General features: G+C 54.1%; 196 protein-coding genes, 3 tRNA genes, 1 pseudogene, 1 riboswitch and 1 other annotated feature (2 of these 202 only partly in view). Of the genes and pseudogenes, 120 read left to right on the top strand and 80 right to left on the bottom strand.

What is annotated here, in order from left to right; translation table 11 throughout:
- Positions 1-1040, bottom strand: partial view of a DEAD/DEAH box helicase gene (locus C7434_RS08995; protein WP_033740588.1) — the 5' portion only. It extends 715 nt beyond the left edge of the window; 1040 of the gene's 1755 nt are visible here — the first part of the coding sequence; it begins with the start codon at positions 1038-1040; its stop codon lies off the left edge, out of view.
- Positions 1041-1195: 155 nt separating this feature from the next.
- On the opposite strand from C7434_RS08995, the gene rsuA reads away from it, so the two are divergent.
- The 3 genes from rsuA (at position 1196) to C7434_RS08980 (ending at position 3697) form a co-directional block, all read left to right on the top strand.
- A complete protein-coding gene (rsuA, locus tag C7434_RS08990; protein WP_033740587.1) occupies positions 1196-1915 on the top strand; it encodes a 16S rRNA pseudouridine(516) synthase RsuA in 720 nt (239 codons plus the stop codon).
- An 11-nt stretch (positions 1916-1926) separates the two neighbouring features.
- The gene (locus C7434_RS08985; protein WP_006119971.1) at positions 1927-3123 is read left to right on the top strand and encodes a Bcr/CflA family multidrug efflux MFS transporter; all 1197 of its coding nucleotides are present in this window, start codon (positions 1927-1929) and stop codon (positions 3121-3123) included.
- Positions 3124-3376: 253 nt separating this feature from the next.
- Positions 3377-3697, top strand: a complete 321-nt coding sequence (locus tag C7434_RS08980) for a hypothetical protein (protein WP_033740957.1) — start codon at positions 3377-3379, stop codon at positions 3695-3697.
- Here C7434_RS08980 and yejF read toward each other — a convergent pair.
- The 9 genes from yejF to yeiP all read right to left on the bottom strand — a co-directional run bounded on the left by yejF (position 3684) and on the right by yeiP (position 14505).
- Positions 3684-5288: a microcin C ABC transporter ATP-binding protein YejF gene (yejF, locus tag C7434_RS08975; RefSeq protein WP_033740585.1), complete on the bottom strand. Its 1605-nt coding sequence runs from the start codon at positions 5286-5288 to the stop codon at positions 3684-3686. The genes C7434_RS08980 and yejF overlap by 14 nt on opposite strands.
- The gene (locus C7434_RS08970; protein WP_033740584.1) at positions 5289-6311 is read right to left on the bottom strand and encodes a microcin C ABC transporter permease; all 1023 of its coding nucleotides are present in this window, start codon (positions 6309-6311) and stop codon (positions 5289-5291) included.
- Positions 6311-7405 carry a microcin C ABC transporter permease YejB gene (locus C7434_RS08965; RefSeq protein ID WP_033740582.1) on the bottom strand — a complete coding sequence of 365 codons (1095 nt, stop codon included), beginning with the start codon at positions 7403-7405 and terminating at the stop codon, positions 6311-6313. The genes C7434_RS08970 and C7434_RS08965 overlap by 1 nt, the downstream gene beginning before the upstream one ends.
- Positions 7406-7414: 9 nt before the next feature.
- Complete coding sequence (locus tag C7434_RS08960) at positions 7415-9223, bottom strand: extracellular solute-binding protein (protein WP_133745374.1); 1809 nt, start codon at positions 9221-9223, stop codon at positions 7415-7417.
- A 41-nt stretch (positions 9224-9264) separates the two neighbouring features.
- On the bottom strand, positions 9265-10842 hold the full coding sequence (locus C7434_RS08955) for a cyclic di-GMP phosphodiesterase (protein ID WP_033740578.1): 1578 nt from the start codon (positions 10840-10842) through the stop codon (positions 9265-9267).
- 208 nt (positions 10843-11050) lie between these two features.
- Positions 11051-11617, bottom strand: coding sequence for a bifunctional murein DD-endopeptidase/murein LD-carboxypeptidase (gene mepS / locus C7434_RS08950; RefSeq protein WP_006119961.1), 567 nt, complete (start codon positions 11615-11617; stop codon positions 11051-11053).
- 509 nt (positions 11618-12126) lie between these two features.
- Positions 12127-12834, bottom strand: a complete 708-nt coding sequence (locus tag C7434_RS08945; protein WP_006119960.1) for a phosphatase PAP2 family protein — start codon at positions 12832-12834, stop codon at positions 12127-12129.
- Between the two features lie 42 nt (positions 12835-12876).
- Positions 12877-13854, bottom strand: coding sequence for a GTP-binding protein (locus tag C7434_RS08940; protein ID WP_033740576.1), 978 nt, complete (start codon positions 13852-13854; stop codon positions 12877-12879).
- Between the two features lie 78 nt (positions 13855-13932).
- Complete coding sequence (gene yeiP, locus C7434_RS08935; protein ID WP_006119958.1) at positions 13933-14505, bottom strand: elongation factor P-like protein YeiP; 573 nt, start codon at positions 14503-14505, stop codon at positions 13933-13935.
- Positions 14506-14776: 271 nt separating this feature from the next.
- On the opposite strand from yeiP, the gene C7434_RS08930 reads away from it, so the two are divergent.
- The 4 genes from C7434_RS08930 (at position 14777) to fruA (ending at position 19301) form a co-directional block, all read left to right on the top strand.
- Entirely contained in the window at positions 14777-15031 is a 255-nt protein-coding gene (locus C7434_RS08930; protein ID WP_006119957.1) for a YkgJ family cysteine cluster protein, read from the top strand.
- A gap of 490 nt (positions 15032-15521) precedes the next feature.
- Complete coding sequence (gene fruB, locus C7434_RS08925) at positions 15522-16652, top strand: fused PTS fructose transporter subunit IIA/HPr protein (protein WP_006119956.1); 1131 nt, start codon at positions 15522-15524, stop codon at positions 16650-16652.
- Positions 16649-17587 (top strand): 1-phosphofructokinase, encoded by a 939-nt coding sequence (gene fruK, locus C7434_RS08920; protein WP_006119955.1) that lies wholly within the window; start codon positions 16649-16651, stop codon positions 17585-17587. The genes fruB and fruK overlap by 4 nt, the downstream gene beginning before the upstream one ends.
- Positions 17588-17603: 16 nt before the next feature.
- Positions 17604-19301 carry a PTS fructose transporter subunit IIBC gene (fruA, locus tag C7434_RS08915; protein ID WP_006119954.1) on the top strand — a complete coding sequence of 566 codons (1698 nt, stop codon included), beginning with the start codon at positions 17604-17606 and terminating at the stop codon, positions 19299-19301.
- A gap of 36 nt (positions 19302-19337) precedes the next feature.
- Here the strand turns inward: fruA and nfo are convergent, their stop codons facing one another.
- The 3 genes from nfo to C7434_RS08900 all read right to left on the bottom strand — a co-directional run bounded on the left by nfo (position 19338) and on the right by C7434_RS08900 (position 22582).
- A complete protein-coding gene (nfo, locus tag C7434_RS08910; protein WP_033740573.1) occupies positions 19338-20180 on the bottom strand; it encodes a deoxyribonuclease IV in 843 nt (280 codons plus the stop codon).
- A gap of 240 nt (positions 20181-20420) precedes the next feature.
- Positions 20421-21350, bottom strand: a complete 930-nt coding sequence (locus C7434_RS08905; protein ID WP_033740571.1) for an Rpn family recombination-promoting nuclease/putative transposase — start codon at positions 21348-21350, stop codon at positions 20421-20423.
- 179 nt (positions 21351-21529) lie between these two features.
- A complete protein-coding gene (locus C7434_RS08900; protein WP_033740569.1) occupies positions 21530-22582 on the bottom strand; it encodes a YeiH family protein in 1053 nt (350 codons plus the stop codon).
- Between the two features lie 102 nt (positions 22583-22684).
- On the opposite strand from C7434_RS08900, the gene C7434_RS08895 reads away from it, so the two are divergent.
- The 5 genes from C7434_RS08895 to C7434_RS08875 all read left to right on the top strand — a co-directional run bounded on the left by C7434_RS08895 (position 22685) and on the right by C7434_RS08875 (position 27580).
- Complete coding sequence (locus C7434_RS08895) at positions 22685-23050, top strand: YkvA family protein (protein ID WP_033740567.1); 366 nt, start codon at positions 22685-22687, stop codon at positions 23048-23050.
- Positions 23051-23067: 17 nt separating this feature from the next.
- A complete protein-coding gene (yieE, locus tag C7434_RS08890; RefSeq protein ID WP_033740566.1) occupies positions 23068-23937 on the top strand; it encodes a DNA-binding transcriptional regulator YeiE in 870 nt (289 codons plus the stop codon).
- 181 nt (positions 23938-24118) lie between these two features.
- Positions 24119-25579, top strand: a complete 1461-nt coding sequence (locus C7434_RS08885) for an amino acid permease (RefSeq protein WP_033740564.1) — start codon at positions 24119-24121, stop codon at positions 25577-25579.
- A gap of 136 nt (positions 25580-25715) precedes the next feature.
- Positions 25716-26792 (top strand): iron ABC transporter permease, encoded by a 1077-nt coding sequence (locus tag C7434_RS08880; protein WP_133745373.1) that lies wholly within the window; start codon positions 25716-25718, stop codon positions 26790-26792.
- On the top strand, positions 26792-27580 hold the full coding sequence (locus tag C7434_RS08875) for an ABC transporter ATP-binding protein (RefSeq protein WP_033740562.1): 789 nt from the start codon (positions 26792-26794) through the stop codon (positions 27578-27580). The genes C7434_RS08880 and C7434_RS08875 overlap by 1 nt, the downstream gene beginning before the upstream one ends.
- 35 nt (positions 27581-27615) lie before the next feature.
- On the opposite strand, the gene fghA is transcribed toward C7434_RS08875, so the two are convergent.
- From fghA to C7434_RS08860, 3 genes are all read right to left on the bottom strand, one after another.
- Positions 27616-28461, bottom strand: coding sequence for an S-formylglutathione hydrolase (gene fghA, locus C7434_RS08870; protein WP_006119939.1), 846 nt, complete (start codon positions 28459-28461; stop codon positions 27616-27618).
- Positions 28462-28472: 11 nt separating this feature from the next.
- Complete coding sequence (locus tag C7434_RS08865; RefSeq protein WP_033740561.1) at positions 28473-29597, bottom strand: S-(hydroxymethyl)glutathione dehydrogenase/class III alcohol dehydrogenase; 1125 nt, start codon at positions 29595-29597, stop codon at positions 28473-28475.
- Between the two features lie 78 nt (positions 29598-29675).
- Entirely contained in the window at positions 29676-30587 is a 912-nt protein-coding gene (locus tag C7434_RS08860; protein WP_033740559.1) for a LysR family transcriptional regulator, read from the bottom strand.
- Positions 30588-30693: 106 nt separating this feature from the next.
- On the opposite strand from C7434_RS08860, the gene C7434_RS08855 reads away from it, so the two are divergent.
- The 8 genes from C7434_RS08855 to C7434_RS21955 all read left to right on the top strand — a co-directional run bounded on the left by C7434_RS08855 (position 30694) and on the right by C7434_RS21955 (position 39234).
- Positions 30694-31821, top strand: a complete 1128-nt coding sequence (locus tag C7434_RS08855; RefSeq protein WP_133745372.1) for a YbfB/YjiJ family MFS transporter — start codon at positions 30694-30696, stop codon at positions 31819-31821.
- 125 nt (positions 31822-31946) lie between these two features.
- Positions 31947-32612 (top strand): GTP cyclohydrolase I FolE, encoded by a 666-nt coding sequence (folE, locus tag C7434_RS08850; RefSeq protein ID WP_006119934.1) that lies wholly within the window; start codon positions 31947-31949, stop codon positions 32610-32612.
- 49 nt (positions 32613-32661) lie between these two features.
- Positions 32662-33822, top strand: coding sequence for a DUF418 domain-containing protein YeiB (gene yeiB, locus C7434_RS08845; RefSeq protein WP_058702636.1), 1161 nt, complete (start codon positions 32662-32664; stop codon positions 33820-33822).
- Positions 33823-33962: 140 nt separating this feature from the next.
- Positions 33963-35003 carry an HTH-type transcriptional regulator GalS gene (gene galS, locus C7434_RS08840; RefSeq protein ID WP_033740554.1) on the top strand — a complete coding sequence of 347 codons (1041 nt, stop codon included), beginning with the start codon at positions 33963-33965 and terminating at the stop codon, positions 35001-35003.
- A gap of 312 nt (positions 35004-35315) precedes the next feature.
- Positions 35316-36311, top strand: a complete 996-nt coding sequence (gene mglB / locus C7434_RS08835; protein WP_033740552.1) for a galactose/glucose ABC transporter substrate-binding protein MglB — start codon at positions 35316-35318, stop codon at positions 36309-36311.
- Between the two features lie 70 nt (positions 36312-36381).
- Positions 36382-37902 carry a galactose/methyl galactoside ABC transporter ATP-binding protein MglA gene (gene mglA / locus C7434_RS08830; RefSeq protein ID WP_006119927.1) on the top strand — a complete coding sequence of 507 codons (1521 nt, stop codon included), beginning with the start codon at positions 36382-36384 and terminating at the stop codon, positions 37900-37902.
- A 19-nt stretch (positions 37903-37921) separates the two neighbouring features.
- Positions 37922-38932 (top strand): galactose/methyl galactoside ABC transporter permease MglC, encoded by a 1011-nt coding sequence (gene mglC, locus C7434_RS08825; RefSeq protein WP_006119926.1) that lies wholly within the window; start codon positions 37922-37924, stop codon positions 38930-38932.
- Positions 38933-39057: 125 nt separating this feature from the next.
- The gene (locus tag C7434_RS21955) at positions 39058-39234 is read left to right on the top strand and encodes a hypothetical protein (RefSeq protein WP_166649050.1); all 177 of its coding nucleotides are present in this window, start codon (positions 39058-39060) and stop codon (positions 39232-39234) included.
- Positions 39235-39413: 179 nt separating this feature from the next.
- On the opposite strand, the gene sanA is transcribed toward C7434_RS21955, so the two are convergent.
- From sanA to metG, 6 genes are all read right to left on the bottom strand, one after another.
- A complete protein-coding gene (sanA, locus tag C7434_RS08820) occupies positions 39414-40133 on the bottom strand; it encodes an outer membrane permeability protein SanA (RefSeq protein WP_033740551.1) in 720 nt (239 codons plus the stop codon).
- Between the two features lie 135 nt (positions 40134-40268).
- A complete protein-coding gene (locus tag C7434_RS08815) occupies positions 40269-41966 on the bottom strand; it encodes an NAD-dependent malic enzyme (protein ID WP_006119924.1) in 1698 nt (565 codons plus the stop codon).
- Between the two features lie 170 nt (positions 41967-42136).
- Positions 42137-43021 carry a cytidine deaminase gene (gene cdd, locus C7434_RS08810; protein WP_006119922.1) on the bottom strand — a complete coding sequence of 295 codons (885 nt, stop codon included), beginning with the start codon at positions 43019-43021 and terminating at the stop codon, positions 42137-42139.
- 118 nt (positions 43022-43139) lie between these two features.
- The gene (locus C7434_RS08805; protein ID WP_133745371.1) at positions 43140-43832 is read right to left on the bottom strand and encodes a CidB/LrgB family autolysis modulator; all 693 of its coding nucleotides are present in this window, start codon (positions 43830-43832) and stop codon (positions 43140-43142) included.
- Entirely contained in the window at positions 43825-44217 is a 393-nt protein-coding gene (locus C7434_RS08800) for a CidA/LrgA family protein (RefSeq protein ID WP_033740547.1), read from the bottom strand. Before C7434_RS08800 ends, C7434_RS08805 begins: the two co-directional genes overlap by 8 nt.
- Positions 44218-44332: 115 nt before the next feature.
- Positions 44333-46366, bottom strand: coding sequence for a methionine--tRNA ligase (gene metG / locus C7434_RS08795; protein ID WP_033740545.1), 2034 nt, complete (start codon positions 46364-46366; stop codon positions 44333-44335).
- 173 nt (positions 46367-46539) lie between these two features.
- Between metG and apbC the strand changes: the two genes are divergently transcribed.
- Positions 46540-47652, top strand: a complete 1113-nt coding sequence (gene apbC, locus C7434_RS08790) for an iron-sulfur cluster carrier protein ApbC (protein WP_033740543.1) — start codon at positions 46540-46542, stop codon at positions 47650-47652.
- Here the strand turns inward: apbC and C7434_RS08785 are convergent.
- On the bottom strand, positions 47649-48104 hold the full coding sequence (locus C7434_RS08785) for a GNAT family N-acetyltransferase (RefSeq protein ID WP_033740541.1): 456 nt from the start codon (positions 48102-48104) through the stop codon (positions 47649-47651). The two genes, apbC and C7434_RS08785, sit on opposite strands and share 4 nt — an antisense overlap.
- Positions 48105-48439: 335 nt before the next feature.
- Here C7434_RS08785 and ahpC point away from each other — a divergent pair, with 335 nt between their 5' ends.
- Both ahpC and ahpF read left to right on the top strand, forming a co-directional pair.
- Entirely contained in the window at positions 48440-49003 is a 564-nt protein-coding gene (gene ahpC / locus C7434_RS08780; protein ID WP_033740540.1) for an alkyl hydroperoxide reductase subunit C, read from the top strand.
- Positions 49004-49075: 72 nt separating this feature from the next.
- On the top strand, positions 49076-50644 hold the full coding sequence (gene ahpF / locus C7434_RS08775; RefSeq protein ID WP_133745370.1) for an alkyl hydroperoxide reductase subunit F: 1569 nt from the start codon (positions 49076-49078) through the stop codon (positions 50642-50644).
- Between the two features lie 47 nt (positions 50645-50691).
- Here ahpF and C7434_RS08770 read toward each other — a convergent pair whose 3' ends face one another.
- Together C7434_RS08770 and C7434_RS08765 are read right to left on the bottom strand one after the other, a co-directional pair.
- The gene (locus tag C7434_RS08770) at positions 50692-51651 is read right to left on the bottom strand and encodes an AEC family transporter (RefSeq protein ID WP_033740536.1); all 960 of its coding nucleotides are present in this window, start codon (positions 51649-51651) and stop codon (positions 50692-50694) included.
- 91 nt (positions 51652-51742) lie between these two features.
- Entirely contained in the window at positions 51743-51940 is a 198-nt protein-coding gene (locus C7434_RS08765) for a hypothetical protein (RefSeq protein ID WP_006119907.1), read from the bottom strand.
- A gap of 300 nt (positions 51941-52240) precedes the next feature.
- Positions 52241-52337, top strand: a riboswitch (TPP riboswitch).
- 34 nt (positions 52338-52371) lie between these two features.
- Here C7434_RS08765 and thiM point away from each other — a divergent pair.
- Positions 52372-53160 (top strand): hydroxyethylthiazole kinase, encoded by a 789-nt coding sequence (gene thiM, locus C7434_RS08760; protein WP_133745369.1) that lies wholly within the window; start codon positions 52372-52374, stop codon positions 53158-53160.
- Positions 53157-53957 (top strand): bifunctional hydroxymethylpyrimidine kinase/phosphomethylpyrimidine kinase, encoded by an 801-nt coding sequence (thiD, locus tag C7434_RS08755; RefSeq protein ID WP_133745368.1) that lies wholly within the window; start codon positions 53157-53159, stop codon positions 53955-53957. Before thiM ends, thiD begins: the two co-directional genes overlap by 4 nt.
- A gap of 28 nt (positions 53958-53985) precedes the next feature.
- Here thiD and C7434_RS08750 read toward each other — a convergent pair whose 3' ends face one another.
- From C7434_RS08750 to C7434_RS08690, 13 genes are all read right to left on the bottom strand, one after another.
- A complete protein-coding gene (locus C7434_RS08750; protein WP_039338144.1) occupies positions 53986-54672 on the bottom strand; it encodes a GntR family transcriptional regulator in 687 nt (228 codons plus the stop codon).
- Between the two features lie 50 nt (positions 54673-54722).
- Positions 54723-56183, bottom strand: a complete 1461-nt coding sequence (locus C7434_RS08745) for a mannitol dehydrogenase family protein (protein ID WP_133745367.1) — start codon at positions 56181-56183, stop codon at positions 54723-54725.
- A 155-nt stretch (positions 56184-56338) separates the two neighbouring features.
- Positions 56339-57238, bottom strand: a complete 900-nt coding sequence (gene yegS, locus C7434_RS08740) for a lipid kinase YegS (protein WP_033740523.1) — start codon at positions 57236-57238, stop codon at positions 56339-56341.
- A gap of 230 nt (positions 57239-57468) precedes the next feature.
- Entirely contained in the window at positions 57469-58845 is a 1377-nt protein-coding gene (gene yegQ, locus C7434_RS08735; protein ID WP_033740520.1) for a tRNA 5-hydroxyuridine modification protein YegQ, read from the bottom strand.
- A 115-nt stretch (positions 58846-58960) separates the two neighbouring features.
- Positions 58961-59668, bottom strand: a complete 708-nt coding sequence (gene baeR / locus C7434_RS08730) for a two-component system response regulator BaeR (RefSeq protein ID WP_033740518.1) — start codon at positions 59666-59668, stop codon at positions 58961-58963.
- A 6-nt stretch (positions 59669-59674) separates the two neighbouring features.
- On the bottom strand, positions 59675-61063 hold the full coding sequence (gene baeS / locus C7434_RS08725; protein WP_006119887.1) for a two-component system sensor histidine kinase BaeS: 1389 nt from the start codon (positions 61061-61063) through the stop codon (positions 59675-59677).
- Positions 61060-62460, bottom strand: coding sequence for a multidrug transporter subunit MdtD (mdtD, locus tag C7434_RS08720; protein ID WP_033740515.1), 1401 nt, complete (start codon positions 62458-62460; stop codon positions 61060-61062). Before mdtD ends, baeS begins: the two co-directional genes overlap by 4 nt.
- A gap of 12 nt (positions 62461-62472) precedes the next feature.
- Positions 62473-65550, bottom strand: coding sequence for a multidrug efflux RND transporter permease subunit MdtC (gene mdtC / locus C7434_RS08715; RefSeq protein ID WP_033740513.1), 3078 nt, complete (start codon positions 65548-65550; stop codon positions 62473-62475).
- Positions 65547-68669, bottom strand: coding sequence for an MdtB/MuxB family multidrug efflux RND transporter permease subunit (locus tag C7434_RS08710; protein ID WP_033740511.1), 3123 nt, complete (start codon positions 68667-68669; stop codon positions 65547-65549). Before C7434_RS08710 ends, mdtC begins: the two co-directional genes overlap by 4 nt.
- Complete coding sequence (locus C7434_RS08705; RefSeq protein ID WP_039338138.1) at positions 68669-69898, bottom strand: MdtA/MuxA family multidrug efflux RND transporter periplasmic adaptor subunit; 1230 nt, start codon at positions 69896-69898, stop codon at positions 68669-68671. The genes C7434_RS08710 and C7434_RS08705 overlap by 1 nt, the downstream gene beginning before the upstream one ends.
- Positions 69899-70796: 898 nt before the next feature.
- Positions 70797-72149, bottom strand: a complete 1353-nt coding sequence (gene yegD / locus C7434_RS08700) for a molecular chaperone (protein ID WP_054687528.1) — start codon at positions 72147-72149, stop codon at positions 70797-70799.
- Between the two features lie 75 nt (positions 72150-72224).
- Positions 72225-75560: a diguanylate cyclase gene (locus C7434_RS08695; protein WP_050504923.1), complete on the bottom strand. Its 3336-nt coding sequence runs from the start codon at positions 75558-75560 to the stop codon at positions 72225-72227.
- 167 nt (positions 75561-75727) lie between these two features.
- Positions 75728-76339, bottom strand: a complete 612-nt coding sequence (locus C7434_RS08690; RefSeq protein WP_033740507.1) for a phosphatase PAP2 family protein — start codon at positions 76337-76339, stop codon at positions 75728-75730.
- Positions 76340-76617: 278 nt separating this feature from the next.
- Between C7434_RS08690 and udk the strand changes: the two genes are divergently transcribed.
- The 3 genes from udk (at position 76618) to asmA (ending at position 79748) form a co-directional block, all read left to right on the top strand.
- Entirely contained in the window at positions 76618-77259 is a 642-nt protein-coding gene (gene udk, locus C7434_RS08685; protein ID WP_006119880.1) for a uridine kinase, read from the top strand.
- An 84-nt stretch (positions 77260-77343) separates the two neighbouring features.
- Positions 77344-77925, top strand: a complete 582-nt coding sequence (gene dcd, locus C7434_RS08680) for a dCTP deaminase (RefSeq protein ID WP_006119878.1) — start codon at positions 77344-77346, stop codon at positions 77923-77925.
- A gap of 14 nt (positions 77926-77939) precedes the next feature.
- The gene (gene asmA, locus C7434_RS08675) at positions 77940-79748 is read left to right on the top strand and encodes an outer membrane assembly protein AsmA (protein WP_033740505.1); all 1809 of its coding nucleotides are present in this window, start codon (positions 77940-77942) and stop codon (positions 79746-79748) included.
- A gap of 24 nt (positions 79749-79772) precedes the next feature.
- Here asmA and C7434_RS08670 read toward each other — a convergent pair whose 3' ends face one another.
- The gene (locus tag C7434_RS08670; protein WP_133745366.1) at positions 79773-81344 is read right to left on the bottom strand and encodes a TerC family protein; all 1572 of its coding nucleotides are present in this window, start codon (positions 81342-81344) and stop codon (positions 79773-79775) included.
- 777 nt (positions 81345-82121) lie between these two features.
- Here C7434_RS08670 and wbaP point away from each other — a divergent pair.
- From wbaP to wzzB, 28 genes are all read left to right on the top strand, one after another.
- Complete coding sequence (wbaP, locus tag C7434_RS08665) at positions 82122-83555, top strand: undecaprenyl-phosphate galactose phosphotransferase WbaP (RefSeq protein WP_133745365.1); 1434 nt, start codon at positions 82122-82124, stop codon at positions 83553-83555.
- Between the two features lie 274 nt (positions 83556-83829).
- Entirely contained in the window at positions 83830-84969 is a 1140-nt protein-coding gene (locus tag C7434_RS08660; protein WP_033740498.1) for a polysaccharide export protein, read from the top strand.
- 9 nt (positions 84970-84978) lie between these two features.
- Positions 84979-85413, top strand: coding sequence for a protein-tyrosine-phosphatase (locus C7434_RS08655; protein WP_006119871.1), 435 nt, complete (start codon positions 84979-84981; stop codon positions 85411-85413).
- Positions 85414-85425: 12 nt separating this feature from the next.
- The gene (gene wzc, locus C7434_RS08650) at positions 85426-87603 is read left to right on the top strand and encodes a tyrosine-protein kinase Wzc (RefSeq protein WP_033740496.1); all 2178 of its coding nucleotides are present in this window, start codon (positions 85426-85428) and stop codon (positions 87601-87603) included.
- A 246-nt stretch (positions 87604-87849) separates the two neighbouring features.
- Entirely contained in the window at positions 87850-88986 is a 1137-nt protein-coding gene (locus tag C7434_RS08645) for an EpsG family protein (RefSeq protein WP_006119869.1), read from the top strand.
- Between the two features lie 128 nt (positions 88987-89114).
- Positions 89115-90032, top strand: a complete 918-nt coding sequence (locus tag C7434_RS08640) for a glycosyltransferase (RefSeq protein WP_033740494.1) — start codon at positions 89115-89117, stop codon at positions 90030-90032.
- Positions 90033-90113: 81 nt separating this feature from the next.
- On the top strand, positions 90114-90866 hold the full coding sequence (locus C7434_RS08635; RefSeq protein ID WP_006119867.1) for a glycosyltransferase family 2 protein: 753 nt from the start codon (positions 90114-90116) through the stop codon (positions 90864-90866).
- Between the two features lie 46 nt (positions 90867-90912).
- The gene (locus tag C7434_RS08630) at positions 90913-91947 is read left to right on the top strand and encodes a glycosyltransferase (RefSeq protein ID WP_033740491.1); all 1035 of its coding nucleotides are present in this window, start codon (positions 90913-90915) and stop codon (positions 91945-91947) included.
- 88 nt (positions 91948-92035) lie between these two features.
- Positions 92036-94246: a phage tailspike protein gene (locus tag C7434_RS08625; protein WP_033740488.1), complete on the top strand. Its 2211-nt coding sequence runs from the start codon at positions 92036-92038 to the stop codon at positions 94244-94246.
- Between the two features lie 150 nt (positions 94247-94396).
- Positions 94397-95659, top strand: a complete 1263-nt coding sequence (gene wcaK / locus C7434_RS08620) for a colanic acid biosynthesis pyruvyl transferase WcaK (protein WP_039338130.1) — start codon at positions 94397-94399, stop codon at positions 95657-95659.
- Positions 95660-95663: 4 nt separating this feature from the next.
- Entirely contained in the window at positions 95664-96887 is a 1224-nt protein-coding gene (locus tag C7434_RS08615; protein ID WP_110268233.1) for a glycosyltransferase, read from the top strand.
- Positions 96884-98224: a lipopolysaccharide biosynthesis protein gene (locus C7434_RS08610; protein ID WP_033740483.1), complete on the top strand. Its 1341-nt coding sequence runs from the start codon at positions 96884-96886 to the stop codon at positions 98222-98224. Before C7434_RS08615 ends, C7434_RS08610 begins: the two co-directional genes overlap by 4 nt.
- Positions 98225-98492: 268 nt before the next feature.
- A complete protein-coding gene (gene galF / locus C7434_RS08605) occupies positions 98493-99389 on the top strand; it encodes a UTP--glucose-1-phosphate uridylyltransferase GalF (protein WP_006119858.1) in 897 nt (298 codons plus the stop codon).
- 49 nt (positions 99390-99438) lie between these two features.
- A complete protein-coding gene (gene galE, locus C7434_RS08600) occupies positions 99439-100452 on the top strand; it encodes a UDP-glucose 4-epimerase GalE (RefSeq protein ID WP_033740479.1) in 1014 nt (337 codons plus the stop codon).
- Between the two features lie 484 nt (positions 100453-100936).
- Entirely contained in the window at positions 100937-102013 is a 1077-nt protein-coding gene (gene wecA, locus C7434_RS08595; protein WP_033740476.1) for a UDP-N-acetylglucosamine--undecaprenyl-phosphate N-acetylglucosaminephosphotransferase, read from the top strand.
- 142 nt (positions 102014-102155) lie between these two features.
- Complete coding sequence (gene rfbB / locus C7434_RS08590) at positions 102156-103241, top strand: dTDP-glucose 4,6-dehydratase (protein ID WP_033740474.1); 1086 nt, start codon at positions 102156-102158, stop codon at positions 103239-103241.
- The gene (gene rfbD, locus C7434_RS08585; protein WP_033740471.1) at positions 103241-104137 is read left to right on the top strand and encodes a dTDP-4-dehydrorhamnose reductase; all 897 of its coding nucleotides are present in this window, start codon (positions 103241-103243) and stop codon (positions 104135-104137) included. Before rfbB ends, rfbD begins: the two co-directional genes overlap by 1 nt.
- Positions 104138-104186: 49 nt before the next feature.
- Positions 104187-105065, top strand: coding sequence for a glucose-1-phosphate thymidylyltransferase RfbA (gene rfbA / locus C7434_RS08580; RefSeq protein ID WP_033740470.1), 879 nt, complete (start codon positions 104187-104189; stop codon positions 105063-105065).
- 3 nt (positions 105066-105068) lie between these two features.
- Entirely contained in the window at positions 105069-105617 is a 549-nt protein-coding gene (gene rfbC / locus C7434_RS08575; protein ID WP_033740468.1) for a dTDP-4-dehydrorhamnose 3,5-epimerase, read from the top strand.
- A gap of 68 nt (positions 105618-105685) precedes the next feature.
- Positions 105686-107212: a hypothetical protein gene (locus C7434_RS08570; protein ID WP_133745364.1), complete on the top strand. Its 1527-nt coding sequence runs from the start codon at positions 105686-105688 to the stop codon at positions 107210-107212.
- Positions 107202-108068 (top strand): glycosyltransferase family A protein, encoded by an 867-nt coding sequence (locus C7434_RS08565; RefSeq protein WP_033740463.1) that lies wholly within the window; start codon positions 107202-107204, stop codon positions 108066-108068. Before C7434_RS08570 ends, C7434_RS08565 begins: the two co-directional genes overlap by 11 nt.
- 10 nt (positions 108069-108078) lie before the next feature.
- Positions 108079-109119, top strand: a complete 1041-nt coding sequence (locus tag C7434_RS08560) for an EpsG family protein (protein WP_033740460.1) — start codon at positions 108079-108081, stop codon at positions 109117-109119.
- The gene (locus C7434_RS08555; RefSeq protein WP_050504922.1) at positions 109120-109968 is read left to right on the top strand and encodes a glycosyltransferase; all 849 of its coding nucleotides are present in this window, start codon (positions 109120-109122) and stop codon (positions 109966-109968) included. It begins immediately after the preceding gene.
- Positions 109965-110705, top strand: a complete 741-nt coding sequence (locus C7434_RS08550) for a glycosyltransferase (RefSeq protein WP_133745363.1) — start codon at positions 109965-109967, stop codon at positions 110703-110705. Before C7434_RS08555 ends, C7434_RS08550 begins: the two co-directional genes overlap by 4 nt.
- Before the next feature lie 12 nt (positions 110706-110717).
- The gene (locus C7434_RS08545; RefSeq protein ID WP_133745362.1) at positions 110718-111815 is read left to right on the top strand and encodes a glycosyltransferase family 4 protein; all 1098 of its coding nucleotides are present in this window, start codon (positions 110718-110720) and stop codon (positions 111813-111815) included.
- Between the two features lie 20 nt (positions 111816-111835).
- Positions 111836-113443 carry an LTA synthase family protein gene (locus tag C7434_RS08540; protein ID WP_133745361.1) on the top strand — a complete coding sequence of 536 codons (1608 nt, stop codon included), beginning with the start codon at positions 111836-111838 and terminating at the stop codon, positions 113441-113443.
- 135 nt (positions 113444-113578) lie between these two features.
- Positions 113579-114988: an NADP-dependent phosphogluconate dehydrogenase gene (gene gndA / locus C7434_RS08535; protein ID WP_133745360.1), complete on the top strand. Its 1410-nt coding sequence runs from the start codon at positions 113579-113581 to the stop codon at positions 114986-114988.
- 154 nt (positions 114989-115142) lie between these two features.
- Positions 115143-116105, top strand: coding sequence for an LPS O-antigen chain length determinant protein WzzB (wzzB, locus tag C7434_RS08530; RefSeq protein ID WP_243835877.1), 963 nt, complete (start codon positions 115143-115145; stop codon positions 116103-116105).
- Positions 116106-116242: 137 nt separating this feature from the next.
- Here the strand turns inward: wzzB and C7434_RS08525 are convergent, their stop codons facing one another.
- From C7434_RS08525 to hisL, 12 genes are all read right to left on the bottom strand, one after another.
- The gene (locus C7434_RS08525; protein ID WP_133745359.1) at positions 116243-117538 is read right to left on the bottom strand and encodes a succinylglutamate desuccinylase/aspartoacylase family protein; all 1296 of its coding nucleotides are present in this window, start codon (positions 117536-117538) and stop codon (positions 116243-116245) included.
- Positions 117539-117644: 106 nt separating this feature from the next.
- Positions 117645-118442 carry an ABC transporter substrate-binding protein gene (locus C7434_RS08520; RefSeq protein WP_033740450.1) on the bottom strand — a complete coding sequence of 266 codons (798 nt, stop codon included), beginning with the start codon at positions 118440-118442 and terminating at the stop codon, positions 117645-117647.
- A gap of 67 nt (positions 118443-118509) precedes the next feature.
- Entirely contained in the window at positions 118510-118986 is a 477-nt protein-coding gene (locus C7434_RS08515) for a YbaK/prolyl-tRNA synthetase associated domain-containing protein (RefSeq protein ID WP_133745358.1), read from the bottom strand.
- 73 nt (positions 118987-119059) lie between these two features.
- The gene (gene hisIE / locus C7434_RS08510; RefSeq protein WP_133745357.1) at positions 119060-119671 is read right to left on the bottom strand and encodes a bifunctional phosphoribosyl-AMP cyclohydrolase/phosphoribosyl-ATP diphosphatase HisIE; all 612 of its coding nucleotides are present in this window, start codon (positions 119669-119671) and stop codon (positions 119060-119062) included.
- Entirely contained in the window at positions 119665-120441 is a 777-nt protein-coding gene (hisF, locus tag C7434_RS08505) for an imidazole glycerol phosphate synthase subunit HisF (protein ID WP_006119833.1), read from the bottom strand. The genes hisIE and hisF overlap by 7 nt, the downstream gene beginning before the upstream one ends.
- Complete coding sequence (gene hisA, locus C7434_RS08500; protein WP_033740446.1) at positions 120423-121160, bottom strand: 1-(5-phosphoribosyl)-5-[(5-phosphoribosylamino)methylideneamino]imidazole-4-carboxamide isomerase; 738 nt, start codon at positions 121158-121160, stop codon at positions 120423-120425. Before hisA ends, hisF begins: the two co-directional genes overlap by 19 nt.
- Positions 121160-121750, bottom strand: a complete 591-nt coding sequence (hisH, locus tag C7434_RS08495) for an imidazole glycerol phosphate synthase subunit HisH (protein ID WP_006119831.1) — start codon at positions 121748-121750, stop codon at positions 121160-121162. The genes hisA and hisH overlap by 1 nt, the downstream gene beginning before the upstream one ends.
- Positions 121750-122817, bottom strand: a complete 1068-nt coding sequence (gene hisB / locus C7434_RS08490) for a bifunctional histidinol-phosphatase/imidazoleglycerol-phosphate dehydratase HisB (protein WP_033740444.1) — start codon at positions 122815-122817, stop codon at positions 121750-121752. Before hisB ends, hisH begins: the two co-directional genes overlap by 1 nt.
- A 2-nt stretch (positions 122818-122819) precedes the next feature.
- Positions 122820-123890 carry a histidinol-phosphate transaminase gene (hisC, locus tag C7434_RS08485; protein ID WP_039338110.1) on the bottom strand — a complete coding sequence of 357 codons (1071 nt, stop codon included), beginning with the start codon at positions 123888-123890 and terminating at the stop codon, positions 122820-122822.
- The gene (gene hisD / locus C7434_RS08480; protein ID WP_133745356.1) at positions 123887-125194 is read right to left on the bottom strand and encodes a histidinol dehydrogenase; all 1308 of its coding nucleotides are present in this window, start codon (positions 125192-125194) and stop codon (positions 123887-123889) included. Before hisD ends, hisC begins: the two co-directional genes overlap by 4 nt.
- 3 nt (positions 125195-125197) lie before the next feature.
- Positions 125198-126097, bottom strand: coding sequence for an ATP phosphoribosyltransferase (gene hisG / locus C7434_RS08475; protein WP_133745355.1), 900 nt, complete (start codon positions 126095-126097; stop codon positions 125198-125200).
- A 52-nt stretch (positions 126098-126149) separates the two neighbouring features.
- Positions 126150-126270 (bottom strand) — a sequence feature (His leader region).
- Positions 126246-126293 carry a his operon leader peptide gene (gene hisL / locus C7434_RS08470; RefSeq protein WP_100396937.1) on the bottom strand — a complete coding sequence of 16 codons (48 nt, stop codon included), beginning with the start codon at positions 126291-126293 and terminating at the stop codon, positions 126246-126248. Its footprint overlaps the feature before it by 25 nt.
- A gap of 178 nt (positions 126294-126471) precedes the next feature.
- Between hisL and C7434_RS08465 the strand changes: the two genes are divergently transcribed.
- Positions 126472-127299: an SDR family oxidoreductase gene (locus C7434_RS08465; RefSeq protein ID WP_006119826.1), complete on the top strand. Its 828-nt coding sequence runs from the start codon at positions 126472-126474 to the stop codon at positions 127297-127299.
- A gap of 45 nt (positions 127300-127344) precedes the next feature.
- On the opposite strand, the gene C7434_RS08460 is transcribed toward C7434_RS08465, so the two are convergent.
- Genes C7434_RS08460 through puuD form a run of 3 tightly spaced genes read right to left on the bottom strand, consistent with a single transcriptional unit; the run spans position 127345 to position 129965 of the window.
- Entirely contained in the window at positions 127345-128622 is a 1278-nt protein-coding gene (locus tag C7434_RS08460) for an FAD-binding oxidoreductase (RefSeq protein ID WP_039338107.1), read from the bottom strand.
- 27 nt (positions 128623-128649) lie between these two features.
- On the bottom strand, positions 128650-129207 hold the full coding sequence (gene puuR, locus C7434_RS08455) for an HTH-type transcriptional regulator PuuR (protein ID WP_133745354.1): 558 nt from the start codon (positions 129205-129207) through the stop codon (positions 128650-128652).
- The gene (gene puuD / locus C7434_RS08450) at positions 129204-129965 is read right to left on the bottom strand and encodes a gamma-glutamyl-gamma-aminobutyrate hydrolase (RefSeq protein WP_133745353.1); all 762 of its coding nucleotides are present in this window, start codon (positions 129963-129965) and stop codon (positions 129204-129206) included. The genes puuR and puuD overlap by 4 nt, the downstream gene beginning before the upstream one ends.
- 210 nt (positions 129966-130175) lie before the next feature.
- Between puuD and C7434_RS08445 the strand changes: the two genes are divergently transcribed.
- From C7434_RS08445 to C7434_RS08440, 3 genes are all read left to right on the top strand, one after another.
- A complete protein-coding gene (locus C7434_RS08445; protein WP_172677646.1) occupies positions 130176-131594 on the top strand; it encodes a glutamine synthetase family protein in 1419 nt (472 codons plus the stop codon).
- A 224-nt stretch (positions 131595-131818) separates the two neighbouring features.
- On the top strand, positions 131819-131983 hold the full coding sequence (locus C7434_RS21950) for a hypothetical protein (RefSeq protein WP_006119821.1): 165 nt from the start codon (positions 131819-131821) through the stop codon (positions 131981-131983).
- The gene (locus tag C7434_RS08440; RefSeq protein ID WP_039338101.1) at positions 131973-133331 is read left to right on the top strand and encodes an APC family permease; all 1359 of its coding nucleotides are present in this window, start codon (positions 131973-131975) and stop codon (positions 133329-133331) included. The genes C7434_RS21950 and C7434_RS08440 overlap by 11 nt, the downstream gene beginning before the upstream one ends.
- A gap of 41 nt (positions 133332-133372) precedes the next feature.
- Here C7434_RS08440 and ygbI read toward each other — a convergent pair whose 3' ends face one another.
- Positions 133373-134140: a DNA-binding transcriptional repressor YgbI gene (gene ygbI, locus C7434_RS08435; RefSeq protein WP_133745352.1), complete on the bottom strand. Its 768-nt coding sequence runs from the start codon at positions 134138-134140 to the stop codon at positions 133373-133375.
- 264 nt (positions 134141-134404) lie between these two features.
- Here ygbI and ltnD point away from each other — a divergent pair, with 264 nt between their 5' ends.
- From ltnD to C7434_RS08410, 5 genes are all read left to right on the top strand, one after another.
- Entirely contained in the window at positions 134405-135310 is a 906-nt protein-coding gene (gene ltnD / locus C7434_RS08430) for an L-threonate dehydrogenase (protein WP_039338099.1), read from the top strand.
- The gene (otnK, locus tag C7434_RS08425) at positions 135310-136572 is read left to right on the top strand and encodes a 3-oxo-tetronate kinase (RefSeq protein WP_133745469.1); all 1263 of its coding nucleotides are present in this window, start codon (positions 135310-135312) and stop codon (positions 136570-136572) included. Before ltnD ends, otnK begins: the two co-directional genes overlap by 1 nt.
- Positions 136565-137191, top strand: a complete 627-nt coding sequence (locus C7434_RS08420; protein ID WP_006119816.1) for an aldolase — start codon at positions 136565-136567, stop codon at positions 137189-137191. Before otnK ends, C7434_RS08420 begins: the two co-directional genes overlap by 8 nt.
- A complete protein-coding gene (locus C7434_RS08415; protein WP_039338095.1) occupies positions 137191-137976 on the top strand; it encodes an HPr family phosphocarrier protein in 786 nt (261 codons plus the stop codon). Before C7434_RS08420 ends, C7434_RS08415 begins: the two co-directional genes overlap by 1 nt.
- Before the next feature lie 128 nt (positions 137977-138104).
- Complete coding sequence (locus C7434_RS08410; RefSeq protein WP_033740429.1) at positions 138105-139460, top strand: GntP family transporter; 1356 nt, start codon at positions 138105-138107, stop codon at positions 139458-139460.
- 45 nt (positions 139461-139505) lie between these two features.
- Here the strand turns inward: C7434_RS08410 and sbcB are convergent, their stop codons facing one another.
- Entirely contained in the window at positions 139506-140927 is a 1422-nt protein-coding gene (sbcB, locus tag C7434_RS08405) for an exodeoxyribonuclease I (protein ID WP_033740427.1), read from the bottom strand.
- Positions 140928-141124: 197 nt separating this feature from the next.
- On the opposite strand from sbcB, the gene dacD reads away from it, so the two are divergent.
- From dacD to tmaR, 3 genes are all read left to right on the top strand, one after another.
- Entirely contained in the window at positions 141125-142282 is a 1158-nt protein-coding gene (dacD, locus tag C7434_RS08400; protein WP_172913000.1) for a serine-type D-Ala-D-Ala carboxypeptidase DacD, read from the top strand.
- A gap of 209 nt (positions 142283-142491) precedes the next feature.
- Positions 142492-143547 carry an FUSC family protein gene (locus tag C7434_RS08395; protein ID WP_033740425.1) on the top strand — a complete coding sequence of 352 codons (1056 nt, stop codon included), beginning with the start codon at positions 142492-142494 and terminating at the stop codon, positions 143545-143547.
- 160 nt (positions 143548-143707) lie between these two features.
- Positions 143708-144034, top strand: a complete 327-nt coding sequence (tmaR, locus tag C7434_RS08390; RefSeq protein WP_033740422.1) for a PTS system regulator TmaR — start codon at positions 143708-143710, stop codon at positions 144032-144034.
- 72 nt (positions 144035-144106) lie between these two features.
- Here the strand turns inward: tmaR and C7434_RS08385 are convergent, their stop codons facing one another.
- Together C7434_RS08385 and C7434_RS08380 are read right to left on the bottom strand one after the other, a co-directional pair.
- On the bottom strand, positions 144107-145165 hold the full coding sequence (locus C7434_RS08385) for a LacI family DNA-binding transcriptional regulator (RefSeq protein WP_033740416.1): 1059 nt from the start codon (positions 145163-145165) through the stop codon (positions 144107-144109).
- Positions 145166-145257: 92 nt separating this feature from the next.
- Entirely contained in the window at positions 145258-146172 is a 915-nt protein-coding gene (locus C7434_RS08380; RefSeq protein WP_133745351.1) for a ketopantoate reductase family protein, read from the bottom strand.
- A 269-nt stretch (positions 146173-146441) separates the two neighbouring features.
- On the opposite strand from C7434_RS08380, the gene C7434_RS08375 reads away from it, so the two are divergent.
- The 6 genes from C7434_RS08375 to C7434_RS08350 all read left to right on the top strand — a co-directional run bounded on the left by C7434_RS08375 (position 146442) and on the right by C7434_RS08350 (position 151047).
- Positions 146442-147464 (top strand): LLM class flavin-dependent oxidoreductase, encoded by a 1023-nt coding sequence (locus tag C7434_RS08375; RefSeq protein WP_133745350.1) that lies wholly within the window; start codon positions 146442-146444, stop codon positions 147462-147464.
- Between the two features lie 460 nt (positions 147465-147924).
- Positions 147925-148407: a type VI secretion system tube protein Hcp gene (locus C7434_RS08370; RefSeq protein ID WP_033740413.1), complete on the top strand. Its 483-nt coding sequence runs from the start codon at positions 147925-147927 to the stop codon at positions 148405-148407.
- A gap of 31 nt (positions 148408-148438) precedes the next feature.
- Positions 148439-148921 carry a type VI secretion system tube protein Hcp gene (locus C7434_RS08365; protein ID WP_033740412.1) on the top strand — a complete coding sequence of 161 codons (483 nt, stop codon included), beginning with the start codon at positions 148439-148441 and terminating at the stop codon, positions 148919-148921.
- 36 nt (positions 148922-148957) lie between these two features.
- Positions 148958-149794 carry a hypothetical protein gene (locus C7434_RS08360; protein ID WP_033740411.1) on the top strand — a complete coding sequence of 279 codons (837 nt, stop codon included), beginning with the start codon at positions 148958-148960 and terminating at the stop codon, positions 149792-149794.
- Positions 149795-150460: 666 nt separating this feature from the next.
- Complete coding sequence (locus tag C7434_RS08355) at positions 150461-150712, top strand: SymE family type I addiction module toxin (protein WP_033740409.1); 252 nt, start codon at positions 150461-150463, stop codon at positions 150710-150712.
- Positions 150713-150777: 65 nt separating this feature from the next.
- Positions 150778-151047 (top strand): hypothetical protein, encoded by a 270-nt coding sequence (locus tag C7434_RS08350; protein ID WP_033740406.1) that lies wholly within the window; start codon positions 150778-150780, stop codon positions 151045-151047.
- 125 nt (positions 151048-151172) lie between these two features.
- On the opposite strand, the gene C7434_RS08345 is transcribed toward C7434_RS08350, so the two are convergent.
- A tRNA-Asn gene (locus C7434_RS08345) sits at positions 151173-151248 on the bottom strand.
- Between the two features lie 306 nt (positions 151249-151554).
- Here C7434_RS08345 and C7434_RS08340 point away from each other — a divergent pair.
- Positions 151555-152676 (top strand): Gfo/Idh/MocA family oxidoreductase, encoded by a 1122-nt coding sequence (locus C7434_RS08340; RefSeq protein WP_133745349.1) that lies wholly within the window; start codon positions 151555-151557, stop codon positions 152674-152676.
- Positions 152677-152748: 72 nt separating this feature from the next.
- Here C7434_RS08340 and C7434_RS08335 read toward each other — a convergent pair whose 3' ends face one another.
- The 4 genes from C7434_RS08335 to C7434_RS08320 all read right to left on the bottom strand — a co-directional run bounded on the left by C7434_RS08335 (position 152749) and on the right by C7434_RS08320 (position 156465).
- A complete protein-coding gene (locus C7434_RS08335) occupies positions 152749-153579 on the bottom strand; it encodes a glycosyltransferase family 8 protein (protein ID WP_033740405.1) in 831 nt (276 codons plus the stop codon).
- A 17-nt stretch (positions 153580-153596) separates the two neighbouring features.
- Positions 153597-154979, bottom strand: coding sequence for a D-arabinono-1,4-lactone oxidase (locus C7434_RS08330; protein WP_033740403.1), 1383 nt, complete (start codon positions 154977-154979; stop codon positions 153597-153599).
- A 64-nt stretch (positions 154980-155043) separates the two neighbouring features.
- A complete protein-coding gene (locus C7434_RS08325; RefSeq protein WP_006119781.1) occupies positions 155044-155691 on the bottom strand; it encodes a TetR family transcriptional regulator in 648 nt (215 codons plus the stop codon).
- Between the two features lie 147 nt (positions 155692-155838).
- On the bottom strand, positions 155839-156465 hold the full coding sequence (locus tag C7434_RS08320; RefSeq protein WP_033740402.1) for a LysE family translocator: 627 nt from the start codon (positions 156463-156465) through the stop codon (positions 155839-155841).
- Positions 156466-156726: 261 nt separating this feature from the next.
- On the opposite strand from C7434_RS08320, the gene C7434_RS08315 reads away from it, so the two are divergent.
- Positions 156727-157197: an Lrp/AsnC family transcriptional regulator gene (locus C7434_RS08315; protein WP_006120213.1), complete on the top strand. Its 471-nt coding sequence runs from the start codon at positions 156727-156729 to the stop codon at positions 157195-157197.
- A gap of 384 nt (positions 157198-157581) precedes the next feature.
- Here C7434_RS08315 and C7434_RS08310 read toward each other — a convergent pair whose 3' ends face one another.
- Positions 157582-157869, bottom strand: coding sequence for a hypothetical protein (locus tag C7434_RS08310; protein ID WP_226374536.1), 288 nt, complete (start codon positions 157867-157869; stop codon positions 157582-157584).
- A 76-nt stretch (positions 157870-157945) separates the two neighbouring features.
- Here C7434_RS08310 and C7434_RS22180 point away from each other — a divergent pair.
- Positions 157946-158280: pseudogene (locus C7434_RS22180) on the top strand (replication protein); the annotation flags it as partial.
- 89 nt (positions 158281-158369) lie between these two features.
- On the opposite strand, the gene C7434_RS08300 reads toward C7434_RS22180, so the two are convergent.
- From C7434_RS08300 to C7434_RS08285, 4 genes are all read right to left on the bottom strand, one after another.
- Positions 158370-158759, bottom strand: a complete 390-nt coding sequence (locus C7434_RS08300) for a hypothetical protein (protein WP_033740401.1) — start codon at positions 158757-158759, stop codon at positions 158370-158372.
- Positions 158760-158770: 11 nt separating this feature from the next.
- Entirely contained in the window at positions 158771-162982 is a 4212-nt protein-coding gene (locus C7434_RS08295) for an RHS repeat-associated core domain-containing protein (RefSeq protein WP_033740400.1), read from the bottom strand.
- An 11-nt stretch (positions 162983-162993) separates the two neighbouring features.
- Positions 162994-163437 carry a DUF1795 domain-containing protein gene (locus tag C7434_RS08290; RefSeq protein WP_033740949.1) on the bottom strand — a complete coding sequence of 148 codons (444 nt, stop codon included), beginning with the start codon at positions 163435-163437 and terminating at the stop codon, positions 162994-162996.
- 406 nt (positions 163438-163843) lie between these two features.
- Positions 163844-163919 (bottom strand) — tRNA-Asn (locus tag C7434_RS08285).
- A 489-nt stretch (positions 163920-164408) separates the two neighbouring features.
- On the opposite strand from C7434_RS08285, the gene yajD reads away from it, so the two are divergent.
- Positions 164409-164756: an HNH nuclease YajD gene (gene yajD, locus C7434_RS08280; RefSeq protein WP_033740398.1), complete on the top strand. Its 348-nt coding sequence runs from the start codon at positions 164409-164411 to the stop codon at positions 164754-164756.
- Between the two features lie 272 nt (positions 164757-165028).
- The gene (locus C7434_RS08275; protein ID WP_133745348.1) at positions 165029-166828 is read left to right on the top strand and encodes a DNA/RNA non-specific endonuclease; all 1800 of its coding nucleotides are present in this window, start codon (positions 165029-165031) and stop codon (positions 166826-166828) included.
- A 287-nt stretch (positions 166829-167115) separates the two neighbouring features.
- Here C7434_RS08275 and fdhA read toward each other — a convergent pair whose 3' ends face one another.
- Positions 167116-168303 (bottom strand): formaldehyde dehydrogenase, glutathione-independent, encoded by a 1188-nt coding sequence (fdhA, locus tag C7434_RS08270; RefSeq protein ID WP_133745347.1) that lies wholly within the window; start codon positions 168301-168303, stop codon positions 167116-167118.
- Positions 168304-168886: 583 nt separating this feature from the next.
- On the opposite strand from fdhA, the gene C7434_RS08265 reads away from it, so the two are divergent.
- Positions 168887-170251, top strand: a complete 1365-nt coding sequence (locus tag C7434_RS08265) for an MFS transporter (RefSeq protein ID WP_133745346.1) — start codon at positions 168887-168889, stop codon at positions 170249-170251.
- 204 nt (positions 170252-170455) lie between these two features.
- Here C7434_RS08265 and C7434_RS08260 read toward each other — a convergent pair whose 3' ends face one another.
- The 9 genes from C7434_RS08260 to glyA all read right to left on the bottom strand — a co-directional run bounded on the left by C7434_RS08260 (position 170456) and on the right by glyA (position 182502).
- Entirely contained in the window at positions 170456-171214 is a 759-nt protein-coding gene (locus tag C7434_RS08260) for a 3'-5' exonuclease (protein ID WP_133745345.1), read from the bottom strand.
- A complete protein-coding gene (locus C7434_RS08255; RefSeq protein WP_033740948.1) occupies positions 171214-173097 on the bottom strand; it encodes a DUF294 nucleotidyltransferase-like domain-containing protein in 1884 nt (627 codons plus the stop codon). Before C7434_RS08255 ends, C7434_RS08260 begins: the two co-directional genes overlap by 1 nt.
- A 60-nt stretch (positions 173098-173157) precedes the next feature.
- A complete protein-coding gene (locus tag C7434_RS08250) occupies positions 173158-174816 on the bottom strand; it encodes a BCCT family transporter (protein WP_133745344.1) in 1659 nt (552 codons plus the stop codon).
- A gap of 155 nt (positions 174817-174971) precedes the next feature.
- Positions 174972-175832, bottom strand: coding sequence for a formyltetrahydrofolate deformylase (gene purU, locus C7434_RS08245; RefSeq protein WP_033740385.1), 861 nt, complete (start codon positions 175830-175832; stop codon positions 174972-174974).
- Positions 175833-175898: 66 nt separating this feature from the next.
- The gene (locus C7434_RS08240; protein WP_133745343.1) at positions 175899-176573 is read right to left on the bottom strand and encodes a sarcosine oxidase subunit gamma family protein; all 675 of its coding nucleotides are present in this window, start codon (positions 176571-176573) and stop codon (positions 175899-175901) included.
- Positions 176566-179586 carry a sarcosine oxidase subunit alpha family protein gene (locus C7434_RS08235; protein ID WP_039338064.1) on the bottom strand — a complete coding sequence of 1007 codons (3021 nt, stop codon included), beginning with the start codon at positions 179584-179586 and terminating at the stop codon, positions 176566-176568. The genes C7434_RS08240 and C7434_RS08235 overlap by 8 nt, the downstream gene beginning before the upstream one ends.
- A 12-nt stretch (positions 179587-179598) precedes the next feature.
- A complete protein-coding gene (locus tag C7434_RS08230; protein ID WP_033740381.1) occupies positions 179599-179886 on the bottom strand; it encodes a sarcosine oxidase subunit delta in 288 nt (95 codons plus the stop codon).
- An 11-nt stretch (positions 179887-179897) separates the two neighbouring features.
- A complete protein-coding gene (locus tag C7434_RS08225; RefSeq protein ID WP_133745468.1) occupies positions 179898-181151 on the bottom strand; it encodes a sarcosine oxidase subunit beta family protein in 1254 nt (417 codons plus the stop codon).
- 85 nt (positions 181152-181236) lie between these two features.
- Positions 181237-182502 (bottom strand): serine hydroxymethyltransferase, encoded by a 1266-nt coding sequence (glyA, locus tag C7434_RS08220; protein WP_039338062.1) that lies wholly within the window; start codon positions 182500-182502, stop codon positions 181237-181239.
- A 313-nt stretch (positions 182503-182815) separates the two neighbouring features.
- Between glyA and C7434_RS08215 the strand changes: the two genes are divergently transcribed.
- The 8 genes from C7434_RS08215 (at position 182816) to C7434_RS08180 (ending at position 193631) form a co-directional block, all read left to right on the top strand.
- Complete coding sequence (locus C7434_RS08215) at positions 182816-184192, top strand: L-serine ammonia-lyase (protein ID WP_054633517.1); 1377 nt, start codon at positions 182816-182818, stop codon at positions 184190-184192.
- Between the two features lie 335 nt (positions 184193-184527).
- Positions 184528-185676, top strand: coding sequence for a GlxA family transcriptional regulator (locus tag C7434_RS08210; protein ID WP_033740379.1), 1149 nt, complete (start codon positions 184528-184530; stop codon positions 185674-185676).
- A gap of 211 nt (positions 185677-185887) precedes the next feature.
- Entirely contained in the window at positions 185888-186865 is a 978-nt protein-coding gene (locus tag C7434_RS08205) for a dipeptidase (protein ID WP_033740378.1), read from the top strand.
- Between the two features lie 38 nt (positions 186866-186903).
- Entirely contained in the window at positions 186904-187431 is a 528-nt protein-coding gene (locus C7434_RS08200; RefSeq protein WP_033740376.1) for a DUF5943 domain-containing protein, read from the top strand.
- Between the two features lie 93 nt (positions 187432-187524).
- The gene (dgcA, locus tag C7434_RS08195) at positions 187525-189588 is read left to right on the top strand and encodes a dimethylglycine demethylation protein DgcA (protein ID WP_054687575.1); all 2064 of its coding nucleotides are present in this window, start codon (positions 187525-187527) and stop codon (positions 189586-189588) included.
- Positions 189589-189653: 65 nt separating this feature from the next.
- On the top strand, positions 189654-191612 hold the full coding sequence (locus tag C7434_RS08190) for a (Fe-S)-binding protein (RefSeq protein WP_133745342.1): 1959 nt from the start codon (positions 189654-189656) through the stop codon (positions 191610-191612).
- The gene (locus C7434_RS08185; protein ID WP_110268282.1) at positions 191612-192850 is read left to right on the top strand and encodes an electron transfer flavoprotein subunit alpha/FixB family protein; all 1239 of its coding nucleotides are present in this window, start codon (positions 191612-191614) and stop codon (positions 192848-192850) included. The genes C7434_RS08190 and C7434_RS08185 overlap by 1 nt, the downstream gene beginning before the upstream one ends.
- Complete coding sequence (locus C7434_RS08180; RefSeq protein ID WP_033740372.1) at positions 192840-193631, top strand: electron transfer flavoprotein subunit beta; 792 nt, start codon at positions 192840-192842, stop codon at positions 193629-193631. Before C7434_RS08185 ends, C7434_RS08180 begins: the two co-directional genes overlap by 11 nt.
- A 48-nt stretch (positions 193632-193679) precedes the next feature.
- Here the strand turns inward: C7434_RS08180 and C7434_RS08175 are convergent, their stop codons facing one another.
- Positions 193680-194945 carry an aromatic ring-hydroxylating dioxygenase subunit alpha gene (locus C7434_RS08175; RefSeq protein ID WP_110268283.1) on the bottom strand — a complete coding sequence of 422 codons (1266 nt, stop codon included), beginning with the start codon at positions 194943-194945 and terminating at the stop codon, positions 193680-193682.
- A 361-nt stretch (positions 194946-195306) separates the two neighbouring features.
- Between C7434_RS08175 and C7434_RS08170 the strand changes: the two genes are divergently transcribed.
- The gene (locus tag C7434_RS08170) at positions 195307-196434 is read left to right on the top strand and encodes a hybrid-cluster NAD(P)-dependent oxidoreductase (RefSeq protein ID WP_110268332.1); all 1128 of its coding nucleotides are present in this window, start codon (positions 195307-195309) and stop codon (positions 196432-196434) included.
- A gap of 290 nt (positions 196435-196724) precedes the next feature.
- On the opposite strand, the gene C7434_RS08165 is transcribed toward C7434_RS08170, so the two are convergent.
- Positions 196725-196800: transfer RNA gene (locus C7434_RS08165), tRNA-Asn, on the bottom strand.
- Between the two features lie 503 nt (positions 196801-197303).
- Between C7434_RS08165 and C7434_RS08160 the strand changes: the two genes are divergently transcribed.
- From C7434_RS08160 to phnP, 31 genes are all read left to right on the top strand, one after another.
- Positions 197304-198227: a sugar ABC transporter substrate-binding protein gene (locus C7434_RS08160; protein ID WP_033740368.1), complete on the top strand. Its 924-nt coding sequence runs from the start codon at positions 197304-197306 to the stop codon at positions 198225-198227.
- A gap of 31 nt (positions 198228-198258) precedes the next feature.
- The gene (locus C7434_RS08155) at positions 198259-199743 is read left to right on the top strand and encodes a sugar ABC transporter ATP-binding protein (RefSeq protein ID WP_133745341.1); all 1485 of its coding nucleotides are present in this window, start codon (positions 198259-198261) and stop codon (positions 199741-199743) included.
- A 14-nt stretch (positions 199744-199757) separates the two neighbouring features.
- On the top strand, positions 199758-200792 hold the full coding sequence (locus tag C7434_RS08150) for an ABC transporter permease (protein ID WP_006119662.1): 1035 nt from the start codon (positions 199758-199760) through the stop codon (positions 200790-200792).
- 563 nt (positions 200793-201355) lie between these two features.
- Positions 201356-202273 (top strand): nitrogen assimilation transcriptional regulator NAC, encoded by a 918-nt coding sequence (gene nac, locus C7434_RS08145; RefSeq protein WP_006119661.1) that lies wholly within the window; start codon positions 201356-201358, stop codon positions 202271-202273.
- A 203-nt stretch (positions 202274-202476) separates the two neighbouring features.
- Positions 202477-203436: an HTH-type transcriptional regulator Cbl gene (gene cbl, locus C7434_RS08140; protein WP_006119660.1), complete on the top strand. Its 960-nt coding sequence runs from the start codon at positions 202477-202479 to the stop codon at positions 203434-203436.
- 137 nt (positions 203437-203573) lie between these two features.
- Entirely contained in the window at positions 203574-205031 is a 1458-nt protein-coding gene (locus C7434_RS08135; RefSeq protein ID WP_133745340.1) for an NAD-dependent succinate-semialdehyde dehydrogenase, read from the top strand.
- Between the two features lie 353 nt (positions 205032-205384).
- Entirely contained in the window at positions 205385-206854 is a 1470-nt protein-coding gene (locus tag C7434_RS08130) for an aldehyde dehydrogenase family protein (protein WP_133745339.1), read from the top strand.
- 32 nt (positions 206855-206886) lie between these two features.
- The gene (locus C7434_RS08125; protein WP_039338052.1) at positions 206887-207555 is read left to right on the top strand and encodes a haloacid dehalogenase type II; all 669 of its coding nucleotides are present in this window, start codon (positions 206887-206889) and stop codon (positions 207553-207555) included.
- A 10-nt stretch (positions 207556-207565) separates the two neighbouring features.
- On the top strand, positions 207566-208843 hold the full coding sequence (locus C7434_RS08120) for an FAD-binding oxidoreductase (protein WP_006119656.1): 1278 nt from the start codon (positions 207566-207568) through the stop codon (positions 208841-208843).
- Between the two features lie 151 nt (positions 208844-208994).
- Positions 208995-210602 (top strand): ABC transporter substrate-binding protein, encoded by a 1608-nt coding sequence (locus tag C7434_RS08115; RefSeq protein ID WP_133745338.1) that lies wholly within the window; start codon positions 208995-208997, stop codon positions 210600-210602.
- Positions 210603-210629: 27 nt separating this feature from the next.
- Positions 210630-211583: an ABC transporter permease gene (locus tag C7434_RS08110; RefSeq protein ID WP_133745337.1), complete on the top strand. Its 954-nt coding sequence runs from the start codon at positions 210630-210632 to the stop codon at positions 211581-211583.
- Positions 211583-212431 carry an ABC transporter permease gene (locus C7434_RS08105; RefSeq protein WP_006119653.1) on the top strand — a complete coding sequence of 283 codons (849 nt, stop codon included), beginning with the start codon at positions 211583-211585 and terminating at the stop codon, positions 212429-212431. The genes C7434_RS08110 and C7434_RS08105 overlap by 1 nt, the downstream gene beginning before the upstream one ends.
- Positions 212428-214092 (top strand): ABC transporter ATP-binding protein, encoded by a 1665-nt coding sequence (locus C7434_RS08100; RefSeq protein WP_133745336.1) that lies wholly within the window; start codon positions 212428-212430, stop codon positions 214090-214092. The genes C7434_RS08105 and C7434_RS08100 overlap by 4 nt, the downstream gene beginning before the upstream one ends.
- 83 nt (positions 214093-214175) lie before the next feature.
- The gene (locus C7434_RS08095; protein WP_133745335.1) at positions 214176-215507 is read left to right on the top strand and encodes an FAD-binding oxidoreductase; all 1332 of its coding nucleotides are present in this window, start codon (positions 214176-214178) and stop codon (positions 215505-215507) included.
- 10 nt (positions 215508-215517) lie between these two features.
- Positions 215518-216360, top strand: a complete 843-nt coding sequence (locus C7434_RS08090) for a GNAT family N-acetyltransferase (RefSeq protein ID WP_133745334.1) — start codon at positions 215518-215520, stop codon at positions 216358-216360.
- The gene (locus tag C7434_RS08085; RefSeq protein WP_133745333.1) at positions 216360-217286 is read left to right on the top strand and encodes a glyoxylate/hydroxypyruvate reductase A; all 927 of its coding nucleotides are present in this window, start codon (positions 216360-216362) and stop codon (positions 217284-217286) included. The genes C7434_RS08090 and C7434_RS08085 overlap by 1 nt, the downstream gene beginning before the upstream one ends.
- A gap of 1 nt (position 217287) precedes the next feature.
- On the top strand, positions 217288-218421 hold the full coding sequence (locus C7434_RS08080; RefSeq protein WP_133745332.1) for a M20 aminoacylase family protein: 1134 nt from the start codon (positions 217288-217290) through the stop codon (positions 218419-218421).
- 113 nt (positions 218422-218534) lie between these two features.
- A complete protein-coding gene (gene gabT / locus C7434_RS08075; RefSeq protein WP_033740353.1) occupies positions 218535-219848 on the top strand; it encodes a 4-aminobutyrate--2-oxoglutarate transaminase in 1314 nt (437 codons plus the stop codon).
- A 249-nt stretch (positions 219849-220097) separates the two neighbouring features.
- Positions 220098-220613 carry an Lrp/AsnC family transcriptional regulator gene (locus C7434_RS08070; protein WP_033740352.1) on the top strand — a complete coding sequence of 172 codons (516 nt, stop codon included), beginning with the start codon at positions 220098-220100 and terminating at the stop codon, positions 220611-220613.
- Between the two features lie 138 nt (positions 220614-220751).
- A complete protein-coding gene (locus C7434_RS08065) occupies positions 220752-222533 on the top strand; it encodes a thiamine pyrophosphate-requiring protein (protein ID WP_058701626.1) in 1782 nt (593 codons plus the stop codon).
- A gap of 98 nt (positions 222534-222631) precedes the next feature.
- Positions 222632-223474: an oxidoreductase gene (locus C7434_RS08060; protein WP_133745331.1), complete on the top strand. Its 843-nt coding sequence runs from the start codon at positions 222632-222634 to the stop codon at positions 223472-223474.
- A gap of 215 nt (positions 223475-223689) precedes the next feature.
- Entirely contained in the window at positions 223690-224406 is a 717-nt protein-coding gene (gene phnF / locus C7434_RS08055) for a phosphonate metabolism transcriptional regulator PhnF (RefSeq protein ID WP_133745330.1), read from the top strand.
- A complete protein-coding gene (gene phnG / locus C7434_RS08050; protein ID WP_006119640.1) occupies positions 224403-224852 on the top strand; it encodes a phosphonate C-P lyase system protein PhnG in 450 nt (149 codons plus the stop codon). Before phnF ends, phnG begins: the two co-directional genes overlap by 4 nt.
- A complete protein-coding gene (gene phnH, locus C7434_RS08045; protein ID WP_033739495.1) occupies positions 224849-225433 on the top strand; it encodes a phosphonate C-P lyase system protein PhnH in 585 nt (194 codons plus the stop codon). The genes phnG and phnH overlap by 4 nt, the downstream gene beginning before the upstream one ends.
- Complete coding sequence (locus C7434_RS08040) at positions 225424-226500, top strand: carbon-phosphorus lyase complex subunit PhnI (RefSeq protein ID WP_133745329.1); 1077 nt, start codon at positions 225424-225426, stop codon at positions 226498-226500. Before phnH ends, C7434_RS08040 begins: the two co-directional genes overlap by 10 nt.
- Positions 226493-227341: an alpha-D-ribose 1-methylphosphonate 5-phosphate C-P-lyase PhnJ gene (locus C7434_RS08035; RefSeq protein ID WP_133745328.1), complete on the top strand. Its 849-nt coding sequence runs from the start codon at positions 226493-226495 to the stop codon at positions 227339-227341. Before C7434_RS08040 ends, C7434_RS08035 begins: the two co-directional genes overlap by 8 nt.
- Positions 227331-228092, top strand: coding sequence for a phosphonate C-P lyase system protein PhnK (gene phnK / locus C7434_RS08030; protein WP_006119636.1), 762 nt, complete (start codon positions 227331-227333; stop codon positions 228090-228092). The genes C7434_RS08035 and phnK overlap by 11 nt, the downstream gene beginning before the upstream one ends.
- Entirely contained in the window at positions 228092-228811 is a 720-nt protein-coding gene (gene phnL, locus C7434_RS08025; protein ID WP_033739491.1) for a phosphonate C-P lyase system protein PhnL, read from the top strand. The genes phnK and phnL overlap by 1 nt, the downstream gene beginning before the upstream one ends.
- Entirely contained in the window at positions 228808-229944 is a 1137-nt protein-coding gene (phnM, locus tag C7434_RS08020; protein WP_039338201.1) for an alpha-D-ribose 1-methylphosphonate 5-triphosphate diphosphatase, read from the top strand. The genes phnL and phnM overlap by 4 nt, the downstream gene beginning before the upstream one ends.
- Positions 229944-230480: a ribose 1,5-bisphosphokinase gene (gene phnN / locus C7434_RS08015; protein WP_006119633.1), complete on the top strand. Its 537-nt coding sequence runs from the start codon at positions 229944-229946 to the stop codon at positions 230478-230480. Before phnM ends, phnN begins: the two co-directional genes overlap by 1 nt.
- Positions 230477-230686: the 5' portion of a phosphonate metabolism protein PhnP gene (phnP, locus tag C7434_RS08010; RefSeq protein WP_033739489.1), read on the top strand. The gene runs 561 nt beyond the window's last position; the window shows 210 of its 771 coding nt (coding positions 1-210); its start codon is at positions 230477-230479; its stop codon lies beyond the right edge, outside the window. Before phnN ends, phnP begins: the two co-directional genes overlap by 4 nt.

Here is a 230686-nt window from a genome sequence, read left to right as displayed (position 1 = left end):
TTGCCGGGAGACAAACGCAGACCACGCCCAACAATCTGTTGATACAGGCTGACCGATTCCGTGGGACGCAGGATGGCAATCAGGTCCACATGCGGCGCATCGAAGCCGGTCGTTAACACGGCGACGTTCACCAGAAATTTAAGCTGCTGGGCTTTAAAGGCGGCGATCAGGGCATCGCGGTCTTTGGCATGGGTTTCCGCCGAGACCAGCGCGCTGTTTTCCGGCAGCAGGCTCAGAATTTCCCGTGCGTGTTCGACCGTGGAAGCAAAAATCATCACGCCCTGGCGATCGTCGGCAAATTCCACAACCTGACGAATGATCTGTGGGGTAATACGCTGCTGCTGTTTAAGTTCCCGGTTCAGATCGGCTTCGCTAAACAGGCCATTCGCCTGCGCGGTCAGGCGGCTGAAATCATACTGCACCACCGGCATATCCAGCCGTTCAGGGGGCACCAGAAACTGGTGCTTAATCATATAGTGCAGGGGCAGTTCATAGATGCAGTCGCGGAACAGGGCTTTTTCGTCGCCACGCACCATTCCGTGATAATGAAAACGGTAGATCCAGCCCTTGCCCAGACGGAACGGTGTGGCCGTTAAGCCCAGTAAACGCAGGTTGGGATTGTGCTGACGCAGATGCGTAAAAATCTGTTGATACTGGCTCTCTTTGTCGTCACCAATGCGGTGACACTCATCCACGATCACCAGCGAAAAGGCGCTGTCAAACAGGCTGAGGTTTCGCGCAACGGACTGCACGCTGCCAAACACGACTTTTCGCTGACTCTCTTTACGCTGTAAGCCTGCCGCAAAGATATCAGCCTCCAGGCCGTAAGCCTGATACTTGCTGTGATTTTGCGCCACCAGCTCTTTGACATGCGCCAGCACCAGCACCCGGCCGCGGGCCAGGCGTGCCAGTTCCGCGATCACCAGGCTTTTTCCGGCCCCGGTGGGCAGCACTATCACGGCAGGTTCATGATGACGCCGGAAGTGGGCGACGGTGGCATCTACCGCTTCCTGTTGATAGGGACGTAAAGTAAAAGACATGCTGCTCACTTTTGGAAAACCTGCTGCAATTATGCCACGAATCGTCTATAAACGCGCTGTCAGAGAGACGCCGTTCAGGCTATACTTCCCAGACTTTTTCAACGGTTAATAACGCCGTTTTAGTTTCCCTCCGCAGTAACAGGCAAAACACATTCATGCGACTCGACAAATTCATTTCTCAGCAACTGGAAATCAGCCGTGCTATAGCCGGACGTGAAATCCGTGGTCAACGTGTCACCGTTAATGGTGAGGTGGTGCGCGATACCGCGTTCAAACTCCAGCCCGATCACGAGGTCGAGTATGACGGCAACGTGCTTCAGATGCAGACCGGGCCGCGCTATTTCATGCTGAATAAACCGCAGGGCTATGTCTGCTCCACGGACGATCCCGATCATCCTACCATCGTCTATTTCATCGAAGAACCGATGGCATTCAAACTGCACGCCGCAGGCCGGTTGGATATTGATACGACCGGATTAGTGCTGCTGACGGACGACGGACAGTGGTCGCACCGTATCACTTCACCGCGTCACCATTGTGAGAAAACCTACCGTGTGACGCTTGAAGCGCCGGTAAGCGACGATACCGCTGCGCAGTTCAGCGCAGGTGTACAACTGCATAACGAAAAGAGCCTGACCAAACCCGCACAGCTTGAGATCATCACACCGACGGAAGTCCTGCTGACGATCAGCGAAGGGCGCTATCACCAGGTCAAACGCATGTTCGCCGCCGTGGGGAATCGGGTGGTGGAGTTACACCGTGAGCGCATTGGCGCCATCGTCCTGGACGAGGACCTGGAACCGGGAGAATACCGCCCGTTAACAGAAGAAGAGATAGCCAGCATTGGCTTGCCTGACGAACTGAAACAGAAATAGCGAGAAAGCCGGTGCGCAAGGAAAAAAATTCGCCAATGGGGTTGGTGATCATTCTCGGCCTGTTAGCGATGTTGATGCCATTGTCGATAGATATGTATCTGCCTGCCATGCCACAAATTGCGCGTCAGTTTGCGGTATCCGCAGGCAGCGTACAGATGACGCTCAATCTTTATATTCTGGGGTTCGCCATTGGGCAGTTGATCTACGGTCCGCTGGCCGACAGCTATGGTCGCAAACCGGTGATAACGCTGGGCACCCTGATATTTGCCTGTGCGGCGGCAGCCTGCGCGCTTTCTCAGTCAATAGAACAGCTTATCGCGATGCGTTTTTTGCACGGCCTGTCCGCTGCGGCTGCCAGTGTCGTGATAAATGCCCTGATGCGCGACAGCTACTCGAAAGAGGAGTTTTCGCGCATGATGTCCTTCGTGATGTTAATCACCACCATTGCGCCGCTGCTGGCCCCCATTATCGGTGGCTGGCTGCTGTTGCTCTGGAGCTGGCACGCCATTTTCTGGACACTCTCGATAGCCGCGCTGATTACCACCGTTCTGGTCGCGACCCAGATTCGGGAAACGCTGAAGCCTGCGCAGCGCCAGCGTTTTCATCTGCGCACGACGCTAGGGAATTTTGTGGCTTTATTTCGCCATAAACGGGCGTTCAGCTATATGCTGTCGAGCGGGTTCTCCTTTGCGGGACTGTTTACCTTTCTCAATGCGGGCCCGTTTGTTTACATCGAGCTCAATCATATTTCGCCGCAAAGCTTTGGCTATTATTTTGGCCTGAATATCGTGTTTTTGTTCATCATGACCCTGATTAACAGCCGCGCGGTGCGCCGTTTTGGCCCTGTCACCCTGTTCCGTTTTGGGTTACTGGTGCAGTTTGCGATGGGCATCTGGTTGCTGGTGGTCAGCGCGTTTGATCTGGGGTTTTTGCCGCTGGTCTTCGGTATCGCCATGTTTATCGGCTGTGTGTCCATGGTGTCATCAAATGCCATGGCGGTAATTCTGGATGAATTTCCGCACATGGCCGGTACGGCGTCTTCACTGGCGGGCACGCTACGTTTCGGCGTAGGCGCACTGGCCGGTGCGCTGCTCTCCCTGTTCAGCTTTAACAGTGCCTGGCCTATGGTGGGCACCATTGCGCTCTGTGCAACGCTCTCCGTTGCGCTCTTTCTCTACGCGTCACGTCCGCATTCTGCCGCCCGCTAAGCAGGCGGCAGCCTTCGCTGTCGCCTGTCCTGACCTGCAAAGACAATAATGTTTCTTATTTGTGAAAAAAAATAGCAAATAAAGTAATCACATTGGGTCTAAAATGATTGTTAGTTATCATTAAACGCGGTACATATAGCCCAAAATGAGATTCAACTCGCAATTTGGCAGATAACGCGCATGACAGGTTCGGCGCGCGATGCTGATACCGTTGGTGGTGAATTGGCTGCATTCTCTGGAGATACTGATCACTATGTTGCAACTTTCGGTGGTGCATCGTTTACCCCAGCGGTTTCGCTGGTTGAGCGATCGTCATAGCGTGATTGAGACTGACGATACGGATTCAGAAGAGCACGATGTTATCGCGCTTCGTCTGATAAGCCATGATGGCGTGCCCGCCTGGGAGATTTTGCATGAACTGAAAGACATGCTGACCGCCATTCAGGTCGATGGCAAAATTGCCGAGTGCGAAGGGCAACCCTGTCTTTTTATCCGCCGTTGTGATGAAAGCGCCACTAACTGCTGTCTGAAAAACCAGGGCGTTGCGATTGCGGAGACCTTTATTGGTCGCTGAGCGCCACTGACCTGAGCAGCTCGCGAGTATAGGCTTGCTGTGGGGCGGCGAATAACGTTTCACAGTCACCTTGTTCCACCACCTCTCCCTGTCGCAGGACGATCAGCTGATGGCAGAGCGAGCGAACCACCTCCAGATCGTGGCTGATAAACACATAGCTGAGCTGACGTTGCTGTTGCAGCCCACGCAGCAGATCCAGAATCTGTTTTTGGACCGAGCGATCCAGCGATGATGTGGGTTCATCCAGCAACAGCAGTTCAGGCTCCAGAATCAGTGCGCGTGCAATAGCGATTCGCTGCCGCTGTCCGCCCGAAAACTCTGCCGGATAACGATGGCGGCTCTCCGTGTCCAGCCCGACTTCTGCCATCACCGCGATAACCCGCTCTTCCTGCTGTGCCGCACTCAACTGCGGAAAATGCACCGCCAGCCCTTCGGCGATAATTTGCAGGACGGTCATGCGTGGATTAAGCGCAGAGTCAGGATCCTGAAACACTACCTGAATACGGCGGCGAAGCGGCAACAGCTGTTTACGTGACAGTTGATGCAGCGGCTGATGATCAAACCAGACTTCGCCCTGAGCGGCTATCAGTCGCAGCAGGGCCAGCCCGGTGGTGCTTTTCCCCGAACCGGATTCGCCCACCAGCCCCAGGCTTTCCCCGCGTTTCAGGCGAAAACTGATCGAGTTGACGGCAATCTTTTCGCCCGTTTTACGCTTAAACAGCCCCTGATGCAGGGGGAAAGTGACGCGCAAATGCGCCACGTTCAGCATCACAGGAGATTCGGCCGCGAGCGGCACGGCGCGGCCTTCCGGATTGGCCGCAAGGAGTTGCTGAGTGTAAGCGTGCTGCGGCTGACGAAGCAAAACCGCGCTGCGGTTGTGCTCCACCACCTGACCGGCGCGCATGACGCTCACGTTATCCGCCAGTTGACGAACGATGTTCAGGTTATGCGTAATAAACAGCATCCCCATATTCAGTTCCTGTTGCAGTTCACGCAGCAGGGTAAGGATTTGCGCCTGTACCGTGACATCCAGTGCGGTCGTCGGTTCATCGGCAATCAACAGCTTCGGTTGGGTGAGCAGCGCCATGGCGATCATGACGCGCTGGCGTTCACCGCCGGAGAGCTGGTGCGGAAAATCATTGAGTCGCGAGGCGGGCTGGCGAATACCGACGCGATCCAGACAGCGAATAATCTCTGCCCGTGCCGCTTCCCGCCGCAGCCCGCGATGCAAAGACAGAACTTCGTACAGCTGTTTTTCGATGCTGTGCAGCGGATTGAGAGAAACCATGGGTTCCTGAAAAATCATCGCCATTTGGTTGCCACGCAGTCCGCGAAGGCGCTGCTCTGAAGCCGTTAACAGGTTCTCACCGGCGAACAGAATCTCTCCCTGCGGATAGACGACGGCGGCCTCATGCAGGAGCCGCATGACTGACAGGGCCGTGACGCTTTTACCCGAGCCGGATTCGCCTACCAGCGCCAGCGTTTCTCCCGCCTCAACGCACAGTGAAACATCCTTCACGACCTGATGCAGCTGTTTGCCCTGACGAAAGGCGATGGAAAGGTGATTAACGGCAAGCAGTGGCGCGTCCATTCAGACTCCTTTACTGGGATCGAAGGCGTCGCGTACGGCTTCACCAATGAAAATCAGCAGCGACAGCAGTATCGCCAGCGTAAAAAAGCCAGATAAACCCAGCCACGGTGCCTGCAAATTATTTTTTCCCTGCAGCAGCAGTTCACCCAGCGAAGGCGAACCGATGGGCAAGCCAAAACCCAGAAAATCGAGGGACGTCAGCGTGGTAATCGACCCGCACAGAATAAAAGGCAGAAAGGTCAGCGTAGCGACCATCGCATTCGGCAGCATATGCCGCAGCATGATGCGTGTGTCGTTGACGCCCAGCGCCTGCGCCGCGCGAATATAGTCAAAGTTGCGGGTACGCAAAAATTCGGCTCGGACCACGCTGACCAGGCTCATCCAGCCAAACAGCACGGTCACCAGCAGCAGCCACCAGAAGCTGGGCTGAACCACGCTGGACAGCAGAATCAGTAAAAACAGCGAAGGCATACCGGACCAGACTTCTGTAAGTCGTTGTCCTATCAGATCTGTTCTGCCGCCAAAGTAGCCCTGTATTGCGCCAATGACGATACCGATGACGCTGGAAAACAGCGTAAGCAGCAGACCGAACAGAAGCGAAATACGCAGACCGTACAGCAACCGCGCCAGCACGTCGCCACCGTTGGCGTCAGTACCCAGCCAGTTTTGTCGCGAGGGAGGTGAAGGGAAAGGCACCTGTGACGCAAAATTGAGGGTATTGGCTCCAAAGCGAATGGGTGCCCAGAGCGCCCAACCCGCTTTTTCCAGCCGCTGTTGCAGCCAGGGATCCTGATAATCGGCTGCCGTCGCAAAGTCGCCGCCGAAGTCAGTTTCGCTGTAGTTAAAAAACAGGGGCGCGTACCAGCGGTGCTGATAGTGCACCAGCAGCGGCTTGTCGTTGGCAACCAGCTCGGCACACAGGGAAAGAACAAAGATAAACAGAAAAATCCACAGCGACCAGTAGCCGCGTCGATGATGCCGGAAGCGCTGCCAGCGTTGCTGGTTTAAACGCGAAATCTGCATTATCGCCTCTCAAAATCGATACGAGGATCAACCAGCGTGTAGGTCAAATCACTCAGGATATTCATCAGCAACCCAATCAGGGTGAAAATATACAGGGTACCAAACATCACCGGATAATCCCGCTGGACGGTGGCATCAAATCCCAGCAGACCTAAACCATTCAGCGAGAACATCACCTCAATCAGGACCGAGCTGGTAAAAAACATACTGATAAAGGTGGCGGGGAAGCTGGCTATTACCAGCAGCATCGCATTGCGGAACACGTGGTGGTACAGGATACGGCGCTCGGAAACCCCCTTAGCCCGGGCGGTGACGACGTAATGTTTGCGAATCTCATCAAGAAACGCATTTTTGGTCAGCATGGTTAAAGTAGCAAAACCGCCAATGACCGTAGCCAGCACCGGAAGCGCAATATGCCAGAGATAATCCCCCACCTTGCCGTACCAGGGCAGGGTAGCAAACTGCGGCGAGGTCAGCCCGCGCAGGGGAAACCAGTCGAAATAGCTGCCGCCGGCAAACAGGACTATCAGCATAATACCGAACAGAAAAGCGGGCACCGAGTAGCCAATGATGATGAACGTGCTGCTCCAGATATCAAACGGGCTACCATTCCGCACGGCCTTTTTTATCCCTAACGGAATCGACACCAGATAGATAATCAGTGTGCTCCACAGGCCGAGGCTGATGGATACCGGTAAACTCTCTTTAATCAGTTGCAACACAGACGCACTGCGAAACAGGCTGTCACCAAAGTCAAAGCGCAGGTAGTTCCACAGCATCGAAAGATAGCGCTGCCCGATGGGTTTGTCGAAACCGTAACGCTTTTCAATTTCGGCGATCACTTCCGGGTCCAGACCACGTGCGCCGCGATACTGATTATCGCCAGGCGTTGAGCGGTTCAGGCTGGCCCGCGTTCCGCTGCTGTCAGCGCCGCCTGCGCCGGGCATGCCGCTGGTCTGGCCAAACTGAATGTTCGCCAGCGCCTGATCAACCGGACCGCCGGGCGCGATCTGCACAATGAAAAAGTTGAGTGTGATAATGGCCCACAAGGTCGGAATGATCAGTAACAGTCGGCGAAAAAAGTACATTGCCACAGGATGTCCTCAGCGTCGGTTAGCAGGCAGGCGGCCGGCTTTACTGACGTCATACCACCAGTTATCCAGTCCCGTACTGTAATCAGGTTTCCTCGCAGGATGGGAAAATTTATTCCAAAAGGCAAGGCGCTGGTCGGCGCTGTACCACATCGGGATCATGTACGCATTCCACAGCAAAATGCGGTCCAGCGCCTGCCCCAGTGGCAGCAAGGCGTCGGCATCACCCTGATGGTCGACAATCGCTTTAACGAAGTGATCAACGACGGGATCCTGAACCCTGGCGCTGTTCCACGAGGACTGAATATAGTCCGACTGCCAGCTAGCCTGCAGGTTACGTGAGGGCGTTGGCATCGCGAGATACACCGTGCTGACCATATCATAGTCGCCGCTGCGCAGGCGACGCAGATACTGAGAGCTGTCAATCTGACGCAGCGTTAAAGTGATCCCCAGGCGGGAAAGGTTATGCTGATAGGGAAGGGCCCATTCGCTGTTGGTGCCACCGGGCAACAGCAGCTCTGCCGTAAAGGGTTTTCCGTTCTTATCGTTCACCAGGCGTTGGTTTTTAACATGCCAGCCAGCCTGGTTCAGCAGGGACATGGCTTTAAGCAGGTTCGTGCGATCGTAACCGCTGCCATGGGTTGTCGGGGGTGCCCAGGCGTCGGTAAAGATGTCCGGCGGTAACTGCGCACGGAAAGGGGTGAGTAGCCGTTGCTGTGCGGCATCAGGTTGGCCCTGTGCAGCATAGTTTGTATTCTGGAAATAGCTGCTGGTACGTTTATAAGCATGATAGAACAGCGTTTTATTCATCCATTCAAAATCAAAGGCCAGCGCCATCGCCTGGCGTACCCGTCGATCCTGAAACAGGGGTTTTTGATTATTGAGCGCCAGCCAGCGCGTATCAATTGACGCGGTATTGGGCATAGATTCTTTCACAATCTGCTGATCGTCAAAGTGACGGCCACGGTACTGCGTTGCCCATTTTTTCGCGGACGTCTCTTCTCGCAGGTCGAAAGCGCCGGCCTTAAACGCCTCAAACGCCACGTTATCATCCAGGTAATAGTCGTAACGCATGACGTCAAAATTAAAGCGACCGCGGTTGACTGGCAAATCAGCTGCCCAGTAGTCCTTCACGCGACTGTACTCAATAAACTGGCCCAGCTTCCAGCGGCTGATGCGGTAAGGTCCGCTCGACAGAGGAGGCTGACTGAGCGGTTCGTTAAACTTTTTATTCTGCCAGAAGGTATGCGATATCACCGGCAGCGATAGTAAGCTCAGCATCAAATCTTTGTCGGGTGCCGGTAACGTAATACGCACCGTCAGACGGTTAACCGCCTCCATCGTCACGCCGCGATAATAGAGACGAAACTGGGGCACGCCTTCGGTCATGAATGTGTGAAACGTAAACGCGACATCCTCAGCGGTAATGGCAGAGCCATCGTGAAATCGCGCACGCGGGTTGAGGGTGATCTCTATCCAGCGAAAATCAGCGGGATGACGGGCGGATTCGGCAATCAGCGGATAGTAACTGCCGGGTTCATCATCCGACGTGGTAAATAAGCTGTCATACAGTGTGCCGGTGCCCGCCGCCGGATTGCCGCGCGATGCGTAGCGGTTGAAATTGTCGTAGGTGCCGGGCACAGCCTGAACCATTTTGCCGCCCTTCGGCGCGTCAGGGTTCACATAGTCGTAATGATGAAAGTCCACGGCATACTTCGGCGTGCCCAACTGAGCAAATGTGTAACTGACCTGAACCGAGCTGGCGTAAAGCGGGCTGGTCAACCAGCAGCACAGCAGCAAAACAACATAGCGGAACGGCATAAAGAGGGCGGTCTCCTGTACGTTTTGACACCGCAGCGGTGTTACAGGCTGATGGACTGGCTGGTCTGGCGCAGAAAGAACGCCTTGACCTGTTCGGGCGGTAGCGGGCGGCTAAACAGATAGCCCTGCAAATGTGTCACGCCACGGTTGATCAGCCAGCTTGCCTGCTCATCCGTCTCAACGCCTTCCGCCACGCTCATCAAATTCAGTTTCTTTGACAGCTGTAAGACTGTATCCAGTACGGGCGAGGTAATCGTTTCGGTGCCAATACTTTGAACAAACCCACGGTCAATCTTCAGATAATCAAACGCATACTTTTCAAGATAGATTAATGCACTGTGCCCGGTACCGAAATCATCCACCGCAATTTTAATTCCGCGCTGATGAAGCCAGTTAAACAGTGCGGCCGCGTTACTGTTTTCCACCACAGCACGTTCAGTAATCTCAAAAACGTACTGAAAGTGATCGTGCGGCATGCTGTCCTGCCAGTACAGCACATCATCGCGAAAGCTGCAGGCACCCAGATGCAGCGGCGAAATATTCAGACTGATGCAGGTTCCTTTCGGCAGCGTGTGGCGCAGTAGATGTGCATCACGTGCAACCAGCTCAAAAAGGTGCCGGGTCAGGGGAATGATTTGGTTTTGCGCTTCGGCATAACTGATAAAAATGTCGGGTGAGATTGCTTCGCCTGAAGGGTGCGTCCAGCGAAGCAGCGCCTCAATGCCGTACGATTGCCTGTCTGCTGCTGTGATGATGGGCTGATATTCAACATGAAACTCGCCACGTCGAATGCCCATCGTGATTTCTTTACCGGGACGGCGCACCCGGGACAGTAACACCCAGCTCATCCCGCTGACAATTAACGCAAACAACAGGCTAATCAGCATGATCGTTTGGTAGTCGCTCGCCGATAAGGTTGAACCATAAAGTGCAAACTGAAACGGCAATCCGTCCATTGGCGTCTGCATAAGGGGTGAGGGGATCAGGTGATTTCGCACCAGCGTGGGCTGCCAGCTTGTCAGGGCAGTATTATGCGCAAGTAACGCGATACCGGTAATTTCGGGGTGAGATGACGCTTTGAGTTGATAAGGTGACAGGCTGACATTCAGCGTGACAAACAGGCCTGACTGCTGGGTGCCAGGTTGTTTGATCCAGATGGCCAGCGCCGGTTTTGTTGGCTGCATTGGCGTTCCGGGCAGTAAACGAATATCCCGTTCACGTGTAGGATCGGTGCGCGGTGAGAGCGCGCTGAGCGGCTGAAAGAAACTGCCCGTCGCCGAGGAGCAAAAGGCATTACCGTCTTTAACCAGGATAATGGCGCGTATGTCACCCGCAAAGGCTGCACGCGCGGTTAATTCGTGATTAACGATGTAGCATTCAGACTTAACTAAGGGAAGCAGCGGAATGAGGGTATCTGAAATAAGGGCGTTCACGCTGTGCTGAAAATCGGTGCTGCTGTCGATGAGCAACTGCTTGTGTTGTTGCTTGCGATGGTGCTGGGTCTGAATAAGCAAAACAGACGTTAACAACAAGAAAAACAAACTACCAACAATCGCGCTCTTCCACGCGATGCGACGAGGATAAGTTGCCTGGCGTATCAGCGCCCGCGACAATGGCATGAAGTGCTTCCCCTGATCAAAATACAAAACTAAATGATGCACAATCGCACACATTTTCGCGTTTGAGAATATAACGAGTCAGTTAGTAATGTCTCGTTATTATTTTGATAAACAAGTATTTTTTTACGTTGATTCGCTGGATTCAGAAAAAAAAACGCTGCATAGGCAGCGTTCTTTTTTCTCTGGCTGAGAGGACGTTCGTTCTACACTAGCTCGGATTTCGACTTAATACCCGACGTGCTTCGCGATAACGTTTTTTCCAGTAATCTTCATTAAGGCTGGAGATCATCACGCCGTTGCTGGTCGAGGCATGAACAAAGTTGTCGTTGCCAAGATAGATACCAACATGACGGCCGGTGGAACCTGCACGGAAGAGGACTAAGTCACCCGGGCGCAGTCTGCTGCGTGCGATTTCTTTCCCTGTTCCCTGCTGTTCGGAGGTCGAACGAGGAAGATCTAATCCAAATTGTTCACGAAAAGTACGCTGTACGAAAGCGGAACAATCAATGCCGCGTTTAGTATCACCGCCAAGACGGTAACGTACACCTTTCCAGCTCGCGTATTGATCCATGATGCGTGTCTTAACATCGACATTACGCACCATCTCTTCGAACTCATCCTGAGACGCTTGAAGTAAAAAACCATTCTGGTTGTTAACTTCATGATTCTCGATTTTTGCGTTATGGGTACTGCTACAAGCTGAGAGGAGTGTTGCCAGCGCCAGAGCGGGCGCTATCCGCCAGATATATCTCAGTATTGGTTGAGACTTGACCATTATTCGGGTTTTCCTTCGAAGTCCTTACGACAAGATTGTCGCCAGCCAGATGACAAAACGGAATGAGATTAATAAGCCAGCCAGAACAAGACAACGCTTTAATTATAAAAATGTGTAAATCACCACAATTTATCTGTTAAAGAATGCTTAATACCGCGACTTCTTTCTCACTGCGACCGAGATTAACCGATTCCCGAGGCCGTGGCGAGTGCTTTTAATCAAATTCTGATAGGTTTTTTTGATACTTATCAAACTTAAATGACTTGTTCACTTTATCAACAGGAATGCAAGTGTAATAACAGGATGAAAGGGGAAAACAGACGCTAATTCCAGGCATAGTGCGGGTTGCGGGGAGGGCGGCGGCGCGGCTGGCTTTCATCAGACAGGATAAATCCTGTAATATCATCGGCTTCAGCGTGATTTTTTGTTAGCGTGCTAATTGTTACTTTGAGTTTTTTATAAGTAAGGGCGGTTTAAAATTTAATCATTAACCCGCCCTCGCTAATTAATTACCCTTGGGGTTTATTTTTGCCCGGTAATTTGTGATAAAACCAATTAACCAGATAATCACTTGCCGGTGTTAATAACCACCAGCTCAATCCCACCAGAACAACAGAAAGCGAACCTACCGTAATATCCGTAAACCAGTGCGCGCCAGCCATCACGCGCGGCAAAGCGAATAAAACGACAATAACCACGCCGACTAAAAACGGGCGAAAGCCAAAATAACGCCACATAAATGCCGCAAAGATCATCAGCATCATGCCATGATCGCCGGGAAAACTGTCCTTTGACGCATCTTTAGCGGGAATGCCGGTCAGCTCACTGACACGATGCACGCCGTCAAAAAACAGCGTCGGGCTGGCGTGTTTGACCGGCAACAGATGGCCGGCCTGATTCAGAACGACCGCGGTCACAAGCATGGTAATGCCAATGGCCAGCATACGACGTCGACCGGTGGGCGTTTCGCGGTACCACAGCCACAGATAGAGCAAGCCCATTGCCAGCAAGGACACGGCATCAAAGCCGCGAAAATTAGTGATGGCAACCAGCAGGGCAAACGCCGGGTGAGCAACCATCTCATTATTGAAGGCGAAAAAAATCCCTTTATCAATTTCAAACCAAAACCCGTGATGAGGCGGTAAGTACCAAGAAAAAAACAGCATCATCCCCAGTGCATTAAGCAGGAGGATGGTGACAAGACGTGTTGCGTGCATAAATCTGCCCCAGTAAAAAAATAACCGCCGACCATAACCATGTCAGCTTAAACGAATCTTCAACAAGGCGGATTGTAAACTATTCCAGTCGGCAGGTGCGGAATGAATCATCTCAACACGGCTGTCTGGCGGCGTTGTGTCCAGCAATTCATAATGAAAATCCTCCCCCTGACGATTGATACTGACTGAGCCTTCCTTTATTCGCAGGAAGCCTTTGACCCGATCTACAGGGGCAAGCCTCGCCCATTCAAGCAGAGGCTGAGCGTCAAACACCGTTTCATTGTCAAAAAGCCAGCCGCAGGCGACATAACCCTGGCCCTGATTGAGCGCCCGACGCCACGCGCTCTGACCGTCAAGACGCATTGCCGCAATACCACTGCCCGGGGGCGTTGAATGAGAGTGATGTGCAGGATGCGGAATGTCGCGCGGCGCGCCTCGCGGTTTGTCCAGCAAGGCTGGAGGGATACGGCCAAATTCCGTAGCCACAAACGGCCGATCGGCCTGATGCGCTTCCCGCCATTGTGCCAGGCGCTGCTTATCATGGTCACTCCAGCGATCGCGTTTATTGCCAATGATGATGTCGGCGGCGAGGAGTTGATCGCGAAAGTTTTCATTATTGAGGATACGTGGGTCGGCAAGCTGGCGCGCATCCAGCAGCGTCAGCGTCGCCTGAAGCGTGAGCCAGGGCTCATAGGCAGGCGAGGTCAGCATGGTCAGGAGCTGGCGGGGATGGCCGAGTCCAGTGGGTTCGATTAATAAACGGTCGGGTTTATTCTGCTTTAACAGCCTGTTCAACCCAATTTGCATGGGCAGTCCGTTAACGCAACACATACAGCCGCCGGGAATCTCTTTTAGCGTGGCGCCGCGGTTGGCAAGTAATGCGCCATCAATACCTATCTCACCGAATTCATTGACCAGTACAGCCCAGTTTTCCCCGGCGGGCTTATGCGCTAACAGGTGAAGCAGCGTAGTGGTCTTTCCGCTGCCTAAAAATCCGGTAAGGAGGTTAACACGTGTCATGCCTGAAGCTCCTGCAAAGCATTATGCGAATATTGTTATAGTATAACAATATTCGCATGCCGCACGCGCCAGTCTGGATCAGTCGGCGCGTCCCATATAGCGGCGCTCTGCCACATGGATGCGAATGCGCTCACCGTTACTGAGATATTCGGGCACCTGCACGACCAGGCCTGTACTCATCCCGGCAGGCTTTGTGCGTGCGCTGGCCGACGCGCCTTTAATTCCGGGCGAGGTGTCCACAATTTCCATGTCAACCGTCTGAGGTAGTTCAAGCGCCAGCACCTGTCCGTCCATGGTGAGCACCTGGATACCGGGAATGCCCCCTTCAGGGATAAACAGCAGTTCTTCTTCTATTTGCTCTTTTTTGAAGGCGTAAGGCGTGTAATCTTCATCGTCCATGAAGACGTATTCATCACCATCAATATAAGAGAAGGTGACGCTGCGGCGGCTCAGCGAAATGGCATCAATAATTTCATCGCCTTTGAAGCGTTCTTCTACTTTCATGCCGGTGCGCACATCGGTAAAGCGCATTTTATACAGCGTTGCCGCGCCCCGGGCGCTTGGGCTCTGGACATCAATGTCTTTCACCAGCAGCAGTTTGCCGTTATGGGTGACAGCCATTCCTTTTTTGATTTCGTTCGCTTTTGGCATTGCGGTTCTCGCTGACAGAGTGATAGTGCGCGCAACGTTACTCGCGCGGACGTGAACAGGCAAGACAGCGCGAAAAATTTTGTGCCTGATGGCGACTAACAGGATAAAGCCACCTCAGTATACATCATGGATCATGACGTCATTGGCGTTGCAAACGCGACATCACAGCATGACCGGCGATCGGCGCCTGGCCTGTTTCTCTGTAAAGGTGATGTCAGGGTAAGGCACGTTCTGTTATCGTGCGCGCTTTAGCGGTTCGAGGAGGTAAAAGATGGAATGTCGTACAGACTGTGGCGCATGTTGTATTGCCCCGAGCATTTCCTCGCCCATTCCGGGAATGCCACAGGGCAAACCCGCTAATACCCGGTGCGTTCAGCTTGCGGATAATAACCTCTGTAAAATTTTTGGATCGCCTCTGCGTCCGAAAGTGTGCGCCGGACTACAGCCATCGGTTGAGATGTGCGGTAGTAACCGTCATTATGCGATGGATTATCTGATTCACCTTGAGCAAAGTACCGCCCCCTGATTTCCCCGGTGCAGGTTCCCGTCTTCGCTGCGTTCGTTGTCTTTTGAGACATCATCACTGTTTAAAAACGCCGCATTTCTGGCTGTATTGTCGACGGCATAATTTATCCTCTGGTGCATGTTAATCGCTCCCTGCCTGCATGGCGTCCTGAATTTGTTCGTATCTTTGTAAAAGTGTTTGCTGACGCTGAAGCAGAGCAGAGGCATGCGATTAATGGCAAGGAGCTGACGTTGCTGAAATTCCCCTCCTGTTAATCGACCTCATGTCACCCAGACTTCAGCACGCTTTTTAAGATTATCCTCTGATCTCACTGAATTGTGCGTAACGTCAAAGATCTGCTACGTCGTTGACGCATTTTCTTGCCAGTGACACGCATGTTCAGCACAATTCTTGAAACGTTTCAGCGTTGCTGTAGCGGCCTTTACTGGCACGAACAGCAAGATTCGACACCAGTAAGCTGAAACGATTCAATCAGCAAGCGAGGAGAATTATGTTCCAGCTCGAATTGCAGGCCATCCATACCGGAGCCAGCGCCCAAAATAAAGAAGATGCGATTCGTCAGGTTGCGGCGGCACTTACTGCTGCAGGTAACGTGGCGGAAGGTTATGTCAACGGTATGCTGGCACGTGAGCAGCAGACCTCTACCTTTTTGGGTAATGGTATTGCCATTCCTCACGGCACCACCGACACACGCGATCTGGTGCTGAAAACCGGCGTGCAGGTCTTTCAGTTTCCGCAGGGCATTGCCTGGGGCGACGATCAGACCGCCTATGTCGCGATTGGTATTGCGGCCAAATCCGATGAACACCTGGCCTTGTTACGTCAGCTTACGCATGTGCTGAGTGATGACTCTGTTGCCGAACAGCTTAAAACGGCCTCAGCGGAAGATCTGCGTGCGCTGCTGATGGGTGAGAAGCAGCCCGCGGCGTTCAGCTTTGACACCTCCCTGATTACCCTCGACGTCAATGCACGTGATTTGATGACGTTGCAGGCCTTAAATGCCGGGCGTTTACAGGCGGCGGGCGTGGTTGATGCCAGCTATGTCGCGGATGTGGTGTCCCGCCATCCTCTGAGTCTGGGACAGGGCATCTGGCTCAGTGACAGCGGTAAAGGCAATCTGCAAAGCGGCGTAGCCGTCAGCCGCGCAGCGAGCGCGTTTGAGCACCAGGGCGAACCGGTCAACATGCTGATAAGCGTGGCAGCCGTTGATGAGCGTCCTCTGGACGTGCTGGGCTACCTCAGCGCGTTGCTGCAGAGTAATAAGGCCGATCGTTTATTAAAAGCGGATGCGGCAGGTGTCTATGCCCTGCTGACCAGCGAAGTCGACGAGCAGGCGGACCAACTGACTGCAGAATTCACGATCCGCAACGAGCATGGCTTACATGCGCGTCCGGGTACGGCACTGGTGAGCGTTATCAAGCAGTTTAACAGTGAGATCACGATTACGAACCTCGACGGCAGCGGCAAACCGGCGAACGGACGCAGCCTGATGAAAGTGGTCGCGCTGGGCGTGAAAAAAGGCCATCGCCTGCGTTTCACTGCCAGTGGTGATGATGCACAGCAGGCATTAGACGCCATCGAAGAAGCAATCAACAGCGGATTAGGTGAGGGGGCAGCATGACCAGACGTGTGGCAACTATCACGTTGAATCCTGCGTACGACCTGGTCGGCTATACGCCTGAAATTGAGCGCGGTGAAGTGAACCTGGTGAAAACCACCGGATTGCATGCTGCCGGTAAAGGCATCAATGTTGCCAAGGTGCTGAAAGATCTGGGGATTGATGTCACCGTAGGGGGCTTTCTGGGGAAAGATAACCAGGATGGTTTCCAACAGCTGTTCAGTGAATTGGGGATTGCTAACCGCTTTCAGGTGGTCAATGGCCGTACCCGCATCAACGTCAAGCTCACCGAGCAAAACGGGGACGTCACCGATCTCAACTTTTCCGGCTTCAGGGTGACCGCGCAGGACTGGGATCGTTTTACCAGCGATTCATTAACCTGGCTGGGTCAGTTCGACATGGTTTGCGTCAGCGGCAGCCTGCCGGAAGGTGTCGATCCTGACGCCTTTACCCGCTGGATGACCGAACTGCGCACCCATTGCCCATGCATTATCTTCGACAGCAGCCGTGAAGCGCTGGTCGCAGGCCTGAAGGCCGCACCATGGCTGGTCAAACCCAACCGTCGCGAGCTGGAAATCTGGGCGGGACGTAAACTCCCTACGTTGCAGGATGTGATTAACGCAGCGCACGAATTGCGTGAGCAGGGCATTGCACATGTGGTGATTTCTCTGGGTGCAGAAGGCGCACTTTGGGTCAATGCCTCAGGTGAATGGATTGCTAAACCGCCGGTGTGCGAGGTTGTCAGCACCGTTGGGGCAGGTGACTCCATGGTAGGTGGCCTGATTTATGGCCTGTTAATGCGTGAATCCAGTGAACATACGTTACGTCTGGCTACTGCGGTAGCCGCGATGGCCGTGAGCCAGAGCAACGTTGGCGTTACCGATCGTACCCAGTTGGCCGCAATGATGGCGCGCGTCGACTTACAACCCGTTAACTAACAGCAGGAGAGCGATAGTGAAAACGCTGCTGATAAAAGATCCTTCAACAGGACTGGCCTCTGCCTACATGGCAAAACAACGTCTGGCTGCTGCGGCTGCGCAGGCGGGGTTGACGCTAACAGAAAACCCGGCGGAAGCCGAACTGGTGATTGTCACCGGTCAACATGTGCCTGACGATGCTGCGCTGAACGGAAAATCCGTCTGGCTGGGCGATGTTCAACAGGCGGTCAGTGAGCCAGAACAGTTCCTGAACCGTGCGAAAGCCGAAGCGAAACCCTGGCAGGCCCGCGCAGCCGCTCCGGCTGCAACCCCTGCAACAGCGTCAGCTAACGGACCAAAACGCGTGGTTGCCGTAACGGCCTGTCCAACGGGCGTAGCACATACGTTTATGGCGGCTGAAGCTATTCAGGCTGAAGCGACCAAACGCGGCTGGTGGGTAAAAGTTGAAACCCGTGGCTCTGTTGGTGCAGGTAACGCGATTACGCCAGAAGAAGTGGCGGCGGCCGATCTGGTGATCGTGGCGGCGGATATCGAAGTGGACCTGGCGAAGTTTGCGGGTAAACCGATGTACCGTACCTCAACCGGCCTGGCGCTGAAGAAGACCGCTCAGGAACTGGATAAAGCCGTTGCTGAAGCGAAGCCGTTTAAACCGTCCGGCGCGCAAAACAGCAATCAGGAAGAGAAAAAAGAGGGCGGAGCAGGCGCTTACCGTCATCTGTTAACAGGCGTGTCTTACATGCTGCCGATGGTGGTGGCTGGTGGTCTGAGTATCGCGCTGTCGTTTGCGTTTGGTATTACGGCGTTTAAAGAGCCGGGTACGCTGGCGGCTGCGCTGATGCAAATCGGTGGCGGCAGCGCGTTTGCCCTGATGGTGCCGGTACTGGCGGGTTTTATCGCGTTCTCTATCGCGGACCGTCCGGGCCTGACGCCAGGCCTGATTGGCGGGATGATCGCCACCAGCATCAACGCGGGCTTCCTTGGCGGCATCATCGCGGGCTTTATTGCGGGGTATGCAGCCAAACTCATTAGCGGCAAAGTGAAGCTGCCACAAAGTATGGAAGCGTTAAAACCTATCCTGATCATTCCGCTGTTTGCCAGCCTGATCACCGGCTTGCTGATGATCTATGTGGTCGGTAAACCCGTCGCGGGCATCATGAGCGGTCTGACCAGCTGGCTGGCTCACATGGGAACGGCTAACGCTATCCTGCTGGGTGCTATTCTCGGCGGTATGATGTGTACCGACATGGGTGGTCCTGTTAACAAAGTTGCCTACGCTTTCGGTGTCGGTCTGCTGAGTTCACAAACCTATGCACCGATGGCCGCCATTATGGCTGCGGGTATGGTGCCACCGCTGGCAATGGGGCTGGCGACGCTGGTTGCCCGTCGTAAATTCAATAAAGGTCAGCAGGAAGGAGGTAAAGCCGCGCTGGTTCTGGGCCTGTGCTTTATCTCAGAAGGTGCGATTCCGTTTGCCGCTCGTGACCCCATGCGCGTCCTGCCATGCTGTATCGTCGGCGGTGCGGTGACCGGTGCCACTTCTATGGCGATTGGTGCCAAACTGATGGCACCGCACGGCGGCCTGTTCGTGCTGTTGATTCCAGGTGCAATTACCCCGGTACTGGGTTACCTGCTGTCGATTGTTATCGGCACAGCTATTGCCGGATTAGGGTATGCGGTGCTGAAACGCCCGGAAGAAGAACTGGCGAAAGCCTGATCTTAAAAGGAAAAAGGAGCCGCCAGGCTCCTTTTTTTAACGTTGCTCTGATTTGAGCCAGGCTATTTCATCTTTCCAGATATCCGGATTGATGGTCTCCAGAATCAGCGGAATACCATCGAAGCGCGAATCCTTCATTATCCAGCTAAATACGGTTTTACCGATATTGCCTTCTCCCAGGCTGTGGTGACGGTCAACCCGGCTGCCCAGCGTACTTTTGGCATCATTCAGGTGCATGCCACGCAGATAATTAAATCCGACTATGCGATCAAACTCGGCAAAGGTTTCAGTACAGGCTGCTTCGCTGCACAGGTCATATCCGCCGGCGAAAGCATGGCAGGTATCAATACAAACACCTACGCGAGATTTATCTTCAACGTGTTCGATAATGGTCGCGAGATGCTCAAAGCGAAAGCCCAGATTACTGCCCTGTCCGGCGGTGTTTTCAATCACGGCGGTGACGTTGCGGGTCTGATCCAGTGCGATATTGATGGACTCAGCGATACGTTTTAAACAGGTCAGCTCGTCAATCTGCTGTAAATGGCTACCCGGATGAAAATTCAACAGTGTCAGGCCCAGTTGCTCTGCACGCTGCATTTCATCCACGAAGGCATCGCGGGATTTCTGCAGGGCTTCCATAACCGGATGCCCCAGATTAATCAGATAGCTGTCATGAGGCAGAATCTGATCTGATGAAAAGTGGTATTTCTCGCAGGCAGCGCGAAAGGCAGCAATGGTCTCGTCCGAGAGTGGGGCGGCTTTCCACTGGCGCTGATTTTTGGTGAACAGCGCAAACGCCGTGGCTTCCAGTTCATGCGCGCGGATCACTGCCTGATCCACACCACCCGATGCGCTGACGTGCGCGCCAATATACTTCATGCCGTTCTCCTGAAGGGTTCAACTCAGTCTGAACGGCATGATACACGATGACACTGGGGCAAAACGCAGCGCGGCGGAAATTTTTACACCCGGATTAGGCAGGCAAACAGCAGCGCGACAGGATAATATCTGCTGCCCCGCAGAACAGAGCGGCGTCAGAAAGGACAGGCTGCCAGCATGGCGAGCTGGCAAGCGTCTGCAACAGAATGATGCGGGGACTAAAAAGGTTGGGCAAACCTGTCAGTGGCGGAGTTGCGCGATATCTTTTTCGCTCAGGCCGGTCATTTTGATGACGGTAGGGCGGTCAAAGCCGTTAGTTAACATGACCCGGGCAATCTTCAGCGCTTCTTCCTTTCTGCCTTTCTCAAGACCACGCTGTTCGCCCAAACGGATACCTTTCTCAATCCCTTTTTGTTCCAGCTGTTCTGCAATGGTCATCAGTGCGTCTCCGTGTTGCGGCACCCGCTGTGCCAGCTTATGGATTAAGGCGTGCGCATCCGACACCTCGCCCGCCTGCACCATGTAGTTTACCAGCGAGATAACCTGTGATGAAGAGAGATATTCATTTGTGAGAATAGCCACCAGCCTGTCAAGCATCACGGTCAGATTACGCTGATGGATGTGCTTCTGAAGTAACGTTAAGGCGGCCATACGGCGGTGGTGCAGGATCTCGTCGTCAGGGATACGCGTTACGTCAACCAAAGGGAAAGCCGCCGTGTAAAGTTTGCCCGCCTGATCCGGTAACGCAAAGCCATCCAGCCAGCAGAGAGAATAGGGATAGGGGCTACGTTTACCGGTATAGAACAAGACGGGAATGACTAACGGCAGCGTTTGATGTCCGGCTTGCAGATGGCGATGCATGGCGGCCACCGCATAGCGCATTAACCTGAAGGCCATGTGTTTATCCGGACCAGACTGGTGTTCAATAAGGACGTGGATATAGCCTTCGCCGGACGCGGTTTTCACGCTGTACAGCACATCGCTATAGTACTGCCGCAGGTCGTCCTCGACAAAAGAACCCGATTCCAGCTTAAGCGTGGTCAGATCGCACAGGGCGCGCAACGCTTGTGGCAGGTGGATAGCCATAAAATCCCGTGCCACGTCCGGCTCGGTCAGAAACTGTCGGAACAGCGCGTCGTGAGGTGTCGGTGTTGGGGACGTTCTCTTCATCAGTTCCGGCTCGTAAAAATCACCGGTCTACAATAGAGCTACGGGAGGATCTTACCTAATAACAATGGTTTAATTTACGACGCTTCTCGCAACGCTGGATGAGATGAACACCTTCAGCACGCGAGCAAACGGGCTAACCGGCCTGCATGCGGCCGGTTTAATAAAGACATGAACGTGCCTTACGCGATAAAACGCTGAACCAGCAGGTTAATCGTGCCGCCGCCCAGCACCAGCCAGCCAAAGACCAGTGCCCCCAACAGCACAGGTTTATAGCCCGCTGCACGCAGGGCAGTGAAACGGGTGGTCAGACCCAGTGCCGCCATTGCCATGGTCAGCAATATTCCTCCCAGCGTGTTGAACATATTCACCCATCCGGCCGGCAGCCAGTGCAGCGAGTTGAACAAGGCGACAACGACAAACATCAGGGCAAACCATGGAAACGTCACCGGCTTTGCGCTCTGCTGTTCTGCCTGCTCACGTCGCAGGGCGCCGCTCAGCAACAGTAAAAACGGCGCCAGCAGCATGACGCGCAGCATTTTCGCGATAACGGCGCTGTTTTCGGTTTCGGGCGCAATGCTGTGGCCGGCAGCAACGACCTGCGCCACCTCATGAATGGTTGAACCGGTAAAAATGCCAAACTGCGTCAGCGTGACACGGGGAAAAAAGTCATGCACCAGTGGCCACAAAACGGGATAAATAAAAATCGCCAGGGTACCAAAAAGCACCACCGTAGCGACGGCAACGGCCACTTTTGACGGCGCCGCTTTGACCACTGGTTCCGTGGCCAGCACCGCCGCGGCGCCACAGATGCTGCTGCCTGCACCAATTAACCATACAGTTTCGCGGTCAAGCTTCAGCAGACGTCGGCCCAGCAGGCAGGTCACAAAGAACGTACTGCTCAGGGTCAGCACATCAATCAGCAGGCCGCTTAATCCCACGTCGGTGATTTGCTGCAAGGTGATGCGAAAGCCAAACAGAATCACACCGAGCCTGAGCAGTTTTTGTTTTGCCAGCTGTACGCCCGCGTCACACTGGCCGGCAAGAGGCGAGTAAACGCTGTTACCGACGATGATGCCCAGCATAATCGCCAGAGTTAATGATCCCAGACCCAGACGAGCGATGCCTGGCACCCGGGCCACAGCGGCAGTCACGCTGGCGATCAGGCCGCATAACAACAGGCCGGGTAGCCACTGCTGAACGAAAGGATTTTTTGAGAGGGTGATGTCTGCCATGATTACGCTCCTGGTTGAGCGCTCATCATCATGCGGGGCTTGTTAAAAGTGAAATTGATTATATATTTATAATCTACCGCTATAAGTGATAAGGCAGGAACTATGCTGTTTGCACGACTGAAACGCTTAATCACGCTCATCAAACGCGATGTGCTGACGCTCGCCTTTGCCTGTCGCGATCCTCAAACACCGCTGTGGTGTAAAGGCCTGGCCGCCGGGTTGCTGGCGTACGGCATAAGTCCGATCGATTTGATTCCGGATGTTATCCCGGTTGTGGGACTAGTAGACGATGCCGTCATTATCCCTGCCGGTGTCATGTTACTGCTGAAAATGCTGCCGCGCGAGGTTCGGGCCCGCAGCGTCGCGCGTGCGCAGCAACAGCGTGCACGCGGTAAAAAAGTATTGGGTGTACTGGGTGTGATTTTTCTGCTGTGGATCGCCCTGATCGTTTGCCTTGTCGCGCGCTAAGTGATTCCGGAGTTTTCATGCATATTACCCTGCGACAAATTGAAGTGTTTACCGAGGTGCTTAAAAGCGGCTCTACCACCCAGGCTTCTCAGGTGCTGGCACTCTCCCAGTCTGCTGTCAGTGCCGCCCTGGCTGATCTGGAAAACCAGTTAGGTGTGCAGCTTTTCGATCGGGTAGGAAAGCGGCTAGTGCTCAACGAACATGGCCGGTTACTTTATCCCCGTGCCGTTGGCCTGCTCGAACAGGCCACAGAAATCGAACAGTTATTTAAAGAAGATAACGGGGCTATTCGTATTTATGCCAGCAGCACCATCGGGAATTATCTGCTGCCAGGGATGATTGCCGGTTACCGCCGTGATTTCCCCACGTTGCCTTTAGAGCTGAGCGTGGGAAACAGTCAGGACGTGATCACAGCCGTTTCCGATTTTCGCGTCGATGTGGGATTAATTGAGGGGCCGTGCCATATGACAGAACTGGTCAGCGAGCCCTGGCTGGAAGATGAACTGGTGGTCTTTGCCGCACCGGACGCCGCCATTTTGCAGCAGCCCGTCACGCTGACCTCGCTGGCTGAGGCCACCTGGATTCTCCGCGAGCGCGGCTCAGGTACGCGCGAGATTGTCGATTATCTGCTGTTGTCCCATTTGCCGACATTTCAGTTGGGCATGGAGCTGGGCAACTCCGAAGCGATAAAGCATGCCGTGCGGCACGGGATGGGCATCAGTTGCTTATCACGTCGGGTGATTGCCGAGCAGTTGAGCGCCGGGACGCTGATTGAGCTGAAAACGCCTTTGCCGAATCTGACGCGCACGCTTTATCGCATCCACCATCGACAAAAACACATCTCAAAAGCCCTGTCGCGGTTTTTATCGTACTGCCGGGAAACGTAAACGCCCGATGAATGGTGGTTTAATCAGCGGTTCAACCCCTTGAATTTCAGGGAAACAGGCGGCGCCGCTAATAATTTCGCGCCAATCATGAAGGTAACTAATAACAGCGTAGCATTCGCTATACAGCGTGGCCTTTGCTGCTACAATCGCGCCTTATTTTTACCCAGCGTAATGTTTACACATGCATAATGATACAAATACAACACAACAACCTGCGTTACGACGCGATCTAAAAGCACGCCATCTCACCATGATCGCCATTGGCGGATCAATCGGTACAGGTCTGTTTGTGGCATCCGGTGCCACCATCTCTCAAGCTGGCCCCGGCGGGGCATTACTCTCATATGCCTTAATTGGCTTAATGGTCTATTTCCTGATGACCAGCCTCGGCGAACTGGCCGCCTTTATGCCGGTTTCGGGCTCCTTCGCCACCTACGGTGCCAAATACGTGGAAGAGGGCTTTGGTTTCGCCCTGGGCTGGAATTACTGGTACAACTGGGCGGTCACCATTGCTGTCGACCTGGTGGCATCGCAACTGGTTATGAATTACTGGTTCCCCGACACGCCGGGCTGGATCTGGAGCGCACTGTTCCTGAGCCTGATGTTCCTGATCAATTACATTTCAGTCAAAGGCTTTGGCGAGACCGAATACTGGTTCTCCTTGATCAAAGTCGCCACCGTCGTGATCTTTATCGTGGTGGGCGTGTTGATGATTGTGGGCATTATGCGTGGCGCGGAAAATGCAGGCTGGCATAACTGGCAGGTAGGCGATGCGCCGTTTGCCGGAGGCTTTGCGGCGATGATCGGTGTTGCGATGATTGTCGGCTTTTCTTTCCAGGGGACTGAACTCATCGGCATAGCGGCGGGTGAATCTGAAGATCCGGCGAAAAACATTCCGCGCGCCGTGCGTCAGGTGTTCTGGCGCATCCTGCTGTTTTATGTGCTGGCCATTCTGATTATCAGTCTGATTCTGCCCTATACCGATCCGCAACTGCTGCACAATGATATTAAAGATATCAGCGTGAGTCCGTTTACCCTGGTGTTCCAGAATGCCGGCCTGCTGTCTGCGGCGGCGGTCATGAACGCGGTGATTTTAACGGCGGTACTGTCGGCCGGTAACTCCGGGATGTATGCCTCAACGCGCATGTTGTATAACCTGGCGTGTGAAGGTAAAGCGCCGCGCATTTTTGCCCGGCTGTCAAAAGGCGGCGTACCGCGTAATGCGTTATGGGCCACCACCGTCGTCGCGGGTTTGTGCTTTTTAACCTCAAAATTTGGTAATCAGGAAGTCTATCTCTGGCTGCTGAATACCTCCGGTATGACAGGCTTTATCGCCTGGTTAGGGATTGCCATCAGTCACTATCGTTTCCGTCGCGGTTATGTGGCTCAGGGGCGCGATCTGAGCGACTTGCCTTACCGCTCAGGCTTCTTCCCACTGGGGCCCATTTTTGCCTTTGTACTCTGTCTGATTATTACGCTCGGTCAGAATTACCAGGCCTTCCTGCAGGACACCATTGACTGGTACAGCGTTGCAGCGACCTATATTGGCCTGCCCTTGTTCCTGCTGATCTGGCTGGGTTACAGGCTGGTGCGGGGCGGACGCATTGTGAAATACAGTGAGATGGAATTTCCCCGCTCATAACGGTTAAAAGCGCACGGTAAACGCCGTGCGCTTTTACGTTACGTCATCACTATTAACATTCCATGAATTGATAATTATTATCACCTGCACTATTGTGGCTGCGTTTTTAATTTTGGAGCCATTACTGGATTGAACCATGACAACGGAATCCTCGTTGATTGGTGCTGAAGCAGGCCATCAGCCCATACTGAAAAATTATCATCAGGTTTTGCGCCGTCGCCTGTTATGGATAGGGGCGTTGCTGGTGGCGATCCTTGCGTCACTGGTTCTGGACTTTACGCTCGGCCCGGCCGGACTTTCGCTATCGACGTTGTGGCACACGCTGCTCTCACCCGAGAGCGTTGATGCAGGCACGCGCGTCATTGTCTGGGATATCCGCCTGCCTTATGCGCTCATGGCCATCGTGGTCGGCCTTGCACTGGGCCTTGCCGGCGCAGAAATGCAAACCATCCTTAATAACCCGCTTGCCAGTCCGTTTACGCTGGGCGTTTCCTCGGCGGCAGCGTTCGGCGCCGCACTGGCCATTATTTTAGGCGTAGGGATTCCGGGGATCTCCGGTCAGTGGTTTATCTCAGCCAATGCGTTTATCTTTGCTCTGCTGGCCGCCTTAATGCTGGACGGCATTACGCGCTGGACGCAGGTCTCGTCATCTGGCGTGGTGTTATTTGGTATTGCCCTGGTGTTTACCTTTAATGCGCTGGTGTCGATGATGCAGTTTATCGCCAGTGAAGATACGTTACAGGGGCTGGTGTTCTGGACCATGGGCAGCCTGGCGCGTGCGTCCTGGGAAAAACTAGGCGTACTGAGCGCGGCTTTTGTGCTGTTGGTGCCGTTTTCCCTGCTCAGTAGCTGGAAACTGACCGCACTGCGCCTGGGGGAAGACCGGGCCGTGAGTTTTGGTATCGACGTGCGCCGTCTGCGCCTGGCGACTTTGCTGCGTATTAGTGTGCTATCCGCCTTAGCGGTCGCCTTTGTCGGCCCGATTGGTTTTATTGGCCTGGTCGCACCGCACATCGCCCGTATAATGTTCGGCGAAGATCATCGCTTCTATCTACCGGCCAGTGCGCTGACCGGTGCCCTTGTGCTGTCGCTGGCTTCAGTGGCTTCCAAAAACCTGATTCCCGGAGCCATTATCCCGGTCGGGATTGTGACCTCGCTCATTGGGGTGCCGTTTTTCCTGAGTATCATTTTGCGTCACCGAGGGCATGTGTAATGGAACAGGGATTACGCCTGCGCGGCTTCACCACCGGTTATCCTAAACGTCAGGTCATTGATAACCTTCACGTCGAGCCGTTACCGCGTGGCGAAATCACGGTCCTGCTGGGACCGAACGGCTGCGGTAAATCCACCTTACTGCGTGCGCTGGCCGGGCTGAATAAAGGGCAGGGCGAACTGTGGTTAAACGGCGAAGATCTGATGACTCAGCCGTTTGCCCGCCGGGCCAGACAGGTTGTGTACCTGCCGCAATCGTTGCCTGCGGGGGTGCATCTGCATGTGCTGGAGTCCATTATTGTCGCGCAGCGTGCGTCATCGGGCCTGCACAGTCCCGCCAGTGAAGCCGATGTCATGAAACTGCTGGATCAACTGGGCATTGCCCATCTGGCAATGCGGTATCTGGATCAGCTCTCGGGTGGACAAAAGCAGCTTGTTGGCCTGGCCCAGTCGTTGATTCGCCGGCCTGCGCTGTTACTGCTGGATGAACCGCTGAGTGCGCTGGATTTAAACTACCAGTTTCACGTTATGGATTTAGTGCGGCGTGAGACGGCGCTGCGCAATATGGTGACGGTGGTCGTGGTCCACGATATCAATATCGCTTTACGTCACGCGCAGCATGCGCTGATGCTCAAAGCGGGACAGTTAATCGCAGAAGGCGCACCGGATAGCGTGATCACGCCCACTACGCTGGCGCAGGTTTATGGCGTGCAGGGCCGCATTGAGCACTGTTCCCGCGGAATGCCGCAGGTCATGATTGACGGATTAGTCCGGGAAGGGCTGATGTAAAAAAACGGGGATGGCGCACGCCATCCCCGGTTGTGTTATCCCACCAACAAGTGCTGCGCATGAAAGCGCAGATGATCTTCCACGAAGCTGGCGATAAAGAAGTAACTGTGATCGTAGCCTGGCTGAATACGCAGAGTTAACGGGAAATCCATCTCCTGCGCCACTGCCTCTAATCGCTCCGGCTGAAGCTGATCCGCCAAAAACTGATCGCTGTCGCCCTGATCGATCAATAACGGCAGGCGATGCTGAACCTCGCGCATCAGCTGACAGCTGTCGTATGCCCGCCAGGCCTGGCGATCCTCTCCCAGATAAGCGGTGAACGCCTTTTGTCCCCAGGGCACATCGGCGGGATTCACAATCGGCGCAAAGGCGGAGGCGGAGGCAAAGCGGTTTGCCAGGCGTAACGCCAGCATCAGCGCGCCGTGTCCGCCCATAGAGTGCCCCATGATCGACTGACGTTCACTGACCTTAAAGTTATCGGCAATCAGCGCAGGCAGCTCCTCACTAAGGTAGTCGAACATCCGATAGTGGCTCGCCCAAGGCTGCTGCGTCGCATTGAGATAAAAGCCCGCGCCCTGGCCCAGATCATAGCCCTCGTCATTGGCCACCGCCTCACCGCGCGGGCTGGTATCGGGCATGATCAGCACCAGCCCCAGTTCAGCGGCGACGCGCTGCGCACCCGCTTTGGTGGTAAAGTTTTCGTCATTGCAGGTCAGGCCTGCCAGAAACCACACCACCGGCGGGGGCGAATCCCCGCGCGGACGGGGCAAATAGATGCTGAACGTCATCGGGCAGTTCAGCACCTGAGAGGGATGACGCCAGCGCTGCTGCCAGCCGCCAAAAATACGGTGTTCTTCCAGTAACTCAAGAGAAGATGTCATAGCGCCCCCGATTACTTATTGAAGTGAACGACGGAGCGGATCGACTTCCCTTCGTGCATCAAATCAAAGGCGTCGTTTATCTCTTCCAGCGGCATGGTATGCGTAATGAAGTCGTTCAACGCAAATTTACCATCGAGGTAATCCTGCACAATCCCAGGCAGCTGCGAGCGACCTTTTACGCCACCAAACGCAGAGCCACGCCAGACGCGCCCTGTGACTAACTGGAACGGACGCGTAGAGATTTCCTGGCCTGCACCGGCGACGCCGATGATCACCGACTCGCCCCAGCCTTTATGGCAGCACTCCAGGGCAGAACGCATCACGTTGACGTTACCGATACATTCAAAGGAGAAATCCACGCCGCCGTCGGTGAGTTCAACAATCACGTCCTGGATAGGTTTATCGTAATCCTTAGGGTTGATCAGATCGGTCGCACCAAGTTTACGGGCCAGGTCGAATTTGCTGGTATTGATATCAATACCAATGATGCGGCCGGCCTTCGCCATTTTCGCGCCGATAATCGCTGACAAACCAATGCCGCCCAGACCAAAGATGGCAACGGTATCGCCTTCTTTAACTTTAGCGGTGTTCATCACTGCGCCCATACCGGTGGTTACGCCGCAGCCCAGCAGGCACACTTCTTCCAGTGGCGCTTCTTTACTGATTTTAGCCAGAGAGATTTCCGGGACGACGGTATATTCGGAGAAGGTTGACGTGCCCATATAGTGAAAAATGGGTTTACCGTCTTTAAAGAAACGCGTCGTGCCGTCAGGCATCAGGCCTTTACCTTGCGTGGTGCGGATGGCCTGGCACAGATTGGTTTTGCCTGACAGACAGAACTTACATTTACCACATTCCGGCGTGTAAAGCGGGATAACATGATCGCCCACTTCCACGCTGGTGACGCCTTCGCCGACCGCTTCAACGATACCGCCGCCTTCGTGACCCAGAATCGCCGGGAACACGCCTTCCGGATCGCTACCTGACAGCGTATAAGCATCCGTATGACAAACGCCAGTGGCAACGATACGGACCAGCACTTCCCCTTTTTGCGGCGGCATTAAATCCACTTCTTCAATTTTCAGTGGTTCGCCAGCGGCCCAGGCGACAGCGGCACGGGTTTTGATCATGTTCATGCAATCCCTCTTCCAGTCAGATTGTGACGCGTTATGGCGTCTGGATGGTCGTGATTCATTAAAAATAGCGCGGAAATCTTATTCCGCCGCCTGTAAAGGATGCATCAGCTCATCGTTGAGCGGACGATCGTGAAACTGTTCGATAATAAGGTACTTGAGTGCCTCAACATTGGGCGTAAAGGCGTCCCGTCGCCACATCAGCCAGGTCGCAGTATCACGATACTTCGCCGGCAGGCTGTGTACCTGAACCCGTGCGCGCTCTGGCATCTGTTTCAGGACCGACGCCGGAATCATCGCCACGCCTGCACCGCCTGCGACACAGGCCAGCATGGCATGATAAGACTGAATCTCCATGACGCTGTTTGGCGCGGCCTGGCTGTCGCGATACCAGGCTTCCAGTTTCACCCGGTAAGAGCAGCTGTTGCGGAACGCAAACAACGTATCTTCCTGAGTATCGCGTGCGCTCGTCACCGGGATGTGGTCAAGGTCAGTGATGAGCACCATTTCTTCACGGAACGCAATACAGCCATTCAGATCGTCATGCTGAACCGGCCCGTCGACCAACGCCGCGGCCAGTGTTCCTTCGCGAACCCGATCGATAATTTCACCGGAGGTGCCGGTGATCAGCGATAAGGCGACCGCCGGAAAACGCTGATGATAGGCAGCCAGCAGACCAGGCAGGCGCGTTGCCGCCGTACTTTCCATCGAGCCCAGCGCAAAATTCCCGCCAGGCTTACCGGTGCGCGCCATACTTAAGGCTTCATCGCTCAGGGCCAGAATGCGCTGCGCATAGTTAAGAAAGTTATGGCCCATCGGGGATAAGCGAATACGCTGTTTTTCCCGAATGAACAGATCGGCACCCAGTTCCTCTTCCAACTGGCGCAGGCGCGTGGTGAGGTTAGAAGGCACCCGATGCAGTTGTTCCGCAGCACGGGCAAGAGAACCGCTCTCTGCCACGGAACAGAACATACGTAGCTGGACTAAATCCATGTGTTCTCTTCCTGTAAACAAGTTGGTTAATATTATTCACTTTTCGTGATTCTAAGCATCGTTCATGCTGTACGCAAGTTTCAATTTAAAAAAACTGAGGTGCCCAATGGCATTTCGCGTCGCGATAAGTGCGTTTTTGACCTTGTTTGTCGTCATGGGCATCGGCCGTTTTGCGTTTACGCCCCAGGTGCCTTTACTGATTCAGGCTGATCAGTTAACCCTGACCAGTGCCAGTGTGGTCGCAGCATTAAACTATCTGGGTTACCTGTGCGGTTCCTTTGACGCGATGCGCGCGCAGCAGCGTGTGGAGTGGCGCCTGCATCTGGGGGTTTGGGGCGCGGTGGTGTTAACCGCGTTGTCAGCCTGTGCCGGGGGCCCCTGGCTGCACGGGATCATTCGCTTTGTGATTGGCTGGGCCAGCGGCTGGGCCATGGTGCTGGTGGCCGCGTGGAGCAATGAGCAACTGCATCACTACGGTCGTCCTGGTCTGTCGGCGGCGGTCTTTGCCGGTCCCGGCGCTGGCATTTTCATCAGCGGCCTGCTGGCGGTCATCTTACACAGTTTACAGGTCTCTGTGACGCTGGCGTGGGGCATTTACGCTGTGCTGGCCGCCGTGCTGGTGGCGGCCATCTGCCGCAACCTGCCGCGTACGGGGGCGCTGCACCGGGCAGGGCAGGTACCAGCGCCGCTGACGCTGACGCCCAACCTGCGGCGGCTGGTCCTGAGCTACAGCCTGGCGGGGTTTGGCTATATTTTGCCTGCCACCTTTTTGTCGCAAATGGCGGCAGCCCGTTTTCCGGGCAGTGCGCTGGCGCAGCTGGTCTGGCCGGTATTTGGCGGGGCGGCGATGCTGGGCATCGTCATCGGTATTGTGACGCGTCGAATGGGGCAGGCGCATGCCCGCCTGGCCATCACGCTCTGGGCCCAGGCGCTGGGCGTGCTGGCGGCCGCCTTGTTGCCGGGGTTCGGTGGTTTGTTACTCGGTGCGCTGCTGGTGGGCGGGGGCTTTTTGAGTGTCGTGCAGTTGTCGCTGCTTTGCGCGCGTGAACTGGCTCCGCAGCATACGCGCTATATGGCGGGCTTACTGACCACCGGCTATGCGATTGGGCAACTGGCTGGCCCCTTACTTTCCTCGCTTTCAACCCTGTTTCTGCACCACCTTGAGCCTGCGTTATGGGTAGCAGGCGCCAGCCTGGTCTGGGCGGGCCTGTTAGTGTGGCGGCGGGCCGCGTGAAAAGCTTTCATCTCCAATCAGATTGATTGCTGGATTCCCTGCACAGAAAGTTTCACAATACGCGCTCAGTAATATGACCCGCAGGTAACAGACTGCGGGCGCAACACCTGCCGGAGAAGAGTAAGATGAGTACCTTAAGTCAGGAAGCTGCACTGGTTCACGAAGCGCTGCTGGCGCGTGGGCTGGAAACGCCGCTGCGTGCACCTACGCGTGAAATGGACGATGAAACGCGCAAAAGCCTGATTGCAGGCCATATGACGGAAATCATGCAGTTGCTGAATCTGGATCTTGAAGATGACAGCCTGATGGAAACCCCGCACCGCATCGCTAAAATGTATGTCGATGAGGTCTTTTCCGGTCTCGATTACGCCAATTTCCCCAAAATCACCCTTATCGAAAACAAGATGAAGGTGGACGAGATGGTCACGGTACGCGACATTACGCTGACCAGCACCTGTGAACATCACTTTGTGATTATCGATGGTAAAGCCACCGTCGCCTATATTCCCAAAGACAAAGTGATTGGTTTATCCAAAATTAACCGCATCGTGCAGTTTTTTGCCCAGCGACCTCAGGTGCAGGAGCGTCTGACCCAGCAGGTGCTGCTGGCGCTGCAAACATTGTTAGGCACCAATAACGTTGCTGTTTCCATTGATGCCGTCCACTACTGTGTAAAAGCACGCGGTGTGAAGGATGCCACCAGTGCCACCACGACCACTTCCTTGGGCGGTCTGTTTAAATCCAGCCAGAATACCCGTCAGGAATTTCTGCGCGCGGTGCGTCACAGTTAATATCGACAGGTGGGCGCAGATGCGCCTGCCGGGTCCGTCAGGAGCCGCTATGCAACGCTACCTTGCGCTGGATTTTATTCGCGGCTGTGCCATTCTCGGCATCCTGTTGCTGAATATTATTGGTTTTGGCTTACCTTCTGCGGCCTATCTCAATCCTGCCTGGCAGGGCAGCGTCACCTTGTCTGATGCGTGGACATGGGCGCTGTCCGATATCTTCGCGCAGCTTAAATTTCTGACGCTCTTTGCGCTGCTGTTTGGCGCGGGGTTGCAACTGCAGCTGCCGCGCGGAAGTCGCTGGCTGTCCGCCCGTCTGTCATTACTGGTGCTGCTGGGGTTTCTTCACAGCATTTTTATCTGGGAAGGCGATATCCTGCTGGATTACGGCATTATCGGCCTGATCGTCTGGCGGATGCTGCGCGATGCGCCGTCCACGCGTGGGCTAATCAATACCGGGATTTTACTTTATCTGGTGGGCTGTGCGCTGTTGCTGATCTTTGCCCTGATTAGCAGCGCCGAGCCGTCACGCTCGTGGTTGCCCGGCGCCGCAGACATTCAGTATGAACAGTTCTGGAAGGTCAACGGCGGGCTGGCGGCGGTACGCATCCGCCTGGATAACCTCTCCTCCAGTTTAATGGCACTAGTGGCGCAGTATGGCTGGCAACTGGCCGGACTGATGCTGCTGGGCGCGGCCTTGTTACGTAGCGGCTGGCTGAAAGGAACGTTTCCCGTGTCCCATTACCGGCGCGTTGCGCGGATGTTACTGCCGATTGGGCTGGGGATAGCGACGGCAGGTGTGGCCGCGCAATGGTTTGTGGACTGGGATGCACGCTGGAGTGCGTTCTATTTACAACTGCCGCGTGATCTTGCCAGCCCGTTAATCAGTATCGGCTATGCCGCACTGTGCTTTGGATTTTGGCCAGCCATTCAGCGCTGGCGGATGAGTTATGCTATCCAGTGCGTGGGCCGTATGGCGCTCAGTAACTATCTGCTGCAGTCCCTGATCGGCACTACGCTGTTCTACCGCTTCGGGCTTTTTATGCACTTTACGCGCTGGCAACTGGTCATGATGGTGCCAGGCATATGGTGTATTAACCTGCTGTTTTCCGTGCTGTGGCTACGCTATTTCCCGCAGGGGCCGGTGGAATGGATCTGGCGTCGTCTGACACGCTTTCTTGCCACGCCGCACCCCACGTCATCCTCAGAAAGATAATGACGGTCATCACAAAGGTTGCAGAATTGTATGTAACCGTTTTCATTGATGTGACGCAATTCACGCTGTCCCATGCACTTCCCTGACAGAATAGCGCCGGTGCCATAACCGGCGTAATGCCTTTTCTCTGGAAGTGCTGCATGATAACCATTCGAGATGTTGCGCGTCAGGCGGGCGTGTCCGTAGCGACTGTCTCGCGCGTACTAAATAACAGCAGCGCGGTCACCGCTGAAACACGTGACGTCGTGTTACAGGCGGTTGACGCTCTGGGCTATCGCCCAAATGCCAATGCTCAGGCGCTGGCAACCCAGGTGAGCGATACGATCGGCGTCGTCGTCATGGATGTCTCCGATCCCTTTTTTGGCGCGCTGGTTAAAGCGGTGGATACCGTGGCACAGCGCGTCCAGAAACATGTACTGATCAGCAACTCCTGGCATCAGGAAGAAAAAGAGCGTCACGCTATCGAAGTGTTGATACGGCAACGGTGCAATGCGCTGGTGGTCCATGCGAAAACGCTTTCAGACGCAGAGCTGGCGGGCTTTATGAGTCAGGTGCCAGGTATGGTGGTTATCAACCGCAGTATACCGGGTTATGAGGCCCGTTGCGTCAGTCTGGATAATGTGACCGGGGCCTTAATGGCCTCACGCATGCTGCTGCAACAGGGGCATTCCCGCATCGGCTATCTCTGTTCCAGTCATCCCATTGAAGATGTGGATCAACGGCGTGAAGGCTGGTTACAGGCGATGGCAGAGCAGGGAATCCGCCCACAGGAAAGCTGGATAGCCAGCGCAGAGCCGGATATGCAAGGGGGCGAAGCCGCAATGGTGGAACTGCTGGGACGCAATCTGAATCTCAGCGCCATTTTCGCCTATAACGATGGTATGGCGGCCGGTGCCCTTACCGCTCTGAAAGACAATGGCATTCAGGTGCCGCACCATTTTTCTGTCGTCGGCTTCGATGATATTCCGGTTTCGCGGTACACCGATCCTCAACTTACCACAGTCCGTTATCCTATTGTTTCTATGGCAAAACTTGCCACTGAACTGGCCCTGCAGGGCGCGGCAGGCTGTCTTGACACTACGGCGAAACATATCTTTATGCCCACCCTCGTTCGCCGCCATTCCGTCGCGCAAAAGCAAAGTGTGGAGTCCGTCACTAATTCAGGCGATTCCACGATGTAACCGTTTTCAATCTGTGATTGTATTCACAGTTAATTAACATTGCTATCACTATGATGGCAACGTCTTACAGTACTGAAACATTATGTAACGCCACTCTCCCGTTGAGGGCACCGACAGCATCGTTGGTTCAGGCTTATAACACACGCTTTACGGACGCATTGACCTACATGGAAGTCGAGTTTGGCACGGCACAGCAGTGGCTCAGTCTGATTTAGAGCGCATCTTGCCTCGCCGGATAATTCTTACCCGATGTTCTTCCGCGGCTTGACGCAGCAGAACATAAAAAGACCCTACAGAAAAACCGGAGATACCATGAATAAGAAGGTTTTCACGCTCACAGCACTGGTTGCCAGCATGATGTTTGGTGCAGTAGCCCACGCCGCTGATACCCGTATCGGCGTGACTATTTATAAGTACGACGACAACTTTATGTCGATGGTACGTAAAGACATCGAGAAAGAAGCCAAAACGCTGGGCGGCATCCAACTGCTGATGAATGACTCGCAGAACGATCAGTCAAAACAAAACGATCAAATTGACGTGCTGATGGCAAAAGGCGTGAAAGCGTTAGCCATCAACCTGGTCGACCCGGCTGCAGCGGCTGTCGTGGTACAGAAAGCCCGTGCGAACGATATCCCGGTTGTGTTCTTCAACAAAGAACCTAACGCCAAAGTGCTGGCCAGCTACGATAAAGCCTACTACGTCGGTACCGATTCGAAAGAGTCTGGCGTGATTCAGGGCAAACTGATTGAGAAACACTGGAAAGCGACCCCGGCCTGGGATCTGAACAAAGACGGTGTGATCCAGTATGTGCTGCTGAAAGGCGAACCAGGCCATCCTGATGCTGAAGCGCGTACCAAATATGTTATCGATACTCTGAACAAAGATGGTGTGAAAACCCAGCAGTTAGCGATGGATACGGCGATGTGGGATACCGCACAGGCTAAAGACAAAATGGACGCCTGGCTGTCAGGCCCTAACGCCAAGAAAATCGAAGTGGTAATCGCGAACAACGATGCGATGGCGATGGGGGCTGTTGAAGCGCTGAAGGCACACAACATGTCTTCTATCCCGGTATTTGGTGTGGATGCCTTACCTGAGGCGCTGGCGCTGGTTAAATCTGGCGCGATGGCCGGTACGGTGCTGAACGATGCGGAAAACCAGGCGAAAGCCACCATCGATATGGCGAAGAACCTTGCCGATGGTAAACCGGCCACCGAAGGCACCAACTTCAAGATGGTCGATAAGATCGTACGCGTACCCTACGTACCGGTTGATCAGGAAAACCTGTCTCAGTTCCAGAAATAATTATGTGCAAACGGGCGCGGCGGCTGCTGCGCCTTTTTTATGTCATCACCGTTTTTTAGCCAGGTAAATTATGGCCAGTGATAATACGACCGCGCAGCGCGAATATCTGCTGGAAATGACCAACGTCAGTAAATCATTTCCCGGCGTTAAAGCTCTCGACAACGTAAATTTAAAAGTGCGGCCTCACTCCGTTCATGCACTGATGGGTGAGAACGGCGCTGGTAAATCAACGTTGTTAAAATGTTTATTTGGTATCTACAAAAAAGATACCGGAAGTATTCTTTTTCAAGGGCAGGAAATAGATTTTAAAAGCTCCAAAGAGGCGCTGGAAAATGGCGTGTCAATGGTTCACCAGGAATTAAACCTGGTATTACAGCGTACCGTGATGGACAACATGTGGCTTGGGCGTTATCCACGCAAAGGCTTCTTTGTCGATCAGGAAAAAATGTACCGTGATACCAAAGCGATTTTTGACGAGCTGGATATTAACATCGATCCCCGTGACAAAGTCGCGCATCTCTCCGTCTCGCAAATGCAGATGATTGAGATTGCCAAAGCGTTTTCTTATGACGCCAAAATCGTGATCATGGATGAACCGACATCCTCGTTGACGGAAAAAGAAGTGAATCATCTGTTCACGATTATCCGTAAGCTGAAAGATCGCGGCTGCGGCATTGTTTATATTTCACATAAAATGGAAGAGATCTTCCAGTTGTGTGATGAAATTACGGTTCTGCGTGACGGTCAGTGGATTGCAACCCAGCCGCTCGAAGGGCTGGACATGGATAAGATCATCGCCATGATGGTGGGGCGTTCATTAAGCCAGCGCTTCCCGGATCGCGTAAATGTGCCGGGCGAGACCATTCTTGAGGTGCGCAATTTAACCTCTCTGCGTCAGCCCTCTATTCGTGATATTTCGTTTGATTTGCGTAAAGGGGAGATACTCGGTATTGCCGGGTTGGTCGGTGCAAAACGTACGGATATCGTCGAAACGCTGTTTGGCATTCGCGAAAAATCGGGCGGCACAATTAAACTGCACGGTAAAACGATTAATAATCACACGGCGAACGAAGCCATCAATCATGGCTTTGCTCTTGTGACGGAAGAACGTCGCTCTACCGGTATTTATGCGTTTCTGGATATTGGTTTTAATTCTCTCATCTCCAATATCAAAAAATATAAGAACAACATTGGTCTGCTGGATAATAAGCGTATGAAGAGTGATACCCAATGGGTTATCGACTCCATGCGGGTAAAAACGCCAGGCCACCACACCCAAATTGGTTCGCTTTCAGGTGGTAACCAACAGAAGGTGATTATTGGACGCTGGTTGCTGACGCAGCCCGAAATATTGATGCTCGATGAACCCACTCGCGGTATTGATGTGGGGGCCAAATTCGAGATTTACCAGCTGATGGCTGAGCTGGCAAAAAAAGAAAAGGGCATCATTATTATCTCTTCCGAAATGCCAGAGCTGTTAGGCATCACCGATCGTATTCTGGTCATGAGTAACGGTCTGGTCGCTGGCATTGTTGATACAAAAACGACTACGCAGAACGAAATATTGCGTTTAGCGTCATTACACCTTTAATGAAGTAAGGGCTGTTAACATGAAAGCGACTACAAAAAAGAATGCGCTAACCTGGCTGAAAGAGGGTGGCATTTATGTCGTGCTACTGGTACTGCTGGCGATTATTATTTTCCAGGATCCGACGTTCTTAAGTTTAATGAATCTGAGTAACATTCTGACCCAATCCTCGGTGCGTATTATCATTGCGCTGGGCGTTGCGGGACTGATTGTGACTCAGGGTACAGACCTGTCAGCCGGTCGTCAGGTTGGCCTCGCCGCTATCGTGGCCGCTTCGCTGCTGCAGGCTATGGATAACCCAAACAAAGTGTTCCCACATCTGGAAACCGTACCGATTCCTGTGGTGATCCTGATTGTTTGTGCGATTGGTGCCGTTATTGGCCTGGTGAACGGCGTGATTATTGCTTACCTGAAAGTGACGCCGTTTATCACTACGTTGGGTACCATGATTATCGTTTACGGTATCAACTCGCTGTATTACGACTTCGTAGGCGCATCACCGATTGCAGGCTTCTATGACGGCTTCTCAACCTTTACGCAAGGCTTCCTGCGTTTCGGGGATTTTAAGCTGTCCTACATCACCTTCTATGCGGTGATTGCGATCGTGTTCGTCTGGATTCTGTGGAACAAAACGCGTTTCGGTAAAAACATTTTTGCCATTGGCGGTAACCCGGAAGCGGCAAAAGTCTCCGGCGTAAACGTCAACCTGAACCTGATTCTGATTTATGCCCTTTCAGGCGTGTTCTATGCTTTCGGCGGTATGCTGGAAGCGGGCCGTATCGGCTCGGCAACGAACAACCTTGGCTTTATGTACGAGCTGGATGCTATCGCGGCCTGCGTCGTCGGTGGTGTGTCTTTTGCCGGTGGTGTGGGGACGGTGGCCGGTGTCGTGACCGGTGTGTTGATCTTCACCGTCATCAACTACGGCTTGACCTATATCGGCATTAACCCGTACTGGCAGTACATCATCAAGGGCGGCATCATTATTTTTGCTGTGGCGCTCGACTCGCTGAAGTACGCACGTAAAAAATAACGGCAGAAGTCATCATGTAAGCTAAGCGGCCTGCGGGCCGCTTTTTTTATGGCACGGAAGCCGCCAGCGTGCGCCCGGAAGCAGGAAAGAACGCGGATTCACGGCGAGCCAGCAGGATGCCCGCTATGAGAATACGTGTTCGAATTGACTTTAATCAGGAACGGAAAGCTGTCCTGTGGACGCAAAATCCTGAGTCAGCAGATCAGCAGATCAGCAGATCAGCAGATCAGCAGGTCAGTAAGGTAAAAAAGCAGCAAATCCGCCGCGCTGGACTGACCGTCATCCTTGGTAACGATGCGTGATAAGCCCTGACGCCATCGCAAAGTCCCGCGCTAAGCCTTGTTTCGCCATAGCAAGGATGCTACGCGTCGGCGATGCACTCCTGTCAGAAAGGCGGAGCCTGCCGCGCCGGCGTTATCATCCGTTCTCACAGTCTCTCTTCACGCCAGGGTGAGCGGGATGTCAGCCAGACAAAGGCGGCTTACTGATGGCGTTTTTGTTCCAGTTCCAGCAGTTGCTCAGGGGTGACAGCAGGATAGCTTTGCGCATCCTCCGGCACATCATGTACGGCGGGAATGGGCACCAGAGGCCCGAGAAAGCGCGGTTCACGCTTGAGGAGGTACAAATCTACCAGCGCGCCAAGACGTGCACCGACTTCACGCATGCGCACTGTCAGCATATTTTTCGGCGAGGGCACAGCGTAGCACTGAGCCTGAATGCCAAGGTGCAGGGCGATAAACAGTGCCCGCTCACAGTGGAAGCGCTGGGTGATGATAATAAAATCGTTGGTATCGAATACCTTGCGCGTGCGGACAATGGAGTCCAGCGTCCGAAAGCCTGCGTAATCCAGTACGATATCTGCCGGGTCGACGCCACCTTTGATTAAATCGCGCCGCATGGTCATGGGTTCGTTATAGCTCTGCTGCGCATTGTCTCCGCTCAGCAGTAAATAGTTAATCTTGCCGCTGTTATAGGCGTTAAGCGCGCCCTGCATCCGGTAGAGGTAGTACTGATTAATCACCCCGGTGCGGTAATATTTTGCCGTACCCAGCACAACACCGACCTGACGATGGGGCAGTGAGGCCAGATTGTCGTAAATATAGGGGGCGGTTTTCCAGCTTATCCAGCGATCCAGGCCAAGCGCCGTCCCCACCATCGTTAAGATGATGAAAAGCAGAGCAATGAAAACGCGTTTCAACATGCGCCTGAGCACTCGAGATGAGAGGTTTTGGTGGGACAAGGCTACTTGAGCAACCCTCGCGAAGCAAGTTTACCCCGTCTGGCTGGTGCTATTTTAAGCAGCGCTGGATCAGAGGATGATCCAGCGCAGACCTTTTTAGATCGAGGTACGGCGGTAATGACGGTATTGCGGCAGCCAGAAGTTATTCGAAATAGACTGTGACAGCACGTCTTCCGAGGTCACCACGGCAACGCCCGCCAGTTGCGCGGCTTTGCCTACTTCCATTGCGATCACTTTCGACACGCCCTGAATATCTTTGATTTCAGGCAGTACCGGCCCTTCACCATCGTTGACCAGCGGCGAGCAGTCTGCCAGTGCGCGGCTGGCGGTCATCAGCATGGTATCGGTTACGCGTGATGCACCCGAGGCAATCACTCCTAAACCGATGCCCGGGAAGATATAGGAGTTGTTACACTGCGCGATCGGATAGGTTTTACCGTTCCATGAAACCGGTGAGAACGGGCTCCCGGTCGCGACCAGTGCAGCACCATCGGTCCAGGCGATAATATCCGCTGGCGTGGCTTCAACGCGCGAGGTGGGGTTAGAGAGCGGCATCACAATAGGACGTTTGCAGTGCTTGTGCATCTCGCGGATGATCTCTTCGGTGAACAGTCCGGGCTGCCCTGAAACCCCAATCAGAATATCGGGTTTGGCATTGCGCACTACGTCCAGCAGCGAAATCGCATCACTGGCCGTATCCCAGTCTTTGAGGTTGTCGCTTTTCTGCACCAGCTTGCTCTGGAAATCGAGCAGGTTAGGCAACTTATCAGTGAGCAGGCCAAAGCGGTCGACCATCATTACGCGGCTACGCGCCTCTTCATCGCTCAGACCTTCCGACTTCATCTGCGCAATGATTTGCTCTGCGATACCGCAGCCGGCTGAACCTGCCCCCAGGAACACCACTTTTTGTTCGCACAAACGGCTTCCGGCAGCACGACTGGCGGCAATCAGAGTGCCCACGGTGACAGCAGCGGTGCCCTGAATATCATCGTTGAAGCAGCACACTTCATCGCGATAGCGCTCCAGCAGCGGCATTGCGTTTTTCTGCGCAAAGTCTTCAAACTGCAGCAGCACTTTCGGCCAGCGGCGTTTCACGGCCTGGATAAATTCATTAACGAATTCATCGTACTCTTCGCCGGTGATACGTGGGTGACGCCAGCCCATATAAAGCGGATCGTTCAGCAGTTGCTGGTTATTGGTACCGACATCCAGCACCACCGGTAAGGTGTAAGCCGGACTGATGCCGCCGCACGCGGTATACAGCGACAGTTTACCAATCGGAATACCCATGCCGCCGATGCCCTGGTCACCCAGGCCCAGAATACGCTCACCGTCGGTCACCACGATGACTTTAACGTTCTGTTTGGTGGCGTTTTGCAGCATGTCTTCGATGTGTTCACGGTTGGGATATGAGATGAACACACCGCGGGCGCGGCGATAAATTTCAGAGAAGTGTTCGCAGGCTGCGCCGACGGTTGGCGTATAAATAATTGGCATCATCTCTTCAAGATGATTGTCCAGCAGACGGTAGAACAGGGTTTCGTTGGTGTCCTGAATATTGCGCAGGTAGACGTGCTTGTCGTTATTATTTTTGAAGTCCTGAAACTGACGCCATGCGCGTTTCGCCTGCTCTTCAATGGTTTCGACCGCTTCGGGCAGTAAGCCGTTGAGATTGAATTCGTTACGCTCTTCGATGCTGAAGGCGCTGCCCTTATTCAGCAGGGGAAATTCCAGCAGAATAGGGCCAGCGTAGGGAATATAGAGCGGGCGTTTACTTTCGTATTCGAGTTCCATGCAGTAATGCTCCGGTTGCGAGTGTTCCTGGCGCAATAAGAGGGTAGAGGACGCCAGTTTATTTTGATAAAGAAGGCCTGGCGTCAGATCCTATGAAATTTCTCGCGGATGTACAGCTTTTGTAAATAAAAGATTTAGAAACTGTTTAAAACCGTGCCCCGCATTACGCTTTACGCCAGCTCGATAACGCTGAGGTTGTCGCAACCCAGCGCGCGCAGTGTTGCCTGCGTCGCTGAATACTGATCTAACGCAGGCTGTCGGGGCTGGGCCAGCGCCGCTGCCTGAATCGCCTCGCAGGATTCGCCGGCCATGTTCAGCAAAATCAGTGCGGCCTGAAGCGGAGGCAGGCTGGGATTGAAGGCCGCATTTTCCGCATAGCGACCGCTAAAAATACGGCCTGAGGCGGTTTGCACTGCAACGCCACTGAACGCGCGGCTGTAAGGGGCATGACTCTGGTTGGCCGCGTCAATGGCCGCCTGCGACAGCGCATCGCCCGTGACAACAAAGCCATGATCCACCTTATCCATCAGCCGTTCGGTGATGTGCAGGTCGCCAGGACCGAAAGCGTCAGGCAGATAGTGCGCTAACGTCTGCACCGGGCGCTGGGGCAGGCTGATACGAATCGCCGTGCCGCTGTTAAGCTCATTCATGAACTGGCGGCAATGCCCGCACGGCGTGTAGTTGACGGTGATGGTCTCCAGGCGCGCTTCGCCGCGCAGCCAGGCGTGCGTAACGGCGCTTTGTTCTGCATGCACGGTTTGCTGCATGGTGGCACCGGCAAACTCCATATTGGCACCGAAATACCAGTTACCGCTTATCCCGCGTGCAATGGCACCGACGTTGAAACGGGACAGCGAGGCGACCGCGCAGGCCGCCGCGACCGGAAGCAGCGCCAGGGCGAGGGCGTCCGCATCCAGTTGGGTTTGCTGTTGCAGGAGGGTGACCTGATCGGCCCGCAGCATCGCGTCAAATCCCGGCTCACTCAGCACCGGACGAAGCGCGGTTTGCAGGGGAGCCGGCAGTAATTCAAAGGCAGAGTGGAAACGTGGATGCATGGAAGCCTCATTCAATCTTCAGGCAATGTGCCAGACATCGGTTTATATGTGATCTCTGTCGCTCTGACAATGCAACGTGTCTTAGAGTTTTCAACTTTGCGAGATCTCTCCCAAAGTTTTAGCCAAACCAGTGCAGTAGCAGCGGAAAAACAAAGGGTGCCAGTAACGACGTTACGATGCCGCAGATCACCAGTGCCAGCGAACTAAATGCCCCTTCCCGGAAGTCCAGTTCCGCCGCCCGGGCGGTTCCCAGCGCATGGGACGCATTACCAATCGCCAGACCGCGTGCCGCTTTACTTTTCACGCCCAACAGATTCAGCACCATATGGCCAAATACCGCACCGAGCACACCGGCTATCAGCACACAAATCGCACTGATAGCGGGAATGCCGTGCAGAGAGCCGGATACTGCCATCGCGATCGGTGTGGTGACGGATTTAGGTAAAATCGTGGCGGCGATTTCCGGCGTTGCCCCCATCCACAGGGCGATCGCTGTGCCGGAGGTCATTGCCGTCAGGCTGCCGATCAGGCATACGCCGATAATGGATTTCCAGCGGGCGCGAATTTGATGCATCTGCTCATACAGCGGCAGCGCCAGTGCGACCACGGCGGGCTGTAGCAGGTCATTAAGCACCTGGCTTCCGGCAAAGTAACGTGTATAGGGCAGTTGCAGTAACAGCAGGATGGGAATGATGATCGCCATCGAAACCAGCAAGGGGTTCAGCAGGGCAATCTTCAGCGCGGCAGCCAGTCTGCGCGCCAGGAAAAATGCGCCCAGCGTCAGTGGCAATGACCACCAGATATCACTCATCCTTCACCTCTTTCGTCGGCGCGCGCGAATGCAGCTTGTGGGCGCTTAACCCCACGATGCTCAGGACAGCGAAGGTACTGACAAGACACGAGACCACGATAGGGCCAAACTGCGCGGTCAGCAGATCGGTGTAATTCATGACGCCCACGCTGATGGGAACGAACAGCAGCGCCATATAGCGAATAATAAGATGACAACCGGGCTTAACCCAGTGGACCGGCACGATCTGAGACGCGAGCAGGGTAAACAAAATCAGCATGCCAATAATGCTGCCGGGCAGCGTAATGGGCAGCAACCTTGCTACGCCGTTTCCGGCATATAAACAGAGATAGAGAAGGGTAAAAGCGCGCAGATAACGCCAACTTATCGCTAGCACGGTGTGCATGACAGGCTCCTGTTTCCAACGAGCGTAATCCTACGCACTGACGGTCTGGCGTGCCAGCTGTCAGCGTAAGGCAGAACGGCCCTTCCTGCCATCAGATGCAGGAAGGGCGAACGCCTTATTTAACGGGCATACCCGGCACTGCGCCACTGTCGACAGACAACACGAACAGGTCTTTGCCGCCCGGCCCCGCAGACAGCACCATGCCTTCCGAGACGCCAAAGCGCATTTTACGTGGTGCCAGGTTCGCCACGATAATGGTCATTTTGCCAATGAGTACGGCCGGGTCAGGATAGGCTGCACGGATACCAGAGAAAATCTGGCGCTTCTCGCCGCCCAGATCCAACTCCAGACGCAGCAGTTTGTCTGAGCCGTCCACCAGTTCCGCTTTCTCAATCAGTGCCACGCGCATATCAACTTTGGCAAAGTCATCAATCGTGATGGTATCGCCAATCGGCGCATCCGCCAGTGGGCCGCTGACCGTCGGTTTACTGGCTTCAGCCGCGTCGGCTTTCGACGCTTCAATCAGGCCCTCGACTTTCGCCATCTCAATGCGACCATACAGGGCTTTAAACGGCGCAACCTGATGGTCGAGCAGCGGCTGCTGAATAGCGTCCCAGCTGAGTTCACTGTTCAGGAAAGCTTCGGCTCGCTCGCTCAGCGACGGCAGCACAGGCTTCAGCCAGGTCATCAGCACACGGAACAGGTTAATGCCCATGGAGCAAATAGCCTGCAGATCGGCATCACGGCCTTCCTGCTTCGCCACCACCCACGGTGCCTGCTCGTCAACATAACGGTTGGCCAGATCGGCCAGCGCCATAATTTCACGAATCGCCCGGCCAAATTCACGGCTTGCCCAGGCCTCGCCAATTTTTTCGGATGCGTCCAGGAAGGTTTGATAAAGCGCCGGGTCGGCCAGTTCTGCGGACAGCTTGCCGTCAAAGCGTTTGGTGATAAAACCGGCATTACGTGATGCCAGGTTGACCACTTTGTTCACAATGTCGGCGTTGACGCGCTGAACAAAATCTTCCAGATTCAGGTCGATGTCATCAATACGCGAAGAAAGCTTGGCCGCATAGTAATAGCGCAGGCTGTCGGCATCCAGATGCTGTAACCAGGTACTGGCTTTGATAAAGGTTCCGCGCGATTTCGACATTTTTGCGCCATTTACGGTCACATAGCCATGCACAAACAGGTTGTTGGGTTTGCGGAAGCCGCTGCCTTCCAGCATGGCAGGCCAGAACAGGCTGTGGAAGTAGACGATGTCTTTACCAATGAAGTGGTACAGCTCTGTGGTGGAATCCTGCTGCCAGAATTCGTCAAAACTGATGTCGCCGCGTTTGTCACACAGGTTTTTAAACGCGCCCATATAGCCGATCGGCGCATCCAGCCAGACGTAGAAGTATTTGCCCGGCGCGCCAGGAATTTCGAAGCCAAAGTACGGCGCATCACGGGAGATATCCCACTGTTGCAGACCGGATTCGAACCACTCCTGCATTTTATTGGCGACCTGCTCCTGCAGGGCGCCAGAACGCGTCCAGGCGCGCAGCATTTCGCTGAACGACGGCAGGTCAAAGAAGAAGTGCTCGGAATCACGCAGCACAGGGGTTGCACCGGACACCACAGATTTCGGATCGATCAGTTCGGTCGGGCTGTAGGTCGCGCTGCACACCTCGCAATTGTCGCCGTACTGGTCAGGCGCTTTACATTTCGGGCAGGTGCCTTTCACGAAACGGTCAGGCAGGAACATGCCTTTTTCCGGATCGTACAGCTGAGAAATCGTGCGGTTCTTAATGAAACCGTTCTCTTTCAGGCGACCATAGATGAGCCCGGCCAGCTCACGGTTCTCGTCGCCGTGCGTTGAGTGATAGTTATCATAGCTGATGTTAAAACCGGCAAAATCTGTTTCGTGCTCGTGTTTCATTTCAGCAATCATCTGTTCCGGCGCAATGCCCAACTGCTGAGCCTTCAGCATGATCGGCGTGCCGTGGGCGTCATCGGCGCAGATGAAGTAAACCTGATTGCCACGCATTCGCTGATAACGCACCCAAATGTCCGCCTGGATATGCTCGAGCATGTGGCCGAGATGAATTGAGCCGTTAGCGTAAGGCAGGGCGCAGGTTACCAGAATTTTTTTTGCGACTTGAGTCATAGTTTGCGTAGCTTTCAGTTAAGTAAAAAAACGGGCTTAGATGGTAACCGATGGGCACAGCCGCGTAAACATAAGGGATTTCCCGCCGCGCGGCCCGTGAAACGATCGGCATCTGATAGTATTGTTACTACATCGTTGAAAAACAGCATAAGCACAGCAGAAAAGGAGTGGGGATGACAGCGCAATCCCGGGAACCACATACACCAGAAGCCTTACGCGCCGTTGTGGCCGGCGTTCTGAACAGCTTTGAGCATCCGACGCTGCAACGTAATCTTATTACCCTGAAGGCGCTGCATCATGTGGCGCTGCTGGATGGGACGTTGCATATTGAACTGCGGATGCCTTTTGCCTGGCACAGCGCGTTTGAGACCTTAAAAGCAGACACCAGCGCTGAGCTACTGCGTCTGAGCGGCGCGCAGGCCATCGACTGGCGGTTAAGTCACGAGATTGCTACGTTGAAACGCGTGAAAAATCACCCTGGTGTTAACGGCGTGAAGAACATTATCGCGGTCAGCTCCGGTAAAGGCGGCGTGGGCAAATCGAGTACCGCAGTTAATATGGCGCTGGCGTTACTGGCTGAAGGCGCACGTGTGGGCATTCTGGATGCCGATATTTATGGCCCGTCCGTGCCCAACATGCTGGGCTGTGAAAAAGAGCGCCCGACCTCGCCTGACGGCACCCATATGGCGCCGATCATGTCCCATGGTCTGGCAACCAATTCCATCGGCTATCTGGTGACCGACGATAACGCGATGGTGTGGCGCGGCCCTATGGCCAGCAAAGCGCTGATGCAGTTACTTACCGAAACCCAGTGGCCCGACCTGGATTATCTGGTGCTGGATATGCCGCCAGGAACCGGAGATATCCAGTTAACGCTCGCGCAGAGTGTGCCCGTCACCGGTGCGCTGGTGGTCACTACGCCACAGGACATCGCGCTCATCGATGCACGCAAAGGCATGGTCATGTTCGAAAAGGTTAACGTCCCGGTGCTGGGCGTGGTGGAGAACATGAGTATCCACGTCTGCAGCCAGTGCGGTCACCATGAGCCAATTTTTGGTACTGGCGGGGCGCAACGGCTGGTGGACGACTATGGCACGCGGCTGCTGGCACAGCTTCCCCTGCATATTCATTTGCGTGAAGATCTGGATGATGGCGAGCCAACGGTGATTCGTCGGCCGGACAGTGAATTTGCGATGCTGTACCGTCAGCTCGCCGGACGTGTGGCCGCCCAGCTTTACTGGCAGGGCGAGGTGATTCCCGGCGATATCGCCTTCCGCGCGCTTTAACCCTTCTGCGCGTCGCTCTCATAGTGCGACGCCGGGGGATAATGCATTAACAGATAGCCGCCTTGCTCGCTTTCACCCTGGGAAATCACTTTCCAGCCATGTTGCAGGTAAAACGTCTGGGCGGCCTTGTTCATTTGCAGACACTTCAGCGCGCCGGTTGATGTAAAGCGTGACTGGACGGCCTCAAGCAGTGCACTGCCCACGCCGCGCCCCTGATAATCAGGATCCACATACAGGCTGTGTAAGAAATTATCGTTTTCCATCAGACCCGCGAATCCTGCCCGATGCCCGTCCAGCTCAGCCACTAAAACGGTTTCGCCGAGTATCACCTGATCGAAGTCTTCCAGTTGCCAGTCATCGTTGGCGATCCAGTCCCAGTTATGCCGACGGGCCGCCAGAAACAACGTCCGCAGGAAAGGACGGTCGGCCTCTGTAAATAATCGAATATGCACATCAAGCTCCGTTAAACATCTTTTAACAACCCTGGCAGGGATTCTCAAAAAAGTAAAAGCAGAACAAATGTCATCACTTTCCTTGTACACTGCCCGACGGTGCCTTATGGGAAAACAGCAAACGGCCTTCAGTTAACGCACAGGGGTTATTGCCTGGAAGCACGCAATATATCTTTTTGCGGGTAAATGAAGGTAAGAAAAGCGGTTTTTTCCCTTAACGATCAACGCGATCGGCGTTTGATAGCTTTCGTTTATTTTATTGATAACGAGGGCTTATTAGATGTTGGCCCGGAAAATTTGTAAGCTGCATCACATATTTTAAAGGAGGCCATCACATGTCCATTATCAACACCAAAATTAAGCCGTTCAAAAACAGTGCATTTAAAGACGGCCAGTTTATCGAAGTAACCGAGAAAGACGTTGAAGGTAAATGGAGTGTTTTCTTCTTTTATCCGGCTGACTTCACCTTTGTTTGCCCAACCGAACTGGGCGACGTCGCGGATCACTATGAAGAGTTCCAGAAACTGGGCGTGGACATCTACTCAGTGTCTACTGATACCCACTTTACCCACAAAGCCTGGCACGGCTCTTCTGACACCATCGCAAAAATCAAATATGCGATGATCGGTGACCCAACTGGCGCGCTGACCCGCAACTTCGACATCATGCGCGAAGATGAAGGTCTGGCTGACCGTGGTACATTCATCGTTGACCCACAGGGTGTTATCCAGGCTGTAGAAATCACCGCTGAAGGTATTGGCCGTGATGCGTCTGACCTGCTGCGCAAAGTGAAAGCGGCGCAGTACGTGGCTTCTCACCCTGGTGAAGTGTGCCCGGCCAAATGGAAAGAAGGTGATGCGACTCTGGCGCCTTCGCTGGACCTGGTTGGCAAAATCTAATTTCCGCATCGCAACGTCGATCATTTTCTCATCGGGTGCTTCGGCACCCGATTTTTTGACCAGGAACTCACTATGCTTGATACCAATTTAAAAACGCAGCTCAAAGCTTATCTTGAGAAACTCACCAAGCCTGTGGAGTTGATTGCAACGCTGGATGATGGCGCAAAATCAACCGAGATTCGCAATCTGTTGGTCGATATCGCGAGCCTGTCTGACAAGGTCAGCTTTCGTGAAGAGAACGATCGTCAGGTGCGTAAACCCTCATTTTTAATCACTAACCTTGGTGCGGATCACGGCCCACGTTTTGCGGGTTCGCCGCTGGGTCATGAATTTACCTCACTGGTGCTGGCGCTGTTACAGACCGGTGGGCACCCGTCCAAAGAAGCACAAAATCTGCTTGATCAGATTGCGGCGCTGGATGGGGATTTCCATTTCGAAACCTATTATTCGCTGTCCTGCCACAACTGTCCGGATGTGGTACAGGCTCTGAACCTGATGGCGGTCCTGAACCCACGCATCAGCCACACCGCGATTGACGGTGGCCTGTTCCAGAACGAAATTCAGGAACGGAATGTCATGGGCGTGCCGGCGGTTTTCCTGAACGGCAAAGAGTTTGGTCAGGGCCGCATGAGCCTGGCGGAGATCGTCAGTAAAGTCGACACCAATGCTGACAAGCGCGCAGCAGAAGCGCTGAATAAACGCGAAGCCTATGATGTGCTGATTATTGGCAGCGGTCCCGCTGGCGCAGCGGCCGCCATCTATTCTGCCCGTAAAGGCATCCGCACCGCCCTGATGGGTGAGCGTTTCGGCGGACAGGTACTGGATACCGTTGATATCGAAAACTATATTTCCGTGCAGAAAACGGAAGGGGCCAAACTGGCTGGCGCACTGCGTGCCCACGTTGACGATTACAGTGTTGATGTGATTGACAGTCAGAGCGCGATTAAACTGATTCCGTCTGCGGCGAAAGGCGGCCTGCACGCCATTGAAACGGCGTCAGGTGCCGTACTGAAATCCCGTAGCATCATCCTGGCGACCGGCGCGCGCTGGCGCAACATGGGCGTGCCGGGGGAAGAGCAGTACCGTACTAAAGGTGTGACCTATTGCCCGCACTGTGACGGTCCGCTGTTCAAAGGTAAACGCACTGCCGTCATCGGTGGCGGTAACTCCGGCGTGGAAGCGGCTATCGATCTGGCTGGTATTGTTGGACACGTCACATTGCTGGAATTCGCCAGCGAAATGCGTGCAGACAAAGTGCTGCAGGACAAACTGCGCAGTCTGAAAAACGTGGATGTGATCCTGAATGCACAAACCACCGAAGTGAAAGGCGACGGCAGCAAAGTTACCGGCCTGCAATATCTGGATCGCACCAACCAGACAACCCATGAACTGGCGCTGTCAGGCATTTTTGTTCAGATTGGCCTGCTCCCTAACACCACCTGGCTGGAAGGGGCGGTTGAGCGCAACAAGATGGGTGAAATCATCATCGATGCAAAATGCGAAACCAGCCTGAAAGGCGTTTTCGCAGCAGGCGACTGCACCACGGTGCCTTACAAGCAAATCATCATTGCCAGCGGTGAAGGGGCAAAAGCCTCGCTGAGCGCTTTTGATTACCTGATTCGCACCCAACCTGCACACTAAGTTTTTCGGTGCAAAAGCCAGCCCTGTAACCTGTGTTACAGGGCTTTTTAATATCCGGCCAGCGTCATTAACATCATCCACAGCGGCGTGGTTATCGCGGCAAAAAGGGTGGAAAGCAGCATACTGGCGGCCGTGGGGCCGGTAATCACGTTAAATTTCTGCGACATCAGGTAAACATTCACACCGACCGCCATCGACCCCAGCAGCACTACCACTTTACTTTCCAGCGCAGGCAGACCCGTCAGCCAGGCGATCGCCCAGACACACAGCGGCTGCAGAATCAGTTTCAACGCACAAATCGTGTAACTCTCTTTCAAGCCTTCCCGCACCCGGTAGTGCGCCAGGCTCATGCCGAGAGTGACCAACGATAAGGGTGCGGCGATGGACGCCAGCATGCGCAGCGGTTCAGCGGCGATGGCGGGAAGCGGCCGCTGCAACAGGCTCCAGGCGGTGCCTGATAAGATGCCAATAATTAACGGATTCCTGAGCACGCTAATCAAGGTGCGCTTAAAGCCCTGAAGGGAAAAACTGCCCTGTTTCGACCATTCCACCGAGACGGTGAGTAATGTCCAGAGGATCAGACTGTTAAATACCAGCACCAGCGCAACCGATGGCAAGGCACCGGGGCCCAGCAGGACGGTAGCGACCGGAATACCCAGCATAACGTTATTTGAAAAGACCCCGCCCAGGGCAAAGACCGAACCGGCCACGCCATCCAGATGAAACAGACGCGAGGCAAGGATTCGGCCCACGATAAACACCAGCAGACAACTGCCAAAGAATGCCAGAAGCAGGCGCACATCGACTGCGGGACTGTTGTAAAAGTCACTCATGATGCGAAACAGCATGCAGGGCAGGGCAACGTTAAAGACAAACCGGTTCATGCCTTCGCTGATGCTCAGCGGCCATTTGCCCCATTTCGTCAGGCAATAACCCAGGAAAATAAGAATAAACAGCGGGGCTGACAGGTAAATCTGGTGTCCTAATGTATCCAGCAGGAAGGGCATAAGCGTAAGCAGTCCAGTGACTCAGTAAGGGCAAGACTACCAAATTGCGTCGGCCGCGTAACCTGGCAAAACGTGTACCCGACCCGCGAATTTACCCCAGCCAGCGGCGCGCCTGGTCATCACTGATATCGCGATAATACACCCGATGGATAACCGCATCGCAACGCTGACAACGGGCAGAAAGATAAGTGGAATAATAGTGTCGGCCAGAAGGAGAAAGGGCACCCTGACGGGTAATGGTGATGTCAGTCCATCGGTGACGATGAGGGATAAGCGCTAAAAATCGCATCATGCTTCCTGTCAAGTATGAAGTGTTCTGGTAATTTTTAACTACGTGATATGAAGATTTATTGTTGCGATGTTGTAGGCAGATGTTTGTTATTGCTGGGCATTCTGATAATGGTGAAGGATATAATTTACTTGCGTAAATACCTTCACTGCTCTGACGTGCAAATTTTAAGCCCGCAGCATTAAGCCTTTTTTCGTGCGGTGGGGAGTTGATCGGGATCATGTAAAAGTCTCGCCCGCCAGGTTGAAAAAAGAATAAGCACCTTGCTTAAATTTAGGGGCTTACTTATTCTTTTCTGCGTAACACGACTCGGGGTGCCCTTCTTTGTGAAGGCTGAGAAAAACCCGTATTACCTGATCTGGATAATGCCAGCGTAGGGAAGTCTGATGCCTGACCGCATTCGCCTTCTTGTCCGCCGGTTGGGAGTTCTGATGACACATCAACCGCACCATCTTTCTGATGCGCAATGCGCGCCCATCCTGCAACAGTTTCGCCATCAGTCACCGCTCGTGCACTGCATGACCAATGATGTGGTGCAAATGCTCACGGCTAATGTTCTGCTTGCTCTGAACGCGTCACCTGCCATGGTCATCGATCGCGAGGAAGCGCCGCAGTTCAGCGGTATCGCGGATGCACTGTTAATCAATGTCGGCACATTAACGCACGAACGCCAGCAGGCCATGGCCGCGGCAATCGAGGCGGCTAATCTGGCAGGCACGCCCTGGACGCTGGACCCGGTGGCGGTGGGCGCACTGACGTTGCGTTCCCGGTTTTGTCAGCAGGTGCTGATGCAGTCGCCTGCCGTGATTCGCGGCAATGCTTCCGAGATTCTGGCGCTGGCCCATCAGGCTGACGGCGGACGTGGCGTGGACAGCCAGCACGCCGCCGAAAGCGCCCTGCTGGCCGCCCAACAACTGGCGCGGGAGTATCAGACCTGTGTGGTGGTCACTGGCGAGGTGGATTATGCCACCGACGGGATGCGTACCCTGTCGATCGTCGGCGGATCGCCCTTAATGACGCGAGTGGTCGGTACCGGCTGTGCACTGTCTGCGGTCGTCGCCGCCTTTGCCAGCCTGCCGGGTGACAGACTGGTCAATATCGCCAGCGCCTGTCGGGTGATGGCACTGGCCGGAGAGAAAGCCGCACAGGCATCAACCGGGCCGGGCAGCTTTGCACCGGCGTTTCTGGACGCGCTCTGGACACTGGAGGCCGCCCTGTGAAACGCATCAATGCTTTAACGATTGCCGGTACCGATCCCAGCGGCGGTGCCGGGATTCAGGCCGACCTGAAAACCTTCTCCGCACTGGGCGCTTACGGCACCAGCGTGATTACGGCCCTGGTGGCGCAAAATACCTGTGGCGTACAGTCGGTGTACCGTATTGATCCTGATTTTGTCAGCGCACAGCTGGATTCCGTTCTTGATGACGTGCGCATCGACAGTGCAAAAATTGGCATGCTGTCCGACGCGGCGATCGTGGAGCGGGTGGCGGTTGGCTTGCAGCGCCGGGCAATCCCGTTTGTGGTGCTGGACACGGTGATGGTGGCCAAGAGCGGCGATGCCTTACTGAGTCCTGATGCCATTGCCTGTGTCCGCGAGCGCCTGTTGCCACAGGTGTCACTGATCACACCTAATCTGCCCGAAGCCGCCGCGCTGCTCGAATGCCGTATGGCCAGCAATGAGAACGAGATGCTGACGCAGGGCGATGCCCTTCTGGCGCTGGGTTGTCAGGCCGTGCTGATGAAGGGCGGACATCTGGATCATGGCGAAAGTCCTGACTGGCTGATCACGCCAGCGGGGCGGCAACGGTTCAGCACGCCTCGGGTGAAAACGCGCCATACGCACGGTACCGGTTGTACGCTGTCTGCTGCGCTGGCGGCCCTGCGTCCACGGCACAGTGACTGGGCGGAGACGGTTAATGAAGCCAAAACCTGGCTACAACAGGCCCTGCTGGCAGCCGATTCGCTGGAGGTGGGCCACGGGACTGGACCTGTGCATCATTTTCATCAGTGGTGGTAACGGCTTCGCTCAGCGATTGTACGGCGCGCTACTCAGCCTCGAACCAGTCACGGTTTTGCCTGATCACGGGCGCGAGCGAAAACATCATTGCCTGCAGATGGTGACGCAGGGCGGTTTCTGCCTGGTCCGCATCGCGCGCTTTCAGGGCGGCAAAAACGGCTTCATGTTGTTCGATCAGCGTTTCAGCGGGCGCGACCTGATTCAGGGTGAGATAGCGCACCCGGTCCATCGTCGCCTTGATGTTTTCAATGGTTTCCCATGCCAGCATACAGTCGATGCTCTCCGCAATCAGACGATGGAATTCATCGTCCAGGCTGAGAAACATCTGGCTGTCGCCCCGGGCGGCAGTGATGCGCTGGAGCTGCAGATTATGCTCCAGCGCCATCAGTCCGCGCTGGCTTGTTTCCCGCGCTGCGCGGCGTATCACGGCCAGTTCTACCGCTTCCCGGATAAAGCGTCCATCTTCAACCTGCTTCGCTGAAATCTTACGCACAAAGGTGCCGCGCTGTGGAAGGATTTGTACCAGACCGGCTTCTGCCAGCTTAATGAACGCCTCACGTACCGGCTGGCGAGAGAGATGAAAACGGGCGGAAACCTCTTTTTCCGACAGCAAAGCGCCCGGCTGAATGACGCAGGTGACGATATCTTTGCGTAGATAACGGTAAATCTGCTGATTGACCGGTTCACTTGTCGTGATGGTGTAGGAAAGCGTCATGTTCTGTCCCTGTTAACATTAACCCGATTTCGCCAGCGCGTTAAAACGCCTTAGCCCTGTGCGATGGCCTGTTGCACGGCTGCCCGTGCCCCCACTTTCGTCAACTGTATATAGCAGGCGGAGAGCGCGTTAACGAAGGCTGTATTATCCGCCAGATCCTCGCCGAAAACGGTTTTCAGGCCCAGTAAGGCCCGCACCCGCTCCTGACCTTCCGCGCTTTCTGCCACACAGGTGGCCAGCTGCGCTTTAAGTGGGTCGCGGATCGCTATAGGTTCGCCTTTTTCATCGACCGCAGCGACATAGCGCATCCAGGCGGCAATGCCCAGCAACAGCAGCGGGCAGGGTGTGCCGTTAGCGAGATGCCAGCGCACGCTGTCGAGAAAGCGTTGTGGCAGTTTCTGGGTGCCATCGGTCGCAATCTGGTAGGTGCGGTGTCTGATAGCGCGGTTGGCAAAGCGAGCGATTAAGGCGTCGGCATAAGCCGGTAAATCCACGCCCTGCGTGGTTAATGTCGGCGCCTGTTCGTTAACCATCAGCGCACGTGCGGCCGCCCGGAACGCGTCGTCAGCCATGCAATCGCTGATGTGTTCATAACCCGCAAGGTAACCAAGGTACGCCAGAAAGGAGTGGCTGCCATTGAGCATGCGCAACTTCATTTGCTCAAACGGCAGCACATCCTCCACCAGTTCGGCACCGGCCTTGTCCCAGTCAGGTCGGCCGCTGACAAAGTGGTCTTCAATCACCCACTGAAAGAAGGGTTCAGCCTCAACGGCCACTGGATCGGACGAACCAATACGGGCACGTAACGCGTCAAAGGCGGCCTCATTCATCGCCGGAACAATGCGATCTACCATGGTGGAGGGAAAGGTGATGTTGTGCTGAATATAGTCCGCCAGCGACGCATCATGCTGCCGGGCGAGCTGCGTCACCACATTCCGTGTGACGTGGCCATTTTCAGGCATGTTATCGCAGGACATCACGCTGAAAGGCGCTAAACCCAGATCGCGTCGACGGCGGATGGCGGCGACAATCAATCCGGGCAGCGAGCGGGGCTGTGCGGGGTGCGCCAGGTCATGCACGATATCCGCATGTTGCAGATCGAGATTGCCGCTGGCGGGCAGGTGACAATAGCCTTTTTCCGTCACGGTCATCGACACAATCGCCACGTCCGGCTGGCACAGGGCCGTAATCACGGCATCAATGCCGTCCGTTTTGCCGTGCAGTGCCGCGGTAACCACCCCAATGACCCGGGTTTTCACGGCGTCGTCACTTTTTTCGGTCAACGTATAGAGAAAGTCCTGCTGGCGGAGTGCCTGAATCAGCTCGCCGCTGTTAAGGTTAACCTCGCAGATTCCCCAGTCGCTACCCTGTTCGGCCAGTTTATCCGTGCACAAGGCCTGATGGGCGCGATGAAAGGCACCAAAGCCGATATGCACTATACGGGTTTTAAGCTGGCGACGGTCATAGGCGGGCAGATGAACATCCGCAGGAAGGTGATCGATGTGTAGCATAAAGCATCCTTGTGGCAGACGGACGGCAGGCCATGCTGGCATTAAGGATGAAAAATTACGCGTCTCGCTACTACCATACAAGTTGAAGTAGCGGAATTGTGAATGTAATCACGAACTGTTTACATTAAGGCCGGGAGCCAGGGCTCCCGTGAGAATTAACTCAGCAGGGCACACTGCGGCGGCAGGCGGCAGCTTAACGCGCCCGGCATGATATCGATGGTAAATGACTGGCCTGTCAGCGGTTCGCCATCCAGGTTAAAGGTCATTTCATGCGGTGAGCGAATCGTCAGGGACGATAAGCGCGTGGAAATAATGCCGGGATTCTCTTCATCGCCGGTCAGGGAATGCAGCAGGGTAGGCAGCAACTCCTGCGCGGTAACAATGCTGACGTCCAGCAGGCCATCGTTAATCAACGCCGACGGGCATAAACGCTGACCGCCTCCGGCCTGACGACCGTTGCCGATGCCGATGACCAGCGCATCGCCCTGCCAGTTAAAACCGGGCCCGGTAATTTCACAACTGTCCGGTTTAAGCGTGTCCATGCGCATCAACCCATGAATAAAATAGGACACGCCGCCCAGCGCGGATTTGAGTTTTTCCGGCGTCTCGGTCGTAATGCGCGTGCCAAATCCTCCGGTCGCCATATTAATAAAATAGTGATGCTGGTTAACGCGGGCGAGGTCGATATCACAGGCTTTACCCTGGATAGCCAGGCGCAAGGCGTGCTCAATCTCTTCAGGAATGCCGACGCTGGTGGCAAAATCGTTCGCTGTGCCCAGCGGCAGAACCCCCAGAACCGGGCGCTCATCCGCGTTGACCGACGCCAGTGCGGTAGCGATTTCGTTGACGGTGCCGTCACCGCCGCCCGCCACCACGGTTTCCGCCTGCAGTTCAAGGGCTTCTTCCACGTAACGCTCACCGTCTCCTTTTTCATACGTCACGCGCACGGCTATGTTAAAGCCCTCGGCGCGCAGCTTCGTGATCGCTTCACGGAGATCGTCATTACCTGCGCCTTTACCATTCAGGATTAGCAGCGTAAGCGATTGTTTGTCCATTATCTGTTCCTTGGAGATCGAAAGCGTAGTTAGTGGTTATAGCATAGCCGGAAGAGAAAAATGATTGGCGAAAGGGAGAAAAAAGAAAACCCGCACGGGGGAGCCGGGCGGGTGAATGAGGTGGATCCAGTTACTGCTGCTGATAATTGTTACTCATTGGTAGCAGGCAGCACTATAGTTCAGTAAAACCGAGCCGTCTGTGATCCTGTTCTTGCTTTTGTCAAATTTTGTCAGGCCGTGGCGTGAGCGGCATGCGGATCCTGGGTGTTCTGGCCTGGCGCAAAGTTACGCAGCAGCAAGGCAAACCGCAAATCTACCTCCGGCGGCACTTTCATCCAGACGCGATGCCCGTCTCCCGGGGCCACCTCTGTCGGTTCTCCACGGCTGTTTTGCAGGGCATCAAGGGTACAGATCAGGTTACCAGACGGCGTCATGATCTCCAGGCTGTCATGCAGAACAAATTTATTCTTTACCCGTACTTCCGCCCAGCCCTCGCGCTGTTCACCGCTGAACTCCCCGACGAACTGCTGGCGCTCTGAGACAGAGTAGCCGGTCTGGTAATTCTGGTAGCTGTCGTGGGTGTGACGACGCAAAAAACCTTCGGTATAGCCGCGATGCGCCAGGCCTTCCAGGGTTTCCAGCAGGGCAGAATCAAACGGTTTACCTGCCGCCGCATCGTCAATGGCTTTGCGATAAACCTGTGCGGTGCGGGCGCAGTAATAATAGGATTTGGTGCGACCTTCGATTTTCAGCGAGTGAACGCCCATCTGGCTCAGGCGCTCGACGTGCGCCACGGCACGCAGATCTTTCGAGTTCATGATGTAGGTGCCGTGTTCATCTTCAAAGGCGCTCATCATTTCGCCGGGTTTCATTTTCTCCTCCAGCAAAAACACCTTGTCGCTGGGTTGCCCAATGCCCAATGTGGGCGTCACGTCCTGCACGCTGACTGGCTGATGAATTTCAACAATGTTGCCGACGTCATCTTGTCTGGCTTCCTGCAACTGATATTCCCAGCGGCAGGCGTTGGTGCAGGTTCCCTGGTTAGGATCGCGTTTATTCATGTAGCCCGACAGCAGACAGCGCCCGGAGTACGCCATACACAGTGCGCCGTGCACAAACACTTCCAGCTCCATGTCCGGCACCTGCTCGCGAATATCGGCGATCTCCTCCAGCGACAGCTCGCGGGATAAAATCACCCGGCTTAAGCCCATTTGCTGCCAGAATTTCACCGTTGCCCAGTTCACGGCGTTAGCCTGCACAGATAAGTGGATGGGCATGGCCGGAAACGCCTCGCGCACCAGCATGATCAGGCCAGGATCGGACATGATTAACGCGTCGGGCTGCATCTCAATTACCGGCGTTAAATCGCGAATAAAGGTTTTCAGCTTGGCGTTATGCGGGGCGATGTTCACCACCACATAAAATTTTTTACCCAGCGCGTGGGCTTCGTTAATGCCTTTCGCCAGGTTTTCATGGCTGAATTCGTTATTGCGTACCCGCAGGCTGTAGCGCGGCTGGCCGGCATAGACGGCATCGGCCCCATAGGCAAACGCGTAACGCATGTTTTTCAGCGTTCCGGCGGGGGAAAGTAATTCGGGTTTCATGATGTGCTCACTGATGTCAGGTCAGCATGTCGCCTGGGCGACATGTGCAGGGGAAACCCTGCAAAAGGTGCGGAATTGTAGGCAGGGTGAAAACGGAAGTAAATTGATCTGGGTCAATCTAAATCAACTGGCAGACATCGGCTTCCCAGCGATAGCCCATGCCATATACCGCGCGGATAAAGGGTTGTTCGCTGTCCAGGCTTTCCAGTTTTCTGCGCAGGTTCTTGATATGGCTGTCAATGGTTCGGTCGGTGACAACCCGGTAATCGTCGTAGAGATGGTTTAACAACTGTTCACGGGAGAAGACTTTTCCCGGTTCAAGGGACAGCGTTTTCAGCAGACGAAATTCAGCGGGCGTTAAATCCAGCGGCTCATCACGCCAGCTGGCCTGAAAGCGGCTTTCATGAACTTTCAGCAAAGACGCGACGGGCGCTTCTTCGGGAGATCGCTTCACCCGGCGCAAAATGGTTTTGACCCGCGCCACCACTTCGCGTGGGCTGAATGGCTTGCAGATATAGTCATCCGCACCAATCTCCAGGCCCAGCAGGCGATCGATTTCTTCCGTGCGCGCGGTCACCATAATAATCGGCAAGTCGGAATCACGGCGAATCTCACGGCACAGCGTCAGCCCATCTTTACCCGGCAGCATCAAATCCAGCAGGATAAGATCGGGCGGCGTCTGTTTAACGTAGTCCAGTACCGCGTTGCCGTGCGCCAGATGATGCGTGCGATAGTTAGAGGCCTCAAGGTAATCAATCATCAGCTGTGCCAGCTTGGGTTCATCTTCAACCACAAGGATTAGCGGGTAAGTGTTTTCCTGGTTCATAATCTTCTAAACGGGAGGAACATAACGCAATTGTAGCGCGATTTTCAGCCCACCTAAATCCGCATGCGAGGCGCTGATGCTGCCACCGTGGGCATCAACAATGTTTTTACAGATGGCCAGCCCCAGGCCAGAGCCGCCGCTGGCGCGATTGCGCGAACCTTCTGTGCGGAAAAAACGCTCAAATATTTGTGCCTGTTGATCGCCTTCCACGCCGGGCGCGCTGTCCTCTACGGTGACGTGCCAGTAGGGCGCGTCATACCAGAGCCGCACCCGGACTTCGCCGCCGGCATCGGTGTAACGCAGGCTGTTTTCCAGCAGGTTAATAAACAACTGCATCAGCCGGTCAGGATCGCCAAAAAACGGCGCGTCATCCGGCATGTCGAGCTTCAGGGTTAAATCATGGCTGCGGTAGCGCTCGGTAAAATTGCCTGCGCTGATCTCAATAAGCTGCACCAAATCGGTGGCCTGCTTGCGATAGGCCAGTGCGCCGACGTCAGAGAGCGAAAGCTGGTGCAGATCATCCACCAGCTTGGTCAGCAGCGCTACTTCGCTTTGCAGAGAGGTAATCGCGTCTGGCGTGAGTTTACGTACACCATCCTGCATGGCTTCCAGCTCACCGCGCAAAATCGCCAGTGGCGTGCGCAGTTCATGCGAGATGTCGGCCATAAAGGCCCGACGCATACTTTCATTTTTCTCCAGCGAACTGGCCAGCAGGTTAAAGTCATGGGCCAGCTGGCCCAGTTCGTCCTGGCTGTCAACCTTAACCCGTGTGGCTAAATTCCCCGCCGCCAGATGATGCGTACCGTCTACCAGTCTTTTCACCGGTGCCAGCAAGCCCCGCGCCATCAGCCAGGTGACCAGGGCGGCAAGCAGAGTAGAGAGGCCCACGATATACCAGCTGGTTCGTCGCTGCTGCTGATCAAAATTGATATCGGTGCTGCGCGTCAGGCGCTCTGGCGGCGAGCTGATGATCCAGCCCACGACTTTACCGTTACTGAGCGTAATATCGTGACGTATCCCTTCCGGGGGAACCTGTGAGCGCGGGCCGACCATCACTTTGTAGTGCTGATCGAGTACCCAGAACTGGGTGCGCCAGCCGTGAGGCGGTAACTGGTTACTGCTGTCCGGGTTTTGCTCCAGCGAGCGCAGCATCGAGAAGATCAGCCGGTCGTTATTACGCAGAAAATCCCAGTCGCCATGCTGTTCATACTGATCGGCCAGCGCCGCACCCAGCAAATTCAGCCGCTGTTCATTCCCGCGTTTAATATAGTCGACAAAGCCATGTTCAAAGCTGAGCCGGACGCCCCAGTGCATGGTAATCAGGACCAGCATGCAGGTGGAGAATATGGCCATGAATAATTTGGCACCGATGCCAAAATGCAGGAACGATCTCATTCACTTCTCCGACGTCGCAGATCGACGCTTTTACTCATCTCTTTCGGAACCCGCCAGAACACCAGCGCAGGCAGAATAATGATCAGCGCCATACAGAGATAAACACAGATAAACGCCTGATGGCTTAAACCCTGTTCCCCGGACGTTGCATGACCAAACGCGCCCAGCAGCAGGCCCGCCACGGTTACGCCAATACTCATTGAGAGCTGCATGATCATCGATAACAGGCTGTTGCCGCTGGAGGCCAGGTCATCGGGTAGATCCTTGAGCGTCAGCGTGTTCATCGAAGAGAAGCGAATCGCATTCACCATGCCTTGCAGAAACAGCACCAGCGGCAGCATGACTGTCCAGCCGAGCATCGCCACCAGTGGAAACAGCAAGACCACCAGCGCCAGGCCTATGGTTGAACCCACCAGCACGTTGCGATAGCCAAACAGGTTAACAATGCTGACAACCACACGCTTCATGCCCATATTGCCCAGCACCATGGCAATCATCATCAAGCCTGCATGAAACGGGCTGAAGCCCATGCCGATTTGCAAGAACAGCGGCGTCATAAAGGGCAACATGCCGCTGCCGATGCGGCCAGTCAGACTACCGAGTAAGCCAATAGAGAAAATGCGGTTGTCGAACAGCTTCAGGCTGAACAGCGCACTGTCGTTTTGGCGCGCATGCAGCAGATAAAACAGAAGAGAGCCAGTGCCGATGAGGATCATCCCGGCCAGTAACAAGGCAGAGCCGCCGCTACTGCGTTGACCGTCAAGCGCCAGCGTTAACGTAGCCATTCCGGCGGCCAGCAGGACAAACCCGACAAAATCAAAGCGTCGCGGCGGCATCGCGTAGTTCGGCAGTAACTTCAACGTGGCGACGGCACCGATGATGCCGACCGGGATGTTAATCAGGAAAATCCAGTGCCAGCTGGCATATTCCACCAGCACACCGCCCAGTGCGGGCCCCAGCAGCGGCCCAATCTGGCCGGGCAGGGTGACAAAGGTCATCGCAGACATATACTGATCACGCGGTACAATGCGCATTACCGTCAGCCGTCCTACCGGCACCATCATGGCCCCGCCAATCCCCTGAATCACACGCGCCATGATAAGCTGATTCAGCGTGCCTGACAGGCCGCACAACAGCGATCCCACGCTGAACAGCACAATCGCGCTAAAAAAGATATTTCTCACGCCAAACCGGTCCGCCAGCCAGCCGCTCAGCGGCAGCGTCACTGCCACCGTGAGCACATAGGCCACAATCACCGAATGCATATGCAGTGGGTTCACGCCCAGATCGTGCGCCATTGACGGGATCGCCGTGTTGACGATGGTGGTGTCCAGCGTCTGCATAAAAAAACCAAAGGCAACAATCCACAACTGCCAGCGGACCGTGACGCTCTGCATGATATTTACCCCTTAATGCTGAGTGGCATTCATCCTCTGGGTGCGCGTTTTACGTCGCAGTTTGTCCATCATTAAGTACACCACCGGCGTGGTATACAGCGTGAGGAGCTGGCTCATGATCAAGCCGCCGGCAATGGTGATGCCCAACGGCTGACGCAGCTCGGCGCCGTCTCCGCTGGTCAGCACCAGCGGTAACGCGCCAAACAGGGCCGCCAGCGTGGTCATCAGGATAGGGCGGAAGCGTAACAGGCAGGCCTGGAAAATCGCCTCGCGGGCGCTCAGATTGCCGTTGCGTTCTGCGTCAAGCGCAAAGTCGACCATCATGATGGCGTTCTTTTTTACTATCCCGATCAACAACAGAATCCCGATCAAGGCAATCAGGCTGAACGGCGTATCAAACAGCTCCAGCGCCAGCAGGGCACCGACGCCCGCAGACGGCAGCGTCGAAAGAATGGTCAACGGGTGCACATAGCTTTCGTAGAGAATCCCCAGCACGATATAAACTGCCGCAACCGCAGCCAGCATCAACCAGAGTTGACTGCTTTGCGATTGCTGGAACGCCTGTGCGGTGCCGGCAAAGCTGCCGCGCACGCTGGACGGTACGCCAAGCGCCGTCATAGTGCGATCGATCGCCTCGGATGCCTGGGACAGCGACACACCTTCTGGCAGGTTAAAGGAGAGGGTTGACGCGGCAGACAAGCCCTGATGATTAACCGACAGCGGCGCGTTGGCCGGTTGCCATTTGGCGAACCAGGAGAGCGGGATGGGTTTGCCGTCGCTGTTAATCACAAACATCTGATCCAGTGAACTGATGTCCTGGGTATAGCGCGGATCCACTTCCATGACGACCTTGTACTGGTTCAGCGGCTGATAGATGGTGGAAATCTGACGCTGACCAAACGCATCGTTGAGCAACGCATTCGCTTCGGAAACATTAATGCCCAGCCGCGCCATGCTGGCCCGGTCATACGTCAGGGCCATTTCGCTGCCCTGATCCTGCTGATCGGAGTTAACGTCGGCCAGTTCCGGCAGGGCGCTAAAGGCCTGACGAATTTTCGGTTCCCAGGTGCGCAGCGCAGCCAGATCGTCTGTTAACAGAGAATACTGATAGCTGGCGTTGGCTTCGCGACCGCCCACCCGGATATCCTGCACCGCATTAAGATACAGGTTGGCACCGGGCTCCTTTGCCAGCTTGGTACGCAGGCGGGCAATCACCGCCTGTGCATTATCTTTGCGTTCGGACAAGGGTTTCAGGGAGATAAACATCAGGCCCATATTGGTGCGCATGCCGCCGGTAAAGCCCACCACGCTTGAGACATCCGGATCGGCCCCCACGATTTTCATGAAGTCCTGCAACTTACCGCGCATCGCCTGAAACGAAATGCTTTGGTCGGCAGAAATAAAGCCGGACAGGCGGCCGGTATCCTGCTCGGGCAAAAAGGTTTTGGGAATACTGATGAACAGCCATACCGTCAGGGCGACAGTGCCCACGAGCAACAGGATGACCCAGCGCGCATGGTTCAGCACGACGTTCAGAGAGCGGGCATAACCCTGTTGTACCGCCAGCAGCAGGCGGCCAATGCCCCGTCGCCGCGGCTGACTGCGCGGCGCATGGGGTTTCAGCAGGTAAGCACACATCATGGGCGTCAGCGTGATGGACACAAACAGCGAGATCAGAATAGCAACCGACAGGGTGATGGAAAACTCCGCGAAGAAACGGCCAATCAATCCGCCTGTCATCAGCAGCGGCAGGAAGACCGCGATCAGCGACAGGCTCATCGACAGCACCGTAAAGCCCACTTCACGCACGCCTTTGAGCGCGGCGGCCAGCGGTTTCATGCCCGATTCAACATGACGGGCAATGTTTTCCAGCACCACAATGGCATCGTCCACGACAAAGCCGGTGGCGATGGTCAGCGCCATCAACGACAGATTGTTCAGGCTAAAGCCGCACAAATACATGGCGGCAAAGGTGCCAATCAGCGAGACCGGCACGGCCGCCGCCGGAATCAGCGTGGCGCGACCTGAGCGCAGGAAAACAAACACCACCAGAATGACCAGGCCAACGGCGATAATTAGCGACTGCTCAACTTCTTCGAGCGACGCGCGGATGGTGGGTGAGCGATCCTGGGCAATCTGCAGATCGATCGCCGTCGGGATGATTTCGTGCAGTTCGGGCAGTTCAGCGCGAATACGATCAACCGTCTCAATCACGTTCGCATCCGCCGTTTTGCGAATCACCAGCAAAACGGCCGGTTTGCCCCGCGACATACCGGCGTTGCGCACATCCTGCACGGAGTCCTCAACGGTGGCGACATCGGACAACCGTACTGCCGCGCCGTTGTTGTATTGCACGATCAGCGGCTGGTATTCCCGGGCAGTTTGTAATGCATCGTTGGTCCGTAACTGCCAGCGCTGTTGCCCGTCTTCCAGCGCGCCCTGCGGACGGCGCTGGTTAGCGTTAGCGATGGTCTGACGCACCGCATCCAGCGACACGCCCTGATTAAATAACGCCTGCGGATTGAGCGCCACGCGCACTGCGGGCAGCGAGCTGCCGCCCACGGTGACATCGCCCACGCCATTAATCTGCGACAGCTTCTGTGCCAGCTGTGTCGACGCATAATCATAAAGCTGGGCTGGCGTGTACAGATCTGACGTCAGCGTCATAATCATGATCGGCGCGTCAGACGGGTTGGCTTTGCGGTAGGTCGGACGCGACGGCATGCCGGTAGGGAGCAGGCTCTGCGCCGCGTTAATGGCCGCCTGTACATCACGTGCCGCGCCGTTAATATCACGATTAAAATCGAACACCATAATAATGCGGGTCGATCCCAGCGAACTGGTCGAGGTCATTTCACTGACGCCTGCAATTCGGCCCAGCGAGCGCTCCAGCGGCGTGGCGACCGAAGACGCCATCGTTTCGGGCGAGGCTCCTGGCAGGGACGCTGACACCATAATGACCGGAAAATCCACCTGCGGCAGCGGCGCCACCGGCAGCAGGCGGAAGCCCAGAATGCCCGCCAGCGCAATGGCCAGCGTCAGTAGCGTCGTGGCGACCGGACGATGGATAAACAAAGCAAAAAACTTCACGGCTGCGCCTCCGTCTGACCCAGGCGACGACGCAGGTTATGCGCCAGGCGGTCAAACAGCAGGTAGATTACCGGCGTGGTAAACAGCGTCAGAATCTGGCTCAGAATCAGGCCGCCGACCATGGCGATCCCCAGCGGCTGCCTCAGCTCTGCACCCACGCCAGTGCTGAGCATCAGCGGTAATGCACCCAGCAGGGCGGCCAGCGTCGTCATCAGAATCGGTCGGAAACGCAGCAGGCAGGCCTGATAAATCGCATCATAGGGCTTCATGCCCTGTTCACGTTCCGCCGCTAACGCGAAGTCGATCATCATAATGGCGTTCTTTTTCACAATACCAATGAGCAGAATGATGCCGATGATGGCAACAATATCCAGCTCATTCCCACTTATCATCAGCGCCAGCAGCGCACCGACGCCCGCCGTGGGCAACGTGGAGAGAATGGTGATGGGATGGATAAAGCTCTCATACAGCACGCCGAGCACGATATACATCGCCACGACTGCCGCCACAATCAGCCAGACGGTACTGGTCAGGGCAGCCTCGAAAGCCAGCGTGCTGCCCTGGAACTGCGTCATCACCTCTGACGGCATCCCCAGTTCCGTCTCTGCCTGATTGATCGCTTTGGTCGCATCTTCCAGCGAATAGCCCTTCGCCACATTGAAAGAGAAGGTGGCGGAGGGGAACTGACTCAGGTGGTTAATCGTTAAAGGCGCATGGCGCTGGGCAATGCTGGCGATCGCGCTCAACGGCACGCTGCCACCATCAGTGCTGTTCAGACGAATACCGTCCAGGCTTTGCAGGCCCGGCATGGTGCTGTTGTCCTGTTCCAGCACCACGCGGTACTGATTCGCCTGAGTATAAATCGTGGAGATCAGCCGCTGACCAAAGGCGTCATACAGCGCGTTATCTACGTCCGCCATGCTGATGCCCAGCCGGCTGGCACTGTCGCGGTCCACTTTGATATAGGCTTCCAGGCCCTGGTCCTGCCAGTCACTGCTGACGTCACGTAGCGCAGGGTGTTTCTGCAGGGCGTTAAGCAGGGCAGGGACCCAGGTGCTGAGCGAATCCAGCGAACCGGACTGCAGAGTAAACTGATACGGCGTACGGCTGGCCTGGGTGTCAATTGTCAGGTCCTGCACCGCCTGCAACCACAAGGTGACGCCAGGAATTTTGCTGATCTGCGCTTGCAGCCGCTGCTGAATCTCCGGAATACGCTCGCTGCGCATATCCAGCGGTTTGAGGTTAATCTGCAACCGGGCGCTGTTGAGTGACGGATTGGTGCCATCCACGCCCACGAACGAGGTCAGACTCTGTACAGCCGGATCTTTCATAATCACAGAGGCAACATCGCGTGTCCGCTCCGCCATACTGGCGTAGGATACCGACTGCGGTGCCTCCAGCGTTCCCTGGATAATGCCGTTGTCCTGCTGCGGAAAGAAACCTTTAGGAATGGCCATCCACAGCAAAACCGTCAGCAGCAACGTGCCGAGCGCCACGGACAGCGTCAGCCAGGGGTGATTCAGCACCCGGCGCAGCCCACGACCATAAACGGCAATGATGCGATCGAACATCGCTTCGCTGGCACGGGAAAAGCGGTTCTGCTTACGCAGTGACTCGGCGCTGAGCATGCGGGCACACATCATCGGCGTCAGGGTGAGCGAGACCACCGCCGAGATCAGAATTGCCACCGCCAGCGTCACCGCAAATTCGCGGAACAGGCGACCAATCACGTCGCCCATGAACAGCAGCGGAATCAATACCGCAATCAGTGAAAACGTTAACGAAATAATGGTAAAGCCAATTTCGCCTGCCCCTTTCAGGGCCGCTGTCATCGGCTTTTCCCCTTTTTCGATATAGCGCGAGATATTCTCAATCACCACGATGGCATCGTCCACCACAAAGCCTGTGGCGATGGTCAGCGCCATCAGCGTCAGATTATTGATGGAAAAGCCCAGGAAATACATTGCCGCAAAGGTGCCAATAAGCGACAGCGGAACAGCCACGGCCGGAATGATGGTCGCGGGCACATTACGCAAGAACAGGTAGATGATCATCACCACGAGCGCCATTGCCAGCATCAGCTCATGCTGCGTATCGGTGACGGACGCGCGGATATTGGTGGTGCGATCGGTGACCAGTTTGACATCGACGGATTTGGGCAGGCTGGCAATCAGCCCGGGCAGCATGGCGCGAATATTGTCGGCGGTTGCAATAATATTGGCACCCGGCTGGCGCTGCACATTCAGTACGATGGCGGGTTCACGGTTAGACCAGGCACCCAGCCAGCTGTTTTCGGCACCCTGTTCAATCGTAGCCACATCGGCCAGCCGCACTGGCGCGCCATTTTTATAACTGACGATCAGCTGGCGGTAATCCTCGACCGATTTCATCTGATCGTTGGCTGACAGCGTAACCGAGCGGGTCGGACCATCAAGACTGCCTTTCGCGGAATTTACGTTGGCGTTGGTGATCGCCGTACGCACCATTTCGCTGGTCAGGCCCATAGAGGCTAATGCCTGGGTGTTCATCTTAACGCGCACAGCGGGACGCTGGCCGCCGGTCAACGTGACCAGGCCGACGCCGGTCACCTGGGAAATTTTCTGCGCGACGCGTGTTTCCACCATGTCCTGTACCTGGGTTAAGGGCATGCTGGTGGTGGTGACGGCGAGCGTCATGATGGGCGGATCCGCCGGGTTAACTTTGCTGTAAACCGGCGGATTCGGCAAATCGCTGGGCAGCAGGTTAGAGGCAGAGTTAATCGCCGCCTGCACTTCCTGTTCTGCGACATCGAGCGGCAGCGAGAGCTGGAACTGCAGCGTCACCACCGAGGCGCCGCCAGAACTTTGCGAGGCCATCTGCTTAAGACCGGACATCTGACCGAACTGACGTTCAAGAGGCGCTGTAATCGACGACGTCACCACATCCGGACTGGCACCGGGATACAGGGTAACAACCTGAATGGTCGGATAGTCCACTTCGGGTAACGCTGACACCGGCAAAAAGCGGTAACCCAGAATCCCCGCCAGCAGAATAGCAATCATCAGTAACGTCGTCGCGACCGGGCGCAGAATAAACTGGCGTGACGGTCCTCCGCTGCGGTCAGGAGGCATAACCTGCATTACTCTGACTCTCCTTTGGATGGCAAGCTGGCGCGGCTCTGTTTAGTTGCACTGCTCTGTGCTGCAACCACTTCCACTTTTGCCCCCTCTGTCAGGCGGTCAAGGCCATCCGTTACCACGCGGTCGCCCGCGCTCAGTCCGGCATTGATGACCACTTTCTGACTGTCCTGGAAACCGGCGGTCACGGTTTTCTTACTCACCTTATTTTCGCTGTTAATCACCCAGACAAAGTGGCCTTCGTTGCCCATCTGTAACGCGGCTACCGGAATCACGACGGCATCCTGCAACGTATTCACCTTCAGCCGGGCGTTGACGAACTGATTAGGGAAAAGCAGGTCATCCTGATTATCAAAACGCGCTTTGATTTTAATGGTGCCTGTCGTGACGTCGATCTGGTTATCCAGACTGAGCAGTTTTCCGCGCGCAATCAGGTGTTGATTGCTGCGGTCCCAGGCTTCCACCAGCAACGGTTCGCCACTTTTCTGCGCCTGCATGATCTGGCTGATATTGTTTTCGGCGACGCTAAAGACGACATCCACCGGATGCGTCTGAGTAATCACCACCAGACCATTGGTATCACCGCTGGTGATGTAGTTACCAATATCAACCTGCTTCAGGCCGACGCGACCCGCAATCGGGGACGTAATTCGGCTGTAAGTCAGGTTCAGCTGTGCGCTGGCAACGCTGCCTTCGTCGGCCTTAATCGTGCCCAGGGTTTCACTGACCAGCGCGTTTTGCGTATCCAGATCCTGCTGGGATACCAGCGAGGTTTTCGCCAGCTTCTGGTAACGGGCTAAATCACGGCGGGCGTTCGCAAGCGTAGCCTGATCGCGCGCCAGCTGGCCTTGAGCCTGCATCAGGGCGACCTGATAGGGACGCGGATCGATCTCTGCCAGCAGATCGCCGGCTTTGACCTGCTGGCCTTCCGTGAAATGGATGGCCACCAGGTTACCATCTACCCGGCTGCGTACCGTTACGGTATTGGCTGCGGTCACCGTACCCAAACCGCTAAGGTATTGCGGCACACTTTCTGTTACAGCGCTGGCAGCCTGCACGGGCGCAAGCGGTTTATGTCCACCGTTGCCTCTTTTGCCGTGTTCTGACTGGCTGGATGTTTCGTTGCCTGCGGGTTGGGCTGGATGCTTCCACCAGTAGTAACCGCCTGCAGCAGCGGCAATAACCACCGCTAAAATCAGGCCTTTTTTCATTCCAGGATGTCGGTTGTTCATTGTTATTGTTGCTCTCCAGCGATATCGTTCCAGGACGCGGGCGTAAACGTTAGCCTGCAAACCACGAATTGTAGTCGTCCCTGCGGGTAAAAATTTGAAGGAATTAAGGATATCTGTCAGCGCACCGTAAGTATGTCGGTTTTTTGAAAAAACGGCGTTGGCAAAGAGTCAGATTTGATGTGAAACAAGGCGGACTACGCTGACCACAGCGCGCCGGATCATATCCTGCCTGACCAGGAAATACAGGATTAAAAACAACTTATCCTTCAGGAAGATGACACATTCATCACCCAGCGCTTTACGCAGCCGTGCGCAGCATGAAGAAGGTCAGCGTTTAACCTTACGTTATGCCTGCTGAGACATTGAGCGCTGAGCAAGGGGGCGCGGCGCAAAGAGGAATAAGCATCATCTTCGATACCGCCGGGTCCGTCAGTAACGTGTATTGCCGGACTGGGCGCTATCCTTAACGCGGCAGAACCGGCTGACGCATGGTGCCGCTTTAACCCCGCTCAAGATTAAAGGGCAGAAGGGCTTTTTTCTGAGGACAGGCACTGCATTCGTTTTGCCTTCACCGCAAAAGAAAGCACGGGCTCACATACTGTGTCGCTTTACCCGCGAACAAACTGACAAAGCCAGAAGGGGCATTTTCCGCGAGGTATTCCGCAGCGCTGAGCGCCCTGAAGGCACCGCGTGAGCGGCGCGAGGACCGCCGAAGCCAAAGTGCCTCTTCTGGCGATCTCACCCGCCGACATCACAACAATGGGTTAGCATCCCAAAGCAGCTCAGCCTGACGTCTTCGCGGTAAAGGCAAACGAAGGAAAGGGAGCCGAAGCCAAAATGCCCCTTCAGGCGATTTCACCCGCCGAGAGTGCTGCACTTTATTCGACTCCCCCCGCTGTCAGGCAAACATCACCTCAGCCCAGCGCGCCAGACCAGCGGTCACTGAGGCAAAGTCATCTCCGCCAGCAATCGGTGTACCCGGCAGGGCCTGCTGCAGCGCAGCGCGCAGCAGAGGCGAACGTGCACTACCGCCCGTCAGATAGATCACTTCGGGCTTAATGTGACTGGTCGCCAGCGCCAGATGTACCTGTTCCAGGATCTTCTCCAGCGGCTGGCTGATCGCGTCCTGCAGGGTTGCCACGCTGATATCGGCCTGTAAATCCGCGCTGATAAAATCCAGTGCGGCGGCGAAGTCAGGGCGGTCGGAGAGGGCGATTTTGCTCTCTTCCGCAGTACGCACCAGACGATAGCTCAGCTTTTGTTGCCAGACTTTTAACAGGTGCGCCACGGCGGCAGGATTTTCGGCATCCCGTACCAGATCGCGCAACAGTTTGCCGCAGGCGGTACTGTAAAAATCGCTTTGTGCAGGCACATCGTTGATGGCGACGGCATTCCACCAGGGCAGGGCAGGTAAGGCCGTGCCTTTTTGTGTCTTCCCGCCCGCGCCCAGCAACGGCATCAACGCTTTAAACGCCAGCATAATATCCAGGTCATTACCGCCCACGCGGCAGCCACTATGGCCCAGCAGGCTTTCCCGCCGGTCTGACAGATGACGCCACTGCGGCCCCATCAACAGCATCGAACAGTCGGTGGTTCCCCCACCGATGTCCACGACCAGCACGCGGGTTTCTTTTTCGAGTGTGGCTTCAAAGTCCAGCCCCGCCGCGACCGGCTCAAACTGAAACTCCACCTCCCGAAAGCCCGCGCGTTTAGCGGCACGCAATAAGATGCCCTGGGCCTGCGCGTTGGCCTCTTCGCTGCCCAGTCCCTGAAAGTTCACCGGGCGGCCAATTACCGCCTGTTCAATTGACTGGTCAAGCTGTGCTTCGCCCTGCTGACGAATATGCAGCATCATGGCGCACACTAAATCTTCAAAGAAGGCGATCTGCTGGGGTTTTAACCCACTCGCGCCCAGGAAGGACTTCGGCGACTTCACGAACCAGACATCTTCCGGATCGACCATATAGTGCTGAAGCGCGGTCAGACCGAACTGCACGCTATCGGAGAGAACATCAATATCTTCTTCACGGTTATAGCGCAGCGCCCGTTGCAACAGCGCCGTGCTTTCCTGGTCCGGCGTGGCAACCTGATGATGGCGATGAAGCCATTCCGTGACGGCTTCACGGGTCGGGGAGCAGATCATCGATGGCAGCAGGCGTTGACCGTTCTCCAGCGTTAACAGTCGTGGTGTGCCTTTTTCGCTGACCGCGATCGAGCAGTTAGCCGTACCGTAATCGAATCCAATGAACATTTTTCGCCCCCAGGCAGGAAAAAGGGGGCGACTTTAGCGCAGCTGTAAAGGTGAGGCAAGCGGCGAGCGGCAGAATTAGCGAATCGCAAAAAGGTGATCTTCACTCAGTTTGCTGAGCGGCTGGCGCTCGGCAACAGCACTGCCCCAGACTCCGTCAACATCCAGGCTGGTAAGCGTGGTCAGAACGGCCGGCACGGAGACTGGGCCCGCAAGCAATATAATATTACGTTCATTGGTCTGGCTTTGAATAATGGAAATCAGCATTTCATCCATCAGATTGTTATGCAGGTTCGCCACCAGCTCGGGTGCCAGAATCAGGCAGTCCACCACTTTACCGGTTAACTGATTAAACGCATCCAGGTTACGGCCAAACTGTTGCAGCACGATGCGACAGCCTGCCTGGCGCAGTTTCATCAGTGTGCCCAAAAGCTGCTCGCCGCCCGATAACACGCTGGCGGCATGCAGCGCGATACCGCTGTTACTGTTCGCCAGACCGGATTCTGCAAAACGGACACAAAGTTTCTCAACGAAAACCGGATTATAAAGCGCGTTAACATCCACGGGCAAAATTAAGGCAATGCCTTTTTGGCTCATAGCCGCAATGCGATGACGGAAAAAAGCCTCAACGATATTGTCTTCCAGCCGCTGTTTCAGCGCCGCGTCAGTCAGGTTGTTACGCAGCAGATGTTCATCCACCAGCAGTCCTTCCCGGGTAAACAACTGCACTTCAATCAACCAGACGCTGGCTGAGTGCGGCTTACCTGGCGGTGCGACAGCCCAGACCTGGAGTTCCACCTGCAACGCATCCAGGGTTGCCTGATCCAGCGAATGGTGGCTGCCGGTCAGGGCCAGCGGATGCTGTTCGTACACCATGTAGCGCCCGCGGCCGCTGCGTTTAGCGTTGTAACAGGCAATATCGGCCTGGGACAACACATCACTGCTTTGACAATTATTTGGTGAAATTTGTGTCATGCCTGCGCTGGCCCCAACCTGATAGGCTCGGCCCAGCCATTCAAAACAGTAGTCGTTGACTGCACGCACGATACGCTGCACCACATCACGGGCCTGGTCCACCAGACATTCAGGCATGAGCACGGCAAATTCATCCCCGCCAAGACGGGCGAGAAAGTCGGTGCTGCGCAGGTGGTGACGCATTAAATCGGAAAGTTCGCTCAGCAGTGCATCCCCGGCGGCGTGCCCGGCGCTGTCGTTAACCGCTTTGAATTTATCCAGGTCAATAAACACCAGTACATGCTGATGTTGATGTTCAGCGGCATCGGACAGCAGTCGCTTCAGTTGCAACTCAAAACTGGCGCGATTGGGCAGGCGGGTTAACGTATCGTGCAGCGCGCTGTAGCTCAATCGTTTCATGACTTTACGTGATTCACTCACATCCTGAATGACCATCACCGCGCCGCGTTCGGTTCCCGATTCCGATTTCAGCGGCGTTATCGTGTAATGGATATCAATGTGCTCACCATTCAGGGTGTGAAGCACCCACTCTTCCGACAGATAGGGCGCAGTCTTTTCAGAATGCGTGGGGTTGATCATCAGATTTTCCACCGGCGCGCCGTGACGGCCATGGGTGATGTGAAGCAGTTCACTTACCGGTCTGCCGACCGCGGCTTCCTGTGACCAGCCAGTCATTTTTTCAGCCACCGGATTCATGAAGGTGACGCGCATGGCCTGATCCGTACTGATGACGGCCTCGCCGATGGAATCGAGCGTAATCATCATGCGCTCTTTTTCCTGAAACAGGGCTTCGTTCAGGTTACGCAGCGGCGTAATGTCCTGTGCAACGCCCAGTATGCGCTCGATCCGGCCTTCCTGACTGAGTAAACGATTCGCCTGAGAACGTATCCAGTAATGTCCTTCTTCGCGTATCACGCGATACTCCATTTGAAACGCGCTGCTTTCTTCAATGGCCTGCTGTATGGTCTGCACACAAAATGCGCGATCGTCGGGATGCACCAGTTTGATCCACAAGTCGAAGCTGGGCACTTCATCCGACTGCAAACCGAACAATGTGTACATGCGTTTATCCCACAGCATTTCTCCACTGTTCATGTTCCATTCCCACACGCCAATGCCGCCCGCTTCGTTGGCCAGCGTGATACGTTCCATTAACCGCTGGTTGACCAACTCGCTCTGTTTTAATTCAGAAATATTCACAATCTGCGCAATAAAATAGAGCGGTTGTTGTTCGCTGTCCCGTACCAGCGAAACCGTCAGCCGCACCCAGACGATTTCATGGTCCTTACGGAAGTAACGCTTCTCCAGCGTGAACGACAAAATCTCGCCAGCCAGAAGCTTATCCATTTTGCCATCGTCAATACCCAGGTCGTCAGGATGCGTAATCTGCTGGAAAGTCAGGTTCTTTAATTCGTACTCGGGATAACCTAGCGTGTCGCATAATGATTTATTCACCTGAAGCCAGCGGCCTTCGGGTGAAACCAGCGCCATGCCAATAGCGGAATACTCCATGGCGTTACGAAAACGCGTTTCGCTTTCACTGATATGGCGCGTTTCATGGCGGAACGCATCCATGACCAGCGACATAATATGGCAGGGGATTAAGACCATCAGAAACGGCAGCCAACTGACAATCATGGCGTAATTCGTCGTCGTAGGCGTGACGATTATCCAGTCTAAAGAAAGCAGCAGCGCCATAAAGCTGGCGTTGAGAAAGAACAGGACAAACGCCTCCACCTTGGGCAGTCGAACAGCGCACCAGAACAGCACGACCAAAATGAAGGTAAACGGCCAGGGCAAAAAACGCAGCGACAAATAGCTGGCAATCAGCGTCAGAACGAGGCTGAAAAGTGTTTCAAACAGCGAGGCGCGCCTGAGGTAACCCTTAGGCAAGGGCCAGGAGAGCAGCAGCAGAACCGGCCCAAGGGCGAGCATGCCGATGATTTCCGAAATCACCCATGTATAAAAGAAGGCGAAAGAGGCCTGTTGTCCAACCTGTAAAACCCACAGCGCCAGTACGCCACCAATCAGTGGCGAAATCACGCCGGTGGCAAAAACAAAGCGCAGCCAGTCGCGCAGCGACACCAGCGGTGCCTCGCGGTTAAGCAACGCGCGCAGCAGCATGCCACCGATGCCCGCCTGCAAAAGGTTCAACAGGGCAAATTTTAAATTTGAAAGCGCAGGACCGATGACAAACGCATTGGCTGCGGCGGTGCCAATCAGGCAGGCCGCAAGGAACAACGGCAACTGACGTGATGTGCAGCGAAACACCACCACGGTCATTAAGGCGGTGGAAAACCATAAAGGCGAAATCTTGCCGCTCACTACGATCAGTTCAAGGCAGAACAAGGTCAGGACGAACGAAACCAGGCCAAGCCCGCAGGCATGAAGCCACGAATTAGGTGATTTATCTGACGAAGCCAGCGCATCAACGATCATTTATCGATCCAGCAGGGTACAAGGTATTGACATGGCAGGTGACGAGATAGCCATCCTGATTGAAGAATGCTAGCACATTTGTTGGAGAAAAAAGGGGGGAAATCATTAAATTGCGTTATTTGACCGATTGACGGGCTCGTCTGTGAGGCGAGCCCGTCTCGCCTTATTCAACGAAAAAGGTCGGCACGGGTATAGGGTTTTTCCAGGCCCGCGAGGCAGGCTGAAAAGTGCTCAAGAAACTGCTGCGTGGTGGCGATGCGTCCATGTCCCAGCAGCAGCACCGGCACCAGCAACGCGGCGGCAATCTGCGGCCAGCTAAACCCTTTTAATGCGGTTTCGCGTTGTGAAAGCAAAAAAGCGGTGCTCAGTGTAAAGCCTAACAGCAGTCCGGTCAGGACTTCGCTGAGGGAATGGGCATGGATGACGAGGCGGGAAAACCCCACCATTAAGGGGATCATATAGCCCACGCCAATGGCGAAACCGCGCCACAGGCTCGGCCAGCGTCCGGATATCAGCCAGAGCATCACGGGCCACAGGGTGGCAGACATGGCGCTGTGGCCGCTAAATCCGGTGAAGTTAAAACGGGCACTGCCAATGCCAAAGCCCAGAAAGAGAATTTTTGACAGGCTGACGACCAGCCCCGCCAGGCCAAAGGCAAAAAGCCAGTACCATACGGTGCGCCGGTTATCGCTTTTCCACGGTAAAATCAGTGCAATAATCACCGCCGTGGGAATTAACAACATACTGTCACCAAAATAGGTGAGGGTCTTCCAGAGCATAGTTTTCCTTTATTTTTTTCGGGCCCCAGGCCCTTTTTGTTCAGGTTTGTAAGACCTGATACGTGCTGTGCATCGTCATGCTGTCTGAGAGGGCTAGTTTATCGATGAAATCATTCGAGTTAAAAGGGGAAAGTCTGAAAACCGGCCATGCCATTTCTCTGGCATCAAAAGACCGAAATCCCTATACTTAGCGCCAAATCACCCTCTCCGTTCAGCCCCATTAACTGGGTGCGCAGTTTGCGTACAGTTTCTGGCTCCAGTATCAGGTTTTTAAAAGTATGACTGACAAGTCCCATCAGTGCGTGATCGTTGGCATTGCAGGTGCATCCGCATCCGGTAAAAGTTTAATCGCCAGTACCCTGTATCGTGAAATTCGCGATCAGGTGGGTGATGAACACATCGGTGTTATTCCCGAAGATGCCTATTACAAAGATCAAAGTCACCTCACCATGGAAGAGAGGGTTAAGACCAATTATGACCATCCCAGCGCGATGGATCATGATTTGCTGTTACAGCACCTGCGCGCTGTCAAAGCAGGACAGGACATTGAACTGCCGGTTTACAGCTACGTTGAGCACACCCGCACGCAAGAGACGCTGCATCTCAAGCCCAAAAAAGTCATTATTCTTGAAGGCATTCTGTTGTTAACGGATGCGCGGTTACGCCAGGAACTGAATTTTTCCATTTTCGTCGATACGCCGCTGGATATTTGCCTGATGCGCCGAATGAAGCGCGACGTCAATGAACGCGGTCGCTCAATGGATTCCGTCATGAGTCAGTATCAGAAAACGGTACGCCCGATGTTTCTGCAGTTCATTGAACCGTCAAAACAGTACGCGGATATCATCGTGCCGCGCGGTGGTAAAAACCGCATCGCGATTGATATTCTGAAGGCCAAGATTAATCAGTTTTTCGAGTAGTTTACGTCTCAAAAGGCGTGACGCGAACAGGTTAAAAGCACAGATGCGCCCTGTTCGCTACACTTACTTCATGGAGTTACCGTAATGAGATTATGCGACCGCGATATTGAAGCCTGGCTCGACACCGGAAAACTGGCGATTACCCCACGACCAACCGTGGAACATATCAATGGTGCAACAGTGGACGTGCGTTTGGGCAATCAGTTCCGGACGTTCAGCGGACATACCGCGCCGTTTATTGATTTAAGCGGCCCGAAGCACGAGGTCAGTGCTGCGCTGGATCGCGTCATGAGCGATGAGATCGTGTTGCCGGAAGGTGAGGCGTTCTTTCTGCATCCGGGCGAACTGGCGCTGGCGGTAACGCTGGAATCTGTCACGATTCCCGACGATCTGGTGGGCTGGCTCGACGGGCGTTCTTCACTTGCCCGCCTCGGGCTAATGGTTCACGTCACTGCGCACCGTATCGATCCGGGCTGGCAGGGCCGTATCGTGCTGGAGTTTTATAATTCAGGCAAACTGCCTCTGGCGTTGCGCCCTGGCATGTTGATTGGTGCGCTAAGCTTTGAACCGCTTTCCGGTCCGGCAGCGCGTCCCTATAATCGCCGTGAGAATGCAAAATATCGTGGCCAGCAGGGTGCTGATGCCAGTCGTATCGACAAAGATTAATTCATGAGGATGTGATGAGAAGAGTGATAACCACGCTGGCCATTCTACTGGTGGTGGTCGTAGCGGGATTAACGGCGTTGATCATGCTGGTGAACCCTAACGACTTCCGTAGTTACATGGTTCAAGAGGTCGAACAGCGTAGCGGTTATCAACTCACTATCGATGGCGACCTGCGCTGGCATGTGTGGCCGAAACTCAGCATTCTCGCCGGACGGATGAGCCTGACGGCACCCGGAGCGGCGCAACCGGTTGTTTCTGCCGATAACATGCGTCTGGATGTTAATCTTCTGCCGTTACTTTCCCATCAGCTCAGCGTAAGCCAGGTGATGTTAAAAAATGCCATCGTGCGGGTCACGCCAGACAGCGCCGCGCGGGCACCTGAGAACGCGCCGCGCGCGCCCCACAACAGCGAACCCACCTCGTCTGCCGGCTGGTCGTTTGACATCGACAATCTGCAACTGTCCGACAGCCTGCTTATCTGGCAGCAGCCGGGCGGGGACGCCTTTACCTTCCGTAATCTTAATCTGGATATGGAGCAGGATCAGTCCAGAATCGCCACGATCGGCCTGACGACCAGTCTGACCCGTAACCAACGCACCGCTGTCCTGACGCTGAAAGGGCAACTGGACAAATCACGCTATCCGCATCAGTTGAGCGGCCAGGTGGCGCAGGTCGACTATAACCTGACCGGAGCGAGCCTGCCGCCAGAGGGCATTAAAGGCACGCTGAGCTTTCAGGGCAACTGGGACCTGGATAAAAATCGTTTTGACGTGAGCAATCTTAAGCTGACCGCTAACGACAGCGTGCTCAGCGGGCGCGCTGAAGGCGAACTTACGCCGCCGCAAAAGCTGGCGCTGGATCTTCATGCCAGCGCACTCAATATGGACAATCTGTTGTTTATCTCGACCCTGACCCAGCAGATGAGTGGACAAAACAGTCAGATTGCCCCGGCACCGGTCATCGCGGACCAGCCTGAACCGACCAATGCAGACTCCCCGCTTAACGACATTGATCTTGATTTGTCGCTGCAGGCCGATAGCGCGGTCTGGCGTGGCCTGAACCTGACCAAACTCTCCCTCAAAGCGGTTAATCAACAGGGGCTGGTAACCTTCAGTACATTATCAGGCAATGTGGGGCAGGGGAGCTTCTCTGTACCGGGCAGTATCGACATTCGTCAGCCTGTTACGCAGGTCGCTTTTACGCCGGTGCTGAACCAGATAGCTATCCAGCCTTTATTAAAAGCGCTGGCCTTGCCGCCGTCGCTGCAGGGAACCCTGAGCCTTAAAGGTGAATTGTCGGGTGAAAATCTGACGCTTGCGGATGCAAAACGCAGCTGGCAGGGCAAGGCCGATATCCAGGCGCATGATCTGAAACTGGCCCAGCTCGACTTACAGCAAATGGTGCGCAGTGCCGTGGCACGTGTCAGCGACCGTGTCAGCAGTGATTCTCAGGCGTCCGGACAGGGCATTGAGCAGGTGAGCGGACAACTGGCCATGAAAAATGGGCTGCTGACGTTAAGTCATCTCGACGGTGGAGGGAAGGCGCTGACGCTGCGCGGCGAGGGGCGTATCAATCTGGTGCAGCAACAGCTGGATGTGACGCTGGGCCTGACACTGAGCGACTGGCGCGGCGACGAAAACCTGGTGGCCGCGCTGTCCGACCAGGTGATTCCGTTCCGTATTTATGGCAGTTGGGCTAATCCGCAATATACGCTGCCGGTAGATGATGTCATGCGTGACAGGCTACAGAATGAGGCAAAATCCCGCCTCAATCAGTGGCTCGATCGTCAACAGGCAAAAGACAAGAACAGTACGCACCCGTAATCACCGTCGGCAGCCGGCGCTGAATTACGCTTTCAGCGCCGCACCGTCGACGTGAGGTACAATCCCTACCTTCTGAATCCGATGCTGGTCGACCTGTAAAGTCCGTAGCCGGTATTCGCCAAGCTGAATCTCTTCGCCTTCCTGCGGCACATGTTGCAGGCGATCCATCATTAAACCTGCGATCGTGTGGTAATGCTGTGTGTTTTCTCGCGGCAGCGTGACGTAAAGGGCCAAATCGTCCAGTGGCATATGGCCATTGGCAATCCAGCCGCCTGCGCCGTCAGGCTGAATGTCGTGGCGCGCCTCTGAATCGGCTTCGTTCGGCAGATTGCCCGCAATCGCCTCCATTAAATCGCTCAGCGTCACCACGCCTTCTACCGACCCGAACTCATCGACCACAAACGCAAAATGCGTCTGTGCCTGGCGGAACTGCTCCAGCGCCTGTAACACCGTTATGCGCTCATGGAAGACCAGCGGCTGACGGATCAGGCTACGCAGATCCAGGGCATGCCGATGCAGCGACTGATGCAGCAGATCGTTAACATGGACAACACCAAGCGGTTCATTACCGTTTTCGGTGATAACGATGCGCGTATGCTGATTGCGGTCAAGATCGGCCATAATGACGTCGGGGTCGTCGCTTAAATCAATGTGCTGAACATCATGGCGCGTGGTCATAATTGTGTCGATACGACGTTGCCCCAGTCCCATCACGCTGGCAATCATCACACGTTCCTGCCGGTTAAACAGGGCAACAGACTCACCGTCAGCCAGCATAGAAGCGGTTTGCGTATCCAGCTCGGCCTGTTCCGCTTCACCACGCAGCAGCCGCAGCACGGCTTCAGCTGTGCGCTGGCGAAGGGGCCGTCCGGCTGACAACACTTTACGGCGGTTAAACTGTGCCAGCTGATTCAGGGCTTCAATGACGACGGAGAAACCGATCGCGGCATACAGATAGCCCTTGGGAATCGCAAAACCAAACCCTTCCGCCACCAGACTGAAACCAATCATCAGCAAAAAGCTCAGACACAGAATCACGATGGTCGGATGGTTGTTAACAAAGCGCGTCAGCGGTTTACTGGCTAACAACATCAGTAAAATGGCGATAGTGACCGCCGCCATCATGATCCGCAGATCGTTGACCATCCCGACGGCGGTAACCACCGCATCCAGAGAAAAAATGGCATCCAGCACGACAATTTGTGCCACGACGGGCCAGAATTTAGCGCCGCCCTTTTGTTGAGTGTCCTCCGCATCGCTGCCTTCAAGTCGTGTGTTAAGTTCGGTGGTCGCTTTGAACAGCAAAAACAGCCCCCCGCACAACAGCAACAGATCACGCGCACTAAAGGCATGATGCGCGAAGGTGAATAAAGGTTGAGTCAGCGTTACCAGCCAGGAAAGCGAGGCTAACAGCAGCAGGCGACAAACCAGCGCCATGAGCAGACCAATAATGCGCGCGCGGTCGCGCAACGCCGCAGGCAGTTTCTCCACCAGGATAGCGATAAACACAAGGTTATCAATACCCAGCACCAGCTCCAGAACGATTAGCGTTACTAAACCTGCCCACAATGAGGGATCGGTCATTACCTCCAGCATGCGTTATTCACCTGAATGTCTAAAAATAAGCTTTGTCTGATGATAGTGGACAGACGGCGTCGGGACAAATAGCGGAATGACAGGCGCTTTACGCTTTATTTAGACACAGACCACTTTAATTACAGGCGAATTAATGGACGAAATGATTAATGCGGGAAGGACTGTAAGGGATAAAGGTTGCAGATTAATGTCACTACACTCGCCATTCAGAGGAATTTCTTATGCGATTAATCCTGGTGCCAACATGGAATAAATCTGATTTTTTTCTTCCCTGACACCCAAAATGAGCGGCTTCAATACTTATTACTGGTAGTCTTTTTCCTAAAATAGTCCGGTGATGGCGGGGTCCACTTGTAAACAGGCCAGTAATAACTAGTATAGCAACGAGTTAGTTAACGCCTGCGTCTGAACCTGTAATTTGCGCAATCATCCGTCAGGGTAAGCAGCGGAATGTAAACGCATTCGGCAAGGGATGCGTTGTGCGCCTTCATTTGTGGCGCAGGGAGAACCCGAGGCTATCAAGGCGGTATTGGCACCGACAGCCAAGGGCGGTAGCGTGCCTGACTTGCCGCTGTGGTTTGATATTTAATCAGTCCTGTGTGGGTAAAGTCAGAGTAATCTGTTGGTATTGAGTACGGGATTATTGTTTTCATAGTCAATGACAATGGCGTAAATGCCGCAGGAGCTCCCCTCAGAAACGCTTCAGGCTCAACATCAGTACTGTTCACTTCAGGGTCTGGTCGTGGTGGGTTAAGGAAATAAAATAAAGAGTTAAATATGCGCGATAACCATTTTACGTTTAAAAGTCTTATCACCAAATTATTATTGGCTTGTTCTGATTTAATATGTTTCAACGCGGCATTATTTATCGCGATGATGCTAATTAATTTGACATCTCCGTCTCTTTTATCGGATATGTCTGACTGGGAATTAAATTTAAAAATTGCTACCCACATTTGCCTGTCACTAATTTGCGTGGGCTGGTTCTGGGTCAGACTGCGTCATTACACCTATCGCAAACCTTTCTGGTTCGAATTAAAAGAAATTTTTCGTACCATTCTTATTTTTTCCGTTATTGAACTGTCAATCACGGCACTGTCTCAGTGGCAGATGTCCCGTTTTGTCTGGCTGCTGACCTGGCTTATCACGCTGGTGATTATTCCTGTCTGTCGCTCCGTTTTTAAACGCGTCTTAAATAACTATGGCCTGTGGAAAAAACAGACCATCATTATCGGCAGCAGTAAAAATGCCCAGGAAGCGTGGGAAGCGCTGCAAAGTGAAGAAGTCATGGGATTCGATGTCATTGCCTTCTACGACGTTGATGGGACCTGCCCTCAGGACGTCATGTCGGGCGTTCCTGTTCTGCGCGACGAACAGGACGTATGGACGCTGACCAATGCGGACACCCAGTTCATCGTGGCGGTGGAATTCGAGCAAAGCCAGTACCGTGATATGTGGCTGAAATCACTGGCTATGCACAACTGTCGCTCCGTTTCTGTCATTCCGACGCTGCGCGGCGTACCGCTGTACGGTACCGATATGGCCTACATCTTCAGCCATGAAGTCATGATCCTGCGCGTGCAGAATAACCTGGCTAAGCGTACGTCACGCTTCCTGAAGCGCGTATTCGATATTGTTGGCGCACTGTCTATCATCGTCATGCTGCTCCCCGCGCTGCTGGTGCTGGGTTTTCTGGTCGGCCGGGATGGCGGTCCACCGATTTATGGTCATGAGCGCGTGGGCATGAATGGCCGTAAATTCAAATGTCTGAAATTCCGTTCGATGGTGATCAACTCCAAAGAAGTGCTTGAGGAAGTGCTGCGTACCGATCCGGTCGCCCGTGCTGAGTGGGATAAAGATTTCAAACTTAAAAACGATCCACGCATTACCAAAGTCGGCCACTTCATTCGTAAAACCAGCCTGGATGAGCTGCCGCAACTGTGGAACGTCGTTCGGGGTGATATGAGTCTGGTAGGACCGCGTCCTGTCATCGAAGACGAGCTGGCACGCTACGCCGGTGACGTGGATTACTACCTGATGGCCAAACCCGGCATGACCGGACTGTGGCAGGTCAGTGGTCGTAACGACGTAGATTATGAAACGCGCGTCTATTTCGATTCCTGGTACGTGAAAAACTGGTCGTTGTGGAACGATATCGCCATTTTGTTCAAAACCGTCGGTGTCGTGCTTAAGCGTGATGGTGCTTATTAACCGCAGGAAAAAGGTGCCAGCCTCTCTCTGACAGCACATGACAGGGGAGCGGGTTGGTACATTTTTCTAAAAAAAAGCGGTACGGCATTGATAAACAGCCATGTTCTGCTTTGCTTTATTTCTTTCTGGGTAAAGCGCGTGATCGGTAAAAGACAGGAGCTAAGAATAATGAACGACATGTTCAGTGCCTGAGTCAGGATAGTTTACTTTTTTTGAGCGCTTACACAGCGGCGTACTTGCCTCTATCAAACATTAACTGATAGCGAAGATCTAAATGATTACAATGAAAATGAAGATGATACCTGTTTTGGTATCTGCCACGTTTATGGCCGGCTGTACCGTCGTGCCGGGGCAAAATTTATCCACTTCGGGAAAAGATGTCATTGAGCAGCAGGACAATAACTTTGACATCGACAAGTACGTTAACGTGTATCCGTTAACGCCGAGCCTGGTGGAAAGAATGCGTCCTAAGCCACTGGTAGCACAAGCCAACCCGTCACTGCAAAATGAGATTCAGAACTATGAATACCGTATCGGCATTGGTGATGTGCTCACCGTGACCGTATGGGATCACCCTGAACTCACCACGCCCGCTGGTCAGTACCGCAGTGCAAGCGACACCGGTAACTGGGTCCATTCAGATGGCACCATTTTCTACCCTTATATTGGTCGGGTCCGTGTCGCAGGCCGGACCGTAGGGGAAGTGCGTAATGAGATCGCGCGTCGCCTGGCACAGTACATCGAAAGTCCTCAGGTTGACGTCAGCATTGCTTCCTTTAAGTCACAGAAAACTTACGTAACCGGTGCGGTGACCACCTCAGGTCAACAGCCTATTACCAACGTTCCGCTTACTATCCTGGACGCAATTAACGCCGCGGGCGGACTGGCTGCGGACGCCGACTGGCGCAACGTGGTTCTGACGCATAATGGCCGCGAACAGCGCGTGTCATTGCAGGCGTTGATGCAGAATGGCGATCTGAGCCAAAACCATCTGCTTTATCCGGGTGACATTCTGTATGTGCCGCGCAACGACGATTTGAAAGTCTTCGTTATGGGTGAAGTGAAACAGCAGGCCACCCTGAAGATGGATCGCAGTGGCATGACGCTGGCAGAAGCGCTGGGCAATGCGGCGGGCATGGATCAGACCACGTCGGATGCGACCGGTGTCTTTGTTATCCGTCCGACACGCGGCACAGACCGCAACAAGATCGCCAATATTTACCAGTTGAACACCAAAGATGCTGCATCAATGGTGATGGGTACCGAATTCCAACTCGAACCTTACGATATCGTCTACGTGACCTCGACGCCGCTGACGCGTTGGAATCGCGTGATATCGCAGTTGATACCAACCATAGCCGGTGTTAACGATGCGACGCAGGCCGCACAACGCATCCGCAACTGGTCGAACTAAGGTTTCGCCATGATTAAGTCTGTGTTAGTCGTCTGCGTAGGCAACATCTGCCGCTCTCCTACCGGAGAGCGCCTGTTCAAACGTGCGCTGCCGCAACTCTCTGTCGCCTCAGCCGGTCTGGGTGCCCTCGTCGGGCACGCGGCGGATAAAACCGCCTCTGACGTCGCGGCCGATAACGGGTTGTCACTGGAAGGGCACGAGGCCCAACAGTTAACAGCCAACCTGTGTCGGGAATATGACCTGATTCTGGTGATGGAAAAGCGCCACATTGAACAGGTTAACCGCATTGACCCGGCAGCGCGTGGCAAAACGATGCTGCTTGGGCACTGGCTCGATCAGAAGGAAATTGCGGATCCGTACAGAAAAAGCCGTGAGGCCTTTGAAGAGGTTTACGGGTTACTGGAACACGCCACTCAGAAATGGGTCAGCGTTTTAAGCCGATAGTTGGGATTATCCATGAATAGTAAAAATAAAGTCATGACCGCGCCACGCGAGGAATCGAATGGATGGGATCTGGCACACCTTGTGGGACAGCTGATTGATCACCGGTGGGTGATCGTCGCTGTGACCGCTTTTTTCATGCTGGTGGCAACCCTTTACACCTTGTTTGCAACACCCATTTACAGCGCCGATGCGATGGTTCAGGTCGAGCAAAAGAACACCAGCACCGTTCTGAATGAACTGCAAACGCTGATGCCGACCACGCCTGCTTCTGACACTGAGATTCAGATTCTGGAATCACGTATGGTACTGGGCAAAACCGTTCAGGACCTTGGTCTGGATGCGGTGGTCTCACAGAACTATTTCCCGGTTATCGGTAAAGGTCTGTCGCGCCTGATGGGCAATAAACCGGGCGAGGTCGCGGTTTCCCGTCTGGAGATCCCACGCACTATCGACAAACGCAGCGTTAAGCTGGAAGTGACCGGAAAAGACAGCTACACCGTTTCGGCTGACGGGGATGAGCTGTTTAAAGGAAAAGTCGGGCAGTTTGAAAAACACGGTGATGTCAGCATGCTGGTCAGCGATATCAATGCTGAACCCGGCACCACATTTACCGTCACCAAACTGAACGAGTTGCAGGCGATTAACAGCATCCTGTCTAACCTGACCGTCGCGGATAAAGGAAAAGATACTGGCGTGCTGGGCCTGCAGTATGTGGGTGAAGACCCGGATCAGATCAGTAAGGTGCTGAATCAGATCGTCAACAACTACCTGTTGCAGAACGTTCAGCGTAAATCTGAGCAGGCGGAGAAAAGCCTGGAGTTCCTGAAAACGCAACTGCCTGAAGTCCGGGCCAAACTGGATCAGGCTGAAGATAAGCTGAACGCCTTCCGCCGCGCGAATGAATCCGTTGACCTCTCACTGGAAGCGAAATCGGCACTGGATTCTTCCGTCAGCGTACAGAGCCAGCTTAACGAGCTGACTTTCCGTGAAGCCGAAGTGTCGCAGCTGTTTACCAAAGATCACCCGACCTATCGTGCGCTGCTTGAGAAGCGCAAAACGCTGGAAGATGAGCAGGCTGAGTTAAACAAGAAAATTGCGCAGATGCCGAAAACCCAGCAAGAGATTCTGCGTCTGACCCGCGATGTGCAGTCAGGCCAGGAAATCTACATGCAGCTGCTTAACCGTCAGCAAGAGCTGAGCATCAGCAAGGCCAGTACCGTGGGTGATGTTCGCATCATCGACCAGGCGGCCACCGCTAACGCACCGGTAGCCCCGAAGAAGCTGTTGATTATCGCCGCCAGCTTTATCCTGGGCCTGATGGTTTCCGTGGGCGTGGTTCTGCTTAAAGCCCTGTTGCATCACGGCATCGAAAATCCAGAACAGCTGGAAGAGCTGGGCATGAACGTCTATGCCAGCGTACCGCTCTCCGACTGGCAGCGTAAGAAAGACACCGAGGCGCTGGCACGTCGTGGTCACAAGGTGAAAACCGATCCGCATGACACGCTGCTGGCGCTGGGTAATCCGACCGATCTGTCCATTGAAGCGATTCGTAGCCTGCGTACCAGCCTGCACTTCGCCATGATGGAGGCGAAAAACAACATCCTGATGATTACCGGGGCCAGCCCGGGCATTGGTAAAACCTTTATCTGTGTCAACCTGGCGACGCTGGTGGCCAAAGCCGGTCAGAAAGTGCTGTTTATCGACGGTGACATGCGCCGGGGTTATACCCACGAACTGCTGGGTGCTGATAACAAATCCGGGCTGTCAAACGTCCTGTCCGGCAAAACGGAGTTTAGCCCGGCCATGATTCAGCAGGGCGCGTACGGATTTGATTTCCTGCCACGTGGTCAGGTGCCGCCGAACCCGTCGGAGCTGTTAATGCATCGCCGTATGAGTGAACTGCTGGACTGGGCAAGCAAAAACTACGATCTGGTCCTGATTGATACACCGCCGATTCTGGCCGTTACCGACGCCTCCATTATCGGCAAACTGGCCGGTACGTCGCTGATGGTGGCGCGTTTCGAAACTAACACCACGAAAGAAGTGGATGTCAGCTTCAAACGCTTTGCCCAGAACGGTATCGAAATTAAAGGGGTGATTCTGAACGCCGTGGTACGCAAAGCCGCTAACTCTTATGGTTACGGCTACGACTACTACGACTACGAATACGGTAAACCCACGAAAAGCTAAGCGCTAAGTGAGAAGGGGCGGGTTTCACCGCCCCTTTTGATCGCTGGCTTGCAATGACGACACGCAACGATTTGCACAGATGATTCTGGATAGAACGCACAATAAGCGACGATCTCACGTCAATCATCAGAATTCATCATCAACATGCCCTGGTCTTTCACGCAGACCCGCTGAGACAGCCCCCTGCAAGGGCATCAGCGCTGGACACTGTTGGCATGTGAACTTGTGGATTTAAGGAATCACACCATGGCTCCATATTGGTCAATATCAGGGTTTTTGCTGCTGCTTTCGCTGTTCGAAATCCTGGTTAAAAAAGACGAACGCACAAATTATGCTTTAACCTGGCTGCTCTGTATTGCTGCCATGATTTTGATTGTTTTCGGCGGTATTCGCGGTCTGGGCACCGGCATGGATGATTTTCAGTACCGGAGTTTCTTCGAGGACTTCGTACGACGCATTCAGATTAACGGCTTTTTTAATACCGTCGCTTTTTTCCGTTACGAACCGCTGATTTTCGCCATGGCCTGGCTGACCAGCCTGTTTTCGCACAATGCCAGCGTCTTTCTGTTTGTGTTTTGTGCCATTGCAGTTTCCATAAATACCTACTTCTTTAAGAAGATGTCACCCTATCCGGTGCTGGCGCTGGCGCTGTATTCCGCGCACATCTTTATTAACAAAGACATAAACCAGATTCGCTTTGGCCTGAGCTCCGCGCTGTTCCTGGGTGTGCTGTGGTCCATTTACCTCAAGCGTTACTGGTGGGCATTTACCTTTTTTATTCTGTCATTTATGAGCCACAATACCGCCGTTATGGTGGTGACGCTGGTGCCGTTCCTGTTTATTCGTGACTGGCGCTGGTGGCCGGTGGTTATCATTCTCTTCAGTCTGCCGCTCTCCGTTGTCGGCGGTTCCAGCTTTATCGCGCTGATTGCCGGTCATCTGGGGTCGCTGGGTGAAAGGGCATCGGGCTATAACAATGACCCGTCCTACGCAATGGATGGCAGTATCCTGTCAGTCTCGAACCTGAAAAACATCATGCTGGTGTTTATCTTCTTCTATTTCATGCTGACGGAAGAGCTGAAGCGCGAAAATTACGCCCAGTACCGTCTTAACTATCTGCTGATTTTAAGTTTTGCTATCGGCGGGGCGATCAGGATCTTCCTGTACAACTTCCCGTCGGGTTCACGTCTGTCCAACTATTTGCAACAGGTCGAGCCGATTATCCTGACCTCGCTCATCTTTCAGGCCAGGCGCGTCTGGAAGCCCGCACTGTTTGGCATGCTGGTTTTCTTCCTGCTCTATTACCTCTACTACAACACCATCTCCACCAAACAGGCGGTTGTCGGCTACGAAGTGGCGCAGGAGTTTTGGTTGACTCGCTAATCAACCCGGCGATCGTCCTCCCGTGAAAGGCGTCACGCAGGGGCGGTTGCCAGTCAGAACACAGGTTTTTCTTCGACCTTTGTCGATTGAATTGTTTATTTTTGAACTATTTTAATGAGGTGCTGGCAATGAAGGACATTCGTTTCTCCATCGTAATTCCGGCTTATAACGCGTCAGAATCGATTGTCACGACGCTGGATTGCGTTAAAGCACAGACGTATCGTCATTTCGAGGTCATCATCGTTGATGACAAATCGGCGGATGCCGCCGCGCTCGCCGAGGTGGTTCGCAGCGAGCGTTACCAGGACCTGGACATCAACCTGGTGTTGTCAGAGGTCAAGCTGAATGGCGCAGGTGCGCGTAACAAAGGCATTGAACTGGCCACGGGCGACTATGTCAGTTTCCTGGATGCCGACGATGAATGGCACGCCGATAAGCTGCTGCAGGTCACAAAAAAAATTGCCGAACTTGAGGCGCAGGGCAAAGACAAGACCATTATCTTCAGTCAGGTGAATATCTATCAGGACGGCGCGTTCCTGAAAGTCATGCCAATGCAGCCGCCTGCTGAAAATGAAACGGTGGCGGAATATCTGTTCGGTTGTTATGGCTTCATTCAAACCAGCACGATTGTGCTGAAGCGTGAAGATGCCGCCAAAATTCAGTTCGATGCGCGCTTTATTCGCCATCAGGATTATGACTTCTGTATCCGTGCCGATCGGATGGGTTACCGGTTCGAGATGATTGACGCGCCGCTGGCTAATTATCATCTGGTGACCTCGTTCGGTTCAAAGCACAAAGGGGAATCGGTCAAATACTCCCTGTTCTGGCTGGATACCATGAAGCCGCACCTTACCGCGCGTGATATTCACACCTATAAAGCCTTTAAGCTGCCGCTGCGCTACAAAATGGACGGCAACGCCCTGATGGCGAGCGTGAGTTTTGCCCGCTATTTCTTGCTCACTAATAAAGACAATCGCACCTACTTCCTCAACCGCGTGAAAGACAAGCTGAAAGCGCGTTTTGGCGGTGAAAAGGCACTTTCCTGATTCTCTTAAATGTTGTGACGTTTCTGTGCTGCCGGAAGCCTCTCCCGGTCGCTCCGTCTTTTTATTTATTCAGGTATGAAAATGACTAATCACTCTGGTACCGTTGGCATCGTGATGCCTATGTATAATGCCCGCCAGACGGTATTACGCGCCGTGCAGTCCGTGTTAAATCAAACCTATCAGGACTGGCACCTCTATCTGATCAACGATAAATCCACCGATGACTCCCTCGCCTGGGTAACAGAACAGTGCCAGGATCCGCGTATTACGATTCTGGACAATGCCGTGAACATGGGCGCAGCCGAAACCCGCAATGTCGGCTTGCGCGCGGCCAAAGAAGAGATCATTGCTTTTCTGGACAGCGATGATGAATGGCACAGTGATAAACTGCGTCAGCAGATGCAGGCGATAGCCGATGGGGATAATCTGGTTATTACCGAATATCATTATAAAACCCGCAAAGCTGACCACGATATCCGCTACTCGAAGCCGTATTTACAGCAGGACAACTTCGTAAAAAAACAGTACCGTGTCTGCTTCTCTTCCGTGTGCTTTCGCCGTCCACCAGGCGGTATTTTTTTCCAGCGCAAAGGTCATGAAGACTTCCTTTTCCTCTACGAACTGTTTAGCCGTTATAAACAGGCCAGGATAATTCAGACAATTCTGGTGAATTATTATGAGCTGGGCGATTCTCTGTCGCGTAATAAAAATAAAGCCGCGAAATGGCACCTCGAACTATTAAGAATTATCTATAAAAACAATCCGTTAAAAATCTATTACTATTACGCCTGGTATATGGTGAACGGTGTGCTTTTTAGCCTGAAACACCGTTAAGCCGATCGGCAGGATTGTCTGTAAACTTTGAGGTGGATAACGTTTCATGAAAAAAATCGTCCTGGTGATCAAAGACGCTTACTCGTATGCCGGCACCGAGAATATCTGTAACTTTATGTCGGAATGCCTCGGTGATGAGCACGACGTCACCATTTACTCGCTGGAAGGGCACGGTCAGCCGTTTTACCCGTTTGAAAAGGTTAAGCGCATCGTCAGCTTTGAAGGGGAAAGTAACCCGATTAAAAGTGCGGTGGCACGTATCCAGCAGGAAGGCTTTGATACCGTGTTTTTGATCAGCATGGGCCGCCTGAGCGTGATGTTTGCGTTCTGGAATCTGATGACGTTTAAAAAGAAACGTTTCAAAGCCTATGCCTGTGAGCACGTGGCCATCAACTCCTTTAGCAAGCCCATTAAATTCCTCAAATTTCTGCTTCTGCGCTACTACGACCGCGTGATTGTGTTGACGGATAAAGATCATCAGGTCTTTCAGCGCTGGCACATTCCCAGCCAGACCATCCCCAACCCGGTCGTATACAAAGCCTGGCAACGCACCTCGCGTCATCGCCAGGCGCTGGCAGTCGGCCGTCTGGACAATCAAAAGGGTTTTGACCTGCTACTGGATATCTGGCGCGACTTTGCCAAAGCCCATCCAGACTGGACCCTGGTCATTGCCGGTGACGGCGAGCTGCGCCAGCAGCTGCACGATCAGGCTGCCGTGCTGGGCATCACCTCCAGCGTGAAGTTCGTCGGCAAAGTCAGCAACATAAACGACTACTATCGCGACAGCGATATGGCGCTGATGACCTCGCGTTATGAAGGTTTACCGCTGGTTTTGCTGGAAGCCAAATCGTGGTCGTTGCCGGTGGTGGCGTATGACTGCCCGACGGGTCCTCAGGAGATCATCAATCACGGTGAAGACGGCTTCCTGGTGCCAATGAACAAGAAAAGCGAATTTCTGGCGCGGATGGAGCAACTGGCGAGCGATGATGCCTTGTTCTTCGCCATGAGCGAAAAAACCCAACACACTGCGCTGAAATTTGACGGCAAACAGATTAAACAAAGCTGGCTGGCGCTGGTGTAAACGGGCTGGAGATGCTCATTTTTGCTGTGCCTCATGGGACACCTTTTATGGCTGAGTTTACAGCCTTCATGACGACGGGATTTACTGCATGAAAAGAAGAGAAGTCTTGCAAACCGCAGCCTCCGCCCTTGTCGGTGCGCTTTCCGTGAGCACGTTTTCCAGCTACGCCGCCAAAAATACGGGTCTGGCGCTGAAATCGGTTGATGCAACGGCGATCCCGAAAGGGGATGTTCCCATTCTTACCCCTGAAAATGTGTACGCCATGCCACCGCAGTTTTGGCAAAATTTTCAGGGGAAGCTGTGGATTGGCAAAGCAGGCAGCGATGCCCGCCAGCCCGGTAACCAGATTCCGGTCTTTTTGCGCGATGCCAACGGCAATCTGGCGCAAATCACCCAGCCGATTACGCTGAACAAAGGCAATTTTGATCAGTTCGTCAAAGACAACGCGGCGCTTATCGCTAATCCGTCGCACGCCATGGCGCTGGAGGACAGCAACGGACAGACCGTATTCAACATTCCGGATGTCAGTCAGCCGGGTCAGGCCGCTTTTAGTCAGCGTCTGGCGCAGCCTGCCGGTTATCAGCTCATCGGGGAAATTCCTTCTGTCGATGATCTGCGTAAAACGCGGCCGCTGTTTGAAGGGGCAAAGATTAAGCTGAAGAGCTGGCATCCCGGCCTGGAAGTAGGCGGGGGCGAGTTTGTTGGCAGTTTTCAACCCGCTCAGGACGATCAGGGCGTGATTTTCAGCGGCGACGGCTTTCACTGGCGCCGCGTGGTGGATGACTATAACCGGCTGTCGCTGTTTGACTTCGGCGCGATAGCCGACGGCAAAACCGACAGCGCGCCCGCCATTAAAGCCATGTATCAGTGGTCGCAACAGAGCGATCAGCCTATCTGTGTCCAGTTCCCGGCAGGCACCTTCTTCGTGACAGGCTGTGACTTTGGCGAAGAACAGCGTCGCTTTTTCCGTATCTCCGGGGCCATGGTCAACTTCGGCTACTTCCCGGCGACCACCATCGTTTCTGATGGTCAATCCCCGTTTGTGTTTGAGGTCAGCGCCCGCTGGGTGGAAATCTCCAACCTGATTTTCAATGGCAATACCGATACGAAGCCGAACAGGCAGGGCCTGTTCCGCAATACCTGTCCGGGAGGACAATTCTTCCGGGGGGCCTGTCTGCGTTTCAACAACGTTGGTGGCACCGCGCTGAGCCTGCTGGATACGCTGGACTGTAAAATTGACCAGTGGTACGCCTCGGCCTGTACTGGTGATGTCATTCAGGCCGGCTGGTCAGGACAGAAGAAGGGCAACTGGGATCACAGCACGGCGATTGAGCTTTCCAACTTCAATGCGCAGCACTGTAAAGGTGGCAAGGTTCTGAATCTGCCGCGCTGCAGTCAGTCGCTGATTCATAACGGCTGGATTGAACACTGCGACAATCCCGGCGATATCTCCAATGGTCAGTGGATTATTGATGCGCTCAGTCTGGAAGATTGCAAAAACCCGCTTATCGCCTGGCACTCGCGCCTGAATACGCGCCAGACCAACCTGCAGTCGGGGAGCTGGATTGATAACTCAGAGCAGGGCGATCGCTGGTTAAGCGCCTGGGAGATGGGATCGACCCGTGTTGAATCCTACGGCGTCGCGATTGATGGCAGCCTGAAATACAACTATCTCACTTCGCGCTGGTTGCTGGAAAACAACACCAGTCAGCCCGTGTGGTACGAACTGGCTAACCTTTATTCTCCTACTGTCGGTGACTCGTGGGAAATCGAGGTCTTCGGCCAGTCGCAGTTTAACAACGGCACGGACAGCGAACCGCTGATGAATCTGATCGACGGCAGAAACACCGGTGGTCGCGCGGTGATTCATGTTCAGCGTAAGAAAGATCACGCTGAAGCCAGCTGGTCAGCGGAAGGCAGCAGCCCGGTGCTGGACGTGCGTTACGTGGCGAAAACCGACACCGATACACAGGTCTTTATCAGGCTGGCAGGCTGGACGCCTTCTGCTGCCATCATGATCAAAAGCACCGCGAAGGACCGTTTTGTGACCGGCCGCTGCGCACGGGTCGATGCCAAAATGGCTAAAGCTACGCCCGACAGTGGCAGCCATGCTGCACCGCAGCGCTTTAGTCTGCACAACGGCAAAGCGGGCGTCGGCGCAAATGAGCAAGGCGATCTCCTGCTGGCTTCCCGCGCGCTGTCGGCTGACAACGTGGATACCCGTAAACCAGAAGGTTTCGTGTCGGTGGTCATTAACGGTAAAACCGTTGCCTTGCCCTATTTTGCCATTAAAGCGTAATTGAGAGAGGGCTGCCCTTAGCGGCAGCCAGGGCCAACAGGATCTGGGCTGTTGGCGTGCACGTTATTGCTGTTTTTTATCAGTGTTCATTTTGCCCGTTTCGGAACTGGGCGGTTGTCAGAATTAGAAAAAATTTAATTCGGAGTTTTTATGAAAATTTTATTGGTGGGTAACCATACCTGTGGGAATCGTGGGGATGGCGCGATTCTGCGTGGACTGATTGATTCAATTCAGGCCGCGCGCAACGATGTCGATATTGATGTGATTAGCCGTTATCCAACCAGCTCCGGTTATCTGCTTCAGCAACATATTCAGCAGGACAAGCTGTTCCTGCATAACAACTCCTCGGGGAAGGGCCTGATTGGCTCGGTCAAACGTAAGGTAGCGAACCGCCTGATGCCCAACATCATGATGGCACACCTGGGTAAGGGCGGTCCTTACAAGTCATTTTCCGTGCCGCCGCACCTTAAAGCCTTTACGGAAAGCCTGAAGGATTATGATGCCATCATTCAGGTAGGTGGCTCATTCTTTGTCGACCTCTATGGCGTAACGCAGTTTGACCATGCGCTTTGTGCTCTGTTAGCTAAAAAACCTATTTACCTGATTGGTCACTCGGTCGGTCCGTTCCAGAATGCGCGCACCAACCAACTGGCAAATTTTGTGTTTGATCGGGTGGACAAGCTTATTCTGCGTGAATCGGTCAGTCTGGATCTGATGAAGCGGGATGGCGTTACCAGCTCGAAAGTGGTGGCCGGTGTGGATACCGCGTTTCTGGTTCGTGCCCGTGAAGTGGAAAACCCCAGCCACAGCCTGCAACACTGGCAGAGCGTGATCCGCGCGCGTAAAACCATTGCCATCACGGTACGCGAACTGGCCCCCTTTGATAAGCGTTTGGGCGTCACGCAGCAAGACTATGAAGCCGCATTTGGCCGGGTGATTAACGCCATGATCGCGAGCGGTTATCAGGTCGTCGCCCTGTCTACCTGCACCGGTATCGACAGCTACGCCAAAGATGACCGCATGGTCGCGCTGACCCTGCGTGACCACGTGCAACAGTCTGAGCATTATCACGTCGTGATGGACGAGTTTAATGACCTGGAACTGGGTGTGCTGCTCAGCGAGTGTCATCTCACCATTGGTACCCGTCTGCACTCTGCCATTATCTCGATGAACTTCGGCACGCCTGCCGTAGCGATTAACTATGAGCACAAATCCATGGGCGTCATGAATCAGTTAGGCCTGCCGCAGATGGCGACCGATGTACAGAGCCTGATGGACGGTTCCCTGATCGATAAGGTGCAGAGCGTCCTGGCCGACTACGACGCGATCAAGCAAAACGTTGCTGCTGCCGTGGCGCACGAAAGGGAAGTGGGTAACCGAATCACTGAAGAGATTCTAAACGTAATAGGATGATGTGATGAAACTGACTTTTTTCACGATGCGTTTCCCGGTTGCCTCTGAAACATTTGTTCTGAACCAGGTCACTCACTTTATTGATGCGGGCTATGATGTTGAGATCATCTCGGTATTTCCGGGGGATCTGGTCAACCGGCATGGCGCGTTTGATGAGTACGGCCTGGCAGCAAAAACGCACTACCTGCTGCCAGAAGAAAAAGTGTCGCTGACGGACAAGCTGGGACAACGCCTGAAACTGGTTTTGCCTAAAATCACCCGGGCATCCTTATTACGTTCGCTTAACGTGCGCCGCTATGGCGCACAGTCAAGCAAACTGCTGCTTCCCGCCATTGTCGCCAATGCGCGTCAGACCTATGAAGCGGATGTGTTCCTGGTGCACTTCGGCTATGCCGGTGCGCTGGCAAATAAACTTCGCGAACTGGGTATTCTGAAGGGCAAACAGGCCACCGTTTTCCACGGCGCGGATATTTCGCGTCGTCACATTCTCGACGAGCATAAGCAGGATTACCGCAACCTGTTTCAGCAGAGCGAGCTGATGCTACCGATCAGCCATCTGTGGCAAAACAAGTTGATCGAAATGGGCTGCCCGCCCGAAAAGATTCACGTGACCCGTATGGGCATCGAGCCAGAGAAATTCAACTTCCAGCCGCGCGATGGTTTTCACACGCCGCTGCGTATCGTGTCTGTCGCCCGCCTGACTGAGAAGAAAGGCCTGGATGTCGCGGTCAAAGCCAGCGCCATGCTTAAGCAGCGCGGCGGTCAGTTCCAGTACACGATTATTGGTAACGGCGATCAGGACAAGATGATGCGTGACTTCATTGCGAACGAAGCGATGCAGGATTGCGTCACCATGCCAGGTTTTAAACCGCAGGAGGAGATTCGTAAGGCGCTGAGTGATGCCGATATCTTCCTGCTGCCGTCAAAAACCGCCGCCGATGGCGACATGGAAGGTATTCCTGTCGCGCTGATGGAGGCGATGGCGGTCGGGCTGCCGGTGGTCTCCACCTTCCACAGCGGTATTCCTGAACTTATCGAAAACAACGTTTCCGGCTGGCTGGTCAAAGAAGATGACGCTGACGCGCTGGCCGACACCTTACTGAAACTGTCCCAGGGCGAGGTAGACGTTGCCCCCGTTGTTGCGGCCGCCAGACAGAAAGTGGAAACCGAGTTTAATCAGCATATCGCCTACCGCGAGCTGGCACAGATTCTGGAGCAAATGGTTTGAGTGGAATAAAGTCACAGGCGATTTGGTTGTTTGGCAGCACCTGTTTTTCAGCCGTACTGCAGGTCGCGCAACTGAGTTTTCTCGCCCGTAAACTCGAAACCCATGAACTGGGGCTGCTGGCCATTATCAACGCCATTCTGGCGGTGGCGGGTGTCCTGCAGGACATGGGAATGAGCAGCTATCTGGTACACCGCCAGGACATCACGCGCCGCGAGCAGAGCACGATCTATTGGGTTAACGTCGGTATTAGTTTCTGTACCGGCCTGGTTATGCTGGGCATTGCTTTCCCGGTTGCCTGGTTCTATCACCTTCCGGCGTTAACCGGATTGATTATGCTGACCAGTCTCAACTTCCTGGTGCTCGGTCATCTGTCTCAGTATCAGGCGCACTATATCAAAACCAAACGCATGGTTTCGCTGGCGAAAATTGAGATGGGCACGAAGCTGTTCGCCTTTCTGTGTGTTGTCGCCATGCTGGAGTTTACGTCGCTCACCGTCGCAGCAGCGATTCTGGGCCTGTTTATCAATGCGTTCACCCGTATTTTGTGCATGATTGCGCTTGGAGAGAAGTCCTGGCGGCCTACGCTGGAGTTCGACAAACAGACCTTTTTTAACGCGGTACGCTACGGAATTTACCAGCTCGGTTCGCAGACGATTAACCAGTTACGCACTCAGGCTGATGCGCTGGTGGTGGGTAAAGTGATGGGCGCTGACATGCTCGGTGTTTACTCACTGGCGAAAGAACTGGTGCTGCAACCGCTCAAGCTGGTGTCGCCCGTGATTAACCGCCTGGCGCTGCCGCGCTTTGCCGAGAAGCAGCACGATCCAGAGCAGTTGAAGAAACTGTTCCTCAAGGGCACGCTGGTGATTATGTTGTTCAGCAGCGCGATGTATCTGGCTATTGGTATTTTGTCACCCGTCATTGTTCGCGTGCTGTATGGTGCTTCACATGAGCAGGTTTACCATCTCATTCCGTTGATGCTGCTGTTTGGCATGCTGCGCCCGATGGGCGGTCTGACTGGTGCTATTTCCCAGGCTAACGGTCGCACCAACGTGGAGTTCTACTGGAACATCGTCGCGAGTCTGGTGGTGGTGGCGGTGCTGGCCACGACCTTTATCTGGCCGAACGTCCTCTATGTCGCGCTGACGCTGTCGATTTCGCAGGTGTTAATTTCCGCCCTGGCGCATCCGTTCTTTATTAAACCGGTCATTGGCATTCGTTTTATACCCTATGCCCGACAGTGGGTGTCGGTCTCTGTACTGTTTGCGGGACTGATGCTGCTGGTCAATCACTTCAACCTTTTCGTGATGCCGGAATGGTTTGAACAGTGGCTGTAAGTGTCATTATCACGGGCGACTTCGGGTCGCCCGTGTCGTTTTATGGCTGGTCTTAAAAAGGGCAAAGGATGTTGCATTCGGACCGCCAGACACTCGCTTGTCTGTGAGATTGCGCTTTATTTCCAAACGGCGAAAACCCAGGGAAAATCCCGAATTTGTAAGATTTCACAGCGAGTTAGTGTGGGCTTTTCAGATAAAGATTATACTTCCTTTTCCGGTCCATCCGGCATAATTGACGCATGTCTTCACTTCATTAGATGGAATAAATATGACCAAGCTTAAAGCAGTAATCCCGGTTGCGGGTCTCGGCATGCATATGCTTCCGGCGACCAAAGCCATTCCGAAAGAGATGCTGCCTGTTGTGGACAAGCCAATGATTCAGTACATCGTTGACGAGTGCGTGGCTGCAGGTATTAAAGAAATTGTGCTGGTCACCCATGCGTCCAAAAATGCGGTGGAAAACCACTTCGATACGACGTACGAACTTGAAGCGTTGCTTGAAGCGCGCGTGAAGCGCCAACTATTGAGTGAAGTACAGTCAATTTGTCCGCCAGGCGTGACCATCATGAACGTGCGTCAGGCGCAGCCACTGGGTCTGGGACACTCCATCCTCTGTGCCCGTCCGATGATCGGCGATAACCCGTTCGTTGTCGTCCTGCCTGATGTCCTGCTGGACGATTCTACCGCTGACCATTTACGTTATAATCTGGCGGCCATGGTGGCGCGTTTTGAAGAGACCGGTCATAGCCAGGTTCTGGCGAAGCATCTGACCGATTATGACCTGTCAGAATACTCGGTGATCACGACGGAACAACCGCTGGAAAACCCGGGCGACGTCAGCACCATCAGTAACTTCGTTGAGAAACCAGAGCATCCGGCTGAGTTAAACTCAGACCTGGCGGCGGTAGGGCGCTACGTCCTCTCTGCCGATATCTGGCCAGAACTGGAACGCACCGAACCGGGCGCATGGGGACGTATTCAGTTAACGGATGCGATTGCCAGCCTGAGCAAGAAAAAAACGGTCGATGTGTCCCTGATGACCGGGCACAGCTTTGACTGTGGACGCAAGTTGGGTTACATGCAGGCGTTTGTCTCGTACGGTTTACGAAACAATGCGCAGGGCCGTGATTTCCGCGAAGCGATTAAGCATATTCTGGCGAAGTAATCACTGTATAATTCGCCGCGGTTAACGCGGCAGAAAGGGAGAAGTTGAGATGGCAATTTTGGTTACAGGCGGCGCGGGTTACATCGGCTCTCATACCGTACTGGCGCTGCTGGAGCGCGGTGACGACGTCGTCGTCCTGGATAATCTGTGCAATGCCTCGCGTGAGGCGATTAACCGTGTTGAGAAACTCGCCGGCAAGAAAGCCACCTTTATTGAAGGTGATGTCCTTGACCGCGCCTGCCTGCGCGACCTGTTTGCCTCTCACCGTATTTCTGCCGTGATTCACTTCGCCGCACTTAAAGCGGTGGGTGAATCCACGCGTATGCCGCTGGAATATTACGAAAATAACGTTGCCGGTACCGTTGTTCTACTGGAAGAAATGCGTAACGCCGGCGTCTGGAACTTCATTTTCAGTTCCTCTGCCACCGTTTACGGCGCTAACGCGCCGGTACCTTACGTTGAAACTACCCCGATTGGGGGGACGACCAGCCCGTACGGCACCTCCAAGCTGATGGTCGAATTCATTATCCGTGATTTTGCCAAAGCCGAGCCGAAGTTCAAAACCATTGCGCTTCGCTACTTCAATCCGGTTGGCGCGCATGAATCGGGTGAGATCGGTGAAGATCCGTCAGGCATTCCAAACAACCTGCTGCCCTACATTGCCCAGGTCGCTATCGGTCGTCTGGATAAACTCGGTGTGTTTGGCGGTGACTATGATACGCCAGACGGCACCTGCCTGCGTGATTACATTCATGTCGTTGACCTGGCGGAAGGCCACCTTAAAGCGCTGGATCATCTGGACAAAATTGAAGGTTATAAAGCCTACAACCTGGGTGGTGGCAAAGGCTTCTCCGTACTGGAGATGATCAAAGCCTTCGAAAAAGCCTCGGGCAAACCGATTCCGTATGAAATCAAACCACGTCGCGATGGCGATCTGCCGGCGTTCTGGGCGGATGCGTCGCTGGCGAACCGTGAACTGGACTGGCGTGTGACACGGGGGATTGACGCGATGATGCGCGATACGTGGAACTGGCAGTCGAAGAATCCGGAAGGGTTTCGTTAATATTACTCATTAGCATTTGTAAAATCCCATATCGTTCGATGCTAACAAGCAGCCGCACGTATGGGATGTTCCTGTATTGTCTTTAAACCGTTCACATCATTGTAAGCACTCACCTGTTAAAAAATGGACTTAGTTATTTTTTGTCCATAAATCAAAAATCTAGGGCGCTTTCAACCCATCCCGCTTGCCACAGAAAACAAAATCTGTTGATTAAATGGTCAGATTTCAGATGCCAAATCTTGTGTGATCAGAAAATTGTCAAAAAGTGGCGCTTTAAACCTTGTCTCAAAGCCAGGATAGTACGAGAATCGTAAGGTTTTTTATCGATTCAGCCAGGTTCTCGAAAATAATAACCGGGCAAGACAACGCCATTTTGTAATGCAGTCTATGCTTAACGATGGCTAAAACTATGTTCACGCAAGTGGTAGCGATAGCCAGGGGCGGTAGCGTGGTTAAAATATGACAACTCAGCAGTGGTGCATACATGCAAGAGATCGTTTGTGTTTTTCTAAGTGCATTCGCGTTGCTATTCATTGCGCGCAAGGTCGCTCGCAAAGTCGGACTGGTCGATAAGCCTAACGACAGAAAGCAGCATAAAGGACACATTCCCTTAGTTGGCGGCGTTTCGGTCTACTTATCACTATGGATTTTATACATCATGCAGCCAGGTTGGCTGCCTGATTTCACCATATATATGTTCTGCGCCACCGTACTGTTAACTGTAGGTGTGATGGATGATCGTTTCGATCTGCCTGTTATGCCTCGCATAATGATCCAGGCTTTAATGGCGTGCATCATGATGTGGAACGGATACTATCTCTACTCCCTTGGCAATGTTTTATTCGGTTTTCAGCTTGTGCTGGGGATGTTTGGCTATGCGTTTACGCTTTTTGCCGTTATTGGGGCAATCAATGCCTTCAACATGGTTGATGGAATTGATGGTCTGTTAGGCGCACTATCATGCGTAACGTTTGGGGCTCTGGGGGTCGTTTTTGAACTTGGGGGTAATTCAAAGCTCGCGTTATGGTGCACCTGCCTGATGGCGGCCTGCCTGCCTTACATTTTATTAAATCTTGGTATTCCATGGGGTAAGAAATTCAAGGTCTTCATGGGCGATGCAGGAAGCACTTTAATTGGCTTTACAGTAATTTGGTTGCTTATGATAGCGACTCAGGGAACTGAAGCGGTAATGCGGCCGGTTACTGCTCTCTGGTTGATAGCGGTTCCTTTGATGGACATGGTCAGAGTGATGACCTCACGTATCAGGCGTGGTTGCAGTCCTTTCAGGCCAGACAGAGAACACCTTCACCATCTATTGATGAGAGGTGGACTGACCGGACGCGGTACACTTGCCGTCATGGTTTGTTGTGCTGTGACGCTCGCAATAATTGGTATTGTATTCGAAAGTATTGGCATAAGTGATTGCTGGCAACTTCTGGCGTTCATTGCTTTGTTCATTTCCTTTAACGCGATTATCAATAAATCAGCGAGATTTCATAGAATAAACGCAATAACTCTGTCAAATCAGAGTGAAAACGAAGCGTTGGCGGATAAATTCTGACACTGCGTTTATTCTGGCAGATTGCATCAGTGCGCGCTGATGCAAAGGTAAACTTTACACCTAAATTGAATTGCATCATGACTCTCCCATTCCGGCGTCGGGTCTGAATGCGAAATGTGAAATACTATTCTGGACAGCAATTGTGAAAATTTTAGTGACTGGTGGTGCAGGTTTTATTGGATCCGCGGTGGTTCGTCATATAATCGAAAATACGCAAGATAGCGTTGTAAACGTTGACGCACTGACCTACGCAGGTAATCTTGAGTCACTTAAAGATGTTGAGAACAGTGAACGTTACAGCTTTGAACATGCAAACATCTGTAATTCAGGTCAAATGGCTTCTGTACTGGAACGTCATCAACCCGATGCAATTATGCACCTGGCTGCAGAAAGTCATGTTGATCGTTCAATATCTGGACCCGCAGCATTCATAGAAACCAATATTGTAGGGACATACACTTTACTGGAAGCAGCACGTCAGTATTGGCTCAGGCTTGATGAATCGAAGAAAAACGCTTTTCGCTTTCACCATATTTCAACGGATGAAGTGTATGGTGACCTGCCTCATCCAGATGAAGTAGAAGAATCTTCATCGCTGCCTTTATTTACAGAAGACACTTCTTATGCGCCAAGCAGCCCTTACTCTGCATCAAAAGCATCCAGCGATCACTTAGTCAGAGCATGGTCACGTACCTATGGTTTGCCCTCGCTCATTACAAATTGTTCAAACAATTACGGCCCCTATCATTTCCCAGAAAAACTCATCCCTCTTGTCATCCTTAATGCTCTTGAAGGTAAATCATTACCTGTTTATGGCAAAGGTGATCAGATTCGTGACTGGCTGTATGTTGAAGATCACGCGAGGGCACTGTACACGGTTGTCACAACCGGAAAAATTGGAGAAACCTACAATATTGGTGGGCATAATGAGAAAAAAAATCTCGATGTGGTGCTAACTATTTGTGATTTATTAGATGAAATAGTACCTAAAAATGTTTCCTACCGTGAACAAATTACATATGTAAAAGACCGGCCCGGACATGACCGTCGTTATGCAATTGATTCTACAAAAATTGCTAAAGAACTGGGCTGGAAACCGCAAGAGACATTCGAAAGTGGTATTAGAAAAACTGTTAACTGGTATTTGACAAATAGTCTTTGGATTGAAAATGTCAAAAGCGGTGCCTATAAAAGCTGGATTGATGAAAACTATGGAGAACGTCAGTAATGAACATCCTGCTTTTTGGTAAGTCAGGTCAGCTTGGATGGGAACTGCAACGTTCATTAGCTCCACTAGGCAATGTTATTGCGCTTGATCGGCATGCTGAAGATTATTGTGGGGATTTAAGTAAACTTGACAAAATTGCTGAGACCATTCGTCAAATAAAGCCCGCGATAATCGTCAATGCTGCTGCTTACACTGCAGTGGATAAAGCTGAATCTGAAAAAGAAGAGGCTTATCTTTTAAACGCCCAGAGTATAGAAGTCATAGCAAGAGAAGCGCAGAAGCTCAAAGCATGGGTAGTGCACTATTCAACAGACTATGTGTTTTCGGGTTTAGGTGAAAAACCATGGTCTGAGTCGGATATTGCCGAACCTGTAAATACCTATGGTAAAAGTAAGCTTCTAGGTGAAAAAAATCTGATATCTGAGTGTACCAGGCATTTGATTTTTAGAACAAGCTGGGTCTATGCAGCAAAAGGTAGTAACTTTGCCAAAAAAATGCTGGAACTGGCTAAAGGGAAAAGTGAGCTATCTGTTATTGACGACCAGTTCGGGGCACCTACAGGTGCAGAGATTCTGGCAGATTGCACAGCACATGCATTGCGCGTAGCACTGGAAAAACCCCAGGTTGCAGGTATTTATCACCTTTCAGCTAGTGGTACCACGAACTGGTATCTATATGCTACATATGTATTTGACGAAGCTCGTCGGCTTGGTATCCCATTGAAGGTTGAAAAAGTTAACGCTGTTCCTACAAGTGCATATCCAACACCTGCAAAACGGCCTCAAAATTCACGTTTAGATAATACATTATTTCAAACCGTTTTTAAATTGACACTTCCTGAATGGCATGTTGGTGTCAGACGTATGCTTACGGAAATATTAACTTCAGAACGTTAAAAGAAATTTAATGCCTGTAACAGGCATTTTTGCTTAAAGAGATAAATGAATGGCGAAGCGTAAAGGAATTATTCTTGCGGGCGGATCTGGTACCCGTCTGTATCCGGTCACAATGGCTGTCAGTAAGCAACTTTTACCTATTTATGACAAGCCGATGATTTATTACCCACTTTCAACATTAATGTTGGCGGGCATTCGCGATGTTTTAATTATTAGCACGCCACAAGATACGCCGCGTTTTGAACAGCTTCTGGGTGATGGGAGCCAATGGGGAATTAAACTGGAGTATAAAGTCCAACCCAGCCCGGATGGGTTAGCACAAGCGTTTATACTTGGGGAAGAATTTATTGGTAACGATAGCTGTGCTTTAATTCTGGGTGATAATATTTTTTATGGGCATGATTTACCCAAATTAATGGAAACGGCAATCTCACAAGAGAGTGGTGCAACAGTTTTTGCTTATCATGTTAATGATCCTGAGCGTTATGGTGTTGCAGAGTTTGATAAAAATGGTAAAGCTATTAGTCTGGAAGAAAAGCCTGAGGTGCCTAAGAGCAACTATGCTGTAACAGGTTTGTATTTTTATGATAATGATGTCGTCCAGATGGCCAAAAACCTTAAACCCTCCTCACGTGGAGAGTTGGAAATTACCGATATCAACCGACTGTACCTTGAAAAAGGAACATTATCTGTAGCGATGATGGGAAGAGGGTTCGCATGGCTTGATACGGGTACTCATCAAAGTTTAATTGAAGCCAGTAATTTCATTCAAACTATTGAAGAGCGACAGGGTTTAAAAGTTTCCTGCCCAGAAGAAATAGCTTACAGAAAAGGATTTATTGATGCTGCTCAGGTTAAAAATTTAGCTGAGCCACTCGCAAAAAACAAATATGGTAAATATTTGCTTAATATGATCAAAGGTAATTGATTGATGAAGATTGCAACAACATCCTTACCAGATGTACTTATTATTGAGCCAAAAGTGTTTGGTGATGAACGTGGTTTTTTCTTTGAGAGTTTCAATCAACGCTCATTTGAAGAGGCTGTAGGCAAAAAAATAAACTTTGTACAGGATAACCATTCAAAATCGACGAAAGGTGTTCTCCGTGGCCTACATTTCCAAAATGCTCCTTATGCTCAAGGAAAACTGGTGCGGTGTGTTGCAGGTGAAGTTTTTGATGTGGCTGTTGATATCAGAAAAGGATCGAGAACATTCGGGCAGTGGTTCGGCATTATCTTGTCAGCTGAAAATAAACGGCAGCTCTGGATTCCTGAAGGCTTTGCTCACGGTTTTGCCGTAATGAGTGACCATGCTGAGTTTCTTTACAAAACAACAAATTATTATCATCCAGAAGCAGAAAACAGTATTCTTTATAACGATACAGATCTAAACATAGAATGGCCGGTAATTGATTGTCATTACAAACTTTCTGTAAAAGACGAAAAAGCGAAGTCATTCCGCGAAATATTTAATAACTAACTTTATAAAAGATTGATAATAGCGAAGCAAAAAGCCAGTTAAAAACTGGCTTTTTCAATGAGCGTATAATGAGAAGAGAAAACGTAATAAAATCATTCAAATATGGGCTTTTCTTTTCAGTGCTCATAATGGTCATGACTTTTTTTGTGAGGAAAGTATTTCTTGATGAGTTAGGAAGTGAACTTACAGGTTTTTATTTGCTGATCAACCAATTGTTAGGCTTTATAAATTTAGCTGAACTAGGACTTGGGACTGCATCAACGTATCTTTTATTTAAACCTTTACACAAGAAAGACAATACAGAACTTTCAATAATTATTTCAACCATCCGAGATCTCTATAAAAAAATACAGCTTCTCGTATTGATAATTGGCTTCGCTATAGCCTTTTTCCTCCCATTCATAGTCAAAGATAAATTACAGTATCTTGAGCTTTATATACCTTGGGTGCTTTTCGTATTAGCAACGACGCTATCTTATAGCTACAGTTCGGAATCAATATTACTTTCAGCCGACCAAAAATTACATTATGTACGAGTTATTAATGGTTTAGGAAGGGTAATAAGTTTTTCTCTTCAAATTCTGTCTCTAAAACTAGGGTATGGGATAATCGTTTTTAGTATTATTGAATTAACATCTAATATCCTGCAATTACTCCTCTTTAAAAACATCGTAAAAAAACAATATCATTTAAAATCCATAAAAAATAAAGAAGAAACAACAATTTTTAGGAAAGAAGTTTTTACAGAACTGAAAAAAACATTTATCCATAAAATTTCCGGGGTGTTGATTTTTAATACTGACTACCTTTTAGTTTCATTTTTTCTAGGACTAGCGTATGTAACATCTTATTCCTCGTATATCATGATTATCCAGGCGTTATCGTTTCTTATCACGACAGTGAGTGCACCATTGAGTGCAGCATTGGGTAATTATTTACATGATAAAGGGGGAGAAGCAACTTACAAAAAATTTCTTCAAGTAAATGTGTTTTTTTTCTTATGTGCTTCGGTAGTGAGCATTGTCTTTTATTTTGTCGTCAATGATGTCATAACACTTTGGCTAGGAAAGTCAGTTTTACTCGCTAATGAATCTGTCCTTTTAATAAGTGTAAATTGTTTTTTCCTGATATCCAGAAGCGCAGTTGATATTTTTAAGGTTTCGTATGGATATATGTCAGATATACACTTACCACTAATAGAAGGTGTGGCAAACCTAATAATCTCTTTAATATTAATTAAATACATGGGGATTAATGGAGTAATAATAGGTACCATATTTTCAAATGTAGTAATTATAATGATTGTCAGGCCGTACTATTTATATAAGTACGGGTTCAAGTTAGATTTAAATACGTTTCTCAAAGACTATTTTCTCTCATGGGTGCCAGCAATTATTGCCGTTTTTTTCTGTTTCATATTTGTATCTTACGCAAAAACTTATCCCATTGAAGTCGAGGGGGTAATGAGTTTACTCTTTAAATGTTGTGTTTTCACTGTAATAATAGGCGTCCCATGTACGATATTATTTGCAGTTTTGAGTCCCGATTTAAGAGGGTTAATTAAAAGCCAGTTAAGAGCGCGATATGGACGATAATGCCTTACCGATAGTAATCATGACCAGGAATGATGATGAGTTTCTTGAGTTATGTATTGAAAGTATAATCAATAATACCTTATACCCTTATTTTATTTATGTGATTGATAATAGTTCGAATTCACCTATTCAAAATGCGTTGCTTGACAAATATGCTACATACAAGAATATTAAGATTTTCAGAAACAAAAGCAATCTATGGGTTTTGGGTGTTAACGAGCATCTAAAAAAAATAAAAGAGAGTCATAATTCAAACTATTTTTTGTTAACTGATGGTGACATTGAATTCCCCTCATTGAATGAAAATAAAGAATGCTGGCTTACAGTTCTTGTGAAATATATGGAACAATACAAATGTATTGGCAAACTAGGAATGTCGCTGGACTGGGCTGATATTGAAAACGATATGTATTTTGAAAATATCCTTTCACAAGAGAAAGCGCTTTACGATAAGGAACGAAAAATCGGCGAATTATTTATTTCTCCGGTTGATACTACTGCAGCATTATATCGATGGGATTGGTCAATAAATAGTTTCGGGCTTTATCCCGACCATATACGTTATCTCAGACCAGAACTCTATTCTTGTCGAACGCCACGTACGCTTAAAGCCGTACACCACGGGTGGAAGACTTACAAAGAGAATAGCAGTAAAAATGTGGAAGATAAAATCAAATGCTTCACGTTAATGGGCGCTGATATTAAGAAAAACCAAATTGAAAGTGTTGGTTTTAACGTCAGGCTATATAATAAAATTTTGGCAAAACCGATGAAAGTTTTCTGGGGCATCAGGCGAAGATTTTATCTGGCAAAATATCTATTCTGTAAAGGCCTAAGAAAATTCGATAATCATTAGCAGGTTGATAATGGCAATATATTTATGTATTTTTTCGGGGTTGGCATTATTTAGTCTATTAAATAATCAAAATAAAAAAATATATTTTTTCTTCATTACCACTCTTTTTATATTGGCGGCTTTTCGTGGTATTGATGTCGACCGAGATTATAAAACCTATATAAGCATTTACGAATACATTATTGATGGTGAACCTTATACTATAGAACCAACTTTTTATTTGATGAGTTGGGTCTCATATTTATTGACTAATTCATATGAATTGATTTTTATAGCATTCTGTTTCGTAGCGCTTTTTTATAAAGTGAAATATATTAAGCAGTTTTCACCTTATATATTCTTGTCATTACTTGTGTATTACAGTAATTTTTATTTTTTACATGAGATGACACAGATAAGAATCGGCGTTGGAGTGGCAATAGGCTTTTTTGCGCTAAAATTTTTGGTGGAAGGTAATAAGAGAAAGTTCATCTATTACATCATTGCAGCCTGTTGTTTTCATTTTTCTATGGTTGTAATGCTTGTCGCATTAAAATTTAATCGAAAGAAAATTAGTAGCAAATATATTTATATTATTCTGTGTTCAATAGGGCTTTGCTATTTTTCGATATTATGGAAAATCAACCCTGTTGAATTGCTAGGATATTTACCTGTGCCGGTCATTCAGGAAAAGTTGAGAATATATAATTATCAAACGCAGCAGGGAATGATACAACCAGTCAACGTTTTTTCGATAATGCAATTGTTCCGTATATTTATTCTCATTTTTGTTTTTGCTTCTTATAAAAAGTTTAGCGGAGATGAAAGATTTGTTTTGTTTCTGAAAATATATGCTTTGTCACCCATTTGCTTAGTTTTGTTTTCAGCTATTCCAGCCTTTGCTATAAGAATGAGTGAAATATTTGCCGTGGCTGAAATAGTACTGCTACCGATGATCGTTTACAGATGTCAGCAAAAAAATGTAGCAAAACTTTTAGTAATCTTATATAGCGCTTGTATTCTTTCTTTAAACTTATATCACAATCAAATTATTTCTGGATATCATTTTTAAATGGACATAAAATTCCTCCCGATTGTCGTTCTTTATAAAATAGGCTTGAGTCATTCAGACAGTATTAATAGCATACTAGATTCTGATGTAGAGGGATTAATTTCCGAAATCTTTGTATATGACAATTCCCCTGCATGTGAAGACAACAATGAAATAATAGAAAGCTATCGTGGCAGGAAAGTATATTATATAAACGATTATTCTAATTCAGGTGTGAGCGCAGCTTATAATAAAGGACTATCAAAAGCTAAAGAGCTTAATTATGAATATGTATTACTACTCGATCAAGACACAAAATTTCCTCCAGACTCGGTTAAGGAATACGTTAAAGCTATAAAGAATAATCCGCATATTAAACTAGTTGCCCCAAGGCTTAAAACTACAAAAGGTGAGCTATGTTCACCTTTAAGATATTCACTGCATCGGGGATTCGTTCTAAAAGAAATTGAACCGGGAATTTATCCGCTCGATCGCTATTCTCCTATTAACAGTGGCATGATGCTAAATACATCATCTGCCATTCAATGTGGTGGATATGAAGAAAAAGTATTTTTAGACTTTAGCGATTTTCAATTTATTGAAAAATTAAAAAGAAATGTAGACTGTTTCTATGTCATGCCTTTATTAGTTATACAGGATCTTTCCAATGATGAACCTGATACAAATTCTTTATTAAATAGGTTCAAAATCTATTGTAAATGTGCAAGAAATTGCCATAGAAATAATTTTATTGATGATGGTATTTATTTTTTTATGGTTTTGAATAGAGCCATTAAACTTACTTTAAGAACGAAAGAAAAACAATTTATTCTCTATTTTTCCCGCTTTTATGTTCGAGGCCAAAGATGATTTCTGTTTGCATCCCAACGTTCAATGGTGAAGCATTTATTGAGGAACAGGTCAGGAGTATCTTGGCTCAACTAGACATCAATGATGAAATAGTTATCTCAGATGATAATTCTACTGATTTGACAATTAGTAAAATTAATAGCATCGGGGATGATCGTATTAAAATTTTTCAGAATTACAGAAGTAAACGCGATGAACAGCTTGATACACTTTATAAAGTTTCATTAAATGTACAAAATGCGTTAAAAAATGCCAAAGGAGACTATGTTTATTTGTCGGACCAGGATGATATCTGGATTGAAGGACGCATAGAGAAGACGATCGAGTTCTTAAAAGCCAATGAGCCCAGACTAGTAGTTTGCAATTGCAAAATTATTGATGAGCAAAAAAAAACAATTGCTGATTCATATTTTAAATACATAAAGCCGAGCTCGAGTATTTTTAGAACATTATATAAAAGTTCTTTCCATGGTTGCTGTATGTCATTTAACAGAAAATTAGTTGAAAAGGCTTTTCCATTTCCTCAAGAAAGTCTCGGCCATGACCTTTGGATTGGTTTAACTGCTATTTTGTATGGCAAAATTAAATTTATCGACGAACCACTCATTCACTATCGTAGGCATAGTGCGACAGTGACAACGACGGGTTTTAAAAGCGGCGCAAGTTTATCCTTCAAAGTTAGCTATCGAATCAGGACGATTAAAGCAGTTCTTAGAAAAATTTTTAAAAAGAATTAATGAGAATAATTAATGAAGATAGCTCATGTTCAAGTAATACCCAAAATGTCTGGTGTTCAACAAATTTCTTTAGATATTCTTAGTGGTTTAAAAAATAGTGACTTAGAAAAGTATGTTATTTGCGGTGAAAATCCAACAGAACAGTTCGTGGAATCATTCAGAAATGCTGACGTAGAAATCATCATTGTTCCTTCAATAAAGAGAAATATTGGGTTTCATGATTTAAAAAGTTTTATTGCGCTCTACAAAGTCTTTAAGAAATACAATTTTGATATTGTACACACCAATTCGACTAAACCTGGAATTGTAGCTCGAATAGCTGCAAAATTTGCAGGAATCAATAAAATAGTTCATACGGTTCATGGGGTGGCGTTTCATAAATACGAAGCATTACCTAAACGTATTTTTTATTATTTATTAGAGAACTTTTCTACATTATTCGGTGATGTAAATGTCACTGTTAACAAGAAATATATATCATATTATCCTTTGGTTAAGAGTCATTTGATTTACAATGGCGTGAGTATAAAAGATTATCAATGTGAGATAAAAAACTTTCATAACGAACGTGGTTTGCATTTTGCATTTTTAGGACGACTGGACACACAGAAAAATCCATTAGAATTTATCGAAGCAGTTAACCTTCTTGTTAATAAATATCATGTCAGTAATAATGTTAGATTTACACTGGCAGGTAATGGTGAACTTTTTTCTGAGTGTAAAAAATTAATTAGTAAATACAATCTCGAAGATAAAATTGTGATGCCGGGATGGATCATTGACAAAAACGTTTTTTTTAATGATGTTGATGTACTTTGCCAACCTTCGCTGTGGGAAGCATTTGGTTTAGTTTTTGCCGAAGCTGCACTTTTTCAAATACCCTCTATTGCGCATGGCGTTGAGGGTATACCAGAAGTGGTGCTCGACAATATTACAGGTCAACTTTATAAAAACGGACCTGAAGAATTTGCTGAAAAGATGTTGTATTTAATCAATCATCCAGATGAAGTCAAAAGATTAGGCCGTCAGGCAAAAAAACATACTCTTGATACTTTCACTAAAGAGAGAATGGTTGCAGAATACTGCAAAGTATATTTCGAAAGAAAATAATTTTAAATAATATAAAGAAAATGAATAAATATAAATATCTTTTATTTTTGCACTTCACCAGTCTAATAATATTAACTCACTTATTGCTAAAGAGGAGTAATCTTGATACAGGTGTAGAGTTAAATATTTATCTCGAAATCCTTTTATTTAGTTTTGCTTGCAGAGCTTTAGGCAGCCCTGTTCGTATTGTTATCAGTCTCTTTTATGGCTTCACCTTGGGTCTTCAGGTGTCCTCTTTGAGATCGACAGGGGATTTTGTTTCAACTCTGACGTTAGATAATCTGTCGGAGTTTAGGGCTATAGGGCATTCTCAGTTTGTTGAAACGCTTCTTATTACATTGACATACTGTCTTGTTTCTTTGACCTGTTTGATTCCACGAAAAACAAAATTTTCAGTTTATTTTATTGTTCTCTTCATCCCACTATTCTTTATTAATGGTGCTATCTCAAATTTTTCTTCAGCCTCGCATGGTTATTATAAGCAGTTGACCTACAAGCCATCATATAATTACCCTGATATTGCAAAAAAGTATTTAAAATTTAATGTTTATGAAAACTCGCATCATATTAATTTTATCGAAAATAAACCTAAAAATGTTATTATTGTTTTTACAGAAGGCTTTTCTTCACATGTTATTGATCGTGAAAACACTTTAGATCTACATCTTACCCCGAATATCGATAAACTCTATGATGAAGGCGTTGTAGTAAAAAATTATTATAATCATACTGCTGCTACATTCCGTGGGCTGCGTGGTCAGCTCACATCAGCATATCAATACAGAGATGGAACTAATAACAAAGTTGGTGGTTTTTTTCAGATTAGTCATAAAGAGGTAGAAACGAACTATTTCGGGAGGCTTATTTCTCTCCCGTCTATTCTAAAGGAAAATGATTTCAATACTTTTTTCCTCGCCTCGACTGAAAACGATAGCAATCTTAATGCCTTGCTTAAATCAATGCCTTTTCGAAAAGTTTATGGAATGGAAGATTTTGGATGGAAGCAGGGAGACAGGATGTCTGATAAAAAAGTCTTTGAATCATTAAAGCAACTTCTTGAAAGTTATAACACAGACACACCTTTTTTTATTGGTGTATATCCATCAGGAACTCATCACGGAATGGATAGTCCAGATGTACGCTATAAAGATGGAAACAATAAAATCTATAATAAGTTTTATAATTATGATTATCAGCTCGGAGAGTTTATTAATTACTTTAAAAAGTCTAAATATTACAATGATACGATATTAGTTATTACTGCTGATCACGCCTCTTTTCCTGCACCAGAATTTAAAAAAAGTTTCGACGTTGATACAAAGTATTTTGTGGATAAAATCCCCTTGATTATTATTGGTGCTGGTGTGCAACATACTGTCATAGATGGTGCGGGTAAAAACAGTCTTTCTCTAGCCCCAACGATTCTGAACATGCTTGGTATCAAAAATCACGCAAATTATTTCATTGGTTGCTCATTATTTGATAATAATTGTCACAGTCCTTTTCAACATATATCTGCTATCGGCGACGATATTTATATAATTAATAAAAATTCTGATGGTAATTATGAAGTCAATCCAGAATCTATAAATAAAGATATCTCTGAATATTACACTATCAGTGGGTGAATTTTTTACAGTTATTTGAATCTAAAGTCTTTGCGTACTGTGCTACACTAATTTTAGTCGTTTTTTTCTACGAGAATATGCTAATCTGTGTTTATGCATATTGAGTCGCAACGGTAAATCTGAAAGGAGTAAAAAATGTCCAAACAACAAATCGGCGTTGTAGGTATGGCTGTAATGGGCCGTAATTTGGCTCTCAATATTGAGAGCCGCGGTTATACTGTTTCAGTTTTCAATCGTTCGCGTGAAAAAACGGATGAAGTGATTGCTGAAAATCCAGGCAAAAAATTAGCTCCATTTTATTCTGTTGAGGATTTCGTAGACTCCCTTGAGAAGCCACGTCGTATCTTATTAATGGTGCAAGCTGGAGAGGCTACTGATAAAACTATTGCATCTCTCACACCACATCTTGATAAAGGCGATATTTTAATAGATGGTGGTAATACTTTCTATAAAGATACTATCCGTCGAAATAAAGAACTATCGGATAAAGGATTTAATTTTATTGGCACAGGTGTATCTGGCGGAGAAGAGGGGGCGCTTAAAGGGCCCTCAATTATGCCCGGTGGTCAAAAAGAAGCTTACGAACTTGTTGCGCCTATTCTTAACAAAATCGCAGCGCGTGCCGAAGATGGTGAAGCCTGTGTGACTTATATTGGTTCTGATGGCGCAGGCCATTACGTTAAAATGGTTCATAATGGCATTGAATATGGTGATATGCAGTTAATCGCAGAAGCCTACTCTCTGTTAAAAGGTGCACTCAACTTAACAAATGAAGAGTTAGCCGACACCTTTACGGAATGGAATAATGGTGAGTTAAGTAGCTATCTCATAGACATTACTAAAGATATATTCACCAAAAAAGATGAAGATGGTAATTATTTAGTTGATGTCATTTTAGATGAAGCAGCTAATAAGGGGACAGGGAAGTGGACGAGCCAGAGTTCTCTTGACCTCGGTGAGCCGTTATCATTAATCACAGAATCTGTATTTGCTCGCTACCTTTCTTCTCTTAAATCTCAACGTGTCGCTGCTTCTAAAGTTTTAAGTGGGCCAGTAGCCAAAAAGTTCACCGGAGATAAAGCCGAATTTATTGAAAAAGTTCGTCAAGCTTTGTATCTGGGTAAAATTGTTTCTTATGCACAAGGCTTCTCACAATTAAAGGCTGCCTCAGATCAATATAACTGGGATCTGCAGTATGGTGAAATTGCTAAAATTTTCCGTGCAGGTTGTATTATCCGTGCTCAATTCCTTCAGAAAATCACTGATGCTTACTCCGCGGATGTGAATATTGCTAACTTACTTTTAGCACCTTACTTCAAAAAAATTGCTGATGAATATCAGCAAGCACTCCGTGATGTGGTTGCTTTTGCTGTTCAGAACGGGATCCCGACGCCAACCTTCTCGTCAGCAGTTGCGTATTATGACAGCTACCGCTCAGCAGTTCTGCCTGCTAATTTAATTCAGGCACAACGCGACTTCTTTGGTGCGCATACCTATAAACGCATTGATAAAGAAGGTGTGTTCCATACGGAGTGGCTCGAATAAAATATAAAAAAGCCTCTTTTCTAACGGAGGCTTTTCAATTATTGTCACTCTGGATCTTTGACTCACAATTAAAGGTAATTCGAGCTGAATTAATGAATTTATGACTAATAAAAGCAATACAAACGACGAGCATTCATCCTCACATGGTGGGTACGTGAAAGAGCAGCCTGATTCCGATATTGATTTATTTGATTTAGTCTTACAGCTATGGCGTGGTAAGGTTGTAATCATTTCTACCGTTATTATTTCTGTTTTAATTGGTGTGGTTTACATCAACGTCGTGAAAGAAAAGTGGGTTTCTACATCGACGGTAACTCTTCCTGCCGCTGGGCAGGTCGCGAATTACAATGCTGCATTGAGTATCGTTTATGCTGACTCTCCACAGGATAAACCTTCGCTCACTGGGCTCCAGACTCAAATGTTTAATCGTTTTACTGCTTCTATGAGCGCGTTAGCTGGAGCTCTCGCTAACCTCGAAAAGCCTCTGACGTTAACTTTAAGGCCCGTCAAGGGTAGTGACGACGCGGTAAGCATTTCATTTGTCGGACAAAGCGCAAAAGAAGCCCAAATGCAACTGACTCAATATATTTCCCAGGTAAACGATGAGGTTGTTAAAGACTATGGCGATGATATTAAAAGAAATTTAAGCGTTAAAACACGTGAGCTTACCAATACTTTAGATACTTACAAGCAAGTTGCATTGAACCAAAAAGAGCATCGTCTTGATGTCATAAAACAGGCTTTGAAAATCGCCGATGCATCTAATGTAGGTAAGTTACAAGTTAATCAGGCAGAGTTTCTTTCTGATGATACTTTATATTTATTAGGCAGTGATGCACTTAAAGCGATGGTAGAGAATGAAAACTCCAAACCATTAGATTTCAGCAAAGAATATTATGACGCGCAACGTGCTTTACTTGCTGTTACGCATCTAAAAATTGAGGTTGACAACCTACAATCTTTTCGTTACATCTCGCAGCCTGACTTACCACTTAAACGCGTTAGTCCTAAAAAAGGCTTAGCTTTGATTCTTGCATTTATAATTGGAGCGCTACTGGGATCATTTATAGTTATTGGGCGTAATTCACTCATTAGCTATCGTAATCGGGGCCTGTAAAAATTTGAAAGGTTGGCCTGTATTTTGACCAACCTTTTATTTTTCTGTGCTCACGCTTGAGCCATATATAACTTCGTTTATCGATGATTTAATCAAAAAGAAGATAATTACTCATTCGATTATGATTGAATGCCATGTTAAACCAACAACTCCCCACTCCTCACCGCCTTATCGCCCGCCAGCCTTAACACCAGCATGCCTGCCGTCGCAAATCTGGCCCAGTGCCGCGCGTATAGCACGCCTCCAAATTCTGCGACCAAGGGCGTGATGTGGTCGGTGACAGGATCAACAATCTCCGCAACCACTTCCCCGGGACGGATTCGCGCGCCTAGCGCTTTGCGATACAGGATCAGGCCCGATACCGGTGAGTGAACATATTCACAACCCGCCAGCGGCGTCGGGGGATTTTTAAGCGGCGGCATTAAAGCCGACGTGCCTTCAGTGTGTCGCTGCTTGATAATATTGCCTTCTTCTGCGGCCTGCGCCACACCAGGCGCACCCAGTCCGGTGCCGCTCTCATCCACACCGACCACATCCTCACCGCCGCTCACCACCGACACCAGCTCATCACCGCCAATCACCGGCGCAGCGACTTCAACGGACACGGACGTATCGGCCGCAGAGATATAGCCGGATTCCTGCAACGCGTTAATGATCGCATCTGCGTCCTGCTCAGCCTGTTCAGGCGAGACATCACGTACGCCACGTAGCTCCAGCGTTACCGGCAGCAGGCCGCGCGGCATCGGGAATGTTTCACCAAATTTTTCAGCCAGCGTCAGCCAGGGTTCACAGCAGGCTTCGTCAAAGGGCTCCCCCCCCGAGATCTGTGCCAGTAGCTGCACTTCACTGCCCAGCCAGCGTGCTAAGGGTTCGATATCCGGCCATGCATGTGGCGTGGTGTAAAGGTGTGGAACCGCCTCCCAGTCACAATGCAAATCAATCATCAGATCGGCCTGACTAGCCATGCGCATCAGCGTATAACGCTGGGCTTCCAGTTCAGTTTTGGCGATTGTGTCACGGTAGTAACGGTCAATCGCATCACGAATCAGCTGCCGGTTCTGACTCTCATTCTGGGTCAGCGTCTCGGCCAGTTCCCCCGCCAGAAGCGCCCCCAGAGACGGGAATTTGCGGTTAAAATCCTGGCCGGACTGTGCGTGGAAGCGTCCAAGATGTGTACCGTGCCAGTGTTGGCTCAGGGCCAGCGGATTGGATACCGGTATCAGGGAGAAAAAAGCTTTGAGTCGTCCGGCAGATTCCAGCGCCTGTAAACGCTGCTTAAGATACCAGGCCACCGCCATCCCCGGGATCTCGTCGCCATGTAAGGAAGCCTGAATATAGACCTGGCGACTGTGATCATCGCCAAAATGAAAACTGATAATTTCACGCTGGGTGCCGAGAGAGGCGCTTAACAAAGGGTGATGTTGTTGGTACATACCGTGTTAATGTCCTTTTGTCGGTTCAGGGGCGGACAAATGCCGCCCATAAAGTCATTGAGTATAGTCATGCAGGCGGAGGAGGGGGAAAAAGCCTGCACTGACGTTACGGTTGAATTGAAATATCCGTGGCAAAATATTTCTTTTGCAGTTTGTCAAAGGTGCCATTTTTCTTAATGGCAGCGAAGGCATCATCCAGCGCAGTTTTCAGTTCGGTATCGCCTTTACGCAGGCCAATCGCCGTGCCCGGCCCGATGATCGGGTCTTTCACAATCGGCCCGGCCAGTTCAAAGGCGCTGCCCTGAGGTTGTTTGAGAAAACCGTTTGCCGCCTGAGCCGCATCGGTAAAGACCGCATCAAGGCGCCCGGCCACCAGATCACTTTCAACCTGCGCCTGATCGCCATAGGGCACGACCGTCACGCCAAAAGGTTGCCATTTTGCCCGGGCATAACGCTCCTGCACAGTGCCTTGTTCTACGCCTACGGTTTTGCCTTTCAGCGATTCCGGGGTGGGCAACAGGCCCGACCCCTTACGCGCGATAAGCTGGGTGTGCGTATCGTACAGCGGCACGGTAAAGTCGATTTGCTTCAGTCGCTCTTCGGTGATGCCCATATCAGACAGAATGGCGTCGAATTTACGCGCTTTAAGCGCCGGAATCATCCCGTCGAACTGGCTTTCCACCCAGACACATTTGGCCTGCATCTGCGCGCACAGCGCGTTACCTAAATCGATATCAAAGCCGACCAGCTTCCCCTGCGGCGTTTTGGATTCAAAAGGGGGATAGGTGGGATCAACAGCGAAGCGAACCTGCTCAATTTTCGCCTGGGCGCCAAACGCGCAGCCAGCCAGGAGGGCCAGCGCTAACGCTTTGTGTAAACGGGTTTTCAGAGAAGTGATTGCCATAGTTTTCGGTCTTCTGTTGTCGTAATAGTGTATTACGCAGAGTACCTTTCACCCGGGATGATGGCAATTAGAGGATGATTTTCACAATGTTAGCCTGGCAAAGGCCACGGTAATCCTGGGTATTCAGTACGACAGACTGGTCGAGTACGCCGGCGTTAAAGGCAATCTCGTCATAGCGCTCAAACAGCAGCGGGTCGACCACCACAGTTAAATCAGGATGAAAGCTGAACGGGGGAATCGCACCAAATACGCAGCCGGTCAGCACATCGACCTCTGCGGGCGAGGCAAGGGATGCCCGGCGTCCGCCTACGGCTGAGGCGACTTTACTGAGATCGGCCTGCTGATCCGCAGGCAGTACCGCCAGAACATGTTGTTTGACGCCATTGCCTTTCACAAGACACACCAGCGCCTTTGCGCCCTGTCCGACTGCCGTGCCGCGAATTTTGGCAACGGCTTCACATTTGCCGGTTGCCTCATGCTGCATCAGGCGGTAACGCGCGCGATGCTGGTCGAGCAGAGCAATGAGTTTTTCATGCGTAGTCACGGTAAAATCCTTACAGGTCAAATGGACGGGAAAGGCTGCTCAGCAAACCGTCGAGCAGCCGTAACGCAGTCTGTCACTTATGACGGGCGCGCAGGTTATTGATGATGGTGCTGAGATCCAGATCCTGATCCTGCAGCAGTACCAGCAGGTGATAGATCAGATCGGAGGCTTCGTTCGTCAGTTCCTCACGATCGTTCACCGTGGCAGCCAGCGCGGTTTCCACGCCTTCTTCACCGACCTTCTGCGCAATCCGTTTGGTGCCGCTGGCATAGAGTCTGGCGGTGTAAGAGCTTTCCGGGTCGGCCTGCTTACGGGACGCCAGCAGTTGTTCCAACTGATAGAGGAACGTCCAGTCAGGCGCAGCAGGGGTGAAGCAGCTGGAGGTGCCCAGATGGCAGGTGGGGCCAATCGGGTTGGCCAGCACCAGCAACGTGTCGTTGTCGCAGTCAGGTGTGATGCTCACGACCTGTAGAAAGTGTCCTGAGGTCTCGCCTTTGGTCCACAGACGGTTTTTGGTGCGTGAAAAGAACGTCACGTTGCCGTCCTGCAGCGTTTTTTCCAGCGCCGCCTGATTCATATAACCGTGCATCAGAACTTCACCAGAAACAGAGTGCTGGACGATGACCGGCATCATGCCTTGGGTTTTTTCCCAGTCTAACCGGGCCAGTTGTTGTTCAGTTAACACGCACGAATCTCCACACCGTTGTCGATCAGAAAGCGTTTCAGCTCGCCGATATTAATAATTTGTTTGTGAAAAACCGACGCCGCCAGCGCGCCATCGACATTGGCCTGCTCAAAGGCTTCAAGGAAGTGAGTCATGGTACCCGCACCGCCAGAGGCGATCAGCGGTACCTTGCAGACATCACGTACCTTCTTCAACTGCACCAGGTCATAACCGTTGCGCACGCCATCCTGGTTCATCATGTTGAGGACAATCTCGCCTGCGCCCCGTTTCTGCACTTCCTGCACCCAGTCCAGCGTTTCCCACTGGGTCACGCGGGTGCGGGATTCGTCGCCGGTATACTGATTAACATGGTACTTCCCGCTGGCATCATCAAACCAGGTATCAATACCGACCACGATGCACTGGACGCCAAAGCGGTCGGCCAGGCGGGTGATCAATGAAGGATCGGCCAGCGCAGGGGAGTTAATGGAAATTTTGTCCGCACCAAACTCCAGAATCCGCGCGGCATCTTCCGGGGTTTTGATGCCGCCTGCCACGCAGAACGGAATGTCGATGACTTCGGCAACGCGCGCAACCCAGCTTTTATCCACTACGCGGTCGTCCGATGAAGCGGTGATATCGTAAAACACCAGCTCGTCCGCACCTTCTTGCGCATAGCGCTGCGCCAGCGGCACGATGTCGCCAATAATTTCGTGGTTACGAAACTGAACGCCTTTTACCACCTGACCGTCACGCACATCGAGACAAGGAATTATCCGTTTTGCCAGCATGCTATGGCCTCCGAAACTGTAAATTTGCCTTCCAGTAGCGCACGTCCGACGATCACGCCCTGAACACCGCTGCCGCGAAGGGCGGCAACGTCACTGAGTTCACCAATACCGCCTGAGGACTGAAACGCAATCTGCGGAAAGCGTGCGGTCACTTCTTTATACAGATCCACGTTCGACCCGCTGAGCGTACCATCACGGGAAATGTCGGTGCACAGAACATGCTTCAGCCCGACAGGCTGGAACTGTTCAATGACCTCTTCGAGCGTAACGCCCGCCGCTTCCTGCCAGCCGCTAATCGCCACCTCTTTGCGGTTGGTCGCATCAATACGGACGTCCAGCGCCAGCACAATCGCGTCCGGGCCAAACTCGGTAAACCAGGCTTTCACTTCCTCGGGCTGTTTGACGGCGGTCGACCCTACCACCACACGGCTGGCACCCGCGTCCAGTAACGCTTTAACGTCTTCCCGACTGCGAATGCCGCCGCCAACCTGGACCACCGCATCCACGCCGTTAAGCAGGCTTTTCAGTAAGGTAATCTGGCGTTTCGCCGGATCTTTAGCACCGGTTAAATCCACAAGGTGCAGTACCGTTGCGCCCTGGCGTGCGTAATCCTGTAAGCGGGGTAACGGATCGCTGCCGTAATCGCGCTGACGGGCATAATCACCCTGATGCAGGCGCACAACCTTGCCATCAATTAAATCTAATGCGGGGATAATCATTACATCTCCAGGAAGTTTTTCAGCAACTGCGCGCCGACTTTGCCAGAGCGTTCCGGGTGGAACTGCACGCCAAAGAAGTTATCTTTCTGTACCGCGGCCGTGAACGCCTGACCATAGTGACACTGCGCAATGGTGCTGGCATTTACGGGCATCGCAAAGCTGTGTACGAAGTAGAAGTAGCTGCCTTCATCAATGCCGCGGAACAGATGATTACCGGCCTGAGCGGTGATCTGGTTCCAGCCCATGTGCGGTAACGGTAACCCCTGCGTGTCCATCAGTGACACGGGCTGGTCGATAATGCCCAGCGTGGGCACACCGCCATTCTCTTCGCTGTGGCTGCCCAGCAGCTGCATGCCCAGGCAAATACCCAGCACCGGCTGCGTACAGGCCTTGACCAGCTCAATCAGCTCACGCTCCTGCAGTTGGTTCATGGCCGCCTGCGCGGTGCCAACGCCGGGCAGAAACAGCTTATCGGCGCGCAGGACGACATCCGGATGGCGACTGACCTCTGGCGTATAGCCCAGACGTTCAACGGCCCACTTTACCGACGACAGGTTGGCACAGCCTGTATCCAGGATCACCACGTTCATTACAGCACTCCTTTAGAGCTCGGCAGGGTATTTCCCTCAACGCGAATCGCCTGACGTAAGGTCCGGCCAAAGGCTTTGAATAAACTTTCCACACGGTGATGATCGTTTTTCCCTTTGGTTTTCAGGTGCAGGGTGCTCATCATGGCGTAGGACAGGGAACGGAAGAAGTGCTCGACCATCTCGGTGCTCAGATCGCCAACGCGCTGATAGCTGAATTCCGCTTTAAATTCGATATGTGGACGACCAGAGATATCCAGTGCACAGCGCGCCAGGCACTCATCCATCGGCAGCACAAAGCCAAAACGGCCAATGCCGCGCTTATCGCCCAACGCTTTCAGCAGCGCTTCGCCTAATGCCAGACCGGTATCTTCTACCGTGTGGTGATCGTCAATATACAGGTCACCGTTGACGTCGATGTTCATGCGGAAGCCGCCGTGCACGGCAATCTGGTCCAGCATATGATCAAAGAAGCCGACGCCAGTGTTGATCTTACTGCCGCCTTCGCGGTCCAGCCACAGTTCCACGCGGACCTGGGTTTCTTTGGTGTTGCGTTGGACCAGCGCGTAGCGGTCGCGCTGCGTCAGCTGCTGCTGAATCGCTTTCCAGTCCTGACCTTCTGCGCCATAGCGAATGCCCTGAATCCCCATATTTTCCGCCAGCTGAATATCGGTCTGGCGATCGCCAATCACATAGCTGTTGGCCGTATCAAGGGCGCCTTCAGCCAGCCAGGCCTCAACCATCTGGGTTTTCGGCTTACGGCACGCGCAGTGGTCTTCAGGCTTATGGGGACAAATCAGCACATCGCTAAAGCGAATGCCCTGCGATGACAAAATCTGCATCATCAGCGTGTGTGGGCCATCGAAGTCCGCCTGTGGAAAACTGTCCGTGCCCAGACCGTCCTGATTGGTAATCATCACCAGCTGATAGCCTGCGTCCTGCAGCGCCAGCAGTGCAGGCACGACGTCCGGTTCAAACGCCAGCTTATCCATCCGATCCACCTGAAAGTCCTGCGGCGGTTCGGAGATAATCGTGCCATCGCGGTCAATAAAAAGGGTCTTCTGACTCATGCTTACTCCAGAGATAAGGCTTGCAGCGCGGCGATCAGGCGTTCGCACTCGGTGCGGGTTCCCACCGAGATGCGCAGACAACCTGCGAGGCCGGGGTTCTTGTTTTGGTCACGCAAAATAATGCCCTGATCCCACAAGGTTTTAAACACCTTTGGTGAATCGGTAAAGCGCACCAAAATATAGTTGGTTTCGCTGGGGAAGACCTGCTCCACGACGCGAATTTGCGGCAACTGTTCAAACAACCAGCTACGGTTGGCATTCAGCTCATCGACGTGCTGGCGCATTAAGGCAATCCCTTCGTCGCTCAGTGCCTGGCCCGCCACGTCGGCCACCGGTGTCGCCAGCGGATAGGGCGCAATCACCTTCATCAGCAGGTCGATAACCGGTTTATTCGCCAGCGTAAATCCGCAGCGCAGACCGGCCAGCGCGAAGGCTTTCGACAGGGTGCGCAGAATGACCAGGTGCGGATATTCGCGCAACCAGCCCGCCAGCGTCGCCTGTGGACAAAATTCAATATAGGCTTCATCCGCGACGACCAGCGCTTTGCCGGCGGTCATCGCCAGTAGCTGACGGATAGCGTCCTGATCAATCAGGTTGCCCGTGGGGTTGTTCGGGCTGCACATATAAACGACTTTCACACCGTCGAGCTGTTCGGCAATCGCGGGCAGGTTCAACTGCCAGTCTTCACGTGCCGGCACGGTACGGTACTCAATGCCGATGGTTTCCGCGCTGACGCTGTACATACCGTAGGTCGGTGGGCAGAACAGAATCGCGTCTTTGCCGGGCTCACAGAACGCCCGCATCAACAGCTCAATGCCTTCATCTGCGCCGCGGCTGACCAGTACCTGCTCAGGAGACAGGCCCGCGTAAGCCGCATAGCGGGTGATTACCTGCTTCGGCTGGCATTCCGGGTAGCGGTTCAGGGTTTGCTGCGACAGCTCAAAGGGCACCGGCAACGGAAACTCGTTAGCATTCAGCCAGACATCACCGTTGCCGCCCAGACGACGCGCCGACTGATAAGGCGTCAGCGCACGCACATTGGCGCGGGCCAGTTTTTCAATATCCTGACTCATGCTTGCTCCTTGAGCGCGGTGACGCGCAACGTGACGGCATTTTTGTGGGCATCCAGCTGCTCCGCGGCGGCCAGGGTTTCAATGGTGGCGGCGAGATCCATAAAGCCCTGCGGCGTCAGTTCCTGTACCGTCATACGTTTCTGGAAGTCGGCCAGCCCCAGGCTGGAGCAGGTCGCGGTATAACCATAGGTAGGTAGCACATGGTTCGTGCCGGAGGCATAATCGCCTGCAGACTCGGGCGACCAGTCGCCCAGGAACACGGAGCCTGCGCTGGTGATTTGCTCAACCAGGTCGCGCGGCGTGCGGGTTTGCAGAATCAGGTGCTCCGGACCATAGCGGTTGGAAATCGCCACACACTGTTGCAAATCGCGGGCCACGATCAGGCGGCTGCTTTCCAGCGCCTTACGGGCCGTGGCGGCACGCGGCAGCTGCGCCAGCTGTTGTTCGACAGCGTCAGCCACGCGCTCAGCCAGTCCCTGTGAAGGCGTCAGCAGAATCACCTGCGAATCCGGCCCGTGTTCCGCCTGAGACAACAGGTCGGACGCCACGAACGCGGGCGTGGCACCGTCGTCGGCGATCACCAGCACTTCTGACGGGCCCGCGGGCATATCGATAGCCGCGCCATCGAGGCACTGGCTGACCTGACGTTTGGCTTCGGTGACCCAGGCGTTGCCCGGTCCGAAAATTTTAGCCACTTTCGGCACGGTCTCGGTGCCGAAGGCCAGGGCGGCAATGGCCTGCGCACCGCCCACCTGAAATACTTCTTCTACGCCACACAGCTGGGCCGCATAGAGAATCTCGTCGGCAATCGGCGGCGGTGAGCACAGCACCACGCGGCCGCATCCGGCAATACGTGCCGGTGTCGCCAGCATCAATACGGTGGAAAACAGCGGGGCGGACCCCCCGGGAATATAGAGGCCGACCGATTGCATCGGGCGCGTCACCTGCTGGCAACGCACGCCCGGCTGGGTTTCGATATCCACGGCTGGCAGAATCTGCGCACGGTGGAAAGTCTCGATATTGGCGACCGCCACCGCCATTGCCTGTTTGAGTTCATCACTGAGACGATCGCTGGCAGCCTGCATCTGCTCAGCGGTCACGCGAAAATCCGTCAGCTCAACCTTGTCAAAGCGCGCGCTAAAATCGCGCAGAGCTGCGTCGCCTTCGCTTTTCACGCGCGCCAGAACGTCACGCACAATCTGACTGATGCTGTCAGAGGCAGACAGCGCTGGGCGTGCCAGCAGCGCCTGTTGAGCCTCCGCGCTGCACGCCTGCCAGTTCACGGGTGTCATGATTTTGCTCATCGTTTACTCCAGCATTTTTTCGATTGGCAGCACCAGAATCGAACTGGCACCCAGCGCTTTGAGTTTTTCCATGGTTTCCCAGAACAGCGTTTCGCTGCTCACCATGTGCATTGCCACACGGCTCACATCGCCCGCCAGCGGTAACACGGTTGGACGCTCGGCGCCCGGCAGCAGGCTAATGACTTCTTCCAGACGCTCGCTCGGTGCATGCAACATGATGTATTTGGATTCACGTGCTTTGATCACGCCCTGAATACGGGTCATCATTTTATCGATCAGCTCCTGCTTGGCCGCGGGCATGTCGCCGTCGCGCTGAATCAGCACGGCTTTAGAACGATAGATGACTTCCACTTCACGCAGACCGTTCGCTTCCAGCGTGGCACCGGTGGAGACCAGATCGCAGATCGCATCAGCCAGGCCGGCACGCGGCGCCACTTCGACCGAGCCGTTCAGCAGACAGGATTTAAAGGCGATACCTTGCTTGTCGAGATACTGTTTTAACAGGTGAGGATAGGAGGTGGCGATGCGGGCATTGTTCAGGCACCGCGGGCCGGTATAAGCGTCATCGACCGGCATGGCCAGTGACAGACGACAGCCGCCAAAGTCGAGGCGACGCAGCGTGAAGTAGCGAGGATCTTCCCCCTGTGCGCGGCGCGTCAGTAACTCTTCTTCCAGCACGTTTTCGCCGATAATGCCCAGGTCGACCACGCCGTCCATCACCAGGCCCGGAATATCGTCATCGCGCACGCGCAGAATATCGATAGGCATATTTTCAGCGAAGGCGATCAGACGCTGTTGCTGAAGATTGATTTTGATCCCGCAGCGCGCCAGCAGCTCGCGTGAATCATCGCTTAACCGACCTGATTTCTGCATAGCTATGCGTAAACGGCTATTGTCTAACATTGTTCCTGTCCCCTTAATTAACCTGTCCTGAATGCGTATTTTGCGTCAGCCCATAAAAAAACCCCCGGAAGACGATCTTCCGGGGGTTCTCTTGCGTTCGCACCACTGGAAGATCCTAGACGTCTTCCAGCACACATCGCCTGAAAGACTAGTCAGGGTGATGGTGGTGATGATGGTTGAACTGAACGCGTGTCATAAAATTCTCGATAATGAAAAGTTATTCATTTGTGTGGAATTAACCTAACGAAGATAGTTGAAATTGGCAACTCTTTTTTAATGTTGTTCTTCGCAAAGCACAGAAACACTTTGCACTGGTTTGCAACTCAGGGGCAGCTTAAGATGGCTGAATCTTGACGTTCGCAGCAGGAGACAATATGAAAAAGGTCGCAATTGTAGGACTCGGCTGGCTGGGCATGCCGCTTGCGATGGCGCTGACCGCGCGAGGCTGGCAGGTGACCGGCAGTAAAACCACGCCGGATGGCGTAGAGGCGGCCCGTCGCTGTGGCATCGATGCGTTTCAACTTGAACTGACGCCCGAACTGGTCTGTGAGGCCGAGGACCTGGAGGCGCTGTTTGACGTGAATGCGCTGGTTGTCACCTTGCCCGCCAGCCGCACGGCAGAGGGCGGCGACGCCTATGTGCAGGCAGTACAAAACGTGGTGGATACCGCGCTGGCGCGCAATGTCCCACGGATCATCTTTACCAGTTCCACTTCCGTCTATGGCGGCAGCGCCGGTATCAAAACGGAGAAAAGCCCGCTTCAACCAGAAACCACGGCAGGTAAAACGCTGGTGGACCTGGAAAACTGGCTGCACGACTTACCCGGCACCAGCGTCGATGTATTGCGTCTGGCCGGGCTGGTGGGCCCGAAACGGCATCCCGGTCGCTTCCTGGCCGGCAAACAGGATTTACCCAATGGATCGCACGGGGTGAATCTGGTGCATCTGGATGATGTGGTGGAGGCGATTATGCTGCTGCTGCAAACGCCAAAAGGCGGCAGGACGTTCAACCTGTGTGCGTTGAAACATCCGTCCCGCGCCCATTTCTATCCCTGTGTGTCGCGCCAGCTGGGCATGACGCCGCCCACCTTTGAACCGCAGACGCACGACGACAGCGGTAAGTTGATTGACGGCGCGCGTATCTGTCACGAGCTGGGCTTTGAATACCGCTACGACGATCCGCAGAAAATGCCGCTGGAGTGAGTGTGGCTTCCCCTTAGCGGGGAAAGCGTCGTGTTCTGTTCCTGATCACACGCCGAGTCGGTCGCGTAAGGCATACCAGGCGGCACCCATGGCCGTCAGCGGCACTTTAAATCGCCGTCCGCCAGGGAAGGGCAGATGCGGAAGCTTCGCGAAGGCATCAAAGCGCTCAGCATCCCCACGTAACACTTCGCTTATCAGCTTGCCGGAAAGGTGCGTGCAGGTCACGCCGTGACCGCTGTCGCCCTGCATAAAGTAGACATTGTTTTCCAGCCGACCAAACTGTGGCATGCGCGACAGCGTCAGCAGAAAATTTCCGCTCCAGGCGAAATCAATCTTCACGTCCTGCAACTGCGGAAAGGTGCGTAGCATTTTAGGCCGGATCATCGTGATCACATCGCCAGGCTCGCGCGCCCCATAAACCACACCGCCACCATAGAGCAGCCGGTTGTCGGCGGTCAGGCGGAAATAGTCCAGCAGATAATTGGAATCTTCTACCGAATAGTTGTTGGGTAACAGCGCTAATGCCCGGTCACGGGACAGCGGTTCGGTGGCAATGATTTGCGAGCCGCACGGCATGCTTTTGCGACTCAGGCGCGGTTCGAGTTCGGAAGGCAGATAAGCATTGCCGGCAAAAATCAGAAACGTGGCGCTGACTTCTCCCTGTGCCGTTTTTACCCGATTAGGTGAACCGTAGCTGACGCTTAACGCGGCGGACTGTTCATAGATACGACCGCCGTGGCGACGAATGGCTTCGGCTTCTCCCAGCGCCAGATTCAACGGATGCAGATGTGCGCCGCGTTTGTCGAGCAGCCCACCTACATAGCGCTCTGAGCCGATCTCGCGACGAATGCCGCGCTCATCTAACAGTTCAAGCTGGTCGTTACCGTAACGCTGCCAGGCGGCTTTTTGACTGGCCAGGTGCGCCATCTGACGGCGGTTAAACGCGGCGAAGATACCGCCCGGGCGGTAATCGCAGGCGATCGCGTAACGGTCGATACGATCACGAATAATATCACCGCCTTCAAACATCATACTGCCCAGCATTTTCGCGCTGTCTTTGCCGTAGCGTTGTTCAATCACATCCACGTCGCGGCTGTAGGAGTTCACGGCCTGGCCGCCATTGCGGCCGCTGGCACCATAACCAACACGAGCCGCTTCAAGCAGCACCACATCGTAACCCGCTTCGGTTAAAAACAGGCCGGCCGATAAGCCCGTAAAACCGGCACCAATAATGCAAACGTCACACTGGATGCTTTCCTGCAGCACCGGCCAGGGCGCATGGGGGTTCCGTGTGGAGGTGTAGTAGTTTTCTACGTAATTCATATCAAGCTCCTTGGCGAACGTCCCTGATTAAAAATTGGCGGGCGTATGGGCGCTGACGATGCGACAGGGCACATCGGCCTGGTTGGTAAAACTGTGCGGCAAACCCGTATCGATCACGTAACTTTCGCCGGCCGTCAGATGAAATTGCTGACCGTTAACTTCCAGTAGGATGCGCCCTTCCAGCAGGGTGCCGGTCTCTTCGCCCGCATGGCGTAACTTTTCGCCGGTGCTGGCACCTGGCTGGTAAGTTTCCAGTAACATGCCTAACACCCGGGTTTTCGTGCCGTTATCAACCAGTTTAAGCGAAACGCCCTGACTGCCGATTTCCAGCAGATCTTCAGGCCGGACTACCACTTTGGGCGCGTCCTCAGCATGCGGCTCCGAAAAAAACGCAGACAAAGACAGGCCATAAACCTTCAGCAACTTTTGCAGCGTGCTGACCGCCGGGCTGACCTTATCCTGTTCGATAGTACTGATGGCGCTGTGGGTCAGTCCGGCCAGTTCCGCGACGCGCCGTTGTGACAGTCCCATGGCCTGACGGATCTGCGCCAGGCGGCGTCCCGGAGCCTGAGCCGCATCATTCATACCTTTTTCCTCTGGTGATAGTGCAGGGCGGCCTGAATAAAGCCGTCAAACAGCGCAAAGGACGGCGTGGAGGGTTTCAGCTGCCATTCAGGATGCCACTGTACGGCAAGGGCGAAAGGGTGCGCTGGCAGGCTGACCGCCTCAATCAGACCATCGGGCGCACGGGCCTCGACGCGCACCTGCGGTCCCGCTTCACGAATGCCCTGGTGATGAACGGAGTTGACGGTGATCGACGCACGCCCCAGCAGCCTGTCCAGCAATCCTCCCGGTGCAATCTGGATGGCATGAGCGGGTGCGTAAGTTTGTTCAAGTGAGGCATCCTCGTCTGCATGGTGGCGCTGAAACTGCGGATGGTGGTCAAGGTGGCGATACAGGGCACCGCCGTTGGCCACGACCAGCTCCTGCATGCCCCGACATATGCCCAGCAGCGGCACCTGTTTACCGACAGCATGCGTAATAAGGTTAAACGCCAGGCGATCGCGGCCGGCATCTGCCTCCGGCTCTTCGCCTTCTTCGCCATACAGCCAGGGCTCCAGGTGGCTGGGGCTCCCGGTCAGCAGAATGCCGTCCAGCACAGCCATAGCGTTTTCTGATAGATGCGGGGCAGCCATAAGGTGATGGGGCAGGGCAAGCGGCACGCCGCCCGCTAGGACGATGGCATCAAGATATTTGTTGTGGACAGACTGAACCGGGTGGCCCTGATTGTGCGTCTGGCACATCACTACGCCAATCAAAGGCTTGTCAAAAATAATGCCCATCTTTCCCCCTTAACTGCTGTTCGAAATATTTGACGAAAAGGGCATGTCTGATGGTTAAGTGTGCAATATTTTGTCAATCTAGCAATCCATTGGTCGATCTTCAAACAGATTTGTTACATTTGCACACTTTTTACGTTAGAGCTATGTTAGATGAGTGGCGGTTTTTTTGAGCATTACGCACTCCCATTTTTGTGGTCAAAGGCGGATGAAATCATGACTAACCTGGTAGAAGTAGAAGACTTCACGCTTCACAGTGAAGAGAGACGAACCAGCGCGTTCCAGCAAGAAGTGAAAAACTGGCTGGAGCGCCATCCTGAAACGCAGTATGTCGATATCTTGCTCAACGATTTAAATGGTGTTTTTCGCGGTAAGCGCATCCCGGTTTCGGCCTTAGCCAGGCTGGAAAAAGGCTGCTACTTTCCCGCCTCGGTTTTTGCCATGGATATTCTCGGCAATACCGTCGAAGAGGCCGGTCTGGGCCAGTCGCTTGGTGAACCCGATAACCTCTGCCTTCCCGTCCATGGCACGCTCGTCCCCTCCGCCGCCGATCCGCAACACATTGCACAACTGCTGTTAACCATGTGCAACCAAGATGGCACTCCCTTTGACGTTGAACCCCGAAATGTTCTGAACCGGCTGTGGCAACAGCTGCGTAATCGTGGACTGTTTCCGGTGGTAGCGGTAGAGCTGGAGTTCTATCTGGTCGATAAAAAGCGCGATGCAGAAGGCTATATTCAACCGCCCTGTGCGCCAGGCAGTGACGATCGCAACAGACAAAGCCAGGTTTACTCGCTGGATAATCTCGATCACTTCGCCGATGTCCTGCGTGATATCGATGCGCTGGCCCGTCTGCAGGGCATTCCTGCGGATGGCGCGCTGGCGGAAGCCTCGCCGGGGCAATTCGAAATCAATCTCCATCATACCCGTGATGTGCTGAGCGCCTGCGACCATGCTATCCAGCTCAAGCGCCTTATCCGCCAGGTGGCAGAGAACCACGGCATGACGGCAACATTTATGGCAAAACCCTATGAGGACTACGCCGGAAGCGGGATGCACGTCCATATCAGCATGCTTGATGCCGCTGACCATAATGCCTTTGCCTGTGATGACGGAAGCGATTCCCCGCTGCTGAAACGCACGCTGGCGGGCATGATTGACCTTATGCCTGCTTCCATGGCGCTGCTGGCCCCCAACGTCAATGCCTTCCGTCGTTTTGTGCCCGATGCCTACGTTCCTTTGCAGGCGTCGTGGGGCCACAATAACCGTACGGTAGCGTTGCGTATTCCCTGTGGCGATCTGGAAAGTCGCCGCATCGAGTACCGGGTAGCCGGGGCGGATGCGAATCCTTATCTCGTCATGGCTACCATTCTGGCCGGCATGTTGCACGGCCTCGATACGCAGCTACCGTTGCCACAGCCGGTTAAAGGAAACGGCCATGAAGCGGAAGGGCTGGCGCTGCCGATTCGGCAGAGCGATGCACTCTATGCCTTCGAAAGCAGCTATCCTTTACAAAAATTACTGGGTGAGAAATTTGCCAAAGTGTGGTTTAGCTGCAAAAATTATGAGCTTATGCAGTTCGAAAGATTAATCACTGCCACCGAAATTGACTGGATGCTGAAAAACGCCTGATTAAAATTTTGCATTCTATGCGACAACGTCTTGAAATAATGCGTTGGGTTAGGGCAAAATACGCCCCCTGCAAATTCAGAACATAACCGACGCTCACCGCGCCGGTTATTTTTTTGCATATTGTTTTTAACGCGTAGCATTTAGCTGACACCAACGAGGCCGGGCACGCACCCGGATAGATAAACACTGAAAACACGCAGCCGCGTGAGATTGAGGATGTAAAGATGGGGATGTTTAACACTCTGCCAGCCCAGGCTGGTACACGTTTCCGTGATGACTACGGCGCCGCGCTGGCCGCCAGCCTTACTCCCTGTCGCTTAATGCGCAGTTTCCTTGTGAATCAACCCAGCCAGGTTGCTGCGCAAGGAGGACTGAAGCATGTCGCTTAATACCTCTGCCGCACCACAACGTGCCCAACTGAAAAAAACGCTGACGTTACTTCCTGTTGTCATGATGGGCTTAGCCTACATGCAGCCGATGACCCTGTTTGATACCTTTGGTATCGTATCGGGCCTGACGGACGGTCACGTTGCCACCGCTTATGCTTTCGCCCTGATTGCGATTCTGTTTACCGCCGTGAGTTACGGTAAGCTGGTACGCCGCTTCCCATCTGCGGGCTCCGCTTATACCTATGCTCAGAAGGCCATCAGTCCGCACGTCGGCTTTATGGTGGGCTGGTCATCGCTGCTGGACTATCTGTTCATGCCGATGATCAACATTCTGTTGGCTAAAAACTATTTTGAAACCCTGGTGCCAGGGATCCCGTCGTGGATTTTCGTGGTGCTGCTGGTGGGCTTTATGACGCTCTCCAACCTTAAGGGCATCAAAACGGTCGCTAACTTCAACAGCGTGATTGTCATCCTTCAGGTGGTGGTCATGGTCGGTATCACCGCGATGGTGATTTACGGCGTGGCGCACGGCGAAGGTGCGGGAACAGTGGTAAGCAGTAAACCGTTCTGGTCTGAAAACGCCCATGTGGTGCCGATGATCACCGGTGCGACGATTCTGTGTTTCTCATTCCTCGGTTTTGACGGCATCAGTTCGCTGTCAGAAGAAACGAAAGATGCAGAACGTACCATTCCGCGTGCGATTTTCCTGACCGCGCTGATTGGTGGCCTGATGTTTATTGTCGCGTCGTACTTCCTGCAACTGTATTTCCCGGACATCTCGCGCTTTAAAGAGCCGGATTCGTCGCAGCCTGAAATCATGCTGTATGTGGCCGGTAAAGCGTTGCAGATCGGTATCCTGATCTTCTCTGTGGTCACGGTACTGGCGTCCGGTATGGCAGCGCACGCAGGCGTTTCACGTCTGATGTACGTGATGGGCCGTGATGGTGTGTTCCCGGAGCGTTTCTTCGGCTATATCCATCCAAAATGGCGCACGCCGTCACTTAACGTGATTCTGGTAGGTGCCGTGGCGTTGATGGCGATCAACTTCGATCTGGTCACCGCGACTGCGCTGATTAACTTTGGTGCGCTGGTTGCGTTTACCTTCGTTAACCTGTCAGTGATTGCGCAGTACTGGGTACGTGAAAAACGGAATAAGACCCTGAAAGATCACGTCCAGTATCTGGTTCTGCCGATGATGGGTGCCCTGACCGTGGGTGCACTGTGGGTTAACCTGGAGCAAAGTTCTATGGTGCTGGGACTGATCTGGGCCGCGATTGGTATTGTTTACCTGGCCTTTGTGACGCGTAGCTTCCGCAATCCCGTTCCACAGTTTAGCGAAGAAGTGTAATCCCCCGGCCCTGCTCATTCACAGAGCAGGGCCGTTTTCTGTCAGCTTTTACTTGCCAGCATCAGTTCCCAGCTTCCTGCCTGTAACGCGTTCCGTCCTGCGGCATTTAACTGATCATCTGTCACAATCACATCAAACTTTTCCAGCGGTAAGGCCAGCCACGTCGCGATTTTATCGTATTTCGAGCTGTCGCTGAGCAGCACGCGTTTGCTGCTGACGTCACACACGGCCTGTTTAACCGCTACCTTGTCTTCATCCGGCGTAAACAAACCGCGCAATCCCCAACTGGAAGTGGAGACAAAGGCAATGTCAATTGCCAGTTGCCGTAGGTGGCGTGCGGCTGCATCGCCAATGCAGGAACGGTTATCCCGACAGACGGTGCCACCGGTATGAATCACCCGGCAGCGGCTCGCCTCCATCAGCAAATTGGTCACCATAAAATCATTGGTGACCACTAACAGGTCCTCCCTGTCGGCGATTTCCCGCGCCAGCGCCAGTGTCGTCGTACCGGCATCCAGATAAATACAGCTATCAGGCGGAATCAGCTGAGCGGCCAATTTGCCGATGGCGTTTTTTTCTTCATTACACAGCGCGGTCTTGGTCAGGTGCGAGGGTTCGCTCGCCAGGCGGTTAACGGAGCGCACGCCACCGGAAACCGACAGCACCGCGCCCTGTTCCTCCAGCTTCTGCACGTCCCGACGAATCGTCATGTGTGACACGCCAAAACGCTCGGTCAGTTCGGCGATGCTCATTACGCCGCGCTCGGCCACCAGTGCCAGAATCTGTTGATGACGCTCAACGGGGATCATATACACCTCGGTTTATCATTTTTTCACATTGTAGGGGATGCCTTCACAAAGACGCACGGAAATTTTGCACCAGATCCCCTTTGCTGGTGGCGATTTGACCGCGATACCTGGTAATAACAGTTACGTGGCTGATGTGAATAAATGTTCAACTGCGGCCTTATGAAGTTAATTTATGTGAAATATGGCACGTTTTTACCTGCACTTTCCTGCCACTATTACCAGCAGAGACCAAAAATTCACTTAATTTAACAAGGGAGGCCACCGATGCCCGCTTCAAACATTTGTGTCATAGGTTTAGGCTCAATGGGAATGGGCGCGGCGCAGTCCTGCATCCGGGCTGGGCTGGCGACATGGGGGGTTGATCTGAATCCGCAGGCCTGCGAAACGCTGCGCCAGGCAGGCGCGCGTGACGCGCAGTCGTCGGCCCATGCCTTTGCCGAACACCTGGATGCTGTCCTGTTGCTGGTCGTGAATGCCCGGCAGGTTAATGCAATTCTGTTTGGCGAGCAGGGGCTGGCGGCCAGGCTGAAACCGGGCACGGCGGTGATGGTATCCTCCACCTTGTCCGCGCAGGATGCGCAGCAGATCGCCGCCAGACTGGCGGACTGTCAGTTGCTGATGCTGGATGCGCCAGTGTCCGGCGGGGCCGCCAAAGCGGCCAGTGGCGAGATGACCGTGATGGCATCCGGGAGCGATGCGGCCTTTGCGGCTTTGCAACCGGTACTGGATGCGGTCGCCGCAAAGGTTTACCGCGTCGGCACGGAAATCGGTCAGGGATCGACAGTCAAAATCATTCATCAGCTGCTGGCGGGCGTGCACATTGCCGCCGGGGCCGAAGCCATGGCGCTGGCCGCCCGCGCCGGGATTCCGCTCGATACGATGTATGAGGTGGTCACTAACGCAGCGGGCAACTCATGGATGTTTGAAAACCGTATGCGCCATGTCGTCGACGGCGACTATCGACCGAAATCCGCAGTGGACATCTTTGTCAAAGACCTGAATCTGGTCGCCGATACGGCGAAAGCCCTGCATTTCCCGCTACCGCTGGCCTCTACCGCGCTGAATATGTTCACTGAGGCCAGCAATGCCGGTTTTGGCCGCGAGGATGACAGTGCGGTGATTAAAATCTTCAGCGGCATTACGCTGCCCCAGCGCGAGGAGGCGATGTGATGCGCTTAGGGGTGATTGCCGACGATTTTACCGGCGCAACCGACATTGCCAGCTTTCTGGTGCAGAACGGGCTTTCTACCATTCAGTTTAACGGCATCCCAGAACAGACAACGGTCCCGGATGCCCAGGCCATTGTGGTCAGCCTGAAATCGCGATCCTGTGCGCCTGCGCTGGCCGTCAGTCAGTCGCTTGCGGCGCTGCGCTGGCTGCAGGCGCAAGGCTGTGAGCGCTTTTATTTCAAGTACTGTTCCACGTTCGACAGCACCGCTGCGGGTAACATCGGTCCGGTGACGGATGCGCTCATGGCCGCGCTGAATGAGACGCTGACGGTGATCTGCCCGGCATTGCCGGTCAACGGACGTACCGTTTATCAGGGCTACCTGTTTGTGGGGGAACACCTGCTGTCGGAGTCCGGCATGCGCCATCATCCTGTCACGCCGATGACCGACAGTAACCTGCTAAGGCTGATGGCGTGTCAGAGCACGGGAAAAGCCGGGCTTATTCCGTTAGCCACGGTCGACCAGGGCGCAGGCGCGATAACAGAGCAACTTGAACATCTGCGTGCTCAGGGCGTGAACTATGCCGTAATCGACACGCTTACTGAGCAGCATCTGCTGAATCAGGGTGAAGCGCTGACGTCGATGCGGCTGGTCACGGGCGGCTCCGGGCTGGCAATTGGCCTGGCGCGCCAGTGGTCAACATCTGGCTGCGACGATGGGCAGGCGCAGCGCGCGGGCTACCCGCAGGGGCAGCGGGCCGTGGTGCTTTCGGGTTCCTGTTCACCAATGACCAACCGCCAGGTCAACGCGTATCGCCAGCAGGCTCCCGCCCGGGAAATTCACGTTGAGCGCTGCCTCAACGATGAACAGTACGCCGGGGCGCTGTGCGACTGGGTCGTTGAGCATGCCGACGGGCCGCTGGCCCCGATGCTCTTTGCCACTGCGGATGCGCAACAGCTGCAGTCGATCCAGCGGCATTTCGGTGCACAGCGCAGCAGTGAGGCGGTAGAGCAACTGTTTGCTCAGGTGGCGAGAGATCTGCAATCCCGCGGCTGGCAGCGTTTTATCGTGGCGGGCGGCGAAACCTCGGGCGTGGTCGCCCAAAGCCTGGGCGTGACCGCCTTCCATATTGGTCCGGTGATTTCGCCCGGTGTGCCCTGGGTCAGAGATATCCAGCAGCCGCTGTCACTGGCGCTGAAGTCTGGCAATTTTGGCGATGAGCAGTTCTTCCGCCGCGCACAAACGGAGTTTTCACATGACTGAACAACAGGCCCGCGAAGAGATGGTCAGACTGGGTGCCTCGTTCTTCCAGCGTGGTTACGCCACCGGCTCGGCCGGTAATCTGTCGCTGCTGCTGGACGACGGCACCTTACTGGCAACGCCCACGGGTTCCTGCCTGGGCGAACTGGATGCGGAGCGTCTGTCTAACGTGACGTTACAGGGGGAGTGGATAGCCGGGGATAAACCGTCGAAAGAGATCGCCTTTCACCGGGCGCTCTACCTGAATAATCCGGACTGTCGGGCGGTGGTTCACCTGCACAGTCACTACCTGACCGCGCTTTCCTGCCTGCAACATCTGGACAGCCAGAACTGCATCCGCCCGTTCACGCCCTATGTGGTGATGCGGGTAGGCGATGTACCGGTGGTGCCTTATTATAAACCGGGTGATGCGCGGCTGGCGGAGGATCTGGCGCTGCTTGCCCCGCGTTACCGCGCCTTCCTGCTGGCAAACCATGGTCCGGTGGTGGTCGGCAAAACCTTGCGCGAAGCGGCGGATAATACCGAGGAGCTGGAAGAAACGGCGCGTCTGATGTTTACCCTTGGCGATCGCGCCATTCGTTATTTAACCGCCGACGACGTCGCTGAACTCAGGAGCCGGTAATGCCAAAGTTTGCAGCTAACTTATCTACCCAGTTCAACGAAATGCCTTTTCTGCAACGCTTTGCCGCGGCGGCACAGGCGGGCTTCAGCGCGGTCGAGTTTCTGTTTCCCTACGAATATCCGGCTGAGCAACTGAAAGCGCTGCTGGCGGATAACGGGCTTAAACTGGTGCTGTTTAACACCGCACCGGGCAACGTTGACGCGGGGGAATGGGGCGTTTCGGCTATTCCCGGACGGGAAGCCGACGCGCGCGCAGATATCGACCGGGCGCTGGCATATGCACGGGCGCTGGATTGCCCACAGGTGCATATCATGGCCGCAACGGTGCCGCCGGGTGCCGATCGCCAGCGCTATGTCGAGACATTCATCCGCAACATGCGCTACGCGGCAGAACGATTTGCCCCGTATAACATCCGCTTGTTGATCGAAGCCCTTAATCCCACGACCAAACCGCACTATCTCTATGCCAGCCAGTATCAGACGCTGGAGATGGTCGACCTTATCGACCGGCCCAACGTATTCACCCAACTGGATCTGTTTCATGCCCAGATCGTGGACGGCAATCTCAGCCATCTGATTCGCCATTACGCCGGACGTTATCGCCATGTGCAAATCGCCGCCGCGCCCAGTCGGCATGAACCTGACGAGGGCGAGATCAACTACCCCTGGCTGTTCAGCCTGTTAGATGAGGTGGGCTACGACGGTTGGGTCGGCTGCGAATATTTCCCGCGCGGCGACACCGTAGAGGGGCTGAGCTGGCTGGCGCCCTGGATGAAAAACCGCTGAGTTAACGTGAAAAAATCACACCGGTGCTGCGGTACCGGTGCCATTCTGCTCGTCTCTGAAACGGAGCGGCACCAGGTTGAGCTTTAACGAAAAAACGCGAAAAAAGATAACTATTCCAGAGGTTTACTATGACGACTGCGTTGCTGTTAGCCATTGCGACCGCCAGCATTGTGATATTGCTGTTGCTGGTCATTAAAGCCAAAGTCCATCCCTTTGTTGCCCTGTTAATTGTCAGTCTGCTGGTGGCCATCGCGACCGGTATTCCGGCTGAAAAAATCATGGAAACCATTATCAGCGGGATGGGCGGACTGCTGGGGCATATCACTATCATTATCGTGCTGGGGGCGATGCTGGGGGCCATTATCGAAGCCTCTGGCGGCGCAGAGTCGCTGGCCCAGCGTTTCAGCAAAACGCTGGGTCTGAAACGTACCGTTGCCGCCCTGACGATGGCTGCCTTTATTTTAGGCATCCCGGTGTTTTTTGAAGTGGGCTTTATCATTGTCATTCCGCTGATCTACGGTTTTACCAAAGTGGCGCGGGTGTCCCCGCTGAAGTTTGGCTTACCGATGGCGGGCGTCATGCTGACTGTGCATGTGGCGCTGCCGACGCACCCTGGCGCCGCCGCCGCCGCGGCCATTTTGCATACTGATATGGGCTGGCTGATGATGCTGGGAATTCTGGTCTCGGTGCCGGTCGGTATCCTCGGCTATTACGTGGCAAAGGCAATGAACCGTCGGCAGTACCACCTGTCGGTTGAGGTACTGGAACAGTTGCAGATGGCGAAGCCGGAAGGGGTACAGAAGAAAAATGAACCCGCACCGCCGGGCGCGCTGACCATCAGCGGTTTGATCGTCGTCCCGATTGTGCTGATCGTGGCAGGCACGCTGTCGCACTCGCTGCTGACGGAAGACAGCCTGCTGCGCAAGGTGATGACGGTTATTGGCACCCCGCCGATTGCGCTGCTGATCGCCCTGGGACTGGCCGCCTGGCTACTGGGCCTGCGTCGTGGCTGGAGCAAGGACAAGCTGGAGGACCTGACCGGTCGCGCCATTCCGGGATCGGCCAGCGTGATTCTGGTGGCGGGCGCGGGCGGGGCGTTTGGTAAGGTACTGGTGGAGTCCGGTGTCGGCAACGCGCTGGCGCGGGCGCTGGAAACGCTGCATTTGCCCCTGATTCCTGCCGCGTTTATTCTGTCGCTGGCGCTACGCGCCTCGCAGGGCTCGGCAACCGTGGCGATCCTCACGACCAGCGGATTACTGACCCAGGCCGTGACTGGCATAGATGATATGCACCGTGTACTGGTCACGCTGGCGGTGTGCTTCGGCGGTCTGGGCCTGTCGCACGTGAATGATGCAGGTTTCTGGGTGGTAACGCGCTATCTGGGTCTGTCGGTGGCGGACGGTTTAAAAACCTGGACGGTACTGACGACCCTGATGGGGCTGAGCGGCTTTGCCCTGACCTGGGCGCTGTGGTGGGTAATCTGATATATAAACCGGGAGGGCGACAGGCCTTCCCGGTCTGCCGGGACGTCAGGACACCAGTTCCTGCGCGTACCGGTACAACGCTTTTAGCTGAGACAGTTTTTCCGCGTCGCCTTCATGCAGGCTGGCCAGCGATTCCAGCTCCATCAGAAAAGCCTGCACTTTTTCTGGATTCAGAACCTCACGGCGATGCTGCAGCCAGCGCTGTTGTTCGGCATCATCCAGCGTACCGGGGAAATTACGGGCGCGATAACGAAACAGCAGCTTTTCCACCCGTGGGCTGTCAAATGTCAGATTGAGCGCAGGCAGATTGGCAGGCGCGGTCTTACGGATGATGTTCATTCCGGCGCGGTCGGCATCGCTAAAGAAACCGTCATAGAGCTGCGTGTCGACATCCTCTGACGGCGCAAAAGGTTCCGCCTCAGCAAAAATAGCCACCAGTTTTTCACGTACGTCAGGATGCTGACGCAGCGTGGCCAGATTATCCAGGCAGAACTGACGATCAATACCCAGCCGCCCGGCATCTTCCGGACGCAAGGTATTAGCGGGTGCCAGCACCGGACACTTATTGATGTGCACCAGTTTCACCGGCACGGCAGGCTGATCGCCCAGCTCGCTTTTAGGTGTGTACAGGCGCTCGCGCAAACTGTCCGCATCCAGCGTCAGCAGGGGCGCAATATCCCCGGCCAAATCCACCACGATCAACGCATTGCGGTTGTCCGGATGCCAGGCAAGCGGCACCACCCAGCTGGTATTGCCGCGCGCCGCGCCAAACATGCCAGAAACATGGACCAGCGGCTTCATCTGCGGGATGTCGATCAGGGTCATCAGTTTGTTTTTGTTGCGATGCGTAAACAAAAACTCAAACAGTTTTGGCTGTTTTTCTTTCACCAGTTTCGCCATTGCCAGCGTGGCATAGACATCCGACATCGCATCATGGGCGTTTTCGTGCGCCACGCCGTTGGCTTTGGTCAGATGCTCCAGCCGGAAGCTGGGAAAGCCGTCATCATTCTCTGGCCAGTTGATACCTTCCGGGCGCAGCGCATAACAGGCGCGCATCACGTCCAGCAAATCCCAGCGGGAATTACCGTTTTGCCAGCTCCAGCCGTACGGATCGTAGAAGTTGCGGTAAAAGATATTGCGCGTCACTTCATCGTCAAAGCGCACGTTGTTATAACCCACGACGCAGGTTTGTTCGGTGGTAAAAAGCGCATGAATACGGGCAGCAAACTCGGCCTCGTTCACGCCCCGGGAGGCGGCTAATTGCGGCGTAATACCGGTGATCATGACCGCTTCAGGCTGGGGCAGGTAATCATCCGGTGGGCGGCAGTAGAATACCTCTGGCTCGCCAATCGGATTGAACTCGCTGTCGGTGCGCAAACCGGCAAACTGTGCCGGACGATCCCGTTGCGGGCTGGTGCCGAAGGTTTCGTAATCGTGAAACAAAAAAGTGAATTCAGAGGCGGGCACGTCGCTGTCCTGTCTGCAAAAAATCAACGTTCAGGATAGTCGTCTGCGTGCCTGAGTACAACTGCCAGGGCGCAGGCTGTTGAATGGTGCGCAGCAGTTCATACTTTTTTTCAATTTATTTAAACCTTATTAAGGGTTTTGCCGTAAAACGTCCCGCTGTTCATGTCCGTTTTACTTGCTCAACTAAGGATGAAGTGTTGAAAAGGCGTCTGTTAATTACCGTAACTGTTTTTTGGGCTTCGCTGGCACAGGCCGACGATATGCCATTTCCTGTGACGCCACCGGCGATTGATGCAGCCTCCTGGGTGCTGATGGACGCCACCACGGGGCAGGTGCTGACCGCGGGCAATCCCGACGAGCGCCGGAATCCCGCCAGTCTGACCAAGCTGATGACCGGCTATGTGGTCGACCGCGCGATCGACCAAAAGAAAATTACCCGCGACGACATGGTGACGGTGGGAAAAGATGCCTGGGCAGCAGGCAATCCGGTCTTTAAAGGCTCCTCACTGATGTTTCTTAAGCCCGGTGATAAGTTAAGCGTGCGTGATCTCAGCCGCGGCGTGATCATTGATTCAGGCAATGACGCCTGCGTTGCGCTGGCGGATTACGTGGCCGGTAGCCAGGACAACTTTGTTAAGTTAATGAACCACTACGTGGAGAAACTGGGGCTGACGAATACCCATTTCGAAACCGTACACGGTCTGGATGCGCCGGGGCAATATTCCAGCGCACTGGATATGGCAAAACTGTCACGCGCCATTATTGATGGCGAGCCCGATTTCTATGCCATGTACCGTGAAAAAACCCTCACCTGGAACGGCATTACCCAGAACAACCGTAACGGCCTGCTGTGGGACAACAACCTGCACGTCGATGGCCTGAAAACGGGCCATACTGAAACGGCGGGCTTCAATATTATTGCCTCCAACATTGTGGGGCAGCACCGCCTGATTGCCGTCATCATGGGCGGGAAAAGTGCGAAAGGGCGTGAAGAGCAGGCGCGCAAGCTGCTGGTCTGGGGCCAGAATACGTTTGATACCGTACAACTGTTCCATGCCGGTAAGAAAATTGGCAGTGAACATGTCTGGTACGGTAATCCGCACCAGGTTGACGTGGGCACGGCAAACGATGTTTATCTGTCACTGCCGCGCAGCGAAATCCCGAACGTCAAAGCCAAATACGTGATCAACCGTACCGACCTGGAAGCGCCACTTAAAGCCAATGAGAACATTGGTGAAATCCAGGTGATGGACAAGGACAAGCAGATCGCCAGCTATCCGCTGGTGGCACTCACCGCCGTTAACGAGGCGGGCGTAGTGAGCCGCATCACGGACTACCTGAAACGCAAGTTCTAATCGTTACGTCCCTGCTTCGCCTTCGCGGGGCAGGGATGAACCCGCTATCGTGCGTCATGTGTTGTCGTCATGGTGAATTTTGCTGATTTCCGGGGCAGGGTTGTTGATAATGGTCCGCTCAACGCTGTACAAGCGAAAACATTGACGGCGCGCCAGGATCGGCAGGGCGCGACGCGTAGAATCATTTTTTTACCAGCGGACAAGCGACTTTGCGCTCTGATAAACCCATCTCAAATCTGGAATTCTGGTTATATCGTCATTACCGCAGCGTGCACGGGTTACGCATCGCAGTGGCGTTTCTGTGTGCGTTTCTGCTTGTCCGCGTCACGGGCATTCCCGAAGGCACCTGGCCTTTGATTACCCTGGTTGTGGTGATGGGGCCGATCTCAACCTGGGGAAACGTCTTCCCGCGCGCCATTCAACGCATTGGCGGAACGATTGCCGGGTCAATCTCTGGTCTTATCGCCCTCAGGCTGGAGATGATTTCGCTGCCCGGCATGCTGGCATGGTGCGCAGTGATCATGTTTATCAGCGGCTATCTGACGCTGGGGAAACACCCTTACATGGCATTGCTGATTGGCATCACGCTGTGCGTGGTTGTAGGCGCGCCAATGGGGGATTTCACCGTGGCGATGTGGCGCGGTGGCGATGTCATTTTAGGATCGTTACTGGCGCTGTTATTTACGGCCATCTGGGCGCAGCGTGCGTATATTCACTGGCGTATTCAGCTGTCAGATACGCTGGCAGAAATGGCCAAAATCTACCATGCGGGGTTTTCCGCCAACCTCGTGGAAAAGCCCCGGCTGAACAAACCGCTGGGCAAACTGCTCACCAGCGTGGTGAAAATGCGTGCCCTGCTGGAGCCGTCCAGTAAAGAAACCCGCATCCCCAAATCGGTGTTTGAAGCGATACAGACGTTGAACCGTAATATGGTGTACACCATTGAGATGCAAATTAATGCCTGGTGGGCATCACGCGAAAGTCATCTGATCATGCTGAATGCTCCGACGTTACGCCGCACGCAGGAGATGACCGAAAACGCGCTGCGAACCTTATCGGTCATGGCTGTGAAGGGGGAAACCTACGACATCATCGCGGCCAATCATGAGTTAACGGAAATCGTCAAAGAGCTTAAGCAGTTGATCGCTGACGGGAGTGACCGTCTGGAAGAAGCGCCGATTTATGGCTATGTCTGGCTGAGTCTGGAGCTGGCGAAGCAGCTGGAACGCATGACGGATTTGATGCGCCTGGCGCTGCGTAAATAATCACCTCAGACAATGACTTAATGCGAAACCCGGTTTTTTTGCGCTAAGATAAGAGCCAGTCCGAATTTAGCTGTGAGAATTGCCCACAAGGCTGGCTGGCCGCTAAGCTGATCGTTTTGACTCTCTCCCTGCTTTAGCAGGCTTAAAGAAAGGTGCCATCATGGAAAATGCCAAGCAATCATTTCAGGACGTACTTGAGTTTGTCCGTACGTTCCGCCGCAAGAACAAACTGCAGCGTGAAATCGTCGATAATGAGAAGAAAATTCGTGACAACCAAAAGCGTGTGCTGCTGCTGGATAACCTGAGCGAATACATCAAACCCGGCATGAGCGTTGAGGCGATTCAGGAAATCATCGCCAGCATGCGTGCTGACTATGAAGATCGCGTGGATGAGTACATCATCAAAAACGCTGACCTGTCTAAAGAGCGCCGCGAGCTGTCTAAAAAGCTCAAGACCATGGGCGTGGGCGAGACGAAAACGCCATAAGGCAACGCGTATTATCGCGGATAACCAGCCCGCTCCAGCCATCCGGTTGGGCGGGTTTTTTTGCGTCCGCGATCAGCGGGACAGCTTGCGGGCAATCTGCTGTAACTGACGGGCCAGCGCGGATAAGTCTGCGTCTTTGCTGGCCGGCGCGGCGGTGGTTTCCCGCACGACCAGTACCGGCTCCAGCGTCCGTGACGCGACCGCTTCTCCCTGCAGCGCGGCCAGCGCCTGCTCCACGCTCGTGGCACCCAGTTGCTGGAGATCCTGACGAATCGTGGTCAGCGGCGGCTGGTACCAGGCGCTTTCTGCCGTGTCATCGTAGCCGACAATGGAGATTTCAGCCGGAATCGCCACGCCATGCTGATGCAATGCCCGCATGGCACCCAGCGCCATTTCATCATTCGCTACCAGCAGCGCCTGGGGCAGCGCGTCCGGTAACTGAGACAGCATAGCCTGGTAGCCCGACTGGGCACTCCAGTCGCCGCGCAGCACACAACAGGGAGACAGACCGTGCCCGGCCAGCGCCTGGCGCCAGACCGCTTCACGCTGACGGGCCGATACCGAGCGAACCGGACCATTCAGCAGGCCGATGTGCGTATGTCCGAGCGCGACGAGATGCTCAACCGCGGCCCGCGCCCCTTTTTCATTGGAGTACTGGCAATGAGACACAACGGCGTGCGGTTCAGCATCCAGAAACAGCACCGGTTTTTTGCCACACAGACGACGGATTTTTTCCGCGTCGGCGGCCTCAAGCGGCATATTAATCAGTACGGCATCAACGCGCTGCGCCATCAGTTCATTCACCGTGGCTTCGGCATCGTCCGCGCTGTCCATGGCAATGACTAAATGGTAGCCGGCTCTGGCGGCGCGCTGCTGTATTGCCGAGGCAATCTGCGCTGGGGCCATTAACGCCAGATTGCTGGTGGCCAGGCCAAGGGTCCGCGTGGCTTTACCCGCTAACTGCTGCGCAACCCGATTGGGAACGTAGTTGAGCTGTTGCATCGCCGCTTCCACTTTTTCGCGGGTACGGGGAGAAACCTGCTCAGAGCGATTAAGCACACGAGAAACGGTTTGATAGGAAACGCCCGCCAGTTGGGCAACATCATCAAGGGTCACAGAGCGGGACGTCATTCTTCCTCCAAAAGATGAGGCAGCGAGTGTAACAAATTTCCGTTACCCACGCGTCGTGCAACGGCGTGGCTGCGTGCTCATCACATCCGTGTTTAACGGTTCTGTTGATAGATCTGCAGGTTGACATTGACCGCGTTCAACAGCGGTGCAGTGATGCCATGACGGCTGGCACGTAACAGCAGGTCGCCAATGATCGGGTCGGCTTCAATCGCAAAGCCCTGGGTCAAATCACGATACATTGAGGAGGTCATCGGCGTCGACGCGTCGTTCAGCAGCGCGTAGATTTTGGCGGTCACGGCCGGGCGCGGTTGGTAGCCCTCAGCACAGATAATCTGCAGCACTTCGCTATAAATGCCCTGAAGCAACATCTCGCCGCCTGGCTGGTTCAGCACTTGTTGCGTATTCCCCCGCGCCAGACAGCACACGGCGCCGAGCGTGCTCAGCAGCAGCCATTTTTCCCATAATTCACCGATAATATTGTCGGTAAAAACTGTGTCGACCACGCTGCTGCGAAGGGCAACATCAACCCGCTGAAGCCGGGCATCATTATTACCATCCAGCGCGCCGTAACAGATCTGGTGCAGAGGCGTTAACTGCACCACATGGCCCTGGTCGTTCAGCGTGGCGTTAATTTTGCACAGCCCACCGATCACCCTGTCGGCACCAAAGTGGGTGACCAGCGTATCAATATGCCGCATGCCATTCAGGATCGGCATGATCAGCGTGTGCGGACCGACAGCCCGCTCAATGTCCTGGATGGCCTGATCCAGACCGGTGCTTTTGACCGTGATGATGATTAAGTCGTAATGCGTGTCCAGGCTGTCGGCAGTGATCAACGTCGGATGCAGCGTTTCCTGCCCTGATGGGGTCTGCAGCACCAGGCCCGTTTGTTGTAACTGACGGAAACGGCCTTCACGGACCAGAAAGGTCACATCCTGCCCGGCCTGCATCAGCCGCGCACCAAAATAACCGCCGGTTGCACCCGCACCTACCAGTAAAATACGCATCCCTTCTCCCTCTGTTAAACGCGCCTGTCCAGATGCAGGACAGAAAGTTTAGTTATGCGTTAAAACCCATTCTGCCCGCAAGCATTATTACATTCCGCATGGGCACAGAATCGCGCATTGATCGTGTTCCATTGAGCGCGACCTATGTCAAAAATCTTGAATATAGTGCTTAAGTATATTCACTATCCCTCATGACATGGCTGGCGTAACCTTATTTCATCGATATTTATCATGCGAAAGCACCCGTCTTTCGCCAGGAGATGTTACAGATGAAAAAGATTGGTTTTCTCTCATTTGGCCACTGGACGCCCTCGCCGCAGTCCGCCACGCGTTCTGCCCAGGATGTGTTGCTGCAATCTATCGACCTGGCCGTCGCAGCGGAAGAACTGGGCGCGGATGGGGCCTATTTTCGTGTGCACCACTTCGCCCGTCAGCTCAGCTCGCCGTTCCCGCTGCTGGCTGCGGTCGGTGCACGCACCAAAAAAATTGAAATAGGGACTGGCGTGATCGACATGCGCTATGAAAATCCGCTTTATATGGTGGAGGATGCCAGCGCTGCGGATCTGATTTCCAACGGTCGCTTACAGTTGGGACTGAGCCGTGGTTCACCCGAGCAGGTGATTGATGGCTGGCGTTACTTCGGCTACGTGCCGCAGGAAGGCGAGACGGATGCGGACATGGGCCGTCGCCATACGGAAGTGTTCCTGGATGTGCTGCGTGGCGAAGGCTTTGCTAAACCGAATCCCCAGCCAATGTTCCCCAATCCACCGGGCTTGCTGCGTCTTGAACCGCTGTCGGAAGGCTTACGTGAGCGTATTTGGTGGGGCTCGGGTTCCAACGCCACCGCAGTATGGGCAGCGAAAATGGGCATGAATCTGCAAAGCTCGACGCTGAAAGATGATGAAACCGGCGAGCCGTTCCACATCCAGCAGGCCAAACAGATTCGCGCCTACCGTGATGCCTGGAAAGCGGCAGGGCATCAACGTGAACCGCGGGTTTCCGTCAGCCGCAGTATCTTCGCGCTGGTGAATGATATGGACCGCGCCTACTTTGGTCGCAGTGGTCAGGATCAGGATTCCGTCGGTTTTCTGGATGAGAAAACCCGCGCCATTTTCGGTCGCAGTTACGCGGCTGAACCCGAAAAGCTGATCAAACTGCTGGCAGAGGATCAGGCGATTGCCGAAGCGGATACCTTGCTGCTCACCGTGCCGAATCAGTTGGGCGTGGAATATAATGCCCATGTGATTGAAGCGATTCTGAAGTATGTCGCTCCTGAATTAGGCTGGCGTTAAACGCTAACTGATTCTGTGAGAATAAGGCCCCCGCGCAGTCCGGATTGCGCGGGGTTTTTCATTCTTTTCCATCCTGATGTCCTGTCTTCTCTCCCGGTTACGTAGCAGTGAATGCCGTTTTTTTATTTTAAAAAACTATTTCGTCGCGACACAATTTCTTATTAAGAATAATTCTTTCGGATTTATCTCAATAAAATCATGCGCGTTGTAAATTAATTGACATGAACTCATGTTAATTTTATTAATGAGTAAAGGGCGTAGAAAGAATCGTTGCCTGATTAACTATCCCTAATTGCTGCGTGAATAACGCAGTCATCTTTTTATTTCCACTTTATAGCGAACAGAAATGACAGGCCGGTGCTTATCCTGAATTTAAGATGGCACTGATGCTGACGAAATGTCTCAGCCTGGCGATGTGCATCGTGCATTTTGTCCCACCCCAAACTAACCGGAAAAAAGAATGGCGATCGATATTTATTTGAAAGTTGAAGGCACCACAGGTGAATCACAGGACAGTAAACATAAAGGATGGACCGACGTACTCTCATTTGAGTGGGGGGCTTCACAACCCGGTAATATGGCTGTTGGCGGCGGTGGTGGCGCGGGGAAAGTGAGTTTTAACGATCTGCGGATCAAAGCCTTAATCGATAAATCCACGCCAGCCATTCTTAAATACTGTTCCAGCGGAAAGCATGTTTCAAAAGTTGAACTGTCGGTTTGCAAAGCTGGCGGTAGTCAGATTGAGTACACGAAAATTGTGCTGGAAGATGTTCTGGTCACCGCAACGAATTTCAACGGTATCGGGCAAAGTGACACTATTGTTGTGGACTATGCCTTTCAGGCATCTAAAGTTTCTACCAGCTATTGGGAGCAAAGCGCCAACGGGACTAAAGGTGCGGAAAGCAAAGCCGGTTGGGATATTAAACAAAATAAAGAGAGCTGAGTTAATCTGCCCGTAAATATAAAGGTGAAAAATGGCTATTGATATATTTTTGAAGATAGACGGGATTGAAGGTGAGTCGCAAAATGCGAATCATAAAAAATGGATTGATGTACTTTCATTTGACTGGGGCGCGCAGCAGCCAGGGAATATGGCCGTTGGCGGCGGTGGGGGAGCAGGTAAAGTAAATTACCGCGATTTAACCGTTGAGGCCTTAATTGATAAGGCCACGCCTGCATTAGTGAAATATTGCGCCAGTGGTAAACATCTGCCGAAAGTTCAGCTGTCCGTTTGCAAGGCGGGTGGACAGGAAGTGGAGTATACCCGCATCACACTTGAGGATGTCCTGGTGACACAGACTGACTTCACCGGCGTCGGGCACGCGTCAACGCTGGGTATGCAATATTCCTTTCAGGCCAGCAAAGTGGCACTGGAATACTGGGAACAGGCTTCTCAGGGTACGAAAGCCGCTTCTGTACAGATGGGCTGGGATATTAAACAAAATAAAGAAAACTAATGACTTCGTCGGGCGGCATCAAAAAGTGAGGGCGTTATGGCATTTCCAAAAGTAAGTCTTATTGAGGGCCTGACTACGGACCCTCGTTTTAATCCTGCGGGTTCCGCTAACTTTCTGTCCAAAGAGGTGCTTGATGAAGCGCTGATTTTAGTCAGATCGTTTGAACCAGCGGAAATCGCCCGGCTGAGTAAAACCGATACCAGCCAGATTGCTTATGCGATGTCGAATTATAAAGAAGATAATAACCGTCGTTATAAAACCTGGAACGAAGAGTCGGCTTCAGTCAGGAGGCCTGGCGGAGAAATTCGGCACCTTGACAATCGTATTGGCGGCGTCAGAGTTCAGCAGGCAAGTTCGATTGCGACAGGTGCGATATCAAGCTCTACTGGCGCTACAGGTGTGGTTTTATGGTCCGCTTACCAGGGTCTTGGAAGTATTATTGGACGGGGCTCTCTTCCTGTACTGGCGGCACTCTTTTCTGCGGTAGGCGTCTACTTCGTCAACAAAAAAACCGTTGCCGTTAATCAGATGGCTGCCCATATCAAAGCACTTGCGGATCTCTTTAATACTGCACATGAAGCCTTTGAAGACTTCAAAACAGAAGCGGAGCGTAAACGCGCTAATTTTAAACCCGACGATCAAATGCGTACGCCCCTCACCTTTGAGCAAACCGTGGCATCCCATAACGCCTGGCCCCAGGATCATGCGCGGGACATGACGCCCATCCTTCAGCAATTTATCCGCCATGAATATCAGCGTGTGGAGCTGTATGGCACAAGTGCCGAGTTTGTGAAGGTTTTTTTTAAAAACCAGGCACCCCTTTCTCTTTCACGCACGCAGTACAGTAATCTGATTAACTTAAAATTCCCGTAAGGAATGGCGAAAAGCTGTCTGAAGGCAACGCTATTCAGACGGCAAGCCCGCTTAGCGTGCCGGACGGTGAGTTCACGTCTTGATAAAGGTAAGCAGACTGACCACCTTACCGGTTAAAGCATACGCCCTGGATTTTGCGTTTACCGACTCACTTCTCAGATAAGTTACCCTGCGCGGATAAAGGTTACCCCGCGCTTTTCCGCCCGGGTAAACGGTATTGCTTTGCGCCAGCCAAAAGTCAGGCTTCAGGCCCCACCATTCACATTATCCATTCGCGCATACGGCGTGTCAGTTGGCGCGCAGTATGCGTTGGAGGCGCATTAACAGTCGGCCGCAGGGCCGGACGGGACAGACAGCAGAATATTGTCAACGTTATGTGAGTTAGCTTCCAGGTCCTGACTTGTTGTCATCCGCTAAAATCGTTATGGTTTACAAGCGTTTTTCAGACCCGATAGTGGGACCAGCCCAGTAAGAAAACCTCCCGATATCAGCGCGTCGGCACTCTTGTAACTCATTGATGTCTTGCAGACATAAACAGTAGGCGGGCTGTCTGAAGGCGCAAACCCGGTGCTGGTGCACCAGAAGCAGGTACAGCTTCATCCGGCCTGTATCGCGCCAAATGGCCTCGCGAATGATGGACTCACCTTATTGACCAGGAGCTTGCAAATGACGATGAATGCCCGATCTTCTGACGCTGCACTTACGGCGGCCTCATTTAAAACCCAGCGACATTATACAGTTGGTTATGTACCTAAATTCGGGGACACCAGCACACCTGCACTGAACATTAGTGGCAAATGGTTACGTGAATTGGGATTCGAGACGGGGACGAAGGTAAGGGCAGAGATCAGCAAAGGCTGTATCGTGTTGCAGGTCGAGACACCGGAGTCAGAAGAGAACCTTTCCCGAGCGCGTTAAGGGTTGTGTTGCTCTCACCACCGTTTATAGTTACAGAATCAACCGCCCCGTTTAAGGAGCCTGACATGCCACATTACTGTTTTTTCCAAAAGGGTAAGCAGATTGTCGTGCTGGAAAAATCGTCTACAGACAACGCTACCCAGCTCATTGCGCAGGGCTATGAAAAGCAATTTGAGGAGGTGAGTGCGTCCAGTGAGAAAAAGGCACTCGCTCGCTTTGCGGATATTCGCCGACGTAACCAGGCGGATTACGAGGACTTCCTGGCGGGGGCGGCAACGATGCCGATCATCGATGGCTTACGCGCGGTAGCGGGTTTTATCGTAGGTAAGAAGTAGCGCAGCCGGAGCAGCGCCTGCGTTAAGTTCCCTGCGCTGTAACGCGACCTGGATTGTTGCGTATTTCAGGCCATTCCCAAAACAAAAAGCCCGCTCAGGTTTCCCTGAGCGGGCTTCTCTAAATCTGGCTCCTCTGACTGGACTCGAACCAGTGACATACGGATTAACAGTCCGCCGTTCTACCGACTGAACTACAGAGGAATCGTTTGAACGGGGCGCATATTATCGACGTCGTGCAGGCTTGTCAAAGCTCTTTTTCATAAAAGTGTCTGATTGCTGAAATACTCGCCAACTCTGTGCGCTGTGCCGTATCGCTAACCCTAACAAGCGGCTTCACAGGGTTTCTTATTGCGTAAACAGAAACCCCACTCCGCGTAAAATTTCGCCTTGGACTGGGCAGTGACGATTGTTCTTTATGTTCGTCACATTTATTTCATTTTTAGTTTGAAATGCTCATAAATGGAATTTAAATTTCATTTCAACTTTCGCTGTCCGCCCGGAGTCCAAATGAACAAAGTCAGAATCGGCATGATCGGCAGTGGCTACATTGGCCGCTGTCATGCGATTGCTTATGCCCAGGCCCCTGCGGTGTTTGCGTTAAAAGGGGAGATTATCCGTGAGATGCTGGCAGAGGTGAATCCGGAACTGGCGGCAAAGCAGGCCGCCACCTTTGGGTTTGCCCGTTCAACCGGTGACTGGTGTGAGCTGGTGTGCGATCCCAATATTGATGTGGTGGATATCTGTGCGCCCAATTTTCTGCATAAAGAGATGGCGCTGGCTGCGATTGCTAACGGTAAACATGTCTATTCCGAAAAGCCGCTTTCCCTGACCGTGGCGGATGCCCGGGAAATGGTGGAAGCCGCGGCAAAGGCCGGCGTGAAAACGCTGGTGGGCTTCAATTACATGAAAAACCCCACCAGTCAGCTGGCGAAAGAGATTATTGCCCGAGGCGAAATCGGCGAAGTGGTGCACTTTTATGGCACGCACAATGAGGACTATCTGGCAAAACCTGACACTCCGCTCGACTGGCACTGCCAAAAAGCACTGGCCGGACTGGGCACCCTGGGCGATCTGGCTGCGCATATCGTCAATATGGCGCATTATCTGGTCGGCAATATTGTGGAAGTCAGCGGCGATATGATGACGGTCATCAGGTCGCGTCCTGACCCGAAAGATCTCAGTCGTCAGTTACCGGTTGAAAACGAAGATCAGGCCAGCGCATTGCTGCGTTTCCAGAACGGGGCGCACGGCGTGATTGAAACCTCGCGCATTGCCTGCGGAGCCAAGATGGGCCTGACCTATGTGGTGACGGGCACTAAAGGCACGCTGCGCTATACGCAGGAACGGATGGCAGAGCTTGAACTCTATCTTCATGATGAACCCGCAGGGCGTCAGGGCTTCAAAACGATTCTGACCGGGCCTGCTCATCCGGATTACGCCAGTTTCTGTGTGTCAGCAGGCCACGGTATCGGCTTTAACGATCAAAAGACCGTGGAAATACGCGATCTGATTAATGGCGTCGCCGCAGGCGATCGTATGTGGCCGGATTTTGCCGAAGGTTTGCAGGTACAAAAGGTGCTGGAGGCGATTGCGCTGTCCGCCACAGAACGGTGCTGGCAGGAAGTCTGATAGTAGTTACAGCATACTTTAATGCACAGACGGGAACCTGTGCGCCTGCGGACAGGCAGGCGCACGTTGTTATCAGCAGTCAGACGCTTTGTCCCACCACAGCTTGTCCATCGCGTAATAACGGTCACGCTGGCTCACCGGCTGTGACAAATCCCGCTCCCAGGGCTTCGCCAGAATGTAGTGCAGGTTCTTCACCTCTTTACATTCCCACAACGTATCGTGCTGAAAACGAAGCGTTTTTAGCGCGTTATAAATATAGGAAAGGGGCAGCCATTTATCTTTAAAAGCTTCGTTGAGCAAGTCCTGTTCTGAAAAGGCATAGGCGCGCAGGTCATCAATGGCGGCAATACGCGCTTCAAGATCGTTAAAGACAGTCTCATCCGGTTCCAGCACCAGGAATCCACCGTTCAGGTAATAATCCACATGAGCCGGCGGCGTCTGCTCGCGCTCCTGCCAGGTATAGTGGCAGAACTCGGGCTCCCAACTGTCAGGATAGGACTCAATCTGGTTAGGATTACAGCGGCAGGCGTGGCAGGCGGCCAGCACGAAGTCACCCAGGTCCAGTGTAAACAGTTCATCCATATTCTTTAAGATGAGCATGTCAGCATCCAGGAATACCACGCGCCGATACTCGGTCAACTGCCAGGCGCGCAGCTTAGTCCAGACCTCGCCAAAGCGTTCAGAAGCATAGTGCTGATTCAAATCATTGTCCGGATAAAGCGGATCAACCCGGCGGATAATACAGCCCTCATCCCTGAGGGCTTCACACTCGCTGTCACTGATAGCATTGGTGGCCATCACAAGCAGTGGCCAGCGTGTTTTCGTCTGTTGCAGTGATCGGTGCAGCGCTTTCACGCCCACCAGATAATCCGGTTGTGTCAGTAACGTTACCCAGGCAAACATAACATCCCTTTTTTAAATTAGTTAAACAGTGCAGCGGTATAGTCGTTGCTGAAGCGGTGGTGCGGATCAAGTTGTTCACGCAGGGCGCGAAAGCGGTCCCAGTGCGGATAAAGATCCCGCCAGTGGTAGAGCGAGGCATCGTAATATTTACCCCAGTGCGGACGCCCACCTTCTTCGGCCAGCAGTTTCTCCACCTCGCTTAAAAAGTGCAGGCCGGCCTCAGAAAGCGATCCATCATCTGCGTAATAAACGACAAAGCCAAAGAAGCAGGTGGGCTGGTCGAAGGCGGGGCTCAGCCAGGCGGATGAGGCACCGGTGCAGCGCAGGATAATCGGATAGTGCATGTGCGGACGATTTTCGGCATACCAGCGTTTGATCTTGCTGATGATCGCCGGCGTGCGCGCCAGCGGAACGCCAATCTCAACGTTGATCTGCGGCACGGCGATACCGCGACAGAACAGTTGGTAGATGTCGCCTGTGACATCGGTAAAGTCGCGAAAGCGAGTCACAGTACGGAACTGTTTGCCGCCTTTACCGTGAATCTGCGTATCGCGATGCATGTGCTCCAGCGTCTGTTCGATAGTATCGTTCAGGCTGTCATCACCTTCATCGGCATGTTCTACTACTTCGCGTCCCGACTGCTCGTAACGCTGGATCTCATCGTAGCTGGCCTGATGTGCATTCCAGACGTGCATGATGTTATCGTCAACAAACCACCAGGCCTTACTGAGTGCATAATCCTCATTCCAGCGCAGCAGATCGCTTTCCAGGTTGTCCGCCGAAACCGCATTCTTGTGGCAGGTGAAGATGCGGAACGGTTGGGTGCGCAACGTCACTTCGGTCACGATGCCCAGGGTGCCGAGCGACACCAGCGCCGCCGCAAAATCGTCGTCACCGCGCGACAGCTCCCGTATGGATCCGTCGCTCAGCACCAGACGGATCTGCTCGGCTTCATCCGCAATGGAGCTTTGCTGCAGACCCTGGCCGTGCGTACCGGTTGCCATCGCACCGGCCAGCGTCTGCACGGAGATCACGCCCGGCGAAGAGGCCAGCATGCGGTCCATGTCTGTCAGGGTGCTGTAGATCTGTTCGAGCGGTGTGGCGCCTGCAAACGTAACGCTGTGAGCATCGCTGCGGAGCAGGCCGGTAAAGGCGCTCAGATCCAGCAACAGATCGTCGGGATGCACAGCCAGCATTCTGCCGGGTGAGTAGGTTTTGCCAATAACGCGCACTGTGTTGTGAGTGTCGCGCAGTAACTGCTGCAAAGCCGCCTCATTGGCAGGGCGTTTTACCTGCTGTTGTGTACCAATCGGCGCGTTTTGCGCCCAGTTCCAGAGTGTATTGTCATGAGGTTCACGCTGCGTCTGGCGAAGCGGATAAAGGCTGGCGTCTCTGCTCAAGCTGCTTTCCTTACTTAAGTGATATTGTTATTACCACTTAAGCATAGACTATCCTTTTCAGCGCTCAGGACGCGTGGCGTGAGCATCTGATGTAGCGCAGCGTTGCCGTGACGGCGAGCTGGCGATTACGACGGATGATCTCGTCTTCATTTTTGTCCCGACTAAACAGCGTATTGAAGGTGAATCGGTTGGAGACCTGATGCACACAAATACTGCTGATCAGGCGATGCACGTCCAGTGTCTCGATCTCTTTGATGAACAGTCCCTGCTGCTGTCCCCGGCTCAGAATATCATCCAGTAAGTCCAGCGCACTGCGGTTCAGCTGGCTCAGACGGGCAGACTGCGAGATGTAGCGGCCGCGAGACAGGTTCTCCATACAGATCAGACGCACAAAATCCGGGTGGGAAACATGGTAATCGAAGCTGGCTTCAACCAGTTTTATGATGGCCTGCTCAGGGGCGAGCGAGGCCAGATTCAGGCCAGTTTCATGCTCCCTGATCTGCTGGTAAACCTGTTCCAGCGCATCGATATAGAGTTGTTCCTTATTGCCAAAATGGTAAACCACCATTCGTTTAGTCGTCTGGGCATTTTCAGCAATTTGCTCAAGACGGGCGCCTTGCATACCAAACTCAGCAAAGGTCGTCAGTGCGCTCGCAAGAATGCGCTTTTTAAGTCCTTCAGGATCATTTTTGCGTTTCGTAGTGTCTGACATAGTGCTTAACAGGGTGCCCGGTAACGAGAAGGTGAGGGCAAGATGTTACCACAGCGGATCAGGGCTGTTACTTATACCGAGAGCAAATGAAGATTAATCAGTCTGTTCTGACGTCGCACGGGAAGCCGTGTCACCTCGGTCACGGCATTAAAGCGTTTTCAGGATCATACCGATGGCGGCCAGCAGCATGATAACGCCGACCGATTTAAACATGATGCGCTGTGCACGTTGGCTGGTCAGTAATGCGCGAACGCTTACTGCCGCCAGAATAAACATGGCTCCGACCATCAGCAGCACCGCTGCGGTAACGGGCACCAGTATGGCTGCCCAGAATGTTAAGGATATGCTCTCCAGCGATATCACAAGCGGTAATATGGCCAGATAAAACGCGATTGTTTTCGGGTTGCCCAGTGTGATGGTCAGGCCTGACAGCCAGGCAGAAGTCAGTTGCTTGTGCGTCACTTTTTGGTCCAGCGTGATGGAATGCGGCTGATAAGACCAGAACTGCCAGGCCAGAAAAGCTAAATAGAGCGCCGCAGCCCAGTTAATCAGTGTAAACAGTCCGGTATAGGTATGAGCGACAACGGCCAGGCCAAATACGGCGAGCGTCAAATAAAATAAATCGCCCATTATCACGCCTGCAAGCGCAGCAAAACCCGCCAGAGAGCCCCCGTTAAGGGTACGGGCCACGATCGCTGTCATGCCCGGGCCGGGAATGGCCGCGGCCAGACCCAGCGCCAGTATATAAGGCAGTAATTCTGTTATCGCAGGCATCGTCTTTCCTTCATAAATGTTATGTCGGGATAAAATCCAGACAGGCTGGCCATGAAAAGCGGCATGACGAGGACAACCCGGACTCGTCTGCCGCCTTAATCTGCCGTGTCCGGCCATTTCTTTTGATCTGCACCTTGTACAGCACCTGAAAACAGTATGTCCTGGCGAGACAGAAATAGGCTGTCTCAATCACATTCATTTATCGTATTCTTTGCAAGAATTAACCTCATAAACGAAATGTAGCGGAAGGAATTGACCGGTATGCTGCTTGATAAGACAGAAATGAAAATCCTGCGTGTTTTACAGGACGATGCCCGTATTACTAATCAGGAACTGGCTGACAAGATTGGTATGTCTGCCTCACCGTGCTGGCGTAAAGTGCGCAGGCTGGAAGAGCAGGGCGTCATTCAGGGGTACCGGGCTGTACTGGACCGCAAAAAAATCGGCGCCGGGGTCATGGTGTTTATTCGGGTGGTTATTGATTGCCACAGCGAGGATGAGGCAAAAAAATTCGAGCAACAGGTCACGGCGCTGGATGATGTGGTGGCCTGCTACAGTATCGGTGGTGATGCCGATTTCCTGCTACAGGTTGTGGCGAGCGATCTCGAAACTTATGCGGAGTTCGCCATGTCTGTAGTACGCAGATTGCCGCGCATTAAAGAGATGCAAAGTATGTTTGTGCTTAAAGAGATCAAACCGCTAACCGCTTATCCGGTTAAAAATACACACTGATATGACTGGCTGAATCTTATGCAGCATGTGTGATGCAGCCGGACTCAGCCGCATTAAACGTAGCGTTGACGCGACAGTTATAAAGAGCAGGAAATGACGGAAAAGCCGGGATGCCATAAAAGGCGTTTTGAAGTTTCTGGCGTGGGCAGAGCTAATATCAGGCAACACAATGGGCATTCATTCCGCGAAACTCTGCGCCTTTATCGCTGTGATTTGAAAAACACGCCATTGACCATGGCGTGTTAATGGTTCAGAAAACTGAATGCTGTTTTAAGGTGCCCGCCCGATTTTTTTCGTGCCTTTCGTGTAGTAAAGATTGTGGTATTGACCATTTGAATAAATCACCACGAATCTGCGCGCGCCGACATAAGCGCCAAAACTGTTTTATGCATTAATCACGCCGGGGATGACCCAGCCAAACATCAATTCTTCTTTATCTTCGGGCACATTCATTACCCAGGTATATCCTTTAAAAGGTTTAAAAAAACGATAATGCGCGCTGTAAGGATCTTTCAGATGATAATAAAACGTATTTTTGACATCCGTTTTATAAGTGTCTGGCAGCGTACCGTAACTGGCAAGCTGCACTTGTAGTGGATCGGGTTCATGAGAACGGGCTACACATCCTGTCAATATCATCGTTAAAGCAAAATACAGCACACGCTTTCTCATTAATCGCCTCAAGGGTTAATATTTTTGTTATAAGGCGAAACACTAGCACCCGGCGTATATTTCGGTCTATAAACCGTTATATGTTAATGATGTCACAGCGATCACTGAGTTATCTTCGGCAAGGGAGAAAGTTTTTGAAATACTATACGGAGCAATGCAGGAGCATAAGAACACCGACACAATTTTAATGTTGTATAATATTGTAGAAAAAGCATTGTTAAAATATCCAGAAAAAATTTTTTTAAAGGTATGAAAGAGTTGGTGGGAAAATATTTTTTTGCTGAAACTATGATACAGAACTACTACTTCATTAATCCTGATTTCATATTCAATGGTAATCGTCTGTCATTTGTTAAATATTATATTGAATGCGAATCGAAAAATTTCAACCTAAACAAAAGCCGTTGTTAATGTAAAAACTGCACCTTAATATATTGTCTATATTAAGGTACAGTTCAATTTACTACGGTAGTTTATTTTTTAATGAATATAGAGGTGTTTTACAAAAATGCCGTTTCACTACTGCCAATTTTTTCTATATTTCCATTTGTCATTTTTACACCAATTCCATGTTCACTATCAATTTTTGTTGAGAACATAAAACCATATTCATTTTCTTTATCTGGGAAAATGTACAGTTTAATAAGTTTAAGGTCAGACGGTTCTTGATTGTAAATTTTTATACAATACTCATGAACTGCTTTTTGAATTTTTTGTAAAAACTCATTTTGGTGATTAATTAAATAAAGTATATCATCTTTCATCTTTTTATCTGATAATTCAGATTCAAGATTAACACATTGTACTTCATCCGGACCGAATGCTTTCAACTTCAAATCGACAGCAATACCTTCATCATCTTCATAAAATTTTAAGTCTTCTGATTGCATAATGTACCTCACTATTTACAATTCAATGATTTTGCAGTTTTCTTCGCTTCAAGTGATTCATATTTAACACCATGATACTGTTCGTATTGGCTCACTGAGCCGGAGTGAGGGAAAGTGGCTTCATGAGCGCTTGTCTCTACAAGTTGCATGGTAGAAGTATTCGTTATGGGATCATAATCATTTAAATGGTGCCAGGTATAGCCATCTGGATGTGATTTACCTGTGATATTCCCAACTGAGTTTTTGTAATTTGCCAATTCGTTTGCTGCCTTAAAGTCGCCATAACGACTGCCTGTCATTGGTATTTTTACAATATTTTCACCATGAGGATAAAGTGCATCACTTCCTGAGAAATCGACCCCAGGATATCTTGACAGTCCCCACGGATCAATCCAACCCAGCGGATTCGGTGCATACTGATAAAGATTCCAGCCTCCCAATAATCCTATCGGGTCCTGGACCGTAAAGCGTCCAACCTGCGGATCGTAATACCTGAAAAGATTATAGTGCAGACCCGTTTCACTGTCCGCGTACTGCCCGGCATAGCGCAGTGGCTGATGAGCAAGGGCAGTTTGTTGCGTGAGTCTGTGGAAGCCTTCCGTCTGTCGTGCAACCTCACCAAAACTCCCGTAATGACCGCTCCACCGGAGTTGTCCCTGTTCATCAGTGATATCCAGCGGTGCACCGTTCAGATCGGTGCTGAACCAGAGAACCTCTCCGCTGGTTTCGTCACGCAAATGGTCAATACGCGCCAGCGGGCTGTAAGTTTCGTTCGGGTCGTAAACATATGTCTGACACTGACCGTTATGTTGCTGCTCCTGCAACAGTCGCAAGCCCTGCCACAGAAAGCGGGTCTTTGTGGTGCCGTGTGGCGTGGTGACCGTTTTGCGTGTGCGGCGGCCCAGGGCATCATAATGGTAGTGCGCGGTAAAATTGCCTTCTGGTCCATTGCCCTCGGCCCGTATCAGTCGGTTTTCCGCGTCATATTCATAATGCTGTTCATGCAGGCCGCTGCGACGGCTGACAAGGTTTCCCCACCAGTCGTATTTCATAAACAGGTTCTGCCAGTGCATCAGGCGGTTATCCCTCAGAGGCAGGGCAGGGTGGTCATTATCCGGCAGCAGGTTATCCGCAGCGTCGTAGCGGAACGTCCTGTTGCTGTGGTCCGGGCGGGCTTCGTAGTGCCTGAGAAAACGGCCTTCCTCATCATAGCCGTAAATTGTGTTGCCACGCAGGGTGTCACTGACGTCTGACAGTTCTCCCCGCCCAGTGTAGTTGAAGGCGCGTTCGAAGATTGTCTGTTCCGGCAGGTCGGGTGTGAAACTGCGCTGCCGGGTACGTCTGCCCAGACTGTCATACTGGCGGGTCTGCTCACGGGTTCCCTGAGTACGGGCCACCTCCCTGTGAAGGCGGTCGCGTGTAAATTCAGAGATGATTTCCTGACCGAACCGGATGGCGCTGACGTGGCCGGAACCGTAATGCAGCCAGCTTATCTGCTGGCCGCCGGGCAGAGTCAGCGCAGTAAGATTACCCAGAACGTCATACGCAGAATGCAGTTCACCGTTGACTCCCTTTTCAGCGAGCAGGTTTCCTGCCGCGTCGAAGGTAAACTGAATTTCATCTTCTTCAATTCCCAGCGCCATGCCATCGGCAGTTGGCTTGCGGGTCAGGCCGGTAAGCTGCCCGCTGTTTTTACGCTGGTAATGGTACTGAGCATCGCGGGTAGTGCGTGTGGTCAGCAGGCCGCTGCTGTCATAGCTGAAATGCTGAGCGCGTCGTGAGATGCCGCCATCGTCGTCTGGTCTGCCGCTTTCCATAAGCGTGGTGAGCAGTCCACGCGTGTTCCATTGCATCTGCCGGCAGGTGTCGTCCGGGCGGGTTTCGCTCAGTAGATGGCCTGTCGGGTCATAAGTAAAACGGTACTCGCCACCGTTGCCGTTTTCCAGACGCAGCAAATTGCCTCTCGGGTCATAGTGCCAGCGGCGGGTTCGTCCCGTGCGGTCGGTAACGCTTTCTGGCAGTCCAAGCGCGGAATACTCCCAGCGAACCTCACTTTCCAGCGGGTCTCGCCAGGCCGCAAGTTGCCCGTGCTCGTTCCATCGTAACGTTTCATGACTGCCATCGGCCCGAATTAAGGCGGTAAGCTGGCCTGCATCGTTCCATTCGCGGCGTGTGAGGTTGCCTTCTGCGTCCTCACTGGTGATAAGCTGACCGAAGCGGTCATAGGTAAAGCGGGTCACGCTGCCGGAGCAGTCGGTGCGTTGAGTCAGCAGTCCCTGGTGGTTCCACACCAGCAGCACGTCACCACCACTGGCATCGGTGATGCGGTCAGGCAGCGTTTCTTCTTCATCAGGGTAGTGATACGTGGTGGTGTGATTCAGTGCATCGGTTTCCGACAGCAGGCGACCGTTCAGGTCATACACAGACTGAGTGGCTGTTGAATCCGGGAAAACCGTGCGGGCGATTCGGTCAGTATTACGGAACCAGTAATACGCTGTGGTGCGGCCTGCCGGGTCGGTCTCTGACGTCAGGCGACCGTAACGGTCCCACTGGCTGCGCCGCATGGCTCCGTCAGGCAGGATAACATCGCACAACTCCCCATCACGACAGACGAAGCCGGTCTGGCGACCGTCATAATCGGTGAAACGTGCAACATTATCATCGTCGTCAACCAGCCAGTGTGCCTGTGCGCCATCCTCGCGGATGGCGCGGCGGGTGCCGTTTTCAAAATCGTAATCAAAAGTAAGCTGCTCACCCGCGCTGTTGCGGTAAGCCAGCACGCGGGGCAGTCCGTCAAGACTCTGCCAGAGATACTCGTTAAGCAGACCGTTGCTGTCCTCATGGCTGCGCAGTAAATCCGTGCCGTCTCCGTCATCATACCAGCCAAAGCGGCGGCGTACCTGACCGCCGCGTCCGGTGACGCTAATCAGCCGGGCCTTAGCATCGTAATCGTAGCTGACCAGACAAATCTCATCATCCAGCCAGGCTCCGGCCAGGCGAACCTGTCCGCTGACGGTCTGATAACGGCAGACCATGCGCTGTCCGGCGCTGTCGGTGAGCGCATGCAGCGTATGGTCGTCGTTCCAGTCAAAAAGAATATCGTTACCACAAGGTTCGGTGAGTCGCAGCGGCAGGGAAGGGGAATCACCCTGCAGAGATGCGTAACACCAGCGTTCGCCGCCGATGTCATACACTGACCAGGTATCATCCTGATGGTGTTCCAGCCAGCGTTTTTCGGTTTCGCAGAAGGTACGCTTCCCTTTCGGCACGAGAGGAAATGACACGTAATCGCCGGACGGTGCACGCCACACCAGCCCGTCCTGATATTTTTCCAGTCGCGTTTCCCAGAAAAGTGACCAGCCACGGCCCAGTACGCTGTCGCCGGGATTGCCACTGCGCCAGTAACGCTGCCAGACAACCGGCAGACGGGAGGGTAATACAAAGTCCAGCTCGTCATCACCGGAGAGGAATTTCTGCCCACTGACGATATCAACCGGGCGGGCGATAATGCCCACGGCGGCGGCGCTGGTCATCAGCACGCCAGCGCGGCAGGCGACGCGGGCCAGTTTGTTGATACCCGGAATTTTACTGAACAGCCTTCCCAGCGCACCGACTTTACCTGCCGCTCCGCCCGCTCCACCGAGCAGTCCGGCAAATAACAGCGTCAGGTCAGAGGCTTTATAGAGCCATTCCGGGACTTCTGACTGTATGGGCAGTGTCTGTTCCGGCTCACCACCAATAATCACATCTGAGGAACCGGTCATGACCTTTCCACCACAGGTGGTCTGATCGCCGAGACGGGCAGCAGGCAGGCCATTGATGTACACGCGTGAGGAGCCTTCGGCCATCTGCTGTGAGCCAGCATCTTTGGCGCATTCCACCATGCTGTCGGTGGCAAGGGCGGCAGGTCTGCCATTAATGAACACGTTATGAGAGCCGGTGGCGATAACGCCTTCCTTCTCCATGCTGGCGGCCCCGGCATCCGCAATGCTGTCCCTGGCCTTCGTTGCCAGTTCGCCCGTAAAATACCCAACCGCCAGACTGGCCCCGACCAGAAGCACACCAATACCCAGACATGACGCACCGATACCGGCAATCATCAATGCCCCGGCGGCGATACCTCCCGCTGCGGCAATCAGTCCACCAACAATCGTTCCGGCAATCATCCCTGCCAGCGCATGAGAATGGCCGATATCATCACCCACGCGCGCCGCTTCGAACATAACAACGTTCCTTAATTGTTAGTGTTAGACGTAAAACTGGCCAGGAGTGTCTGAAAGCACTGGCTGTCGGTATCCCTGATTTTTTCCGCACGTGTCATGGTGAATACCAGGATATGGTTATCCGTAAGATTAAAGACAGCCTGCTGCTGAAAAACGCGCTGGCTGTCCCGAAGATAGCTGGCATGAATACATTCACCTTTTGCAACATTCCCCCCCAGTACAGTGGCTTCGCGTAGAGACAGTTTCCATCCTTTAAGATGCTTATCCATGAGCGCTAACTGGCGGTCAATATAGTCTTGCAGTACCTCGCCAGCACTGAGGGTATCGCGTGAAATGTTAAATGCGGGGGCATTCTCGCCGGAGAGTGTAAAAACATTCACCGTGCGGTCCTGATACTGGTCAGGAAGCGTTACCTGACCTTCGGTGAACAGACAGGTAGCTTGGCTTTCGGACATTGAGCAGATTCCCTGTGCCTGAAAAAACATAAGTTTGCCACAGGGTATGCTCACTGGCTATATATGCAGCCCGGTTTTCACTAACCCAAAGCGGGGCTCAAAGCGAACAGGGTTAAGCAAACTCAGTTGCCCGTATTTTGAACCGCCATAGGGAATTCACAGACAGAGGCCAAAGACTCAGGGAGCTTAACCCTCTTTTCTGGCGTCCTGCACCTTTATTTAGGTCTCCGTAAATGCCATAGCGGTTTCCACTGATTGCTGGCAAAAGAAAATCGAATCAGCGTTACCCGCAAAGGCATGGAGCTTCGCGTGATTATTAACAGAAGTGAGTAGACAAACGGGAAGAGGGCACCAATCGACAGAAAGCAAAAAACCAGACGTCAGTAGACATCTGGTTTCTTTAATCTGGCTCCTCTGACTGGACTCGAACCAGTGACATACGGATTAACAGTCCGCCGTTCTACCGACTGAACTACAGAGGAATCGTGCTACAGGGCGCATAGTAATGGACTGATCTTACTGAGTCAAAGCGGTTTTCGCGCCGGACAGTCTGTTTGCTGAAGGATTCAGCATTCTGGTTGTTTCAAGCGCAACTTTGCGCATTCCCGATCTTCTTCATCCATAAAATGGTTTTATCACAGCACCCATGCCGGACAGGTGAGTGCGACCCGCATCATTGATGCCTATGCAACAAAGTAAACGGATTAGCCTGACCATCCTGTTCCAGGCGGCCCAGGATGGCAAAGCCCAGCTTTTGATAAACGTGCATAGCCTGCTTTTGTTCATACACGTCGAGTGCATTCGCGCCACAGGTTTCCACAGCATATCGGTAAGCGATAGCGTGCTACGTCTTCCTTACCACAGCCACAAACGCACCGCAGAAGGCTGGCGTTGCGCCATCCACGGACGTAGTATGCAGCATTCGTCCCTGTAGCTTGTCTCAAACACTCTTTATCACAGGTAATATCGTCATGGCGTTGATTCCAAAAAACTACTCACGGCTTGAAAGTGGCTACCGTGAGAAAGCCCTGAAAATCTATCCATGGGTTTGTGGGCGCTGTTCGCGCGAGTTTGTCTATTCCAACCTGCGTGAATTAACGGTTCATCATATTGATCACGACCACACCAATAACCCGGAAGATGGCAGTAACTGGGAATTGCTGTGCCTGTACTGCCACGATCACGAACACTCGAAGTATACGGAAGCTGACCAGTATGGCACCCGGGTTGTGGCGGGTGAGGACGCGCAAAAAGACGTGGGCGAAGCCACCTATAATCCCTTTGCGGATTTAAAGGCAATGCTGGATAAGAAAAAGTAAGACTGAAGGCCCGGACGTGACCTTTGCGTTCGCGCCTGACAGCGGCCAGACGCGCATCCGTTTTTATGCGCCTGCTATTCACTCCCTCTCTGACTGCCCGCAGCTTATCCCCCAGGGGCAAAGCCCTTCAGCACGAGGCTGAATCAACAGCCTGGTGATGTCGTTCGCCTCTCAGTGCAAAAGTGCAGTATGCCCGTTGACGTGCTCACCTGCCGCGTACTCCGTTTTAAACAGCTATGGTTAAAGGGGCACCGTCGACCATGGAGAAGTGAATGAACGAGCAACTGCAAGCACAGATTGCCGCAAGGCTGGCGTTGACAGCCGGACAGCGGCAACAGACGCGCACGGCGCTGAGTCAGGGTCTGCCAGCGGAACCTGATTCACGACGCGCACAGCGTTATGCCTTTCAGCAACGCGCCAGACAACAGGTCATCATCGGCACGAATGATTTGCTGCCCGTCTCTTTTTTGCAGCAGGGGCTGAGCGCCGCCAGGGCGGTGGCACTGGTCAGGGAAGATGGCGTACCCAAAGGCAGTGGGTTTTTAACTTGGGGCAACCTGTTTGTCACGAATCACCATTTGTTACCTGAACCGCCTGAAAAAGGCCGTATTACGCTTCAGTTTGGCTACCGCCAGGGGGAAGCGGGTGAGATGATTCAGGGACGTCTTTTCAGTGTGGATGCGGAACGCTTCTGGCTCACCAGCCCGACCGAAGCATTGGACTGCACGCTGATCGCGTTAGGCGACGCGCTTGACGACAGTGGCGAGCAACCGCTGCCGCTGGCGCTCAATGACCGCAACGATAAACATGCGTTGGGCATCCACCTTAATCTTATCCACCATCCCGGCGGTGCGCCGCAGCAGGTCTCGCTGCGCAATAATGCACTGTTAGCCCGTCATGAAGAGTTTTTGCACTACGAAGCCGACAGCGAAGGTGGCTCGTCGGGCGCACCCGTTTTCAATGACAGCTGGCAGCTGGTGGCGCTTCATCACGGCGGCGTGGAAGAGAACGGAAAATGGGTCAATGAAGGCATCCGCATCAGCGCGCTTACCGACTGGCTTAAAGGCGCGCTGCCGACGTTACCTGAAGCCTGGCAATCGTCGCTGATGCAGGCGCTCAAGGCTGAGCCTGCAGCGGAACAGGTGTTGCCCAGTGCCGCTGCACCCGATGAAAATTACGCTAATCGCGACGGTTATCAGGCGGGCTTTCTGTCGGGCACGCATGTTGATGTCGCCGGCATTATCGCGCCACGCGCCAGTGAAGTCGCACCGCTGCGTAATGGGCGCAGCGGTGCAGAAGCCACGCTGGATTATGAGCACTTCTCGCTGATCATGAGCGCAGGGCGGAAGCTGGCCTTTTTCACAGCCACCAATATTGATGGTGCGCGCTACATCAATATTGACCGCGGCAGTGGACAACCTTCGCTGCTCCCTGAAGGCGACCGCTGGTATGAAGACAGCCGTATCGACAGTCGCTATATCACCGGCCAGGCGTTCTATAGTGAATTCAGCCGCTGGTTTGATCGGGGCCATCTCACCCGCCGTAGCGATCCGACCTGGGGCACTGCGGCCGAAGCAGTGCGCGCCAATAAAGACACGTTTCACTTTACCAACTGTTCACCGCAGCATTTTCGCTTTAACCAGAGTGTGCAGTACTGGCAAGGTGTTGAGCGCTACATCCTTGAATATGGTGTGTTAAAAACCAAACAGCAGATTAGCGTGCTGACCGGACCGGTACTTAACGATCAGCACCGGCAATACGGGAACTTACAGGTGCCACTGATGTTCTGGAAAGTGGTACTGCGCATCGGGCCGCAGGGCACGCCGCAGGCCACCGCACTGCTGGTCAGTCAGGATAAGTTGCTGGACGAACCGCGCCGCGTACTGCCGCTTCAGCAGCCGGAAGCGGTCCCGCAGGTGGATGAATACCGCGTTTCGATTCGTTCACTTGAAACACTCACCGGGCTTGATTTCAGCGCGTTCCGCGACTGGGACAGCTGGCAACCCGATCCCAGCCTGCTGGCCGATCCTGTGCAGGCAAAGCTGATTATGAGCTGGTCTGAGGTGTTATAAAGGGACGGCGGCAATCGGCTGAATGTAAGGGACATCACACTGCCCGTTCTGGTGTTCCGAACGGGCAGAATTCGTAGATTGTCATCACTGACGTGTCGGCCGACTTGCCCGCCAGCAACGCCCTGAGCAGTATGCCAGCCTGAGATTCAGCCTGACGATCGCTGCATGTGTTCGCGGTTCGCCCCGGCTAAACCATGACATTAACCCGACGGGTTAACCGCGCCACTGGCGGCAAGAAGACAGTAAGCCGATGCCGCGACCTGTCCCGGCATCGGGGCAGACAAGGCCTACGCCAGCAAACCGTGTGGATCCAGGACATATTTGGCGGCCACGCCGGCATTAAAGCTGGCATAACCCTCGGCCGCCTGTTCAAGGGGCAGCACTTTGGCGTTCACAATTTTCGCGATGGGTAACCGGTCATGCAAAATTGCATTCATGAGCTGGCGGTTATATCGCAGCACTGGCGTTTGTCCGGTGTGCAGGGTTTGCGCCTTTGACCAGCCCAGGCCAAACTTCAGGCTCAGGGATCCTTCACGGGCTGCCTGCTCCTGAGCGCCCGGATCGTCTGTTACATACAGTCCCGGAATACCAATCTTACCGGCCACCCGGGTGACAGCCATCATGCTGTTAAGGACAGTAGCCGGCTGCTCTTTACCCGAATGGCCTCGCGCTTCAAAGCCGACCGCATCAATCGCCGAGTCGACTTCCGGCACACCTATGATATCCGCGATCATTTCACCCAGGCGATCGTGTTTGCTCAGGTCGACGGGCACAAAGCCCATTTTTTCTGCATGCGCCAGGCGATCCTGATTGAAATCACCCACCATCACGACCGCTGAACCCAGAATTTGCGCTGAGGCTGCCGCGGCCAGGCCAACCGGGCCCGCGCCCGCGACATAGGTCATCGAACCGACGCCTACGCCCGCCGTGACCGCACCATGAAAGCCAGTCGGCAGAATGTCTGACAGCATGGTCAGATCCAGAATTTTTGCCAGCGCCTGATCCCGGTCAGGGAACTTCAACAGGTTAAAATCGGCATACGGCACCATGACATATTTCGCCTGTCCGCCAACCCAGCCGCCCATATCGACATAGCCGAATGCGCCGCCAGCGCGTGCCGGATTAACCGTCAGGCACACGCCGGTATCCAGTTCCCGGCAGCAGCGACAACGTCCGCAGGCCACGTTGAAGGGGACAGAGACAATATCTCCCACGTTAAGCATTTCAACGTCGGTGCCTTTTTCAATGATTTCGCCGGTAATTTCATGCCCCAGCACCATGCCCGCCGGTGCGGTGGTGCGTCCACGTACCATGTGCTGATCGGAGCCACAGATATTGGTCGACAGCACTTTGATGATGACCGCGTGATCGATTTTTTTACCCGCGGGGCTGACGAATTTCGGATCGGCAATATCCATCACTTCAACCTTACCGGGCCCCTGATATACCACACCTTTATTGGAAGCGTTTCCCATAGTAATGTCCTGTCTGGCTGATTAAGAGGTCTGTCTGGCAGCGCGGTATCATGCATGTAGGGTGAGGTACTTACCGGTCTGCAAAGGCAGTGTAAGCAAGTCAGTGGTGCTTAAATGATCTGACAACGACATCGGGACGGGAAAAAACGCAGAATGGCGACATCGACAGAAATAATAAAAACAGATCGCCATTGTGCAATAAAGCCTGTCCGGACATCCTGTCGAAAATAAATAAAATGATTTTAATAAAAACGACCTGTAATTATCTGTCGGCGACAACGTCGCTTATTATTACATAGGCTTTTCCTATGCCGTTATTTCACGTCAGACAGTGCTATGATAAAAATAAATTAGCTCACGCGTGTTGACTTCATTTTTTTCAGGCGGTCAGGTTTTAATTAAGGATTGCAATAACCCGGCAGTTACGAAATAACGCGTCAGAATATCGTGCCTGAATACCCTGCGATCGTTATCGCCAGAGGATTACCGTATCGCTGACGGTTATTTCTGGCATATCGACCGCAATATATCATCAACCGCAATGGTCGCTGAGTGTTAATCATTACGTAGAAGGAACAGGACAATGAATATTGTTACGCCCGCGTCGCCCGCTACGCTCAGAAAGGTAACAGCCGCTGCCGCTATAGGTAATTTTGTCGAGTGGTTTGATTTTGCCGTTTATGGTTTCCTGGCCACGATTATTGCCCAAAACTTTTTTTCACAGGCACTTCCGCAGACCGCCTTATTACAGACTTTCCTGGTGTTTGCCGTGGCGTTTGCCTTGCGGCCATTAGGTGGGGTGATATTCGGTATGCTGGGGGATAAATACGGGCGTAAACGTATCTTATCGTTGACGGTACTCATGATGGCGGGCGCGACCACGCTGATTGGCTTGCTTCCGACCGACAGGCATCTGGGGATCATGGCCCCGATTCTGCTGACGCTGGCCCGCTGTATTCAGGGATTTTCGGCAGGAGGGGAATATGCCGGAGCCTGCGCCTATGTGATGGAGCATTCACCGCCACGTAAACGCGCCTGGTACGGAAGCTTTATCACGGTCTCGACGTTTTCTGCTTTCGCGGCTGCGGCAGTTATCACTTTTCTGTCAGACGCCGCGCTGGGCCAGGATCAGATGCGCGCGTGGGGCTGGCGTATTCCTTTTCTGATTGCGGCCCCACTGGGGCTGGTGGGGATTTATCTGCGCATTCGTATGGAAGAGACGCCTGCTTTCCGGGCTGCACGTCGCGAAGAGGCGGGAACACATGCGGCACTTGCTGACACGTTACGCCAGCAGACAGGAAACATCCTGCGGCTGGGGGCCTTTATCGCCTTAACCGCGCTGACGTTTTATATGTTTACCACCTACTTCTCGACCTTTCTCCAGTTGCAGGGCCACTTCAGTCGGGCCTCGGCCTTGCTGGTCTCCTTCCTCGCGCTGCTGTTTGCGGCGGGGCTCTGTCCGGTAGCGGGAGCGCTTTGTGACGGGATAGGCAGAAGAAAGACAGTGGCTGTCACGGGCGGATGGGTGATCGTAAGTGTCTTACCGGCCTGGTGGCTGGCCAGTTCGGGCCTGCTCTGGGCCGCCATCCTCGGGGATATGCTGTTAGCGACGGGGGCGGTGTTTTCGGGCGTCGTGACGGCCGCGTTACTCTCCGAAGTCTTCCCCACGCGGGCACGGTATACCGCCTCTGCCATTACCTACAATCTGGCCTATACGCTTTTCGGCGGCACCGCACCGCTGGTGGCAACCTGGCTCATTGACTACACAGGCAATACGCTGTCACCGGCCTTTTATCTTGTTGCGGTCGCGGTGCTGGCGCTGGCGGGCGGGCTGAGCTTGCCCGAAACCTCACGTATTTCTTTGCAGGATGACGCCTCACATCCGCATTCGCGGCAACAGGGTGCGGTAAAGCACGTGGGGACGGTCGCCCGCAAGGAGCCGGTGTGAGGCATAAAGGTCACCAACCGGGCACCCGCCCGGGTTATCTTCTGATGGCCTCGCTGGCGGCGCATAAAACTGCGACATAAGCATTCCTCCGCATAGCGAGGGCGGCATCGGCGCGAAGCAGGCCAGGGACTGTGCAGCATCGCAGGGGAAGTGCTTATCACCCATTGCGGTGTCAACACGTCAGAGAAAGCGTGACCCGACGGGTCACCCAAGATCGCCAAGCAACGTGCTGGCTGAGAAATGATGCGCAATCTGCGCCTGCAACAGTTCGGCGCAGCCCAGCGCATCGGTCAGCGCGTTGTGGGCCGGATAGTGCGGCAGATGATAACGGGCCCGACAGTCAGACAGGCGCAACGACAGTCGGGGGCGCGGTCGCCACCATTTCTGTCGCCAGCCGTTTTGCCGCTGTGCCGCAATAACGCGCGCCTCCAGCGCCAGCGTATCGATACAGGGGAACACAATGCCTTCGCCAATGCGCTTTTTAAATGCTGCATCCAGAAAAGGCTGTTCGATCCCTTTGTGATGGACCACCATCACGTTTCCCGTCATCATTGCCAGCAGCCTGAGCAGCACAGCATTCAGGTCCGGGGCGCGGGCAATTGCGGAATGTGTGATGCCGTGAATAACCACCGACTCTGTTCGCAGGTCGGCACGCGGATTCAGTATCCAGTGCTGGCTGCCCTGGATACGGATGCGCGACAGGCTCATCGGCAGTAAACCGATACTGACAATATCGTCATGCTGAGGATTCAGGCCGGTGGTTTCAAAATCCATCGCCAGTAAGGGAACGTCGGACAACGGTGTATCGGGTGACGGCATGCCAGACAAGTAGTAGTTTTTCAGCGCGGCATGGCGCGTTTCCCTGGCCCGTCTGGCGAGGACGGCGGGCCAGTCCTGCGGCAGCACGCTGTCCTGGCGGGCGCGGACACAGGGCGACAGCAATGCTTTATTGATATGCAGCATTAAACGCTCCGCCCTGGCTGATAGCGATATTTTAAAAATTTTTGCGCATTGCTGAGGATCTGAAAGGCATCCTTCAGATTCTTGCGCTCAAAGTCAGACAGATTAAGCGGTTCAATCCGGTTGTCCGGTTCCTGGCCGTTCTCCACATCCTGCGCCTGGTGGCGGATGCGCACCATCGAAATAAACTCCAGCGCATCCCGCAGATCCTGACCGCGTCCGTGGGGCAAAATGTCGGCCTGCATAATCGTCTGCAGCCGATCAAAGGAGTTATGCGCCGTTGCGCCCGCCGCCAGCGCATGCACACGAATCAGATCGGCCAGCGGGGCCGTTCCGCGCCGTTTCATATCAATGGATTGCGTATGCTGGCCGGAGGGCTCCATCACAAAGTTTTTAAAGAACCCCAGCGGCGGCTTTCGCAGCAAGGCATTGCGCGCCAGACAGGCGAGAAAACGGGCGTTGTGCCGCGCTTTGTGTCTGATACGCTGGTTAAGCTGTTCTCCCCATTCCACCTGGCCCCAGACGGCGTCCAGGTCGAAGAAAATCGCGCTGTCCAGCAGCGATTGCGGTGAGGGCGAATCGATCCACTCATCAAAATAGCGTTCCCAGACGGAGAGCGGCTGACACCAGCGGCTGTTTGTCGCCATGATATTTCCCTTGCAGTAGCGATAGCCGCAGGCGTCCAGCCCGTCACTCACGCGCCGGGTCAGCGCCATAAAATAGGGCGCATGGCGCAGTGGGTCATAACGGTTATCCAGGATCAGGGCATTATCCTGATCGGTGACGAGCAGTTGCTCCTGGCGGGCCATCGAACCCAGGGTAATAAAGCAGTAGGGGACCGGCGGCGGCCCCAGTTCCGCCTCGGCCAGCGCCAGCAGGCGCTGCGTGAAACTGCGACCAATGACCGCCATGGCGCGGCCAGTCATCTGCGAGTTGGCATCTTCACGTACGATGCGGCTGAAACAGGCACGTACCTCGTTTTTCAGGGCGCTCAGTTCGTCCGGGCGCTGGCAGTGAAAAATGCGGCTGACGATAAACAGACTGTTTTGCGATTCGTAGCGGATAATGTCCGATTGTGAAATCACGCCGACAGGACAGCCGTTTTTCATCACCGGCAGATGATGAATATTGTGCTGCATCATGGTCAGCATCGCTTCAGACACCAGCTGATAATGTTCCACATGGTTCAGCGGTGCGGTCATGATCGCCTTCACCGGTGTCTCAAACCCGAGTCCACCCGCGATGACCCGCTCACGCAGGTCTTTATCCGTCACGATGCCGGTCAGCGCCGGCCTGACGGCGGGGTTAACTTCTGCCATCGGCGTCACGATCAACAGCGAGGAGACATCCTCTTTACTCATTTTCACCGCGGCGTCGCGCACCGTGGCCCGGCTGTCGAGGGTAACGGGCGGTCGGCTAATCAGGGCCTCAATGCGGGAGGCCATCAGGCCGTTAGCCTCTTCTGTGCGCGCCACGGTTTGCCGGAGACGGGTGCGGTCCTCCACTTCCACTAAATCGGCAAATTCCTCGTATTTGCGAAACAGCGCATTAAAAATCGGGGCCGGGATCAGGTAAGTCAGCGTATCTTCCAGCGCGGTCACCGGAAAGCGTACGCTGTTTTCGCGCAACAAACCAAATTCGCCAAAATAGCCCCCGGCCGTCAGTCGGTTATACAGATCGCCATTGCGTCGGTAGATTTCCACCGCGCCGCTGCGAATCACATACCAGGCATCGACAGGCTGGCCAAAGGTGAGAACAGGCGTTCCGGCTTTGAAATAGCTGACCTCAATGTGCGCGGCGATGCGCGCCAGCGCCGTGAGCGGTAAGGTGTCAAACGGCGGATAGCGCTGAATGAAGTCGATAATTTCCTGATGGGCTGACTGCACGGTGACCTCCTTTTCTGCCACAGCGGACAGCCTGACCTGCGCGGTCCGCTCAACGCTGACTTATTGATTACGCACCGCAGGGGCAGAACGTGCCAGCCGCGGTTCTGACATCAGTCCTTTCACCACCGCGACTGAGGCGATCAGCAAGACCAGTGCGAACGGCAGCCCGGTCGAGACCACCATCGCCTGTAGTGCATCCAGCCCACCGCCGAGGATCAACGTTATCGCAACCAGCCCTTCAAACACGCACCAGAACACGCGTTGTGAAGTGGGAGAGTCGATCTTGCCACCGGAAGCAATAATATCGATGACCAGCGTGCCCGAATCCGCCGACGTCACAAAAAACACCACCACCAGAATAATCGCCACCACGCAGGTGATTTTTGCCAGCGGCAACGTATCCAGCATGGTGAACAACTGCAGCGGCAGAACAGCATCGGCAATGCTCTGATAGCCTTCGGTGAAATACTGATGAATGGTGGTGCCGCCCAGCACCGTCATCCACAGCATGCAGGCCAGTGACGGCACCAGCAGTACCGAGATCATGAATTCACGCACCGTGCGACCACGCGAGATGCGTGCAATGAACATCCCGACAAAGGGCGACCATGAGATCCACCATGCCCAGTAAAACGAGGTCCAGCCTGCGGCAAAATTGCTGTCAGGGCGGGCAACCGGATTCGACAGGGCGGGCAAAAACGCAAGATAGGAAGCCAGGTTTGAGAAAAAACCGCTAAACAAAATCAGGGTAGGGCCGACCACAATGATAAACAGCAGCAGTAACCCAGCCAGAATCATGTTGGCTTCAGATAACCGCCGTACGCCGACATCCAGCCCGGCCACCACCGAAAAGGTGGCAATCGCGGTGATGACGATCACCAGGACAATCTGCGTAGTTTGTCCTAATGGCACATCAAACAGAAAATTCAGGCCGGACGCCGCCTGGGAAGCGCCCAGCCCCAGCGAGGTTGCCAGACCAAACAGCGTCGCCAGTACAGCCAGGATATCAATGATGTGTCCCGGCCAGCCCCACACCGCGTCGCCCAGCAGCGGATAAAACAGCGAGCGGATCGTCAGCGGTAAACCTTTATTGAAAGAGAACAGCGCCAGACCTAATGCCAGAAAGGCGTAAATGGCCCAGGGATGCAGCGCCCAGTGAAAAATCGTGGCGGCCATCGCCAGCTGCTGCGCATTGTCGGCCGCGCCAACTGCGCCATTCAGGGGAGCCCAGTCGGTACGTACACCGTTTTCCACAACGGTGCCACCCATTGAGCTGGAGAAGTGCGACAAAGGCTCGGAAACGCCATAAAACATCAGGCCAATGCCCATTCCGGCGGCAAACAGCATGGAGAACCAGGTCACGTAGTTGTAGTCAGGGCGGGCCAGCGTGCCACCGAGGCGCACTTTACCGAGGGGGGAAATAATCAGGCCGAGACAGAGAAGAACAAAAATATTTCCGGCACTGATAAAGAACCAGTCGAGTCGGGTGGTCAGCCAGTTCAGCATTCCTTTAAACAGCGGTGCCACATCACTTTGAAAGACGAGCGTTAAAACGATAAAGGCAATAATGACCATCCCGGAGAGAACAAATACCCGGTTGTGAATATCCAGACCGAAGGGGCCAACATTTACCACGATATTGTCCTGCCCCACCTGATAATCAGTATCATAAGGTGCGACGTCCCCGTCAGGCAGCATGGGATCTCTGGCGTCTGCCATAATCATTTCCTCGCGATTTGTTCGTTGTTGTTAATGCCACCCTCAGCACGCCGGGCTGGCTCTGTTTTAGTTAACGGACATCGTTTCGCTCATCCCTGACAATCCCTGTTTTCCTGTGGTGCAAGAGTGCGGCTATCAGTCGCCTTTCCTTTCATTCAGCTGAACACCACCGTACGTTTGCCGCTTAAAAACACCCGTTTTTCGACGTGATAACGCACGGCATTAAATAACGTTACCCGCTCAATATCCTGTCCACGACTAATCAGGTCATCCGGATAAAGGGCGTGATCGACGCTCTGAATGCCCTGGGTAATAATCGGCCCTTCATCCAGATCGTTATTCACATAGTGGGCAGTGGCGCCGACCATTTTTACCCCTTTTTCCCAGGCCTGATGGTAAGGGCGCGCGCCTTTAAAGCCCGGCAGCAGGGAGTGATGAATATTGATGGCTTTTCCGTCGAGTTTTTCGCACATCGCAGGTGACAGGACCTGCATATAACGGGCCAGCACTACCAGGTCGATATGATGCTGCGCCAGCAGCGCCATAATGCGGGCTTCCTGTTCGGCGCGGTTCGCGTTATTTACCGGCAGATGGTAATAAGGAATACCGTGCCATTCGGCCAGGGAACAGAGATCGGGATGGTTAGAAATGATCAGCGGGACATCAATATTGAGCTGGCCGGTGCGGTGACGAAATAACAGATCGTTAAGACAGTGATCGAATTTAGACACCAGAATAGCGACGCGTTCGCGATGCTGCGGCGGCGTGAGTTGCCAGTGCATTTCAAAGGGCATCACGCGCGGCGTGAAATTATCCCGAAAAAGGTCGGTACTGAAGGGGGAGGCGGGTGAAAAGGCAACGCGAATAAAAAAACGGTGACTGACCCTGTCATCAAAAGAGTGTATTTCATTGATGTAGTGACCGGACTCTGCCATGAATCGGGTCACAACATCCACGGTACCCAGTTTACTCGGGCAACTGGCGGTAAAAATCCATGAATCGGGCAGCGCGCTCATGGGCAGCTCCTGTGAAGAAGAGAAACGCGTGCCGTCGGAAACGCGTCCGGCCGGCACAACAGGGCATTACTTCGTAATGGTCAGGCCATATTCACGACTGGCATCCTGTAACCACAACCAGATGTAGTCGGCGAAGCTACGACGGACGACCAGTTCCCAGCGGTCTTCGCCGGTCCGGCGGATCAGTGCGCTGCTTTTGGCAAATACCGAACCTGCGACTTTGCCCACCGGGAACGCACGGGGATGGAGATCCAACACCGTGCTTTTCTTCAGCACATCAATGGCATGTTTGCCGGAGAGCGTCAGTATCGTCTGTCCGCCGCTGACGTTGACCACGGAGTAGTGACCGTCAATCTCTGCGCGCAACGCTTTTTCCACCGGAAACAGCTGATCCATTGGCAGAACCACCAGCCACTCGTCGGGACTCAGCCAGCGCACAGAAATGTCGCCCTCTTCACAGGAGGTAAGGGGGACGGTGGGCAGCGCTACACCCAGCACCGTCAGGCAACCCCGCATAAAACTCCGGTTCTGCTGTGAACCGCGCAGCACCAGATGGCCCAGCAGCGCCTGTTCGCGCAGCTGAACGCCACCGGGCTGCGCATGGCTGGCCGCCAGCTTGTCCAGCCCGGCGTGATGCAGAGGGGATTCGGCGCGTACCTGCGCAGGCGCACACTGATCCATGACCGCCATCTGTCTGACAGTCTTTGCCGGTTTGGTTTCAGGTAAGAGGGTTTCAGACATGTTGACGTTCTCCTTTCGGATCGATAAAGACCGTGCTGCAGATTTCCGCTTCGACCACCCGGCCATCGGCCAGCGGGTAGAATACGGTTTCGCCCATGCGAGACAGCCCGCCTTTGATAAAGCCCATGGCGATGCTGCGATTCAGGTTAGCGCTCCAGTAGCTGGAGCTGATGTGGCCCAGGATATCCATCGGGACAGGCTGAGCAGGATCGGCCACCGCCTGTGCGCCTTCCGGCAAGACGATCATAGGATCGCGTGTTTTCAGCCCGACCAGCTGTTTGCGCTGGTCACGCACGCAGTCAGCCCGCGCCATGCCGCGTTTGCCGATATAGCTGAACGGTTTTGTGTCCGCGACGCACCAGCTCATATTGAGATCGTGCGGCGTCACCGAGCCGTCGGTGTCCTGACCGGCAATGATGAATCCCTTCTCGGCGCGCAGGATATGCATGGTTTCGGTGCCGTAAGGCGTCAGATCGTATTTTGCGCCGTGCGCAAAGAGTTTCTCCCAGACGTACAGGCCGTAATTGGCCTGTACGTTGATCTCAAACGACAGCTCACCGGTAAAGGAGATACGGAAGAGTCGTGCCGGTACGCCCGCTACCTTGCCTTCCTGCCAGTCCATAAACTTAAAGGTCTCTTTGTCCAGCGAGACGTCGCTGCACAGTTCAGCCAGTAAATTGCGGCTGTCGGGGCCGGATACGGTCATCGTGGCCCAGTGATCGGTCACGCTGGTAAAGAACACTTCCAGCTCCGGCCATTCGGTCTGATGGTACAACTCCAGCCATTCCATGACGTGTGCCGCGCCGCCGGTGGTGGTGGTCATCAGGAAGTGGTTTTCCGCCAGGCATGACGTCACGCCATCGTCGAACACCATGCCGCTTTCGCCGCACATCAGACCGTAACGGCATTTGCCGACGCCCAGTTTGGCCCAGGCGTTGGTATAAACACGGCTGATAAACTCACGGGCATCTTTGCCCTGAATATCAATTTTGCCCAGCGTGGACGCATCCAGAATGCCCACGCCATTGCGCACCGCACGACATTCGCGATCCAGCGTCTGTTGCATCGTTTCGCCGGCACGCGGGTAGTACCAGGGGCGCTTCCACTGGCCGACATCCTCGAACATCGCACCTTGCCTGACATGCCAGGGGTGCATGGCGGTGAAGCGTTTGGGTTCAAACAGTTCGCCACAGTTACGCCCCGCGATAGCGCCAAAGGCGATCGGCGTATAGTTCGGACGAAATACCGTGGTCCCGGTCTCGGGGATGCTCTTGCCCATCACTTTGGCGGCAATCGCCATGCCGTTGATGTTGCCCAGCTTTCCCTGATCGGTGCCAAACCCCATTGCCGTATAGCGTTTAATGTGCTCAATCGCTTCAAACCCTTCCCGCGTTGCCAGAGCGATACCGGCGGCCGTAACGTCATTCTGCAAATCCACAAACTGCTTGGGTGCGCGGCTGATCGGTTTGATGTGCGGAATATGGAACAGGGCGGCAGGAGGATGTTCCAGCCACTTTTTCACATCGGGCAGGGCGACCTCGACCGGCGTCAGTCCCAGCTTCAGCGCAGCGTCCTGCCCGGCATTGATGCCTTCCTGCAGCACGTTATCAAGCGCATAGCGCCCGTTGATGCCGCCTGCCGTCAACTGCTTCTGATGTGTCGGCCCGGGCAGGAAACCCGTCACGTCCGTATTCCAGACCGGACGGCTGCCGGTATGGCCCGCCAGATGAATAACCGGGCTCCAGCCACCAGAGCTGGCTACGGTGTCGCAGGTGAGGGAAAAGGGCTTGCCGGCGATCGCCTCACCTTTTTTATCCAGGGCGGCAATCGTGACGCCGCTGACGCGCTTCTTGCCCTTTACTTCAATAACGGCACTGCCGGTGATGATTCGAATACCGCGGCCACGAACAGCGGCGGCCAGTTCACCTTTGGTCACGGTTCGGGTATCTACCACGGCGACCACCTCGCGTCCCGCATCAGCCCAGTCGAGCGCGGTTCGGTAAGCGCTGTCATTGGTGGTCATCAGCACCAGCTGGTGACCGGGCACCACGCCATAGCGGTTGATGTAGGTGGAGATGGCAGAAGGGATCATGCAGCCCGGTACATCGTTATGGCTAAACACCAGCGGTCGCTCCTGGGCACCGGTGGCCAGCACGACCCAGTGTGCCCGGACGCGGTGCATACGCTGGCGAACCTGGGCCGCCGCAGCGCGATCGCCTTTGTAGTCGGTTCGGTTCTCGTTAACGGTAAGAAAGTTATGGTCGTGATAGCCATTCACCGTGGCGCGCGTCAGCAGCGTCACCTCCGGCATCGTCGCCAGTTCCGCCACCACCTTTTTGACCCATTCCATCGCCGGTTTGCCGTCAATCTGTTCCCGGCTGGCAAGCAGATGGCCACCGAATTCATCCTGCTCATCCGCCAGGATGACGCGGGCGCCGCTGCGACCGGCGGCGAGTGCCGCCATCAGGCCCGCAGGCCCGCCGCCCACAACCATGAGATCGCAATGCTGGTTCATGGCGTCATAGATATCGGGATCTTTTTCGCGTGGCGCGCGACCCAGACCGGCGGCTTTGCGGATGAATTTCTCATAGGTCGGCCACATTGATTGCGGATACATAAAGGTTTTGTAGTAAAACCCCGGCGGCATCACTTTGCCGCCAAGGTTGCCTACCAGGCTCATCAGGTCGGATTCGACAGACGGCCAGCCGTTGGTGGCCGAACAGACCAGGCCGTCATAAAGGGCCTGCTGGGTAGCGCGCACGTTTGGCACCTGCGTGGCTTCTGTCGCGCCAAGCTGCAGCACTGCGTTCGGCTCTTCAGCGCCGGCGGCGACAATGCCGCGTGGACGGCTGTATTTAAAACTGCGACCGACAATATCAATACCGTTGGCGAGCAGGGCGGAGGCGACGGTATCGCCTTCATAGCCCTGATACGGCTTGCCATTCCACGTAAAAGTCAGCGTACTGGAACGGTTAATTCTGCCGCCGGACGGCAGGCGATTCTTCTGGCTCATGCGCTCCGCTCCTTACGCGTGTTCACGGGATTCAGGCTGTTCGTTGAGTGTGTAAACCTGTTTGATCTCATAGGTCTGGGTATCACGTACCAGATTAAAGAATTTGCGGCATCCCGCGCTGTGCACCCAAAGTTCGTGATGTAATCCGCGCGGGTTTTTACGGAAATAGAGAAAGGTTCCCCACGCTTCATCACTGCACTGATCCGGGTTAGCAGGCCGCGCGATATGCGCCTGGCCACGGGGATGAAACTCTTCTTCTTCGCGATACTCACCACAGTGAGGACAGTAAATGTGCAGCATGTTGTCACTCCTTAGTGGGCTACGCCTGCGGCGCCATGTTCATCGACCAGCGCACCGGTATAAAACCGGGACAGGGCGAAGGGTTCGGCAATCGGGTGCGGCGTGCCGTGCGCTAACTGATGGGCAAACAGGTTGCCGGAGCCAGGCGTAGCCTTAAAGCCACCGGTGCCCCAGCCGCAGTTAAAGAACAGGTTGCGCACCGGGGTGGACGAGAGAATCGGGCTGGCATCCGGGCAGGTGTCGACAATGCCGCCCCACTGACGGTTCATGCGGACACGGCTGGTGCACGGAAACAGCTCAACAATGGCCTGAATGGTGTGTTCGATGACGCTGTAGGAGCCGCGCTGACCATAGCCGACCCAGCCATCAATACCTGCGCCGATGACCAGATCACCTTTATCTGACTGACTCATATAGCCATGCACATGGTTGGACATGACGACGGTATCCAGGAAGGGCTTGATCGGCTCGGAGACCAGCGCCTGAAGCGGATGGGATTCAACCGGCAACTCAAAGCCGGCCATTTTGGCCATCACGCCAGAGTTACCGGCGGTGACGCACCCCACACGATCCGCTTTAATTACGCCGTGGTGGCGGGTTTTGACGCCGGTGATTTTGCCGTCACTGATTTCCATATCAATGACCTCACAGTTCTGAATCAGATCGACGCCCAGGCTGTCCGCCGCACGGGCATAACCCCAGGCCACCGCATCGTGACGGGCATTGCCCCCGCGCCGCTGTACCGACGCGCCCAGTACCGGATAGCGCGCATCTTTGCTGCAGTCCAGTGCGGGGATCTCTTTCTGTAACTGGTCGCCGTAAACCATCTCGTTGTCGATGCCCTGCAGGCGATTGGCATTCGCCAGTCGTTCATTGGTGCGCAGGTCCTGCAACGTATGGCAGGTGTGATAAACCCCACGCTGAGAGAACATCTGGTTGTAGTTCAGCGCTTGTGACAGGCCTTCCCATAATTTCATGGCGTGCTCATACAGCGCTGCGGATTCATCCCACAGGTAGTTGGAGCGCACAATCGTGGTGTTACGGCAGATGTTGCCGCCGCCAAGATGGCCTTTTTCCAGCACCGCCACGTTGGTGATGCCGTGCTCTTTCGCCAGATAGTAGGCGGTAGCCAGACCGTGCCCCCCGCCGCCGATGATAATAACGTCGTAGCGTTTCTGCGGGGTGGGGTTGCGCCAGACTTTCTGCCAGTTCTCGTGATAGCTCAGACTGTGCCTGAGCAGGCCAAATCCTGAATAGCGTTGCATCATTTCTACTCCAGTAACTCTCGCGCGTGGGCGAATTGACAGACGATAAAACCGCGCCGCCGACCGAAGCCGGTGGCCGCCTGGCCTAACGGTAAACCGGGAAGTCCGCGCACAGGGACAGCACCTGCTGCTTCACCTGAGCAATCTTCGTCTCCAGCATGTCGGCGTTGTTCATCACATCCAGGATGTCGGCAATCCAGCCGGCCAGCATGCGACAGTGCGCTTCGCTGAAGCCGCGCGTGGTAACAACCGGCGCGCCAATGCGCAGACCGGAGGTCACAAACGGGGATTGTGGATCGCCGGGAACGGCATTTTTGTTGACGGTAATGTTGGCGCGTCCCAGCGCCGCATCGGCCGCTTTACCGGTCAGCCCCTGTTTAATCAGGCTGAGTAAAAACAGGTGGTTGTCGGTGCCGCCTGAGACCACATCGTAGCCACGCGTCATAAACACGTCGGCCATCGCGCGGGCATTGTTGACCACGCGACGCTGGTAGTCGGTATAGTCAGGCTGCATGGCCTCTTTAAAGGCGACGGCTTTGGCGGCGATCACATGCATCAACGGACCGCCCTGGCCGCCCGGAAACACGGCAGCGTTGAGCTTTTTCTCCAGCTCGGGGTTGGCTTTTGCCAGAATCAGGCCGCCGCGCGGACCGCGCAGGGTTTTATGCGTGGTGGTAGTGACCACATCGGCATAGGGCAGTGGAGTGGGATAAAGGCCCGCCGCGACCAGGCCCGCCACATGCGCCATGTCGACAAACAGCCAGGCACCGACCTTATCGGCAATGGCGCGGAAGCGCGCCCAGTCCACGACGCGTGAGTAGGCCGAGAAACCGGCGACGATCATTTTCGGCCGATGTTCCAGCGCCAGCGCTTCGACCTGTTCATAATCAATTTCGCCGCTGGCTTCATTCAGGCCGTACTGTACGGCACGGTAAATTTTGCCGGAGAAGCTGACATGGGCGCCGTGCGTCAGATGACCACCGTGCGCCAGGCTCATGCCCAGAATGGTATCGCCCGGCTGGCACAACGCCATATAGACCGCCGCATTCGCCTGCGAACCCGAATGGGGCTGCACGTTAGCGTAATCGGCACCAAACAGCGCACAGGCACGTTCTGTTGCCAGTTTTTCGACTACGTCGACATATTCACAGCCGCCGTAGTAGCGCTTCCCCGGATAGCCTTCTGCATATTTATTGGTCAGTACCGTACCCTGAGCCTGCATCACGCGCGGGCTGGTGTAATTCTCGGAGGCGATAAGCTCAATATGCTCTTCCTGACGCACCGCTTCCTGTTCAATGGCCTGCCACAGTTCACTGTCAAAGCTTTGAATATCGTCGCGCTTCGCAAACATGCTTTTCTCCTTGCCCGGATAACCACGCAGCGCCTGCTTTGGGCCTGAACCGTTCAGGGCAGCGGTAGAGTGAATGTGGGAGGGATAATAACCAGCGCCACCGATGCCGGAATGTTTGGTAGCGCCCCGGCGATGTCAATTTGCGACATACCCACGCAAGGCGGACACATTGAACGGTGAGGAACGGCAGAAAGGGCAAAACATGGCGAATTCATCGCCAAATACGTCGTTATCCGGCATCTCTTGTTTTTCATCCGCGCAGATAATGCGGCTGTCATTCACTCAACGGCAGGCATAAGCCCGGGAGCGCAACATGAGTATCAGTGTCTTCGATCTGTTCAAAGTCGGAATTGGTCCCTCCAGTTCACATACCGTTGGCCCTATGCGCGCGGCACAACGCTTTGTCGAACCGCTCGGTCACCGTGAGGATCGTGGGATGATTTACCGCATCAAAGTCGAACTGTTTGGTTCGCTCAGCGCCACCGGGCGCGGGCACAGTACGGATAAAGCGGTACTGATGGGGCTGATGGGCGCCTCACCCGATACCGTCGATCCCGCTACGATCAACAGCACGATACAGGCGATTGATGAAACCGGCTCCCTCACGCTGCCCTGGGGAGAAAACATTGCGTTCGACAGCCATGAGGACCTGCTGTTTGTCGATGATGTGCTTGCTTACCATCCGAACGCGATGCGCCTGAGCGCGTTTTACCGCAACGGGCAAAGCCGTTCGACCGTGTATTACTCCATTGGGGGCGGATTTGTGCTGGATGAGGATGAGGCGCTGGCGTCGGCACATCGGGTGCCACAGTGCACGCTGCCCTACGACTTTAACAGCGGCGCCGCTTTGCTGGCACACTGTGCGGACCGGCAGTTACGCATCAGTGCACTGATGCTGGAGAATGAAAAAGTCTGGCGCACGGAGGCCGGGATTCGGACCGGTCTGGCGCAGATCTGGCAGGTGATGCAGCAGTGCATTGCCAATGGTCTGGAAAATGAAGGCATCCTGCCGGGAGGGCTTAACGTGCGCCGACGAGCGCCCATGCTCTACCGATCGCTGTGCCGCGCCTCAGCGGAAAATGTGATCAGTTCAACCCTGTCGGCGATGGACTGGATCAACCTCTATGCGCTGGCGGTCAATGAAGAGAATGCGGCAGGCGGGCGTATGGTTACCGCGCCCACGAACGGGGCGGCAGGTATTATCCCGGCGGTACTGATGTACTACATGAAGTTTGAACCCCAGGCGCGCGAAGACGATGTGGTCGATTTTCTGCTCGCGGCGGCGGCGATCGGCGCACTGTGCAAGAAAAATGCTTCCATTTCGGGGGCCGAAGTCGGCTGCCAGGGTGAGGTGGGGTCCGCCTGTGCTATGGCAGCAGCCGGCCTGACCGAGGTGCTGGGTGGCACGCCCGAGCAGGTCGAAAATGCTGCCGAGATTGCGCTGGAGCATAATCTCGGTCTGACCTGCGATCCGGTTGGCGGACTGGTGCAGGTGCCGTGCATCGAACGCAATGCCATTGCGGCAATGAAAGCGATAAACGCGGCACAGATGGCGCTGCGCGGCGACGGTCAGCACTTTATTTCGCTGGATAAAGTGATTCGCACCATGCGCGACACCGGACGGGATATGCAGGATAAATACAAGGAAACCTCGCGCGGCGGGCTGGCGGTCAACGCGATTGAATGTTAACGATGTGTTGTCTTTTGGTTACTTGCGCTTATGGGTTCGAATAAAAAACAGCCAGAAAAACACGTCACAAAACAGTGCAATAAAACCGTCATATGACTAAAACGGTTCAGCGAGTGCACCGTTATGAAGCCTGCCTGCGTTGAAAGGGCAGCAATGATCAAATCTGTGAAGCTGAACAAACATTTGTTTCGCTTATGTTAACTATGTGTCATTTTTGCGTCGTGCGACCTGGTGACGAATGGCATGGCTGTTGCTTACTCTATAGGTGTTGGAAAGCAGTTGGGTGAAATACCCCTGGGTGATGTTCCTGTTAAGCCTAATAGAGGTCAGCGCACATGTTCGATACAGACGCAATTCATAAACGTTCCTCTACTGAAAATAAAACGCGCAGCGTAGGCTTTTTGCTGGTGAATAACTTCACCATGATCGCGCTGGCAACCGCCGTTGAACCCTTACGCATGGCGAACCAGCTGAGCGGCAAGGAGCTGTACAGCTGGTATACCGTCAGTGAAGAGGGCGCGCCCGTTGTCGCCAGTGACGGGATTGCCATTACACCCGACCATTCGATGGCGAACGTGCCGGCACTGGATGTCCTGATTGTGGTCGGCGGTGTCAACATTACCCGCAGCTATTCCAGTCGACAGATTGGCTGGCTGCAAAGTCTGGCGCGCCGTAAGATCCTGATTGGTGGCATCTGTACCGGCCCGTACCTGCTGGCGGAAGCGGGGCTGCTGGATGGCTATCACTGCAGCGCCCACTGGGAATGCATAGCCTCCATGCAGGAAGCCTATCCCCGCGTGATCTGCACCAATCAGCTGTTTGTGATTGAGCAGGATCGCATGACCAGCAGTGGCGGTACTGTACCGATGGATATGATGCTGACGATGATTCAACGGCATTTTGGCCATCAGCTCACCGCCGCCATTTCAGAGATGTTTATCTGCGACCGGGTCCGCAACGAGTCCGACTACCAGCGTATTCCCCTGCGCCATGTACTCGGCACCGCCCAGCCCAGCCTGGTCGAAGCCGTTTCCCTGATGGAGGCCAATATCGAAGAGGCCATCGATCTGGATGAACTGGCCGGATACGTGGGCCTGTCCCGGCGACAGCTTGAACGGCTGTTCCAGAAATATCTGCACTGTTCGCCCTCACGTTACTACTTAAAGCTGCGTCTGTTCCGCGCCCGTCAGTTATTAAAACAAACCTCCATGTCGATTATTGAAATTGCGCTGGCCTGCGGTTTTGTTTCCACGCCGCACTTCAGTAAATGCTATCGCGAACACCTTGGCGTGCCGCCGCGTGAAGAGCGGCGCGGCGTTCACAGCCAGGGAAGCGGCAAAACGCTGACGCAGTTTTTCATGGCCGACCTGCCCGGCCTGACTAACTGGCAGCAGGAAAGCACCGTCTCCACCTCCCTGCGTATTCTGAACGAAGCGCGGTTTGAACCCACCTTTGGCTCCGTCACGCTGCCGGGCAATCTCTGACGCCTGTCTTACCCATCACTGCGTCAGCAAAAAACAGCCTTTCGGGGCTGTTTTTTGCTTCGGGTCCCGCAACGTATTGCCGTTTTTCTGTGCCCTGATCTGCGCCAGCGGTCAGGCAAGTGACGTTTTCAGAACAATTCTGCCCGCGCGTAAACCCTATTCTGTTTTCATCAGGCCGCATCCGGTTATGACGTAAACCAGAGAGGAAGATATGAACGCGACTGAATTGCATGATTCTGCGATTGTCATTGATGGGTTGGTCATTGCGAAGTGGGACAGAGCGCTGTTTGAAGATATGCGCCGCGGCGGACTCACCGCGGCCAACTGCACGGTATCCGTGTGGGAGGGCTTCCAGAGCACGGTGAATAACATCGTCGAGATGAATCACCTGATTGCGCAAAACGCCGATCTGGTCACCAAAGTCACCACGACGCGCGATATCCGCCGCGCTAAGGACGAAGGCAAAACCGGGATTCTGCTGGGCTTCCAGAACGCCCATGCGTTTGAAGACCAGCTTGGCTATATCCAGGTGTTTAAAGAACTGGGTGTCGGTGTGGTGCAGATGGCCTATAACACGCAGAACCTGGTCGGCACCGGCTGCTATGAGCGTGACGGCGGGCTCTCGGGCTACGGCCATGAAGTCGTTGCGGAAATGAACCGCGTCGGCATGCTGTGCGACCTGTCGCACGTCGGCGCGCAAACCTCGAAAGAGGTGATCCTCGCCTCGAAAAAACCGGTGTGCTACTCACACTGCCTGCCATCAGGTCTGAAAGATCACCCACGCAATAAATCGGATGAAGAGTTGAAGTTTATTGCCGATCACGGCGGCTTTGTTGGCGTCACCATGTTTACCCCGTTTTTAAAGAACGGTATTCACTCCACCATCGAGGATTATGTCGAAGCCATCGACTACATCTTTAACCGGGTCGGGGAAGACCAAATCGGCATTGGCACCGATTTCACCCAGGGACATGGCCAGGCATTTTTCGAATGGCTGACTCACGACAAAGGCTACGCCCGCCAGTTAACGGACTTCGGCAAGATCATCAACCCGGAGGGCATTCGTACTTTGGGCGAATTCCCGAATTTAACCGCCGCCTTGTTACGTCACGGCTTCACCGAAAAGCAGGTGCGTAAATTTATGGGCGAAAACTGGCTCAATCTGCTGGCCAATGTCTGGAACGAGTAAATCCGTTACCCATTCCTGTGAACACGTGAGGTTAAACCATGGCACATGCGCCTGAAATGCCTATCAGCGTCGATGATGAAACCGGCGTCTGGACCACCGATGCGTTACCGATGTTGTACGTACCGCGCCACTTTTTTGTGAATAACCATATGGGCATCGAAGAGGAAATCGGTGCAGAACGCTATGCCGCGATCCTCTACAAAGCGGGCTATAAATCCGCCTGGCACTGGTGTCAGAAAGAGGCCGAACTGCACGGTTTTTCGGGTGAGGCGGTGTTTGAACACTACATGAAACGCCTTTCTCAGCGCGGCTGGGGCTTTTTTACCACCGAGTCGCTGGACCTGAAGCAGGGGACTGCGCGCATCCGGCTCGATCACTCCGCGTTTGTGTATCAGTACGGCAAAGTGAACCGTAAGGTGGACTACATGTTTACCGGCTGGTTTGCCGGTGCCATGGACCAGATCGCCGAAAGCCTGGGCTACAGCGTAAGAACGCAGGCGGTGCAGACGCAGAGTGCGGCGGAAGAGGGCTGTGATTACGGCATCTTCACCGTTTCGCCGCGCTAAACACGCACGCGCCGCAGCCTGCTGCGTAAGACGCATGACCTGAAGGAACCGCTGGCTGGCGGCGGGCTATCAGAATTACGTGAAGGTGAAGCTATGTCACAGTTTGATCTGCTGTTTGAGCCATTGAAAATAAATAAACTGACTATCCGCAACCGCATTGTCAGCACGGCCCATGCCGAGGTGTACGCCACGGATGGCGGAATGACCACCGATCGCTACGTGAAATACTATGAAGAGAAAGCGAAGGGAGGATGTGGCCTCTGTATCTGCGGCGGCTCAAGCGTGGTGTCCATCGACAGTCCGCAGAGCTGGTGGAGCTCGGTCAACCTGAGCACTGATCGTATCATTCCGCACTTTCAGAATCTGGCCGATGCCGTGCATCAGCACGGCGGCAAAATCATGATTCAGATTAGCCATATGGGTCGCCGTTCACGCTGGGATGGGGAAAACTGGCCGAATCTGATGTCGCCGTCCGGTATTCGTGAACCGGTGCACCGCGCCACCTGTAAAACGATCGAGGAAGAGGAGATCTGGCGCATCATTGGCGATTTCGCCAAAGCGGCGGTGCGGGCGAAAGCGGGCGGCCTGGATGGTGTCGAGTTATCGGCCGTGCATCAGCATATGATCGACCAGTTCTGGTCGCCGCGCGTCAATAAGCGCACGGATGAATGGGGTGGCAGCTTTGAAAAACGGATGCGTTTTGGCCTTGAAGTCCTGACTGCCGTGCGTGACGCGGTGGGGCCGGACTTTGTGGTGGGCATGCGCATCACCGGCGATGAGTTCCATCCGGACGGCCTCAGCCATGAGGACATGCGCCAGATTGCCGCGTACTACGATAAAACCGGCCTGGTCGATTATTTCGGTGTGGTCGGTTCCGGCTGTGACACCCACAACACGCTGGCTAACGTGATCCCCAACATGAGCTATCCGCCCGAGCCGTTCCTGCACCTGGCGGCAGGCATTAAAGAAGTGGTCTCGGTGCCGGTGATCCATGCGCAGAATATTAAAGATCCCAATCAGGCACAGCGCATTCTCGCCGCGGGCTATGTGGACTTTGTCGGCATGACGCGCGCCCACATCGCCGATCCGCACCTTATCGCCAAAATCAAAATGAATCAGGTAGACCAGATTCGTCAGTGCGTCGGGGCGAACTACTGTATCGACCGTCAGTATATGGGGCTGGATGTGCTGTGTATTCAGAACGCGGCCACCTCGCGCGAGTACATGGGGCTGCCGCATATCATTACCAAAACCGACGGCCCTGTGCGCAACGTCGTGGTCATCGGCGGCGGGCCTGGCGGTCTGGAAGCCGCTCGCGTGGCAGCCGAGCGCGGTCATAAGGTGACGCTGATCGAGCGCGCCAGTGAACTGGGCGGGCAGATCACCATTGCCGCCAAAGCGCCGCAGCGCGACCAGATGGCGGGGATTACGCGCTGGTTAGCGATGGAGCTGGCGCGCCTTAACGTTAACGTTATGACTGATACGACAGCGGATACGGCGATGATCCGGGACCTGAATCCGGATGTCTGCATCCTCGCTACGGGTGGACAACCTTTCCTTGAACAAAATCCGGAATGGGGCGCAGCCGACGGGAGGGTGGTCTCCAGCTGGGACATTCTCAACGGCGTGGTGGAGCCGGGCAAAAACGTACTGGTGTACGACGCCATTTGTGAATTCTCTGGTATGTCCGCCGCCGACTTCCTGGCGGCACGCGGCGCGTTAGTCGAACTGGTCACTGGCGACATCAAACCCGGCATTGGCATCGGCGGCACGACGTTCCCAACCTACTATCGCAGCCTGTATGAAAAAGCGGTCGTGATGACCGCTGATCTGGCGCTGGAGAAAGTGTATCGCGAAGGCGAGAAGCTGGTGGCGGTGCTGGAAAATGAGTATACCGGCCAGAAAGAGGAGCGGGTGGTCGATCAGATCGTGGTCGAGAACGGCACGCGTCCTGATGAGGCGCTGTACTACGCGCTGAAAGCCGAATCGCGCAACAACGGGCAGATTGATGTAGAGGCGCTGTTTGACATCAAACCGCAGCCGGTGTTGTCGCAGCCGGGCAGTGGCATGATCCTCTGGCGCCTGGGCGACTGCGTGTCGCAACGCAATGCCCACGCCGCGATTTACGATGCACTGCGTCTGTGTAAGGACCTGTAATTCGCCGTCGTTGACGTGCAGCCCGTGCGCTGCACATCGCAGAAATTGTCTGGTAAGGGCACATCATGGTACTCGATCGGTTACTTCCCTGGTTACTGCTTGGCGCAGTGATACTCGCCCTCATCGGTATGGTCAGGCGCATGCTGCTCTGGCGGCGCGGGCAACCTGAAAAGGTGGCCCTGCTGAGCGGTTTGCTGGCCATGCCACGGCGCTATCTGGTCGATCTGCATCATGTCGTGGCACGCGATAAATACATGTCGCGCACCCATGTGGCGACCGCAGGTGGCTTTGTCCTGTCAATGTTACTGATTCTGGCGGTTCACCTCTTTCGCATCAGCAACGTACTGGTCAATGGCGTACTGGCGGCCGCGCTGGTTGTCATGTTTACAGGCGCGCTGTTTGTCTGGTATCGCCGCCGGAATCCGCCCGCCCGGCTTTCGCGTGGCCCCTGGATGCGGCTGCCGAAAAGTCTGCTGGTGTTTGCGTTCACCTTCTTTATCACCACATTGCCGATCTCGGATCGGTTTGGCGAGGCCGGACGCTGGGCGCTGGCGCTGCTTCTGGTGGCGGGCATCATCTGGGGACTGGGTGAGATGGTGTTTGGCCTGGCCTGGGGCGGACCGATGAAACATGCCTTTGCGGGCGCACTGCATCTGGCTTTTCATCGCCGGCCGGAACGCTTTGGCGGCGGACGTTCAACCGGACTCAAAAGCGTCGATCTCAATGCGCCGACGCTGGGCGTCGAAAAACCGGCGGATTTTAGATGGAATCAACTGCTCGGATTTGACGCCTGCGTCCAGTGCGGTAAGTGCGAAGCAATGTGCCCGGCATTTGCGGCGGGTCAACCGCTAAACCCAAAAAAGCTGATTCAGGACATGGTGATCGGCATGGCAGGCGGCAACGATGCCCGTTTTGCGGGCAGCCCTTATCCCGGTGTACCCGTCGGTGAGGCCTGCGGCCAGCCGCATCAACCGATCGTCGGCGGGCTGATTAAAGAAGAGACGTTATGGTCCTGCACGACCTGCCGCGCCTGCGTTGAGGAGTGCCCGATGATGATCGAGCACGTTGATGCCATTGTCGATATGCGTCGTTTTATGACGCTGGAAAAGGGGCAAACACCAGGCAAGGGCGCGGCAGTGCTGGAAAACCTCAGTCTCACTGACAACCCGAACGGCTTTAATCCGCGCAGCCGTACGCACTGGGCGGCTGACCAGAACCTGCCGCTGATGCGCGACGTGAAACAGACCGACGTGCTGTTCTGGGTATCGGACGGCGCGTTTGATATGCGCAGTCAGCGTATCCTGCGCGCCTTCGTCAATATTCTTAAGGCCGCCAATGTGCGTTTTGCGGTGCTGGGCGATGAAGAACGGGACAGCGGCGACGTGGCGCGGCGGCTGGGCGATGACGCCACATTCCAGCGCCTGGCGAAAAGTAACATTGCGACGCTGCAACAGTATCGTTTTAACCGCATCGTCACCACCGATCCGCATGCCTTTCACTGTCTGAAGAATGAATATCCCGAACACTATCCGGCTGGCACGCAGCCCGACTACGAGGTGCTGCACCACACGACGTTCATCAACGAACTGGTTAAGGCACAGCTCCTGGACCTGAAGGATTACAAGGGCGGCAAGGTGACCTGGCACGATCCCTGTTATCTCGGCCGCTATAACGGTGAATATGCCGCTCCGCGCGAAGTGCTGGCGGAGCTGGGGATCACGCTGTCTGAAATGACCCGATCCGGCTTTCGTTCCCGCTGCTGCGGTGGCGGGGGCGGTGCGCCGGTGACGGATATTCCTGGTGAACGCCGTATCGCCGATATGCGCATGGAGGATGCCAGAGAGACCGGGGCGGAACTGATCGCTGTCGGTTGCCAGCAGTGTACCGCGATGCTGGAAGGCGTTGTCGGGCCACGTCCGGCGGTAAAAGACATCGCCGAACTGGTGGCTGAGGCGCTGAGCGAACCCAAAAAACCGCTGCCCGCGAAAATCCGCGACCGCCAAATTGCTGTGGAGGTTATCTGATGGAAACGATCATACGTCGCGATCCGCGCCTTGAGTGGATCAGCCGCAACCGCCTGCATCCCGACCATGCGGAGCGGTGTCAGCCGCCGCCGGAGAGCCGCGGCCCGTCAGGGTTGCTGCGCAAAAACCCACACGTCGTAGGCTTTACCGGCCCGACTGGCCTCAGGCGCATTGACCGCGAGAACGGTAATGCCTGCGTGCAGCTCGCCAGCCGGCGTCTGGCCGGGGCTGATCATCCGGTCGAACGGCCGCTTTATCGTGTGGAGCAGCCCGATTACTGCGTGGCCGTGGTGCTCGACATGTCCGGCGGACGCCTTACCCGCCACGATCGCGATATCCTGGGCCAGGCTCATCAGCTGATCCAGCATGCTGGTGGCGCTGGCGTGGTGATGGCCGTGGTGTTTGGCGAGCATCGTGAAGGGGACTTTGCGACGGCCGGTGTGGATCGCCTGCTGCATCTCAGCGGCGAGCACTATACCGGCTACCGCCCGGAGCAGCGCATTCATGCACTGATGGCGGTTGAAAAAGAGTGGGCACCGCGTTTCTGGCTGTTCCCGGACAGCGTCGCGGGCGGCTTCGAACTTGGCTGCCGGTTTGCCGCCCGCACGGGCGAACGGCCCGCAACCCAGGTCTGGCGCGTAACCGGGGAAACCTGCATCAGCCGTGCCGCAGGCGGCAGCGCGGATATTACCCGACCGCTTGCGCGCGTGATGTTGCTGGCGGAGGAGTGCGCCGAACCGATCGACGACACCCGGCATGAGGTCTTGCCGGTCAGCATCGGGCCATTGAGTATCCGGACAAAACGTATTGAGGACTGCGGCCTGATACCGGTCGATCCGGCTGCGGTGCCGCTGGGCGAAGCGGAATTCATTCTGTCGGCAGGTAATGGCATCGGCAACTGGGAACAGTTTCATGCCACGGCCGCGCTTCTCGGGGCCACCGAAGGCGCAAGCCGTGTCGTGGTGGACAGCGGTCATATGCCGCGTTTCCGTCAGGTAGGGGCCACTGGCACCTGGGTAACGGCACGGGTTTATGTGGCGGTGGGGATCTCCGGCGCGGTACAGCATTTACAGGGCATTGCGCAGTGTGACCGGGTGATTGCCATTAATACCGACCCCGGCTGTGATATGGTCAGCCGCGCCTCGCTCAGCGTGATTGCCGACAGTGATGAGGTTCTGGCAGCGCTGGCACGGCGGGTGCGTGACTGGCGCAAAGAGGAGTTACATCATGCAGCATAATGTGCAACACAGCGGCTGCCGTATCACCGCGCTGGTGTCGGTGGGCAGGCATCCGGAATCCGGACGCGCCCGTCGGGCGGAACAGGACGCCCGCGCGGTAGAGCTTGGGCTGACGCTAGCGCAGGACACCCTGGAAGTCCTGCATGCGGGCGATCCGCATGATGCGGCGCTGCGCAGCTATGCCGGAATGGGCGTGGAGGCGCTGCGCGTGCTCGCCATGGACGAACAGGGCGACGCGGTGGCGGTATTGAGCCATTACCTTAGTCAGGATCAGCCGGACGTGATCCTGACCGGCGGCCGGTCGGAGCGGGGTGAGTCGTCCGGTATGCTGCCTTTTCTGCTGGCGGAAGCGCTGGCGATGCCGGTGGTGGTCGGCGTGGCGGAAATCGTCAGCCTGAACGGCACCGATGCCGAAGTATTACAGGCACTGCCGCGGGGACAGCGCCGGTTGCTACGCATTGCGCTGCCGTTTATCGCCAGCGTCGACATGGCCGCCTGCGCACCGCGTCAGGTCGCCTTTGGTCCGGCAAGCCGGGCGACGATTATGGCGCAGCCGGGCATTGAGGTGCGGGATGCGGCAAGAGCGGAATGGCAGATTGCCCCGGCGGTCAAACGGCCGAAGCGTCTCAAAAAGATCAAAGCCAAAACGGCTGCTGACCGCTTTAAAGCGGCAACCGCCAAATCACAGAGCGACGGCGGAAAGGTTCTGCAAAATAAACCGGTAGAGGAAATGGCGCAGGCGGTCTTTGATCTGCTGCTGGAGGAGGGAGTGATTCGCTAGGGCAACGCTGATCCTGCCTGGCTTGATCCTCGCCAGGCAGGAATATCATCAGCCTTTCACGTTTTTGAGGATGGTTTCGCTGTACCAGTCGATAAAGTTAATCACGCCGAACTCATAGGTTTCCGAATAAGGGCCCGGTTGATAGCCGACAGAGTTAATCCCACGCTGGTTTTCTTCCCCCAGAACGCGATCCTGCTCATTGGTCGCATCCCAGACGGCACGCAGTTTCTCGGGATCAAAATCTTCACCCGCCACCGCGTCTTTATGCACAAACCATTTGGTGGTGACCATCGTTTCCTGCGCCGAGAGGGGCAACACGCGGAACACAATAAAGTGATCGCTCTGCATGTGGTTCCAGGAGTTCGGCAGGTGCAGGATGCGCATGGAACCCTGATCGTGACTCAAAAAGCGCCCCATGAGTCTGGTGCAGCCTTCGCGACCATCTATGGTCATCGCCTTCGTGCCCTCTTTCAGCGGCATCCGCACGATGCGGTTACGCAGGCCAAAGCTCTGGTGGCGATGGGGAATTCCCTGTTCGTCCCAGCGTGCGGCCTGTTTATTGTAGTAATCGTGGAAGCTCTGCGGCGCGCGCGGATCGTTGGTATCGTCCCACTCCAGCAGGCTGTTCAGCAGTTCAGGATGACTTCCGGCGCAGTGATAGCACTCGCGATTATTCTCCAGCACCAGTTTCCAGTTCGCTTTTTCGTACATGTGCGATTCTGCCGCCAGTTTGGTGTTTTCCACGTCATAGGGCGCCATGTATTCGTCCAGGGTGGCCAGAAAGGCGTCAAAGTCAGACTGTGGCGTCGCATCAGCCAGACAGACAAAAATAAAGCCGCCGGCGGTTTTGCAGTGCGCCTTTTTCAGCCCGTGCTGCTTCATATCAAATGCCTGATTCATTTCCGAGCCGGCAAATAACAGATTGCCTTTCAGGTCGTAGGTCCACTGATGATAGGGACACACCAGGTTCGCTACTTTGCCACGCTCTTTTGAGCAGAGTCGGGAGCCGCGATGACGGCAGGTATTATGAAAGGCGTTAATGTTACCTTCCGCGTCCCGCAAGACCAGCACCGGGTTCTGACCCACCTCAAGGGTGAAGTAGTCCCCTTTTTTCGGGATTTCACTGCTCATTCCCGCAAACAGCCACTCTTTCTGAAAGATCGCCTCCATATCAATGCGAAACAGAGTCGGGTCGTTATAAAGCGCCTGCGGCAGCGAGTAGTTGGGCTGACGCTTTTCGAGCAAATCGCGTATGCGGTCGTTCGCATCGACAAGGCTTGTACAGGTGATATTCAGCAGATCGTTATGGCTCATAGTGATCTTCCCGCGCGGTTAAGGAGAGTGTTTTGCGCCTTTCCAGGCGTAACAGGATGCCAACCACCCAAATTTTCCGTCAGGCCAGACGTTGATACACGCGTAACGGCTAAGGGTGACGTCCATGCTGCACGGGTTACGCGCACGCGAATGTTCTGCCAGCGACATCCATCCCCTCTGTTAAAGACGTGCGCGCGAAATTTCTTAGCGGGACGGTTTTTTTAAGCATTTCCGTGTCGCGAATAACTAAATGCTGAAACAGGGTTAAACGGAAAATCAGGCTTACCGGCTCAAAAGCCTGTTGCGATGTCGCCAGTCAGACAGGCAATTGAACTCTCCACTTCTGATGGGAATGAAACGTATGTCAGACCGAAATATCACCGTACTGAATACCAATGCTTTTGAGCCTGTCACAACACAAACCTGGACCAATGGCCGCCATGCGGTGCGCTGTGTGAAGGTGATACAGGAAACCCATGACGTGAAAACCTTCTGCTTTATGGCAGAGCAGCCGGTGATGTTCTTTTTCAAACCGGGGCAGTTTGTCACGCTGGAACTGCTGATCGAGAATGAAACGGTTTTCCGCTCCTATACCATCTCCAGTTCGCCCTCCGTGCCTTACAGCTTCTCCATTTCGGTAAAACAGGTGCCGGGCGGCGTGGTCTCGAACTGGTTACATGCCACACTGCGCGAGGGCATGAATCTGGCAGTACATGGTCCGGTAGGGCAGTTCAACTGCATCGACTATCCCAGCAACAAGGTGCTGTACCTCTCTGGCGGCGTGGGCATTACGCCCATGATGTCGATGGCGCGCTGGTATTTTGATACCAATGCGGATGTGGACATGGTGTTTGTGCACAGCGCACGAACGCCGGAAGACATTATTTTCCGACGCGATCTGGAAAACATGACGGCGCGCATCCCCAATTTCAGACTGAGCATTATCTGTGAGCGGTACGAATCGGGCCAGTGCTGGTCCGGCTTCAGCGGTTTCCTCAATTTGGCGATGCTGCAAATGATTGCTGCGGATTTCAAGGACCGCGAGATTTTCTGCTGTGGCCCGACGCCGTACATGCGTGCGATTAAAACGTTGTTACAGGAAGTCGGTTATGACATGACGCGCTATCACGAAGAGTCGTTTGGCGCCACACCAGAGGTCGTGCAGGAGCAGGTCGAACAGGAGGCCGAAGAGGCCGCTGAAATGGCCGACGCGCTGTGCAGTTCAGAACTGCTTAGCGTGGCATTCACCCAAAGCGACAAGAGCGTCAGAATCGCCCCCGGCGAAACCGTGCACGCCGCCGCGGCCAAACTGGGACTGCATATTCCAAAAGCGTGCGGCATGGGCATCTGCGGCACCTGTAAGGTGAAGTGCCTGGACGGCGACGTCGAGATGAACCACAACGGCGGCATCACCGATGAGGATGTGGAAGAGGGCTACATTCTGTCGTGCTGCAGCATTCCAAAGAACAATATCATCGTTGAATTTTAATGACGATCCGCATCGCCGTCTGGCGCACGCTCAGCGCGAGCACGTTTGCTGTGCAGTGCGCAACGGTGACGCAGCCTGAACAGGGGTAAAGCGCCGTTCACCGCAGCGGATAGACAGATACAGCGCCGGTGACAGGGCTTATTCTCCTTCTTGCTGGCCGTCCTCACTCTGCATCGACGCCTCACTCCCGCGTAAGGGCCGTCGAACGGGACATATGTCCTGCAAGCGTTCACAAAAGCGCACCAAACAAAAAGCCCGCTCAGGTTTCCCTGAGCGGGCTTTTCTCAATCTGGCTCCTCTGACTGGACTCGAACCAGTGACATACGGATTAACAGTCCGCCGTTCTACCGACTGAACTACAGAGGAATTGTTGGAACGGGGCGAATAGTAGCGGCGTCAGTACGGGATGTCAAAGCACTCTTTAACGGTTTGCGTTCAAGTGCGTGTAAAAGCAGCGCATTGGCGAAGAACTGACGCATTCGCTTGCTTTTCAAACTGCTAACAGGATCTCACTTTAAACCCATTTCCGGGTAGATGTTAGACGCATGTCAAATTTTTGTTATTTGACGATATCAAAACACTTGTTTCAGTGCTTTTATGATAAAAATTTCAAAAAAGTAATTTATGGAATAAATAAACTGTTTACGGCGACAAAATGGAATGTTCTGAGATGTGTCCGCGTCGCCTGTAGCGCATGTTTATGGAAATCATGAAGATAAGAAAAGTGGTGGGGGTATCAGAAAAGCGTCAACGTAGTCGTCTTACCTCAAATTTTCCATTAAAAACGCCAGCGAGGCGGTATGAATGTAAAAAATATTTTTCATTCAACAGGTCAGTCGCTAGCAAGTTAACAAATAAGAAGGGTCCCTATGAACATCAAAAAAACGATTGTTGCTTCACTGTTAGCCTGCATGTTGCCCGCCGCTGCGATGGCGAAAGATATTTCCGTGGGGGTTTCGATGGCGATGTTTGACGATAACTTCCTGACCATTGTGCGTAACGCTATACAAAATGAGATGAAAAAGGATGACGTAAAAGGCCAGATTGAAGATGCCAAAGGCGATGTCGCGCAGCAACTTCAGCAGGTACAAAACTTTATTGGTCAGGGCGTCGACGCCATTATTGTTAACCCGGTCGACACCGACGCGGTGAAACCGATTATCGATCAGGCATCTAAGGCGGGTGTGGCGCTGGTGTTCGTCAACCGCAAACCCCAGGCGCAGTTGGGTGACAAGATGGCGTTTGTGGGTTCTGACTCCGAACTGGCGGGCCGTCTGCAGATGGAAGCGCTGGCAAAAGCCATGAACGGAAAAGGTAACGTGGCTATTTTGCTGGGTGATTTGGCGAACGAATCCACCCGCGAGCGCACCAAAGGGGTGGAAGCGGTCGTGGCGAAATACCCGAATATTAAAGTGGTACAAAAGCAAACGGCGAAATTTAGCCGTAACGATGCGGTGGACGTCGTGAGTAACTGGATGACCGCCGGAGACGATATCAACGCCATCGCGTCAAACAACGACGAAATGGCCATCGGTGCCATTCAGGCGCTGGGTAAAAACGATAAACATATTCTGGTCGCTGGTGTCGATGGTACGCCCGATGCGCTGCAAATGATTAAGAACGGCAAAATGGTCGCCAGCGTGTTCCAGGACGCAAAAGGACAGGGTGAAGGCGCCGTTCAAACGGCGGTTAAGCTCGTCAAAGGTGAGAAAGTGCAAAAGATCGTCGATATCCCGTTCCAGCTGATCACCAAAGACAACTACACCAAATACACCAGCATGAACCAAAAATAAACGTCCTGAACCTGTGGAACGGAGGTGATGTATGACCGCGTTTGCGCTTGAAGCCGAAGGCATCAGCAAGTTCTTTCCGGGCGTGAAGGCACTGGATAATGTGTCGTTACGTGTGCGTCCGGGAACGGTACATGCGTTGATGGGTGAAAATGGCGCGGGCAAATCCACTTTAATGAAATGCCTGATCGGGATGTACCGTCCCGATCAGGGCTCCATTAAAATTAAAGGGGAGCCAGTGCAGTTCAGGGACACCATGGATGCGTTACGTTCCGGTATTTCCATGATTCATCAGGAACTCAACCTGGTGCCGCATATGACCGTCGCAGAGAATATCTGGCTGGGACGGGAGCCGGTGAAGTTTGGTTTTGTCGATCACGCCCGACTGAATGAAGAAACCCAGCAGTTGTTAAGCCGCCTGAACATCAGACTGAAAGCCGATCGGCTGGTGGGCGAACTCAGTATTGCGTCACAGCAGATGGTGGAGATCGCCAAAGCGGTGTCCTGGAACTCGGACATTGTGATCATGGACGAGCCCACCTCCGCCCTGACGGAAACCGAGGTCGCCCATCTGTTTACCATCATTCGTGATCTGCGCGAGCAGGGCAAAGCCATCGTTTATATCAGTCACAAAATGGATGAGATCTTCGCCATTACGGATGAAATCAGCGTGTTTCGCGATGGCAGTTGGGTGGGTAGCGACAGTACCAGCGCATTCACGCGTCAGTCGCTGATTACCAAAATGGTCGGACGTGAGCTGACGCAGCTGTTCCCGAAATTCAATAATGCGATTGGGGAAGAGGTGCTCACCGTTCGTCATCTGAGTTGTCAGGACCGCTTTTCCGACGTCAGCTTTGGCGTGCGCCGTGGGGAAATTCTCGGTGTGGCGGGTCTGGTCGGTGCCGGACGCAGTGAAGTGATGGAAAGCCTGTTTGGCATGGTGCCTTTCGACAGCGGCGAAATCCTGATTGATGGTGTGCCGGTCGATATTGATTCGCCGTCGGTCGCCATCGAAAAAGGAATGGCGTTTCTGACAGAAGATCGCAAGAAGTCCGGGTTGTTTTTGGTGTTGTCGGTGTTAGAGAACATGAGCATCGTCAACATGCCTGAATACAGCGGTAAAGGCGGTTTTGTCAGTCATGTGAAAATGGCTCAGGACTGCATGGATCAGATCCGCCGTCTGAATATCAAAACCCCCACCATGGACCAAATCATTAATAACCTGAGCGGAGGGAATCAGCAGAAAGTCCTGATTGCCCGCTGGCTGCTGGCTCAACCCAAAATCCTGATTCTTGATGAGCCGACCCGTGGAATTGACGTCGGGGCGAAAGCAGAGATTTACCGTTTGATCAGTGAACTGGCCAACCGTGGAGTTGCCATCATTATGGTGTCGTCAGAGCTGCCGGAAATTCTGGGCATGAGTGACCGTATCATGGTGATGCATGGTGGGCGCATTACCGGCATCCTCGATAAAGACGAGGCCGATCAGGAAACTATTTTGTCGTTAGCATCCGAATGAGGCGCGAAACCACGATGAGTAATATGAAAGCAACGGCCACGCAGGCTCCTCAGCATCAACCCTCTTTTTTTGCGCATTTACGTCAGAAACTGCCAAAAGATACCGGCATTTTTGTCGTGATGGTCGGCATTGCGTTAATTTTCGAAATGTTTGGCTGGTATGTGCGCGATCAGTCTTTTTTGATGAACACCAATCGTCTGATTCTTATCGTCCTGCAGGTTGCCATTATCGGCATCATTGCTGTGGGCGTGACCCAGGTCATTATTACCACCGGTATCGATCTGTCCTCCGGGTCGGTTATCGCGCTCACTGCCGTGGTAGCCGCCAGTCTGGCGCAAACTTCAGATACACTGACCCCGATGTTTCCGTCACTGGTGAACATGCCCGCGGTGGTGCCGATTGGGGCCGGCATTGGGGTAGGGTTATTGTGCGGTCTGATTAACGGCGTATTAATTACCCGTACCGGTATTCCCCCGTTTATTGCCACGCTGGGCATGATGGTGTCGGCCCGTGGACTGGCACAGTATTACACCCAGGGTAACCCTATCAGTTTCCTCTCTGACGGGTTCACCTCGATTGGCCAGGGCGCAATGCCGGTCATTATCTTCCTGGTGGTTGCGCTGGTGTTCCACATTGCACTGAAACATACCCGCTACGGCAAATACGTGTACGCCATCGGCGGTAATATGACCTCGGCCAAAGTGTCCGGTATCAACGTCAATAAATACCTGATTATTGTCTATACCATCGCAGGCGCGTTGTCCGGCCTGGCGGGCGTGGTACTGGCGGCGCGCGTCAGTAGCGGCCAGTCGAGCATGGGCGTGGGCTATGAGCTGGATGCGATTGCCGCGGCGGTTATCGGCGGCAGCAGCCTGATGGGCGGCGTAGGGCGCATTACCGGCACGCTGATAGGCGCGGTGATACTAGGTCTGATTAAAAGCGGCTTTACGTTTGTCGGGGTAGATGCGTACATCCAGGATATCATCAAAGGCATCATCATCGTCGCCGCAGTGACCATCGATATGCGACGCAACCGTGCCAAACGCTGAATACGCTGCCGCCTTGGCGCTGTAGCGGCGCTGGCGGCAGGCGCTTATCCCGGTTACATCGTTCACCCTGTGCCCGGGACTAAGCGCCACCGCCGCCTTGCTACATCACACATGCGTTTGCGTCGTCCCGTTTCGGTTATTCCTTTTAACTAATGCGTCTTTGCACGTCTGCCGGGCCGTGATAACGCCGCCCCGGCGGTCTGCTAAACCTGTTACGTTTCCCGCCTTTTACGGATAAACCCTGCCCCGGAGAGGTGGGGGGATTTCCCGGTCATCAAGCCTCATCCTCGATGAAGATTGCCTGTTAACCATCCCTGCACGCTGGTCTGTCATGTTGCGCACTATTGCGGTGCAGGGCGACATGAATGGGAAAAGCAGGTCTGGCAGTCGTCGGGGATTACCTCTTTAGAGGTAACAGGAAACGCTTTTTTATCCGACTGTTAGAAAAATTTTCAAAGATATTTTGCAAACTGAATAAACCTGGTCTGCATCTTGCAATTCCCTCTTATGCAGGCTGGTGAGTAGCGACCAGCCAGACACCTTGACGTAGCGACGGAGGCAAGATGAACTTAAGACGGCTGAAATACTTTGTGAAAATCGTCGATATCGGTAGCCTGACACAGGCAGCAGAAGTGCTGCATATTGCTCAGCCTGCATTGAGCCAGCAGGTTGCTACGCTGGAAGGCGAGCTGGAACAGCAGCTTCTGAACCGGACCAAACGCGGCGTCACACCGACCGAAGCCGGTAAACTGCTTTACAGCCATGCACGCGTCATTCTGCGGCAGTGTGAGCTGGCCCAGTCTGCGGTGATGAATGCCGGTCAGGTGGTGGAGGGGCAGGTGTCAATCGGGCTGGCACCGGGCACGGCGGCATCCGCGTTAACTATGCCGCTTCTGCAAACCGTACGGGAACAGTACCCGGATATCATGATTTACCTGCATGAAAACAGCAGCAGTGCGTTGAATGACAACATCATCAGCGGGCAACTGGATATGGCGGTGCTGTATGACCGCGCCCCCACGGCGGGCATCAACAGCGTGCCCCTGCTGAAAGAAGATCTCTATCTGGTCGGCGCAACCGCCTGCCCTGGCGCCAACGTCGATCTGGCCGAGGTAGCCCAGATGAGCCTGTTTCTGCCGCGTGATTACAGCGCCGTGCGCCAGCGGGTTGATGAGGCTTTCTCACTGCGCCGCCTGAGCGCGCGCATTATTGGCGAGATCGAATCGCTTTCGACGCTCACCGCCGCAATATCCAGCGGGATGGGCGTGACCGTGTTGCCTGAATCGGCGGCCAGAGCGCTGGTTGGTTCAACCCAGGCCTGGATGGCGCGGATCACCAGCCCGACCATCAGCCTGCCGCTGTCACTGAATCTTTCGCACCGCTTGCCATTATCGCCACCCGCACAGGCCGTTAAAAATATTCTGCTGTCGCTGCTCAACAAGCCACTGACTGAAAAACGCGAACTCACGCTGGTCAGCTAAACACAACGTTCTGTTTATCCCTCTCAAGCAGGGCGCGTAAAACCGCGCCGCTGCCTTTTCTCCTCTTCCAGGCTGTCCTCTCTGTGCGTCCTGCCGCCTTCTATATGCTTCAAACGCATAAATAAATCTTTTTTATTATTTCAGGTTATCGATAAGCGTTTTTATTATCGAATGATCAGATTGCGTAAAGAGAGGTAAATATTTTGAATTTCCAGCAACTTAAAATTATTCGCGAAGCCGCGCGGCGGGAGTTCAACCTCACGGAGGTCGCCAGCACGCTGTTTACCTCGCAATCAGGCGTCAGCCGTCATATTCGCGATCTGGAGGATGAGCTTGGCGTCGAAATTTTTGTCCGCCGTGGCAAGCGCCTGCTTGGTATGACGGAGCCGGGCAAGGCGCTGCTTACCATCGCCGAACGCATTCTCGATGAAGCCGGTAAAGTGCGTCGCCTGGCCGATGTCTTCACGAACGAATCCAGCGGCATTCTCTCTATCGCCACCACACACACGCAGGCCCGGTACAGCCTGCCGCCGGTCATCAAGTCCTTTCGCCAGCTTTATCCTAATGTCCGGCTTGAACTTAATCAGGGATCGCCGCAGGAAATTGTGAATATGCTACTGGCCGGTGAGGTGGATGTCGGGATTGCCAGTGAAATGCTGGCGAATAATAACAGCCTGGCCGCGTTTCCCTGGTTCAGCTGGCATCATGCACTGTTGGTCCCGCGCGATCATGAACTGGCACAACAGCAGCCGGTCTCACTGAATGCTCTCAGTCAGCATCCGTTAATTACCTACCGGCAGGGCATTACCGGCCGCTCCCGGGTGGACAGCGCGTTTCAGCGCGCCGGCTTAAAGCCGGATATCGTGCTCAGCGCTCAGGATTCCGATGTGGTGCGCACCTATGTCAAACTCGGGCTGGGCGTCGGTATTCTGGCCGATCAGGCCTGTGAAAAAGAGCCGGGCGGAGAGCTGGTCCGGCTGGATGCCACTCACCTGTTCGACGCCAACACCGTCTGGCTGGGCCTGAAACGGGGACAACTGCAGCGCAATTACGTCTGGCAGTTCCTTGAGCTGTGTAACGCGAATCTGTCGCTTGAAGAAATTAAAGCGCAGGCGCTCTCTACGGCAGGCGATGATGAGCCCGTAATCGACTTTCAAATCTGACTCCGCGTTGCGCCCTGACGGCATAAAATTTTTTTTCGGCCGTCATTCGCCATAGCGAACGCTTTCTGGCTGCCAATAACAACATCCTGCGCTTCCCCCAACCGATAAAGTGAAGAGAACTGAAAAAGGGGGATGCGATGTCACGTATACAACTGAAAGATCACACACTACTGCGCCAGCAGGCGCTGTTTGCCGGTGAATGGCAACACGGTTATCAGGGCGCAACGCTCGCCGTTAACGATCCGGCTACGGGCGAAACGCTGGCTAGCGTACCGGCGTTAGGTCGCCAGGAAACGGAGGCGGCAATTGCCTGTGCCGAATCGGTCCGCCATGCATGGGCGACAACCCCCAATGCCACCCGTGCGGCGCTGCTGGAAAAATGGCATCAGCTTATTCTTGATAACGCTGACGATCTGGCCATCATCATGACGGCCGAACAGGGCAAGCCGCTGGCGGAGGCGCGCGGTGAAGTGCTCTACGGTGCCAGTTTTGTGAAATGGTTTGCGGAAGAAGCGCGTCGGATTTATGGCGACACCATTCCCGCCCCAACGACCGACCGGCGCATTATTGTCCTGAAACAACCGGTTGGCGTCGCGGCAGCGATTACGCCCTGGAATTTCCCCATCGCAATGATTACCCGCAAAGTCGCACCGGCACTGGCGGCAGGCTGCCCGATTATCGTTAAACCGTCTGACCTGACGCCGCTGTCTGCACTGGCACTGGCCGTGCTGGCCGAGCGCGCGGGTTTCCCGGCAGGCGTTTTACAGATGCTCACCGGCATGCCGACAGACATCGGCGCCGCGCTGACCGAAAGCCGTCTGGTGCGTAAAATCTCGTTCACCGGCTCAACGCGCGTGGGCCAGCTGCTGATGAAGCAGTGCGCTGACAGCATTAAACGCCTGAGTCTGGAGCTGGGCGGCAACGCGCCGCTTATTGTCTTTGACGACGCGGATATTGAGATTGCCGTCGCGGGCGTGATGACCAGCAAATTCCGTAATGCGGGACAAACCTGTGTGTGTGCCAACCGTATTCTGGTGCAGCGTAACATCTATGAACGCTTTGCCGCCCGACTGCTGGACGCGGTGGCGACCCTGAAGGTCGGAGATGGTTTTGCCCCTGGCAGCACTATCGGGCCGTTGATCAATACCTCCGCGGTGGAGAAGGTCAACGGGCACATTGATGATGCGCTGCAAAAAGGCGCAACCCTGTTGACCGGTGGCATCAGCAACGGCCCCGGTACGTGGGTGCAGCCCACCGTGCTGGGACAGGTCACGAGTGAGATGCGCATCGCGCAGGAAGAAACCTTTGGACCGGTGGCTCCGCTGTTTATCTTTGATGATGAAGAACAGGCGCTGGCGATGGCAAATGACACACCCTTTGGCCTCGGCGCTTACTTCTTTACTGAAAATATCCGTCGAGCCTGGCGCGTGGCGGAAGCGCTGGAGTTTGGCATGGTCGGTTTTAATACCGGCGTCATTTCGCTGGAAGTCGCGCCGTTTGGCGGCGTGAAATTATCCGGGATAGGTCGCGAAGGGTCGCGATATGGCATTGATGAATATCTGGAGCAAAAAACATTTCACATGGGCAGCCTCTAATTTAACTTTTAATTTCTGATATTCCTCGCCAGCATGAACGTTATGCTGGCGTTTTTTTTGTGCGCCAGATCGACGTTTTATCCGTATTCTCCTTTTTAGTGCAAGTTTCATGCGCATTGCACCAAAGCAATGCGGCTTTTTTGTGAACTAAATCATCTGTTTAACCCTTCGGCAATTCCGCAATAAATCCTTCACGAATACGGCACAAAAATTTTTTTGGGCGGTTTTAAACGCATTTTTATTTTTTTAACGGCTGGCATACTTTCTGCATTACCTAATAAAGCGTGCCGAAAAGCATTGCCAGAAATTAATTCATCCAGCGTGTGATGGGTGTAACAAATAAGGATTCTTTCATGTTGAGTTTCGACCCGGAAAGCGTGCAACTCCCGCCTGGTCACTATATTGGCGGAAAACATGTACAGACCCAGGGCGACGCTTTTGCCGTTAAACGCCCGTCTGATGGCAAGGTGTTTGCCACGCTGCGCGAAGCCCAGGCAGAGGATGTTGACCATGCCGTCATGACGGCACATCAGGCATTGAAAACCAGCGGCTGGTCAGGATGTGCACCGCGTGAACGTGGTCGGGTATTGCGCCGCTGGGCAGACTTAATCGAACAGGATCCCCTGCTGGCGCAGCTTGAAGCCCTTGGCTCAACCCGTCCGATTACCGATGTCGTGCAACATGAAATTCCCTTTACTGCCGAAGCCATTCGCTTCTATGCCGAGTGCGCCGACAAATACAGCGGCGATCTGTTTCCGACACGCGACAGTAGCCTGGGCATGTTGATTGCGGAGCCCTATGGCGTTATCGGGGCGATCACGCCGTGGAACTTCCCGCTGTCCATGGCTTCATGGAAATGCGGACCTGCGCTGGCCGCAGGCAATGCGGTAGTGCTAAAACCCTCAGAGCTGACGCCGCTGTCCACCGTGCGTATGGCCGAGCTGGCGGTACAGGCCGGGTTACCGGCGGGCATTCTGAATATTGTGCAGGGCAGCGGTGCGGTGACCGGCAGCGCCCTGGTCAGGCATCCCCTGGTGCGCAAAGTCTCCTTTACCGGCTCCACTGTGACAGGCGCGCGCATTATGAGTGATGCGGCCCAGTTTGGCATGAAGCCCGTCACGCTGGAGTTAGGCGGCAAAAGCCCCCAACTGGTGTTTGATGATGCGGGCGAGATTGAGGTGCTGGCACAACGTATTCTGCGTGGCTTTACCGCCAACGGCGGCCAGGCCTGCGTTGCCGGGACGCGCCTGATTGTGCAGCGCGGTATTGCCGATGCGCTGACGGAACGGCTGGCGGCGCTGTGTCGTGAGGTCCGGCCTGGCGTGACCTGGCAGGAGACCAGCCGCTATGCCCCGCTGATTGATGCGCGTCAGGGCAACAAAGTGCAGTCCGTGATTGAGGCGGCGAAAGCCCTGGGCGCAGACGTGCTGGTGGGCGGTGACCGCTTCGCGGATACCGACGAGGGCTGGTTCTGGCAACCTACGCTGCTGACGCAGGTGAAACAGGATAATCCGGCAGTGCAGCAGGAAATCTTCGGGCCTGTGCTGACAATTCAGACGTTCGACAGCGAAGACGAAGGGCTGGGGCTGGCGGCACATGAGACCTATGGCCTGTGCGCCGGGGTGCACACGCTGAGCCTGCCACGTGCGATGCGTGCGATACGGGGAATCGCTTCCGGCACGGTATGGGTCAACCGCTACGGGCGGTCCGGCGATTTCATTATTCCTACCGGAGGGTTCATGGGGTCCGGTATCGGCAAAGATTTGGGTCGTCAGGCGTTCCAGGCCTGCCAGCGCCAGAAAAGCGTCCTTATCGATTTTTAAGCACCTAACCAGACAATAACGAGGTTAATGTAATGGCACTGTTTAAACCCAAATTCATCACGTTTGATTGCTATGGCACGCTGATCTTTTTTGATATGGCCGGTGCGGCAAAACGCTGTTTTCACGATCGCGTTGACGCGAAAGACATGGCGGCCTTTGTGACCGACTTTTCAAGCTACCGCCTGGACGAAGTGCTGGGCGCGTGGAAACCCTATTACGATGTGGTCAGCAATGCGATTCAGCGCACCTGTAAAAAGTGGGGCGTGACATGGACGCAGGCAGACAGCGATTACATTTACACCGACTGCGCCACCTGGGGACCGCATCCGGATGTACCTGCCGGGTTAGCTAAAGTGGCGGAAGCCTTCCCGTTGGTGCTGCTGACCAATTCAATGAAGGATCTGATTCCGCACCATATTCCTCGTCTGGGTGCGCCCATCCACATGACGATTACCGCAGAAGAAGCGGGCGCGTATAAACCGCAGATGAAAGGCTTTGAATACATGCTGGAGAAACTGGACTGCCGTCCGGATGAAATTCTGCATGTCTCCTCCAGTTTCCGCTATGACCTGATGACGGCGCACGATCTTGGCATTAAACACAAGGTCTGGGTCAACCGTGGCCACGAACCGGCTAACCCCTATTACCAATACACCGAAATCAAAGACATTGGCGGCCTGCCCGGCGTCGTGGGTCTGTGAGGACAGCGTCATGAAACTGGAATCGTACTGGCAGGCGACCGCACCGGCGTTTCGCGCGGCCGCCAGCGGTCCGTTACCCGCCCATGCGGATGTGGTGGTGATCGGGGCGGGCTTTACCGGTGTTTCGGCGGCCTTATCGCTGGCGCGCAGTGGGATCAATGTGGTGGTGCTGGACAGCGGGGAGGTGATGAGTCAGGCCTCCGCCCGTAATGGCGGTCACTGCAACACCGGCGTGGCACAAAACTTTGCTTCACTGGTGGCCAGCCAGGGGCTTGAGCAGGCCAGTCGGTTCTATAAGGCATTCGATGATGCCGTGACCTATGTCGGGCAGTTGATTAAAGACGAGCAGATTGACTGTGACTTTCGTCTGTGCGGCAAGCTCAAACTGGCCAGTAAGGCGTCGCACTTCTCCGGCCTGCGTGAGGCCTGGGAACTGATGCGCCGTACGGTGGATCCGGAGGTGGAGCTGCTCAGTCAGTCAGAGATTGCGCAGGAGATCGACGGCGGCGATTTCCATGGCGGCCTGCTACAGCATCACGGCGGCCAGATGCACATGGGCAAATTTGGCGTCGGCCTGGCCGAAGTCGCGGCCCGCAGTGGGGCAAAAATTTATACGCACCATCACGTTACGAAGCTGGAACGGCTTGACGGCTACCGCCATCGGGTGGTGACCAGCAAAGGTGACATTCTGGCCGATAAAGTGCTGATGGCGACGGGCTGTTCGAGTGACGGTCCGTTCCCGTGGTTCCAGCGCCGTATTGTGCCGGTAGGCAGCTTTATCGTGGTGACCGAGCCGCTGGATACGGCGCTGCTTACCGGCTTGCTGCCGCATAAACGTAACTATGTGACCTCCATGAACATCGGCAACTACTTCCGGACCACCGCGGACAGCCGTCTGGTGTTCGGTGGCCGGGCACGCTTCGCCATCAGTAACCCAACGTCGGACTCCCGCAGCGGGGACATCCTGCACGCCGCTATGGCCAGTATGTTCCCCAGACTGCGCCATACGCAGATCGACTACTGCTGGGGCGGCATGGTGGATATGAGCGCCGATCGCCTGCCGCACGCAGGCGAACAGGACGGTGTGTTTTACTCGCTGGGTTACAGCGGGCATGGCACGCAGATGTCGGTATGGATGGGCCGGGTCATGGCCGATCTGTTGAGTGAGAAATCCCGCGATAACCCCTGGCAGCGCGAGACATGGCCTGCACTGCCGGGTTATCACGGAAAACCGTGGTTCCTGCCTCTCGCCGGGCTCTACTACAAAGCAAAGGATCGCCTTTCATAACTTCACATTGTTTTTCAGGCCGCCGGGGCATTGTCGGGTCGAAACATCATGACCGGATCATCGCCTTCGCGGTGCGCGCCACACAGCATGTGCCGTCTGATTAACGCAGGGAATTTCACCGTTCGCTTGAAAATGTAATGAGGGTGTACAGATGAGTAAAATTGATAATAAAGAATCTGACGTAACCAATCCTGCTCTGACGCGGATGATCACTGAAGGTACGCTGTCCCGCCGCAGTCTGATGAAATTGCTTTCAGCCGGGGCCGCGATGAGCACCGGGCTGATCGGCTTCCCTGGCATGGCGCTGGCAGAGGAGAAACCGAATCAGGGCGGCAAAATCCGTGTGGGCATGTCCAATGCGTCGGCGACTGACACGCTGGACCCGGCGAAAGGCAATAACAGCGCCGACTTTACGCGCCAGTTTATGTTCTACAGCGGTCTGACAGAGGTGGATAAAACCCTGACGGTGAAACCTGCGCTGGCGGAATCCATCGACTCTGACGATGGCGTCACCTGGAGCATTAAGCTGCGTAAAGGCGTGACCTTCCATGATGGTAAGCCGTTTACGTCCAAAGACGTGGTTTATTCACTGAGCCGCCATAAAGATCCGGCCGTCGCGTCCAGCGCTTTCAAGCTGGCTGAGCAGTTCAAAACCATCAACGCCGTCAACGACAATGAAGTGCAGCTTATTCTGGTGGCACCTAACTTTGACGTTCCTTACATGCTCGCAACGTCGCCCTTCCTGATCGTGCAGGACGGCACCAAAGATTTCAGCAAAGGTATCGGCACAGGGCCGTTTGTCTGCAAAAGCTTTACGCCTGGCGTCAGTACGCTTGGCACGAAAAATCCCAACTATTTTAAACCGGGGCTGCCGCATCTGGACCAGGTGGAGCTGCTCGGCGTGACCGATCAGGCGGCCCGCGTCAATGCTCTGTTATCAGGCGATATTCAGGTGGCTTCAGGGCTGAAAGCCTCGGACAGTATGCGCATCAGCCGTACACCGGATCATGCGGTGCTTGAAACCAAGGGCGGCATGTACACCAACCTGATTATCCGCACCGACATTAAACCCGGCAGTAATCCGGATTTCGTGCTGGCGATGAAATATCTGCAACCCCGAGAGATCGTGGTGAAAACCGTGTTGCAGGGCTTTGGCGACGTCAGCAACGACACGCCGGTGCCGCCGTGGCACCCGCTGTACAACGCCGATCTCAAACCCCGTCCGTTGGATCCGGAAAAAGCGAAGTTTTATATCAACAAAGCCGGCATGAGCGGGCAAACCATTGAGATTGTGACAACGCCGCCGCTGGAAGGCGCAACCGAAGGCGCGCAGCTGATTCAGCAGGTAGGTCGCAATGTCGGACTGAACGTCAACGTGCGTCGTGTGCCGTATGAAGGCTACTGGGGCACCCACTGGATGAAAGATCCCATTGGTTACGGCTCCATCAACCCGCGGCCAACACTGGATATGCTGTTCTCACAGTTTTATCTCTCCAGCGCACCGAATAACGAATGCGGCTGGAAAAATGAACAGTTCGATCAGCTGGTGATTGCGGCGCGTGGCGAACGTGATAAAGCCAAACGCAAGCAGATGTACGGCGATATGCAAACCCTGATCTATGACCACTGCGGCACGCTGATTCCTGCCTTTATCAGCTCGATGGATGGTTACAGCAAAAAGCTGAAAGGGCTGGAAGCTTGGCCGTCAGGCATGTTGATGGGCTATCGCTTCCACGAGTTTGCCTGGCTGTCTGCCTGATCACGCGTCTGTAAGAGGAGTTCGCCGATGAACCGATACATGATGTTCCTGATTGCCCGGCGCATGGGCGCCGGCATCCTGACCTTGCTTATCGTCTCAGCGGTGGTGTTCTTTATCACCAGCCTGCTGCCGGGCGATGCGGCGCAAATGATCCTGGGGCAAAACGCCACACCCGAAACCGTGGCGGCCCTGCGTCAGCAACTGGGCTTAGATCAGCCGCTGCTGGTGCGCTATTTCACCTGGCTCGGCGGCATGCTGACAGGGAATTTTGGCACCTCATTTGCCAGTCATCTGCCGGTGGCACAGCTGGTGGCACAGCGGCTTCCGGCCACGTTTGAACTGGCGGCGACCACCACCGCCATCTGCGTGCCGCTTGCGCTGATTATCGGTATTGCCGCTGCGATGAACCGCGGCTCGAAGCTGGATCGCGCGCTGGTGATTGGCACTATGGCTACGGTAGCCGTACCGGAATTTCTGGTAGCGACCGTAGCGGTGCTGATCTTCGCCGTGAAGCTGCACTGGGTCTCGGCTATGTCACTGGGCAGTCCCAACATGGATTTCGCCAGCTATATAAAAGCCTATGCATTGCCGGTCATCACGCTATGTTGCGGCCTGGTCGCCCAGATGGCGCGCATGACGCGTGCGGCCATCATTAACCAGCTCGACAGCCCGTATCTGGAAATGGCGTTGCTGAAAGGCGTTTCCCCGATGCGCGCCGTGTTGCGTCATGCCTTACCTAACGCCGTTGGCCCGATTGCAAACGCGATTTCCCTCAGCCTTTCTTATCTGTTTGGTGGCGTCATCATCATTGAAACCATCTTCAGCTATCCCGGTCTGGCCAGCCAGATGGTGGATGCGGTCAGTAACCGCGATCTGCCCGTCGTGCAGCTCTGCGTCATGCTGTTTGCCGGCTGTTATCTGTTGCTGCTGCTGGCTGCGGATATTGTCACTATCGCCTTTAACCCGAAATGGAGGAGCTGATGAAACTTCTGCTTCCCTGGCGCATTTTTCAGTCACTGTCGTTATCAGGTCGCCTGGGCCTGATCGTGACCCTGTTCTGGCTGGTCATCGCGCTGTTTGGCACCTGGTGGGCACCGCACAGCCTCGACGATATTGGTTCCGGGCCGCTGATGGGCGGATTCACCCCCGAAAACCTGTTGGGCACCGATTATCTGGGGCGGGATATGCTCACGCGCATTATGTACGGCGCGAAATTCTCGCTGGGCCTGGCACTCGGCGCGGCCATTCTGGCCAGCCTGATTGGGACGATGCTGGCCTTAATCGCGGCGGTCACCGGACGCTGGTTGGAAGAGCTGCTGGGTCGCATTAACGACGCGATGCTGGTGCTGCCGGGTAAAATTCTGGCGCTGATGATTGTGGCGGTATTTGGTTCTTCACTGCCGATGCTGCTGATCACGGCGGTGTTCACCTACTGGCCGGGCGCCTTCCGCATTGCGTTTGCGCTGGCCAGTAGTTTGCGCAATATGGATTACGTCCGCGCCTCCCGGCTGCGGGGCGAAAGCCGCTGGTACATCGCCATCCACGATATTCTGCCGAACATGGTTCATCCGGTGCTGGCCGATTTTGGTCTGCGCTTTGTGTACATCGTCCTGCTGCTGAGCGGCCTGAGCTTCCTGGGGTTGGGCGTCCAGCCGCCGTATGCCGACTGGGGCACCTTAGTCCGCGAAAATATTCAGGGGCTGTTTGACGGTTCGCCGGCGGTGTTGATGCCCGCCCTGGCGATTGCCAGTCTTACTATCGCCGTAAACCTGTTTATTGACAGTCTGCAAAGCATGCGTCCGCTGACGCTGGCAAAGGAGGGGGCATGAACGTGACACCACATACGGCGATGCCTGTGATTTCGGTGGATAAGCTGCGCGTAACGGCGCACAACGACAATGGCGATGAGCTGGATATCGTCTCCGATATTCGCTTCACCGTGCAGAAGGGGGAAGTCCTGGCGCTGATTGGTGAATCCGGCTCGGGGAAAACCACCATCGCAATGGCGCTGATGGGCTATGCCCGCCACGGTTGTAAGATCGCCGAGGGAAATATCCACGTCGCGGGCACCAACGTCATGGCACTGACGCCTGCCGAACTTCGCTTTTTCCGCGGAAATAAGGTCGCCTATATTGCGCAAAGTGCGGCGGCCTCGTTTAACCCCGGCATGAAAATTATCGACCAGGTGATCGAGCCAGTGGTGATTCACGGCACGATGACGCGCAAGGCGGCAAAAGCCAAAGCGCTGGGCCTGTTTCGGGAGCTGGCGCTGCCGAATCCGGACACCATTGGCGATCGCTTTCCGCATCAGGTTTCAGGCGGACAGCTGCAGCGCTTAATGACGGCCATGGCGCTGATTAGCGATCCGGAGGTGGTGATTCTTGATGAGCCCACTACCGCGCTGGATGTCACCACGCAGGTCGAAGTGCTCAAAGCCTTCCGCCGCGTGGTCAAACAGCGTGGCGTGACGGCGATTTATGTCAGCCACGATCTGGCCGTCGTTGCACAAATGGCCGACCGTATTCTGGTTTTGCTGCAGGGAAAAATTGCCGAATACGGCACCACGGCCCATCTGATAGGCGCACCGCAGTCGGACTATACGCGCCTGCTGATGGCGGCGGCGCAACAGAAAGAACGCCCCAGCAACTGGTGCCCGGCAAAGGCGAATGAGCTGCCGCTGCTGGAAGTACGCGACCTGTCTGCGGGTTACGGACCCAAAGGCAGTGATGGCTTGCCCAAAGTGCGCATTCTGGAAAACATCAATCTTACGCTCTGGAAAGGCCAAGCCATCGGCATTATCGGTGAGTCCGGCTCGGGCAAAACCACGCTGGCTCATGCTATCGCCGGCCTGAACCCGGCCTGTCAGGGGCAAATCCTGTTTAACGGTCACATGGTGGCCGGTCAGATGCAAAAGCGCACGGATAACGAACTGCGTCGTATTCAGTATGTTTTCCAGATGGCGGATACGGCGCTCAATCCTGCACACAGTGTGGAACAAATTCTGTTACGCCCGCTGACGCTGTTTCATGGGCTGAGCGGCATCGCCCGGCAGAACCGGCTGTATCAACTGCTGGATTTGGTCAGGCTGCCACGTACCGTGCTCTCGCGCCGTCCCTGGTCGCTGTCCGGTGGACAAAAGCAGCGCGTGAACCTGGCGCGCGCGCTGGCGGCAGAGCCGGATGTCATTCTGTGCGATGAGGTAACCTCGGCGCTCGATACCGTGGTGGCCTCGGCGGTACTGGATCTGATCAGTGAGCTGCGCCGTGAACTGGGGCTGTCTGTCATCTTTATCAGCCACGATATGCACGCCGTCAGAGCGGTGTGCGATGAGATCGTCGTCATGCGCAATGGCGCTATCGTCACCCAACTGGCGCGGGAAAATTACGAGCAGCCGACCCGCGAGCTCTATTTTGAACGCCTGAAACGTGCCGTGCCTGAACTCCGTCAGGGCTGGCTCGACGAGCACGAAGAGATCCTGAAAGCCGAATAACCGGTAAACAAGCGCCCCCTATTCCGGGGCAGGGCAGCACGCCATTGCCATGTTGCCCCAACACACGACGAGGTTGTGACGACATGCCCGCACCGATTCGATATGTACAGGACAGCCCGGATTTCCCGAATGCTGCTGATGTGGTGGTGATAGGTGCCGGTATCGCCGGTGCAGCCGCAACCTGGTATCTGGCAAAGCAGGGCCTGAAAGTGGTGCTGATAGAAAAAGGCCTGGTCGGGGCCGAACAGTCCAGCCGCAACTGGGGCTGGTGCCGCCAGCAGAATCGCGACGAGCGTGAACTGCCACTGGTGATTGAAGCCCTGCGCGGCTGGGAACAACTGAGCCAGGAAACCGGGGAAGAACTGGGGTTTCGCCGCAGCGGCCTGGTGTATGCCACCCGCAATGAAGCGGATATTGCCGCCTGGGATAAGTGGGGACAGATGGCGAAGCAGTACGGCGTACGCAGCGATATTCTGAATGCCCGGCAGGCTAAAGCGATGACGCCGGGCAGTTCCACTGACTGGCTGGGCGGCGTATCAGCGCCTACGGACGGTGCTGCTGAGCCGCGACTCGCCGCCCCCGGCATTGTCATAGGGGCGCAGAAAAACGGGGCGCAGGTTTTCCAGCAGTGTGCCGTGCGCGGGCTGGATATCACGGCGGGCTGTGTCAGCGGCGTCGTTACGGAACGCGGCCTGATCAAGACCAGCCGTGTGATCTGTGCTGCCGGGGCATGGACCTCAATGTTTTGCCGTCGTCACGGACTCGATCTGCCGCTTGGCAATGTGATTGGCACCGCGTTTCGCACTCAGCCCATTCGGCAGGCCATTACCGTGCCGTTTTATACCGAACGTTTCGCCTGTCGCCCACAACTGGACGGCAGCTATACGGTTTCCGTCTCCGGCCGCGGCAGACTGGAGCCCGGCGCGCAGGGGCTGCGCTATCTGAAGCAGTTTTATCCCACATTCAAAAGTCGTCGTAAAAACCTTACCCTGAACCTGGGGATTAAACCGTTTTTCCATGGGCCTGAAGCCATGGGCCGCTGGGATCTGGATAGCGTTTCGCCGTTTGAGCGTATGCGTATTCTCGATCCGGTCGCCGATCGCTCGGTGGTGGAAAACGGCCTGGCAGCGATGCGCCGGGAGTTTCCTGCCCTGGCCAACCTGAAGGTTGCTCAGGCCTGGGGCGGCATGATTGACAGCACCCCGGATGCGATTCCGGTCATCTCCACCGTGGCAAAACTGCCCGGTCTGGTGCTGTCGGCGGGCTTCAGCGCCCACGGTTTTGGCATTGGCCCCGGTGCGGGCCGCCTTGCCGCCGAGCTGGCAACTGACGCCACGCCGGTTGTCGATCCGACACCTTATCGCTACAGCCGTTTCACTGACGGCAGCGCACTTGATGCACCTGGCATGATGTAAGGAAAGCAAAATGACATTTCATATTCGTACCATGACCTCAGACGATATCCCGCAGGTTCACGCCATGAGCCAGGCACTTAACTGGCCGCACCGTCGCGAGGACTGGGCGATCGGCATCCAGCTTGGCGAAGGCGTAGTGCTCGAAGAGCAGGGCGAGGTCATCGGCAGCGCGATTCTGTGGCGCTGGGGTGACGAGGCCGCCACCATTGGCCTGGTCATTGTGGCCAATCAGCATCAGGGCCGGGGACTGGGCAAGCAGCTGATGCTGGCGCTGCTGGAAAAAGTCCCCGGCTATAACGTACGTCTGCACGCCACCGACATGGGCAAGGGCCTTTACGAGAAACTGGGTTTTGTGGCCTGCGGCAACATTCTCCAGTACCAAACGCCATCGCTGAGCAGCGTGCCGGCCGTGCCCATCCCGGCGGGGTTAACTCTGTCTGCCGCAACCGCCGACGACCAGGACAGGCTGGTGCAGATGGACCAGGCGGCGCATGGGCTGTACCGCCCTGAACTTATTGCGCATCTTATTAACGATAACCAGACCGTTATTTTGCAGGACGACGCACAACAGGCGCGCGGGTTTGCCAGCCTGCGCCGTTTTGGCCGCGGCTGGGTGATCGGACCGGTGATCGCGGACAGTTTACCGGTGGCACAGGCACTGACCGCCGCGTTAATGCAGGGCCTGAAAGGGGAATATCTGCGCATGGACACCGACGCCGCGCTGCCGATGGCCAGCTGGCTTGAAAGTCTTGGACTGGCCAATGTGGATGCCCCGGTCACCATGGTACGTGGCCAGGTGTGGACACCACAGGGCATGCAGGCGTTTGGCTTAATGACCCAGGCGATGGCCTGATGCATATCGTGTACAAATCGGAGCCCCAGCGTGGCCTTTACTGGCAGCGCTGGCTGGCGGCGCATGCGCCGGATATCCACTTACATCTCTGGCCCGAAACGGGTGAGCCGGAGCAGGTAGAGGCGGTGATCGCGTGGGTGCCGCCGGACGATGTGACCCGCCGGTTTCCCAACCTGAAAATTCTGTTTTCTGTCGGTGCCGGGGCGGAACAGTTCGATCTGTCCGCGCTTCCTGCGCACCTGCCGTTAGTGAGGATGATTGAACCCGGGCTGACGCAGGGCATGGTGGAATACATTACCTTCGCCGTGCTGGGACTGCATCGCGATATGCCGCGCTATTTCCAGCAACAGCGTGTGCAGCAGTGGCAGGCGCATTCAGCCGTGCCCGCCAGCGAACGGCGCGTAGGGATCATGGGACTCGGCGAACTGGGGCGCGCCGCACTGACCCAGCTTCAGACATTAGGCTTTGACTGCGGCGGCTGGAGCCGGACGCCCCATCAGATACCGGGCGCAGCCTGCTGGCACGGTGACGCGCAGCTGCCCGCGTTTCTGGCACGCAGCGACATTCTGGTGTGCCTGTTACCACTGACGCCCAGCACAGAGGGCCTGCTCAATGCCAGACTGTTCAGCCAGTTGCCCGCCGGGGCCGCGCTGGTGCAGGCCGGACGCGGACCGCAGCTTAACGAACAGGATTTGCTGACCGCGCTGGACAGCGGTCAGTTACGGGCCGCTGTGATTGACGTAACGGAGCCGGAACCGCTCCCTGCCGGTCATGCGTTCTGGACCCATCCCGCCATCTGGCTCACGCCCCATATTGCCAGTCGCACACAAAACGACAGCGCGGTGAGCGCACTGGTGGCCAACCTGCGGCGTTTTCAGCGCGGTGAGCCGCTGCACGGCGTTATCGATCGTTCACGAGGATATTAAGATGGATCATTTAGTGGCGTTGCGCCGGGATCTGCACCGTAACCCGGAGCTGGGATTTCAGGAGCAGCGTACCAGCGACATTGTTGCCCGCTTTTTACACGATCTGGGCATTGAAGTGCATCGTGGCATCGGTAAAACCGGCGTCGTGGGCATACTGAAGAAAGGCACAAATTCGCGCATGATTGGGTTGCGTGCCGATATGGATGCGCTTCCTGTGCAGGATAAAGGCGAGGTCGCCTGGACCAGCCTGCAACAAAACCGCAGCCACGCCTGTGGTCATGATGGCCACACGACCATGTTGCTGGGCGCAGCGGAGAAACTGGCGCGTGACGTTGCGTTTGACGGTACGGTGTGTTTTATCTTTCAACCGGCAGAAGAGGGGCTGGCGGGCGCGAAGGCTATGATCGACGATGGCCTGTTTGAACGCTTTCCCTGCGATGCCGTGTATGCGCTGCATAACTGGCCCGAGCTGCCGCTTGGGGAGATTCAAACCCGTCCGGGGCCGATTATGGCGGCAGCCGACCGTTTTGATATCACCATCAAAGGCGCAGGCGGGCATGCTGCCCAGCCTCATCTGACCCATGACACGCTGCTGGCGCTGAGCGAGCTGGTGGTCCAGCTCAACACGCTGGTGCCACGGGCACTCGATCCCTGCGAACCGGCTCTGCTGACCGTGACGCGCATGCAGGGCGGTTTCTCCCACAATATGATCCCTGCGGAAGCCAACATCACCGGTACGGTGCGCACCTTTAATCCCGCGGCGCAGGACATCATCGAATCACGCCTGCGGCAGATGGCAGAACACATCGCGGCCGCGCACGGCTTACAGGCTGAGGTGAACTATCTGCGCTATTACCCGGCCACGATCAACAGTGATGCGGAAGCGACTCAGGCACTCGCCGCCCTGCAGGCCGCAGGTATGCAGGCACGCCTCGCGGCTCAGCCCGCGCTTACCTCAGAAGATTTTGCTTTTATGTTGCAGGCCAAACCCGGCGCCTATCTGTGGATCGGCTCCGCGCCCTGCAAGCCGCTGCACCATGCGGCCTATGACTTTAACGACGCGTTGATACCGCATGGAATACGGGCATTTATCACGCTGGCCTGCCACGGGCTGGGGGCAACATTTCCTTGCTGAAACCTGTGGGATTTTAACACTTAATGCCGCTACTGGCGGAATTACGGCACCGTCATCGCTCAACAGATTGCGATACTTAAGCCAACCGAACACGACGTGGATGAGGTAGAGAAATGCAGAATGTCCTGGCAGAACAGCAAACTTATTCGGATAACAGCCTGTTGCTGGATGTCCGAGAACACCATGTGCCGCGTGGCATCGTTACCGCACATCCGCTGGTGATCGAACGCGCGAAAGGCAGCGAAGTATGGGATGTGGAAGGGAACCGCTATCTGGATTTCGTGGGCGGCATCGGCGTACTGAACGTCGGTCATAACCATCCTGCGGTCGTTAATGCCGTGACCCGTCAGCTCGGCCTGGTGTCGCATGCCTGTTTTCAGGTTGTGGCCTATCCTGGCTATATCGAACTGGCACAGCGCCTCAATAAGCTGGTCGGCGGTGAAGATCATTATAAAAGTGTTTTCTTCACCAGCGGCGCAGAAGCCGTCGAGAATGCGGTAAAAATTGCGCGTGCTTATACGCAACGTCCCGGCATTATCGCCTTTGACGGGGCGTTCCACGGTCGTACCTTGCTGGGTGTCACGCTGACCGGCATGTCTGCGCCGTACAAACAGAATTTCGGTCCGTTCCCGAGTGATGTGTATCGTCTGCCGTTCCCGAATCCGTTGCACGGTGTCACGGAGGCCGACTGTCTGAAGGCGCTGGAGCAGCTGTTTGCGGTGCAGATTCTGCCGGAGCGCGTGGCCGCCATTATCATTGAACCGGTGCAGGGCGATGGCGGCTTCTTACCGGCCGGTCCTGCGTTTATGCAGGCCCTGCGCCGCATTACCACCCAGCACGGCATTGTGTTGATCTGTGATGAAATCCAGAGCGGCTTTGGCCGTACCGGCACCATGTTTGCCTTCCAGCAACTTGGCATCAAACCGGATTTGGTCACGACGGCGAAGAGTCTGGCGGGCGGGTTGCCGATTTCGGGCGTGGTAGGTAAAGCCGAGATCATGGACAGCCCGGCGCCGGGCGGACTGGGCGGGACCTATGGCGGTAACGCGCTGGCCTGTGCGGCGGCCCTCGCGGTACTGGATATCTTTGAGCAGGAAAATTTGCTGGCGCGTTCTTGTCAGTTAGGTGAGCAACTGAATCAGCGTCTGCGTCAGCTGGCAGACAAGTATGCCTGTATTGGCGATGTGCGCGGCGTAGGTTTTATGCAGGCCGTTGAGATTCTGGATGTGGACACACACAAACCCGACAGTGCACTGACGCAAAAGATCCTCGACTGCGCCTGTCAGGAAGGGTTGCTGCTGATTAAATGTGGCTTGCATCGCAATACCATACGTTTCCTTGCACCGTTAGTGACCACCGATTCGCAACTTGAAGAGGCGCTGCATATTTTCGATATCGCGCTGGCGCGGGCAACCGGTCGTTTGTAACAGCACTGGCCCTCATTGACAAGGCAGCCACCCGGGATGCGGTCCACCAGGCCGCAACCGGGTGTCACGCTGGCGCATTTTTTGCAAAGCGTGATAAGCCCGGGATTTTTTGTGTTACAAAAAAGTAGCGCAGTTGTTATTTTAAAAGGCGTATTTTAAGGAGTAATAAAAGTGCGCTTTGCGCGAGTACACAGCGTATTTCTGGGTAGTCACGAACGTCCAGTACAGCGGTAAACAATGAGGGGTGCTATGAACGGCTTAATGAAACTCGATCGCATCGATATCAATATTCTGGTGCAACTACAAAAAGATGGCCGTATCAGCAACGTTAATCTCGCCGATGCCGTCGGGCTTTCCCCGAGCCCTTGCCTGCAACGCGTCAAGCGCCTGGAACAGGCGGGATTCATCACGGGCTATGAAGCGCACGTTAATCTCACCAAAATTACCGATTCCGTCACCGTCTTTACCGAAGTCACGCTTAACGGACACCGCCGCGAAGACTTTATGAAGTTTGAAGCTGCGATGCGTGATGTCGATGAGCTGATGGAGTGCCATCTGATTACCGGCGGTTACGATTACCTTCTGCGCTTTATCACCCGCAGTATTGAGCACTACCAGGACGTGATTGAGAAGATGCTCGATGCCCAAATCGGCATTGATAAATACTTCAGCTACATCGTGATCAAATCCCCGGTCATGAAAAGCAGTGTGCCCCTGCGCTCACTGATCGGCAAACATAACGCGATGGAATACGGAAGCCAGTAGCCCGCGCAGTAAGAACGCTTTTTCGCGATGACAGGTACGAATGCAACATCGCCTGGGCGCGAAACCCATCACTGACCGTTGATATTTTTTTGATCGACTACCCTTTAAGTCTGCACGGACTAAGAGGGGAAGGCGACCATGAGTACCAAAACCAGTGATTTTTTTGTCCAGCGTCTCAAGGCGTGGGGCGTTACGCGCATTTATGGCTATCCGGGCGATGGCATCAACGGTGTTTTAGGGGCCATTCAGCGTGCCAACGAACAGGGTGACGGCATTGAATTTATCCAGGTCCGTCACGAAGAAATGGCCGCCTTTATGGCCGCCGGACATGCCAAATTTACCGGCGAGCTTGGCGTTTGTCTGTCAACGGGCGGCCCGGGTGCGACACATCTTCTGACCGGGCTCTACGATGCCAAAATGGATCACGCACCGGTTCTCGCCATTGCCGGGCAGGCGGAAGCGACCGCTCGCGGTGCCAGTTATCAGCAGGAAATGAACCTTGACCGGATTTTTTCCGACGTGGCTAATTTTGTGCAGGAAGCCTCCGCGCCTGCGCAGGTCCGCCATCTGATTGACCGTGGCGTTCGTATTGCCATTGCACAGAATGGCGTGGCGGTGGTGATCGTCCCGAAAGATATTCAGGACGAAGCCTGGCAGGCGCCTCCGCACCTTCACGGGTTTACCCATTCTGGCAGCGGCTATCAGCGCCCCAAAGTTGTCCCTTACGACCATGATCTGCAACGTGCTGCGGAGGTGCTGAACAGCGGGAAAAAGGTCGCCATTCTTATTGGTTCTGGTGCCCGCGATGCGGCGACAGAAGTGGTGAAAGCGGCTAATCTGTTGGGCGCGGGCGTGGCAAAAGCGTTATTAGGTAAAGATGTGCTGCCGGATGATGCCCCTTTTGTAACCGGCGCTATTGGTTTACTTGGCACGGGGCCCTCCTGGGAAATGATGCAACACTGCGACACGCTGCTGATGATCGGTAGCGGCTTTCCCTGGACGGAATTTCTGCCGAAAGAAGGTCAGGCACGCGCAGTACAGATTGATATCGATCCTGCCATGCTGGGCCTGCGTTATCCTTGTGAAGTGAATCTGCACGGCGATGCCGCAGAAACGTTGCGTGCTTTGTTACCTTTGCTGGAGCACAAAACCGATCGTCGCTGGCAGGAGGATATTGCACGTCAGGTACAAGACTGGTGGACACTGATGGAAACGCGAGCGCATGCTCCTGCCAATCCCGTTAATCCGCAGCGTGTGGTATGGGAAATGTCGCCGCAACTGCCGGACGATGCCATTGTGACCTCCGATTCCGGCTCCTGTGCCAACTGGTTTGCGCGTGACTATCGTGTAAAACAGGGCCAGCGCGCCTCACTGTCCGGCGGCCTGGCCTGTATGGGGGCGGCGGTGCCCTACGCGATTGCGGCCAAATTTGCCCATCCGCACAAGCCGGTTGTGGCGCTGGTGGGAGACGGGGCGATGCAGATGAATAATATGGCTGAGCTGATCACCATTCAGAAATACTGGCAACAATGGGCCGATCCGCGCCTGATTGTTTGTGTATTCAATAATCAGGACCTCAATCAGGTGACCTGGGAACAGCGCGTGATGGAGGGTAATCCGCGCTTCGAAGCAACCCAGCAACTGCCGAACGTTAACTATGCTGAGTTCGCTGAATCCCTGGGATTGACAGGGATCTATGTGGATAATCCGGATGCGCTCGCAGGTGCATGGCAACGGGCGCTCAGCGCTGACCGGCCTGTACTGCTGGAGGTAAAAACCGATCCGGAAGTCGCACCTCTGCCGCCACATATCACGTTCAGTCAGGCCAAATCCTTTATGGCCTCCATGGTTAAAGGGGATCGTGGCGCGGTCCAGATTCTCAGTGACACGGCCAGCCAACTTTTTCATAAAAAGCAATAGCGGGTAAATTTTCACTCGCCCTGCGGCAAGACTCTGCTTGCTGCCGGCCATACGGATGTCCGGCAGCCCTTTGCTAAACCGATAACAGGAGCCTGATCATGGGAACAAACACACAACCGGTGTGGCTGATTTCTGGATGTTCAACGGGATTTGGCCGTGAACTGGCGCAGCAGACCATCGCCCGCGGATTCCGGGTGGTCGTAACTGCACGCCATCGATCAGCGATCGCCGATCTGGTTGACGGCCATCCGAACGCGATTGCGGTTGAACTGGATGTGACGCAACAACACAGTATTGATAAGGCGGTCAACAAAGCGCTTGAAACGTTCGGCACCCTTGACGTACTGGTCAATAATGCGGGTTACGGTTACCAAAGTTCCGTCGAAGAAGGGGAAGACAAGGCCATACGCGCGCAGTTTGATGCCAACGTTTTCGGTCTGTTTGCTCTGACGCGTGCGGTACTGCCGGCTATGCGCACCGCGCGACGGGGCCACATTATGAATATCACCTCCGTGGCAGGATTTATCGGCTTTGCCAGCTCAGGTTATTATGCTGCCAGTAAGCACGCCGTAGAGGGCTGGTCTGACTCGCTCGCCCAGGAGGTGGGTCCGTTAGGGATTCACGTGACCTGTATTGAACCCGGCCCGTTTCGTACCGACTGGGCAGGACGTTCCCTGCATCAGACCCCGAGCACCTTACCGGATTATGCCGAAACCGCTGCCGCCAGGATGAAGGCGACGGCGGCGTACAGCGGCACGCAGAAAGGTGACCCTGTTCGTGCGGCGAGCGCGATGATCGCCATTGCTGAACACCCTGAACCGCCGCGCCACGTGGTGATGGGAGCATGGGGTTATGAGGCGGTAACGGAAAAACTCAAAGCGCGACTGGCACAGGTAGAAGCCTGGAAACAGACATCATTATCAACCGATTTTCCTGATTAAACAGCCGGATAAGCCCTGACCGCTCTATGGCATGGATGCCCTATGGCGTTGAGCGGTTTACTCTCAGACCTGTCCGGTGTCCTGCGCTTCACAGACAAATTCACCTTCGCTTCACTAAGTCGTCACCTCTCTGTCATCTGATCCCGTCACGCTGTAGCCATCCCGCAGTCCACCGGCTGCGAAATCCCCCCTTACGCTGTGAGGATTTATTTGTGATGGAGTTATCCAGACATCCGACCACTGTGTATCAGGCCGTTGCGGCGCAACTGGAGCAGGCTGTTCAGGAGCGTTATCGTAGTGGTGACTACCTTCCTTCGGAGCAACAGCTGGCCGATCACTATGCCGTTAACCGCCACACCTTACGTCGGGCGGTTGATGAACTGGTGAATAAAGGGTTGCTGCAGCGTCGCCACGGCGTCGGCATTTTGGTGTTAATGCGCCCGTATGATTATCCGCTCCATGCGCAGGCCCGCTTCAGCCAGAACTTACTGGAACAGGGCAGCGATCCCACCAGTGAGCGCCTGCTGGCCGTATTGCGTCCTGCCAGTACAGACGTCGCGGCCGCATTAGGCGTGAGCGAAGGCGACAACGTCATTCATCTGCGCACGCTGCGCCGGGTCAATGGCCTGCCGGTGTGCCTGATTAATCACTTCCTGCCCGACCTCAGTTGGTGGCCGCAGCTACAACGCTTTACCAGCGGCTCGCTCCACGACTTCCTGCGGCAGCACACCGGCAAGCAGCTGGTGCGCACGCAAACGCGCATCAGCACCCGTCGGGCTCAGGCCAAAGAGTGCAAGCAGCTGGAGATCGCACTGCATTCCCCCTTGTTGTGCGTGCGCACCCTGAATAAAACCACCGATGGTGCGATGGCGGAGTACTCCGTCAGCCTGACGCGTGGCGACATGATTGAACTCACTCTGGAGCACGAATGAAACAGCAAACGGCACGCCAGCACTGGCTTTCGGTGTTGGCCCACAGCAGCGCCGCCGAGCTTGACGCGCTCTGGCAGCCGCTCAACCTTACGCCGGCCTTTACGCTGATCCGACCGGCTGAAATTGGCCTGACACGGTTGCAGGCCCGCATGGGCGCGACGGGCAAACGTTTTGTGATGGGCGATGCCACCGTCACGCGCGCGGTCGTCCGGCTAAACGATGGCACCCTGGGCTACAGCTACCTGCTGGGCCGGGATAAAGCCCACGCCGAACGCTGTGCCCTGATGGATGCGCTGTTGCAGCAGACGGGCACCGCCGAGCTGTTACAGGAAAAGATTATTACCCCACTGGCGGCCTTACGCGACGAGCAGCGTCAGCTGCGTGCACGTGAAATCGCCAGTAGCAAAGTGGACTTCTTTACGCTGGTACGCGGAGACAATGAATGACTTTACTGGCAAGTTTTCATCACCCGGTTGCGGATGCGCAGCATGCTTTTCGCCGCATTCTGAAAGCCATGAGCGAACCTGGCGTTATGGTATCGCTGCCGCTGCAACAGGGCTGGGGCGCACTTTCTCCCGCCGCCACTGCCGTGCTGCTGACCCTGGTCGATCAGGAAAGCCCCTTATGGCTGGACCCACAGGTCGATAATCAGACGCTGCGCGATAACCTGCGTTTTCATACCGGCGCACCGATTACCGACAGCAGTGATGCGGCATTTGCGTTAAGTCACGCGACCGCTCAGCCTAACCCGGCCGACTTTTCCGCGGGCGACAACCTGGCACCTGAGAAAAGCACCACGCTGATTATTGAGGTGCCTGCGCTGAACGGCGGCCTGGCATTACGGTTGACAGGGCCGGGGCTGCGCGAAGCACGCGCCATTGCGCCACAACTGCCGGAAAGCGTGATCGACTACCTGCGTGCCCGCCCGCATCCGTTTCCTCAGGGTGTGGATCTCATCTTTACCTGTGGCGAAGCGATGATGGCGGTGCCACGGACAACCCACGTTGAGGTGTGCTCATGTACGTAGCCGTGAAAGGGGGCGAAAAAGCCATTGCTAACGCCCATCACCTGCAGGCGGATGTGCGGCGCGGCGATCGCGCGGTGCCTGAATTATCCTGCGACCAGGTCGCGCAGCAGCTCGGTCTGGCGGTAGATCGGGTGATGACGGAAGGTGGCATTTACGATCCCGCGCTGGCGGCGCTGGCGATTAAGCAGGCCAGCGGCGATCTGGTGGAGGCCATTTTCCTGCTGCGTGCCTATCGCACAACCCTGCCGCGGCTGGCGCAAAGCACGCCGTTAGCTACCGGTAGCATGCGAATCGAGCGACGCATCTCGGCGGTGTATAAGGATTTACCCGGCGGTCAGGTACTCGGGCCGACCTACGACTATAGCCACCGTCTGCTGGACTTTACGTTGATCGCAAATGGCGAAACACCGCCGCCGCCGCGTAGTGAGCAGGCGCTGCCGGAACACTGTCCGCATATGTTCAGCATGATGAGCGAGGAAGGCTTTGCGGAGGCAGAACACGACGATGGCAGCGAACCCACGGATATCACCCGTGAGCCGATGGGCTTTCCCGCCTCGCGCGCGGCACGTCTTCAGCAACTGGTGCGAGGCGACGAAGGGTTTCTGCTGTCGCTGGGCTATTCCACGCAGCGTGGCTATGGCCGCACGCACCCCTTTGCCGGTGAAATCCGTACCGGATACGTCAGCGTCAGCATTTGTCCCGAAGAGCTGGGTTTTGAACTGGAGATCGGGGAAATGCTGCTGACCGAATGCGAAATGGTCAACGGTTTCACGCACAACGGCGAAAGCGCCCCGCACTTTACGCGGGGTTATGGCCTGGTCTTTGGCCGGGCTGAACGTAAAGCCATGTCCATGGCGCTGGTGGATCGGGCGCTACAGACGCGTGAACACCATGAACGCATTACCAGCCCGGCGCAGGACGAGGAGTTTGTGCTGTCCCATGCGGATAACGTCGAAGCCGCAGGTTTTGTGTCCCACTTAAAACTGCCGCACTACGTCGATTTCCAGGCGGAACTGGAACTGCTGAAACGTCTGCGCCAGGACTATCAGGAGCAGCAAAATGGCTGAACTCAGCGGCTATAACAACGGCTATCTTGACGAACAAACCAAACGTACGATCCGACGCGCCATCCTGAAAGCCGTGGCGATTCCCGGCTATCAGGTGCCGTTTGCCGGATGTGAAATGCCGATGCCTTATGGCTGGGGCACCGGCGGCATTCAAATTACCGCCAGCGTGATTGGCGACAAAGACGTTCTGAAAGTTATCGACCAGGGCGCGGACGATACCACCAATGCGGTCTCGATCCGCCGTTTCTTTCAGCGCGTCAGCGGTGCGGCGACGACCGAGCGCACAGTGGACGCCACGCTGATCCAGACGCGCCACCGTATTCCGGAAACGCCGCTGCAAGAAGATCAGATCCTGATTTTCCAGGTGCCGATTCCCGAGCCGCTGCGCTTTATTGAGCCTCGCGAAACGGAAACCCGCACCATGCATGCGCTGGAAGAGTACGGCATCATGCAGGTCAAACTGTACGAAGACATCGCCCGTTTTGGTCACATCGCCACCACCTATGCCTATCCGGTAAAGGTCAACGATCGCTATGTGATGGATCCGTCGCCGATCCCCAAATTCGATAACCCCAAGATGCACATGATGCCCGCGCTCCAGCTGTTTGGTGCCGGTCGTGAAAAACGCATCTATGCCTTGCCGCCCTATACCAAAGTTGAAAGCCTCGATTTTGACGATCATCCCTTCACCGTGCAGCAGTGGGACGAACCCTGTGCGCTCTGTGGTTCGCGCCACAGCTATCTGGATGAGGTGGTGATGGACGACCAGGGCACGCGCATGTTTGTGTGCTCCGATACCGATTTTTGCCACCAGCAGCAGGAACAACACCATGCACAGTGAACAACCGCTGCTCGCGGTGAACAACCTTACGCATCTGTATGCGCCAGGAAAAGGCTTTGAAGACGTCAGTTTTGATCTCTATCCGGGCGAGGTTCTGGGTATCGTCGGGGAATCCGGATCGGGCAAAACCACCCTGTTGCGTAGCCTGTCAGCGCGGCTGGCACCGCAGGCAGGCGCGATTCACTATCTGCAACGCGATCTGTATCAAATGAGCGAAAGCGACCGTCGCCGCTTACTGCGCACGGCGTGGGGCGTGGTCCACCAGCACCCGCTGGAAGGTTTGCGCCCTCAGGTCACGGCGGGCGGCAATATCGGCGAGCGCCTGATGGCCGTCGGTCACCGCCATTACGGCGAGATCCGCGCGCAAGCCAGCCACTGGCTGCAGGCGGTGGAAATCGCAGCTAACCGCATCGATGATCTGCCGACAACCTTTTCCGGCGGCATGCAGCAGCGTCTGCAAATCGCCCGCAATCTGGTCACCCAGCCGAAGCTGGTGTTTATGGATGAACCGACCGGCGGCCTGGACGTCTCGGTGCAGGCACGGTTACTGGATCTGCTGCGTACGCTGGTGCGGGAACTCAATCTGGCGGTGGTAATTGTGACGCACGATCTGGGCGTGGCGCGCCTGCTGGCGCATCGCCTGCTGGTGATGAAGCAGGGCCGGGTGGTGGAAAGTGGCTTAACTGACCGCGTGCTGGATGACCCGCATCATCCTTACACGCAACTGCTGGTTTCATCGGTGCTCAACTAATGGCGACGGCGACTATGAAAACGCAACTGCGCGTAGAAAATTTGTGCAAAACCTTTGTGTTGCACAATCAAAACGGGGCGGCGCTGCCGGTATTACAGGATGCCTGCCTGGACGTCAGTCAGGGCGAATGCGTGGTACTGCACGGGCATTCCGGCAGCGGGAAATCCACCCTGCTGCGTGCCCTGTACGGTAACTATCAGGCCAACAGCGGCCACATCTGGGTACAGCATCAGGGCGAGTGGGTGGATATGGCGCAGGCACCGGCCCGTCAGATTATTGCCATTCGTCGCGATACTATCGGCTGGGTCAGTCAGTTTCTGCGCGTCATCCCGCGCGTGCCGACGCTGGAGATCGTGATGCAGCCGTTGCTGGAGCGCGGTGTGGAACGCGGCTTCTGTGAAGCCCGCGCGAAAGAGCTGCTGACGCGACTTAACGTCCCGCAGCGCCTCTGGTCTCTGGCCCCCTCAACCTTTTCGGGAGGCGAGCAGCAGCGCGTCAATATCGCCCGCGGCTTTATCGCGGACTATCCGGTGTTGTTACTGGACGAACCCACGGCGTCACTCGACAGTGTCAACAGTGCCGCGGTCGTGGGCCTGATTGAGCAGGCGCGTGAACGCGGCGCGGCAATCGTGGGGATCTTTCATGATGAAGCGGTGCGGGAACGTGTGGCCGATCGCCTGCACGTCATGCAGCCCTTCAAAACAGGGGCAGAAGCATGATCATTAATAACGTAAAGCTGGTGCTGGAAAATGAGGTTGTTGCCGGTTCGCTGGAGTTTCGCGAAGACCGTATTACCAACTTTAGCGAAACGAACAGCCAGCTGGCCAGTGCGCTGGATGGCGAAGGCGCGTATCTGCTGCCGGGCCTGGTGGAGTTGCATACCGATAACCTGGACAAATTTTTCACCCCACGGCCTAAAGTCGACTGGCCGGCGCACTCGGCGATGAGCAGCCACGATGCGCTGATGGTGGCCAGCGGCATCACCACCGTGCTGGATGCTATCGGCGTGGGGGATGTGCGTGATGGCGGCCACCGACTGGAAAATCTCAGTAAAATGATTGGCGCGATTCGTGACAGCAACCAAAAGGGGCTTAATCGCGCGGAGCATTTACTGCATCTGCGTTGTGAGCTGCCGCATCATACAACGCTGCCGCTGTTTGAAGCCTTGCTGTCCTCACCTGAGCTGTCGCTGGTGTCGCTGATGGATCACTCACCGGGCCAACGTCAGTATGCGTCGCTGGAAAAGTACCGGGAATACTACCAGGGAAAATACCAGCTGAATGACGAGCAGATGGATGCGTTTGAGCGCGAGCAACTGGAACTGGCCGAGGCCTGGTCACAGCCTAATCGTCTGGCGATTGCCGCGCTGTGCCGCGATCACGGCATCGCGATCGCCAGTCATGACGATGCGACTGTTGACCATGTCGAAGAGTCGCACGCCGTGGGCAGTGCGATTGCCGAGTTTCCCACCACGCTGGAGGCGGCAAAAGCTTCACGCTACCGCAACATGCAGGTGTTAATGGGCGCGCCCAACATTGTTCGCGGCGGTTCGCATTCCGGCAACGTGGCCGCCTGGGAGCTGGCCGCTCACGGCATGCTGGATATCCTGTCGTCGGACTACTATCCCGCCAGCCTGCTGGATGCGGCGTTCCGCCTGGCCGCCGATGAGCGCAATACGCTCTCTTTGCCTCAGGCCATTGCGCTGGTGACGTGCAATCCGGCACGTGCGCTGGGGCTGGAAGATCGTGGCGTGATCAGCGAAGGCTGCCGCGCCGACCTGGTCCTGGCGCATACTCAACATGGCCATCCCCATATTCGCCATGTCTGGTGTAAAGGTCGGCAGGTGTACTGATGGCCCGGCTCATCTGGCTTATCGGCCCGTCCGGTTCAGGCAAAGACAGCCTGCTGGACCGGCTGCGCGAGGCACCGCCTGAGGGCTTGCTGATTGCTCATCGCTATATTACGCGCCCCCATGATGTAGGGGGCGAAAACCATATCGCCCTGACGGAAGCGGAATTTATCCGGCGCGATGCGCTGGGGTTATTTGCCGTCAGCTGGCAGGCGCACGGTTTTTATTATGGCGTGGGCAGTGAAATCGACCACTGGCTGGCGTGCGGGCAAAACGTGCTGGTCAACGGATCGCGCCAGCATCTGGAACACGTCCGGGCACGTTACGGCACGCGACTGTTACCGCTATGCCTTGAGGTGTCGTCTGCGGTACTGGCCGCACGGTTACGCCAGCGTGGCCGTGAGAGCGAAGCGGCGATCGCCCAACGGCTGGCACGGGCTGACCGGCATCAGCCAGAAGGCTGCCTGCGGCTGAATAACGATGGCGCACTCGAAGAGACCGTACAACAGTTACGTCAGCTGCTGGAGGGCGCCTCATGAAACTGACCCTGCTCGGTACGGGCGGCGTAACCGGGGCACCCGTGTTCGGTTGTGACTGTGGCGCCTGTTTGCGCGCCCGTCAGTTTGCCCGTTATCGCCGCGCGCCTACAGGCGCGTTAATCGAAGCCGGACGTGAACGTATTTTACTGGATGCGGGCTTACCCTTGCTGGCAGAACGGTTTCAGCCTGAGGATATCAACCGGATT

This window comes from Pantoea sp. PNA 14-12 (assembly GCF_004364735.1).
GTDB classification, from domain to species: Bacteria; Pseudomonadota; Gammaproteobacteria; order Enterobacterales; family Enterobacteriaceae; genus Pantoea; species Pantoea stewartii.
Note: the sequence above shows the minus strand (reverse complement) of the source record. Positions and strands in the feature narration are given on the sequence as shown.

Excerpts from the sequence above, each read along its gene's own strand:
- C7434_RS08250 (WP_133745344.1), bottom strand. The coding sequence starts at position 174,816 with ATGGCAGACGCCAGAGATCCCATGCTGCCTGACGGGGACGTCGCACCT.
- C7434_RS08570 (WP_133745364.1), top strand. The coding sequence starts at position 105,686 with ATGAGAAGAGAAAACGTAATAAAATCATTCAAATATGGGCTTTTCTTT.
- C7434_RS08565 (WP_033740463.1), top strand. The coding sequence starts at position 107,202 with ATGGACGATAATGCCTTACCGATAGTAATCATGACCAGGAATGATGAT.
- C7434_RS08905 (WP_033740571.1), bottom strand. The coding sequence starts at position 21,350 with ATGAAGAGAACGTCCCCAACACCGACACCTCACGACGCGCTGTTCCGA.
- galE (WP_033740479.1), top strand. The coding sequence starts at position 99,439 with ATGGCAATTTTGGTTACAGGCGGCGCGGGTTACATCGGCTCTCATACC.
- C7434_RS08040 (WP_133745329.1), top strand. The coding sequence starts at position 225,424 with ATGTACGTAGCCGTGAAAGGGGGCGAAAAAGCCATTGCTAACGCCCAT.
- tmaR (WP_033740422.1), top strand. The coding sequence starts at position 143,708 with ATGGAAAATGCCAAGCAATCATTTCAGGACGTACTTGAGTTTGTCCGT.
- C7434_RS08815 (WP_006119924.1), bottom strand. The coding sequence starts at position 41,966 with ATGGAACTCGAATACGAAAGTAAACGCCCGCTCTATATTCCCTACGCT.
- purU (WP_033740385.1), bottom strand. The coding sequence starts at position 175,832 with ATGAGCGCGCTGCCCGATTCATGGATTTTTACCGCCAGTTGCCCGAGT.
- C7434_RS08765 (WP_006119907.1), bottom strand. The coding sequence starts at position 51,940 with ATGCGATTTTTAGCGCTTATCCCTCATCGTCACCGATGGACTGACATC.
- C7434_RS08880 (WP_133745373.1), top strand. The coding sequence starts at position 25,716 with ATGACAACGGAATCCTCGTTGATTGGTGCTGAAGCAGGCCATCAGCCC.
- C7434_RS08215 (WP_054633517.1), top strand. The coding sequence starts at position 182,816 with ATGAGTATCAGTGTCTTCGATCTGTTCAAAGTCGGAATTGGTCCCTCC.
- C7434_RS08110 (WP_133745337.1), top strand. The coding sequence starts at position 210,630 with ATGAACCGATACATGATGTTCCTGATTGCCCGGCGCATGGGCGCCGGC.
- C7434_RS08035 (WP_133745328.1), top strand. The coding sequence starts at position 226,493 with ATGGCTGAACTCAGCGGCTATAACAACGGCTATCTTGACGAACAAACC.
- C7434_RS08560 (WP_033740460.1), top strand. The coding sequence starts at position 108,079 with ATGGCAATATATTTATGTATTTTTTCGGGGTTGGCATTATTTAGTCTA.
- C7434_RS08300 (WP_033740401.1), bottom strand. The coding sequence starts at position 158,759 with ATGCAATCAGAAGACTTAAAATTTTATGAAGATGATGAAGGTATTGCT.
- C7434_RS08520 (WP_033740450.1), bottom strand. The coding sequence starts at position 118,442 with ATGGCAATCACTTCTCTGAAAACCCGTTTACACAAAGCGTTAGCGCTG.
- C7434_RS08355 (WP_033740409.1), top strand. The coding sequence starts at position 150,461 with ATGACGATGAATGCCCGATCTTCTGACGCTGCACTTACGGCGGCCTCA.
- fghA (WP_006119939.1), bottom strand. The coding sequence starts at position 28,461 with ATGACATCTTCTCTTGAGTTACTGGAAGAACACCGTATTTTTGGCGGC.
- C7434_RS08550 (WP_133745363.1), top strand. The coding sequence starts at position 109,965 with ATGATTTCTGTTTGCATCCCAACGTTCAATGGTGAAGCATTTATTGAG.
- C7434_RS08325 (WP_006119781.1), bottom strand. The coding sequence starts at position 155,691 with ATGTCAGACACTACGAAACGCAAAAATGATCCTGAAGGACTTAAAAAG.
- C7434_RS08135 (WP_133745340.1), top strand. The coding sequence starts at position 203,574 with ATGTCACGTATACAACTGAAAGATCACACACTACTGCGCCAGCAGGCG.
- mepS (WP_006119961.1), bottom strand. The coding sequence starts at position 11,617 with ATGGTCAAGTCTCAACCAATACTGAGATATATCTGGCGGATAGCGCCC.
- C7434_RS08080 (WP_133745332.1), top strand. The coding sequence starts at position 217,288 with ATGGATCATTTAGTGGCGTTGCGCCGGGATCTGCACCGTAACCCGGAG.
- udk (WP_006119880.1), top strand. The coding sequence starts at position 76,618 with ATGACTGACAAGTCCCATCAGTGCGTGATCGTTGGCATTGCAGGTGCA.
- C7434_RS08895 (WP_033740567.1), top strand. The coding sequence starts at position 22,685 with ATGCTGTTTGCACGACTGAAACGCTTAATCACGCTCATCAAACGCGAT.
- galS (WP_033740554.1), top strand. The coding sequence starts at position 33,963 with ATGATAACCATTCGAGATGTTGCGCGTCAGGCGGGCGTGTCCGTAGCG.
- cdd (WP_006119922.1), bottom strand. The coding sequence starts at position 43,021 with ATGCATCCACGTTTCCACTCTGCCTTTGAATTACTGCCGGCTCCCCTG.
- C7434_RS08960 (WP_133745374.1), bottom strand. The coding sequence starts at position 9,223 with ATGCCGTTCCGCTATGTTGTTTTGCTGCTGTGCTGCTGGTTGACCAGC.
- C7434_RS08175 (WP_110268283.1), bottom strand. The coding sequence starts at position 194,945 with ATGAGCCATAACGATCTGCTGAATATCACCTGTACAAGCCTTGTCGAT.
- C7434_RS08800 (WP_033740547.1), bottom strand. The coding sequence starts at position 44,217 with ATGCACACCGTGCTAGCGATAAGTTGGCGTTATCTGCGCGCTTTTACC.
- folE (WP_006119934.1), top strand. The coding sequence starts at position 31,947 with ATGAGTACCTTAAGTCAGGAAGCTGCACTGGTTCACGAAGCGCTGCTG.
- C7434_RS08465 (WP_006119826.1), top strand. The coding sequence starts at position 126,472 with ATGAAAAAGGTCGCAATTGTAGGACTCGGCTGGCTGGGCATGCCGCTT.
- ltnD (WP_039338099.1), top strand. The coding sequence starts at position 134,405 with ATGCCCGCTTCAAACATTTGTGTCATAGGTTTAGGCTCAATGGGAATG.
- C7434_RS08460 (WP_039338107.1), bottom strand. The coding sequence starts at position 128,622 with ATGAATTACGTAGAAAACTACTACACCTCCACACGGAACCCCCATGCG.
- phnL (WP_033739491.1), top strand. The coding sequence starts at position 228,092 with ATGGCGACGGCGACTATGAAAACGCAACTGCGCGTAGAAAATTTGTGC.
- ahpF (WP_133745370.1), top strand. The coding sequence starts at position 49,076 with ATGCTTGATACCAATTTAAAAACGCAGCTCAAAGCTTATCTTGAGAAA.
- C7434_RS08130 (WP_133745339.1), top strand. The coding sequence starts at position 205,385 with ATGTTGAGTTTCGACCCGGAAAGCGTGCAACTCCCGCCTGGTCACTAT.
- hisG (WP_133745355.1), bottom strand. The coding sequence starts at position 126,097 with ATGTTAGACAATAGCCGTTTACGCATAGCTATGCAGAAATCAGGTCGG.
- C7434_RS08970 (WP_033740584.1), bottom strand. The coding sequence starts at position 6,311 with ATGCAGATTTCGCGTTTAAACCAGCAACGCTGGCAGCGCTTCCGGCAT.
- C7434_RS08115 (WP_133745338.1), top strand. The coding sequence starts at position 208,995 with ATGAGTAAAATTGATAATAAAGAATCTGACGTAACCAATCCTGCTCTG.
- puuD (WP_133745353.1), bottom strand. The coding sequence starts at position 129,965 with ATGGGCATTATTTTTGACAAGCCTTTGATTGGCGTAGTGATGTGCCAG.
- C7434_RS08555 (WP_050504922.1), top strand. The coding sequence starts at position 109,120 with ATGGACATAAAATTCCTCCCGATTGTCGTTCTTTATAAAATAGGCTTG.
- asmA (WP_033740505.1), top strand. The coding sequence starts at position 77,940 with ATGAGAAGAGTGATAACCACGCTGGCCATTCTACTGGTGGTGGTCGTA.
- C7434_RS08260 (WP_133745345.1), bottom strand. The coding sequence starts at position 171,214 with ATGCTGCATATCAATAAAGCATTGCTGTCGCCCTGTGTCCGCGCCCGC.
- C7434_RS08295 (WP_033740400.1), bottom strand. The coding sequence starts at position 162,982 with ATGTTCGAAGCGGCGCGCGTGGGTGATGATATCGGCCATTCTCATGCG.
- C7434_RS08100 (WP_133745336.1), top strand. The coding sequence starts at position 212,428 with ATGAACGTGACACCACATACGGCGATGCCTGTGATTTCGGTGGATAAG.
- sanA (WP_033740551.1), bottom strand. The coding sequence starts at position 40,133 with ATGTTGAAACGCGTTTTCATTGCTCTGCTTTTCATCATCTTAACGATG.
- ygbI (WP_133745352.1), bottom strand. The coding sequence starts at position 134,140 with ATGATCCCCGTTGAGCGTCATCAACAGATTCTGGCACTGGTGGCCGAG.
- C7434_RS08210 (WP_033740379.1), top strand. The coding sequence starts at position 184,528 with ATGTTCGATACAGACGCAATTCATAAACGTTCCTCTACTGAAAATAAA.
- C7434_RS08065 (WP_058701626.1), top strand. The coding sequence starts at position 220,752 with ATGAGTACCAAAACCAGTGATTTTTTTGTCCAGCGTCTCAAGGCGTGG.
- C7434_RS08235 (WP_039338064.1), bottom strand. The coding sequence starts at position 179,586 with ATGAGCCAGAAGAATCGCCTGCCGTCCGGCGGCAGAATTAACCGTTCC.
- C7434_RS08315 (WP_006120213.1), top strand. The coding sequence starts at position 156,727 with ATGCTGCTTGATAAGACAGAAATGAAAATCCTGCGTGTTTTACAGGAC.
- C7434_RS08540 (WP_133745361.1), top strand. The coding sequence starts at position 111,836 with ATGAATAAATATAAATATCTTTTATTTTTGCACTTCACCAGTCTAATA.
- C7434_RS08385 (WP_033740416.1), bottom strand. The coding sequence starts at position 145,165 with ATGACGTCCCGCTCTGTGACCCTTGATGATGTTGCCCAACTGGCGGGC.
- puuR (WP_133745354.1), bottom strand. The coding sequence starts at position 129,207 with ATGAATGATGCGGCTCAGGCTCCGGGACGCCGCCTGGCGCAGATCCGT.
- C7434_RS08200 (WP_033740376.1), top strand. The coding sequence starts at position 186,904 with ATGGCACATGCGCCTGAAATGCCTATCAGCGTCGATGATGAAACCGGC.
- C7434_RS08640 (WP_033740494.1), top strand. The coding sequence starts at position 89,115 with ATGAAGGACATTCGTTTCTCCATCGTAATTCCGGCTTATAACGCGTCA.
- C7434_RS08630 (WP_033740491.1), top strand. The coding sequence starts at position 90,913 with ATGAAAAAAATCGTCCTGGTGATCAAAGACGCTTACTCGTATGCCGGC.
- C7434_RS08875 (WP_033740562.1), top strand. The coding sequence starts at position 26,792 with ATGGAACAGGGATTACGCCTGCGCGGCTTCACCACCGGTTATCCTAAA.
- yeiP (WP_006119958.1), bottom strand. The coding sequence starts at position 14,505 with ATGCCAAAAGCGAACGAAATCAAAAAAGGAATGGCTGTCACCCATAAC.
- yegS (WP_033740523.1), bottom strand. The coding sequence starts at position 57,238 with ATGGACAAACAATCGCTTACGCTGCTAATCCTGAATGGTAAAGGCGCA.
- mglB (WP_033740552.1), top strand. The coding sequence starts at position 35,316 with ATGAATAAGAAGGTTTTCACGCTCACAGCACTGGTTGCCAGCATGATG.
- C7434_RS08660 (WP_033740498.1), top strand. The coding sequence starts at position 83,830 with ATGATTACAATGAAAATGAAGATGATACCTGTTTTGGTATCTGCCACG.
- C7434_RS08860 (WP_033740559.1), bottom strand. The coding sequence starts at position 30,587 with ATGGATTTAGTCCAGCTACGTATGTTCTGTTCCGTGGCAGAGAGCGGT.
- C7434_RS08865 (WP_033740561.1), bottom strand. The coding sequence starts at position 29,597 with ATGAACATGATCAAAACCCGTGCCGCTGTCGCCTGGGCCGCTGGCGAA.
- C7434_RS08525 (WP_133745359.1), bottom strand. The coding sequence starts at position 117,538 with ATGTACCAACAACATCACCCTTTGTTAAGCGCCTCTCTCGGCACCCAG.
- rfbC (WP_033740468.1), top strand. The coding sequence starts at position 105,069 with ATGAAGATTGCAACAACATCCTTACCAGATGTACTTATTATTGAGCCA.
- fdhA (WP_133745347.1), bottom strand. The coding sequence starts at position 168,303 with ATGGGAAACGCTTCCAATAAAGGTGTGGTATATCAGGGGCCCGGTAAG.
- C7434_RS08980 (WP_033740957.1), top strand. The coding sequence starts at position 3,377 with ATGTTGCAACTTTCGGTGGTGCATCGTTTACCCCAGCGGTTTCGCTGG.
- hisB (WP_033740444.1), bottom strand. The coding sequence starts at position 122,817 with ATGAGTCAGAAGACCCTTTTTATTGACCGCGATGGCACGATTATCTCC.
- otnK (WP_133745469.1), top strand. The coding sequence starts at position 135,310 with ATGCGCTTAGGGGTGATTGCCGACGATTTTACCGGCGCAACCGACATT.
- C7434_RS08705 (WP_039338138.1), bottom strand. The coding sequence starts at position 69,898 with ATGAACAACCGACATCCTGGAATGAAAAAAGGCCTGATTTTAGCGGTG.
- yajD (WP_033740398.1), top strand. The coding sequence starts at position 164,409 with ATGGCGTTGATTCCAAAAAACTACTCACGGCTTGAAAGTGGCTACCGT.
- C7434_RS08655 (WP_006119871.1), top strand. The coding sequence starts at position 84,979 with ATGATTAAGTCTGTGTTAGTCGTCTGCGTAGGCAACATCTGCCGCTCT.
- ahpC (WP_033740540.1), top strand. The coding sequence starts at position 48,440 with ATGTCCATTATCAACACCAAAATTAAGCCGTTCAAAAACAGTGCATTT.
- C7434_RS08885 (WP_033740564.1), top strand. The coding sequence starts at position 24,119 with ATGCATAATGATACAAATACAACACAACAACCTGCGTTACGACGCGAT.
- phnM (WP_039338201.1), top strand. The coding sequence starts at position 228,808 with ATGATCATTAATAACGTAAAGCTGGTGCTGGAAAATGAGGTTGTTGCC.
- C7434_RS08290 (WP_033740949.1), bottom strand. The coding sequence starts at position 163,437 with ATGTCCGAAAGCCAAGCTACCTGTCTGTTCACCGAAGGTCAGGTAACG.
- dgcA (WP_054687575.1), top strand. The coding sequence starts at position 187,525 with ATGTCACAGTTTGATCTGCTGTTTGAGCCATTGAAAATAAATAAACTG.
- C7434_RS08150 (WP_006119662.1), top strand. The coding sequence starts at position 199,758 with ATGAGTAATATGAAAGCAACGGCCACGCAGGCTCCTCAGCATCAACCC.
- hisD (WP_133745356.1), bottom strand. The coding sequence starts at position 125,194 with ATGAGCAAAATCATGACACCCGTGAACTGGCAGGCGTGCAGCGCGGAG.
- rfbD (WP_033740471.1), top strand. The coding sequence starts at position 103,241 with ATGAACATCCTGCTTTTTGGTAAGTCAGGTCAGCTTGGATGGGAACTG.
- yieE (WP_033740566.1), top strand. The coding sequence starts at position 23,068 with ATGCATATTACCCTGCGACAAATTGAAGTGTTTACCGAGGTGCTTAAA.
- nfo (WP_033740573.1), bottom strand. The coding sequence starts at position 20,180 with ATGAAGTATATTGGCGCGCACGTCAGCGCATCGGGTGGTGTGGATCAG.
- glyA (WP_039338062.1), bottom strand. The coding sequence starts at position 182,502 with ATGTTTGCGAAGCGCGACGATATTCAAAGCTTTGACAGTGAACTGTGG.
- C7434_RS08690 (WP_033740507.1), bottom strand. The coding sequence starts at position 76,339 with ATGCTCTGGAAGACCCTCACCTATTTTGGTGACAGTATGTTGTTAATT.
- C7434_RS08350 (WP_033740406.1), top strand. The coding sequence starts at position 150,778 with ATGCCACATTACTGTTTTTTCCAAAAGGGTAAGCAGATTGTCGTGCTG.
- galF (WP_006119858.1), top strand. The coding sequence starts at position 98,493 with ATGACCAAGCTTAAAGCAGTAATCCCGGTTGCGGGTCTCGGCATGCAT.
- phnK (WP_006119636.1), top strand. The coding sequence starts at position 227,331 with ATGCACAGTGAACAACCGCTGCTCGCGGTGAACAACCTTACGCATCTG.
- fruK (WP_006119955.1), top strand. The coding sequence starts at position 16,649 with ATGACCAGACGTGTGGCAACTATCACGTTGAATCCTGCGTACGACCTG.
- C7434_RS08900 (WP_033740569.1), bottom strand. The coding sequence starts at position 22,582 with ATGGCAGACATCACCCTCTCAAAAAATCCTTTCGTTCAGCAGTGGCTA.
- C7434_RS08090 (WP_133745334.1), top strand. The coding sequence starts at position 215,518 with ATGACATTTCATATTCGTACCATGACCTCAGACGATATCCCGCAGGTT.
- C7434_RS08335 (WP_033740405.1), bottom strand. The coding sequence starts at position 153,579 with ATGTTTGCCTGGGTAACGTTACTGACACAACCGGATTATCTGGTGGGC.
- phnH (WP_033739495.1), top strand. The coding sequence starts at position 224,849 with ATGACTTTACTGGCAAGTTTTCATCACCCGGTTGCGGATGCGCAGCAT.
- C7434_RS08125 (WP_039338052.1), top strand. The coding sequence starts at position 206,887 with ATGGCACTGTTTAAACCCAAATTCATCACGTTTGATTGCTATGGCACG.
- nac (WP_006119661.1), top strand. The coding sequence starts at position 201,356 with ATGAACTTAAGACGGCTGAAATACTTTGTGAAAATCGTCGATATCGGT.
- C7434_RS08060 (WP_133745331.1), top strand. The coding sequence starts at position 222,632 with ATGGGAACAAACACACAACCGGTGTGGCTGATTTCTGGATGTTCAACG.
- C7434_RS08645 (WP_006119869.1), top strand. The coding sequence starts at position 87,850 with ATGGCTCCATATTGGTCAATATCAGGGTTTTTGCTGCTGCTTTCGCTG.
- C7434_RS08615 (WP_110268233.1), top strand. The coding sequence starts at position 95,664 with ATGAAACTGACTTTTTTCACGATGCGTTTCCCGGTTGCCTCTGAAACA.
- C7434_RS08855 (WP_133745372.1), top strand. The coding sequence starts at position 30,694 with ATGGCATTTCGCGTCGCGATAAGTGCGTTTTTGACCTTGTTTGTCGTC.
- hisA (WP_033740446.1), bottom strand. The coding sequence starts at position 121,160 with ATGATTATCCCCGCATTAGATTTAATTGATGGCAAGGTTGTGCGCCTG.
- C7434_RS08420 (WP_006119816.1), top strand. The coding sequence starts at position 136,565 with ATGACTGAACAACAGGCCCGCGAAGAGATGGTCAGACTGGGTGCCTCG.
- C7434_RS08930 (WP_006119957.1), top strand. The coding sequence starts at position 14,777 with ATGGAATGTCGTACAGACTGTGGCGCATGTTGTATTGCCCCGAGCATT.
- C7434_RS08230 (WP_033740381.1), bottom strand. The coding sequence starts at position 179,886 with ATGCTGCACATTTACTGTCCTCACTGTGGTGAGTATCGCGAAGAAGAA.
- apbC (WP_033740543.1), top strand. The coding sequence starts at position 46,540 with ATGACAGCGCAATCCCGGGAACCACATACACCAGAAGCCTTACGCGCC.
- metG (WP_033740545.1), bottom strand. The coding sequence starts at position 46,366 with ATGACTCAAGTCGCAAAAAAAATTCTGGTAACCTGCGCCCTGCCTTAC.
- C7434_RS08805 (WP_133745371.1), bottom strand. The coding sequence starts at position 43,832 with ATGAGTGATATCTGGTGGTCATTGCCACTGACGCTGGGCGCATTTTTC.
- C7434_RS08370 (WP_033740413.1), top strand. The coding sequence starts at position 147,925 with ATGGCGATCGATATTTATTTGAAAGTTGAAGGCACCACAGGTGAATCA.
- C7434_RS08265 (WP_133745346.1), top strand. The coding sequence starts at position 168,887 with ATGAATATTGTTACGCCCGCGTCGCCCGCTACGCTCAGAAAGGTAACA.
- C7434_RS08205 (WP_033740378.1), top strand. The coding sequence starts at position 185,888 with ATGAACGCGACTGAATTGCATGATTCTGCGATTGTCATTGATGGGTTG.
- thiM (WP_133745369.1), top strand. The coding sequence starts at position 52,372 with ATGACACATCAACCGCACCATCTTTCTGATGCGCAATGCGCGCCCATC.
- C7434_RS08225 (WP_133745468.1), bottom strand. The coding sequence starts at position 181,151 with ATGCAACGCTATTCAGGATTTGGCCTGCTCAGGCACAGTCTGAGCTAT.
- C7434_RS08635 (WP_006119867.1), top strand. The coding sequence starts at position 90,114 with ATGACTAATCACTCTGGTACCGTTGGCATCGTGATGCCTATGTATAAT.
- wzc (WP_033740496.1), top strand. The coding sequence starts at position 85,426 with ATGAATAGTAAAAATAAAGTCATGACCGCGCCACGCGAGGAATCGAAT.
- C7434_RS08155 (WP_133745341.1), top strand. The coding sequence starts at position 198,259 with ATGACCGCGTTTGCGCTTGAAGCCGAAGGCATCAGCAAGTTCTTTCCG.
- gndA (WP_133745360.1), top strand. The coding sequence starts at position 113,579 with ATGTCCAAACAACAAATCGGCGTTGTAGGTATGGCTGTAATGGGCCGT.
- C7434_RS08410 (WP_033740429.1), top strand. The coding sequence starts at position 138,105 with ATGACGACTGCGTTGCTGTTAGCCATTGCGACCGCCAGCATTGTGATA.
- hisC (WP_039338110.1), bottom strand. The coding sequence starts at position 123,890 with ATGAGTCAGGATATTGAAAAACTGGCCCGCGCCAATGTGCGTGCGCTG.
- C7434_RS08085 (WP_133745333.1), top strand. The coding sequence starts at position 216,360 with ATGCATATCGTGTACAAATCGGAGCCCCAGCGTGGCCTTTACTGGCAG.
- rsuA (WP_033740587.1), top strand. The coding sequence starts at position 1,196 with ATGCGACTCGACAAATTCATTTCTCAGCAACTGGAAATCAGCCGTGCT.
- phnG (WP_006119640.1), top strand. The coding sequence starts at position 224,403 with ATGAAACAGCAAACGGCACGCCAGCACTGGCTTTCGGTGTTGGCCCAC.
- C7434_RS08240 (WP_133745343.1), bottom strand. The coding sequence starts at position 176,573 with ATGTCTGAAACCCTCTTACCTGAAACCAAACCGGCAAAGACTGTCAGA.
- dcd (WP_006119878.1), top strand. The coding sequence starts at position 77,344 with ATGAGATTATGCGACCGCGATATTGAAGCCTGGCTCGACACCGGAAAA.
- C7434_RS08105 (WP_006119653.1), top strand. The coding sequence starts at position 211,583 with ATGAAACTTCTGCTTCCCTGGCGCATTTTTCAGTCACTGTCGTTATCA.
- wbaP (WP_133745365.1), top strand. The coding sequence starts at position 82,122 with ATGCGCGATAACCATTTTACGTTTAAAAGTCTTATCACCAAATTATTA.
- C7434_RS21950 (WP_006119821.1), top strand. The coding sequence starts at position 131,819 with ATGGGGATGTTTAACACTCTGCCAGCCCAGGCTGGTACACGTTTCCGT.
- C7434_RS08190 (WP_133745342.1), top strand. The coding sequence starts at position 189,654 with ATGGTACTCGATCGGTTACTTCCCTGGTTACTGCTTGGCGCAGTGATA.
- fruB (WP_006119956.1), top strand. The coding sequence starts at position 15,522 with ATGTTCCAGCTCGAATTGCAGGCCATCCATACCGGAGCCAGCGCCCAA.
- C7434_RS08945 (WP_006119960.1), bottom strand. The coding sequence starts at position 12,834 with ATGCACGCAACACGTCTTGTCACCATCCTCCTGCTTAATGCACTGGGG.
- C7434_RS08170 (WP_110268332.1), top strand. The coding sequence starts at position 195,307 with ATGTCAGACCGAAATATCACCGTACTGAATACCAATGCTTTTGAGCCT.
- C7434_RS08070 (WP_033740352.1), top strand. The coding sequence starts at position 220,098 with ATGAACGGCTTAATGAAACTCGATCGCATCGATATCAATATTCTGGTG.
- C7434_RS08695 (WP_050504923.1), bottom strand. The coding sequence starts at position 75,560 with ATGATCGTTGATGCGCTGGCTTCGTCAGATAAATCACCTAATTCGTGG.
- C7434_RS08380 (WP_133745351.1), bottom strand. The coding sequence starts at position 146,172 with ATGCGTATTTTACTGGTAGGTGCGGGTGCAACCGGCGGTTATTTTGGT.
- yejF (WP_033740585.1), bottom strand. The coding sequence starts at position 5,288 with ATGGACGCGCCACTGCTTGCCGTTAATCACCTTTCCATCGCCTTTCGT.
- C7434_RS08185 (WP_110268282.1), top strand. The coding sequence starts at position 191,612 with ATGGAAACGATCATACGTCGCGATCCGCGCCTTGAGTGGATCAGCCGC.
- mglA (WP_006119927.1), top strand. The coding sequence starts at position 36,382 with ATGGCCAGTGATAATACGACCGCGCAGCGCGAATATCTGCTGGAAATG.
- C7434_RS08750 (WP_039338144.1), bottom strand. The coding sequence starts at position 54,672 with ATGACGCTTTCCTACACCATCACGACAAGTGAACCGGTCAATCAGCAG.
- C7434_RS08120 (WP_006119656.1), top strand. The coding sequence starts at position 207,566 with ATGAAACTGGAATCGTACTGGCAGGCGACCGCACCGGCGTTTCGCGCG.
- C7434_RS08375 (WP_133745350.1), top strand. The coding sequence starts at position 146,442 with ATGAAAAAGATTGGTTTTCTCTCATTTGGCCACTGGACGCCCTCGCCG.
- baeR (WP_033740518.1), bottom strand. The coding sequence starts at position 59,668 with ATGAACCAGGAAAACACTTACCCGCTAATCCTTGTGGTTGAAGATGAA.
- C7434_RS08770 (WP_033740536.1), bottom strand. The coding sequence starts at position 51,651 with ATGCCCTTCCTGCTGGATACATTAGGACACCAGATTTACCTGTCAGCC.
- C7434_RS08365 (WP_033740412.1), top strand. The coding sequence starts at position 148,439 with ATGGCTATTGATATATTTTTGAAGATAGACGGGATTGAAGGTGAGTCG.
- C7434_RS08310 (WP_226374536.1), bottom strand. The coding sequence starts at position 157,869 with ATGAGAAAGCGTGTGCTGTATTTTGCTTTAACGATGATATTGACAGGA.
- hisH (WP_006119831.1), bottom strand. The coding sequence starts at position 121,750 with ATGAACGTGGTGATCCTGGATACAGGCTGTGCCAACCTGTCGTCGGTA.
- baeS (WP_006119887.1), bottom strand. The coding sequence starts at position 61,063 with ATGAGATCGTTCCTGCATTTTGGCATCGGTGCCAAATTATTCATGGCC.
- phnN (WP_006119633.1), top strand. The coding sequence starts at position 229,944 with ATGGCCCGGCTCATCTGGCTTATCGGCCCGTCCGGTTCAGGCAAAGAC.
- C7434_RS08440 (WP_039338101.1), top strand. The coding sequence starts at position 131,973 with ATGTCGCTTAATACCTCTGCCGCACCACAACGTGCCCAACTGAAAAAA.
- mdtD (WP_033740515.1), bottom strand. The coding sequence starts at position 62,460 with ATGCAGAGCGTCACGGTCCGCTGGCAGTTGTGGATTGTTGCCTTTGGT.
- C7434_RS08940 (WP_033740576.1), bottom strand. The coding sequence starts at position 13,854 with ATGACACGTGTTAACCTCCTTACCGGATTTTTAGGCAGCGGAAAGACC.
- gabT (WP_033740353.1), top strand. The coding sequence starts at position 218,535 with ATGCAGAATGTCCTGGCAGAACAGCAAACTTATTCGGATAACAGCCTG.
- hisF (WP_006119833.1), bottom strand. The coding sequence starts at position 120,441 with ATGCTGGCAAAACGGATAATTCCTTGTCTCGATGTGCGTGACGGTCAG.
- yegD (WP_054687528.1), bottom strand. The coding sequence starts at position 72,149 with ATGTTCATTGGATTCGATTACGGTACGGCTAACTGCTCGATCGCGGTC.
- C7434_RS08745 (WP_133745367.1), bottom strand. The coding sequence starts at position 56,183 with ATGCTACACATCGATCACCTTCCTGCGGATGTTCATCTGCCCGCCTAT.
- C7434_RS08360 (WP_033740411.1), top strand. The coding sequence starts at position 148,958 with ATGGCATTTCCAAAAGTAAGTCTTATTGAGGGCCTGACTACGGACCCT.
- C7434_RS08955 (WP_033740578.1), bottom strand. The coding sequence starts at position 10,842 with ATGCCATTGTCGCGGGCGCTGATACGCCAGGCAACTTATCCTCGTCGC.
- mglC (WP_006119926.1), top strand. The coding sequence starts at position 37,922 with ATGAAAGCGACTACAAAAAAGAATGCGCTAACCTGGCTGAAAGAGGGT.
- C7434_RS08670 (WP_133745366.1), bottom strand. The coding sequence starts at position 81,344 with ATGCTGGAGGTAATGACCGATCCCTCATTGTGGGCAGGTTTAGTAACG.
- yeiB (WP_058702636.1), top strand. The coding sequence starts at position 32,662 with ATGCAACGCTACCTTGCGCTGGATTTTATTCGCGGCTGTGCCATTCTC.
- C7434_RS21955 (WP_166649050.1), top strand. The coding sequence starts at position 39,058 with ATGAGAATACGTGTTCGAATTGACTTTAATCAGGAACGGAAAGCTGTC.
- C7434_RS08275 (WP_133745348.1), top strand. The coding sequence starts at position 165,029 with ATGAACGAGCAACTGCAAGCACAGATTGCCGCAAGGCTGGCGTTGACA.
- C7434_RS08625 (WP_033740488.1), top strand. The coding sequence starts at position 92,036 with ATGAAAAGAAGAGAAGTCTTGCAAACCGCAGCCTCCGCCCTTGTCGGT.
- C7434_RS08340 (WP_133745349.1), top strand. The coding sequence starts at position 151,555 with ATGAACAAAGTCAGAATCGGCATGATCGGCAGTGGCTACATTGGCCGC.
- rfbA (WP_033740470.1), top strand. The coding sequence starts at position 104,187 with ATGGCGAAGCGTAAAGGAATTATTCTTGCGGGCGGATCTGGTACCCGT.
- wecA (WP_033740476.1), top strand. The coding sequence starts at position 100,937 with ATGCAAGAGATCGTTTGTGTTTTTCTAAGTGCATTCGCGTTGCTATTC.
- C7434_RS08320 (WP_033740402.1), bottom strand. The coding sequence starts at position 156,465 with ATGCCTGCGATAACAGAATTACTGCCTTATATACTGGCGCTGGGTCTG.
- phnF (WP_133745330.1), top strand. The coding sequence starts at position 223,690 with ATGGAGTTATCCAGACATCCGACCACTGTGTATCAGGCCGTTGCGGCG.
- C7434_RS08710 (WP_033740511.1), bottom strand. The coding sequence starts at position 68,669 with ATGCAGGTTATGCCTCCTGACCGCAGCGGAGGACCGTCACGCCAGTTT.
- wcaK (WP_039338130.1), top strand. The coding sequence starts at position 94,397 with ATGAAAATTTTATTGGTGGGTAACCATACCTGTGGGAATCGTGGGGAT.
- C7434_RS08180 (WP_033740372.1), top strand. The coding sequence starts at position 192,840 with ATGCAGCATAATGTGCAACACAGCGGCTGCCGTATCACCGCGCTGGTG.
- C7434_RS08160 (WP_033740368.1), top strand. The coding sequence starts at position 197,304 with ATGAACATCAAAAAAACGATTGTTGCTTCACTGTTAGCCTGCATGTTG.
- C7434_RS08095 (WP_133745335.1), top strand. The coding sequence starts at position 214,176 with ATGCCCGCACCGATTCGATATGTACAGGACAGCCCGGATTTCCCGAAT.
- C7434_RS08415 (WP_039338095.1), top strand. The coding sequence starts at position 137,191 with ATGCCAAAGTTTGCAGCTAACTTATCTACCCAGTTCAACGAAATGCCT.
- C7434_RS08545 (WP_133745362.1), top strand. The coding sequence starts at position 110,718 with ATGAAGATAGCTCATGTTCAAGTAATACCCAAAATGTCTGGTGTTCAA.